Source organism: Buchananella hordeovulneris, assembly GCF_001907235.1.
Classification (GTDB): domain Bacteria; phylum Actinomycetota; class Actinomycetes; order Actinomycetales; family Actinomycetaceae; genus Buchananella; species Buchananella hordeovulneris.
Genome location: NZ_MQVS01000001.1, coordinates 115,344 through 341,673, shown reverse-complemented (window position 1 = coordinate 341,673; position 226,330 = coordinate 115,344). Strand labels below are relative to the sequence as shown.

The 226,330-nt window shown below is 68.3% G+C and carries 215 protein-coding genes, 4 tRNA genes, 1 pseudogene and 1 riboswitch (1 of these 221 running past the window's edge); of the genes and pseudogenes, 66 read left to right on the top strand and 154 right to left on the bottom strand.

Annotated elements, in window-relative coordinates:
- The 10 genes from BSZ40_RS01600 to sucC all read right to left on the bottom strand — a co-directional run.
- On the bottom strand, window positions 1–5,152 hold the 5' portion of the coding sequence (locus BSZ40_RS01600) for a beta-galactosidase (protein ID WP_143180842.1). Its footprint begins 14 nt before the window's first position; 5,152 of the gene's 5,166 nt are visible here — the first part of the coding sequence; the start codon lies at window positions 5,150–5,152; its stop codon lies off the left edge, out of view.
- Window positions 5,153–5,304: 152 nt separating this feature from the next.
- The gene (locus BSZ40_RS11190; RefSeq protein ID WP_158020850.1) at window positions 5,305–9,606 is read right to left on the bottom strand and encodes a family 20 glycosylhydrolase; all 4,302 of its coding nucleotides are present in this window, start codon (window positions 9,604–9,606) and stop codon (window positions 5,305–5,307) included.
- Between the two features lie 245 nt (window positions 9,607–9,851).
- Window positions 9,852–10,790: a hypothetical protein gene (locus BSZ40_RS11990; RefSeq protein ID WP_169832932.1), complete on the bottom strand. Its 939-nt coding sequence runs from the start codon at window positions 10,788–10,790 to the stop codon at window positions 9,852–9,854.
- Between the two features lie 192 nt (window positions 10,791–10,982).
- Window positions 10,983–11,975: a malate dehydrogenase gene (locus BSZ40_RS01550; RefSeq protein WP_073822581.1), complete on the bottom strand. Its 993-nt coding sequence runs from the start codon at window positions 11,973–11,975 to the stop codon at window positions 10,983–10,985.
- 96 nt (window positions 11,976–12,071) lie between these two features.
- Window positions 12,072–12,374, bottom strand: coding sequence for a hypothetical protein (locus tag BSZ40_RS01545; protein ID WP_073822579.1), 303 nt, complete (start codon window positions 12,372–12,374; stop codon window positions 12,072–12,074).
- A gap of 9 nt (window positions 12,375–12,383) precedes the next feature.
- Window positions 12,384–14,033, bottom strand: coding sequence for a bifunctional phosphoribosylaminoimidazolecarboxamide formyltransferase/IMP cyclohydrolase (gene purH, locus BSZ40_RS01540; protein ID WP_073822577.1), 1,650 nt, complete (start codon window positions 14,031–14,033; stop codon window positions 12,384–12,386).
- 22 nt (window positions 14,034–14,055) lie between these two features.
- Window positions 14,056–14,142: riboswitch (ZMP/ZTP riboswitch) on the bottom strand.
- A 38-nt stretch (window positions 14,143–14,180) separates the two neighbouring features.
- Window positions 14,181–14,768 (bottom strand): phosphoribosylglycinamide formyltransferase, encoded by a 588-nt coding sequence (gene purN, locus BSZ40_RS01535; RefSeq protein ID WP_073822576.1) that lies wholly within the window; start codon window positions 14,766–14,768, stop codon window positions 14,181–14,183.
- Between the two features lie 9 nt (window positions 14,769–14,777).
- Window positions 14,778–16,106: a cell division protein PerM gene (locus tag BSZ40_RS01530; protein ID WP_143180841.1), complete on the bottom strand. Its 1,329-nt coding sequence runs from the start codon at window positions 16,104–16,106 to the stop codon at window positions 14,778–14,780.
- A gap of 187 nt (window positions 16,107–16,293) precedes the next feature.
- Window positions 16,294–17,196 (bottom strand): succinate--CoA ligase subunit alpha, encoded by a 903-nt coding sequence (gene sucD, locus BSZ40_RS01525; protein ID WP_073822569.1) that lies wholly within the window; start codon window positions 17,194–17,196, stop codon window positions 16,294–16,296.
- A gap of 12 nt (window positions 17,197–17,208) precedes the next feature.
- Window positions 17,209–18,375: an ADP-forming succinate--CoA ligase subunit beta gene (gene sucC, locus BSZ40_RS01520; protein ID WP_073822568.1), complete on the bottom strand. Its 1,167-nt coding sequence runs from the start codon at window positions 18,373–18,375 to the stop codon at window positions 17,209–17,211.
- Between the two features lie 166 nt (window positions 18,376–18,541).
- On the opposite strand from sucC, the gene BSZ40_RS01515 reads away from it, so the two are divergent.
- The 5 genes from BSZ40_RS01515 (at window position 18,542) to cydC (ending at window position 26,343) form a co-directional block, all read left to right on the top strand.
- Complete coding sequence (locus BSZ40_RS01515) at window positions 18,542–20,896, top strand: 6-phosphofructokinase (RefSeq protein WP_073822566.1); 2,355 nt, start codon at window positions 18,542–18,544, stop codon at window positions 20,894–20,896.
- A 380-nt stretch (window positions 20,897–21,276) separates the two neighbouring features.
- Entirely contained in the window at window positions 21,277–21,696 is a 420-nt protein-coding gene (locus BSZ40_RS01510; RefSeq protein WP_073822565.1) for a peptidoglycan-binding domain-containing protein, read from the top strand.
- 74 nt (window positions 21,697–21,770) lie between these two features.
- The gene (locus tag BSZ40_RS01505) at window positions 21,771–22,775 is read left to right on the top strand and encodes a hypothetical protein (RefSeq protein WP_143180840.1); all 1,005 of its coding nucleotides are present in this window, start codon (window positions 21,771–21,773) and stop codon (window positions 22,773–22,775) included.
- Between the two features lie 128 nt (window positions 22,776–22,903).
- Window positions 22,904–24,505: an ABC transporter ATP-binding protein/permease gene (locus BSZ40_RS01500; RefSeq protein ID WP_073822561.1), complete on the top strand. Its 1,602-nt coding sequence runs from the start codon at window positions 22,904–22,906 to the stop codon at window positions 24,503–24,505.
- A gap of 80 nt (window positions 24,506–24,585) precedes the next feature.
- Entirely contained in the window at window positions 24,586–26,343 is a 1,758-nt protein-coding gene (gene cydC, locus BSZ40_RS01495; RefSeq protein WP_073822752.1) for a thiol reductant ABC exporter subunit CydC, read from the top strand.
- A 292-nt stretch (window positions 26,344–26,635) separates the two neighbouring features.
- On the opposite strand, the gene BSZ40_RS01490 is transcribed toward cydC, so the two are convergent.
- Window positions 26,636–29,392, bottom strand: a complete 2,757-nt coding sequence (locus BSZ40_RS01490; protein ID WP_084542528.1) for a UvrD-helicase domain-containing protein — start codon at window positions 29,390–29,392, stop codon at window positions 26,636–26,638.
- 49 nt (window positions 29,393–29,441) lie between these two features.
- Here BSZ40_RS01490 and BSZ40_RS01485 point away from each other — a divergent pair, with 49 nt between their 5' ends.
- Window positions 29,442–30,206, top strand: a complete 765-nt coding sequence (locus BSZ40_RS01485) for a YwqG family protein (protein ID WP_073822560.1) — start codon at window positions 29,442–29,444, stop codon at window positions 30,204–30,206.
- Between the two features lie 80 nt (window positions 30,207–30,286).
- Here BSZ40_RS01485 and wrbA read toward each other — a convergent pair whose 3' ends face one another.
- Window positions 30,287–30,883 (bottom strand): NAD(P)H:quinone oxidoreductase, encoded by a 597-nt coding sequence (gene wrbA / locus BSZ40_RS01480; RefSeq protein ID WP_073822555.1) that lies wholly within the window; start codon window positions 30,881–30,883, stop codon window positions 30,287–30,289.
- A gap of 100 nt (window positions 30,884–30,983) precedes the next feature.
- On the opposite strand from wrbA, the gene BSZ40_RS01475 reads away from it, so the two are divergent.
- The gene (locus BSZ40_RS01475) at window positions 30,984–31,511 is read left to right on the top strand and encodes a MarR family winged helix-turn-helix transcriptional regulator (protein WP_158020849.1); all 528 of its coding nucleotides are present in this window, start codon (window positions 30,984–30,986) and stop codon (window positions 31,509–31,511) included.
- On the opposite strand, the gene BSZ40_RS01470 is transcribed toward BSZ40_RS01475, so the two are convergent.
- Window positions 31,462–32,118, bottom strand: coding sequence for a LuxR C-terminal-related transcriptional regulator (locus BSZ40_RS01470; protein ID WP_073822553.1), 657 nt, complete (start codon window positions 32,116–32,118; stop codon window positions 31,462–31,464). The two genes, BSZ40_RS01475 and BSZ40_RS01470, sit on opposite strands and share 50 nt — an antisense overlap.
- On the bottom strand, window positions 32,115–33,407 hold the full coding sequence (locus tag BSZ40_RS12335) for a sensor histidine kinase (protein WP_084542526.1): 1,293 nt from the start codon (window positions 33,405–33,407) through the stop codon (window positions 32,115–32,117). The genes BSZ40_RS01470 and BSZ40_RS12335 overlap by 4 nt, the downstream gene beginning before the upstream one ends.
- A 114-nt stretch (window positions 33,408–33,521) precedes the next feature.
- Here BSZ40_RS12335 and BSZ40_RS01460 point away from each other — a divergent pair, with 114 nt between their 5' ends.
- Together BSZ40_RS01460 and BSZ40_RS11810 are read left to right on the top strand one after the other, a co-directional pair.
- Window positions 33,522–35,000 carry a PspC domain-containing protein gene (locus BSZ40_RS01460; protein WP_073822552.1) on the top strand — a complete coding sequence of 493 codons (1,479 nt, stop codon included), beginning with the start codon at window positions 33,522–33,524 and terminating at the stop codon, window positions 34,998–35,000.
- Window positions 35,001–35,027: 27 nt separating this feature from the next.
- On the top strand, window positions 35,028–35,456 hold the full coding sequence (locus tag BSZ40_RS11810; RefSeq protein ID WP_073822551.1) for a hypothetical protein: 429 nt from the start codon (window positions 35,028–35,030) through the stop codon (window positions 35,454–35,456).
- A 75-nt stretch (window positions 35,457–35,531) separates the two neighbouring features.
- On the opposite strand, the gene guaA is transcribed toward BSZ40_RS11810, so the two are convergent.
- Window positions 35,532–37,109 (bottom strand): glutamine-hydrolyzing GMP synthase, encoded by a 1,578-nt coding sequence (gene guaA, locus BSZ40_RS01450; RefSeq protein WP_073822550.1) that lies wholly within the window; start codon window positions 37,107–37,109, stop codon window positions 35,532–35,534.
- A gap of 79 nt (window positions 37,110–37,188) precedes the next feature.
- Between guaA and BSZ40_RS01445 the strand changes: the two genes are divergently transcribed.
- The 3 genes from BSZ40_RS01445 to BSZ40_RS01435 all read left to right on the top strand — a co-directional run bounded on the left by BSZ40_RS01445 (window position 37,189) and on the right by BSZ40_RS01435 (window position 41,569).
- The gene (locus tag BSZ40_RS01445; protein WP_073822549.1) at window positions 37,189–37,614 is read left to right on the top strand and encodes a hypothetical protein; all 426 of its coding nucleotides are present in this window, start codon (window positions 37,189–37,191) and stop codon (window positions 37,612–37,614) included.
- Window positions 37,615–37,871: 257 nt separating this feature from the next.
- Window positions 37,872–39,836: an ABC transporter transmembrane domain-containing protein gene (locus BSZ40_RS01440; protein ID WP_084542525.1), complete on the top strand. Its 1,965-nt coding sequence runs from the start codon at window positions 37,872–37,874 to the stop codon at window positions 39,834–39,836.
- Window positions 39,836–41,569 carry an ABC transporter ATP-binding protein gene (locus tag BSZ40_RS01435; RefSeq protein WP_073822548.1) on the top strand — a complete coding sequence of 578 codons (1,734 nt, stop codon included), beginning with the start codon at window positions 39,836–39,838 and terminating at the stop codon, window positions 41,567–41,569. The genes BSZ40_RS01440 and BSZ40_RS01435 overlap by 1 nt, the downstream gene beginning before the upstream one ends.
- A gap of 4 nt (window positions 41,570–41,573) precedes the next feature.
- On the opposite strand, the gene BSZ40_RS01430 is transcribed toward BSZ40_RS01435, so the two are convergent.
- From BSZ40_RS01430 to BSZ40_RS01390, 9 genes are all read right to left on the bottom strand, one after another.
- Window positions 41,574–43,094, bottom strand: coding sequence for a polyamine aminopropyltransferase (locus tag BSZ40_RS01430; RefSeq protein WP_073822547.1), 1,521 nt, complete (start codon window positions 43,092–43,094; stop codon window positions 41,574–41,576).
- 27 nt (window positions 43,095–43,121) lie between these two features.
- Complete coding sequence (locus BSZ40_RS01425) at window positions 43,122–43,871, bottom strand: DUF4178 domain-containing protein (RefSeq protein ID WP_073822546.1); 750 nt, start codon at window positions 43,869–43,871, stop codon at window positions 43,122–43,124.
- Between the two features lies 1 nt (window position 43,872).
- Window positions 43,873–44,361, bottom strand: a complete 489-nt coding sequence (locus BSZ40_RS11805) for a hypothetical protein (RefSeq protein WP_073822545.1) — start codon at window positions 44,359–44,361, stop codon at window positions 43,873–43,875.
- Window positions 44,362–44,370: 9 nt separating this feature from the next.
- Window positions 44,371–44,604 carry a DUF350 domain-containing protein gene (locus tag BSZ40_RS01415; protein ID WP_073822544.1) on the bottom strand — a complete coding sequence of 78 codons (234 nt, stop codon included), beginning with the start codon at window positions 44,602–44,604 and terminating at the stop codon, window positions 44,371–44,373.
- A 74-nt stretch (window positions 44,605–44,678) separates the two neighbouring features.
- Window positions 44,679–45,020: an S-adenosylmethionine decarboxylase gene (gene speD / locus BSZ40_RS01410; protein WP_073822744.1), complete on the bottom strand. Its 342-nt coding sequence runs from the start codon at window positions 45,018–45,020 to the stop codon at window positions 44,679–44,681.
- Window positions 45,021–45,040: 20 nt separating this feature from the next.
- Entirely contained in the window at window positions 45,041–45,586 is a 546-nt protein-coding gene (locus tag BSZ40_RS11445) for a hypothetical protein (RefSeq protein ID WP_073822542.1), read from the bottom strand.
- A 109-nt stretch (window positions 45,587–45,695) separates the two neighbouring features.
- Window positions 45,696–46,883 (bottom strand): acetate/propionate family kinase, encoded by a 1,188-nt coding sequence (locus BSZ40_RS01400; RefSeq protein ID WP_073822541.1) that lies wholly within the window; start codon window positions 46,881–46,883, stop codon window positions 45,696–45,698.
- A gap of 57 nt (window positions 46,884–46,940) precedes the next feature.
- Window positions 46,941–48,998 carry a phosphate acetyltransferase gene (pta, locus tag BSZ40_RS01395; RefSeq protein ID WP_073822539.1) on the bottom strand — a complete coding sequence of 686 codons (2,058 nt, stop codon included), beginning with the start codon at window positions 48,996–48,998 and terminating at the stop codon, window positions 46,941–46,943.
- Between the two features lie 105 nt (window positions 48,999–49,103).
- Window positions 49,104–50,492, bottom strand: coding sequence for a class II fumarate hydratase (locus BSZ40_RS01390; protein WP_073822538.1), 1,389 nt, complete (start codon window positions 50,490–50,492; stop codon window positions 49,104–49,106).
- A 213-nt stretch (window positions 50,493–50,705) separates the two neighbouring features.
- Here BSZ40_RS01390 and BSZ40_RS01385 point away from each other — a divergent pair, with 213 nt between their 5' ends.
- Window positions 50,706–52,403 carry a fumarate hydratase gene (locus BSZ40_RS01385; protein WP_073822536.1) on the top strand — a complete coding sequence of 566 codons (1,698 nt, stop codon included), beginning with the start codon at window positions 50,706–50,708 and terminating at the stop codon, window positions 52,401–52,403.
- A gap of 237 nt (window positions 52,404–52,640) precedes the next feature.
- Here the strand turns inward: BSZ40_RS01385 and BSZ40_RS01380 are convergent, their stop codons facing one another.
- The 3 genes from BSZ40_RS01380 to BSZ40_RS01370 form a co-directional block, all read right to left on the bottom strand.
- Window positions 52,641–53,591: a DUF3800 domain-containing protein gene (locus BSZ40_RS01380; protein WP_245793751.1), complete on the bottom strand. Its 951-nt coding sequence runs from the start codon at window positions 53,589–53,591 to the stop codon at window positions 52,641–52,643.
- 406 nt (window positions 53,592–53,997) lie between these two features.
- Complete coding sequence (locus tag BSZ40_RS01375) at window positions 53,998–54,264, bottom strand: HPr family phosphocarrier protein (RefSeq protein ID WP_073822534.1); 267 nt, start codon at window positions 54,262–54,264, stop codon at window positions 53,998–54,000.
- A 199-nt stretch (window positions 54,265–54,463) separates the two neighbouring features.
- On the bottom strand, window positions 54,464–55,585 hold the full coding sequence (locus tag BSZ40_RS01370; RefSeq protein ID WP_073822532.1) for a GuaB3 family IMP dehydrogenase-related protein: 1,122 nt from the start codon (window positions 55,583–55,585) through the stop codon (window positions 54,464–54,466).
- 60 nt (window positions 55,586–55,645) lie between these two features.
- On the opposite strand from BSZ40_RS01370, the gene BSZ40_RS01365 reads away from it, so the two are divergent.
- Entirely contained in the window at window positions 55,646–56,338 is a 693-nt protein-coding gene (locus BSZ40_RS01365) for an exonuclease domain-containing protein (RefSeq protein WP_073822530.1), read from the top strand.
- A 384-nt stretch (window positions 56,339–56,722) separates the two neighbouring features.
- Window positions 56,723–56,908 carry a hypothetical protein gene (locus BSZ40_RS01360; RefSeq protein ID WP_073822528.1) on the top strand — a complete coding sequence of 62 codons (186 nt, stop codon included), beginning with the start codon at window positions 56,723–56,725 and terminating at the stop codon, window positions 56,906–56,908.
- Between the two features lie 21 nt (window positions 56,909–56,929).
- On the opposite strand, the gene guaB is transcribed toward BSZ40_RS01360, so the two are convergent.
- Both guaB and groES read right to left on the bottom strand, forming a co-directional pair.
- Window positions 56,930–58,444, bottom strand: a complete 1,515-nt coding sequence (gene guaB, locus BSZ40_RS01355; protein ID WP_073822527.1) for an IMP dehydrogenase — start codon at window positions 58,442–58,444, stop codon at window positions 56,930–56,932.
- A gap of 76 nt (window positions 58,445–58,520) precedes the next feature.
- Window positions 58,521–58,817: a co-chaperone GroES gene (gene groES, locus BSZ40_RS01350; protein ID WP_073822525.1), complete on the bottom strand. Its 297-nt coding sequence runs from the start codon at window positions 58,815–58,817 to the stop codon at window positions 58,521–58,523.
- A 198-nt stretch (window positions 58,818–59,015) separates the two neighbouring features.
- Between groES and BSZ40_RS01345 the strand changes: the two genes are divergently transcribed.
- Together BSZ40_RS01345 and BSZ40_RS01340 are read left to right on the top strand one after the other, a co-directional pair.
- The gene (locus BSZ40_RS01345; RefSeq protein WP_073822524.1) at window positions 59,016–60,236 is read left to right on the top strand and encodes a class I SAM-dependent methyltransferase; all 1,221 of its coding nucleotides are present in this window, start codon (window positions 59,016–59,018) and stop codon (window positions 60,234–60,236) included.
- Window positions 60,237–60,245: 9 nt separating this feature from the next.
- The gene (locus tag BSZ40_RS01340) at window positions 60,246–61,445 is read left to right on the top strand and encodes a glutamate--cysteine ligase (RefSeq protein WP_084542523.1); all 1,200 of its coding nucleotides are present in this window, start codon (window positions 60,246–60,248) and stop codon (window positions 61,443–61,445) included.
- Between the two features lie 66 nt (window positions 61,446–61,511).
- Here BSZ40_RS01340 and tsaD read toward each other — a convergent pair whose 3' ends face one another.
- From tsaD to BSZ40_RS01315, 5 genes are all read right to left on the bottom strand, one after another.
- A complete protein-coding gene (tsaD, locus tag BSZ40_RS01335; protein WP_073822522.1) occupies window positions 61,512–62,552 on the bottom strand; it encodes a tRNA (adenosine(37)-N6)-threonylcarbamoyltransferase complex transferase subunit TsaD in 1,041 nt (346 codons plus the stop codon).
- 131 nt (window positions 62,553–62,683) lie between these two features.
- Window positions 62,684–63,697, bottom strand: coding sequence for a hypothetical protein (locus BSZ40_RS01330; RefSeq protein WP_073822520.1), 1,014 nt, complete (start codon window positions 63,695–63,697; stop codon window positions 62,684–62,686).
- A gap of 183 nt (window positions 63,698–63,880) precedes the next feature.
- A complete protein-coding gene (locus BSZ40_RS01325) occupies window positions 63,881–64,921 on the bottom strand; it encodes a proline racemase family protein (RefSeq protein WP_073822519.1) in 1,041 nt (346 codons plus the stop codon).
- Between the two features lie 251 nt (window positions 64,922–65,172).
- The gene (locus tag BSZ40_RS01320; RefSeq protein WP_073822517.1) at window positions 65,173–65,448 is read right to left on the bottom strand and encodes a hypothetical protein; all 276 of its coding nucleotides are present in this window, start codon (window positions 65,446–65,448) and stop codon (window positions 65,173–65,175) included.
- On the bottom strand, window positions 65,448–66,206 hold the full coding sequence (locus BSZ40_RS01315; protein WP_143180838.1) for a RelA/SpoT domain-containing protein: 759 nt from the start codon (window positions 66,204–66,206) through the stop codon (window positions 65,448–65,450). Before BSZ40_RS01315 ends, BSZ40_RS01320 begins: the two co-directional genes overlap by 1 nt.
- Before the next feature lie 491 nt (window positions 66,207–66,697).
- Here BSZ40_RS01315 and BSZ40_RS01310 point away from each other — a divergent pair, with 491 nt between their 5' ends.
- The 3 genes from BSZ40_RS01310 (at window position 66,698) to BSZ40_RS01300 (ending at window position 71,319) form a co-directional block, all read left to right on the top strand.
- Complete coding sequence (locus tag BSZ40_RS01310; RefSeq protein ID WP_073822514.1) at window positions 66,698–68,245, top strand: Re/Si-specific NAD(P)(+) transhydrogenase subunit alpha; 1,548 nt, start codon at window positions 66,698–66,700, stop codon at window positions 68,243–68,245.
- 7 nt (window positions 68,246–68,252) lie between these two features.
- Window positions 68,253–69,737, top strand: coding sequence for an NAD(P)(+) transhydrogenase (Re/Si-specific) subunit beta (locus BSZ40_RS01305; RefSeq protein WP_084542521.1), 1,485 nt, complete (start codon window positions 68,253–68,255; stop codon window positions 69,735–69,737).
- Window positions 69,738–70,392: 655 nt separating this feature from the next.
- Window positions 70,393–71,319 (top strand): MafI family immunity protein, encoded by a 927-nt coding sequence (locus BSZ40_RS01300; protein WP_073822513.1) that lies wholly within the window; start codon window positions 70,393–70,395, stop codon window positions 71,317–71,319.
- A gap of 117 nt (window positions 71,320–71,436) precedes the next feature.
- Here the strand turns inward: BSZ40_RS01300 and BSZ40_RS01295 are convergent, their stop codons facing one another.
- Genes BSZ40_RS01295 through BSZ40_RS01285 form a run of 3 tightly spaced genes read right to left on the bottom strand, consistent with a single transcriptional unit; the run spans window position 71,437 to window position 74,863 of the window.
- On the bottom strand, window positions 71,437–72,186 hold the full coding sequence (locus tag BSZ40_RS01295) for a succinate dehydrogenase/fumarate reductase iron-sulfur subunit (RefSeq protein WP_073822511.1): 750 nt from the start codon (window positions 72,184–72,186) through the stop codon (window positions 71,437–71,439).
- The gene (locus BSZ40_RS01290; RefSeq protein ID WP_073822510.1) at window positions 72,183–74,141 is read right to left on the bottom strand and encodes a fumarate reductase/succinate dehydrogenase flavoprotein subunit; all 1,959 of its coding nucleotides are present in this window, start codon (window positions 74,139–74,141) and stop codon (window positions 72,183–72,185) included. Before BSZ40_RS01290 ends, BSZ40_RS01295 begins: the two co-directional genes overlap by 4 nt.
- Window positions 74,142–74,149: 8 nt before the next feature.
- A complete protein-coding gene (locus BSZ40_RS01285; protein ID WP_073822508.1) occupies window positions 74,150–74,863 on the bottom strand; it encodes a succinate dehydrogenase cytochrome b subunit in 714 nt (237 codons plus the stop codon).
- 216 nt (window positions 74,864–75,079) lie between these two features.
- Here BSZ40_RS01285 and BSZ40_RS01280 point away from each other — a divergent pair, with 216 nt between their 5' ends.
- On the top strand, window positions 75,080–75,643 hold the full coding sequence (locus BSZ40_RS01280; RefSeq protein ID WP_073822506.1) for a nitroreductase family protein: 564 nt from the start codon (window positions 75,080–75,082) through the stop codon (window positions 75,641–75,643).
- Between the two features lie 33 nt (window positions 75,644–75,676).
- On the opposite strand, the gene rimI is transcribed toward BSZ40_RS01280, so the two are convergent.
- From rimI to BSZ40_RS01250, 6 genes are read right to left on the bottom strand one after another with little or no spacing between them, the layout of a single operon-like run.
- Complete coding sequence (rimI, locus tag BSZ40_RS01275) at window positions 75,677–76,165, bottom strand: ribosomal protein S18-alanine N-acetyltransferase (protein ID WP_073822504.1); 489 nt, start codon at window positions 76,163–76,165, stop codon at window positions 75,677–75,679.
- The gene (tsaB, locus tag BSZ40_RS01270) at window positions 76,166–76,804 is read right to left on the bottom strand and encodes a tRNA (adenosine(37)-N6)-threonylcarbamoyltransferase complex dimerization subunit type 1 TsaB (RefSeq protein WP_073822502.1); all 639 of its coding nucleotides are present in this window, start codon (window positions 76,802–76,804) and stop codon (window positions 76,166–76,168) included.
- The gene (gene tsaE / locus BSZ40_RS01265) at window positions 76,801–77,292 is read right to left on the bottom strand and encodes a tRNA (adenosine(37)-N6)-threonylcarbamoyltransferase complex ATPase subunit type 1 TsaE (RefSeq protein ID WP_073822500.1); all 492 of its coding nucleotides are present in this window, start codon (window positions 77,290–77,292) and stop codon (window positions 76,801–76,803) included. Before tsaE ends, tsaB begins: the two co-directional genes overlap by 4 nt.
- A gap of 10 nt (window positions 77,293–77,302) precedes the next feature.
- Window positions 77,303–78,529: an alanine racemase gene (gene alr / locus BSZ40_RS01260; RefSeq protein ID WP_073822498.1), complete on the bottom strand. Its 1,227-nt coding sequence runs from the start codon at window positions 78,527–78,529 to the stop codon at window positions 77,303–77,305.
- Window positions 78,526–80,106 carry an NAD(P)H-hydrate dehydratase gene (locus BSZ40_RS01255; protein ID WP_073822496.1) on the bottom strand — a complete coding sequence of 527 codons (1,581 nt, stop codon included), beginning with the start codon at window positions 80,104–80,106 and terminating at the stop codon, window positions 78,526–78,528. Before BSZ40_RS01255 ends, alr begins: the two co-directional genes overlap by 4 nt.
- Window positions 80,103–80,453, bottom strand: coding sequence for a holo-ACP synthase (locus tag BSZ40_RS01250; protein WP_073822494.1), 351 nt, complete (start codon window positions 80,451–80,453; stop codon window positions 80,103–80,105). The genes BSZ40_RS01255 and BSZ40_RS01250 overlap by 4 nt, the downstream gene beginning before the upstream one ends.
- 37 nt (window positions 80,454–80,490) lie before the next feature.
- Between BSZ40_RS01250 and coaA the strand changes: the two genes are divergently transcribed.
- A complete protein-coding gene (coaA, locus tag BSZ40_RS01245) occupies window positions 80,491–81,447 on the top strand; it encodes a type I pantothenate kinase (RefSeq protein ID WP_073822736.1) in 957 nt (318 codons plus the stop codon).
- Here coaA and BSZ40_RS01240 read toward each other — a convergent pair.
- From BSZ40_RS01240 to BSZ40_RS01215, 6 genes are all read right to left on the bottom strand, one after another.
- Window positions 81,444–82,142 carry a DedA family protein gene (locus BSZ40_RS01240; protein WP_073822492.1) on the bottom strand — a complete coding sequence of 233 codons (699 nt, stop codon included), beginning with the start codon at window positions 82,140–82,142 and terminating at the stop codon, window positions 81,444–81,446. The two genes, coaA and BSZ40_RS01240, sit on opposite strands and share 4 nt — an antisense overlap.
- A gap of 134 nt (window positions 82,143–82,276) precedes the next feature.
- Window positions 82,277–83,629 carry a phosphoglucosamine mutase gene (gene glmM / locus BSZ40_RS01235; RefSeq protein WP_073822491.1) on the bottom strand — a complete coding sequence of 451 codons (1,353 nt, stop codon included), beginning with the start codon at window positions 83,627–83,629 and terminating at the stop codon, window positions 82,277–82,279.
- A 346-nt stretch (window positions 83,630–83,975) separates the two neighbouring features.
- Window positions 83,976–84,461, bottom strand: coding sequence for a 30S ribosomal protein S9 (gene rpsI / locus BSZ40_RS01230; protein WP_073822490.1), 486 nt, complete (start codon window positions 84,459–84,461; stop codon window positions 83,976–83,978).
- Between the two features lie 29 nt (window positions 84,462–84,490).
- Complete coding sequence (gene rplM, locus BSZ40_RS01225) at window positions 84,491–84,934, bottom strand: 50S ribosomal protein L13 (RefSeq protein ID WP_073822489.1); 444 nt, start codon at window positions 84,932–84,934, stop codon at window positions 84,491–84,493.
- Between the two features lie 217 nt (window positions 84,935–85,151).
- Entirely contained in the window at window positions 85,152–86,036 is an 885-nt protein-coding gene (gene truA / locus BSZ40_RS01220) for a tRNA pseudouridine(38-40) synthase TruA (protein WP_073822487.1), read from the bottom strand.
- A gap of 24 nt (window positions 86,037–86,060) precedes the next feature.
- On the bottom strand, window positions 86,061–87,548 hold the full coding sequence (locus tag BSZ40_RS01215; RefSeq protein WP_073822486.1) for a DUF1846 domain-containing protein: 1,488 nt from the start codon (window positions 87,546–87,548) through the stop codon (window positions 86,061–86,063).
- A gap of 233 nt (window positions 87,549–87,781) precedes the next feature.
- On the opposite strand from BSZ40_RS01215, the gene BSZ40_RS01210 reads away from it, so the two are divergent.
- Window positions 87,782–88,288 carry a type III secretion system chaperone family protein gene (locus BSZ40_RS01210; RefSeq protein ID WP_073822484.1) on the top strand — a complete coding sequence of 169 codons (507 nt, stop codon included), beginning with the start codon at window positions 87,782–87,784 and terminating at the stop codon, window positions 88,286–88,288.
- Window positions 88,289–88,299: 11 nt separating this feature from the next.
- On the top strand, window positions 88,300–88,791 hold the full coding sequence (locus BSZ40_RS01205) for a type III secretion system chaperone family protein (RefSeq protein ID WP_073822483.1): 492 nt from the start codon (window positions 88,300–88,302) through the stop codon (window positions 88,789–88,791).
- Between the two features lie 153 nt (window positions 88,792–88,944).
- Here BSZ40_RS01205 and BSZ40_RS01200 read toward each other — a convergent pair whose 3' ends face one another.
- The 34 genes from BSZ40_RS01200 to BSZ40_RS01035 form a co-directional block, all read right to left on the bottom strand.
- Window positions 88,945–89,907 (bottom strand): hypothetical protein, encoded by a 963-nt coding sequence (locus tag BSZ40_RS01200; RefSeq protein ID WP_073822481.1) that lies wholly within the window; start codon window positions 89,905–89,907, stop codon window positions 88,945–88,947.
- A 289-nt stretch (window positions 89,908–90,196) separates the two neighbouring features.
- The gene (gene rplQ, locus BSZ40_RS01195; protein ID WP_073822479.1) at window positions 90,197–90,685 is read right to left on the bottom strand and encodes a 50S ribosomal protein L17; all 489 of its coding nucleotides are present in this window, start codon (window positions 90,683–90,685) and stop codon (window positions 90,197–90,199) included.
- 30 nt (window positions 90,686–90,715) lie between these two features.
- A complete protein-coding gene (locus BSZ40_RS01190; RefSeq protein WP_073822478.1) occupies window positions 90,716–91,720 on the bottom strand; it encodes a DNA-directed RNA polymerase subunit alpha in 1,005 nt (334 codons plus the stop codon).
- Between the two features lie 91 nt (window positions 91,721–91,811).
- Window positions 91,812–92,216: a 30S ribosomal protein S11 gene (rpsK, locus tag BSZ40_RS01185; RefSeq protein WP_073822476.1), complete on the bottom strand. Its 405-nt coding sequence runs from the start codon at window positions 92,214–92,216 to the stop codon at window positions 91,812–91,814.
- A 44-nt stretch (window positions 92,217–92,260) separates the two neighbouring features.
- Window positions 92,261–92,632 (bottom strand): 30S ribosomal protein S13, encoded by a 372-nt coding sequence (gene rpsM, locus BSZ40_RS01180; RefSeq protein WP_073822475.1) that lies wholly within the window; start codon window positions 92,630–92,632, stop codon window positions 92,261–92,263.
- 141 nt (window positions 92,633–92,773) lie between these two features.
- On the bottom strand, window positions 92,774–92,887 hold the full coding sequence (gene rpmJ / locus BSZ40_RS01175) for a 50S ribosomal protein L36 (protein WP_073822473.1): 114 nt from the start codon (window positions 92,885–92,887) through the stop codon (window positions 92,774–92,776).
- Between the two features lie 38 nt (window positions 92,888–92,925).
- On the bottom strand, window positions 92,926–93,147 hold the full coding sequence (gene infA, locus BSZ40_RS01170; RefSeq protein WP_073822472.1) for a translation initiation factor IF-1: 222 nt from the start codon (window positions 93,145–93,147) through the stop codon (window positions 92,926–92,928).
- A 207-nt stretch (window positions 93,148–93,354) separates the two neighbouring features.
- On the bottom strand, window positions 93,355–93,924 hold the full coding sequence (locus BSZ40_RS01165) for a hypothetical protein (RefSeq protein WP_073822470.1): 570 nt from the start codon (window positions 93,922–93,924) through the stop codon (window positions 93,355–93,357).
- A complete protein-coding gene (gene map / locus BSZ40_RS01160; protein WP_073822468.1) occupies window positions 93,921–94,811 on the bottom strand; it encodes a type I methionyl aminopeptidase in 891 nt (296 codons plus the stop codon). Before map ends, BSZ40_RS01165 begins: the two co-directional genes overlap by 4 nt.
- Window positions 94,808–95,395 (bottom strand): adenylate kinase, encoded by a 588-nt coding sequence (locus tag BSZ40_RS01155; protein WP_425425630.1) that lies wholly within the window; start codon window positions 95,393–95,395, stop codon window positions 94,808–94,810. Before BSZ40_RS01155 ends, map begins: the two co-directional genes overlap by 4 nt.
- Complete coding sequence (secY, locus tag BSZ40_RS01150) at window positions 95,392–96,681, bottom strand: preprotein translocase subunit SecY (RefSeq protein WP_073822465.1); 1,290 nt, start codon at window positions 96,679–96,681, stop codon at window positions 95,392–95,394. The genes BSZ40_RS01155 and secY overlap by 4 nt, the downstream gene beginning before the upstream one ends.
- A 204-nt stretch (window positions 96,682–96,885) precedes the next feature.
- A complete protein-coding gene (gene rplO / locus BSZ40_RS01145; RefSeq protein WP_073822464.1) occupies window positions 96,886–97,377 on the bottom strand; it encodes a 50S ribosomal protein L15 in 492 nt (163 codons plus the stop codon).
- A gap of 2 nt (window positions 97,378–97,379) precedes the next feature.
- The gene (rpmD, locus tag BSZ40_RS01140) at window positions 97,380–97,562 is read right to left on the bottom strand and encodes a 50S ribosomal protein L30 (RefSeq protein ID WP_073822462.1); all 183 of its coding nucleotides are present in this window, start codon (window positions 97,560–97,562) and stop codon (window positions 97,380–97,382) included.
- Entirely contained in the window at window positions 97,562–98,266 is a 705-nt protein-coding gene (gene rpsE / locus BSZ40_RS01135; RefSeq protein ID WP_073822461.1) for a 30S ribosomal protein S5, read from the bottom strand. Before rpsE ends, rpmD begins: the two co-directional genes overlap by 1 nt.
- Before the next feature lie 34 nt (window positions 98,267–98,300).
- Window positions 98,301–98,672 (bottom strand): 50S ribosomal protein L18, encoded by a 372-nt coding sequence (gene rplR, locus BSZ40_RS01130; protein ID WP_073822459.1) that lies wholly within the window; start codon window positions 98,670–98,672, stop codon window positions 98,301–98,303.
- Window positions 98,672–99,208, bottom strand: coding sequence for a 50S ribosomal protein L6 (gene rplF / locus BSZ40_RS01125; protein WP_073822458.1), 537 nt, complete (start codon window positions 99,206–99,208; stop codon window positions 98,672–98,674). Before rplF ends, rplR begins: the two co-directional genes overlap by 1 nt.
- 12 nt (window positions 99,209–99,220) lie before the next feature.
- A complete protein-coding gene (gene rpsH / locus BSZ40_RS01120; RefSeq protein ID WP_073822456.1) occupies window positions 99,221–99,619 on the bottom strand; it encodes a 30S ribosomal protein S8 in 399 nt (132 codons plus the stop codon).
- 71 nt (window positions 99,620–99,690) lie between these two features.
- A complete protein-coding gene (locus BSZ40_RS01115; RefSeq protein WP_073822455.1) occupies window positions 99,691–99,876 on the bottom strand; it encodes a type Z 30S ribosomal protein S14 in 186 nt (61 codons plus the stop codon).
- 1 nt (window position 99,877) lies between these two features.
- Window positions 99,878–100,435, bottom strand: a complete 558-nt coding sequence (gene rplE / locus BSZ40_RS01110; protein WP_073822453.1) for a 50S ribosomal protein L5 — start codon at window positions 100,433–100,435, stop codon at window positions 99,878–99,880.
- Entirely contained in the window at window positions 100,432–100,776 is a 345-nt protein-coding gene (gene rplX / locus BSZ40_RS01105) for a 50S ribosomal protein L24 (RefSeq protein ID WP_073822452.1), read from the bottom strand. The genes rplE and rplX overlap by 4 nt, the downstream gene beginning before the upstream one ends.
- A gap of 2 nt (window positions 100,777–100,778) precedes the next feature.
- A complete protein-coding gene (gene rplN / locus BSZ40_RS01100; protein ID WP_073822450.1) occupies window positions 100,779–101,147 on the bottom strand; it encodes a 50S ribosomal protein L14 in 369 nt (122 codons plus the stop codon).
- A 74-nt stretch (window positions 101,148–101,221) separates the two neighbouring features.
- Window positions 101,222–101,503 (bottom strand): 30S ribosomal protein S17, encoded by a 282-nt coding sequence (gene rpsQ / locus BSZ40_RS01095; protein WP_073822448.1) that lies wholly within the window; start codon window positions 101,501–101,503, stop codon window positions 101,222–101,224.
- Window positions 101,504–101,508: 5 nt separating this feature from the next.
- Window positions 101,509–101,745: a 50S ribosomal protein L29 gene (gene rpmC, locus BSZ40_RS01090; protein ID WP_073822447.1), complete on the bottom strand. Its 237-nt coding sequence runs from the start codon at window positions 101,743–101,745 to the stop codon at window positions 101,509–101,511.
- Window positions 101,742–102,161, bottom strand: a complete 420-nt coding sequence (gene rplP, locus BSZ40_RS01085; RefSeq protein ID WP_073822445.1) for a 50S ribosomal protein L16 — start codon at window positions 102,159–102,161, stop codon at window positions 101,742–101,744. Before rplP ends, rpmC begins: the two co-directional genes overlap by 4 nt.
- Before the next feature lie 3 nt (window positions 102,162–102,164).
- Window positions 102,165–102,974, bottom strand: coding sequence for a 30S ribosomal protein S3 (rpsC, locus tag BSZ40_RS01080; RefSeq protein WP_073822443.1), 810 nt, complete (start codon window positions 102,972–102,974; stop codon window positions 102,165–102,167).
- Window positions 102,974–103,336, bottom strand: a complete 363-nt coding sequence (gene rplV, locus BSZ40_RS01075; RefSeq protein WP_073822442.1) for a 50S ribosomal protein L22 — start codon at window positions 103,334–103,336, stop codon at window positions 102,974–102,976. Before rplV ends, rpsC begins: the two co-directional genes overlap by 1 nt.
- A gap of 41 nt (window positions 103,337–103,377) precedes the next feature.
- Entirely contained in the window at window positions 103,378–103,659 is a 282-nt protein-coding gene (rpsS, locus tag BSZ40_RS01070; RefSeq protein WP_073822440.1) for a 30S ribosomal protein S19, read from the bottom strand.
- 12 nt (window positions 103,660–103,671) lie between these two features.
- Complete coding sequence (gene rplB, locus BSZ40_RS01065) at window positions 103,672–104,508, bottom strand: 50S ribosomal protein L2 (protein ID WP_073822439.1); 837 nt, start codon at window positions 104,506–104,508, stop codon at window positions 103,672–103,674.
- A 32-nt stretch (window positions 104,509–104,540) separates the two neighbouring features.
- On the bottom strand, window positions 104,541–104,846 hold the full coding sequence (rplW, locus tag BSZ40_RS01060) for a 50S ribosomal protein L23 (RefSeq protein ID WP_073822437.1): 306 nt from the start codon (window positions 104,844–104,846) through the stop codon (window positions 104,541–104,543).
- The gene (gene rplD, locus BSZ40_RS01055; RefSeq protein ID WP_073822436.1) at window positions 104,843–105,487 is read right to left on the bottom strand and encodes a 50S ribosomal protein L4; all 645 of its coding nucleotides are present in this window, start codon (window positions 105,485–105,487) and stop codon (window positions 104,843–104,845) included. The genes rplW and rplD overlap by 4 nt, the downstream gene beginning before the upstream one ends.
- Before the next feature lies 1 nt (window position 105,488).
- Complete coding sequence (gene rplC / locus BSZ40_RS01050; protein WP_073822434.1) at window positions 105,489–106,148, bottom strand: 50S ribosomal protein L3; 660 nt, start codon at window positions 106,146–106,148, stop codon at window positions 105,489–105,491.
- 14 nt (window positions 106,149–106,162) lie between these two features.
- Window positions 106,163–106,471 (bottom strand): 30S ribosomal protein S10, encoded by a 309-nt coding sequence (rpsJ, locus tag BSZ40_RS01045; RefSeq protein ID WP_073822433.1) that lies wholly within the window; start codon window positions 106,469–106,471, stop codon window positions 106,163–106,165.
- Window positions 106,472–107,172: 701 nt separating this feature from the next.
- A complete protein-coding gene (locus BSZ40_RS01040) occupies window positions 107,173–107,580 on the bottom strand; it encodes an FKBP-type peptidyl-prolyl cis-trans isomerase (RefSeq protein ID WP_073822431.1) in 408 nt (135 codons plus the stop codon).
- 25 nt (window positions 107,581–107,605) lie between these two features.
- Window positions 107,606–108,565: a Bax inhibitor-1/YccA family protein gene (locus tag BSZ40_RS01035; protein WP_073822430.1), complete on the bottom strand. Its 960-nt coding sequence runs from the start codon at window positions 108,563–108,565 to the stop codon at window positions 107,606–107,608.
- 214 nt (window positions 108,566–108,779) lie between these two features.
- Between BSZ40_RS01035 and BSZ40_RS01030 the strand changes: the two genes are divergently transcribed.
- The 4 genes from BSZ40_RS01030 (at window position 108,780) to BSZ40_RS01015 (ending at window position 112,764) form a co-directional block, all read left to right on the top strand.
- A complete protein-coding gene (locus BSZ40_RS01030; RefSeq protein ID WP_073822428.1) occupies window positions 108,780–109,697 on the top strand; it encodes an ABC transporter ATP-binding protein in 918 nt (305 codons plus the stop codon).
- Between the two features lies 1 nt (window position 109,698).
- Complete coding sequence (locus BSZ40_RS01025; RefSeq protein ID WP_073822426.1) at window positions 109,699–110,580, top strand: ABC transporter permease; 882 nt, start codon at window positions 109,699–109,701, stop codon at window positions 110,578–110,580.
- A 70-nt stretch (window positions 110,581–110,650) separates the two neighbouring features.
- Window positions 110,651–112,090, top strand: coding sequence for a sensor histidine kinase (locus tag BSZ40_RS01020; RefSeq protein ID WP_073822424.1), 1,440 nt, complete (start codon window positions 110,651–110,653; stop codon window positions 112,088–112,090).
- On the top strand, window positions 112,087–112,764 hold the full coding sequence (locus BSZ40_RS01015) for a response regulator (protein ID WP_073822734.1): 678 nt from the start codon (window positions 112,087–112,089) through the stop codon (window positions 112,762–112,764). Before BSZ40_RS01020 ends, BSZ40_RS01015 begins: the two co-directional genes overlap by 4 nt.
- A gap of 41 nt (window positions 112,765–112,805) precedes the next feature.
- Here the strand turns inward: BSZ40_RS01015 and BSZ40_RS01010 are convergent.
- Window positions 112,806–112,879, bottom strand: a tRNA-Leu gene (locus BSZ40_RS01010).
- Window positions 112,880–112,931: 52 nt separating this feature from the next.
- Here BSZ40_RS01010 and nhaA point away from each other — a divergent pair.
- On the top strand, window positions 112,932–114,221 hold the full coding sequence (nhaA, locus tag BSZ40_RS01005; protein ID WP_245793749.1) for a Na+/H+ antiporter NhaA: 1,290 nt from the start codon (window positions 112,932–112,934) through the stop codon (window positions 114,219–114,221).
- 139 nt (window positions 114,222–114,360) lie between these two features.
- Here the strand turns inward: nhaA and BSZ40_RS01000 are convergent, their stop codons facing one another.
- The 10 genes from BSZ40_RS01000 to BSZ40_RS00960 form a co-directional block, all read right to left on the bottom strand.
- The gene (locus BSZ40_RS01000; RefSeq protein ID WP_073822423.1) at window positions 114,361–115,062 is read right to left on the bottom strand and encodes an HAAS signaling domain-containing protein; all 702 of its coding nucleotides are present in this window, start codon (window positions 115,060–115,062) and stop codon (window positions 114,361–114,363) included.
- Entirely contained in the window at window positions 115,059–115,397 is a 339-nt protein-coding gene (locus BSZ40_RS00995) for a PadR family transcriptional regulator (protein ID WP_073822421.1), read from the bottom strand. Before BSZ40_RS00995 ends, BSZ40_RS01000 begins: the two co-directional genes overlap by 4 nt.
- 162 nt (window positions 115,398–115,559) lie before the next feature.
- A complete protein-coding gene (locus BSZ40_RS00990; protein ID WP_073822420.1) occupies window positions 115,560–116,510 on the bottom strand; it encodes a Ppx/GppA phosphatase family protein in 951 nt (316 codons plus the stop codon).
- Complete coding sequence (locus BSZ40_RS00985) at window positions 116,507–117,028, bottom strand: DUF501 domain-containing protein (RefSeq protein WP_073822418.1); 522 nt, start codon at window positions 117,026–117,028, stop codon at window positions 116,507–116,509. The genes BSZ40_RS00990 and BSZ40_RS00985 overlap by 4 nt, the downstream gene beginning before the upstream one ends.
- On the bottom strand, window positions 117,021–117,488 hold the full coding sequence (locus BSZ40_RS11800; protein ID WP_073822416.1) for an FtsB family cell division protein: 468 nt from the start codon (window positions 117,486–117,488) through the stop codon (window positions 117,021–117,023). The genes BSZ40_RS00985 and BSZ40_RS11800 overlap by 8 nt, the downstream gene beginning before the upstream one ends.
- A 952-nt stretch (window positions 117,489–118,440) precedes the next feature.
- Window positions 118,441–119,721 (bottom strand): phosphopyruvate hydratase, encoded by a 1,281-nt coding sequence (eno, locus tag BSZ40_RS00975; protein ID WP_073822415.1) that lies wholly within the window; start codon window positions 119,719–119,721, stop codon window positions 118,441–118,443.
- Window positions 119,722–120,008: 287 nt separating this feature from the next.
- Window positions 120,009–120,449: a hypothetical protein gene (locus BSZ40_RS11440; protein WP_143180836.1), complete on the bottom strand. Its 441-nt coding sequence runs from the start codon at window positions 120,447–120,449 to the stop codon at window positions 120,009–120,011.
- 1 nt (window position 120,450) lies between these two features.
- Window positions 120,451–120,729, bottom strand: a complete 279-nt coding sequence (locus BSZ40_RS00970) for a hypothetical protein (protein WP_073822329.1) — start codon at window positions 120,727–120,729, stop codon at window positions 120,451–120,453.
- The gene (locus tag BSZ40_RS00965) at window positions 120,726–121,226 is read right to left on the bottom strand and encodes a hypothetical protein (protein WP_073822327.1); all 501 of its coding nucleotides are present in this window, start codon (window positions 121,224–121,226) and stop codon (window positions 120,726–120,728) included. The genes BSZ40_RS00970 and BSZ40_RS00965 overlap by 4 nt, the downstream gene beginning before the upstream one ends.
- 4 nt (window positions 121,227–121,230) lie before the next feature.
- Window positions 121,231–121,533, bottom strand: coding sequence for a hypothetical protein (locus BSZ40_RS00960; RefSeq protein WP_073822325.1), 303 nt, complete (start codon window positions 121,531–121,533; stop codon window positions 121,231–121,233).
- 113 nt (window positions 121,534–121,646) lie between these two features.
- Between BSZ40_RS00960 and BSZ40_RS00955 the strand changes: the two genes are divergently transcribed.
- The gene (locus BSZ40_RS00955) at window positions 121,647–122,126 is read left to right on the top strand and encodes a DUF2004 domain-containing protein (protein WP_073822323.1); all 480 of its coding nucleotides are present in this window, start codon (window positions 121,647–121,649) and stop codon (window positions 122,124–122,126) included.
- Between the two features lie 59 nt (window positions 122,127–122,185).
- On the opposite strand, the gene BSZ40_RS00950 is transcribed toward BSZ40_RS00955, so the two are convergent.
- Both BSZ40_RS00950 and BSZ40_RS00945 read right to left on the bottom strand, forming a co-directional pair.
- On the bottom strand, window positions 122,186–122,791 hold the full coding sequence (locus BSZ40_RS00950; protein WP_073822321.1) for a GNAT family N-acetyltransferase: 606 nt from the start codon (window positions 122,789–122,791) through the stop codon (window positions 122,186–122,188).
- Window positions 122,788–123,372 carry a dienelactone hydrolase family protein gene (locus BSZ40_RS00945; protein ID WP_073822319.1) on the bottom strand — a complete coding sequence of 195 codons (585 nt, stop codon included), beginning with the start codon at window positions 123,370–123,372 and terminating at the stop codon, window positions 122,788–122,790. The genes BSZ40_RS00950 and BSZ40_RS00945 overlap by 4 nt, the downstream gene beginning before the upstream one ends.
- A 56-nt stretch (window positions 123,373–123,428) precedes the next feature.
- On the opposite strand from BSZ40_RS00945, the gene BSZ40_RS00940 reads away from it, so the two are divergent.
- Window positions 123,429–124,373 carry a helix-turn-helix transcriptional regulator gene (locus BSZ40_RS00940; protein WP_073822317.1) on the top strand — a complete coding sequence of 315 codons (945 nt, stop codon included), beginning with the start codon at window positions 123,429–123,431 and terminating at the stop codon, window positions 124,371–124,373.
- On the opposite strand, the gene mfd is transcribed toward BSZ40_RS00940, so the two are convergent.
- The 3 genes from mfd to BSZ40_RS00925 all read right to left on the bottom strand — a co-directional run bounded on the left by mfd (window position 124,370) and on the right by BSZ40_RS00925 (window position 129,802).
- Window positions 124,370–127,948 carry a transcription-repair coupling factor gene (mfd, locus tag BSZ40_RS00935; protein WP_073822315.1) on the bottom strand — a complete coding sequence of 1,193 codons (3,579 nt, stop codon included), beginning with the start codon at window positions 127,946–127,948 and terminating at the stop codon, window positions 124,370–124,372. The genes BSZ40_RS00940 and mfd overlap by 4 nt on opposite strands.
- A gap of 126 nt (window positions 127,949–128,074) precedes the next feature.
- A complete protein-coding gene (gene pth / locus BSZ40_RS00930; protein WP_143180835.1) occupies window positions 128,075–128,674 on the bottom strand; it encodes an aminoacyl-tRNA hydrolase in 600 nt (199 codons plus the stop codon).
- 525 nt (window positions 128,675–129,199) lie between these two features.
- The gene (locus BSZ40_RS00925; RefSeq protein WP_073822311.1) at window positions 129,200–129,802 is read right to left on the bottom strand and encodes a 50S ribosomal protein L25/general stress protein Ctc; all 603 of its coding nucleotides are present in this window, start codon (window positions 129,800–129,802) and stop codon (window positions 129,200–129,202) included.
- A 157-nt stretch (window positions 129,803–129,959) separates the two neighbouring features.
- Between BSZ40_RS00925 and BSZ40_RS00920 the strand changes: the two genes are divergently transcribed.
- Window positions 129,960–131,000 carry an adenosine deaminase gene (locus tag BSZ40_RS00920; RefSeq protein ID WP_073822309.1) on the top strand — a complete coding sequence of 347 codons (1,041 nt, stop codon included), beginning with the start codon at window positions 129,960–129,962 and terminating at the stop codon, window positions 130,998–131,000.
- Between the two features lie 22 nt (window positions 131,001–131,022).
- Here the strand turns inward: BSZ40_RS00920 and BSZ40_RS00915 are convergent, their stop codons facing one another.
- The 9 genes from BSZ40_RS00915 to BSZ40_RS00875 all read right to left on the bottom strand — a co-directional run bounded on the left by BSZ40_RS00915 (window position 131,023) and on the right by BSZ40_RS00875 (window position 138,006).
- Window positions 131,023–132,237, bottom strand: a complete 1,215-nt coding sequence (locus BSZ40_RS00915; RefSeq protein WP_073822307.1) for a UDP-N-acetylmuramate dehydrogenase — start codon at window positions 132,235–132,237, stop codon at window positions 131,023–131,025.
- 41 nt (window positions 132,238–132,278) lie between these two features.
- Entirely contained in the window at window positions 132,279–133,472 is a 1,194-nt protein-coding gene (locus BSZ40_RS00910; protein WP_222842719.1) for an MFS transporter, read from the bottom strand.
- Between the two features lie 147 nt (window positions 133,473–133,619).
- Window positions 133,620–134,546 carry a MaoC/PaaZ C-terminal domain-containing protein gene (locus BSZ40_RS00905; RefSeq protein ID WP_073822302.1) on the bottom strand — a complete coding sequence of 309 codons (927 nt, stop codon included), beginning with the start codon at window positions 134,544–134,546 and terminating at the stop codon, window positions 133,620–133,622.
- Window positions 134,547–134,665: 119 nt separating this feature from the next.
- Entirely contained in the window at window positions 134,666–135,310 is a 645-nt protein-coding gene (locus BSZ40_RS00900) for a response regulator (RefSeq protein ID WP_073822300.1), read from the bottom strand.
- Window positions 135,298–136,617 carry a sensor histidine kinase gene (locus tag BSZ40_RS00895; RefSeq protein WP_084542516.1) on the bottom strand — a complete coding sequence of 440 codons (1,320 nt, stop codon included), beginning with the start codon at window positions 136,615–136,617 and terminating at the stop codon, window positions 135,298–135,300. The genes BSZ40_RS00900 and BSZ40_RS00895 overlap by 13 nt, the downstream gene beginning before the upstream one ends.
- A 789-nt stretch (window positions 136,618–137,406) precedes the next feature.
- A complete protein-coding gene (gene rpmG, locus BSZ40_RS00890) occupies window positions 137,407–137,577 on the bottom strand; it encodes a 50S ribosomal protein L33 (protein WP_073822297.1) in 171 nt (56 codons plus the stop codon).
- 51 nt (window positions 137,578–137,628) lie between these two features.
- Window positions 137,629–137,702 (bottom strand) — tRNA-Met (locus BSZ40_RS00885).
- A 37-nt stretch (window positions 137,703–137,739) separates the two neighbouring features.
- Window positions 137,740–137,812: transfer RNA gene (locus tag BSZ40_RS00880), tRNA-Thr, on the bottom strand.
- Window positions 137,813–137,924: 112 nt separating this feature from the next.
- Window positions 137,925–138,006: transfer RNA gene (locus tag BSZ40_RS00875), tRNA-Tyr, on the bottom strand.
- A 169-nt stretch (window positions 138,007–138,175) separates the two neighbouring features.
- Here BSZ40_RS00875 and BSZ40_RS00870 point away from each other — a divergent pair.
- The 5 genes from BSZ40_RS00870 (at window position 138,176) to ptcA (ending at window position 143,223) form a co-directional block, all read left to right on the top strand.
- Window positions 138,176–138,673, top strand: coding sequence for a YajQ family cyclic di-GMP-binding protein (locus BSZ40_RS00870; RefSeq protein WP_073822295.1), 498 nt, complete (start codon window positions 138,176–138,178; stop codon window positions 138,671–138,673).
- Window positions 138,674–138,823: 150 nt separating this feature from the next.
- Window positions 138,824–139,453, top strand: a complete 630-nt coding sequence (locus tag BSZ40_RS00865) for a TetR/AcrR family transcriptional regulator (protein ID WP_073822293.1) — start codon at window positions 138,824–138,826, stop codon at window positions 139,451–139,453.
- A 195-nt stretch (window positions 139,454–139,648) separates the two neighbouring features.
- Window positions 139,649–140,743: an agmatine deiminase gene (gene aguA, locus BSZ40_RS00860; protein ID WP_073822291.1), complete on the top strand. Its 1,095-nt coding sequence runs from the start codon at window positions 139,649–139,651 to the stop codon at window positions 140,741–140,743.
- 6 nt (window positions 140,744–140,749) lie between these two features.
- Window positions 140,750–142,174: an APC family permease gene (locus BSZ40_RS00855; protein WP_073822289.1), complete on the top strand. Its 1,425-nt coding sequence runs from the start codon at window positions 140,750–140,752 to the stop codon at window positions 142,172–142,174.
- Window positions 142,175–142,203: 29 nt separating this feature from the next.
- Window positions 142,204–143,223, top strand: coding sequence for a putrescine carbamoyltransferase (gene ptcA / locus BSZ40_RS00850; protein WP_073822287.1), 1,020 nt, complete (start codon window positions 142,204–142,206; stop codon window positions 143,221–143,223).
- Here the strand turns inward: ptcA and htpX are convergent.
- From htpX to BSZ40_RS00825, 5 genes are all read right to left on the bottom strand, one after another.
- The gene (htpX, locus tag BSZ40_RS00845) at window positions 143,220–144,101 is read right to left on the bottom strand and encodes a zinc metalloprotease HtpX (protein WP_073822285.1); all 882 of its coding nucleotides are present in this window, start codon (window positions 144,099–144,101) and stop codon (window positions 143,220–143,222) included. The genes ptcA and htpX overlap by 4 nt on opposite strands.
- Before the next feature lie 122 nt (window positions 144,102–144,223).
- Window positions 144,224–145,603 (bottom strand): FAD-dependent oxidoreductase, encoded by a 1,380-nt coding sequence (locus tag BSZ40_RS00840; RefSeq protein WP_073822284.1) that lies wholly within the window; start codon window positions 145,601–145,603, stop codon window positions 144,224–144,226.
- 30 nt (window positions 145,604–145,633) lie between these two features.
- Window positions 145,634–147,319: a hypothetical protein gene (locus BSZ40_RS11795; RefSeq protein ID WP_073822282.1), complete on the bottom strand. Its 1,686-nt coding sequence runs from the start codon at window positions 147,317–147,319 to the stop codon at window positions 145,634–145,636.
- A complete protein-coding gene (locus BSZ40_RS00830) occupies window positions 147,312–147,734 on the bottom strand; it encodes a GtrA family protein (RefSeq protein WP_073822280.1) in 423 nt (140 codons plus the stop codon). Before BSZ40_RS00830 ends, BSZ40_RS11795 begins: the two co-directional genes overlap by 8 nt.
- The gene (locus BSZ40_RS00825; protein ID WP_245793746.1) at window positions 147,718–148,668 is read right to left on the bottom strand and encodes a glycosyltransferase family 2 protein; all 951 of its coding nucleotides are present in this window, start codon (window positions 148,666–148,668) and stop codon (window positions 147,718–147,720) included. Before BSZ40_RS00825 ends, BSZ40_RS00830 begins: the two co-directional genes overlap by 17 nt.
- A gap of 118 nt (window positions 148,669–148,786) precedes the next feature.
- Between BSZ40_RS00825 and BSZ40_RS00820 the strand changes: the two genes are divergently transcribed.
- Window positions 148,787–149,410, top strand: a complete 624-nt coding sequence (locus BSZ40_RS00820) for a hypothetical protein (RefSeq protein ID WP_143180833.1) — start codon at window positions 148,787–148,789, stop codon at window positions 149,408–149,410.
- Here BSZ40_RS00820 and BSZ40_RS00815 read toward each other — a convergent pair.
- The gene (locus tag BSZ40_RS00815; RefSeq protein ID WP_073822274.1) at window positions 149,407–150,039 is read right to left on the bottom strand and encodes a hypothetical protein; all 633 of its coding nucleotides are present in this window, start codon (window positions 150,037–150,039) and stop codon (window positions 149,407–149,409) included. The genes BSZ40_RS00820 and BSZ40_RS00815 overlap by 4 nt on opposite strands.
- A 189-nt stretch (window positions 150,040–150,228) precedes the next feature.
- Here BSZ40_RS00815 and BSZ40_RS00810 point away from each other — a divergent pair, with 189 nt between their 5' ends.
- From BSZ40_RS00810 to BSZ40_RS00770, 9 genes are all read left to right on the top strand, one after another.
- A complete protein-coding gene (locus tag BSZ40_RS00810) occupies window positions 150,229–151,419 on the top strand; it encodes a glycosyltransferase family protein (protein WP_073822272.1) in 1,191 nt (396 codons plus the stop codon).
- Window positions 151,416–152,621, top strand: coding sequence for a glycosyltransferase family 4 protein (locus tag BSZ40_RS00805; RefSeq protein ID WP_073822270.1), 1,206 nt, complete (start codon window positions 151,416–151,418; stop codon window positions 152,619–152,621). Before BSZ40_RS00810 ends, BSZ40_RS00805 begins: the two co-directional genes overlap by 4 nt.
- Window position 152,622: 1 nt before the next feature.
- Entirely contained in the window at window positions 152,623–153,747 is a 1,125-nt protein-coding gene (locus BSZ40_RS00800) for a glycosyltransferase family 4 protein (protein WP_073822268.1), read from the top strand.
- Window positions 153,740–155,545: an ABC transporter ATP-binding protein gene (locus tag BSZ40_RS00795; protein ID WP_187343198.1), complete on the top strand. Its 1,806-nt coding sequence runs from the start codon at window positions 153,740–153,742 to the stop codon at window positions 155,543–155,545. Before BSZ40_RS00800 ends, BSZ40_RS00795 begins: the two co-directional genes overlap by 8 nt.
- Entirely contained in the window at window positions 155,542–156,750 is a 1,209-nt protein-coding gene (locus BSZ40_RS00790; protein ID WP_073822266.1) for a phosphotransferase, read from the top strand. Before BSZ40_RS00795 ends, BSZ40_RS00790 begins: the two co-directional genes overlap by 4 nt.
- Window positions 156,747–157,754, top strand: coding sequence for a phosphotransferase (locus BSZ40_RS00785; RefSeq protein ID WP_073822265.1), 1,008 nt, complete (start codon window positions 156,747–156,749; stop codon window positions 157,752–157,754). The genes BSZ40_RS00790 and BSZ40_RS00785 overlap by 4 nt, the downstream gene beginning before the upstream one ends.
- 10 nt (window positions 157,755–157,764) lie before the next feature.
- On the top strand, window positions 157,765–159,084 hold the full coding sequence (locus tag BSZ40_RS00780) for a UDP-glucose dehydrogenase family protein (protein WP_073822264.1): 1,320 nt from the start codon (window positions 157,765–157,767) through the stop codon (window positions 159,082–159,084).
- Between the two features lie 94 nt (window positions 159,085–159,178).
- A complete protein-coding gene (locus BSZ40_RS00775; RefSeq protein ID WP_073822726.1) occupies window positions 159,179–160,624 on the top strand; it encodes a sensor histidine kinase in 1,446 nt (481 codons plus the stop codon).
- Window positions 160,621–161,292, top strand: a complete 672-nt coding sequence (locus BSZ40_RS00770) for a response regulator transcription factor (RefSeq protein WP_073822262.1) — start codon at window positions 160,621–160,623, stop codon at window positions 161,290–161,292. The genes BSZ40_RS00775 and BSZ40_RS00770 overlap by 4 nt, the downstream gene beginning before the upstream one ends.
- Window positions 161,293–161,867: 575 nt before the next feature.
- On the opposite strand, the gene BSZ40_RS00765 is transcribed toward BSZ40_RS00770, so the two are convergent.
- The 17 genes from BSZ40_RS00765 to BSZ40_RS00685 form a co-directional block, all read right to left on the bottom strand.
- Complete coding sequence (locus BSZ40_RS00765) at window positions 161,868–162,317, bottom strand: hypothetical protein (RefSeq protein ID WP_073822260.1); 450 nt, start codon at window positions 162,315–162,317, stop codon at window positions 161,868–161,870.
- Between the two features lie 85 nt (window positions 162,318–162,402).
- Window positions 162,403–163,398: a polyprenyl synthetase family protein gene (locus BSZ40_RS00760; RefSeq protein WP_073822258.1), complete on the bottom strand. Its 996-nt coding sequence runs from the start codon at window positions 163,396–163,398 to the stop codon at window positions 162,403–162,405.
- Window positions 163,395–165,002 carry an NADH-quinone oxidoreductase subunit NuoN gene (gene nuoN, locus BSZ40_RS00755; RefSeq protein ID WP_073822256.1) on the bottom strand — a complete coding sequence of 536 codons (1,608 nt, stop codon included), beginning with the start codon at window positions 165,000–165,002 and terminating at the stop codon, window positions 163,395–163,397. Before nuoN ends, BSZ40_RS00760 begins: the two co-directional genes overlap by 4 nt.
- Window positions 164,999–166,546, bottom strand: coding sequence for an NADH-quinone oxidoreductase subunit M (locus tag BSZ40_RS00750; RefSeq protein ID WP_073822254.1), 1,548 nt, complete (start codon window positions 166,544–166,546; stop codon window positions 164,999–165,001). Before BSZ40_RS00750 ends, nuoN begins: the two co-directional genes overlap by 4 nt.
- A 15-nt stretch (window positions 166,547–166,561) precedes the next feature.
- Window positions 166,562–168,520, bottom strand: coding sequence for an NADH-quinone oxidoreductase subunit L (gene nuoL / locus BSZ40_RS00745; protein WP_084542514.1), 1,959 nt, complete (start codon window positions 168,518–168,520; stop codon window positions 166,562–166,564).
- A gap of 10 nt (window positions 168,521–168,530) precedes the next feature.
- Entirely contained in the window at window positions 168,531–168,830 is a 300-nt protein-coding gene (gene nuoK, locus BSZ40_RS00740; protein WP_073822252.1) for an NADH-quinone oxidoreductase subunit NuoK, read from the bottom strand.
- A gap of 1 nt (window position 168,831) precedes the next feature.
- Window positions 168,832–169,788, bottom strand: a complete 957-nt coding sequence (locus tag BSZ40_RS00735) for an NADH-quinone oxidoreductase subunit J (protein ID WP_084542513.1) — start codon at window positions 169,786–169,788, stop codon at window positions 168,832–168,834.
- Complete coding sequence (gene nuoI / locus BSZ40_RS00730) at window positions 169,785–170,435, bottom strand: NADH-quinone oxidoreductase subunit NuoI (protein WP_073822250.1); 651 nt, start codon at window positions 170,433–170,435, stop codon at window positions 169,785–169,787. Before nuoI ends, BSZ40_RS00735 begins: the two co-directional genes overlap by 4 nt.
- A complete protein-coding gene (nuoH, locus tag BSZ40_RS00725) occupies window positions 170,428–171,768 on the bottom strand; it encodes an NADH-quinone oxidoreductase subunit NuoH (protein WP_073822720.1) in 1,341 nt (446 codons plus the stop codon). Before nuoH ends, nuoI begins: the two co-directional genes overlap by 8 nt.
- An 8-nt stretch (window positions 171,769–171,776) precedes the next feature.
- Window positions 171,777–174,296 (bottom strand): NADH-quinone oxidoreductase subunit G, encoded by a 2,520-nt coding sequence (locus BSZ40_RS00720; protein WP_073822248.1) that lies wholly within the window; start codon window positions 174,294–174,296, stop codon window positions 171,777–171,779.
- Between the two features lies 1 nt (window position 174,297).
- Window positions 174,298–175,557, bottom strand: coding sequence for an NADH-quinone oxidoreductase subunit NuoF (gene nuoF, locus BSZ40_RS00715; protein WP_124852388.1), 1,260 nt, complete (start codon window positions 175,555–175,557; stop codon window positions 174,298–174,300).
- A 47-nt stretch (window positions 175,558–175,604) separates the two neighbouring features.
- A complete protein-coding gene (gene nuoE, locus BSZ40_RS00710) occupies window positions 175,605–176,288 on the bottom strand; it encodes an NADH-quinone oxidoreductase subunit NuoE (protein ID WP_073822244.1) in 684 nt (227 codons plus the stop codon).
- On the bottom strand, window positions 176,288–177,634 hold the full coding sequence (locus BSZ40_RS00705) for an NADH-quinone oxidoreductase subunit D (protein ID WP_073822718.1): 1,347 nt from the start codon (window positions 177,632–177,634) through the stop codon (window positions 176,288–176,290). The genes nuoE and BSZ40_RS00705 overlap by 1 nt, the downstream gene beginning before the upstream one ends.
- A 14-nt stretch (window positions 177,635–177,648) precedes the next feature.
- A complete protein-coding gene (locus tag BSZ40_RS00700) occupies window positions 177,649–178,383 on the bottom strand; it encodes an NADH-quinone oxidoreductase subunit C (protein ID WP_073822243.1) in 735 nt (244 codons plus the stop codon).
- Window positions 178,380–178,943, bottom strand: coding sequence for an NADH-quinone oxidoreductase subunit B (locus BSZ40_RS00695; RefSeq protein WP_073822242.1), 564 nt, complete (start codon window positions 178,941–178,943; stop codon window positions 178,380–178,382). The genes BSZ40_RS00700 and BSZ40_RS00695 overlap by 4 nt, the downstream gene beginning before the upstream one ends.
- A 12-nt stretch (window positions 178,944–178,955) precedes the next feature.
- Window positions 178,956–179,315, bottom strand: a complete 360-nt coding sequence (locus BSZ40_RS00690) for an NADH-quinone oxidoreductase subunit A (RefSeq protein WP_073822241.1) — start codon at window positions 179,313–179,315, stop codon at window positions 178,956–178,958.
- A gap of 350 nt (window positions 179,316–179,665) precedes the next feature.
- Complete coding sequence (locus BSZ40_RS00685) at window positions 179,666–180,358, bottom strand: demethylmenaquinone methyltransferase (RefSeq protein WP_073822240.1); 693 nt, start codon at window positions 180,356–180,358, stop codon at window positions 179,666–179,668.
- A 55-nt stretch (window positions 180,359–180,413) separates the two neighbouring features.
- Between BSZ40_RS00685 and BSZ40_RS00680 the strand changes: the two genes are divergently transcribed.
- Both BSZ40_RS00680 and BSZ40_RS00675 read left to right on the top strand, forming a co-directional pair.
- The gene (locus BSZ40_RS00680) at window positions 180,414–181,703 is read left to right on the top strand and encodes an isochorismate synthase (protein ID WP_073822716.1); all 1,290 of its coding nucleotides are present in this window, start codon (window positions 180,414–180,416) and stop codon (window positions 181,701–181,703) included.
- Window positions 181,704–181,945: 242 nt separating this feature from the next.
- Window positions 181,946–185,131: a DUF5979 domain-containing protein gene (locus BSZ40_RS00675; protein ID WP_073822238.1), complete on the top strand. Its 3,186-nt coding sequence runs from the start codon at window positions 181,946–181,948 to the stop codon at window positions 185,129–185,131.
- Between the two features lie 343 nt (window positions 185,132–185,474).
- Here the strand turns inward: BSZ40_RS00675 and BSZ40_RS00670 are convergent, their stop codons facing one another.
- From BSZ40_RS00670 to BSZ40_RS00650, 5 genes are all read right to left on the bottom strand, one after another.
- Window positions 185,475–186,281, bottom strand: a complete 807-nt coding sequence (locus BSZ40_RS00670) for a carbohydrate kinase family protein (RefSeq protein ID WP_245793755.1) — start codon at window positions 186,279–186,281, stop codon at window positions 185,475–185,477.
- 398 nt (window positions 186,282–186,679) lie between these two features.
- The gene (locus BSZ40_RS00665) at window positions 186,680–187,378 is read right to left on the bottom strand and encodes an LppM family (lipo)protein (RefSeq protein ID WP_073822234.1); all 699 of its coding nucleotides are present in this window, start codon (window positions 187,376–187,378) and stop codon (window positions 186,680–186,682) included.
- Between the two features lie 25 nt (window positions 187,379–187,403).
- Window positions 187,404–188,849, bottom strand: a complete 1,446-nt coding sequence (locus tag BSZ40_RS00660) for a S1C family serine protease (protein WP_073822233.1) — start codon at window positions 188,847–188,849, stop codon at window positions 187,404–187,406.
- A 75-nt stretch (window positions 188,850–188,924) separates the two neighbouring features.
- Window positions 188,925–190,574, bottom strand: a complete 1,650-nt coding sequence (gene menD / locus BSZ40_RS00655) for a 2-succinyl-5-enolpyruvyl-6-hydroxy-3-cyclohexene-1-carboxylic-acid synthase (protein WP_245793744.1) — start codon at window positions 190,572–190,574, stop codon at window positions 188,925–188,927.
- A gap of 54 nt (window positions 190,575–190,628) precedes the next feature.
- On the bottom strand, window positions 190,629–191,486 hold the full coding sequence (locus BSZ40_RS00650; protein WP_073822229.1) for a riboflavin biosynthesis intermediates N-glycosidase: 858 nt from the start codon (window positions 191,484–191,486) through the stop codon (window positions 190,629–190,631).
- Window positions 191,487–191,644: 158 nt separating this feature from the next.
- Between BSZ40_RS00650 and BSZ40_RS00645 the strand changes: the two genes are divergently transcribed.
- On the top strand, window positions 191,645–192,031 hold the full coding sequence (locus tag BSZ40_RS00645; RefSeq protein WP_073822227.1) for a MerR family transcriptional regulator: 387 nt from the start codon (window positions 191,645–191,647) through the stop codon (window positions 192,029–192,031).
- A gap of 2 nt (window positions 192,032–192,033) precedes the next feature.
- Complete coding sequence (locus tag BSZ40_RS00640) at window positions 192,034–192,453, top strand: carboxymuconolactone decarboxylase family protein (RefSeq protein WP_073822225.1); 420 nt, start codon at window positions 192,034–192,036, stop codon at window positions 192,451–192,453.
- Here BSZ40_RS00640 and BSZ40_RS00635 read toward each other — a convergent pair.
- Entirely contained in the window at window positions 192,450–193,511 is a 1,062-nt protein-coding gene (locus BSZ40_RS00635; RefSeq protein ID WP_084542510.1) for an o-succinylbenzoate synthase, read from the bottom strand. The genes BSZ40_RS00640 and BSZ40_RS00635 overlap by 4 nt on opposite strands.
- 427 nt (window positions 193,512–193,938) lie before the next feature.
- Between BSZ40_RS00635 and BSZ40_RS00630 the strand changes: the two genes are divergently transcribed.
- From BSZ40_RS00630 to BSZ40_RS00620, 3 genes and pseudogenes are all read left to right on the top strand, one after another.
- Window positions 193,939–194,568: a DUF47 domain-containing protein gene (locus tag BSZ40_RS00630; protein ID WP_073822223.1), complete on the top strand. Its 630-nt coding sequence runs from the start codon at window positions 193,939–193,941 to the stop codon at window positions 194,566–194,568.
- An 18-nt stretch (window positions 194,569–194,586) separates the two neighbouring features.
- Window positions 194,587–195,021: pseudogene (locus BSZ40_RS00625) on the top strand (winged helix-turn-helix domain-containing protein); the annotation flags it as partial.
- 98 nt (window positions 195,022–195,119) lie between these two features.
- Entirely contained in the window at window positions 195,120–196,124 is a 1,005-nt protein-coding gene (locus BSZ40_RS00620) for a 1,4-dihydroxy-2-naphthoyl-CoA synthase (RefSeq protein WP_073822219.1), read from the top strand.
- 85 nt (window positions 196,125–196,209) lie between these two features.
- Here the strand turns inward: BSZ40_RS00620 and BSZ40_RS11430 are convergent, their stop codons facing one another.
- Window positions 196,210–196,428: a hypothetical protein gene (locus BSZ40_RS11430; protein WP_124912939.1), complete on the bottom strand. Its 219-nt coding sequence runs from the start codon at window positions 196,426–196,428 to the stop codon at window positions 196,210–196,212.
- 123 nt (window positions 196,429–196,551) lie between these two features.
- Here BSZ40_RS11430 and BSZ40_RS00615 point away from each other — a divergent pair, with 123 nt between their 5' ends.
- The 6 genes from BSZ40_RS00615 (at window position 196,552) to BSZ40_RS00590 (ending at window position 202,579) form a co-directional block, all read left to right on the top strand.
- Complete coding sequence (locus tag BSZ40_RS00615) at window positions 196,552–197,748, top strand: AMP-binding protein (protein ID WP_245793742.1); 1,197 nt, start codon at window positions 196,552–196,554, stop codon at window positions 197,746–197,748.
- An 11-nt stretch (window positions 197,749–197,759) separates the two neighbouring features.
- The gene (locus tag BSZ40_RS00610; RefSeq protein WP_073822217.1) at window positions 197,760–198,638 is read left to right on the top strand and encodes a 1,4-dihydroxy-2-naphthoate polyprenyltransferase; all 879 of its coding nucleotides are present in this window, start codon (window positions 197,760–197,762) and stop codon (window positions 198,636–198,638) included.
- A gap of 44 nt (window positions 198,639–198,682) precedes the next feature.
- On the top strand, window positions 198,683–199,096 hold the full coding sequence (locus BSZ40_RS00605) for a PLDc N-terminal domain-containing protein (RefSeq protein ID WP_073822215.1): 414 nt from the start codon (window positions 198,683–198,685) through the stop codon (window positions 199,094–199,096).
- A gap of 126 nt (window positions 199,097–199,222) precedes the next feature.
- Window positions 199,223–200,515, top strand: a complete 1,293-nt coding sequence (locus tag BSZ40_RS00600) for a suppressor of fused domain protein (protein ID WP_084542507.1) — start codon at window positions 199,223–199,225, stop codon at window positions 200,513–200,515.
- 35 nt (window positions 200,516–200,550) lie between these two features.
- Window positions 200,551–201,540 (top strand): suppressor of fused domain protein, encoded by a 990-nt coding sequence (locus BSZ40_RS00595; protein WP_073822213.1) that lies wholly within the window; start codon window positions 200,551–200,553, stop codon window positions 201,538–201,540.
- A gap of 16 nt (window positions 201,541–201,556) precedes the next feature.
- Window positions 201,557–202,579, top strand: coding sequence for a suppressor of fused domain protein (locus BSZ40_RS00590; protein ID WP_158020848.1), 1,023 nt, complete (start codon window positions 201,557–201,559; stop codon window positions 202,577–202,579).
- Window positions 202,580–202,691: 112 nt separating this feature from the next.
- On the opposite strand, the gene BSZ40_RS00585 is transcribed toward BSZ40_RS00590, so the two are convergent.
- From BSZ40_RS00585 to BSZ40_RS00565, 5 genes are all read right to left on the bottom strand, one after another.
- Window positions 202,692–203,426, bottom strand: coding sequence for a DNA alkylation repair protein (locus tag BSZ40_RS00585; RefSeq protein WP_073822209.1), 735 nt, complete (start codon window positions 203,424–203,426; stop codon window positions 202,692–202,694).
- The gene (locus BSZ40_RS00580; RefSeq protein ID WP_073822207.1) at window positions 203,423–203,905 is read right to left on the bottom strand and encodes a MarR family winged helix-turn-helix transcriptional regulator; all 483 of its coding nucleotides are present in this window, start codon (window positions 203,903–203,905) and stop codon (window positions 203,423–203,425) included. The genes BSZ40_RS00585 and BSZ40_RS00580 overlap by 4 nt, the downstream gene beginning before the upstream one ends.
- Window positions 203,906–204,323: 418 nt before the next feature.
- Window positions 204,324–204,995: a histidine phosphatase family protein gene (locus tag BSZ40_RS00575; RefSeq protein WP_073822205.1), complete on the bottom strand. Its 672-nt coding sequence runs from the start codon at window positions 204,993–204,995 to the stop codon at window positions 204,324–204,326.
- 30 nt (window positions 204,996–205,025) lie between these two features.
- Window positions 205,026–205,613: a MarR family winged helix-turn-helix transcriptional regulator gene (locus BSZ40_RS00570; protein ID WP_084542505.1), complete on the bottom strand. Its 588-nt coding sequence runs from the start codon at window positions 205,611–205,613 to the stop codon at window positions 205,026–205,028.
- An 84-nt stretch (window positions 205,614–205,697) separates the two neighbouring features.
- On the bottom strand, window positions 205,698–205,796 hold the full coding sequence (locus tag BSZ40_RS00565; protein ID WP_003792170.1) for a 30S ribosomal protein bS22: 99 nt from the start codon (window positions 205,794–205,796) through the stop codon (window positions 205,698–205,700).
- A 190-nt stretch (window positions 205,797–205,986) separates the two neighbouring features.
- Here BSZ40_RS00565 and BSZ40_RS00560 point away from each other — a divergent pair, with 190 nt between their 5' ends.
- On the top strand, window positions 205,987–207,357 hold the full coding sequence (locus BSZ40_RS00560) for a TrkH family potassium uptake protein (protein WP_073822203.1): 1,371 nt from the start codon (window positions 205,987–205,989) through the stop codon (window positions 207,355–207,357).
- Window positions 207,358–207,598: 241 nt separating this feature from the next.
- Here BSZ40_RS00560 and BSZ40_RS00555 read toward each other — a convergent pair whose 3' ends face one another.
- Window positions 207,599–208,354: a response regulator transcription factor gene (locus BSZ40_RS00555; protein ID WP_425425631.1), complete on the bottom strand. Its 756-nt coding sequence runs from the start codon at window positions 208,352–208,354 to the stop codon at window positions 207,599–207,601.
- 274 nt (window positions 208,355–208,628) lie between these two features.
- On the opposite strand from BSZ40_RS00555, the gene BSZ40_RS00550 reads away from it, so the two are divergent.
- The 4 genes from BSZ40_RS00550 to disA all read left to right on the top strand — a co-directional run bounded on the left by BSZ40_RS00550 (window position 208,629) and on the right by disA (window position 213,293).
- Entirely contained in the window at window positions 208,629–209,294 is a 666-nt protein-coding gene (locus BSZ40_RS00550) for a potassium channel family protein (protein WP_073822201.1), read from the top strand.
- Between the two features lie 59 nt (window positions 209,295–209,353).
- Window positions 209,354–210,730, top strand: a complete 1,377-nt coding sequence (radA, locus tag BSZ40_RS00545) for a DNA repair protein RadA (protein WP_073822199.1) — start codon at window positions 209,354–209,356, stop codon at window positions 210,728–210,730.
- Window positions 210,731–210,794: 64 nt separating this feature from the next.
- Window positions 210,795–212,129 carry an MFS transporter gene (locus tag BSZ40_RS00540; protein ID WP_073822196.1) on the top strand — a complete coding sequence of 445 codons (1,335 nt, stop codon included), beginning with the start codon at window positions 210,795–210,797 and terminating at the stop codon, window positions 212,127–212,129.
- 117 nt (window positions 212,130–212,246) lie between these two features.
- Window positions 212,247–213,293: a DNA integrity scanning diadenylate cyclase DisA gene (gene disA, locus BSZ40_RS00535; protein WP_073822704.1), complete on the top strand. Its 1,047-nt coding sequence runs from the start codon at window positions 212,247–212,249 to the stop codon at window positions 213,291–213,293.
- Window positions 213,294–213,299: 6 nt separating this feature from the next.
- Here the strand turns inward: disA and BSZ40_RS00530 are convergent, their stop codons facing one another.
- From BSZ40_RS00530 to dacB, 9 genes are all read right to left on the bottom strand, one after another.
- On the bottom strand, window positions 213,300–213,977 hold the full coding sequence (locus BSZ40_RS00530; protein WP_158020847.1) for a hypothetical protein: 678 nt from the start codon (window positions 213,975–213,977) through the stop codon (window positions 213,300–213,302).
- A 49-nt stretch (window positions 213,978–214,026) separates the two neighbouring features.
- The gene (locus BSZ40_RS00525; RefSeq protein ID WP_073822192.1) at window positions 214,027–214,509 is read right to left on the bottom strand and encodes a DUF3180 family protein; all 483 of its coding nucleotides are present in this window, start codon (window positions 214,507–214,509) and stop codon (window positions 214,027–214,029) included.
- A complete protein-coding gene (gene folK / locus BSZ40_RS00520; protein ID WP_073822190.1) occupies window positions 214,509–216,764 on the bottom strand; it encodes a 2-amino-4-hydroxy-6-hydroxymethyldihydropteridine diphosphokinase in 2,256 nt (751 codons plus the stop codon). The genes BSZ40_RS00525 and folK overlap by 1 nt, the downstream gene beginning before the upstream one ends.
- Before the next feature lie 32 nt (window positions 216,765–216,796).
- Complete coding sequence (gene folP, locus BSZ40_RS00515) at window positions 216,797–217,696, bottom strand: dihydropteroate synthase (RefSeq protein ID WP_245793740.1); 900 nt, start codon at window positions 217,694–217,696, stop codon at window positions 216,797–216,799.
- Between the two features lie 49 nt (window positions 217,697–217,745).
- Window positions 217,746–218,315 (bottom strand): GTP cyclohydrolase I FolE, encoded by a 570-nt coding sequence (folE, locus tag BSZ40_RS00510; RefSeq protein ID WP_073822188.1) that lies wholly within the window; start codon window positions 218,313–218,315, stop codon window positions 217,746–217,748.
- The gene (gene ftsH, locus BSZ40_RS00505; protein WP_073822186.1) at window positions 218,312–220,345 is read right to left on the bottom strand and encodes an ATP-dependent zinc metalloprotease FtsH; all 2,034 of its coding nucleotides are present in this window, start codon (window positions 220,343–220,345) and stop codon (window positions 218,312–218,314) included. Before ftsH ends, folE begins: the two co-directional genes overlap by 4 nt.
- Window positions 220,346–220,436: 91 nt before the next feature.
- Window positions 220,437–220,994, bottom strand: coding sequence for a hypoxanthine phosphoribosyltransferase (hpt, locus tag BSZ40_RS00500; protein ID WP_073822183.1), 558 nt, complete (start codon window positions 220,992–220,994; stop codon window positions 220,437–220,439).
- A gap of 36 nt (window positions 220,995–221,030) precedes the next feature.
- Window positions 221,031–222,170, bottom strand: coding sequence for a tRNA lysidine(34) synthetase TilS (gene tilS / locus BSZ40_RS00495; RefSeq protein ID WP_222842718.1), 1,140 nt, complete (start codon window positions 222,168–222,170; stop codon window positions 221,031–221,033).
- A gap of 16 nt (window positions 222,171–222,186) precedes the next feature.
- The gene (gene dacB, locus BSZ40_RS00490) at window positions 222,187–223,569 is read right to left on the bottom strand and encodes a D-alanyl-D-alanine carboxypeptidase/D-alanyl-D-alanine endopeptidase (protein WP_073822181.1); all 1,383 of its coding nucleotides are present in this window, start codon (window positions 223,567–223,569) and stop codon (window positions 222,187–222,189) included.
- Between the two features lie 82 nt (window positions 223,570–223,651).
- Between dacB and BSZ40_RS00485 the strand changes: the two genes are divergently transcribed.
- A complete protein-coding gene (locus tag BSZ40_RS00485) occupies window positions 223,652–224,146 on the top strand; it encodes an inorganic diphosphatase (protein ID WP_073822180.1) in 495 nt (164 codons plus the stop codon).
- A gap of 750 nt (window positions 224,147–224,896) precedes the next feature.
- On the opposite strand, the gene BSZ40_RS00480 is transcribed toward BSZ40_RS00485, so the two are convergent.
- Complete coding sequence (locus tag BSZ40_RS00480) at window positions 224,897–226,234, bottom strand: C40 family peptidase (protein WP_143180831.1); 1,338 nt, start codon at window positions 226,232–226,234, stop codon at window positions 224,897–224,899.
- Between the last annotated feature and the right edge of the window lie 96 nt (window positions 226,235–226,330).

The following is a 226,330-nucleotide window of genomic DNA, read 5'->3' as shown; positions in this document are numbered from 1 at the left end:
CCCGCAGCTGGTTCTGGACCACGGAAGACACCGAGCCCAGACCACCCAGGATCGTCACGTCGCGCCGCTGGGCCGCCAGGTAGTCGCTGATCTCCTGCGGCAGCTTCTTGGCCGGGGTCAACAGCACCGCGGCGTCCTGGACCTTGGCCAGACCGCCCGCGCCGAGGGCGTCCCACGGCTGCTCGCCCGAGACCAGAATGACGCGCTGGGCCTGCGGCCGCAGCACCTTTGCCAGCTCCAGGGAAGTGGCGTACCGGTTGGCTCCGCGCACCTTTTGCACGGGCCGATCTAGGCCGTCGGTAGCGGTGATGGCATTGCCGCCCACCGCGACCACCCCGGCCGCCGGTAGTTGCTCATCCAGGAAGTCGCGCGTGGCCTGCGGCAACTTGGTGCCGTCGGACAGCAGCAGCACGCTACCGGTGGACGACGCCGCCGCCCCGGCCGCCAGCGCGTCGGGGAAGTTGATGCCGTCGGCCACCAACACCTTGGTTTGCGACACATCCACTCCCCGCGCCCGCAGCAGCGACAGGGTGTGCACGCTGACCCGGCTGGCAGTTTCGAAACGAGTCCGTCCGGACACCCGCTGCACCCGCAGGCCCGCTGCCTCCAACTCGGCCTGCACCTGCGGCGAGACAGATCCCACCCCACCCACGATGTAGACGGTGCGCGGGCCGAACTTAACAATGGCCTCCCGTACCACAGCAGGCAGGTGCTTGCCGTCGGTCAACAACACCGGCGCATCGATCGCCCCGGCCAGCGGGGCAGCAGCCAGCGCGTCGGCGTAGGAGCCGCCGCCTGCCAGCACGACACCCTGCTTGCTGAACTTACCGCTCTCCAAGGCCGAGACCGCGGTGGCGTACCGGTTCGGTCCCGCCACCCGCTTCACCTGCGGCGCCGGCTGCGGCTCCGTGGTGGGCTGGTCGGTCGGCTCCGTGGTGGGCTGATCGGTCGGATCCGTGGTGGGCTGATCGGTCGGCTCCGTGGTGGGCTCACCGCCGGGGCCGGTAACCGTCACCTTGGTGGTGGCCTGGGCGAGCGTGCCCCCACTCACCGCATCCACCAAACGCAGCTGCACGTTCTTCTCACCCGCCTGCTGGTAGGTGTGCGCGAACTTGCCGTTGGTGACCTCTTCGCTGGCACCGTCGCCCCAGTCAACCAAGACCTTCGACAGCGTGCCCCCCGCCAGCGGCGGAATGGTCTGCTGCACGGTCAGGGACACCTGCTTGCCCACCGCGACCTGCGCCGGGGTCGGCTGGGCGGTCAGGGCAAAGTCCCCGACGCCCGGCAGCTGCGGCGTGTAAGACAACCCCCCAGTGGTGTTGCTGACCTGCCGCAGCACGATGTTGTCCGGTCCGTGCCCCGCGGTCTTGGCGGTCACCGCCACCGCGATCTCGTTGCGGCCGTTCGGGTTGAGGAAGCCGGACGGAATGGTGAACGACGTCTGCGGACCGATGTCCCCAACGTAGACGCCAGTGTTCCAGCCGTTGACGAACAGCAGCACCTCCGACTGGTCGGCACGCCGCTGCGCGGTGAAGCGCGACGACTGCACCTCCAGGCGGAAGGACACGTCCTGCCCCGCGGGCACATCCAAATCGAAGGCGCTGCGGTACCAGGCCACCCCCGGCTTGTCGGCCCGCAAGTGCGTGGCCGACTTCCAGCCAGTGGTCGGGTAGCCCGGCAGGTACCAACCCGCCCGCTCCCCGTACAGGCCCCCGTTGTTGTACATCGTGCGGGTCACGTCCAAGGGGTTGTCCACGTCCCGGGCCCCCTGAATCTTCCACACCACGGAGGCAGCGTCGCCGTTGGAGATCGCAACGTCTTCCAGACCGCGGTTCTGGCGGGACAGGCCGTCGTCGCTCCAGTCGAGGTTTTGCCCCATGTTGTGCACCAGCACCGAGATGACGGCCTTCCCGTTGGCCTGGACGGCCCCAGCCGGGATGTTAACCCGCTGCTGGCGCCCCACCGCCGGGACTGCCCCGGCGTAGTGACCGTTGACCCACACCAGCATGAACGCCGGGGGGCGGCCGTGGCCGGGCTGCCCGGTAGAACCGTTACCTTGCAGGGTGATTACCCCTTCGGCGCTGTTCGCGGTGTAGGTGCCGCGGTACCACACATCGCCCTCGAACATCTTGTAGGCGTTGGAGCCCATCACCTTGCCGCTGGCGCGCCCTGGCCGCTGCCACCGGTTGACCGTCGTGGTCTTGTCGACCACGCGCCACGCCGAGTCATCGAACTCCGGCAGCGCCTCGGGGTTCTCCTCGGCCTTCACCCAGGTCAGGGTCGGGGTGTCCACCGCGACGGGCGCGACGGCCTGGCCGGTGAACACCTCACCCGCGCTCAGCGCCTGCCCGTTCCACTTCACCGTCGTCACGCCCTGCGGCGCGAAGACCCGCAGCGGGTGCGCCGTGGTGGCCGAGCCCAGAATGTTGACCTCGCTGCCCGAGAACACGGCGGCGCGGGCCAGGTAGGGTCCCTCCACGAAGACCGGCAGGTTCCCGGTCCCCGCGGCGCCGTGCTGCAACCAAGCGGTGGCGGCCGCTTCGCGGTCGAGCACCCGCACCTGCAGCGGCTTGCCGGTGGCGCCCTGCACCGTGATGGTGGTGGGCTCGGCCCCGAAGGTGAAGTTCAGGCGCAGCTCCTTGCGGTCGGCGTCCCAGTTCTTCTCCACGCCGTCCGAGACGGTGGGCTCAGCGTCGTAGGCCAGCACCATTTCCCCGGCGCCGTCCCGCGGGCCGACGACGGCCACGAACTGGCGGTCCCCAAAGTCCTCGTTGACGAACAGCTGGGCCGTGGAGTAGAGCAACTTGTGGTCACCGAGCTTGGCGTCGGCGGTCACCAGCACCGCGTCGCGACCCTGCAGGGTCAGCGAGGTGCCTTCCTTCTGCGGGATCCGGTTCCAAGCCAGCTCCCCGGCCGGGGGCTGGTTCGGTTCGTCGGGGCCCGCCTGGCCCTCGTAGACGCGCAGCGCGTCCAGCGCCACGAACGTGTCGGTCGAGCCGTCGAAGCTCTCCCCGGTGACGACGACGCGTAGCGTGTGCTCCCCAGGATCCAGGTCGCGCTTGGAGAAGACCACCTGCTGGCCGACCGCGCTGTTGGTGACCTGCTCCTCGGTGCGCCCCACCTTGACGCCATCGATGAAGACGTCGGCCGGGCCGTGGTTGCTGGAGAAAGGAGCGATGATGTCGATGCCGGTACCGGTGAAGGTGAACTCGTAGCTATCGCCCGCCCGCTTGGAGAAGGCCTCGTCGTTGTTGATGTCCCCGGCCGTCCAGCCCTGGTTGGCGGCCTGCGTCCAGCCGTCGGAGAACTTGATGCGGTTGGTGTCGGAGTTGTTGATTTCCTCCACCAAGGTCTGCCCGCCGGACTGCTGGGCCCCGAAGACCCGGAAGCTCGCCAGGTTGACGGGCTGCGCGCCCGTGGTGGTCACCACCACGGTGTGCCGCCCGGCCGCCGGGAAGTCCTTGCGGACCGTCACCGGCTGGGCGTTTTGCAGCTCGTCCACGTGGGTTTGCAAGCTGCCCACGTTCTCCCCGTCGACGCTCACATTCGCGTTGCCGCCGCCGATCGCCGGGTTCGCGGTGACCTCGATGGCCGAGCCGGTGAACTGCAGGGTGGCGGTGGCGCCGTCGGAAGACAGCACCTTTACCCCGTTCTCCCCGTCGGTGACGGTGCCGGTGTATACCACCCGCGGGTCGCCGGGGGCGATCGGCACGCCGTTATCGATCTGCCCGGCCGTGCCCAGGGACAGCGGCACGGTGAACTGCGTGGTTTCTTCCGAGTTGGCGCGGGCGTGCCGGAAGGCCAGCAGACGGGTGCCGTTGCCGGTGGCCGAGGAGGCCTTGTCGGTGGCCACGCGAGCGTAGGCCTTGACACCGCGGGCCGCCTGCCCTTCCACCGCCGGGGCCGCCACCGGATCCATGGAGGCAAACTGCGGCACCGCGTTCTGCCAGTAGCCCAGCTCCTTTTGCACCGCAAGCTTCGGGGTGATGAGGCGGTCCTCGTTCAAGGCCGCGCCGTAGTCGTAGGAGGTGAAGCCAGAGGCCGGGGCGCCCGTCCACCCCCAGTTCGTGCCGCCGATGATCATGTAGTAGTTGAACGCGGTCACCCCGTTGGCCAGGTTGACCAACCCAAATTCACGGGTGAAGGCCGGGTCGGTGTAGACGGCGCACTGGTCGGTGTTGAACGCCGCCCCCCACGGGGTGAACGCCCCGCCCTGGGCCTCGGTAATGAACATGGGCGTGTTGGGGGCGATGCCCCGGAACTTGGCCTCGTCGTCCGCGAACCCGCCACGCTGGTTACCGCAGTTGAAGCCGGCCGGGTACCAGTCGTAGGCGTAGAAGTCGGTGCCCACCTCCTGGGTGTTGCGGAAGCGTCCGCCCATGCCCCAGTCGTTGTGGAAGACCGGCACCGTGATGCCGTCCCCCTTGATGAACGTCGTCAACTCCCGCAGGAAGTCCTTCCGCCACTGTTCGTCCCCGAGCAGTTCGTTCTCGGCCTGGTACATGATGATCGAGCCGCCACCGTCGGTGACCTGGTGCCGCTTGGCGATCTCGTTGAACTTGCCGAGCCATTCCTTCGCCGAGTCCAGGTTCTCCACGCTGCGCAACGAGTGCTGCGTGTAGTTGGACATGTAGGCTGGCAGGCCGCCCATAGAGATTTCGGCGTTGACGTACGGGCCGGGGCGGGCAATGACGTAAAGCCCCTCTTCCTTGGCCATCGTCAGCAACCGGTCGATGTCCTTAATACCCGAAAAATCGTACGCGCCCCCCTCCTGGGACTGGTGCAGCCCGTGGAAGAAGTAGAGGGACACGGCGTTAAAGCCAGCGGCCCGCAGCTTCTGGAAGATATCGCGCCAGTGTTCGGGGGACGGCAGCCGCCAGTGGTGCAGTTCGCCCGACCACACGTGCAACCGCTGGCCGTCCACGAAGAACGAATTCTTGTCCCACGTCACCTGGTGCGGCTTGCCGTCATTGCCCGGGAAGTTGACCTTCTTCCCTGCTAACTCGTCCGCCGCCACCTCCACCGGGGGCAGTTCCTCGTCCGCGAATGCCGCCGACGTGCCGCCCGCCACCAGCAGCGAGGCAGCCGCCAGGCTCGCCCACAGCTGTTGCCAGGGCCGCGCCGGGCCGCGACAACTCATTTTTCTCTTCATTGTCATCCTCTTCTTGCGGGCCCACCGACTCGGGCGTTCCCAGTCGACTACATTGTCGGAATTGTTCGGGTAAACCGAACGGGTGTGACGCAGCAATGATAACTGCGCCACACCCATTCGGATAAATCAACTGAGGTGATCTACCTCAATCCTCACCGTTGCAGGGCCAAACCCACGGCCTTGCGCACCAGCTCGGACAGGGTACCTGCCCCACCGACCACGTCGGCCCGCGTGACTTGCGACTCCCGCAGGTACTTGGCGGTGTCCGCGTGCAGCGTGCCCGCCGGGGTCAGCAGCAGCACACCACCGTTGTCGGCGGCGAGGGCGCCTGCCCCCAGCGCGTCGGCGAACTGCTCCCCGGAGACCACGGCCACATACTTCGCCTGGGGGGCGAACTGCGCGGCAAACAGGGTGGCCGTCTGGTAGCGGTTACGCCCGACGACGGTCTGCACCTTGCCCACATCGGAGCGGGCCTTGACCGCGCTGGCCGCGTTGCCGCCGACGGCGACGACCTCGACCTTGGCACCCGCCAGGTAGGTCAGGGACTCACTCGGCAGCTTCTTGCCGTTGGACAGGAGGATCGCCCCGTCGTGCGCGTCCGCCACCGCGCCGACCGCGAGCGCGTCAGCGAAGTTGGTGCCGTCGACGACGAAGATCTTGCGCACCCCGTCGGAGTGTTCACCCACCTTCTTGGTGGCCTGCACGGCGGTCTCGAAGCGGTTCTTACCGGCGACCCGCTCGACCTCGAAACCGTTGTCCTGCAAGCGCTGGGCGGCGGCGGCGGCGACCGAGCCTTCACCACCGACGATCACCACCCGGGCGACCTTCTTCTCCTGCAGCACCTGCAGGATTCCGCCCTCCAGCTGCGGCGACATCGTCACCAGCACGGGGGCGTCCAGCGCCGCTGCCAGCGGGGCCGCCGCCAGCGCGTCCGGGTAAGTCTTCCCGGAGACCAACACCACGGTGTCACCCTCGAACTTGCCCGCCCGGTAGGCCGCAATGGCGGTCTCCACCCGGTTGGCACCGGCGATGCGCTGCGGCTCCGGGGCCGGGGTCTCGGTCGGCGTCGGGGTCGGAGCCGGAGTGTCCGTCGGGGTCGGAGCCGGAGTGTCCGTCGGCGTCGGCGTCGGCGTCGGGGTCGGCGTCGGCGTCGGAGCCGGGGTGTCCGTCGGCGTCGGCGTCGGGGTCGGCTCGGCGTTCCCGGTGCGGGCACCCACCCGCAGCTCGGCCAACGTCGCGAACTGGTCACCCTGCCAGTTGCTGGTCACGTGCAGCCGCAGGTACCGCCCCCGCATCACCTGGAAGTCGCAGTCCTGCTGCGCGGACCGGCACTGCACGATGTGCTCGGATTCGATGTTCGGGTGCTGACCCTGGTACACCTTGGTCCACTTAACCCCGTCCGTCGAGACCTCTACCGAGAAGTCCTTGAAGCGGCCGTTGCTGGTCCCCTGCCGCGGCAGCAGCCCGACACCGGAAATCTCCATCTCCTTGCCGAGGTCCACCCGCAGCCAGTGCGGCATAGCCGGACGCCCGCCCTGCCACTGCGTGTGCCAGAAGGTCCGGGTGTTGCCATCGGTGGCGTGGTAGGCGAAGCCTTCCCCGTTGCCACCGACCTCTTCCTGCGAGTCAGCGGTCACCGCGGTGCGCGGCAGAGTCGTCAAATCCACCGGGTTTTCCAGCGGGAAGACCCCGGAGTTGACGCGCAGTCGCGTCGAGGCGGTCCGCACGTTGCCCTCCCCCAGCGTCTGGGTGAACGTCACCTGGTGCACGCCGTCGTACAGGTCCGGGGCAATCGGCAGCTGCACGGTGAAGCCGCCGTGCACGTCCGGACGCACCGAGCCAACTACCTGCTCGCCGATCTGCACCTGCACCGGCACGCCGGGCTGGAAGCCGAGGCCCTCCGCCTCTACTCGCTGGTTGACGCTGGCCTCCTCGACCTCCAGTGCCACCTCCGGGGGCACCGAGGGATCCCACTGCGAGCCCTCCGGCACGTTGGCGTCGGCGTTCACGAACACGGTACCGGTGGCCCGCGAGCCGTCCGATCCGGTCACGGTCACCGTGTAGGTGCCGGCCTGCGCGTAGGCGTGGCGGGCCGAGAGCGTGTACAGCCCGGCCCCATCCACCGGGGTGCGCGGCTGGTCAGCGGAGATGCTGACGGGCGCAGCCGCGGTGCCGTCCCCGAAGTCGACGGTGTAGGTCACCGTGCCGTTCAGCTTGCTCAGCGACACGCCCGACGGGTCGGCGGCCGTGGCCACCCGCACGCCGTTGCCATCAATCACCGTTCCCGGGGCCGCCAGGAACGCCACCTGCAGGTCGCGTTCGGCACCCGGGCGGGCCAGGTCATAGGCCCCGGCCAGCGCGGTGTCCCACGCGGTACGGGCCCCGTCGTAGTAGTTGATGCCCGCAAACGTCAGGCGCGGCAGGTGCCGGGCCATCCGGGCCTTGAAGTCGCCCAGGTTACGCAGGTTCTGCGGCGTCCAGCCGATCTCGGCGTGGGAGATGGCCCGCGGGAACGCCATGAACTCCATCTGCTCCCCGCCGCGGATGGTCTCCGACCACATCGGCGCCTCGTTGCCGGCGATCTTGGAGTCGTCGACCCCCGGAATGATGCGCTCCGGGTTCCAGTTGTAGTAGTGGTCGAAGTCGCCCTTGCCGGCCCAGACCAGGCCGATCGGGGTGTTGTCGTGGTACTTCATGTCCAGGTAGGACTTGTTACCGTCCGAGATGATCACCCGGGTGCCCTCGTTAGCGGTCGAGCGCTGCACGTAGTTCTTCGGTCCGTACCAGTACTGGATCATGTCGCCCGCGTCCAGGCGGGACTCGGCGTACTCGTTCCACCCCACGGTCCGCTTGCCGGTGGAGTGCACGATGTCGATGATCTCGCGCACGTTGCGGGCGTAGCCGCTGTGGCCGTAGCGCTGCGCCATCGCGTGCGGCTCGTCGCCCCCCATGTGGAGGTAGGGACCGGGCGTCATTTCGGCCAGCTGCGTGAAGACGTGGCGGATGAACTTCTTCGTCAGCGCATCGTTCGGGTCGAGGTAGGAGTAGCCGACGTTGCCCGTGCCGTTCGGCGGGGCGGTGCGCACCCCGCCCCCGTCGTGCGAGGAGCCGGGGGTGTTGAGCTGCGGGATGGCGTGCAACACCGCGTTGGTGTGCCCCGGCATGTCAATCTCGGGGACGATGGTGATGTGCTTGGCGGCGGCGTAGGCCACCAGGTCGCGGTACTCGGCCTGCGTGTAGAAACCGGTGTGCCCCAGCTCGTTTTGGTAGCCGTGCATGGTCATGGCGGTCTTGCCCGAGACCTTGGTTAGCAACGAGTAGTCGATGGGATCATCGGCGTCCTTGCCCTCGTTGGTGATCTCAATGCGCCACCCCTGGTCGTCGGCCAGGTGCAGGTGCAGGTAGGACATCTTCTGGTCCGCCAGGGCGTCAATGGCCGCCTTGACCTCATCCACCGTCAGGAACGAGCGGGCCACGTCCAGCATGATGGCCCGATACTCGTACCGCGGGCCGTCCACGATGGTGGCGGTCGGCGCCTGCCAGGTGGCCTGCACCGGGAACCGCGAGTTGATGGCGGCGGGCAGCAGCTGCTTGAAGGTGCGGGTGCCGTAGAACAGGCCCGCGTTGTGGCGTGCCGAGATCTGCACCCCGGTGGGGGTGACCTCCAGGCGGTAGGCCTGCTCCCCGGTCAGGGTGCCGGTGTCCGCCGTGTCGGACAGGGTCAAGGTGATGTCGTCGTTGCCGTCGGCGGCCCCCACGACCGAGATGTCGTAGCCAGTAGCCAGTTTCAATTCGTCCGCGAGCTGCTGGGCGGTGGTCGCCGCCGCCCCGGTGGCCACAACGTCGGTTTGCCCGGTGACGGTGAAGAACTCGCCTTCCGTCCCCCACTGCAGGTTGGCGGGCAGCGGCACCAGCGCCGGCCGCTCGGAGGCAACCGGCGGCGGCTCTACGGCCTCCGGCCCGTCCCACACCTCGAATTCGTACAGGCTCATGCCGTACTTCTGTCCACCGATGGGCGTGCGGTCCAGTCCCTGCATCCGCACGAACTGCCAGGCCGTCGCCTTCACATCATCCTTGAACGTGATCTGCTGTGGGGTTTCCAGTGCCGCAGCCTCCTGCGGGCACACGGACCGCAAAACCTCCGTGGCGTCGGTCCACTGCGTGCCGTCCTGCGAGACCTGGATCTTGAACGTTGGCGCACAGGCCCGCTCCCAGTAGATCGACACGTGGTCGACTACCGTCGCTTGGGCCAGCTGCGCCTGAATCCAGGCGTCGTCCGCGGTGTTGGAAGACCAGCGGGTGGTTTTGTCCCCGTCGGCCCCCATCGCGACGGTCCACCGACCGTCGTTGACTTCCGTGCCGGAAGCGGTGATCGTGGCCCCCTTGCTGGGCAAGGCCAGATTGGAGCCGGGGTTGGCGGCCAGGGCGGCAGTGGAGCCCCAGACCGTCGTCATTCCAGTACAGGCGAGAGTCAGCGCCGCCAGCGCTGCCACCCGCGACCTATTTCGTGGTTGCGTCATTGCTTACCTCGTGCCTTTACGTGCCTTCGTCGGCATGCCCCTAGGGGCACTTGCGCACAATTGTTCCATTGCTCGCCCAAAGGGGCCACTTCACGCAGACACAGATGCTGTAGCCCTCATCACATTTCCCGGCGGCAAGGGGCCGGGTGCTCCTGCACCCGGCCCCTTAACGTTGGCTCCTACTGCCCGTAGCCCTGCGGCGGATACTGCTGACCACCCTGGGGCGGCTGCGGCTGCCCATAACCAGGCTGACCGCCCTGCGGCGGGTAGGGCTGCCCATAACCAGGCTGGCCCCCCTGCGGCGGCTGCGGCTGCCCATAACCCCCCGGCAGCGGCCCGGTCGGCGCAGACTTCTTCTTGTTGTGCATGACGATCCCGACCACGATGCCAATCACGGCCAAGCCGCCCACGACCCCCAGCGTGATCCACAGCCAAGTCAGGTCACTCTTGCCCCCGGGCGTTGCTGCGGGCAGGGTACCCTCGCGCCCGCTCTGCTGCTCCTGGCCTGCACCCTGCTCGGTGCCTTCGTCCTGGCCGCCTCCTACTGCCCCGTTGGGCTCGGCGGAGGCCACAATCTTGCCGCCCTTGGCCAGCTCCTCAACGGAGGTAATGACCACCTTGTTGCCCTCGACCGTCCCGATGGTCGATGACTGCACCGCGCCCGGGAACACCATCTCCGCCCTGAACGAGAAATCGATGCCCGGCCCGCCCTTGAGCAGCGGCTCGATCGACGCCTTCTGGTCCTCCGGTATCTCACTGGTAACGGTATAGACGCCGTCCTTCAGCTCCACCTTCGTCCCCTTGTTCAGGGTGGAGATAGGCACGTTGCGGACGGTCACCTCACAGATCGGCGCGTCCGCTGTCCCGAGGGACTTAGTCTCGACCTCGCCCTGCATGCCGCCCTGGCTTTCCTTGGCCGACTTGGCCAACTCCGCACAGATGTCGGAACCACCCGCCTTCAGCAGCTCCGCCATCTGGGGATCCACCGCAGACAAGTCCATGACTACCGTGGTGTCCACAGTCCCTTCCGGGGTGAACGTGTAGGTAGTGGATACCTCGCATGCTGCAGCCAGGAGCGCCACAGGCACCAGCCCCACTGCTAGCAGTCGCTTTTTCATTTTCTTGATCATGCCTGCAAGTAGACCGTATTGGTCGTGAGGTTTCCAAGGGTATGGGCGCCCCAAAAGCTGACCGCAATAGCCTTGTTACTTTAGGGCACTCGCCCCGTCTCCCGCATACCCAGCCGCTGAGCGCAGACAGCAGCGGGGCGGGAAACCACCAGGTGATTCCCGCCCCGCTGCTGGGCAAACTCAGATCAGCCCGAGGGCACGCACCGCGTCGCGCTCCTCCTGCAGCTCCTTGACCGTGGCGTCGATGCGGGCCCGCGAGAACTCGTCGATCTCCAGCCCCTGCACGATCTGCCACTCGCCGCCCTCGCTGGTGACCGGGAAGGAGGACACCAGGCCTTCCGGCACCCCGTAGGAGCCGTCAGACACGATAGCCGCGCTGGTCCACGAACCGGTGTGGCCGAGCACCCAGTCGTGCACGTGGTCGATGGCAGCCGAGGCCGCCGAGGCCGCCGACGACGCCCCGCGCGCCTCGATGATGGCCGCCCCCCGCTTGGCGACGGTGGGGATGAAGTCCTCCTCGACCCAGGCGCGGTCGGCCAGCAGGTCGCTGACCAGCTCGCCGCGCACCGTCGTCTTGGTGATGTCCGGGTACTGGGTGGCGGAGTGGTTACCCCAGATGGTGACCTTGTCGATGTCGGCCACCCCCGCGCCGGTCTTGGCCGCCAGCTGCGACAGCGCCCGGTTGTGGTCCAGGCGGGTCATCGCGGTGAAGCGCGACTTCGGCACGTCGGGGGCGTTGCTGGCCGCGATCAGGGCGTTGGTGTTGGCCGGGTTGCCCACCACCAGCACCCGAATGTCGTCGGCGGCGTGGTCGTTGATGGCGCGCCCCTGCGGACCGAAGATGCCGCCGTTGGCCTCCAGCAGATCGCCGCGCTCCATTCCCTTGGTGCGCGGGCGGGCACCGACGAGCAGGCCCACGTTGGCCCCGTCGAACGCGACCTTCGCGTCGTCCGTGATGTCGATGCCGTCCAGCAGCGGGAACGCCGCGTCAAACAGCTCCATCGCGGTGCCTTCCGCCGCCTTCAACGCGGGGGTGATCTCGAGCAGGCGCAGACGCACGGGCGTGTCCGGGCCCAGCAGCGCGCCCGAAGCGATGCGGAAGAGCAGGGCGTAACCGATTTGTCCAGCCGCCCCGGTCACCGTGACGTTAACCGGCTTGCGAGTTTCAGCCATTGTGGCAACTCCTTGTTGGTAAGTTTCCCGGGCGCTCACCCGGCCTGGCTCAAGCCTACGGCCTGTTCCTCCCCACCGGCCGGGACCTGCAGGCCCTTACCCAATATCGATCCGCGCCAGGCTCGATAGGTACCACAACGCGACCGCCAGGGCCCCCAGGAGGGCGGCATCGGCCCAACCGCCGCGCGCGTCAGTCCACGACGCCTGCTTGCGCGACGCCAAGTAGGCCCGCCAGGCGCCTTCCACCGCCAACCCTGCGGCCAGCAGGCGCACGGCGGCCAGCACCGAAACCCACCAGCCGCAGGCCACCACCGCCGCAATGAACACCACGACGATGCCCACCCCCGCCCCGGCGCGCGGAGAGCTGGCGGGGCGAGGGGTGGGCAGTTGCTTTGTCACGCCCCCACCTTAGTGGGAGAAATGCCGGGTCCCCGTCAGGTAGAGGCTCACCCCGGCCGCCGCGGCGGCCGCGATAACCTCGGCGTCACGCACCGAGCCGCCCGGCTGCACCACGGCCCGCACCCCGGCGTCCAGCAGTATCTGCAACCCGTCAGCGAACGGGAAGAAGGCGTCGGAGGCCGCGACCGCGCCGCGGGCCCGCTGTGGGGCCTGCTCCCCCACCGTCGCGCGCGCCCCCCCAACCTCCGCTGCGGCGGCGGCATCCCCCGTCACTCGGGTTCCGAGCGTGTTAGCGCGCTCCACCGCCAAACGGCAGGAATCCACCCGGTTCACCTGGCCCATGCCGATGCCGACGGTGGCACCGTCGGCCGCCAACAAAATGGCGTTGGATCGCACCGCCCGCACCGCCCGCCAGGCGAAGGCCAGGTCCCGCAGGGTAGCGGCGTCGGCGGCGGGCCCGGCAACCAACTGCCAGCGGGCGGGATCGTCGCCGAGCGCGGTCAGCTCGTCGCGTTGCTGCACCAGCAGCCCGCCGCTAATGGGCTTCAGCTCCAGTCCGCCGCGGGGCGGCGCGGGCAGGCGCAGCACCCGCAGGTTTTTCTTGGTTTGCAAGATCTCCAGGGCGCCGTCTTCGTAGTGGGGCGCCGCCACCACTTCGGTGAACACCTCGACCACCGCGCGCGCCATGTCGCAACTGACGGGCCGGTTAGTGGCAATCACCCCGCCAAAGGCACTGACCGGATCGCAAGCGTGGGCCTTGGCGTAGGCCTCGGCAATGGTCTGGCCGATGGCTAGGCCGCACGGGTTGGCGTGCTTGACGATGGCCACGCACGGTTCGGCGTGATCGTAGGCGGCCCGCACCGCCGCGTCGGTGTCGCCGTAGTTGTTGAAGCTCATCTCCTTGCCGTGCAGCTGCTCGGCGGCGGCAATGCCGCCGGTACCGTCGTGGTAGAGGGCGGCGGCCTGATGTGGGTTCTCGCCGTAGCGCAGGGGCGCCCGTCGCTCCATCCCCGCCACCACGGGCGGTAGCTCCCCCGGCTGCTCGGCGAGTTGTTGGGCCAGGTAGGTCGCCACGGTGGCGTCGTATTGCGCGGTGTGCGTGAAGGCGGCCAACGCCAGCTCGCGCCGCTCGGCCAGGGTGAAACCGCCGCTGGCCACCGCAGCCAGGGCCCGCGGGTAGGCGGTGGGGTCGACGACGACGGCAACCGACGGGTGATTCTTAGCGGCGGCCCGCACCATGGTCGGCCCCCCGATATCGATCTGCTCCACGCACGCATCGAAGTCGGCGCCCGCCGCGATAGTGGCGGCGAACGGATAAAGGTTGACGACCACAAGATCGAAAGCGGCGATATCGAGGTCGGACAACTGGGCGAGGTGGTCCGGCTTCCGCCGATCAGCGAGGATGCCGGCGTGGATCGCCGGGTGGAGGGTCTTTACTCGCCCTTCCAAACACTCGGGGAAGCCGGTGACCTGCTCGACGGGGGTGACGGGCACGCCCGCGGCAGCAACGAGCGCGGCGGTCGAGCCAGTGGAGACCAGCTCCACCCCCGCGGCCGCTAGCTGCTGCGCGAACTCGACAATGCCGGTCTTGTCGTAAACCGAGAGCAGGGCCCGGCGGACGGGCAGGACAGCAAGGGTGGGGGAGGCAGTTGCAGACATGACACCTTCCGATAGTGAGGTCGGTGAGCGCCCAGGCGGGCGACGCTCACGTATCGGTGGTCCGCTGCTCCCCGATGGTTTTCCATCCGCGCCAGTTGCAGCCGCCCCTAGCCTAGCGGGCGCGCCAGGCTACCCGCTAGGGGCGCTCTACCAGGTGCGTTCGTCGAGGCTGCCGGTAGTGGCGATGGCGCGCACGCAGCGCACCAGCTGCGCCCGTTCGGCCACCTTGATGCGCTCAGTCAGGCTGGCGACATCGTCGTCTGGCTCCACGGGCACCGCCACCTGGGCCAGGATGCGTCCCGTGTCCACCCCGGCGTCGACGACGAACAGGGTGGCCCCGGCCACCTTGACCCCGTAGGCCAGCGCGTCGGCGGGGCCGCGGATGCCGGGGAAGGCGGGCAGCAAGGAATTGTGCGTGTTGATGGTTCGCCCCCCGAAGGCAGCGAGGAAGTGCGGGCCAAGCAGTTTCAAAAACCCGGCGCTAACCACGAGGTCGGGTTGCCAGGTCTCCACCTGCTTGGTGAGGGCGACGTCCCAGGCCGCGCGGTCGGGATAGTCCGGGACCGCGACGGTGGCGGTGGGCACGCCCGCGGCAGCCGCCACGGCTAGCGCCCCAACCCCGCCCCGATCGGTGACGAGACCGACGACGCTGGCCGGAAAGTCCGGCTGCTCGGTAGCGGCGAGGAGGGCGGCGGCGTTCGAACCGCCTCCGGAGGCGAGGATTACGAGGCGCACGGCCTCATCTTAGCTGTGCCGCTGTGGGCGGGAGGGACGCTGGTGCGGCGTCCCCGGCGGCGCCGGGCGGGAGCGCTGGAGCCGCCTGCGCAGGGCCTGCCCGCTGACCCGGCCCGTGGTCGCCACGTCCTGGCCGGTCAACCGGATCTGCCGCGCCAACACGCCGCGCACCGTCGGGCTGGCGGCGAGCAGGCCGAGAGTCAGCCCCAGGCAGGACCACAGTACGGCCAGCACCATGCCGCCGGGCAGCGGCCCCGCGGCCGCGAACAAGGTCCCGGGGGCCAGGGCCCCCACCGCCGCTCGCTCCACTACCAGGGCAAGCACCAGCGACATCGCCGTGAGGCTGACGGCCGCACCGAGCAGCACCAGTATTTGCCGCCCGGCGGGTAGCTGTTCCTCCCGGTAGCGCTTCTCGTGCCGCACCCCGACCCAGGCCCCGAGGGCCACCAACGTAAGGGCCACCCACAGGCCCGGCTGCCAGAGCGGTACGGCGGACAAGACCGGCACCGGGGACTGTTCGCCCGGCAGCACACTGTGCGGGGTATAAGCCGACAGCGAGGCGATGCGGAAACCGGGACCCGCCAGCCAAGCCAGCGCCCACATCCCGAGGGTGGGCAGGAAAGCCAGTTGCACGATCGCGAGGGCCACGCCGCCCGCTACCCCCGTGCCGAGTTCTTGCCAAGTGTCAGCGACGGCGCTCCACCGCCACAGGATCATCCCCAGGGCCGCCCCCATCCCGAGAAGGGTCAAGGCCCGCCACAGGGCCCCGCACACGCGCAGGAAACGCAGGGTCGTCTCGGCGTACGGTCCGGCCCATTCGCGGGCGGCCGCAGCCAGCGGCTCGATGGTGGCGGCGGCCGCCGCGACGGCCGCGAGGCTCACACCGGCAGCACCGGTCAAGGTCCACAGGGGGCTGGCCGCCCCCCACGCCAACACCAATAGCGCGACGACCGTCGCCCCAAAACCGGCCACGGCGGTGCCTAGGGCAGCCCACGTTGTCAACTGACTGCGCCGCAGGAAGCTGGTGAGTACCCACCAGATCAGGCCCGTTAGTGCCAGGGGCACCGGCACCTCCACCCCCAGCAGGGGCGAGCCCAGTGCACTGGCCCACACGGCCGTCGATATCTGCACCGCCCGAAACCAGGAGGCCTCTTGCCCGGCCAACGCTTGCCCGATGAACGCCAGCAAACCGGCCGCCACGACGCTGCCCCACCCGAGCAGGGCCGCCTCCACGCCCACCCACACGGCTTGCCGGGGGCTTTTGGGCGCGGCGACGGGCTCGCTGGTCTGCGTCCGCCGCAGACGCGCAAGCAGAAGGGAAGGCTTTTGGGCACGCATCAGGTCCATGTTGCCCCAGTCGCCTGGCGGCAGCCGTCAGCCCACGCCGAACGAAAGGCGGATCACCCGCGGTGGGCACGCGGAGCGTCGCCTACCGTTCGGCGGCGGGGGCGGTAGGCGCAGATCACCTGCGGGGCACGCGGAGTTGCGCCGCGCCGCCCGCCACCGGTACCCGAGAGGTGCGGCGCTAGTGGGCCGCAAGCCCGGCCAGCGCGGCGCGCGCCAGCTCGGCGGTCTGCGAGGGGGTACGCCCGACCTGCACCCCGACCGCCTCTAACGCCACCTTCTTGGCTTCGGCGGTGCCGCTGGAACCGGTGACGATGGCCCCTGCGTGCCCCATCGTCTTGCCCTCTGGGGCGGTAAAGCCCGCGACGTAGGCCACGACGGGCTTGGTGACGTGCTGCGCGATGTAGGCGGCGGCGCGTTCCTCGGCGTCGCCCCCGATCTCCCCGATCATGACGATGACCTCGGTGTCAGGGTCGGCTTGGAAGGCCGCCAGGGCATCAATGTGGGTGGTGCCGACCACGGGGTCGCCGCCGATACCAATGCAGGTGGTGAAGCCGATGTCGCGTAGGTCGTGCATTAGTTGATAGGTCAGGGTGCCGGACTTAGAGACCAAGCCCAGACGCCCAGGGCCCGTGATGTTGGCGGGGGTAATGCCGACGTTGGCCTGCCCGGGACTGATGATGCCTGGGCAGTTGGGGCCGATCAGCTGCACCCCCGCGGCGCGGGCGGCCGCCACGAACTGGGTGGAGTCGTGCACCGGGATGCCTTCGGTGATGACAACCACTAGGTCCAGGCCGGCCGCGATGGCTTCCAGGACGGCATCTTTGGCAAAAGCGGGCGGCACGAAGACCGCGGAGACGTTGGCCCCGGTGGCTTCCTTGGCGGCAGCCACTGACCCGTAGACGGGCACCTGCACGGAGGCGTCGGGCAGGGAGAAGTCGACACTGGTGCCCGCCTTGCGGGGGTTGACCCCGGCGACGATCTGGGTGCCGGCCGCCAGCATACGGCGGGTGTGCTTCTGTCCTTCGGCGCCGGTCATGCCTTGCACGAGGACGCGGGCGGAGCTATCTAGAAAGATGGTCATCGGGATTCCTCGCTAGTTTTGGGCGGCGGCCGCGGCGGCGGCGTGGGCGGCGGCGTCCATCGTGTCGACAACGGTGACGAGCGGATGGTTGGCGGCGGCCAAGATCTGCCGCCCGGCCTCGACATTGTTCCCGTCCAGGCGCACAATCAAGGGCTTCGTGGCTTGCTCTCCGAGGATGTCAAGGGCAGTGATGATGCCGGTGGCCACCTCATCGCAGGCGGTGATGCCGCCGAAGACGTTGACGAAGACGCTGCGCACCTGGGGGTCACCAAGCACGATCTCCAAGCCCTTAGCCATGATTTCGGCTGAGGCCCCACCCCCGATGTCGAGGAAGTTAGCGGGCTTAACGCCGAGGTCCTGCCCAGCGTAGGCCACCACGTCCAGGGTGGACATGACCAGCCCGGCCCCGTTACCGATGATCCCAACATCCCCGTCGAGCTTGACGTAATTCAGACCGGCCGCGCGAGCCTGATCTTCCAGGGGATCGCCGGGGGTGGCTTGGCGCAGGTCAGTGTGGGCCGGGTGGCGGAACTCGGCATTGTCATCGAGGGTGACTTTGCCATCCAGGGCGATGATCTCGCCGGTGGGGGTGGCCACCAGGGGATTGACCTCAACCAAGGTGGCATCCTCGGCCACGAAAACGTCCCACAGCTTGGCGATGACGGCCGCCAGGGGCGGCTGCTCGGCGGGGGTGAACCCGGCCCTGGTCAGCAGTTCGGTAATGGTCTGCTCGGTCATACCAACCCGCGGATCGATGGGGACCTTAGCCAAAGCGGCGGGGCGTTCCTTAGCCAAGGTCTCGATTTCGACCCCGCCCTCCCGGGAACACATGGCAAGGAACTGCCGCTCGGAACGGTCCAAGAGCACCGAGAAGTAGTACTCCTCGGCGATATCGGCAGCCTGCGCGATCATCACCCGCTCCACCCGGTGGCCCTTAATATCCATCCCCAGGATGGCAGTGGCATGCTCTTGGGCCTCCGCCGGGGTGTGGGCGAGCTTAACGCCACCGGCCTTACCGCGGCCCCCGGTTTTGACCTGGGCTTTCACCACGAGCAACCCGGCTGGCAGTTCGGACACGCGACCGGCAACGTCGGCGGCCTCGCGCACTACCACGTAGGGCAAAACGGGAACGTCGTGCGCGGCAAAGAGATCGCGCGCCTGGTACTCGAATAAGTCCACAGAAGTTTCCTTACGTTGTCCGGCCCTCAGCGTCGAGGTACGGACCAGAGTACCTGGACAAGCCAAGTTTTTGGGTGTAGTCCGCGCCCCGCTTTTACCGGACTCACCGGGACGGGAGCAAAGTGAGGCAGAATTACAGGCAGCGCAACCGCAAGAAAGGCCTGCCATGTCCGAAGAAGCAACAGCCCCAGTGTCTGGTCCCCGTATTGGCATCCTCACCTCGGGAGGTGACGCGCAGGGCATGAACGCGGTCGTGCGGGCGGCGGTGCGCACCGCGCTGCGTATGGGAGCCCAGCCATACGCCGTGCTGGAAGGGTGGCAGGGCGCCGTGGAGGGCGGCGACGGGGTGCGGCAACTACAGTGGGAATCGGTCGGCTCGATCCTCCACAAGGGCGGCACGGTCATTGGCACGGCCCGCTCGGACGCCTTCCGGGAACGCTGGGGCATGTTGGCGGCCGCGAAGAACTTGTTGGCACACGGCATCGACCGGCTCATAGTCATCGGTGGCGACGGCTCACTGACAGGCACCGAGGAGTTTCGCACCCAGTGGCCCAGCCTGCTAGACGAACTGGTGGAGACGGGGCAGATCAGCCCCGAGGTGCGCGACGCCCACCCCAAACTGACAGTCACCGGCGTCGTCGGCTCTATCGACAACGACATGGTCGGCACCGACATGACGGTCGGCACCGACTCGGCCCTGCATCGGATCGTGGATGCCCTGGACGCCATCTCGTCTACGGCGGCCTCCCACCAGCGCACCTTCATCATTGAGGTGATGGGGCGCCACTGCGGCTACCTGGCGCTCATGGCCGCGGTAGCGGGTGGCTGCGACTACGTGCTGATTCCGGAGAATCCGCCCGCGCCCGGCTGGGAACAGGACATGGTCGACACCCTGCGCCGCGGCCGCGAGCAGGGACGACGGGACTCGCTGGTGATCGTCGCCGAGGGGGCGCGGGACCGCGACGGGGCCCCGATCACGTCGACCCACGTGCAACAGGCAATCAAGGACCTAATGGGCGAATCTGCCCGCGTGACGATCCTCGGCCACGTGCAGCGCGGTGGCGCCCCGTCAGCCTACGACCGCTGGATGTCAACACTCCTGGGCTACGCCGCCGCCCAGGAGGTCATCAACTCCACCGAGGACGACGAACCCCACATCATGGGGGTGCGCCGCAACCGCATCGCCCGCCTGCCGCTGCGCGAATCGGTGGCGGCCACGCGGGCGGTGAAGGATCTGCTGGCCGAGCAGCGTTACGCCGAAGCCATTTCGGCGCGCGGACAGTCCTTCACGGAGATGGTGCGCATCTTTTCGTTCCTGGCCACCCCGCCCGGCACCGAGGAGGGCTACGAGGTCTTCTCGGAGCAGGCCGAGCTCTTGAAGCAGGTGCGGGCCATCGTCAAGAATCCTGACGGCACCGAGCGAGCCCCGCGAGTTGGGGTGCTGCATCAGGGAGGCCTGGCCCCGGGAATGAACTCGGCGGCGCGCGCCGTCACCCGCCTGGGGCTGCAGTTGGGCATGACGGTGCTGGGCATCCGCGGCTCGTTCCAAGGACTCATCGACGGGCGGGTCAGCGAGCTGACGTGGGGCGAGGTTGACTCGTGGGTCGGGGAAGGCGGTGCCGAACTGGGCACCCGCCGCCCGGTGCCGGAGGTGGAGAAGCTGTACTCCCTGGGCCGCGCTATCGAGGAGCACTGCATTGATGCGCTGATCATCATCGGGGGCTTCAACGGCTACCTGTCCGCGCACCTGCTGCACACAGAACAGTCCCGCTACCCCGCCTTCCAGATCCCGATCATCTGCATTCCGGCCTCCATCGATAACAACCTGCCGGGCACCGAGCTGGCCATCGGCGCCGACACGGCCCTCAACGAGGCTGTGCGGGCCCTGGACATGATTCGTCAGTCCGCCTCGGCCTCGCGCCGCTGCTTCGTGGCGGAAACGATGGGGCGCCGCTGCGGCTACCTGGCCGCCATGTCCGGGCTGGCCGCGGGGGCGGAGAAGGTCTACCTCGCGGAAGAGGGCATCACCCTGGAGGCCCTGAAGAAGGACACGGAGGAGATGATCAAGTCCTTCCAGGAGGGGCGGCGTCTCTACCTGGCAATTCGCAGCGAGCAGGCCAGCGAGTTGTACACCACGGACTTCCTGGCTCGGCTGTTTGCCGAGGAAGGCAAGGGCCTGTACGACGTGCGCCAGAACGTCCTCGGTCACATCCAGCAGGGTGGCAACCCCTCTCCCTTTGACCGGCTGCTGGCCACCCGCCTAGCCTATGTCGCCCTCAGCGACCTGGTGGAGCAGCTGCTGCTGGGTTCGCACGAGGGACGCTACGTCGGTCTCATGGGCTCCAAGATGGGCACCCGCCCGATCGCCCGCATGGAAGACGAGCTCGATTTGGTTAACCGGCGGCCGCGGAAGCAGTGGTGGATGGAGCTGCGCAGTGTCTCGGAGATCGTCTCCGACCGGCACACCCGCTCGGAGGCCGCCTCGCTGCCGGTGCTGCGCGCGGAGCCAGAGCGCAAGTAGGGGCCGGGCGGGCGATACAGGCGGGCCCCGGAGCGGCTAGCGCTCTGGGGCCCGTTTGCGCGCGCGGCCACCCCAACGCGGCGCGCTCGCCGCCGTCCTTGTTGCACCACCATGTCCTTAAAACGCCGAATTAAGAGCATGGTGGTGCATTTAGAGCATGATGGTGACTTTAAGGCGGGGCGGCCGGTAGGATCAGGCCGCTTTCCCCGTCTTCTCCCACATAGAACACACAGCTGACACAAACATTAGGAACAATCGCCAACTCCGCACACGCACCGAATTCCAACTAAAATATTTTAGTGACCAGTTTCCTCTTGCCGTATCACCAACCACAGATTACCTTATTCAACCACAGGCACCCTCTCCCGAAAGGAGGAAGAATGTTCAGGCAAAGTCGCCTCCTCGCCGCGACAATCGTGGCCGCCATCGCATTCTTCACCGTTCCCGCAACATCTGCTGCCGCCAATCCGTTCTTTTCTGGCGAATGCTTGAGCGCAAAAATCTTGCGGGGCAAGCAGGGAAAATTCTGGCTCCCCTTCGCCCCTGACTCTCTCACAAACTGCTGGCTCGCCTATGACGTCAGCAAGAGCACCTTTGGAGCCGAAACGCTGCAGAAAAGCCTCGGCTCGATCAACGGCATTCCCCAAGTAGGCGTGGACGGCTACTACGGCTGGGAGACCCACAACGCAGTTCTCAAGATACAGCGCATGCATAGACTTCCGGAGGACGGCGAGTATGGGCCTCGAACACGGGATGCTATGTGGTGGCGCACCCTTACCGGCGGCAAAACGAAGGTCTAGGCTCCGCCCTCGACCAGAAGGTGGGGAGGCGGTATATGCCCGCCTCCCCACCCCGCTCTCACAGAAAGCCCCCCATGCGAAAGACCTTGACAGCGACCGCGCTTTTAGCAACATTGGCCGCGGGCTGCACCGCGCTGACCGACTCGACTGCGCAGGCCCCTGCCCCTTCGGCCCCCCTCGCCCCAGCAACACCGCAAGCACCCCTGCCAGCAGCGAGCGCCCCGGAGACAGCCAGCGCAGTCCAGGCACCAGCAATAACTAAGGACCGCGCCAAATGGACGCTCCCCACCGACCCCTACTACGGCTGGCAAGAACGCTCCCTCAGCCTGCACGCCTATTCGCTGGTCATCGCCCCCTGCATGGCCCAAAACGGGTTCCCCGACTACCAAGTAATTTGGGACTCAAACGCTCCCCGCTCAGAATTCCTCGCAGGCAGCGGCAACTTCCAAGTACTCACCCCCGCCGCCGCCCAGCGCTTCGGCTACCGCCGAGTAACAGAACCAGGCGACTTGGTACCCCAAGGGGCATACGCGGACAAATCGGATGCCTTCCACGAACAAATCGCCCAGTGCGAAATAGCAAACGAAGACATCCTCCTCACCCCCCAAGAAAAGGCCTACGTCCCGCAGCCACTACCGGAGCAAGCAGAAGACTTTCCCGGTCCCCAAACCCCTGAAGAAGAAGCCGGCTCCCTCCTCAATCGCCTAAGCGTGGACACCAACACCGGAGAACTCCCCGCCGCCGCCGACCGCTGGCGCCAATGCATGGCTCCCCTAGGCATCCCCGACCTCCCGGCCGAACCCTGGCTGCCCGCCATGCGCCACCGCATGCCCCCATCCCTCCTCACCCGCTGGAACTGGCAACCTGGCGGCCAACCCTCCGCAGATGAGATCGAAGTAGCCACCCACGACGCCAACTGCCGCGAAACCTCAGGCTGGCAAGCGGCTCTCTACGACGCCGAATGGGAACTCCACACCAACTTCATCACCCAACACGGCCACGAACTCGCCCCCCGTCTAGCAGACCTAAAAGCCCGCGAAGACCACTACCGCCAAATCATCGCCAACCACCACCCATAGCCCGCCCGTGCCGGGAGGGACACAACGCGGGTGCCCCCCGGACAGCATCACACCCCAGGGATGTGACAACCTGTCAGCAAACAATTAAGGTTCCCCTTACCTGATGTTGTGTCGCTGGAAGGTTCGCAATGCACAAGTGGGCCATCATCGCCCTGGCTTGGCTGTCGTCGGCCGCCCTGGCCGCCCTCTACCTCCTGCTAGGCCGAGGCGTCGACCAACTCGCCGCAGGCACCACCCCCACAATCACTCCCGCCGCCCTGACTGCCTTGAGCATCAGCGCCCTGACGGCGTGGGCGGCCAGCTTCCTCGGCGGCCGCCTGCTGCCCCGCGTGGAGCGGACCGAGCGACACCGACTTCTGGACCATGTCTTCGCCCTCGGGGTCGCCGAACGCACCCAGGAGCGCACCGGCCGCATCGTCAACACGGCCACCGACGGCGTCGAACGTGTCGCCACCTACCGGGCGCTCTTCCTCGGCCCCATGCTGGCCTCCCTGGCCACCCCCGCCCTGATCCTGGTGATCGTGGCGATCGCCCTGGACCCGGTGGCGGCCGGACTGCTGGCCATTTCCATTCCCTTGGTGCCGCTCACCGTCGGCCTGTTCCAGCTGGCCTTCAAGTCGGTCTCCCGCCGCTACCGGGCCGCCTCCCGCGCCCTGGCGGCCCAGGAACTCGACGCCATCCAAGGACTGTCCGCCCTGGTGCTGATGAACGCCGGGCAGGCGATGGCCCGGCAGCTGGCGCAGGCCACCGAAGATGTGCGCCGCCGCGTCATGCGCTACCTGGCGGGCAACCAGATCGTGCTGCTGGTGGTCGATTCCGTCTTTTCCCTGGGCATGATCACCGGCGCGGTCGTGTTGGCCCTGACCCGCCACGCGGCCGGGGCGCTGACCGGCGGGCAGGCCCTGGCCCTGGTGCTGTTGTCCACCATCATGCTCGACCCGCTGGATCGCATCGGCCAGTTTTTCTACCTCGGCATGGGCGGCATGGCGGCGGCCCGCGAGATCAAGCGCTTCACTGCGCAGGTCCCGGCGGTCGTCGACGCGCCGGACGCCACCGTCCCCACCACCCTGCCCGCCCCGGGAGAGTTGGAGGTGCGCGACGCCCACTTCGCCTACGACCCGGCCACTCCCGTCCTGCGGGGGGCGAGCCTGCGGGTGGCGCCCGGGGAAAACGTCGTGCTGACCGGCCCCTCCGGCGGCGGTAAGTCGACCCTGGCGGCCCTGGTGCAGGCCACGGCCCGTCCCGCCCAGGGCACCGTCAGCCTCGACGGGATCGACCTGGCCACCGCCCCCCTGGCCTGGATCCGCTCCCGCCTGGCGGTGGTGGAGCAGACGACCTACCTCTTCTCCGGCACCCTGCGCGACAACCTGCTGCTCGCCAAACCCACCGCGACCGACGACGAACTGCTCGCCGCCCTACACGCCGCCCACCTAGGCGAGCTGCTGGCGCGCCTGCCCGCCGGGCTGGACACCGAGGTCGGCCAGCGCGCCACCGCCCTGTCCGGGGGCGAAGCCCAACGGGTGGCCATTGCCCGCGCCATCTTAAAGGACGCACCGTTCCTCCTGCTGGACGAGCCGACCGCACACGTCGACCTAGCCGCCGAAGCCGAAATCCTGGCCGCCCTGCGCACCCTGGGCCGGGACCGCACCACCCTGACCATCTCCCACCGCCACGCCACCATCGCCGACGCGGATCGCCGCCTGGCCCTCGTAGAAGGAACCGTGCGTTGACCACCCAGACCTTGCCCTCCCCCACCCAGGCGAGCCTGCCGACGCCGCCCACGCCTGCCGCGGCCACTGCGGCACTCCCGCTGCCCACCACCCGCCGCGAGCTGGCTGGCCGTCTGCTGACCATCACCCGCCCCGTCCTGGCCCCCCTGGGGCTGTCTGCGCTCTTCCGCCTGACCGGACTGTTGCTGGGGGCGGCCCTGCTCGGGGTGGGCGGCTGGGCGGTGGCGACCCGCGCGGCCGGGCAGCCCACCTGGCCGCTGGGTCGGGTGGTCGTCGTGCTGGTGGGATTGTCCCTGGCCAAGGGCCTGGCCCGCTATCTGGAGCAGTACGCCGGGCACTACGTGGCCTTCCGCTCCCTGGCGCTGCTGCGCAACTTCTTCTTTGCGCGGCTGCAGCCGCAGGCCCCGGCCCAGACGGAGGGGCAGGACGCGGGGGACCTCATGTCGCGGGTGACGAAGGACGTCGACCGCATAGAGGTGTTCTTCGCCCACACGCTCGTGCCGCTGGTGACCGCCGTGGTCGCCCCCTTGACGCTGCTGGGTTACCTGGGGGCGGCCACCTCCTGGCGGCTCGCCTTCGCCTTGGCTCCCTTCTTGCTGCTGGTGGGGGTGGTGGTCCCGGCCTTGGGGGCGCGGGCCACCGACGGAGCAGCCCGCCGTTTGCGCGTGACGCGCGGCCAGTTGGCACACCACGTCACCGACTCGGTGCAGGGGGTCCGCGAGGTGCTGGCGTTTGGGGCGCAGGAGCGGCGCAGCACGCAGCTGGACCGCCTGGAGGAGCAAATCACGCGCGATCTGCACATCACGCACGGGTTCATCGCTGCCCGCCGCGGCTTGAACCAGGCGCTGGCGGCCGGGGCACTGCTCACCGTGTTTCTGGTGGCTGCCACCGCCATGCAGGCCGGGCAGTTGAGCAGCGGCCAGCTGGGCCTGGCGTTGGGGGTGAGCCTCGGGGCTTTTGCTCCGGTGCTGGCGGTGGAGGATTTTGCCGCCGATCTCGATCAGGCCTTCGCCGCCGCCCGCCGGGTCTTTGCCATCACTGACCGCCCCGTCCTGGTGTCCGAGCCGGTTCGCCCGCGTGACGCGCAGGCGGACCCGGGGGCGGCGGTGCGCTTGCACGACGTGAGCTTCCGCTATCCCAGCGCGGCCGGTGGGCCGGAGCGCGCCCTCGTGCTGCACAACGTCGACCTGACCATCCGCCCGGGCCAGGTCACGGCGCTGGTGGGGGCCTCCGGTTCGGGCAAGTCGACGGTGGCGGCGCTGTTGGACCGCATGTGGGATCCCACGAGCGGCCGGGTCACATTGGGCGAGTTGGACCTGCGGGAACTCTCGCTGACCCACCTGCGGGAGCTGGTGGCCTACGCCCCGCAGCGGCCCCACGTTTTCAACGATTCGGTGCGCGCCAACCTGTTGCTGGCTCGTCCCACCGCCAGCGACGACGAGCTGGCGGCGGTGTGTGAGCAGGTGGGGCTGAGCCAGTGGCTGGCTCACGAACCGGCCGGACTGGACACGGTGGTGGGCGAGCTGGGTGAGCGCCTATCCGGCGGGCAGCGCCAGCGCCTGGCACTGGCCCGCGCCCTGCTGCGGCGGAGCCCCATCACTATCCTGGACGAGGCCACCAGCCAGCTCGACGCGGACACCGAAGCCCAGGTGCTGGCGGGCATTCGGGCCGCCACCGCCGGACGCACCCTGGTGATCATCGCTCACCGCCTGTCCACGGTGGCCGACGCCGACCACATCGTGGTGTTGGATGCCGGGCGGGTAGTCGAGGAGGGCACGTTCGCCGAGCTCATGGCCCGCGCAGGAGCGTTTGCGGCCCTGCGCCGCCGCGAGGGCTAGGGGCGGGGTCGACGAGCGCGGCGCCACCCGCCCCCGCGGGGGCGGACTGCCTGCCCGGCCCATGCACCCCCGACGCTGGGCAACCATCATGCCCTTGCTGCACCAGCATGCCCTTGCTGCACCGCCATGTCCTTAATTCAGCGTTCTAAGGGCATGGTGGTGCGTTTAGCACATGGTGGTGCGCCTAGGACATGGCGGTGCGCCTGAGGCGGGGCCGTGGAGCTGGCCGTCTATGCAGACCGCCCGCCTGGCGGTCTTGCGCGTCCGCGAAGACCACCTCCGCCCACCTCGGCTACAGCTTGGTCACCAACTTCAGGCGCAGCAGGATGCGCTTGACCGAGCCCGCCCCGAAGTCGATCTTGGCGACCGCGCTGCGGCCGACGCCCTCGATGCCCAGCACGGTGCCGAGGCCGAAGGTGTCGTGGGAGACCCGGTCACCGGCCTGCAACACCTGCCCCTCGGCGTCGGTGGCCACCTCGCTGGCCGCGGGCGCGGACCGGGCCTGCTTGGCTGCCAGGTCCAGCCGCCCGATGGGGGCGGCGCCCCGCGGGCGGCCGGTGCCGATCGGGGGAGCGAAATCGTCGTCGTCCCACGCGGCGCGGCGCCGCGTGCCTGCATCCCCGCGCCCCCGGTACTGCTCGACGCTGGTGGCCGCGCGCCGCACCTCCAACAGGTCGGCGGGAATGTCGTCCAGGAACCGGGAGGCCCCCAGCGCGGTGGCGCCCGCAAAGGCGTTGCGCACCGCCGCGCGCGTGAGGTACAGCCGCTGCCGAGCCCGCGTGAGGGCGACGTAGGCCAGGCGCCGCTCCTCGCTGAGCTCGGCGTCGCTCTCCAGGCTGCGGGCATGCGGGAAGGTCCCGTCCTCCAGGCCGGTAACAAAGACGATGGGGAACTCCAGGCCCTTGGCGGTATGCACCGTCATCAGGGTGACCTCGCCCCGGCCAGTCTGTGCGTCGGGCAGCTGGTCGGAGTCGGCCACCAGGGCGATGCGCTCCAGAAAGTCGGCCAGCGTCGGGGCGGTTTCGCGCTGCTGGTACTCCTGGGCCACGGCGTGCAGCTCCGCCAGGTTATCCACTCGGCTTTGATCCTGCGGGTCGGTGCTGGCGCGCAGCTCGGCCAGGTAGCCGGTCCGGTCCAGCGCCTGGTCGAGCAGCTCCGCCGGGCCCACCCCCGCCGCCGCGGCCGCCCGCAGCTCCTCCAGCAGGGCGTCGAACTCGCGCAACTGACCGCGAGTGCGACTGGCCAGCCCCTCCACCGGCGGCGGGGTCGGCAACGCGGCAGCCACCGGCGACGCGGCGGCAGCCACCAGCCCTGTCTCCGGCTCGGTGATCGTTTCCGCGGTAACGGGCGCGGCGCCGACCGCGCTCACCGCCGCGCGCCCCACCGCGTGCGCCAGCGCACCCCCGAACGAGATACCGTGCCGCTCGGCGTGCAAAGCCAGGGCCGCCTCGGCCTTGTCCCCCAGGCCCCGCTTGGGCACGTTCAGGATGCGGCGCAGGTTTACCGAGTCATCCGGGTTGGCGATCACCCGCAGGTAAGCGATGGCGTCCTTGATTTCTCGCCGCTCATAAAAGCGCGTGCCCCCCACCACCCGGTACGGGATGCCCGCACGCACCAGCACGTCCTCCAAGGCCCGCGATTGGGCGTTGGTGCGGTAAAAGACCGCCACCTCGCCGTAGTCCAGGGCCCGCGCCTGGGCTCCACCGACCAACCGGTCGATCTCGTCGACGACGAAACGGGCCTCGTCGTACTCCGAATCCGCGGCAAACAGCACGATCTTGTCGCCCGCCCCGGCCTGCGTCCACAGATTCTTGGCGCGCCGCCCTTGGTTGCGGGAGATGACCCGGTTAGCGGCCGAGAGAATGTTTTGCGTCGAGCGGTAGTTCTGCTCCAACAGGATGGTGCGCGCCGCTGGGTAGTCCTTCTCGAACTCTTCGATGTTGCGGATGGTGGCGCCCCGAAACGCGTAGATCGACTGGTCGGAGTCGCCCACCACCGTCAACTCGCTGGCCTGCCCGGCGGGGCCCTCCCCCACCAGGGTGCGCACCAACACGTACTGGGCGTGGTTGGTGTCTTGGTATTCGTCGACCAGCACGTGCCGGAAACGCCGCCGGTATTTCTCGGCGAGCTGGGGGTGAGCGGTCAACAGCTCGACGGTGCGCATGATGATGTCGTCAAAGTCCAGCGCGTGCGCCTGGCGCAGGCCCGCGTCGTAGGCAGCATAGGCGGCCGCCAGGTGCCGTTCGAACGGGTTGGCGGCGCTGACCTGGTCAGCAAAGTCGGCGGGGGTGACCAGCTCGTTCTTCAGGTCCGACACGCGCCGCGAGAACGCCTTAGGCGCGAAGCGTTTCGGGTCCAGCCCCATGGCTTTAACGATCTGGGCCATGAGCCGCTGGGCATCCTGGGCGTCGTAGATCGAGAAACTGGAGCGCAGGCCCGCGGCCTGGTACTCGCGGCGCAGGATCCGCACGCACGCGGCGTGGAAGGTGAAGACCCACATGTGGCGGGCCGCCGCCCCCACCAAGGCCTCCACCCGCTCACGCATCTCCTTGGCGGCCTTGTTGGTGAAGGTGATGGCCAAGATCTCGCTCGGCCGCGCCCGGCCGGTGGCAATCAGGTGCGCCACCCGGTGGGTCAATACCCGGGTCTTGCCTGATCCGGCGCCAGCAATAATCAGGAGGGGACTGCCTGCGTGCGTGACGGCCTGCGCCTGCGGGGCATTCAGCCCCGTCAGCAGGGCCGCCGCCTGAGCGGGATCAACCAGCGGCGCCCCCGCATCCGCCGGAAGTAGCTCTGCGGTCGCTGGCGGCACCGCCTCGTCTGCCGATTGCGGCCCCCAAGCGTCGACGAAGTCGGGTTCCGGCCCGAAATCGAAGTCGGGTTCCGGCCCGAAGTCCAGCTGCGGGAGGGCCAACTCGGGCGCGGCGGGCGGCGGCGCGGCAGCAGCGAGTTCTCCCCGTTCGAGCTGCCCGGGCACCCCCGCCACCTCCGGCCACTCCGGCTCCGGGGCGACGGCGGGCACAGCGGGCGGGGCAGCGGCATCATCCATTCCCCCAGCCTACCCAGCCCTCGCCGTCGCCCGCCGCTAGGCTGGTCGGGTGCAGACGTTCTTCCCCACCTGGTCCCTGACCCCGCCGTCGACGGCCGGGCCCACCACCGCCCACAAGGTCGGCGGCCTGCCCCTCGGGTTTCCCCCGCACCTGTGGCCCACCTGCCGCGAGTGCGGGCAGCCTCAGAGCTTCCTCGGCCAGTTCGCTGCCCACCCGGCGCTCGCGCGCCTGCCCGCCGGGCACACCCTCTACCTGTTTAAGTGCGACAGTGACAACGTCTGCTTCTTCTGGGAACCCGAGCACGGGGCCAACGCCTGCTTCCTGCTGCCCCACAGCGAACTGACCGCTGCCCCCACCCCCGCCCCGCCAGGCAACACGGGGGTGCTATTGGAGCTGTGGGCCACCGCCTGGCGCGCCCAAGACGACGGGGTACCAGCCGAACTGGAACCCCAGTTTTACGACGAGCGGTTCTTCGACCTGCCCGAAGAGACGGCATACCCGCTCGGCTTCGACGGCGAGGTCTTCACCAAGGCCGCCGGGCTGCCCTACTGGGCGCTGCGCGGCGGAATGCCCGCGGACTTCGCCCCGGGCTCCCGCGTGTTGCTGCAACTGGACTACCGCCTGCAGGTGGCCGACGGGGCCGCGGCCCTGGCGGCCGGGGTGGCGGCGGCCAGCGACTATCTCACCGGCTATACCGAGGTGGACGACGACATGGTGGGCATCGCCAACTTCCTGCTCGACGGCGTGGGGTACGTGGTGGACACGACCCCCAGCGCCCCGGCCCCAACCTTCCGCCTGTTCCTCACCCGCTAGCCGCACCGACAGGTAAGGGGCGGCACCCGTGCGGGTGCCGCCCCCTGTCAGCTCGGCCAGGGGCCGCAGGCTGCGACAGCTCAGGCGAGCTTGCCGGTAACCTCGACCACGCGCTCCGCCAGGTGCTTCAGGGCGGCGCGGGTGGCCTCGGCGAGGTCGTCAGTGTTGTTGGCACCGGTGGCGTGCGAGACACCGTACGGGTTGCCGTCACCGAACTTCACCGCGTCGGTGAAGCCCGGGGCGACGATGATGCCACCGAAGTGCATCACCATCTGGTAGATCTTCTGCAAAGTGGTCTCGTGGCCACCGTGCGCGGTCTGCGCCGAGGTGAAGGCCGCGTAGACCTTGTTGGCGAGCTTGCCTTGGAACCACAGGCCCCCCAGACCATCGATGAAGGTCTGGAACTGGCCAGCCGGCGAGGAGAAGCGGGTCGGGGAGCCGAAGATGACGGCGTCGGCCCACTCGATGTCGGCGCCGGTAGCGGCCGGGAGGTCCTTGGTGGCCTCGTAGTTGGCGGTCCAGGCCGGGTTGCCGGCGAACACGGACGGGTCAACGGTTTCGGCAATGTGCCGCACGCGCACCTCAGCCCCAGCAGCTTCGGCGGCTTCCGCCAGCACCTTGGCCATGGCGGTGCCGTGCCCGGTGGCCGAGTAGTAAATGATCGCAACCTTGGTCATCAAACTCTCCCTTTTCAAATTTGGACGACACGGACATGCTACACGGGCCCGTCCGCGAGGAAAAGTGAATACAGACCTGTTTGACGGTACCGTGGGCCACATGCAAACCCGCACCACCTCCCCGCTGACGCTGCTGGAGTGGGAAACTTGGAAGCTGTGTACGGACGTCTTCCACGCCACGGAACGACATCTCGATGCCTGCCTCGCCGCCGACGCCGGGCTGGGGCTCACTGACTTTAATCTGCTGTCGGCGCTGGCCACCGCCCCCGAACAGACCCTGCAAATGCGGCAAGTGGCGCAACAGTTGCGCCTGACCCCGTCGGGCGCCACCCGGGCTGTCGACCGCCTCGTCGACCTCGGCTACGTCACTCGCCTCGCCGGGCATCAAGACCGGCGCGCCGCCCACGCCCGCCTCACCGACGCCGGGCGCACCAAACTGCGAGACACCCGCGTCAAACACCTCGCTGCGCTCCGCGAGTTTTTCTTCTCACATTTGACTTGCAGCGACACCCAAGCACTGCGTGAGGCGATGCACAAAGTCGCTCGCTGCTTGCCCTCAACCTGCCCAGCCAACGAACCTAAAGCAAATGCCGCACCGCCGCCCACCGCGTCAACTCGTGTCGGTTAGACAACTGCAATTTGCGTAACACCGCACTCACGTGCGTCTCAATGGTCTTCACGGAGATAAACAATTCGCTGGCCGCCTCCTTATAGGTGTAGCCGCGGGCAATCAAGCGCATCACCTCGCGCTCGCGGGCCGAGAGCCGATCGAGCTCGTCGTCGTGCATCGCGGTCTCGGCCACGGACGTGCCGAACGCATCCAGCACGAAGCCCGCCAGGCGCGGCGAAAAGGCGGCATCCCCCGCCGCCACCCGCCGCACCGCGTCGGCCAGCTCTTCCGCGCGGATGGCTTTGGTGACGTAGCCACGCGCGCCGGCCCGGATCACGGCCACCACGTCCTCCGCCGCGTCAGACACTGACAACGCCAGGAAGCGACTGGGCACGCCCGCAGCCAGGCAGCGGGCCACCACCTCGGCTCCTCCCCCGCCCTGCCCACCCGGCAGGTGCACGTCCAGCAACACGACCTCCGGGTGCAGGCTGGTGATCGCCGCCACCGCCCCCTCGACGTCGGCGGCCTCGGCCACCACCTGCAGGTCACTTGCCACCCGCGCCAGCTCTCCCCGCACCCCACTCCGCACCAGTGCGTGATCGTCAACCACCAGCACCGTTGTCATTCCTTGGCCTCCTGCCTGCTCGGCATCTGCACCATTACTTCCGTTCCGGGAGCCCGCCGCCGCACCTGTGCCCGTCCGCCGTGCCGCTCCACCCGCTGCAGTATTGACTCGCGGACCCCGTGCCGGTCCGCGGGCACCGCGGACATCTCGAAGCCAGGACCGTGGTCGCGGACAAAGACAGTCACCTGGGCGTCCTCGACCTCGCAATACAAGCTGAAGGGGGGCGCACCGTGGCGCACCGCGTTGGCCAACGCCTCCCGAGTGGCCCCCGCCAACGGCTCCCACCACGCCCCCGGCACGATGTCGCCCACCGTCACCACCTCGACGACCGCGCCGTAACGGTCCTCCGCCTCGGCCGCCAGCCGCTGCAGCTCACTCGCCAGCGAGGTGCCGGCCTCCGGGCGTTGCGCGTACAGCCACTCGCGCAGTTCCCGCTCCTGGGCGCGTGCCAGGCGGGCCACCGTCTCGGCGTCGCCCGCCCGCGTGCGAATGAGCGTCAACGTCTGCAGTACCGAGTCGTGCAGGTGCGCGGCGATGTCAGCCCGCTCCACCTCCCGGGCCTGGGCCTCGCGGGAGGCCGTGAGGTCCCGCAGCATCCGCAGCCAGGTGGGGGTCAGGATGGCGGCCGTTCCCACCAGGATCGTCACCCCCACCACGAGCGAGTCCACCAGGTCGGTCAGTGACCGTCCCCGGCTGACGAGCAGCACCAGCCCGACGACGGCCAACAGCAAGCCACCTGCCAGGGGCGCCAAGTGTGCCGCCCCACGGCGCCCGCGCCCCAGGTGGGTCCAAGAAATAATCGCGCCCGTCAATACCAGCCCCGCCGGGGCCAGCCACTGCGACGCCGCCGAGACCTGCTCCCAGCCCAGCCAAATCGTGCCGGCCAGCACCAGCAGCCCACACCCGACGACCAACGCCAGGCGCTGGGGACTGGCATCGGTCTCCACCCGGTACAGGCGCGCCGCCAAACGTTGCTGGGAGGGAGCCAGCAGCGGAGGCCTTCCGTCATCCTCGGGCACGAAGAGCCACAGCCACAGGTAGGCAACGAGACCGATCCCCACCACCCCGAGCCCCAACAGCACCACTCGCACCTGACGCACCCCGACCTGAAGATGCGCCGCCAAGCCAGCCGCCACGCCCGCCAATACGCGCCCCTGGCGAGGCCGCACCAGCGGGGGGCGGGGCCCCGTCGTCGGCCCGGGCCCGCCCACGCCGCCCGCGGCGGGTCGCCCCGGGCGGCGTGGGGCGTCGGCACCAGCCGCGGACGCAAAGTGCGGGTCGGGAAGCATGGCTTCATCCTGACACGCCCGCCCCGTCCCCTAGTAGGCCTCCGGCCGGAAATCAGGGGACGATCAGGGACAATCCCGATACCGCGTCGGCGGCCAGGGGACTGAAATAGAGACATGAGTTACCAAGCATCCCCCACCGGGGTCTCCCGATTCTTTGCCCAGCTGCGGCAGCTGGGCCTAGCCCGCACCACTGACCGCTGGGTCGGTGGGGTGGCGGGCGCGCTGGCGCGGCGCATAAACCTGGATGCGGCGCTGGTGCGCCTCATTGTGGCGCTGTTGGTGCTCTTCGGCGGGGTGGGGCTGCTGGCCTACGGGCTGGCGTGGCTGCTGCTGCCCGAGGAGGAAGACGGTCGCATTCACTTAGAGGAGCTCACCCTGGGACGGTGGAGCTCCGGGGCCATCGGGGCACTGGTGACCTGCTTCTGCGGGTTGCCGTGGGGCCTGTCCGTGTTCTTTCCCTGGTCCTGGCCGTTCGTAGTGGCGCTGACGGTGCTGGCCGTGATCCTGATCGTGCGCGACCAGCAACAGCCGGTCCGCCACTTCACCCCCGGCCCCGCCCCGGTGGGCGGGCCAAGCGGGGACCCGAGCTGGCGGGCCGCCACCTACGAGGCACCGCGCACCGGGGCCGCCCCCACGGCCGCAGCGGCCGCAGGAACACCGAACACCGCGGCCGCCAGTGTCGCGGACGACGACCAAGCGGGAGCCGCACCGGCGGCCGCCCCTTTCGACACCGCCAGCTACCCGACCGGCGCTGCTAGTGGCGCGCCAGCCCAGTGGGGGGTGCCACGCCCGCCCCAGCCGTGGCGCACGCGCGTAATCACCAAACCGCACGTGGCGCAGGTCGGCTCTGCCCACACCCTGCTCACTATGGGGCTAGGGTTCCTCGCCGCCGCCGGGGCCTACTGGCTGGGCAACGGCTACTTCCAGTCCGCCATGTGGGCGATCGCCGCGCTGACGGTGGTGCTCGGTCTCGGGCTGGCGGTCGCGGCCCTGCGCGGGCGACGCAGCGGCACGCTAACCACGTTGTCGGTGCTGTTTACGGCGTTCGTGGTGGCACCCGCCGGGTTGGTTAGCTTAACGGCCTCCCCTCGTTTGCTGGCCGCCACTAACGAGAGCCCCCTCATGTTGTTCTCGCACTCCACGACACTCCGCTCCCACGCCTCGCTGTTCGGACAGCACGACCTGCATTTCACCGGCACCGAGAGGCTCGATGCGCCCCTGACGGTGGCCACCTGGGCGGGAGAGATCAACCTGGAGGTGCCGGAGGGCTACCCGATTGAGATCCACACCGAGATCGGCCTCGGCGAGATCGAGGCCCGCATCTTCGAGGACCAGACGATGGTGGCGCAGGATTCCGCCCCGTCGAAGTTCTCGCGGTGGCTCATTGACGAGGTGGACTTCGCTACCGATCGGGACTGGGACGACGACCGGGACTGGGAAGACAACAATTTCCACCGCCCGGTCGGCAACCGCCATCTGCGCTTTAACGGCAGCGGCGCCCACGTGCTGCGCCTGGGTGAGGGGAAACCGCGGGCCGTGGTCTACCTGACCGGCGGGGTCGGCGAAATCAAAGTCCACCAGTTCCGCAAGTAACCGCCGTAGCAGCAGTAAGGGAAAACCATGCGCAATTCGCAACCTGACCACCACAACCCCACCGAGCCCTTGTCGCCCCTGGAGGACACCACCGCCGCGCGCGCCACGGCAGACACCGAGTTCCTGCCCGACGCCGCACAGGCACCCGCCGACGGGCAGACCCGGCCGCTGCCCCGCACCGACTCCTACCTCAGCGGCGGCGGGCCCGCCGAGGCGACCGCCGCGGTGCCGGTTTGGAGCGCTAGCGACACCCAACCGGTTGTCGCCCGCGCCGTACGCCCGCTGGCGTTGGTGTGGGCGCTGCTCGTCATCGCCGCCGGGGTGGGCCTGGCCTTCGCGGCGGTCGGCTACCGCCCGAACCTGCAGTTTTCGTTCGTGGGCCTGCTGGCCTTCGTCGGGGGCGCGTTCGTCGTGGCGGCCCTGGCGTCGCTGCTGCCCAAGAAAAAGCAGCGCTGAGACTAGCCCACCCCGGCGGCTGCCACACACCAGCGGTGGGGGCACGAGGTTACCCCTCGCGCCCCCACCGGCGTCTCACTCCCACTCGATGGTGCCCGGCGGCTTGGAGGTGCAGTCCAACACCACCCGGTTGACCTCGGGCACCGAGTTGGTGATCCGCGTGGAGATGCGGGCCAGCACGTCGTAGGGCAGGCGGGACCAATCGGCGGTCATCGCGTCCTCCGAGGACACCGGCCGCAGAACAATCGGGTGACCGTAGGTGCGCCCATCCCCCTGCACCCCGACGGAACGAACGTCGGCCAACAGCACCACGGGGCACTGCCAAATCTCACGATCCAGCCCGGCGACGCTGAGCTCCTGCCGCGCGATGAGATCGGCTGCACGCAGCACGTCCAGGCGCTCGCGGGTGACCTCGCCAATGATGCGAATGCCGAGACCCGGCCCGGGGAAGGGCTGGCGCCACACGATCTGCTCGGGCACCCCCAACTCCAGACCGATGGCCCGCACCTCGTCCTTGAACAGGGTGCGCAGCGGCTCGACCAGCTCGAAGTTTAGGTCCGCGGGCAACCCGCCGACATTGTGGTGCGACTTGATATTGGCCGCGCCCTCGCCACCCCCGGATTCGACGACGTCGGGGTACAAGGTGCCCTGCACCAGGAACTTGATCTCGGCCCCCTCCGCCCCGGCCTCGGCGATGAGGGCCCGTTGGGCGGCCTCAAAGGAGCGAATGAACTCCCGCCCGATGATCTTGCGCTTGGTCTCCGGGTCACTCACGCCCGCCAGCGCGGCCAGGAAACGCTCGGATTCGTCGACGGTAACCACCCGGATGCCCATGCCGCGGGCGTAATCCTGCTCGACCTGCGCGCGCTCCCCGGCGCGCAGCAGACCGTGGTCAACGAAGATACAGGTCAGCTGGTCGCCGACGGCCTTGTGGACCAGGGCGGCGGCCACCGAAGAGTCGACCCCGCCAGACAAGCCGCAGATGACGCGGGCGTCGCCCACCTGGGCGCGAATCTTGGCCACCTGGTCATCGATGATGGAACCGGGGGTCCAGTTCGCCGCCAGGCCCGCCCCGTTGTAGAGGAAGTTCTCCAGCGCCCGCTGCCCGTACTGGGAGTGCAAGACTTCGGGGTGCCACTGTAGGCCGTAGAGGCGGCGGTCGGCGTCCTCGAACGCCGCGACCGGGGTCTGCCCGGTGGAGGCGGTGACGGTGAACCCGGCAGGCGCCACCTGCACGGCATCACCGTGACTCATCCACACAGCCTGCTCCACGGGGGTACCCGCGAACAGACACGAGGCGGCATCGACCTGGGCGGGGGTGTGTCCGTACTCGCGGGTGCCGGTGCGCCCGACGGTGCCGCCAAGCGCGTGCGCCATCGTCTGGAAGCCGTAGCAGATACCCAGCACTGGCACCCCGGCGGTAAACACAGCCGGGTCAATGCCGGGGGCGCCATCGGCGTAGACGGAGGCCGGCCCGCCGGACAGGATGATGGCGGCGGGGTCCTTGGCGAGCATGTCGGCCACTGGCAGCGTGTGGGGCACGATCTCGGAGTAGATGTGGGCCTCGCGCACGCGGCGGGCGATCAGCTGCGCGTACTGGGCGCCAAAGTCGACGACGAGAACGGGGCGGGGGGCGGGGGGCGTAGTGGTCACCCGCTAAGCATAAGGGGCCGACTCCCCGAGTCCCGATATGTAGACTGACGGCGAGCGGCGGGCGGTCAAGAGGTGGCTAATGGACGCGGCGGTGGTCTTTTTCCAACAGTTGCCCACGCATGCCGAGTTGCGTGCTTGCCTGGCTCCTGTGGGCATCCTGCAGACCCGAGAAGGGGAGTTCTACTGCACGCTCATCAGTCGCGACACAGCCCGGCATCATCTGTACCTTGACGACGGCGGGGACACGCTCCTGGCAGAGTTCACCCCCACCGAGCTTGAAGTCCTCACCCGTTTGGCGGCGGGCCGCGCAGGACTCGTGCTCTACTACCGGAACTTCGACTTCCTCACGGCGACATTGCGGCGCCTGACCGAGCGCTGGCCGGTGGTGCTGTACGACGACTTCGGCCACTTCGCGCGCGGGGAGGACTTCGTGGAGTTCACCTCCTCCGGGCTGTGGCCGCAGCGCGAGCTTCTGTCCGGCGACGATGCGGATGAAGACCAGTGAACGATACGCGGGTATGCAGACCACGCGAGTAACGCATCGCCCCCAACACTGGCTGTGTTCTGTCTGAAACTCCTTGTCCCGTAGTTGACCCGCTGCGCAGTGCGTGGGTTAGACTCCCCGCCATGATGAGTCTGCTGTTCTCCTAACGCCGCGCTGGTCGCCCCGCCCGCCCCGCTTGGCGGGCCGTTGCCTGTTACCCGGCACGAGTTGCGCAACCCCGCCGCCCCTCATCATCGACTGCAGATTTAAGGCCTTTCATGCGTAAAGACTCTTCCATCCCCTCTTTGGGTGCCACGCCCGGCTTGGGCTGGTTCGAGCGCGGCTACCCCGCCCCCACCGGCCCGGCCCCGCGCTGGCCGCACACCGGCGGGGCGGTGGCGCGCCGCGCCGTGCGGGTAGCGCGCCGCCCCCTGGCCCTGGCCATCGCCCTGACCGTCGTGGCCACCGCCGCCCACGCGTTGCTGCCGTGGGCCCTCGGCCACGCCATCGACGCGCTCAGCACCGATGGTTTCGGCCCCGCCCTGTGGCTGTACCTCGGCTGCATGCTCGCTTTCATCCTCATCGACACCTGGATCGGGGACGGGCTCGGCGAGGCCTACGCGGTGCTCGCCTGGCTCCGCACCGCCCTGCTCTCGGCCCGCGCGGTGGGCCACCATGTGGCCGACGTCGGGCCCGCCACCACCCGTTCCCTGTCGGCGGGCGAGGTGACCGCCACCGTTTCGTCCGACTGCGGGCACCTGGGCAACGCCGTGGAGATTCTGCCACGCCTGATCGGCACCTGGGTGGCCGCGGTCCTGGTGATCGTGCTGATGTTCCGCGAGTCGACCTCCCTGGCGCTGCTGATCCTGCTCGGCCTGCCGCTGACCACCGGCCTGCTGGCGCTCGTCGTCAAGCCGCTGCACCAGCGACAGACCACCCAACGTAAACAGGAGGGCGACCTGACGACCCTGGCCACCGACACCGTCTCGGGCCTGCGGATCCTGCGCGGCATCGGCGGGGAGGACGTCTTCAGCGCCGCCTACCGCGCCCAATCACAACAGGTACGCACCGCCGGGGTGGCGGTGGCCGGGCCGCAATCGCTGCTGGTGGCGGCCCAGACCCTGCTCCCGGGCGCCTTCACCGCCCTAGTCATCTGGCAGGGGGCCCGCTTGGCGGTGGCGGGCGCGATCACGCCCGGCCAGCTGGTGACATTCTTCGGCTACACCGCCTTCCTCGCCCGCCCGCTGGGCGCCCTGACGTTTGCGCTGCGCAGCTTCACGCGCGGCTGGGTGGCGGCCAAGAAGGTCGCCGAAGTCATGGCCATCGAACCGATCGCCGGCACGCTGGCGGAGCGGCGCTCCCCCACAACCGCGAGCGCGCCCGTCGGGGAGTTGGTCGACGCCGAGACGGGCGCCCGCTTCGCGGCCGGGCAGCTGACGGCGCTGGTAGCGCCCCAACCGGAGGCCGGGCAGGCGCTGGCCGCGCGCCTGGCCCGCCTGGACGACGAGCAGGCGGCGGTCACCCTCGCGGGCACGGACGTGCGGGAGCTGGGTTGGGCGGCCGTGCGCGGCACCATCGTCCACTCCCACGCCACCGCCCAGCTGTTCACCGGTACCCTGCGCGGCAACCTGGCGCCCAGCGTGACCGATACGGCGGCGCGCAGTGTCGCTGAGCTGATCGAGCTGGAGCGCACGGCCGACCGGGAGCCGCCCGCGGCCGGGGCCACGAACCCGGCGGAGCGTCCGGGAGATACGGCGCTGCTGGCGGCCCTGGCCACGGCCGACGCGCACGACGTCGTCTCGTCGTTGCCGCGCGGCCTGGGGGGCGAGGTCACGGAGAAGGGCCGCTCGCTGTCGGGCGGGCAGCGCCAGCGCGTGGCCCTGGCGCGGGCCCTGGCGACGCAGGCGCCGGTGCTGGTGCTGGTGGAGCCCACCAGCGCGGTCGATTCCCACACCGAGATGCGGATCGCCCACGCCCTGCGGCAGGCCCGCACCGACCAAACCACGATCGTGGTGTCCGCCTCCCCGCTCATCTTGGAGGCGTGCGACCAGGTGGTGTTCTTGGACGCGGAGGCGGGCCCGACCGTCTCCACCCACCGCGAGCTGCTGGATGCGGCCCACCGCGGGCAGGGGCTGGGGCGGCGCTACCGCCAGGTGGTCTCCCGGCAGGCGGGGGACGCCGAGGCCACCCCGCCCGCGCCCCCAGTCGGGGCGCAGCAGGCCGAGGGGCAGGAGGATTACTGATGCGGCTACCTATTGCTTCGGCGGCCACGGTGCGGCGGCGCACGGCCGAGATTTTGCGCGAATACCGCGGGGACTTCACCTGGGTGCTGGCCCTGCAGATCGCGGTGGCCCTCGTGTCGCTGGCCACCCCGTTCCTGCTGGGGCGGCTGGTGGATGCCGTGCAGGCCGGGACCACCCTGGGGTACGTCAACCGGATCTCGCTGCTCATCGTCGGTGCGGTGTTGGCCAGTGCGGCCCTGTCGTACTTTGCTAACCGGACGGCCATGGTCATGGGCGAGTCCGTCTTCGCCTCGGTGCGCGAGCGGCTGCTGGCGGCGGTGACCCACCTGCCGCTGTCCGTCGTCGAACGGGCCGGCACCGGCGACCTGCTGGGCCGCTCCACCAACGACATCTCCCGTATCCAGTGGATGGTGCGTTTCGGCCTGCCCCGGGTGCTGGTCATCGTCATCACGGTGCTCATCACGGTGGGGGCGGCGGTGTTCGTCAGCCCGCTGCTCAGCCTGGCGCTGTTTGCCTGCCTGCCGGGGGCGGTGGTGATCATGCGCTGGTATCTGCGGCGCGCCACCTTGGCCTACCGGGCCACCAGCGCCGCCAACTCCCGCATGTACGGCACCGTCACCGAGACGGTGGAGCACGCCGACACCGTCGATGCTCTCCACCTCGGCCCGGTCCGCAAGGCCGTGACCGACAAGGGCATCACGGAAATGTGGGAGTTGGAGCGCTACACGCTCTACCTGCGCATCGCCGTCATCAGCCAGGCCGCCTTCAGCTTCTATCTGCCGATCGTCGTGACGGTGCTGTGGGGCGCCTACCTCTACACCCACCAGTGGGTCAGCATCGGGGCCATCACCACCATCGCCCTGTACGCCAACCAGCTGCGCGCCCCGCTCGGCGAACTGATGTTTTGGATCGACGAGACGCAGGTGTCGTTCGCGTCGCTGGCCCGCATCTACGGGGTCGACGAGGTCGAGCCGGACCGCCGCCCCACCGGCGCCGCGCCCACCGACCAGGTGATCGAGGTGCGGGACGTGACCTACGAATACCTGCCGGACCGCCCCGTACTGCACGGGGTGAGCCTGACGCTGCGGCCCGGCGAGCGCCTAGCCGTGGTGGGCCCCTCCGGCTCGGGCAAGTCGACGCTGGCGCGCATGCTGGCGGGCATTCACGGCCCGACGACGGGCAGCGTGCGGGTCGGTGGGGTCAACCTGACCGATCTGCCGGAGAAAGAGCTGCGGCGCCACGTCGTGCTGGTGACGCAAGAGCAGCACGTCTTCGTCGGCTCGGTGGCCGACAACCTACGCTTGGCGCGCGCGGACGCCAGCGAGGCGGAGCTGGAGGCCGCGCTGCGCGCGATCGGGGCCTGGGAGTGGGTGGCGGCCCTGCCGCAGGGCCTGGCCACCCGGGTCGGCTCGGGCGCCCGGGAGCTGCCCCCCGGGCAGGCACAGGAGCTGGCGCTGGCCCGCCTGGTGCTACTCAACCCGCACACCCTGATCCTGGACGAGGCCACCAGCCTGCTCGATCCGCGGGCGGCCCGCTCCCTGGAGGCGTCCCTCGACGCGGTGCTGGCCGGGCGCACCGTGGTGGCCATCGCACACCGGCTGCACACCGCCCACGACGCGGATCGGGTCGCCGTCGTCATGGACGGGCGGATCGTGGAGCTTGGGACGCACGACGAGCTGGTGGCACGCGGCGGGGAATACGCCGCCCTGTGGGCGAGCTGGCAGCACGAGTAACGGCTTAGTAGTAGCGCCACTGCCGCAGGTCTTCGTTGTAGACCGTCACGATGCGCGGATGCAGCAGGGTCGACGGCGGCAGGGGCTCCAGGCGGGGCGGCAGTTCCCGCAGCGCCACCGCTAGGTGCTTGTCGGTGGCCCACCGCAGCCCGGGCGGTAGGTGGCCCGCCGCCGCCTGGGCTGGGTCGGCCAGGCTCAGGGCGAAGCCCCACTCCCCGAACGAGGGCACGTTGACGCTGAAGGGCAGGATCGTGCGCGCGGGGGCGGAGTGCTGCAGGCTGGCTACCACGGTGGCAAAGGCACGCGGGGTGAAGAACGACGACGTCGCCTGCACCACCAGCGCGCCCTGGGGCCGCAGCCGGGCGTGCAGATTGCCGTAGAACTGGCTGGAGTACAGTTTGGCGACCCGCTCGTGGCTGGGGTCCACGAGGTCGACCAGGATGACGTCGTAGTGCGCCGTGGCCGCGGCGACGAACTGGAAGGCGTCGGCGTTTACCACCTGCACCCGCGGGTCGCGCAGCGCCCCCCGGTTCAGGGCCGTGAAGTGGCGGTTGGTGGCCGCCAGGGTGGTGATGGCCGGGTCGAGATCCACCAAGGTGACGTGCTCCACGCTCGGATAGCGCAGCACTTCGCGCGCCAGCAGCCCATCCCCACCCCCGAGAATCAGCACCTCCCGGGGCGTCGGCACGCTCGTCAGCCCCGCCCCGGCAAACATCTCGTGGTAGCGGGCCTCGTCGAGGGACGAAAACTGCAGCTGGTTGTTCAGGTAGAGGCGGGTGTCTTGCCCGTAATGGGTGACGACGATCTTCTGGTAGGCGCTCTGTTCGTACAGCAGCACCGGGTCCTGGTAGTTGGCGCTGTCGATCCGCCGCTCCAGCAGCGAGGCGCCCACCAGCAACGTCCCGAGCAGTGCCACGGCCCCCAGGGCCGCCCACAGCAAGGACCGGGCAGGGCGCAGGCGCTGCAGGATGAGGACGGCGACGGACACGTTCAGCAGGGCCACCAGGTAGGCGCTGCGAGCCAGGCCCAGGTAGGGCAGCAACACCAGCGGGAAGACGAGGGAGGCCAGCAGGGCTCCGAAGTAGTCCAACGCCAGCACCTTGGACAGCAGGTCGACGGTGCTGGGGCGCCCGAACTCGGTGAACATCTTCACCAGCAGCGGGATCTCCAGGCCGATGAGCACCCCGATAGCCAGGCTGATGGCGGTGAAAACGAGCCAGTGGGACTCGGTGTAGGCGAAGGCGGCATACAGCAGCAACACCGAGTTGCCCCCCAGCAACCCGAGGAGGATCTCGGTCAGGGCGAACGACGGGGCGGCCCCAGCCCGCAGACGCGGGGCAAGCAGGGAGCCGATTCCCATCCCGAACAGGGTGATGCCGGTGGCCAGGCTGAAGCTGAGGACGGAGTCGCCCACCAGGTAGGAGGCGGCCGTGCCGAGAATAAGTTCATAGATGATGCCGCCAACTGCCACCAGCAGGGCGGCGGCGAAGAGCGCCTGCTTTTCTTTGCGTTTTCGGCCTATCAACCGCCCGGTTCCCTCCTGCTGTTTCCGTTACTTTCCGCCCCCGCTTCCACCCCCGCCATAGACGTATCGGTAGTTTCCGTCTTGTTGCTGCACGCAGTTGTCGTCCTCCAGCGGGTCGCAGCGGTCGGAGTTCGAGAGCCCCGCAATGACCGCCGTGCCGATCCCCAGCGCCGCCAACGTAGCCACTATTTTTCCGCCGGTGCCGAGATTGGAGAAAATATTGCTGCCTACGGGGCCGACGCGAAACTGGAACGACTGACCGAACACGGCACGCAGCTCGGCGCGGCTGAGCTTTAGCTGGCTATACACCCGGCTCTCGCCGCCCTGATACCACTCCACCGACAGCTGCAACTCCTTGCCGACCCCCACCGTGCAGTCCAGGTCGGCGTAGTGCACGGGCTTGCCGGTGGTGGCCCACGCCCGGCACTTGCCGAGCGCCCTGGAGACCTGGGCCCGCCCCACTTCGCGCACCCAGATCTGGCAGGGACGCCCCGCCGCATCCGTCATCCGCAGCCTGGCATCCTTGCGCAAATGGCGGGGGTCAATCGGCTCAGTGAAGTAGGCGGGAATGCTCAGGTGGACGTCGCCGGAGTAGTGGTCGAACTCAAGCCAAGCGTCGTCGCTGCCTGCTCCGGCCAGCTGCCACTCCTCCCAAAAGTAGTCGCGTTTGTCTTCTTCGTCGTACTCGCGCAGCAGCACTGCTCCGACCACGCGCAGGGCGTGACGCCGGAGGATGAACGTCTGCCCCATCTCCAGGTGAGCACGAAAATTCGACATCCTACTTTCCCTTTCCTCGCGCACGGCGGGCACGGCGCCACTGGCGGGGCGTGACGGGGATGGCCCGCCACAGCTGCCCCTGCCCGTCCACCCGGTACTCCGTCCCGGTGGACGGCTCGTGCAGGTCCGCGTACCACACCAGCTGACCGACCGCGGGCGCCTGCCCGCAGCTAGCCACCACCCGCCCATGGCCACACCACTGCACCCGCAGCCTGCCCGCCGCCGCCTCATGCCCGGGCTGCCACGCGGCAAGATCCAGCAGACCACAATCGGCCAGCGGCTCAAGGAAACTGAGGAGACCGTTGTAGCAGTCCAGCAACAACCAGGCTCTCGCCTGGTCGTCACCGCGCAGGTGGCACTCCTCCCACTCGAACTCCTCGCCCTGCCCCGGCGGCACCTCACTGCCGCGCAGCATGCCAACCACGCGCCAGTTGCGGCCAGCCAAGGCCAGGTGCCGCCCCACTGCCAGTTCCGCCAGCAGGCCCCGCACGTTACCGCCTCAGCTAAGGATCGTGCCCGCGATGATGATGGCTATGGCGATCGCTACCCCCGCCACCGCTACCCCCAGGCCGGTGTTGTGGTCCTCCACCAGCTCCCGCCGCAGGTCCAGCTTGAATCCGAAGTTCAAAATGATGGCGAACAACACGAGCAGCACAAGACCCAGAAAAGCAAAACCGATGGTCGAGGCCACCGGCTGCCAGGCCAGCTCTGTCATCTTCAACGCGGCGTGCATTTTGTCTCCTAGTTACAGGGCCCGTCGGTGGGCGCGGCGATAGCCGAAATCCTAGTGCGCTGGGCGGGCGCATCTTACAGATCTTGCACCGCACTGGTGACCTGCGCGGCCGCGAAGGCCTGCCTGGTCCAGTCCGCCAGCTCGGCCAGGCGCGCGGCGGGCAGCGGCTGACAGGTGGTGAGGGTGAGGTAGGCGTCGGCGTGCTCGGGCCAGGTGTGGATCGCCACGTGAGATTCGGCCAGCAGCACGGCCACACTGACCCCCTGTGGGGCGAAGCGGTGGCTGACGTCCGTCAGCACGTGCAGCCCGGCCCGCTGGGCCAACTCGCGCAGGGTGTCGGCCACGAACCGCGGATCGTCAAGGCGCACGGGATCGGCGGCCTGCAACCGGAGCGTCAGCGATTGGAATCTGGGCACGGCGGAACGATACACCCGGCCTAGTCCAGCTCGAAGCTGGCGATTTGTCGCCCGAATACCTCGCGCTGTTGGGCGAGGTCGAGCCGCAGCTTGGTGTAGGCCAGGTAGTCGCGCTGCCCGTAGCGTTCGGCGCTGACCTCGCTTTCGATCCCGCCGACGTAGCAGCGCAGGGCCGCGTAGGCCAGTTCGTCGCCGGGCTGCAGGTGTCGGTCGGTCTCACCGACCGCTGCCACCACCTCGCCCACACCTACCTCTTCCACGAAGATCTGGTTGAGGTTGCCCTCGTCGTCGGGCAGGGCGAAGCGGGCGCGCGGGCGCAACAACTCCGGGTTGAGGGCGTCCACGAAGTAGACCGGCTGGTAGAGGCAGACCTCGTCGAGGTAGTGGTCAAACTCAAGCCACGAGTCCGGGTCGTCTAGGCCCGCTATCTGCCATTCCTCCCAGTAGTAGTGGGTTTGATCGTCCTCGTCCCACTGCCGCAGCAACACCCCGCCACGCACCTTCAGGGTCCGAGGCCCCACCGTCAGCTCCTCGCCGGGCACCACCTGGGCGCGAAACCTCGTCATTTCTGCCTCCTTGTCGCCGCCAGCCTACCGCCGGTGGGCCCGCGGCCAAGACACGGCGGGCGGGGCAATTTCCGCTGCCCCGCCCGCCGTGTCGCCCACCGGCCGCGCCCTACACCCCGAGCAGCTCCACTGCCTGCCGGGCGATGGCCAGCTCCTCGTTGGTGGGCACTACCAAGACGGTGACCGCCGAGTCCGGGGCCGAGATGATCCGCGGCTCCTTGGACCGCTCCGCATTCTTTTCCGCGTCCAACTTCACCCCGAACGGCGCCAGGCGCTCGCATACGCGCGCCCGCAGGCGCCCCTCGTTCTCACCGATCCCGGCAGTGAAGGTCACGGCGTCCAGCCCGCCCATGACCGCGGCATAGCCACCGATGTACTTCAGCAGTCGGTGCACGTAGACGTCCATGGCGTCGGCCGCGTTGCGGTCCCCCGCCTCGATCAGCTTGAAGACCTCCCGCATGTCATTGTGCCCGGTCATGCCCTTCATGCCCGAGGCCCGGTTGAACAGGTGGTCGATCTCGTCGATCGACATGCCCGCCACTCGCGCCAAGTGGAAGACAGCCGCCGGGTCAATGTCTCCGGTGCGGCCCCCCATTACCAGGCCCTCCAGCGGGGTCAATCCCATCGAGGTGTCCACGGCGTGCCCGGCCACCACCGCCGACGCGCTGGCCCCGTTGCCCAGGTGCAAGACCACCTGCTTAAGATCCTCGCGCCCCAGGAACTCGCTCACCTTGCCCGAGACGTACTGGTGAGAGGTGCCGTGCGCCCCGTAGCGGCGGATGGCGTACTTCTCCGCCGTGTCCTTGTCCAACGCGTAGCGGGCCGCCTCCTCTGGCAGTCCCTGGAAGAACGCGGTGTCGAAGACCGCCACGTGCGGAATATCGGCCATCAGTTCTCGGGCCACCTCAATGCCCTTCAAGTGGGCCGGATTGTGCAGCGGCCCCAGCGGCACCAGTTCCTCAATCAACGCCACCACGGCGTCGTCGATCACGGCCGGTCCCGCGAAGTGCTTGCCCCCCTGCACTACCCGGTGACCCACAGCCACAATATGCGTCTCGGCGAGGTTCGGCCCCTCGGACTCGAACAGCTCCAGCACGCGGGTCAGCCCCACCCCGTGATCCGGGACCGGGCCGAGCACCTCCTTCACCTGCCCGGCGTGCTGGTGCTCGATCCGGCCGGTTTCCTCCCCGATGCGCTCCACCAGCCCGGCGGCCAACGCCTGCCCGCTGTCGGGGTCCACGAGCTGGTACTTGATAGACGAAGACCCCGAGTTGATGACGAGGACAGTACGTGACATGGGGATTGAGCTCCTTTAGTGTGCGAGATGGATGAGCGCCGCTGCCTGGGCGGCAGGTCAGCGGGACTGGGCCTGGACGGCGGTGATAACCACCGTGTTGATGATGTCGTCGACGAGGGCCCCGCGCGACAAGTCGTTGACCGGCTTGTTCAAGCCCTGCAGCACCGGGCCGACGGCGATCGCCCCGGAGGAGCGCTGCACCGCCTTGTAGCCGATGTTGCCGGTGTTGAGGTCCGGGAAGATGAAGACGGTGGCCCGCCCGGCGACGTCGGAGTCGGGCAGCTTGACCTTGGCCACGGCCGCGTCCACGGCGGCGTCGTACTGGATCGGCCCCTCCACGCTCAGCTCGGGTGCCCGCTCGCGCACCAGGCGAGTGGCCTCCCGCACCTTGTCCACGTCCGCCCCCGAACCGGATTCGCCGGTGGAGTACGACAACATGGCCACGCGCGGATCCACCCCGAACATGCGGGCCGTGGCCGCCGAGGAAATCGCGATGTCAGCCAGTTGCTCGGCCGTCGGGTCCGGGTTAACGGCGCAGTCCCCGTAAACAATGACCTGGTCGCGCATCAGCATCAGGAACACCGAGGAGACGATCGAGGTGCCCGGCTTGGTCTTGATGATCTGGAAGCTCGGCAGGATCGTGTGGGCGGTGGTGTGGGCCGCGCCGGAGACCATGCCGTCGGCGTCACCCATGTGCACCATCATGGTGCCGAAGTAGGACACGTCCTGCACGATCTCGCGGGCCTGCTCCAGGGTCACACCCTTCTTTTCCCGCAGCCGCGCGAACTCGGCGGCGTAACGCTCCAGGTAAGTCTCGTCGCTGGTGGAGATCACACGCGCGGCAGCAATGTCCAACCCCAACTCGGCGGCCCGTGCCCGCACCGCCGCCTCGTCGCCCAACAGGATCAGGTCGGCCACCTTCCGCGCCAACACGACGGAGGCGGCCCGCAGCACGCGGTCGTCTTCCGGTTCGGGCAGCACGATGGTCTTCCGCTCGGCCCGCGCCCGGTCGGCCAGGCGGGCCTGGAACATGAGCGGGGTGACCACCTCGGTGCGCGGGATGTCCAACGCCTCGATGATCTTGTTGACGTCGAGGTGTTCCTCCATGGTGGACAGCGCCAGCTCGATCTTGCGGGTGGAGGCGGCAGTAATCACACCGCGCAGGTCGTTGAGGGCATCGGCGGTCTCCCAGGTGGCCAGCTCAGTGGTGATGACCGGCAGGGACGAACCGAGGCCCTCCACCAGTTTGATGGTTTGGGCGCTGGGGAGGAAGCCACCGTTCAGCACGATGCCGGCCAGCGACGGGAAGTTTTCCGCCTGGTGCGCCAGCAGCAGGGTGGTCAGCATCGACGACCGGTCCCCGGCGGCGATAGCCACCTGTCCGTCGCGGATACGCTCCAGTACGTGCTCCGGCGACATCGCACACACGAGCACCGATTCGGCTTCCCGGTGCAACAGCTCGGCATCCCCCGCGAAAAGCGAGCCTTCGACGGCCCGCATGACGTCGGCCAGGCTGGGGGCGGCCAGCAGCGGAATGTCGGGCAGCACCGTCGCGTAGGTCTCTAGCGGTGCCAGGGCCGCCCGCACGGCCTCACCCTGCCCCTCCGCTACCCGGTTAACGAGAATCGCCCCGGTGAACGCGTGCTCACCGGAGATCTCCTTCATCGACAGCTCCGCCGACTGGGCGATCTCCTCCGGGGTCCGCTCATGCCCGGAGAGCACGAGAAGCACCGGCACCCCCAGGTTGGCCGCCACCCGCGCGTTGTAGGAGTGCTCGTCGCCCCCCGGCACGTCGGAGTAGTCCGAGCCGTCAACCACCACCACGTCGCAGTCACGCTCCAGGTCGCGGAACTTGTCAACAATCTGCGCCAGGGCCGCGTCCGGGTCGGCGTGCAGCGCCTCGTAAGTGACCCCGACATAGCGGGAACGCTCCAGGTTGCCGCCCGCGTGCGAGACGAGCAGATCGAGAGTGGGATCGTTGTCGATGTCCTTAACCACCGGCCGGAAGACGCCGACATTCGCCACCTCGCGAGCCAGCAGGGTCACGAGCCCCAGGGCGACTGTCGATTTCCCGGTGGCGCCTTCAGGGGAAGTGATGTAGATGCTGCGTGCCACGGGCGGTCCTTTCGCTACGTCGTCGGGCGGGCAATAGCCTTTGGTCCTTGATTGTCGCACCATTTTTCTGGCTCTTGCCCGCCCGCCGCCCGGATGGCAGCTACATCACTGCCCCGTCATGGTGGTCACATCGAGCAGTTCGTCCAGCTGCGCCGCCGTGACTTCGCCCCGCTCCACGTAGCCGAGCGCCTCCACGGCAGCCCGAATCGTGAGGCCTTCCTTGACGGCGTGCTTAGCGATCTTGGCCGCCGCTTCGTAACCAATCACCCGGTTTAGGGGCGTGACGATGGAGGGCGAAGACTCGGCGTAGGTGCGGCACCGGTCGACATTAGCCACGAGTCCATCAACGGTACGCTCCGCCAAGACCCGCGCCACATTGCCGATGATCTCGATGGATTCCAGCAGGTTGCGGGCCATCACCGGCAGCATGACGAGCAGGTCAAAGTTGCCTTGTGCCCCGGCAAACGCGATGGCGGCGTCGTTCCCGATGACCTGGGCGGCCACCATGACAGTGGCCTCGGGCACGACGGGGTTGACCTTGCCGGGCATGATCGAGGAACCGGGCTGCAGATCCGGCAGCGCCACTTCTCCCAGACCAGTGCGCGGCCCGGACCCCATCCAACGCAGATCGTTAGCGATCTTGGTCAGCGACACCGCCACCGTGCGCAAAGCCCCGGAAGTTTCCACCAGCGAGTCCTGAGCGGACTGGGCCTCGAAATGGTTGGGCGCCTCCACGAACGGCAGCTCCGTGTGCTTAGCGATCTCGGCGATAACCCGCGCCGAGAACCCGGGAGGCGTGTTGATACCGGTGCCCACGGCCGTGCCCCCAAGCGGCAGTTCGTACAGGCGCGGCAGCGCGTCGGCCACGCGGGCCAGGCCGTTGCGCACCTGGGTGGCGTAGCCGGAGAACTCCTGGCCGAGGGTGAGCGGGGTGGCGTCCATCAGGTGGGTGCGCCCCGACTTGACGACGTCGGTGAACTCGCTCGCTTTGCGCTCCAGCGACTCCGCCAGCTGCGTCAGGCCCGGCACGAGGGTGGCGCGGATGGCGGCGGCGGCCGCTATGTGGATAGAGGAGGGGAAGACATCGTTGCTGGACTGGGAGGCGTTGACGTGATCGTTGGGGTGGACCGGCTGGCCCGCCGCCCGGCTCGCCAACGTCGCCAGCACCTCGTTCATGTTCATGTTCGAGCTGGTGCCAGAGCCGGTTTGGAACGTGTCAATCGGGAAATGGGCCATGAGGTCCCCCGCAATGACCTCATCGGCGGCGGCGACGATAGCGTCCCGCACCGCGGGCTCGATGACGCCCAACTCGGCATTCACCAGCGCCGCGGCCCGCTTGATCTGGGCCAGGGCCACCACGTGGCTGGGGGCTAGCCCGCGCCCGGAGATGGGAAAGTTCTCCACGGCGCGCTGGGTCTGGGCGGCGTATAGCGCGTCGGCGGGAACCCGCACCTCGCCCATCGTGTCATGCTCAATACGGAATGCCTGTGTCATGTTTCTCCCCTTATTAGGTTTGCCTAATTCTCGCCCGATTGGCGAGCGGACGCAAACCGGCACCGGGCAGCCAAAAGGCGCTCCACAGCAAGGAAACCTCCGGCCGCAGCAGGGGCACCAGGCGGGGCCGGGCACACCGCGCCGCAAGCCCGGTCGTTGGCGGGCCTAAAGTGCGGGGCGAGTCGCCCAGCAAAGTCGCGAAATGGAGTGGATATGGCTGAGTTCCTGTACGAGGACCTCCTCCCCATCGGCCCGGACACCACGCAGTATCGGTGCCTAACCACGCAGGGGGTGAGCGTGGTGACGGGCCCCGACGGCCGTCAGTTCCTGTCCGTGGACCCCGCGGCCCTGCAGCTACTGGCCACCGAAGCCATCCACGACATCTCCCATTACCTGCGCCCCGGCCACCTGCAGCAACTGCGCAACATCTTGGAAGACCCGGAGGCCAGCGACAACGACAAGTTCGTGGCCCTGGACCTGTTGAAGAACGCTCACATCGCCGCCGCCGGAGTGCTGCCCATGTGCCAGGACACCGGCACCGCCATTGTCATGGGCAAGCGCGGCCAGCACGTCCTGACGGCGGGGCCCGACGAGTTGCACCTGTCGCGCGGCATCGCCGAGGCCTACACCAAACTCAATCTGCGTTACTCCCAAAACGCCCCCCTCACCACCTGGGAGGAGCGCAACACCGGCACCAACCTGCCCGCCCAGATCGAGCTGTACGCCGACACCGCCCCCGGCCACGAGCTCACCTACAAGTTCCTGTTCATGGCGAAGGGGGGCGGCAGCGCCAACAAGTCCTACCTCTTCCAGGAAACCAAGGCGATCTTGAACCCGGAAAGCATGATGCAGTTCCTGGAGGCCAAGATCCGTTCGCTGGGCACCGCCGCCTGCCCGCCCTACCACCTGGCCATCGTCATCGGCGGCACCAGCGCCGAGTTCGCCCTCAAGACCGCCAAGTACGCCTCGGCCCGCTACCTGGATTCGCTGCCGACGGCGGGCTCCATGGCCGGGCACGGCTTCCGCGACACGGAGCTGGAGGCCGAAGTACTGGAGCTGACCCGCAAGATCGGCATCGGTGCCCAGTTCGGCGGCAAGTACTTCTGCCACGACGTGCGCGTCATTCGCCTGCCGCGCCACGGCGCGTCCCTGCCGGTAGCGATCGCCGTGTCTTGCTCTGCCGATCGCCAGGCGCTAGCCAAGATCACCCCCGAGGGTGTGTTCTTGGAGCAGCTGGAGTTCGACCCGGGCCAGTACCTGCCCGCCACCACGGACGCTGAACTGGATGCAGCCACCGACGGGGTTACGGGCACCGGGAAGGGGGCGGCCGTCAAGATCGACCTGACCCGTCCCATGGACGAGATCCGCGCCGAACTCAGCAAGTATCCGATCAAGACCCGCCTGTCCCTGACCGGCCCGCTCATCGTGGCGCGCGACATCGCCCACGCCAAGATCCGCGAGCGCCTGGAGGCCGGGGAGGAGATGCCGCAGTATCTGAAAGACCACCCGGTCTACTATGCCGGCCCGGCCAAGACCCCCGAGGGGATGGCTTCGGGTTCGTTCGGGCCGACAACGGCCGGGCGCATGGATGCCTACGTCGACCAATTCCAGGCGGCGGGCGGTTCCATGATCATGTTGGCCAAGGGCAACCGGTCGCAGGCCGTCACCGATGCCTGCGCCAAGCACGGGGGCTTCTACCTGGGCTCCATCGGCGGCCCGGCGGCGCGCCTGGCGCAGGACTGCATCAAGAAGGTCGAGGTGGTGGAGTACCCCGAGCTGGGCATGGAGGCCATCTGGCGCATCGAGGTGGAGGACTTCCCGGCGTTCATCGTGGTGGATGACAAGGGCAACGACTTCTTCGCCCACACCGGGGAGGTGACGCTGACGATCGGCAAGCGCCCCGGCCTGTAGCCCGCACTGGGGCCCGCGGCTGCGCGGGGCCCAGCATGGTCGGCCCGCCCTAACTGACCACCAGGAAAGCACAGGCGCCATATACGCCGGATAGCCCCCACTGGTAGCCAGTTAGGGCGGTGCTTTGCCCCGGCAGGCGGCGCCCTGCCACTGGTAGCCAGTTAGGGCGGTGCTTTGCCCCGGCAGGCGGCGGGCAAACAGTTGGGGCCCGGGCAAGCGCCCGGGCCCCGCCCTTCTTTAAGATTTCGTCTTCTCGGACTGGGCAGCCTCCGCCATTCGGCGCATTTTTGTACTCATTGCTGGATCTATGACCTCATGCACCCTCATCCCAGTTCTAGAAGCACCATAGATCCTCCGCGTGTTTGCAAATATTTCAGCACCGTGCAGTTCCACAGCCCGTCTAGGAAGATGCAATTTTGATTCGTGTGTGAACATTCTCTCAGGCAGCCGAACCCCGCCCCTTGAAAGCGTGACCCATTCATGTTTGGATTCTTTTACGAGCTGGTAGTCCACTGCCCGCGAAACAATAGCCGCAATCCAATCAGCCATCTGAATATTCGCACATAACAGCGAATCTACATGCATAGGCGGTTCTATTATTCTGCGCATCTCATGATGATCCGTAGCCCTCCCAAGGATATGGGCGTACATCTTCTGCAACCTGGCCAGCCGCGTCTTTTCATTAATCTGGTCGATAAGCACGAGAATATTCTCACCTTTTCGCTCAGCATGACGAGCAAGACGATCGAGGGTCTGGGCCATCGCTGCCCCCTCCAACTCCTCCGGGTCTACCCTCGTCTGCTTCGGGGTACCCAGCGGCTTTTCTTCCGCATAATAAAATAGCTCCCCTCCCATTCGGGCTATCGCACTAATAAGACCATTAAACACACGAACATTTTGCGGATAACGATCGACAATCCTGGGACGAAACATGTCCGCACCCTTGATTTCGAACTGCTCCCCCGAACTACCTTTTTCCGGAAACAGCTCACGCTTCTTTGCAGTAAAATGCGCACCAAACTGGCGCACGCGGTCATCGCTCAATACGAAACCAGCGTAGCCAAAGGCAGGACTTGTGTTAAAACGCTTGTGCTCCGGGCCGACATATGCCCCGGGCTCACCTATCTCGCCTATATACGCAAGCAGCATCTTTGCCTCGAAAATTTGCGCAGGGCCCCAAGTAAACACTCAGGGCCCTCGAATCGGTGCTCGGTGAACTGTTTCATCACTAGCTACCGGCACCAAGTCTACGTGCAAGGGAGTGGCGCTGCAAGTCTTCTAAGTCACGCACGATAGTCGCCCACACCGGCGAGGTGACGCTGACCATCGGCAAGCGCCCCGGCCTGTAGCCCGCACTGGGGCCCGCGGCTGCGCGGGGCCCAGCGTGGCCGGCCCGCCCTAACTGACCACCAGGAAAGCACAGGCGCCATATACGCCGGATAGCCCCCACTGGTAGCCAGTTAGGGCGGTGCTTTGCCCCGGCAGGCGGCGCCCTGCCACTGGTAGCCAACTAGGGCGGTGCTTTGCCCCGGCAGGCGGCGGGCAAACAGTTGGGGCCCGGGCAAGCGCCCGGGCCCCAACTTGTGCGTGCGGCTTACGCGTCGAGGTCGGTCTCTAGCAGCTTGACCAGCTCATCGAGGGCCTCCTCAGCGCCCTCGCCTTCGGCGGTCAGCACAACCTTGTCGCCGTGGCCTGCCCCTAGCGTCATGACGCCGAGCACGGACGAGGCGTCCACCGGCTCACCGCCCTCCAGGGCAATTTCGATGTCAAGGTCGTACTCGGAGACCGCGGCCGTGAAAGTGGCGGCGGGGCGGGCGTGCAGCCCGACCTTCGATGCAACGGTGGCAGTGCGCTGTGCCATGTGATTTTGCTCCTGGCTAGTTTTGGCGCCTCTCATGACCATGAGGGACACCACCGATCTTACCGGCCCTTTACACTTTCCACTCCCAGGAAAGACACAGAAAAGTGGGCGCTTCCTGTCTATTTGGAGACAAGGCAGCGCCCACCCGAGTTTTCACTCAGCTCCGCGCAGGAGCGCGGCGCTCCCGCCCGGGTTCGGCTCAGTTGCGGTACGGGGCCACCACCACGTCTACCCGCTGCAGCTCCTTTAAGTCGCTGTAGCCGGTGGAGGCCATGGTCTTGCGCAGTGCCCCCGCCAGGTTCAGCGTGCCGTCGGGCGAGGTGGCCGGACCAAGCAGAATCTGCTCCAGGGTGCCTACCGTGCCCACGTGCACCCGCTCGCCGCGCGGCAACCGCGGATGGTGCGCCTCGCTGCCCCAGTGCCAGCCCTGCCCGGGGGCCTCGGTGGCGCGCGCCAGGGCCGCCCCCAGCATGACGGCGTCGGCCCCGCAGGCGATCGCCTTGACGATCTCCCCGGACCGCCCGATGGAACCATCGGCGATCACGTGCACGTAGCGCCCCCCAGACTCGTCCAGGTAGTCCCGGCGGGCGGCGGCGACGTCGGCGATCGCGGTGGCCATCGGCACGTGGATCCCCAGGGCGCGCCGCGTCGTGTGCGCCGCTCCCCCACCGAATCCCACCAGGACCCCAGCGGCCCCGGTGCGCATCAGGTGCAGGGCCGCGGTGTAGGTGGCTACCCCACCCACCACCACCGGCACGTCCAGTTCGTAAATGAAACGCTTGAGGTTCAACGGCTCGGCCTGCGACGAGACGTGTTCGGCGGAGACGGTGGTGCCGCGGATGACGAACAGATCCACGCCGGCGTCGACGACGGTCCGCCAGTTCTCTTGCGTCAACTGCGGCGAGAGCTTGCCAGCCACCGTCACCCCCGCCGCCCGGATTTCCTGCAGGCGGGCGTGGATCAGTTCCGGTTTGATGGGCTCCTGGTAGATCTGCTGCAGGCGCTGGGTGGCGTCCGCGGGGGCGAGCTGCGCGATCTCCGCCAACAGATCCGACGGGTCAGCGTAGCGGGTCCACAGCCCCTCCAGGTCCAGTACCCCGATGCCGCCCAGCCGCCCCACCTCGATGGCGGTGGCCGGGGACATGACCGAGTCCATCGGGGCCGCCATGATCGGCAGCTGCACGTGGTAGGCGTCGATCTGCCACGTCAAGGAGACATCTCCCGGGTCGCGGGTGCGGCGGGAGGGAACGACGGCGATGTCGTCGAAGGAGTAGGCGCGGCGGCCGCGTTTACCGCGACCGATCTCAATCTCGTAGCTCACGCGCCCAGCCTACCGATGTAGGTGGCGGGTGGCACGATAGAGCTCGGAAAGGACGAACGTATGTGGACTACTGGCCTTTGGGTGGGCTTCGATACGGAAACCACGGGGGTGGACGTGGCGGCAGACCGCATCGTCACGGCAGCGCTCGTGCAGCGCGCGCCGGGCGTCGCCGAGACCACCGCTACCTGGCTCATTGATCCCGGGGTGGAGATCCCGCCAGCCGCAGCTGCGGTGCACGGCATCACTACCGAACATGCTCGCGTGCACGGGGTCGCGCCCGCCGCCGCGCTGGAGGAGATCGCGCAAGCACTGACCGCGGCACTGGCAAACGGCGCTTGGCTAGTGGCGTTCAACGCCGCCTTCGACCTGCGGATCCTGCGACACGAGTTGACGCGCCATGGCCTGGCCCCGCTAGAGGAACGTCTCGGCGGTCCGCTGCGGCGGGTGCTCGATCCGCTCGTCCTCGACCGGGCGGTGGACCGCTGGCGCAAAGGCAAGCGCACCCTGGGAGTCTTGACGCAGCATTACCAGGTGCCGGTGGACGAAAATCTGCATTCCGCCGACGTCGACGTGCGAGCCACCCTCGATGTCCTGGCAGCTTTGGTGCACGCCCACCCGCAGGTGTCCGAGCTCTCCGACGACGAGCTCTTCGCCTGGCAGGCCGCCGCCCACCGCCAATGGGCCGAGAGCTTCAACGCCTGGCGCGCCCGGCGCCAGCTGCCCGGCCCGGGCGCCGACCCGCAGTGGCCGTAGGGTCAGGCCGTAAGATGAGCCGATCAGTCCCCCTGCGAAAGACGATGCCATGCTGCGGCTGCCCGCTCCCGCCCCCGCGTCCTCCCCGTTATTGAGCTTTGCAATGGGCAACATCTGCGGGCTGGCAGGCCTCTGGCAGATCGGCTCACCCACCCCCGGCTTGACCTTTGGTTGGGCCATCGCGGCCCTGTTTGCCTACTGGCGGGCTTACCGGGACCTGCGCGGCCCGCTGCGCCGCCGCGCCCAACTAGGGGCGGGGGGCGCGGCGCGCGCAAGCACCCCCCGCCCGCCGCGACCGGGTGGCAGCACCCCAGCCGCTCCCCGTCCGCGCCCCGCGGCAGCGAAAAGAACGCGCCGCACCGGGAAGCGTAAAGGAGGCCGCCGATGAGCGGGCCCGATCCTGCCGCCCGGCTCCGCCGCACCTGGCTACTGCTCGCCGGCGCGGTGCTGCTGTGGTGTGCGCTGGCCCTGTGGCAACTGCTGGCGGGCCACACCCCGCGCGCGCTCTTTGCGGGGGGCTTTGCTGCTCTCACCGCGTTGACCGCGTTGGGGCTGGCGCCACGCGACTAGGCGCGGCGCCAGCCTCCCCCGTCAGCCGCGCCCCGTGTAGTTGGGGGCCTCGACGGTGATCTGCACGTCGTGCGGATGCGACTCCTTCAACCCTGCCGGGGTGATGCGCACGAAGCGCCCGCGCGCCTTCAGCTCTTCGATCGTGCGGGCCCCCGTGTAGAACATCGACTGGTGCAAGCCGCCCACCAGCTGGTTCATGACGGCGCGCAGCGTGCCCGAGTAGGGCACCTGGCCCTCGATACCTTCGGGGACGATCTTGTCATCGGAGTCCACATCGGCCTGGAAGTAGCGGTCCTTGGAGTAGGACTTGCGGCCGCGCGACGTCATCGCCCCCAGCGACCCCATCCCCCGGTACTGCTTGTACTGCTTGCCGTTGGTGAACACCAGCTGCCCGGGCGACTCCTCGCACCCGGCCAGCAAGGAACCAAACATCACGGTGTCCGCCCCGGCCACCAAGGCCTTGGCGATGTCGCCGGAGTACTGCAGGCCACCGTCGGCGATCAGAGGCACCCCAGCCGGGCCACAAGCCAGGGCCGCCAGCTGGATGGCGGTAATCTGCGGCACTCCGACGCCGGCCACCACGCGGGTGGTGCAGATCGATCCGGGCCCGACCCCGGCCTTGACCGCGTCGACGCCCGCGTCGATGAGGGCCTGGGCCCCCTCCGTGGTGGCCACGTTGCCGCCCACCACCTGCACGCGCGCGAACTGCGGGTCGGCCTTGATGCGGCGGATCATGTCCAGCGCCAACTGGGCGCCCCCGTTGGCGGTGTCCACCACCAGCACATCGACTCCCGCCTCCGCGAGCGCCACGGCCCGCTCCCAGGAGTCCCCCCAGTAGCCGACAGCGGCCCCCGCCAGCAGCCGCCCCTCGGCGTCCTTGGCGGCATCGGGGTACTTCTCGGACTTTACAAAGTCCTTGACGGTGATCAGGCCTCGCAGGTGTCCGGCCTCGTCGACGATGGGCAGTTTCTCGATGCGGTTTTCCGCCAGCAGTCGCTTGGCCTCATCGTGCGATACGCCGACGGGAGCCGTCACCAGCGGCATCGGGGTCATGCAGTCCCGCACCCGCTTCGCGGCCCACTCTTCGGCGGGCACAAACCGCAGGTCGCGATTGGTGATGATGCCGATGAGGATCTCGTTTTCGTCCACCACCGGCAGGCCGGAGACCCGGTAGTGCCCGCACAGTTCGTCCAGCTCCGCGATGGTGGCATCGGGCCCGACCGTCACCGGGTCGGTGACCATACCCGATTCGGAACGCTTGACCTGCCGCACCTGTTGGGCCTGTTCTTCGATAGACAGGTTGCGGTGCAAAATGCCGATTCCCCCCTGGCGGGCCATGGCGATGGCCATGCGGGACTCGGTGACGGTGTCCATCGCCGCCGACAGCATCGGAATATTCAGCTCGATCTGCTTAGTCAGCCGCGTGCGCGTGGAGACTTCCGACGGGATCACGTCCGTGATCTCCGGCAGGAGGAGCACGTCATCGTAGGTCAGGCCAGTGATGGGATTGAGGTTGTCACGTGGTGGGAAGCTCATTGGGGGATTCTACGGCCTGCATTGGCCCACAAAAAAGGTGAGGCTGGCCGCGGAGGCCAGCCTCACCCAGACGGATTCAGCGCTCGACGACCGCGAGCAGGTCCCGCACCGACAGGATGAGATATTCCTCCCCCGCGAACTTGACCTCGGTGCCCCCGTACTTGGAGTAGATCACGACATCGCCGACGTTGACGTCAACCGGGACCCGGTTGCCCTTGTCGTCGATGCGGCCGGGGCCGACAGCGATGACGGTGCCCTCCTGCGGCTTCTCCTTGGCGGTGTCGGGGATGTACAGACCCGACGCGGTGGTGACCTCAGCGGTGAGCGCCTTGACGACCACGCGGTCTTCTAGCGGCTTGATGGAGACCGACATGCGGACCCCTCCTTTTCGTGCAGACGGAAGTGCTAGCTCGATCTTCTAGCCGCCGTCGCGGGGGTCGACCAGAGGATCTGGGGCGAGACGTACTCGCACCACTGTGCTGAAGCCTATGGCGCACTTGGCACTCGGTCAAGGCGAGTGCCAAGTGCTGCGCTCTCAGCGCACGCCGCCAGTTCATGCCAGGATTTATTTATGTGCTCCGAACTCAACCCCGGCCTGTTCACCGCCGCCGGCCAGGCTCTGCTGGCCTCACTCCCCCCTTATTCCGCCCTGGATGCCGACGTCCTGAGCCGGAAACTGCGCGCACACGGCCTGCCCGCGCCCCTGGTGGCCAGTGCGCTCACCCAATCCCGCCTGCGGGCCGCCGCGGTGCCCAAATTTGGTTCCTTCGCTGCCCGCATGCTGTTCACTGAGGCGGGTCTACAACAAGCCACACGGCTAGAGGTGGCCGCCCATCACGCCAAACGGTTTCGCGAGGCGGGCTGCACACACATCGCCGACCTCGGCTGCGGGCTCGGCGGGGACTCGCTAGCACTAGCCTCCCTTGATCTGCAGGTCACGGCCGTCGAGCAGGACACCGCTACCGCCGCCTGCGCCACCGTTAACCTCACTCCCCTCCCGCGCGTGCGGGTGCTGCATGCCGACGCCACCACCCTCGACCTAGCCTCCCTCGGCGTCGACGGCATCTTCGCTGACCCGGCGCGCCGCTCCGGCTCCTCGCGCCTGTCCCGTCCCGAGGACTGGGCCCCCTCCCTGGACACGGTGTTGGGCTGGCGGCGCACGGTACCCGCCCTCGGGGTAAAAGTGGCTCCCGGTATCGACCTCAATCTGCTGCCCCCCGACTCGCTGGTGCAGTGGGCGTCAGTGGGCGGCGAGGTGGTGGAGGCGATGATCTGGTGTGGACCGCTGGCCCCCCACCCGGGCCGCTCCGCCCTCGTCATCGACAACCAGTCCACCGCACGGGTGCTGACCGACCCCACAAACCGCGATCCCAGTTTGGAACACACCCAGGTCGAGGCCGGTCCACTCGGCCGCTACATTTTCGAACCAGACGGGGCGGTCATACGCGCCGGGATGGTGGCGTACCTCGCCGAGCAGCTCACCGCCCATCCGGTCTCGGACAAAATCGCCTACCTCACCGGCGACACGCTGCCCCCCTCCCACCTGCGTCCCTTCCTGCACACCTACCGGGTGCAGGAAGTGCTGCCGCTGCAAAACGCGACCCTTAAGAAATGGGTGCGCGACAACGCGATCGGCGAGCTCGAGATCAAAAAACGCGGGGCAGACATTGACCCCTCCTCCCTACGGGAGGCTCTGCGACCCCGCGGCCAAAATCGGGTAACGTTAATCGCCACTCGCCTCCAAGGACGCCACCGCGCCGTTATCGTTCAACCGGAAACAGACCCGGCGTAAGGAGACCTCATGGCCATGAACTTCGCCAGTTCGCAACGCTCCACCATCGGCATCGAGTGGGAACTGCAGCTCATCGACCAGGACTCCGGCGATCTCCGCCAATGCGCGCAAGCCGTCACGGAGGCGGTCTGCCCGCCCGGGGCCGCCAAGCACCCCTTCATCCACCCCGAGATGTTGCAAAACACCGTCGAGGTCGTCTCCGGGGCGCGGCGCACCGTCGGGCAGTGCGGGGAAGACATTCGGGCCGCCGTGGCCGAGGTACGGCGGGTGACCGATCCGCTGCGGGTGGAGCTGGCGTCGGCGGGCTCCCACCCGTTCGCCCAACCCGCCTACCAGCTGGTGACCAACAAGGAACGCTACGCCGAACTGGTCAAGCGGACCCAATACTGGGGACGACAGATGCTGCTGTACGGGGTGCACGTGCACGTGGGGGTGGAAGACCGCCGCAAGGTGCTGCCCCTCATGCGAGCGCTGCTGACCCGGTTCGCGCAGCTGCAGTCGGTGGCGGCCTCCTCGCCGTTCTGGGCGGGCAAGGCCACCGGGTACGCCTCCAACCGGGCGATGGTCTTTCAGCAACTGCCCACTGCCGGCACCCCCGAACAGTTCGACACCTGGGAGCAGCTAGAGCGCTACGAACGGGACATGCTGCACACCGGTGTCATCGAGGGCTTCGACGAGATCCGCTGGGATATCCGCCCCTCCCCCCGTCTGGGCACCATTGAGGTGCGGGTGTGCGACGCGGCCACCAACATTCAGGAGGTCCTCGCCATTTCGGCCCTCACCCACTGCCTGGTCGAAGATTTCTCCTCCCGCCTGGATGCTGGCCAAACCCTGCCGGTGCTGCCGCCTTGGTTTGTGGCCGAAAACAAGTGGCGCTCGGCCCGCTACGGCATGGAAGCCATCCTCATTCTCGACGAGGAGGGCAACGAAGAGCTGGTCAGCGACACCCTGGCGCAGATGCTGCTGGACCTCGCGCCAGTGGCCGAGCGGCTGGGATGCAGCCAGGAGCTGGCCTGGATGCGGGACATCTTCACTTTCGGGGCGTCCTACGAGCGGCAGTTGGCCGTCATGGAAGCCAACGGCGGAAACCTGGAGCGCGTCGTGGATTCCCTGGTGGCCGAAATGAAAGCCGACCGCCCCCTCGATCCGCGGCAGTTCGCCTCCGCCGCCGACGCCACCCGTTTCGAGGGCACCGGCAAGGTCCGGTAAGCCTGCACCGCTTGCCTAGACGCTGAGCACCTCCGCGTGTTGCAGCGCGCAGGAGGTCTCGTCTGCCTAGACGCTGAGCACCTCCAGCGGCAGCGACGAGTCCGGCCCGAAGTCGGGGGCGGAGGGCGCCACTCCGGCCCGCACTAGGGCGGCGCCGAGCGCGGCAATCTGGGCCCCGTTGTCGGTGCAGTAACGCAAGGGCGGCAGGCGCACCTCCACCCCGGCGGCCGCGCCACGTTCGGCGGCCAGCTGGCGCAGCCGCGAGTTCGCCGAAAAGCCCCCGCCAATGACGAGGGTGTCTGCCCCCAGCCGTCGGCAGGCCGCGAAGGCTTTCGCTGTCAGGACGTCGTTGATCGCCTCGGAAAAACCGGCGCAGATGTCGTCCACCGGCACCTGGTCCCCCGTCGCCGTCAAGGCCTCCAAATGGCGGGCGACGGCCGTCTTTAGGCCGGAGAAGGAGAAGTCGTAGGGGTGGGCGGCCACGTGCTTACCGGTGGTCAGGCCGCGCGGGAAATGGATGGCGTCCTTATCACCGGCCTGGGCGTGGCGGTCGACGTGCGGGCCGCCCGGGTAGGGCAGGCCCAGCAGCCGCCCCACCTTGTCGAAGGCCTCCCCGGCGGCGTCGTCCAAGGTGCCGCCCAGTTCGACGACGTCGGTGGCCAGGTCACGCAAGTGCAGCAGGTTCGTGTGCCCGCCGGAGACGATAAGGCCCACGGCACCCGCCGGGAGCGGGCCGTCGACCAGTTCGTCCACCGCTAGGTGCCCGATAACGTGGTTGACCCCGTACAGCGGCTTGTCGAGCGCCAGCGCCAGGGCCTTGGCCGCGCACACCCCAACGGTCAGCGAACCAACCAGGCCCGGCCCGGCGGCCACCGCGATCGCGTCAACCTCCGCCAGGCTCACCCCCGCCTGTGCCAGGGCCGCTTGCAGCGTCGGCTGCATGGCCTCCAGGTGGGCGCGCGAGGCAATCTCCGGAATGATGCCGCCGTAGCGGGCGTGCTCGTCCATGGAGGAGGCAGTCACGTCAGCTAACAGGGTCCGCCCCCGCACCAGGGCCACACCTGTTTCGTCACAGGTTGATTCGATACCAAGGATGAGGGGTTCCACGCCCCCCAGCCTATAGCGCCAACTCTCTTCCCCGCGACCGGCTCCTTGTCAGGGCGGTAGGCCGGGCGGGCCCCAGATCCCACCCGACCTACCTGGCGGCGGCCAGCGTCACGCTCGCCGCTTGGTCTTCGCTAGTGCCCCTGGCGTCGTCGCAGCTGGAGCAGGCCTGCGCCGAGCAGACTCGCCGCCAGGGCACCGCCCGCCAGCAATGGCGCGTTGGCACCAGTGCGGGCCAGCTGACCGCCAGGGGCGGCGGGAGTCGCACGGGGCGGCGGGGCGGATGTTGGTCCGGGCGTGGCGGGCTGCGGCGCGGTGGCACTGGCGGAGGGCTGTGGCGTTGAGGTGGGGATAGTCGTCGGACTGGGCTGCGGTGCCGACGTCGGGATAGCCGTCACACTGGGCTGCGGTGCGGGTGTCGGAGGGGCAGTGGCACCGCCGCTCGGCCCCGGGCTGGGGGCGGCCCCGGGCTTCGCTTTGACGATGACAGTGCCGGAGGCATATTTGACGCCGTCACCGAACACGTCGAACTGGAACTCCCCTACCCGCGGGGCTTGACCGGAAATCAGGTTGGTCTGCTTGTCCCAGGTCAACCAGTCCGGCAAGGCGGGGATGGTGACGGGGAAAGGATCGCGGCCTTTTGCGTCGACCAGCAGTTGCATAGCGACCTGCTCCCCGACGAAAACTTCGACGCGGGCGTCGGTCAAAGTGATGGTGGGGGCGGGCAACCGGTAGGTGGCGACCGTCATCTCACACAGATCCACCAAGCCTTGGTCAGTGACCATGATGCGAATGACGGTCAGCGGCACATCAACCGTGCCGTCCACCCGGATTATGCGAGTGGCGGGATCCCAGGTCACGCCAGCGGGCAGCTGCGACGTGATGGTGATACCGGTAGTCATTGGCTGCCCGGCTCCGTCAATGGCGATTACTTCGCTTTCAGCGGGAGTGCCAACCGGGGTGTAGATGCTGTCGGCCCGGCAGACCGGGGCGCCGCGGGGAGCGTCCACCGGCTGGGTGTGGCCGAGGGGTATCTCGTCCCCAACTGCCGCGGGGACAGCAAAGGCGGCAGCAGGCCCACCCGCGAGGGCCGCCAGGGCGAGGGCACCACCAATGCCTACTGCCCAAAATGCCTGAAAGGTTTTCACTATTTACTCCGTGTAGCGATGCCAGGTTCGGGAATACCGCGAACGTTTGGCAGACTACCGCAGCAATTCCCCGGGGTCATTAATGATTTTCGCTACATTCGCCAGGAAGCCTGTTAAGGCAACAAAAACCGAGTCCCGGATTTTCGACCGCGCAACTATTGCGATTTAAATCAACTGCCGGGGTCAAGCGAGCTGAAAGCCGTGGCGCAACGGATCGTGCGGGTCGAGCACCAAGCGCCCGAAACCTGTCACGTATGCTGCCCCTGTGATGCGGGGCACGATAGCAGCGTGCTCCCCGACGGCCGTCTCTGCCAATATCTCACCGCGCAAGCGGGTCCCGATGACACTCTCATGCACGAAGCTGTCTCCCGTCCGCAACTGCCCCTGCACGTGCAGCAGCGCCAGTCGGGCGCAGGTACCGGTCCCGCAGGGGGAACGGTCCACCTGCCCTGCCCCAAAGACCACCACATTGCAACAGTCCGCCCCAATTGCATGCGGTTCTTCGTAAATCTCCACCAAATCTACGCGATTAATATGCGGCAGCTGCGGGTGCCGCACCGTCACCTCCGCATTAATGACATCCCGTAGTTCTAGGGCCAGCTCCGTTATGTGCGGCAGCTGCGACGGTTGCACCTGCACCCCCAATTCGCTGGCCCGCACGAGAGCAAAGAAACTGCCCCCAAAGGCGATATCCACCTCCACCTTTTTCCCGGCCACCTCCACGTGCACAGCAGTGGCGTACACGAAGGACGGTACGTTGACGAAGGAGACCTCGCGCACCACCCCGCCGACAGCATGGGCCTCCGTATGCACCAAGCCCGCCGGGGTGTCCAGCACCACCTTGGTAAGGTTGCCCTGCGAGCGCACCAGCCCTGAGTGGAGAGCAGCCGTGACGGTGCCTATCGTGCCGTGCCCGCACATGTTGAGGTAGCCACCGCCGTCCATGAAGATCACGCCGAGATCGGCCTCCGGCAGGGTCGGCTCCATGACGAGCGCCCCGAACATGTCCCGGTGTCCGCGCGGTTCGAGCATCACCGCAGTACGTAGGTGATCCAGGCGGCGGGACAGATCGGCGCGCCGCAGCGCCATCGTCTCCCCGCGCACGGGCGGAAAGCCGCCCACCAGCACCCGCGTCGGGCCACCCGCGGTGTGCGTATCGATGGTCCGCAGGACCCGTGGCGTATTTTCGGCGGCGTGCAAGGCAACCCCTCCCAGCGGCGTCATTGGGCGGAAAGACTCCTCCACGGTACCGCATTCCCACATAAGTTGAGTGGCTTGCATCACGTCAATTTATGTCAGTTCATCGCGGAGCGAACCGTTGGGCCGCACTAGCGCCCCCGCGCCCGCGTGGCACGGACCTCACACGGGCCCCAGCCCAGCGCGTGGTGAAACTGGCGCCTAGACCCCCGCGCGGTCGCGCGACGGGACAGGAAGGGCGGGGAGCACGCTGACATGCCCCCTGCCCACCCGTCTCCTCAGACTTGGAAGCCCTCCAACAGCACCTCCAGCACATCCGGGCTGCGCAGTCGGGCTGCTGCTCCGTCACGGTAGGCCGAGTGCAGCCGCCAAACCGTCTCAATGTCGCGGGCACCGATCAGGACGATGTCCATATGCGGCTGCCCGTCGAACTCCCGTTCCTTGGCACGGTAGGCCTCAGCCGCCTCGGTGGCGTCTTGGTATTCCCGCTGCTCCAGCAGGCGGTCGGTTTCACGGTCGTACACGAGTAGGAAGTGCTTCAACGATACACTCATCATCGCCCTCCTTGTCGACGCGTTGCCGGGACAGCGTACTTGAGCATGCTCCCCATGACAAGCGTGAGCTCATCGCTGAAGATCTCAAGCTCAACATCCTCATTTTCTGCCCGCCAGGAAATATCCGACAGTTCACGGAAGTGCTCATACACTCCACCAGCCCCGTCCTGTTTATAGTTACATCCAGCAACCTCCGTCACACGCTCCACAAGGTTTGCCCACACATGCATGAGGACGGTGCGCAGCTGGATCTCTACCAGCCTTTCAAATCCGAAAGAATCAGCACTTTTCACAATCACGTGTACCGCCCGATACCCGCTCAGGCGCGGATTAGTCACATAGTCATCCAGCTTCCACACCCGCCCATCCCAAGCCCGGCAGACCTCCTCCCGCAGTCGATACAGTTCAGGCAAACCCCCTAGGACCACCATCCGACAGCCTGCAATGTCCTGCAGGCGCGACAGATCGGCCCCCGTTTCCCTCTCGACCAACTTGCCCACAATCGTTTCCATGCGCTTTAGCCGTCGAGTTATTTCAATACTAAACGGCATATTTTCAGCCACAAGATGAAGGTGCTCGTACACTGAACTCAAGAGAGGATTGAAAGATTTACGATATTTATCTATCCTTTCTTTTACATCCTCGAACTCTTCCGCAGTTAACTCCCAGCAGCATGCTTCCGCAATTTGCTCCCCAGCTTGCGCACCCCGCTCTTGCTCCAGCACACCTTTGTCGATCCCATACAGGCATGCTCTCACACAGTCGCCCCCTCATCCCTGCCCGCACAGGAAATGTGGAAACAGAACAACCAGCTCCGCTAGCGCCTCTGCGGAGCCTCACCCAGCCCCGCTGGCCCACCGTTGACTCGCTACTCGCCTCGACCCGGGCTGACCGTCATGCCCTTAGTGCACCATCATGCTCTTAAAACACCGAATTAAGGGCATGATGGTGCGCCAAGGACATGGTGGTGCCACAAAGACATGATGGTGCACTAAGGACACCCACCGACCCCCCCCCACCAGCGTCACCACAAAGACATGATGGTGCACTAAGGACATGATGGTGCACTAAGGACATGGTGGTGCCACAAGGACACCCGCCCCCACTCGCCCTGTGCGACGCACCGCCCCTTTTCGTCTGTGACCCAGGCCATAGGCCCCTTCCCCTCGACCGCACCGCCTCCTAACGTGGGCTAAATCATGTTTTGGCCAGCTGCTCAGCCAGCAAGTCACGGCGCGAAGGAGGCCAGATGCGCATTGGAGTTCCGCGAGAACATCCCGACCAACCCCTGGTGGCTGCCACCCCCACATCGGTCAAGGCCCTGCGCCAGCTGGGCTACGAGGTCACCGTGGAGAGCGGAGCCGGGGAACGTGCCAGCTTTCCGGACGCGCACTACCAAGACGCCGGAGCGGAGCTGGGCGACGCCGCCACCGTGTGGTCTGCTGACATCGTCATCAGCCTGGACGCCCCCACCGCCGCCCAGCTGGCATCCATGCGAACCGGCGCGACGCTGCTGGCCCGTCTGGCACCCGCTCGCCACCCCGAGCTGGTAGCAGAGCTAAGTGCCGCCGAGCTCACGGCCTTGGCAGTGGACGCTGTACCGCGGATCTCCCGCGCCCAGTCAATGGACGTGCTCTCCTCGCAAGCCAACATTGTTGGCTACCGCGCGGTGATAGAGGCGGCTGCCCATTTCGGACGGGTGTTCACCGGCCAGATAACCGCCGCCGGCAAGCTACCGCCCGCCCGGGTGTATGTGATCGGTGCCGGGGTGGCGGGCCTGGCGGCCATCGGGACGGCCAGTTCTCTGGGGGCGGAGGTCTCCGCCAGCGACGTGCGCCCGGAGGTGGCCGAACAGGTCCAGTCCCTCGGCGCCAAGTTCGTGCCGTTGCCCACCGCCACGTCGCAATCCACCGACGGCTACGCCCGGGCGCTAGCGGACGAGCAAGCCGCCGCGGCGGCCGCCCTGTACGCCGCCCAGGCCGCCGCGCACGACATCGTCATCACCACCGCCAACATTCCCGGCCGCCGCGCCCCCGTCCTGTTGGACGAAGCCGCCGTGGCGGCCATGGCCCCCGGTTCCGTAATCGTCGACCTGGCGGCCGCCAACGGCGGAAACTGCACCCTGACCGTGCCCGACGAGGTGGTCACTACCCCCGGCGGAGTACAAATCGTCGGCTACCGCGATCTGGCGGCGCGCTTGCCAGCCCAAGCGTCCCACCTGTACGGCAGCAACCTAGTAAACCTGCTGCGCCTCCTCACCCCCGGGCGGGACGGCCAGCTGCAGCTGGATCTCACCGACGAGATCGTGCGTGGTATCACCGTCACCGATCGTGGCCAGGTGTTGTGGCCGCCGCCCCCAGTCACCGTCTCGGCCACCCCGGCGCCCGCGGGACCGCCCACCCCCACTGCTGCGACAGACAGCACTGCTCCGGACCGTGCCAGCCAGGCGCGGGCGCGCCGCGGCCGCCTGTGCGGACTGTTCGCAGCGGGACTGGCCCTGGCGGCGCTCATCTTCGTCTCCCCGGCCCAAGTGACCGGGCACTACGTGACGCTCCTGCTGAGCGTGACGCTCGGCTTCTACGTCATCTCCAACGTCACCCCAGCCCTGCACACCCCCTTGATGTCCGTTACCAACGCCATCTCCGGCATCGTGCTAGTGGGCGGCATCGCCCAAATTGGGCACCCGCATCCGGCGGTCGCGGCGCTCAGCTTTGCGGCGATCACGCTGGCCAGTGTCAACATTTTCGGCGGCTTCGCGGTCACGCACCGCATGCTGGCCATGTTCCGGAAGGACTAGGCGCACCATGACCGTAGCGTTTGCCGCACTTATCACCCCAAATGCCCTGGCCCGGCCGGGGGCTCTCACCCAGTTTGAGACACTGGCCTACCTCGCAGCCGCCGCATTGTTCATTTTGGCCTGCGCCGGACTGTCGAAGCACAGCACCGCCGTGGGCGGCAACATCGCGGGCGCCATCGGCATGACGGTGGCCGGCGGGGCGGCCACCGCCCTGACGTTGGCTTCTCGGCCCGCCCGGGGCCTCGTGGTCACCGGCCTGCTCATCTTCCTCGCCCTGTCGTTGGGGGCCGTGATCGGCACGGTGGCGGCCCGGCGCGTAGTGATGACCGGCATGCCCCAGCTCATCGCGGTACTCAACGGCCTAGTGGGACTGGCGGCCGTGCTGATTAGTTACAACTCCTTCGCGGCCCCCGACGCCGCCGCCCAGGCTCTGGGACGCTTCCACCTCGGGGAGGTGGCGCTGTCGACCTTCGTGGGGGCCGTGACCTTCACCGGCTCGGTGGTGGCAGGCCTCAAGCTCGCGGGCAAACTGCCGGGCCGCCCCGTACTGCTGCCGGGCCGCAACTGGCTGAACCTGGGGGCGCTCTTGGCGGCCCTCGGCCTCGCCGTCCTCTTCGCTCTCACCCCCGCAGGCTCACCAACTTCTTGGCTGTGCCTAGTGCTGCTGACCCTGCTGGCTTTGGCCTTCGGGGCACACCTCGTGCTGGCCATCGGCGGCGGTGACATGCCGGTGGTGGTCTCGATCATGAACTCCTACTCAGGGTGGGCCTCGGCCTTTACCGGCTTCCTGGTCGATTCGCAGGTGCTGATCATCACGGGAGCGCTGGTGGGGTCGTCGGGCACCTACCTGTCCTACCTAATGTGCCAGGCCATGAATCGCTCCTTCCGCAACGTGCTGCTCGGCGGCTTCGGGACCGATGATTCGACGGCGACCCGGGCGGCGGAGCCCACCGATGGCACCATCGCCGAGATCGACACCGGCGAGGTCGCCCAGCTGCTTACCGCTGCCCGCAAGGTGCTGATCGCCCCCGGGTACGGCATGGCCGTGGCGCAGGCCCAATACCCGGTGGCGGCTTTGGCTTCTCGCCTGCGCGCGAGCGGGGTGGAAGTGGTCTTCGGCATTCACCCGGTGGCTGGGCGGCTGCCCGGCCACATGAACGTGTTGCTGGCGGAGGCCAAGGTGCCGTACGACGTGGTGCTGGAGATGGACGAGGTCAACGACGATTTCGCCAGCGTGGACGTCGTGCTCGTCATCGGGGCCAACGACACCGTCAACCCCGCCGCCCAAGAACCGGGGTCTCCTATCTCCGGTATGCCGGTGCTGCAGGTGTGGCAGGCCCGCACGGTGGTGGTCTTCAAACGCTCGCTCGCCACCGGCTACGCCGGGGTGCACAATCCGTTGTTCTTCCAGCCCAACACTCGCATGCTGTTTGGGGACGCCCGACACACCGTGGAAGCCATCGTGGCGGGGCTCGCCGACGGCCGGGGCTGAACGCTGCCGACCGTCGGCGGCACCGCCCCCGCCCACCGGCGCGCCCGAGCAGCATGCCCCCGCCCCCTCCCGCGGGCCAACCAGACTCATACCCTGTTATTTGCCTGCGCAAGCATCCACTCGGAGATGTCCTTCTGCCCAATGATCTCCCCCTCACGAGCTCAATCATCGACTATCCCATCAGCGGAAAAGAAGTTAGGAAAACAGCGCGCCGGACATGGGTTGAAGCATCGACAAATCCTTTGAATGGACACCCCCACTCGCCCAAGCAGTCATCGGCTAGGCCGTGAAACAAACCAACAAACCCCCATTCCTTCGAGACACCGGACGTCGACTCGAACCGAACGGAAAAACACCCAGCCCTGGCGCAGCAGATTCGACATCGGTTCAACGCAGATCTCACCTACGCAACGAAGACCTAACCAGTGGCGGGCACCCCAGCACAGCTACCCCTCCAAGAAACTCGCAACGCCCCCCAAGAGGACTGCAATTGAAACAGTGGGCAGGGTACGATGGCCATCCACCCGACTAGGCCACCTGACCTCGAGCCCTCCGGGCCAGAGTTTGCGCCACGAAACTTACTGTCCTTGGGAATTTGAGCATGGACGACTACTTTGCCGACCTGCCACACGACAGCGAGGCATGACGAAACGTCATGGAGTTCAAGAAACACATTAAGGCCGCCGAGGCGATACTGGAATTAGCCATTCGAATGGAAACATTGCTACCTCCGAGGACAACTTCAGAGATCCTAGAGCTTCTCAAATATGGCGAGTGGGGATTAGCCTTGGAGCAGCTGCTTGGGGAGTTGTATGAGTACGAAGTCACCCCATCGCCGGAGGATAAGTTGAGGCTCATCCAACTGGGCCTCTTCTTCCAGATTCCTAAAGACCTGTTGTCGTTCTGGCCTGATCCCCCGCCCAACCGCGACGACCACGGCGGCAACGCGGATCCACCTCGGCTCCTCGGCGGCGAACTCGAGCCCCTCACCTACACCGTCGGGTTCCTGCACACGCCCCTCGAGCAGGTCCTCCATGCCCTCCCCCGCTACCGGCGGGGCTGGTTCAATCGACGGATCCACACCATCCCCACCGGCGATTTACGCGACATGCTCCTCACCTTGGAACAACCCAACTTCTCAGGCGAGCCCAGTCTTCTGGTCACCGCAACCGCCGCTCCAGGGTGGACGGCCCTGTTCGACAACACCGCCGCAGGAGTGGGAGTCGTTCCCGTCGCCGCAGATCTCGCCCGTCGTCTTCGAGTCCGTGGCTACGCGGTCAGATCCATCCCACCCTGGTCCTATCATCACAGGAAGCAGGGATCACGACACTTCTTCACTCTCGGCCCTGAGACGCCCAGCGGCATCATCCGACGGGTCGAAACAATCGAGTGCCCCGTCAGCTCCTGGACCTTCGATTACCACGGTGAGCCTCAACCATTTGAGGACACCAGTCGTTACGATCACCCCCATCAGGACGAGCGTTTCACCAACGATATGCTTCGCGCCTATGCGGAGGCGGTTGGGCTGGATCCCTGGCGAGAGGACTTCTACCATCCACCGGGCCACATCATCCCCTCCTAGGATCAGGATGTCTTCGTCACGAAGAGGTGATAACGACTCAATTCCGGCGCGCCCGCAAAAACCGGTGGGGGCGGGAGCCAAGCTCCCGCCCCCACCGGCGCGTCCGAGAAGTGCAGGCTAGACCTTCACCCCGGCCCAGCGGGCCCGGCCGAGTTCACGGTTGAGCGTCGAGATGGTGTCCAACGGCACCGACTTGGGGCACACGGCGGCGCATTCACCGATGTTGGTGCAGGCACCGAACCCTTCCTCGTCGTGCTGGTTGAGCATCGCCACCACGCGCCGGGTGCGTTCCGGCTTGCCCTGCGGCAGCAGCCCCAGGTGCGTGATCTTCGCGGCGGTGAACAGCATCGCCGAGGCGTTCGGGCAGGCCGCCACGCACGCCCCGCAGCCGATGCAGGCGGCCGCCTCAAACGAGCGGTCGGCGTCGGCCTTGGGCACCGGCATGGCGTGCGCGTCGGGGGCCGCCCCGGTGTTGACCGAGACGTAGCCGCCGGCCCGGATGATGCGGTCGAACGCGGTGCGGTCTACCACGAGGTCCTTGATGATCGGGAACCCGGTGGAGCGCCACGGCTCGATGGTGATGGTGTCGCCGTCCTTGAAGGACCGCATGTGCAGCTGGCAGGTGGTGGTGCGCAACGGACCGTGCGCCACACCGTCGATTACCACACCGCACTGGCCGCAGATACCTTCGCGGCAGTCGGAGTCGAAGGCGATCGGCTCCTCTCCCTTGGCGAAGAGTTCCTCGTTGAGCACATCGAGCATCTCCAAGAACGACATGTGGTCGCTGATGCCCTTGAGCTGGTATTCGTGGATCGCGCCCTTACCGGTCGGACCGTTCTGGCGCCAGATTCGAAGGTTAATGTTCACTTGTAGCTCCGCTGCTTCATCTCGACGTACTCGTACACGAGGTCTTCCTTGTGGAGGATCGGCGGCTGCCCGTCGCCCCCGAACTCCCAGGCCGCGACGTAGGCGAACTCGTCGTCGTGGCGCAGGGCCTCGCCTTCCTCGGTGCGCGACTCGGCCCTAAAGTGCCCGCCGCACGATTCGCGCCGGTGGAGGGCATCGATGCACATGAGTTCTCCGAGTTCGAGGAAGTCGGCCACGCGCCCGGCCTTCTCCAGGGACTGGTTCAGCTCGTTGCCCTTGCCCGGCACGCGCACGTCGCGCCAGAACTCGGCCCGCAGTTCCCGGATGAGCCCGATGGCCTTCTTCAGGCCTTCCTCGGTGCGTTCCATGCCGCAGTACTCCCACATGATGTGACCCAACTCTTTGTGGAAGGAGTCCACCGAGCGGGACCCGTTGATGGCCAGCAGCTTGTTGAAGCGGGCCTCGGCCTCGGCCCGGGCCGCCTCCACCTGCGGGTGGGAGGCGTCGAGCTTCTCGAACGGCCCATCCGCCAGGTAGTCGTTTATGGTGTTGGGCAGCACGAAGTAACCGTCGGCAAGTCCCTGCATGAGGGCCGAGGCTCCCAGCCGGTTAGCGCCGTGGTCGGAGAAGTTGGCTTCCCCGGTGACGTACAGGCCCGGGATGGTGGACTGCAGGTCGTAGTCCACCCACAAACCACCCATCGTGTAGTGCACGGCCGGGAAGATGCGCATCGGCACCTCGTAGGGGTTCTCGCCCGTGATCTGCTGGTACATGTCGAACAGGTTGCCGTAGCGGGCCGAGACGGCGTCCTTGCCCAGGCGCTCGATGGCATCGGCAAAGTCGAGGTAGACCCCCAAGCCCGACGGGCCGACACCGCGGCCTTCGTCGCACATGTTCTTGGCCTGCCGGGAGGCGATGTCACGCGGCACCAGGTTGCCAAATGCCGGGTAGATGCGCTCCAGGTAGTAGTCACGATCCGCTTCGGGGATGTCGCGAGGATCCTTCTTGGTGTCCTCGGCGCGCTTGGGCACCCAGATGCGCCCGTCGTTACGCAGCGACTCACTCATGAGGGTGAGCTTGGACTGGTAGTCACCAGACACGGGGATGCAGGTGGGGTGGATCTGGGTGAAGCACGGGTTGCCGAAGTAGGCGCCCTTGCGGTGCGCCCGCCAGATGGCGGTGCCGTTGCAGCCCATGGCGTTGGTCGACAGGAAGAAGACGTTGCCATACCCACCGGTGGCCAGGACGACGGCGTCGGCCAGGTGGGCCTCGACCTTGCCGGTGACCATGTCGCGGGCGACGATACCGCGCGCCTTGCCGTCGACGATGATGAGGTCGACCATTTCGTGGCGCTTGAACTCCTCCACCGTGCCTGCCTGCACCTGGCGTTCCAGGGCCTGGTAGGCACCGATCAGCAGCTGCTGCCCGGTCTGGCCGCGCGCGTAGAAGGTGCGGGCCACCTGCACGCCCCCGAAGGACCGGTTGTCGAGCAGACCGCCGTATTCGCGGGCGAAGGGCACGCCCTGGGCGACACACTGGTCGATGATGGCAGCGGAGACCTCGGCGAGCCGGTAGACGTTTGACTCGCGCGCGCGGAAGTCACCGCCCTTGACCGTGTCGTAGAACAACCGGTAGACCGAGTCGTTGTCGTTGCGGTAGTTCTTGGCGGCGTTGATGCCCCCCTGCGCGGCGATCGAGTGGGCGCGCCGGGCGGAGTCCTGATAGAAGAAGGCCTTGACGTTGTAGCCCATCTCGCCAAGGGAGGCGGCGGCCGCCCCACCGGCCAGCCCGGTGCCGACCATGATGACGGTCAGCTTGCGCCGGTTGGTGGGGTTGACCAGCCGGGCGCCAAATTTGCGCTTCTCCCACCGTTCGGCCAGCGGGCCCGTGGGGCACTTGGTGTCAGCGATCGGCTCACCCTCGCGGTAGACGCCGTCGATTAGTTTGTCGTTCACGTTGTCCCTCACTTAATGAAGCCCAGCAAGATGGCGGTTGGCGGGGCCATGAAGCCGATGAAAATGGCGGCGGCGGCCAGCGACGACACGAGGCGGGTGCCGACCAGGGTGGAAGCACGCACCCAGCCCATGGACTGCATGGCGCTCCACACGCCGTGCCACACGTGCAGGGTGACGGCAGCAATGGCGATCAGGTAGACCAGCCACACCCACCAGACGTTGAAGGCCAGCACCATGCGGTTGTAGGGCCCGACGCCTTCGGCCAGGTAGTCGCCTCCCCACTGCAGGTGCAGGGTGGTGAACTGCAGGATGTGGGCGATGAGGAACAGGAAGATGACGACCCCGCCCCACCGCATGGTCCAGTGGGCGTAGCGGGAGGCCGGGGAGGCCGCGATGGCCTTCTTCACGACGTACTTGTCACGCCCGCGCGCCTTCTTGTTCCAGGCCCACAGTTTCACGGCGGCGTAGACGTGGACGATGAGGGCCAGCAGCATCACGCCCCGGAAGGCGTTGAGGAACCACCCGGCGGGAATGAAGTGGGGTAGGGGGTCGCGCAACCAGTGGGCGTACCCGTCGAAGGCTTCCTCACCCAGGAACATTTTGATGTTCCCGTAGCAGTGGAAGACGAGGAAGAACAGGAACAGGAAGCCGGTAACGGCCATCGTGCGCTTCAGCGCGACGTTGGTCCGCCCGGCAGTGCGAACAATTGTTTTCTCGGACACGCTCCCACGCTACCGAGGCGCGGACCGTGTCATTTGGGACCTCTTGCCGGGACCAAGGTCCCGCGGCGTTTGCGGCGAGATTCCGCCGTTTTCCTGCGAGCCAGCTGAAAGCCCCCGCCCAGCTTTGCTGACGCGCAGTCAAGAAATACGACAAAGGGTCCGTCCGAAATAGTCCGCCGCCGGGAATAGTCCGCCCCAGACGACGTTACAGCGACCATGACTGAACAGACTCACTCTTTGCCCGACGTCTTCGTCAACGCCCACACTGCGCGCAGCTTCCCGCCCGGGGAGCTCGACACCAACCTGTTGGCGGAGGTGTGGGACGAGATCAAGTTCGGCCCGACCGCCTTCAACTCCACGCCCCTACGGCTCCTGGTGGTTTCCCCCGCGCAGCGCCAGCGCCTGGTGGAGCGGGTCATGGAGGGCAACCAGGACCGGGTGGCGGAGGCTCCCCTGAGCGTCGTGCTGGCCTACGACGCGGCCCTGGCCGACGAGATGGCTGAGCGCGGCCTCCGCGCGGCCGAGATGGTGCGGAGCAACGCCGAGAAGATCGCGCGGGAAAACGCCTGGCTGCAGTTCGGCTACCTGGTGGTGGCCCTGCGGGCGCGCGGCCTGGGCGTGGGCCCCATGACCGGCATCGACGCGGCGGGCATTAAGGAAGAGTTCCTCGCCGATTCCTCGTGGGTACCGTTTGCGGTGCTGAACATCGGCCTGCCGGACACCGCGGCTTCCCGACGCGCTCCCCGTCCGGAGGCCCGGACCGTGATCGCCGAGGTGTAGGCGCCCCCAAGCTAGATGGGCCGACCGCCGTCGCTAACCCCTGGCGGTCGGCCCATCGCCGTCTGTGCCGGGGGTGGACCGCCGAAGCACCAGGGCATCATCGGTGGGTCGCCGATAGTAGCGACGGCGGCGCGCGATCTGCGCGAAGCCGCGACTTTGATAGAGGGCGAGGGCGGGAGCGTTGGCCGCGCGCACTTCGAGAAAGGTCTCTGCGATGCCCGCGTTGGCCACCTCAGCCAGCAGGGTGTCGAGCAGGCGCGCCCCCCACCCGTGGCCGCGCCAGTCGGCGCGCAGGCCGATGGTCATCACCTCGGCGACGTCGCCGAGGCTGACCCCGGCAAAACCCCCGAGCTCGGCCCCGCCCGGTCCCGTCCGCTCCACCAGAAAGTAGCGCCGGGCGGGGTGGGACAGTTCGGCCGCGAGCGTGGCGGCGCTCCACTTGTCGGGCCCGAAGATCTCGGCGTCCAGCAGGGTGAGGGCTGGCGCATCGGCCACCTGCGCGGGCCGCAACCGCACCTCCATCTATTTACCGGGGTGAATGTCTGGGCGTCGCAGGTAGGCCGGGACTAGCTCGCCGCCGGTCCCCGCCGCCCACCGCTCCCGCGCCAGCCGCCCAAAGCAGGCCAGGTCGAGCTCGGACACCGACGGCCCGATATTGATCTCGTCCGTCGGCAGCAGCCCCACCGCGGGCCCGACCACGCTGCGTCCGGCCGTCGGCGCCGCAGCGGGAGCGCCCACCCCGAGCTCTTCCACCTGCGTCACTCCCGGGTCCGCTTGCGCGTAAGCCCCCCAATACACCTCGCGGCGGCGCGCATCCGTGACCACCAGCACCTGCCCGGTCGCCCCCGCCGCGAAGGCTTGGGCCGCTAAGGCGTCCAGCGGACTCATGCCCACCACCGGCAGGCCCGCGGCGAACGCCAGCAGCCGGGCGGTCACCAGCCCGGCCCGCAATCCGGTGTACGGGGCGGGCCCGGTGCCCACCGCCAACAAGTCGACCTCGGCTAGCCGGAGCCCGGCCGCCGCCAGCACCTGGTGGGTGAGCGGGCCCAGCTGCTCGGCGTGCTGGCGGGGCGAGGCGTGGCGTGCCTGACTGACCAGCTCGTCGTCGCGCACCAGGCCGACGGCCGCGCCCCCCGAGGTGTCGATTACCAGCACGTTCACTGCAGGTCCTCCTTCGCCAGGGACCGCCAACGCGGCCCCACGGCAGTAATGGTCACGGTGCGTGGCTCCGCCTCGGCGTCCGGGGCCGCGCCGGCCCCCCGGTCGAGACGAATCTCTAGCCGAGATTCCGCCAATGCCTCCACTTTGCCCTCTCCCCACTCCACGACGGTGACGGACTCGGGCAGGGAGGCCTCCAGGTCGAGGGTCTCCAGGTCGTCCAGCGAGGTGATGCGGTAGGCGTCCACGTGCACCAGCGCCGGGCCGTCGCCCGGGTGGGGATGCACGCGAGCGATGATGAAAGTCGGCGAGGCCACCCGCCCCCGGACCCCAAGCCCGGCCCCGAGCCCCTGCGTCAAAGTGGTCTTCCCCGCCCCGAGCGGCCCGGAGAGGATCACCAAATCCCCGGGGGCCACCAGGCGCGCCAGGCGCTCGCCGAGCGCGCGGGTTGCCTGCGCATCGGGCAGGAGCAATGGGCCGATCTGCTGCATAGCAACCTCCCTAACTGTGGGCCAGCCGCGGGCTGAGCCGGGTGACAATCTCGTAGCCGATGGTGCCGCAGGCCCGCGCCCAGTCGTCGGCGGTGGGCGCCGGGGCGGACCCGAACAGGACGACCTCTTCGCCTGCCGCCACCGGCGGCGTCGTCCCCTCCCGCGGACCCAAGTCAATGACGAATTGGTCCATGCACACCCGCCCCACGACGGGTCGCCGTTGCCCCCCAACCCACACCTCGGCGGCATTGGAGGCGTGACGGGGCACCCCGTCGGCGTAACCGACGGGCACTAGGCCGACCCACCGGGGCCCGGGCGCCTGCCAGGTGCCGCCGTAGGAGACGGCGTCGCCCGCTGCCAGGGCTTTGACCTCGACCAGCGGGGCGGTCAACTCCAGGGCCGGACGCAGGCGCGCCAGCTGCGCGGTGTGCGCGGCGATGCGCTCGGCGTCCACGCCTGCGGCCTGTGCCAGCTGCGGCCACGCCGGTTCGGGGTCCAGGCCGTACATGGCGATGCCGGGGCGCACCGCGTCGAAGCGGGCCTGCGGATAGTGCAGCAGCCCGGCGGAGGCCGCCAAGTGCCGCAGGGCGTGCGGGAAGTTCGCCCGCACCAGCGCCGCCAGCTCCGTGAAGGCCGCGATCTGGGCCTGCGTGGCGGCCACGGCGGGCGGGCGTGGATCGTCGGCCTGCCCCAGGTGAGACCACACGCCCGTGACCTCCGCCAGCCCGGCCGCGGCGGCCTGGCGCAGCTCGGCCAGGGCGGCGGGCAGGGCGGCGGGAGCGAAACCGGAGCGGTGCAGCCCGGTCTCGATCTGCAGCTGGACGCGGGCGCGCCAGCCAGTCGCGTGGGCCGCCGCCAGCACCGCCTGTAGGTCCGCCGGGGTCGAGACGGACACGTCCAGGCCCGCCTGCACGGCCGGGAAGTAGAGGTCGGGCTCGCTGGCCAACCACGTCAAAATGCGGAGACCGGACGGGGTGGGCTCCGCCGGGGCAGCGTGAGGCTGCGGGGAGATCGGCGGCAGCCGCTTGGCCAACGTCAAGGCCTCGGAGAACTGGGCGATACCGAGCCAATTGACGGCGGCCGCCAGCGCGGCGTGTGCCGCCACCAGCAGGCCGTGGCCGTAGCCGTTGGCTTTGACGATGGCGATCTGCGGGACGGCGGCAATTTTCCCGAGCACACGCAGGTTGGCGGTGATCGCGGCGGGATGCACGACGATGCGGGGACCGACAGTTGTCATTGGCCCATTGTCCCATCTTCGCGCGCCAGGAGCGCCGCGAGCGCCGCGGGCACGGCGGCGGCCAGGGCGCTGGCGCTCAAGGGTCCGCCGCAGCGGCGGGCAGCGGCGGTGTGTAGGACGACGCCGAGACTGGCCCACCGCGCCACCTCGCCGCTGGCGAGCGGGCCAGGCAGGGCGGCAACTTCGTCCCCAACAGCGGCCAAGGCGGCGCCGAGGATTCCGGCCAGCACGTCGCCGGTGCCCGCGGTGGCCAGCCAGGCGGGGGCCCCGGAGTGCACGTAGAGCGGGTCGGTGGGGGCGGCGATGACGGTGGTGTGCCCCTTCAGCAGGACGACGCAGCCCGCCCGCTGGGCGGCGGCGCGGGCGGCGGCCACGGGAGCGGCCTCAACCTCAGCGCGACTGCGCGGCTGTCCCCAGGCGGTCAACAAGGCCGCTAGTTCGCCGGCGTGCGGGGTCAGGAGGGCGGCGGGCGGCAGCGGAGGCACCAAGCCGTCCAGAGCCGCGGCATCCAGCACGAGGGGCAGGCCGTCGGCCCGGGCGGCGGCCAGGGCGGCGGCGTAGGCGGGGGCCTGGTCTGCGTCGCCGCCGGGACCGAGCACGCGGGCCTGCACTCGGCCGGGCGCGGCGACCAGGGCGGGGTGGGCGGCCAGCTGGGCGGCGACGTGGGCCGGGCGGGGGCCCGGGCCGTCGGCAGCCAGCAGCCGCACCATGCCGGGGGCGGCCCCGAGGGCCCCGGCGGCGGCCAGGATGCCCGCCCCGGGGTAGGTGGCGGAGCCGGCCAGCAGGCCGACGACACCGCGCGTGTACTTGTGGTCGGTGGGGCGCGGGCGGCGCCACAGGGCCGCCAGCTCGGTCGCGTCCTGGGTGACGACCGCGGGGGCGGGCCCGGTCGGCTCTACCCCCAGTTCGGGCAGCGCCAGCTCCACTTGTCCGGCCAGGTAGCAGCCGGGCGGCAGCAAGAGGCAGGGTTTCTCGTCGCCGAAGGTGACGGTGACGTCGGCGCGCAGCACCACCCCTTTCACCGCCCCGGTGTCCACGTCCACGCCGGAGGGCACGTCGACGGCCACCACGCGCGGCTGGGTGTCGGCCCGTACCGGCAGCAATTCGTGGACGAGCGCGGCGGCCGGGCCGCGCAGGGGGCCGCGCGCGCCGGTGCCAGTCAGGGCGTCGAGCCAAATGGGGCTGGCGGCCGCTACTGCCCGCAGGCGGGCCGGCCCCAGCGGCCTCAGGCCCGCTGTGGCGGGCAGCGACGGGGCCAACGCCACCTGTACCCCGGCGGTGCGGGCGGCCGCCAGGGCGGGGGCGTGGGGGTGGGCGGTGGCCAGCACGGCGGTGACGGGCCAGCCGCTGCGGGCCATCAGGGCGGCGGCGTACAGCCCGTCCCCGCCGTTGGCGCCCCCGCCGACGAGCACCAGGGCCCGGTGGCCGGCGGCCCGGCCGGTGCGGGAGCGGGCCTGGGCCTTGGCGGCGCGGGCGACGGCCCACGCGGCCGCACGCATCCAGTGGTCGGGGGGCGCACTGGCCACCAGGGGGGCTTCGGCGGCGCGCACAGCGGCGGCCCGCCAGGCGGCCCTCATGCTTCCACCACCACCAGGGCGACGGCGTGGTCGCCGTCGTGCGACAACGTCAGGTGGATGTGGCGCCCACCGCGGGCGGCCAGCGCGGCGGCCACGGTACCGCTCACCGCGAAACGGGGCGGCTGCTGCCCCCCACCCCGCACCTCGCAGTCGTGCCACCGCAGGTTGCCCGGGGATCCTAGGGCCTTGGCTAGTGCCTCCTTGGCGGCAAAGCGGGCCGCCTGGGAGCGGGCAGGCCGGGCCAACTCCGCGGCGGTCAAGAGGCGCGGCCCCAGGCGCGCGCTGCGCGCCAGCGCCGCCGCGAAGCGAGGCACGTTGACGATGTCTACCCCTATCCCAACGATCATGTGGGCAGCGTACCGGCCCACCGTGGACAATAGAGCCGTGAGCGTTTCCGCCGAGTCCCGCAATTACACCCCGTTTACTGAGTTCACGCGCGAGCAGTGGAGCGCGTTGGCCGCCGCCACGCCGCTGCCGCTGACGCAGGCCGATGTGCAACGCTTGACGTCGCTCGGCGATCCGATCGGCTTGGCGGAGGTGGACGCCATCTATCGTCCCTTATCGGCGCTCCTGCAGCTGCATATCGCCGCCAATAAGGAGTTGACCACGCAGTCGCTGCGTTTCCTACGTGCCCACACCTCCCCCACGCCGTTCGTGATCGCGGTAGCCGGGTCGGTAGCCGTCGGCAAATCCACGGTCTCGCGCCTGCTGCGGGAGATGTTGCGCCGCTGGCCGCGCACCCCTCGCGTGGACCTGGTGACCACCGATGGCTTCCTGCTGCCCAATGCCGAGTTGGAACGGCGCGGCCTCATGGACCGCAAGGGTTTTCCCGAATCCTACGACCGGCGGGCCCTGCTCCGGTTCCTCACCGAGGTCAAGTCCGGGGTGGAGCAGCTGCAGGTGCCCGTCTACTCCCACGTCACCTACGACATCGTGCCCGCGCAGTATCAGACGGTCTGCGCCCCCGACGTTCTCATCGTGGAGGGCTTGAATGTGTTGCAGCCTGCCCGGGCCACCGCCCGCGGCACCTTCAACGTCGCTGTCTCGGACTTCTTCGACTTCTCCATCTACGTCGATGCTCGCCCCGGCGACATCGCCTCCTGGTATGTCGAGCGTTTCCTCAAGCTGCGGGACACCGCGTTCTCGCGGCCCGATTCGTACTTCCACACTTACGCCTCTTTGAGCGACACCGAGGCGGTGGCCCACGCCCGCCGCATCTGGCAGCAAATCAACCTGCCGAACCTGGTGCAAAACATTGCCCCGACCCGGGGACGGGCCGGGTTAATAATGCAAAAGGACGCCAGTCACCGCGTGCAGCGCCTCCTGCTGCGCAAGCGCTAGTCCCGGCCGCTCGGGCGCGCCGCGGAGGTCGACTTCCCGGAAGACACCTCCCCGCTGACCCCCTGGCCCCCCGGGCGCGCCGCGGAGGGCTGGCGACGGCTGAGAAGGCGGGCCAGGAGGGCCACCAGCTTGTCCACGGCCACCCCAACGACGACCCCCACGCACACGCCGACCGCTACCCCCACGAGCGGGTAGTCGTGGAGGAAGTGCCCGACGCCGGTGCCAATCGAGATCGATATCAGCCCCCAGGTCACGGCGGCCAGCAAGGCGGTAGCCACGAACCGGCGGCGCGGAAATCCGGTGGCCCCCGCCACCAGGTTGACGGCCACCCGACCAACCGGGATGAACCGGGCCGACAGGATCAGCAGGGTGCCGCGTCGCTGCAGGGCGGTGCGGGCCGCCCCGATAGCGCTCTGCGCCCGCTGTCCGCGCAGGAATCGCAGGCGCTCCAGCGGCACGCGCCGCCCCAGGTGGAAGGTGACGATATCGCCCACAAACGCCCCGCTGACGGCCACCGCCAATACCAGCCAGAGGTTCGGAGAGCCGGTGGTGGTGGCGAGCACCGCCAACGTGATGACGCTAGATTCCGAGGGCACGGCCGGGAAGACGGCATCGACTATGCAAAACGCCAACACCAGCACCAGCGCCCACGGGCTGCTACCGGCCGCGACCAGCAAATCCTGGAGCCAATCCACGCGGCCCTCCCTTCCTCGGGACAACCGTAGCTGGCCGTGGCCGCCAATCCCTACTCCCCCAGCACCATCTCCAACGCCGCAGATACCCGTGGGGGCCCTCCGCTAGCAGGAGAGCCCCCACGCGCCAGGAGGGTCTAGAGGGCGAGTTGTTCACGGACGACGCTGGCGAGGCGCTGGGCCACGGCGTCGGCTTCCTCCTGCGTGCGGGCCTCCACCATCACGCGCACCAGGGGCTCGGTGCCGGAGGGGCGCAGCAGTACCCGGCCGGAGTCGCCGAGGAAAGCCTCCGCTCGCTCGATGGCCTCGGCCAGCACCTCGTTGTCCCCCGCCCGCGCCTTGTCCACGTTCGGGACGTTGATGAGGGTCTGCGGCAGGCGCCGCACGATGCTGGCCAGGTCTTGCAGCGAGGAGCCGGTGTCCTGCACCCGGGCCGCGAGCAGCAGGGAGGTCAGCACCCCGTCGCCGGTGGTGGCGAATTGGGAGGCGATGATGTGCCCCGATTGTTCCCCGCCCAGGCTGTAGCCGCCCCGCAGCATCTCCTCCAGCACGTAGCGGTCCCCGACGGCGGTCTGCACGGTGGTTATTCCCGCCTCTCGCATGGCCAGCTGCAGCCCAAGATTCGACATGACGGTGGTGACCAGGGTGTCGTGCGCCAGGCGTCCTTCGTCTTTCAGGGCCAGGGCCAACAGCCCCATGATCTGGTCGCCGTCCACGAGCGTGCCCTGGGCGTCGACGGCCAGGCAGCGGTCAGCGTCGCCGTCGTAGGCCACCCCGAAGTCTGCCCCGGAGGCCACCGTGACGGCCTGCAGCTGCTCCGGGTGGGTCGAGCCGCAGGCCTTGTTGATGTTTTCCCCGTCCGGGGAGGCGTTCATGACCACAACATCGGCCCCGGCTTCGCGCAGCGCCATCGGGGCCACATTGGAGGCGGCACCGTTGGCGCAGTCCACCGCGATCCGCAGCCCCTTTAGGCGCTGCGGCCCCACGGCCCCCACCAGGTGGGAGACATAGTTGTGGTCGGCGCGCTCGGTGTCCCGGTGGATGTCCCCGACGCCCCCGCCGGTGGGACGCTGCCAACTTTGCGTCAGCAGGGCTTCGATCTGGTCCTCCACCGCGTCATCAAGCTTGTAGCCGCCGCGGGCGAAGAACTTGATGCCGTTGTCCTGCATCGGATTGTGGGAGGCCGAGATCATGACCCCAAGGTCAACATCGGAGGTGGCCGTGAAGTGCGCGACAGCGGGGGTGGGCACGATGCCCACCCGGGTGACGTCGACCCCGCCGGAGGCCAGCCCGGCCGCGATGGCGGCCGACAGGAACTCACCTGAAATGCGGGTGTCGCGCCCGATAACGGCCCGTGGCTTGCCGCCCCGGGCGGGAGGATTGTCGCCTAGCCAGCGGGCGGCCGCCAGCCCGAGCGAGAGCGCCAATTCTGGCGTGATCTCGGCGTTTGCCAGCCCGCGCACCCCGTCGGTGCCAAAGAGTCTTGCCATCGTGTTTCCCTTTCGTTGCCGCAGCCATGTTGGCACACCCAGGGCCCTACCTGCCGACCGGGCAACCAGCGAGTTTTCCCGGCTGCGCGCCAACGCGACAAACCCTCCCCCACCGCTCACTTCGGCGCAGCGAGGGCCGGGAAGCCGTCACGCACCGCCCTCGCTTACTCCGGCGCGGCTGCCAGCAACCGCCCTAGTTGACTCCCAGCGCGCCACAGGCGCCATATACACCGGATGACCGCCCCCGGTAGCCAATTAGGGCGGGCACCCGCCCGGCAGCACCCCCCAACACGCTGGTGCCCGCCGGAGGAAACCTCCGGCGGGCACCAGCAGCAGCGACCAGCGCTTAACGCTTGGAGTACTGGGGGGCCTTGCGGGCCTTCTTCAAACCAGCCTTCTTGCGCTCGATCGCCCGCGCGTCGCGGGTCAGGAAGCCAGCCTTCTTCAGCGCCGGGCGGTTAGCCTCCATGTCGATCTCGTTCAAGGCGCGGGCAATGCCCAGACGCAACGCGCCAGCCTGCCCGGAGATGCCGCCGCCGTGGATGCGGGCGATCACGTCAAACCGCCCCTCGATGTCCAGCAGGGCGAACGGCGAGCGCACCAACTGCTGGTGCAGCTTGTTCGGGAAGTAGTCCTCCAGGGTGCGGCCGTTGAGCTTCCATTCCCCGGTGCCGGGCACCAGGCGGACGCGGGCCACAGCCTCCTTGCGGCGGCCGAGGGCCGCGCCGGGGGCGGTGATGGACTGGCCGAGGCCCGCAGCGGGGGCTTCGGTTTCGGTGGTGTAGCTCGACGGCGCGTCGAACTCGTCGAATTCAGTGGTCTCTTCTGCCACGTTATTCCTCAAATCCTGGACGGAGCCGCTTACTGAGCGACCTGGTCGATGGTGAACACCTCGGGCTTCTGGGCGGCGTGCGGGTGCTCGCTGCCCGAGTAGACCTTGAGCTTCTTCAGCTGCTCACGGCCGAGGCGGTTGTGCGGGAGCATGCCGCGAATAGCCTTCTCCACGGCGCGCTCGGGGCGCGTGGCAAGCAGCTCGCGGTACGAAACGGCGGTCAGACCACCGGGGTAGTGGCTGTGGCGGTAAGCGAACTTCTTGTCCGCCTTGCCACGGGTGAGAACGACCTTGTCGGCGTTGATGATGATGACGAAGTCACCGGTGTCAACGTGCGGAGCAAAGATCGGCTTGTGCTTCCCACGGAGCAGGGTCGCGGCCTGGGCCGCCAGTCGGCCGAGGACAACATCGGTGGCGTCGATGACGTACCACTTCTTGTCGATGTCGCCGGGCTTCGGGGTAAAGGTGCGCACGGGCGTTGCCTTCGTTTCGTTCGGGCGGCGGCCAGCTCTACGCGTGCGTGCAGGGCGTGTCCGCCGTGGACATTGCATTGGGCCGCTCCGGGGGCTTCGGCGAGTGGGAGGCGCCGGTAAGGGAGCGGACAACAGGGGCAAGACTACCCAGGTGCAGGGCCGCCGGTCAAAGGACCGGCAAACGTCGGCACTGTCACGTTGCCCACATCAATGGCCACTACGGGCGTGTCGGCAGGCGGCGCACCACCTTGGCGCGCGCGGCCTGCGCCGCCAGGTGGGCGGTGGGCGGATAGTCGACCCGCTCCAGCACCAAGCCGTGGGGTGGAGCCACCGGCGCGGCCTGCGTGCGGCACGGGCGAGCCACGAGAGAGGCCAACCAGGCCGCGTCCCGGCTCGCCAAACCAACAGCCAAACTCGCCCCCACCAGGGAGCGCACCATGGAATGGCAGAAGGCATCGGCCCCGACCGTCAACACCACCAGCCCCGCATCGCTGCCCACGGTGCCGCGTTCCCACTGCAGATACTGCAGCGTGCGCACCGTACTCGCCCCCGGGCGAGGCTTGCAGAAGGACAGGAAGTCATGCTCGCCCACTAGCACGCCGACGGCCTGCTGCATGGCTGCCACATCCAACTCGCCGCGCTGCCACAGCACGTGGGTGCGGCGCAGCGGGTCGCGGGGGGCAAGACCGTCGGCCACCCGGTACCGGTAGTGGCGCGCCAGGGCCCCGAAGCGGGCATCGAAGTCCGCGCTCACCTCCTGCGCTCCCAGCACGACGACGTCGCTAGCGCCCCGCACCGGGCCCGCCTCCCGCCCCAGTACCCCCGTCAGGCGCTCCACCAGCGCCTGCCCGGAGGAACGGGGCGAGCGGCCCGGCAGGGCCTGCCACACCGCGCTCGGCAGATCAAAATGGGCCACCTGGTGGGCGGCATGCACCCCGGCGTCGGTGCGCCCCGCTACCGTCAGCCGCACCGGCAAACGCGTAATCGTGTGCAGGGCGGCGCTCAGCACCCCCTCGACAGTGCGCAAACCGGGCTGGGCCGCCCACCCGGCGAAATTGGTTCCGTCGTAGGCCAGATCCAGGCGCACCCGCACATCACTCATGGCGCCAGACTAACCGCCCCACCCCTAGTGCTTCTTGTAGAGCGACTTGGTCTGGTAGACGGGCTCGGAGGTCACCTGGATCGCCAGGCTGCGGAAGATGCCCTCGTCGACGGGACCGAGGATCACCGACGTGTGCACATCGCACCCCCGCAGCTTGCCCAGGCAGTCCAGCGCCTGGCGGGCGGCCGGGTCGTGGGTGGCCGAGACCGCCAAGGCGATCAGCACCTCGTCGGTGTGCAGGCGCGGGTTGCGGCTGCCCAGGTGCGTGGTCTTCAGGGTTTGGATCGGCTCGATCGACTCCGGGGCCAGGAGCCGCACCTCCGGATCCAAGCCCGCCACGACCTTCAACGCATTGAGCAGCATTGCCGAGCACGCCCCCAGCAGCGCCGAGGTCTTGCCCGTGACGATCTGCCCATCTGGCAGCTCCATCGCGGCGGTCGGGGCCTGCGTCTGCTCCGCCAATTGCAGGGCGGGGGCCACCACCGGCCGGTCCGCGGTGCTGATGCCCATCGACCCCATCAGCACGGCGATGCGCTCTGACTGGACCGGCTCGGCCTCGTCACGCCGTTCGCAGGCCAGCGCCTTGTAGTAGCGGCGGATCACTTCCTGCCGGGAGGCCGCCCGGCACACCGCATCGTCGCTGATGCAGTGCCCCGCCATGTTGACCCCCATGTCCGTGGGCGACTGGTAGGGGCTCGCGCCCAGGATCTGCTCAAACAGCCGGGTCAACACCGGGAAGATTTCCACATCCCGGTTGTAGTTGACCGTTTGCTCCCCGTAGGCCGCCAGGTGGAACGGGTCGATGACGTTGACGTCGTCTAGGTCCGCCGTGGCGGCCTCGTAGGCCTGATTGACCGGGTGATCCAGCGCCAGGTTCCAGATCGGGAACGTCTCGAACTTCGCGTAGCCCGAAGCGATCCCCCGCTGGTGGTCGTGGTAGAGCTGCGACAGGCAGGTAGCCATCTTGCCGGAGCCCGGCCCGGGCGCGGTGACAACCACCAGGTCGCGGCTAGTTTCGATGTATTCGTTGCGACCGTAGCCGGTCGGCGAGACGATGCGGGCTACGTCGTGCGGGTAGCCGACGATCGGATAGTGCTCGTAGACTCGCAGCCCCAGGCGCTCCAGCTTGCTCTTGAAGGCCGCGGCCTGGTGGTTGTCGGGCGTCATCTGGGTGATAACGACGCTGCCGACGTACAGGCCGTAGTCCCGGAAAGCGTCGACGTGCCGCAGGACGTCGTCCTCGTAGGGAATGCCCAAGTCAGCGCGCACCTTGTTGCGGGCGAAGTCCCGCGCGCTGACCGCCACCACGATCTCGACCTCCTCGCGCAGGGAGGCGAGCATGACGATCTTGTTATCAGGAGTAAAGCCCGGCAAAACCCGGGCTGCGTGCATGTCATCGACGAGTTTGCCGCCGAACTCGAGGTAAAGCTTGCCGCCGAACTGGGCGCGGCGCTCGGCAATGTGCCGGGACTGCATTTCGATGTACTTCGCGCTATCGAAGCCAACCTGCATCGTGCGTTCCTCCCTTAAAGGTCAACGCCTGGGCAGTCTACCAACGCCCCCGCGCGCCAAAGTGGGACCGGGGCGCGACCGGGCACCGTTTCCCCCGATTTTCTGCGGCCGCTAACCCGACGTGTCCATTAGCACACGCCAGTGGGGGCGCCCACTATTTTTTCCCTCAGCCAATCCGCCTCAAGTGCCCCTAGGGGCCGAGTAACCTCAGGTGATTGACAGAAAGGACCACCATGGGTTTTTGGAACCGCTCCGAGCCAACACCCCCGCCCGCTGAGCAGGGTGGGCAGGTGCCCACGCCCTATACGCGCGAACGCATGGCCCAGTACATGCAGCGCGAAGAGTACAGCTACGATCTGGACCCCGACGGCGACGTCATGACCGGCTTTAGGGGGCACGGCTTCTACCTGCTGGCCAACGGCGCCGAGGACGAGGTCCTGACGGTGCGCGGTCGCTGGTCCCGGTCCCTGCCCGCCGACCAGCGCTACGCCCTGCTGGACGCCATCAACGATTGGGCGGTGGAGCGCATCTGGCCCAAGGGCTACATTCGCCAGGACGACGACGGCACCCTGGCCGTCTTCGGCGAGTTCAGCGTGGATCTGGAGGACGGTGCCACCGACGAGCAGCTCGCGCAGTACCTCGACTGCGGCATCTCGACCTGCTTGGGCATGTTCGACGCGCTCGACGAGCGCTTCCCAGAAGACGGCAACTCGCTCGGCACCCCGAGCATCGACCTGTAAGGAGACCACCGATGGGATTCTGGGACAACAACGAGGCCGCCCCCAACGTTGACACCGTGCGCCCGTTCACCCGCGAGCGGATGGCGGACTGGATGCGGTCCAAGGACTACAACTTCAGCACCGACGACGACGGCGACGTCATCACCAGCTTCGGCAACCACCGGTTCCTGCTCATGGCCAACGGCGCCGACGCCGAGGTGCTGACGGTGCGCGGGCGCTGGGCGATCACGGCCCCGGCCTCGGCCCGCTACAAGATTCTGGAGGCCATCAACCAGTGGTCGATCGAGAAGATCTGGCCCAAGGCGTACGTGGTGGTTGACGACAACGGCACCCTGTTCGTCTCCACCGAGGTCAGCGTCGACCTGGAGAAGGGCGTGAGCGACAAGCAGCTCGGGCAGTACCTGTCCTGCGGGATCGGCACCGCCATCCAGCTGTTTGAGGAACTGGATCGGTTGTTCCCCGACACCCGGTTCGGCCCGGCCACCCCACCGCCGAACATGTAGGTGGCTGTGCCGCAGGGGGCTGGATACGTTGCGTATCCAGCCCCCTGCTGTTTGTGGGGTGGCCGCGCGGCCCGGCGCCGCGGGCCACCTGGATGCCCGCCGGCCGTGGCCTGCAACGCCCCGGCGGCCGCCCCTCGCCGGGGCGCGCCCGCGCTAACCGGCCAAGGCCACCGCCTGCGGCCACACCTTGCCGCCGCACGCCGCCGGCCCCAGCTCCAGCCACGGGCCGTGCCCAAACTCGACACCGGGCTCGGGCAACCCCTCGGCGATGGTCTTCTCCCCGAAGAACAGGAAGTCGGGGGCAAGGAAGATGAGTTGCTCCTGTCCCTCCTGCTGCCAGGTCAGACAGATGTTGCCGCCCATCTTCTGCACGGAATCCAGCTTCGACTGGTGCCCGATGGCGTTGACCGCCCCGTCCAGCCACACGTGGAACGGCACATAGTCGCCCTTGGCTTGGGCACCCACCGCGAAGTGCTTTTCGAAATCGCTGAGGGCAGCAAGGTTGACGAAGACCTCCGCGGCGGAGAACTTCTCGGATACCTGTTTGGCCACCGGGGTCGGCCCGAAGAACTCCAGGGCGTCGCGCTGGGGGGCGTAGCGGGTGTAGCCACTGCCGCCTGCCTGTGCCACGAACTCGGCGACTTCCTGCTGGCGCTTTTGCAGCTGATCAGCGGACATCCTGGTCAGCACCACCCGCTCGTTCCACTCGCCGCCCTCAGGGGAGTCGGCCGTTGGTCTCGGCCCCGCCGCCACTTCCTGGGCCTTGGCGGCGAGCGGGGAATCGGCGGCGATCACGCTGACGGAAATGCCAATGGCCTCATCGGCCACGTCGCACACGGTGTGCCGCACCTGTTCGGTTGGGAACTGCTGCATGAGCTCTTGCCACTGCGCGGCGGGCACGTCAACGAACTCGGAGCTCCATTTCCCGGCGCACTCGGCGTGGAACTTCCCCAGCGCCGCGCCACTGCCCTCGCTGCCGCCGTCGCCGTCTGGCTGCGCGGCGGCCGACGAGTCCGCCCCTGCGCCGGATTGCCCGTCGGCCTCGCTCTGCCCGCAGCCGGCCAGCACCAGCCCTATTCCCGTCACGACTGCCGCAATCGCTTTACTGCTGCGCACCAGTTGTGCCTCCTTTCTGAGTTAGCGTCGGCCCACACGCTCCGACGCGCCCAGCATCCCAGGCCGGGCTGGCTGGGCCAACCACCCGCGGGTGGATCGACTTTCCCACCGCAGGCGGAGAGCTCGCCCGGCCGTGTCCTCCCGGCCGACCGCGCTTGTGGGCCACGCAACCCCGCCCCTAGGCCCCAGGTCCCGCAACGACCTAGTTGGCGCAACCGCGCCCGGCCGTCCACGCCAGTGGGGGGCAGGCCCGTCACCGGGCCTGCCCCCCACCAAGCATGCGTCTGCCTTACTCGGCGGACTGCTCCTCTGCCTGTGCCGGCGCCTCCGCGGCGTCGGCCGCCTCAGCCTGCGCGGTCTTCTTCGCCGCGGCGGCCACGGTGGCCTCGGCCTCCCGCACGACCTCCCGCTTGGCAACCTTCTCGGTCACCAGCGAGATGACGGCCATCTGCGCGGAGTCGCCACGCCGCTGGTCGAGCTTGACCACCCGGGTGTAGCCACCCTTGCGGTTCGGGTCGATCGCCGGGGCGATCTCCTCGAACAGCTTGGCGACGATACCGCGGTCGGTGATGACCTTCAAGACGGTGCGGCGGGCGTGCAGGTCACCGCGCCGGGCCTTGGCGATCAGGCGCTCAGCGAACGGCTGGACGCGCTTGGCGCGCACCACCGTGGTCTTGATCTGGCCGTGCTCGAAGAGCGACTTGGCGAGGTTGGCGAGCATGTGACGCTCGTGCGCCGGGGAACCACCCAGGCGCGGACCCTTAGTGGGCTTGGGCATGATGTCTCCTAGTTTCCGGGTCTGCGCCGGTCAGTTGTTGTACTCGTCGGAGAACTGCAGGTTGCCCGCAAATGGGTCCTCGTTCACCGGCGTCTCCAGGTGGCTGTCCTTCAGGGCCAGGCCCAGGCCAGCCAAGGTCTTCTTGATCTCGTCGATCGACTTGGCACCGAAGTTGCGGATGTCCAGGAGGTCCGCCTCAGAGCGGGCCACCAGCTCACCCACCGTGTGGATGCCTTCGCGCTTCAAGCAGTTGTAGGAGCGGGCGATGAGGTTCAGGTCCTCAATCGGCAGCGCCAGGTCTGCGGCAAGCGCGGCGTCCGTCGGCGACGGGCCGATGTCGATCCCCTCGGCCTCCAGGTTCAGTTCCCGGGCCAGGCCGAAGAGCTCAACCAGGGTCTTGCCAGCCGACGCGATCGCGTCGCGCGGGGCAATGGAGTCCTTAGTCTCGAGGTCGATCACCAGCCGGTCAAAGTCCGTGCGCTGCTCCACACGGGTGGCCTCAACCTTGTAGGTGACCTTGAGGACGGGGCTGTAGATCGAGTCGATCGGGATGCGCTGCAGCTCGGTGTCGGCGCTCTTGTTCTGCGCCGCCGACACGTAGCCGCGGCCTCGCTCCACGGTCAGCTCGACTTCCAGCTTGCCCTTTTCGTTCAGGGTCGCGATGCGCAGGTCCGGGTTGTGCACCTCGACGCCCGCGGGCGGCGTGATGTCACCGGCGAGCACGACGCCCGGCCCGGCCTTGCGCAGGTACATCACCACGGGCTCATCGTGCTCCGAGGAGAGCACGATGTCCTTGATGTTCAGGATGATCTCGGTGACATCTTCCTTCACCCCGGCGATGGTGCGGAACTCGTGGGGCACGCCGTCGATCCGGATGGACGTGACGGCCGCGCCCGGGATGGAGCTCAACAGGGTGCGACGCAGCGAGTTGCCGAGGGTGTAGCCGAAGCCGGGCTCGAGCGGTTCGATGACGAACCGGGAGCGTCTTTCGGAGACAACCTCCTCGGTCAGGGTAGGACGCTGAGAGATAAGCACTTTGTTCCTTTCGAATCTTTCCGTCCGCTATATGACGTAGATTGCCCGCGCAGAAGCGCGGTAGGGGCGGGGCGAGACCCCGCCGGGCCCATCAAACGCGGCGACGCTTCGGGGGGCGGCAGCCGTTGTGCGCCTGCGGGGTGACGTCCTTGATGGACCCCACCTCCAGGCCGGTGGCCTGCAGCGACCGGATGGCGGTCTCGCGGCCCGAGCCGGGGCCCTTGACGAACACGTCGACCTTCTTCATCCCGTGCTCCTGCGCGCGGCGGGCCGCGGCCTCGGCAGCCAGCTGGGCAGCGAACGGGGTGGACTTACGCGAACCCTTGAAACCAACCTGGCCGGAAGAGGCCCAGGCGATCACGGCACCGGTCGGGTCGGTGATCGACACGATGGTGTTGTTGAAGGTGGACTTAATGTAGGCGTGACCGTGAGAAACGTTCTTCCGGTCTTTCCGGCGCGGCTTACGCGCCGCCGCAGTGCGGGACTTGGGGGGCATTAAAACTCCTGGTCTGAGATCATCGGAGCGAGCAAGCTCGCCTACTACTTCTTCTTCTTACCGGCCACCGTGCGCTTGGGGCCCTTGCGGGTGCGCGCGTTGGTCTTGGTGCGCTGACCGTGCACCGGCAGGCCGCGCCGGTGGCGCAGGCCCTGGTAGCAGCCGATCTCAACCTTGCGGCGGATGTCCGCGGCCACCTCGCGCCGCAGGTCACCTTCCACCTTGTAGTTCGCCTCGATGAAGTCACGCAGGGCGACCAGGTCTTCGTCGGTCATGTCCTTGACGCGCAGGTCCGGCGAGATGCCGGTGGCGGCCAAAGCTTCCTTGGCGTGGTGCCGACCAACGCCGTAGATGTAGGTGAGCGCAACCTCAAGCCGCTTATCGCGGGGGAGGTCGACGCCAACAAGACGTGCCACGTTTTCTCCTGTGGTACAACGGAGGCCGTCGCCCGCCCTCCGACCTATTTTCGCGGTCGGCCCCAGCCTCCGAAACTGGGGGTCCCATAGTGGGTTGGGGGACGCTGTTGCCACCGAGTGGTGGCGGGGGTTACTGGCGTCTTAGCCCTGGCGCTGCTTGTGACGTGCGTTATCGCAAATCACCATCACGCGCCCGTGGCGACGAATGACCTTGCACTTATCGCAGATCTTCTTGACGCTCGGCTTGACCTTCATGGTGTGTCCTCTCGCCGCCGCGACAGCGGCGCTAGTTGCTACTTGTAGCGGTAGACGATGCGTCCGCGCGACAAGTCGTACGGGCTCAGCTCTACCACCACCCGGTCCTCAGGCAGGATCCGGATGTAGTGCTGACGCATCTTGCCCGAGATGTGCGCTAGGACGACGTGTCCATTGCTCATTTCCACGCGAAACATCGCGTTGGGCAGGGCTTCCACGACGGTGCCCTCCACCTCGATAACGCCATCTTTCTTGGCCATGGATGAACCAGTGTCCTTACATCTCGACTGGACTCGACGCCGGTTCCCGACGCCGCTGCCCGCCCCGGGAACCGCCTTGCCTGCTTCCTACAGGGTGGCGGAGGGCGCGCACGTCCGACGTGCAAGCATAGTTGATTCTGCGGGGCGGCAAAAGCGGGCAAATGGCGGGGCGGAGGTGAATCTGCCCACGCGCGGGGCGCGGCGACCTCACCGACCGACCTGCACCCGCTCCCGGTCGAGGACTTCCAGCGCCGACCCCAGCTGCGCGCTCGTGGCGTCGAGGTTAATTTTGTCGCTCTTGCCGTCGTACCAGAACGCCACATCCCCCAGCTCGCCGGGCAGCAGGCCGGGCAGATCACCGGCCAGTTCGCGGTAGGTGTCGGCCGTGAAACGGGAGACGAAGACCACGCCCATGCCGGGGCCGACTTCTTGGGCCACGGCCCGCTCGGCCGCGTAGGCCAAGAGCTGACTGTCGGCCTCCAACCCCAGGTAGACCACCCCGTCGTAGGGGTCGATGAAGGGCCCGGCAAAGTTGCCGTCCGGGTCGGCGGCGGCCCCGAAGAGATCGTTGTCGTAGCGCAGCTGCGCCAGCAGATGGGCGGCGGTCTCTTGGTCGACGACGACGCGGGTGTCGGTCGGCAAGGCCGTCGGCGCGGAGTCGGCGCAGGCCGCTAGCCACCCGAGTGCCAGGCCCACGGCCGCCAGCCGGGCGCCGCTGCCCGCCCGCGACACTCGGCGAGGGACGGCCTCGTCTGCCCGCCGGGGGCGCCAGTTCACTGCGGCTCCACGGGGGCCAGCCCGTAGGGAGCTAGCAGGGCAGCGCCGCCATCGCGGGCGGTCAGCACCCACACCCCGCCCTCCAGCAGGGCGACGGTGTGTTCGGAATGGGCGGCGCGCCCGCCCCCACGCGACACGGCAGTCCACCCGTCGTCTAAGACCACGCAGGCGTCCTTGTTTAGGGCATCCCCCGCGTCTATCAGCATCGGCTCGATGCAGATGGCCATCCCCGGGTGCAGTTTGGGGCCGCGACCGCGTGTCCGGTAGTTCAACACATCCGGCTCGGTGTGTAGCTCGTTGCCGATCCCGTGGCCGGTGAACTCCAACGGAATGCCGTACTCCACGCCGGTGCGGGCCAAATGGCGCTCCACGACTTCCTCCACGGCCTCCCCCACGTCGTCCACCCGCGCGGTCCCCGCCGCGAGCTGGCGAGCCACGCGGGCGATGGCAGCATCCCGGGCTTCGTCGGTGACGCGCACCAGGTCCTGATCGGCTGCGCTGCCCGCCTGCCAGCCGCCAACTATCGTCGTGAAGCAGGCGTCCGCGTGCCACTGGCGCCCGGCTTCGTCTAGGACGTAGGCACCGCAGTCGAACGACACGACGTCGCCGCGTTGCAGCACCCGAGGCCCGGGGATGCCGTGCACGACCTCTTCGTTGACCGAGATACATACCGTGGCGGGAAACCCGTGATAGCCGAGGAAGTTGGAGTAGGCGCCTGCCGCCTCGATGACGTCGGCGGACACGGCATCAAGTTCGCCGGTGGTGCGACCGGGGGCAACAGCGGCGCGCAGGGCGTCGTGGATGTCAGCCACGACCAGCCCTGCGCGCCGCATGTGCCGCAGGCCGGAAGAATCGATCAGCTTACTGCGGCGACGAATCACGGTCAGTCCTCTGGGTCGGCCAAAGCGCCCCGGATAGCTGCCAGGAGCCGCGTCGTTACCTCGTCGACGGACCCCATACCGTCAACCTGCACCAGCAGGCCGCGGGCAGCATAGGCCGCCGCCAGGGGCGCGGTCTGTTCCGCGTAGACCTCCAGGCGCCGCCGAATGACTGGCTCGGTGTCGTCGGCCCGCCCCTGCTCGTGGGCCCGGTTGAGCAACCGCGCCACCACCTCGTCGGTGTCGGCAGTCAGCTCGACGACGATGTCCAGGCCCAGCCCGCGGGAGGCCAACATGCGATCGAGCTCGTTGACCTGGTCGCTGGTGCGCGGGTAGCCGTCCAGCAGGAAGCCGTGCGCCGCGTCGGGGGCCTGCAACCGCGCGTCGACCATCAGGTTGGTGACCTCGTCCGGGACGTACTCCCCCGCCTCCATGTACTGCTGCGCCCGCTTACCGAGATCGGTGCCCTGGGCCACGTTGGCGCGGAAGATTTCGCCGGTCGAAATGGCGGGGATGCACAGCTCCGCCGCCACGCGCGCCGCCTGGGTGCCCTTGCCCGCCCCGGGCGGGCCGAGCATTACCATCCGTGTCATGCCAAGAACCCTTCGTAGTGCCGCTGCTGGAGCTGGGAGTTGATTTCCTTGACGGTCTGCAGGCCGACCCCCACGATGATGAGGATCGTGGTGCCGCCGAACGGCAACTGGGCGATCTTCAACAGGTTCATCGCAATGGTCGGCAGCAACGCAATGATCAGCAGGTAGATGGCACCAGCCGTGGTGATGCGGGACACGACGTAGCGCAGGAAGTTGGCGGTCGGCTGGCCGGCCCGAATACCGGGAATGAAGCCGCCGTATTTCTTCATGTTATCGGCCACCTCGTCCGGGTTGAAGGTGATGGCGGTGTAGAAGAAGGCGAAGAACAAGACCAGCAGCCCGTAAATGGCCAGGTAGCCCCACGAGGTTTGCGCCAGGTGCCGCTGGATCCACAGCGCCCAGCCGGCCTGCGGGTTTGCGAACTGCACGGCCAGGGCCGGCAGCGCCAGAATCGAGGAAGCGAAGATGACCGGGATAACACCGGACATGTTGATCTTGATCGGGATGTAGGTGGTGGTGCCTCCCATGAGACGGCGCCCCACCATGCGCTTGGCGTACTGCACCGGGATACGCCGGGTGGACTGCTCGACGTACACCACAGCCAGGGTGATGGCCAGAATCAGGGCCAGCATGACGGCGAACTTGGTCCAACCGTTGTTGGATTGCCCGATGCTAAGCATGGAGGCCGGGAAGCCCGCCACGATCGAGGTGAAGATCAGCAGCGACATGCCGTTGCCGATGCCCCGCTCGGTGATCAACTCACCGAGCCACATGATCAAGCCGGTCCCGGCAGTCATGGTCAAAATCATCAACACAAACGTCCACACCGAGTCGTTAACCAGCAGGGGCTCGGTGCAGCCGGAGAAGATACGGCCCGTGCGGGCCAAGGTGATGATGGTGGTGGACTGCAGCACCGCCAACCCGATCGTGAGGTAACGGGTGTACTGCGTCAGCTTGGCCTGACCGGCCTGCCCTTCCTGGTGCAGGTCCTCAAAGCGCGGCACCGCCACCCGCAACAGCTGGATGATGATGGAGGCCGTGATGTAGGGCATGATGCCCAGGGCAAAAACGCTCAGCTGCAGCAAAGCGCCACCTGAGAAGATGTTTACCAGGTCCAACAGGCCGCCGGTGTTCTGGCTGTCGACGCAGGCCTCAAGGGCCTTGTAACTCACGCCCGGGGTGGGGATGTAGGAACCCAGGCGGAACACCGCCATGATCCCAAGCGTGAACAACAGCTTGCGTCGCAGATCCGGCGTGCGGAACGCCTGGACGAATGCGGTGAGCAAACTTCCTCCTCAATGGCGCGGGATGCCGCTAAGTGCACCCTGTGGCGATAACTCCCTAAGCGTACTCGCTGCTCGGGAAGACTTGCACACCGGCCGGCCTCTTCGCCAGGCAGATGCGCGAAACATGGGAAATATCATCCCGACAATAAGTCTTTAATTTGTTAAGTGGCGGTGGGCGGCCCGTTCGGGCCGCCCACCGGCTCATCACTCGGCGGAAATAGAACCGCCAGCTGCTTCGATCTTCTCCTTAGCGGAAGCAGACCAAGCATCAACCACGAGCTCCACCTGCACGGTGATCTCGCCGGTGCCAAGCACCTTGACGGGGTGGCCGCGACGCACCGCACCGGCCTCCACCAGGGCCTCGACGTCGATCTTGCCGCCCTGCGGGAACAGGGTGGAGATCTTGTCCAGGTTCACCACCTGGTACTCGACGCGGAACGGGTTCTTGAACCCGCGCAGCTTCGGCAGGCGCATGTGGAGCGGCATCTGCCCACCCTCAAATCCTGCCGGCACCTGGTAGCGAGCCTTGGTGCCCTTGGTACCACGCCCCGCCGTCTTACCCTTCGAGCCCTCACCACGCCCGACGCGCGTGCGCGGGGTCTTGGCGCCCGGAGCCGGACGCAGGTGGTGTACTCGCAGGATCTTGCCGGTGCCGCGGGATTCCTCCGGCGTCACCTTGTCCTCCAACTGAGCCATCGTCAGTCGACCTCCTCAACGGTGACCAGGTGGGCCACCGTGGCGATCATGCCGCGCACGGACGGGCTGTCCTCACGCACGGTGCTCTGACCGATCTTGCGCAGGCCCAGGGTACGCAGCGTCTGCCGCTGGTAGTCCTTGCCACCGATGCTCGACTTCTTCTGGGTGATCTTGAGCTTCGCCATCACGCACCGACCCCTCCGGCTGCCGCCTCAGCTTCAGCCTTTTCCTTGGCCTGCCGCTTCTCAGCTTCGCCCTCGGCGCGCGCCCGCAGCAGCGCGGCCGGTGCCACGTGCTCCAACGGCAGGCCACGCCGGGCGGCCACCGCTTCGGGCTGCTCAAGCTGCTTCAGCGCCGCCACCGTCGCCCGGACGATGTTGATCGCATTCGAAGAGCCCAGCGACTTGCTGAGAATGTCGTGCACACCGGCGCATTCGAGCACGGCGCGCACCGGACCACCGGCGATAACACCGGTACCCGGGGAGGCCGGACGCAGCAGCACCACGCCAGCCGCGTCCTCGCCCTGCACCAGGTGCGGGATCGTCTTGCGCACGAGCGGGATACGGAAGAAGTTCTTCTTCGCTTCCTCCACGCCCTTGGCAATCGCTGCCGGAACTTCCTTGGCCTTGCCGTAGCCGACGCCGACGGTGCCTTCACCGTCACCGACCACGACCAGGGCGGTGAAGGAGAACCGACGCCCACCCTTCACAACCTTGGAAACCCGGTTGATCGTGACAACACGCTCAATGAACTGGTCACGTTCGCCACGCTCAGCGCGGCGGTTGTTTTCGCGACGGTCGTCGCGGCGGCCGCGGCGCTCGTTGTCGCGGCCCTCGCGCCCGTCGTTCGAGCCGGCGGTACCGGCCCTACCTCGCTGCGGTGCAGCCATCAGATGTTCCTCTGCTTTCCGTGGGTCGCGCTTGTCACAGGGTCAGACCGGCCGCGCGGGCGCCGTCGGCGACCGCAGCAACACGTCCGTGGTACTTGTTGCCGCCCCGGTCAAAGACCACGGCCTCAACACCGGCAGCCTTGGCACGTTCGGCGACCAATTCGCCCACTCGCCGAGACTTGTCCACCTTCTTGCCCTCGGCGCTGCGCAGCGCAGCTTCGAGAGTGGAGGCGGAAGCCAGGGTGCGGCCGACCGAGTCGTCCACAACCTGCGCCACCATGTGACGGTTGGAGCGGGTAACCACCAAGCGCGGACGCTCGGGAGTACCAACGATGCGCTTGCGTAGACGCAGGTGGCGGCGCTTGCGAGCAACGGCCTTGCCCTTGCCCTTGACCGAGATAGCCATCACTTACCAGCCTTTCCGACCTTGCGCTTGACCTGCTCGCCGGCGTAGCGCACACCCTTGCCCTTGTAAGGCTCGGGCTTGCGCAGCTTGCGAATGTTGGCCGCGACCTCGCCCACCAACTGCTTATCGATACCCAGCACCGAGAACCGGTTCGGGCCCTCAACCTTGAAGCTGATGCCCTCCGGCGCCTCGACAACCACCGGGTGGGAGAAGCCCAGGGCAAACTCCAGCGAGGTGCCCTTCGCGGTCACGCGGTAACCAGTACCGACGATCTCCAGCTTCTTCTCGTAGCCCTCGGTAACGCCCACCACGATGTTGTGCAGCAGGGTGCGGGTCAGGCCGTGCAACGCCCGCGAGGCGCGCTCGTCGTTCGGACGGCTGACAACCAGCGAACCGTCCTCGACAACCACCTGAATCGGGGTAGGAATCGTGTGGGTCAGGGTGCCCTTCGGGCCCTTGACCGTCACCAGTGCGCCATCAATCTGCACGTCGACGCCGGCCGGGACGGTTACGGGCAGCTTGCCAATACGAGACATGCCTAGCCTCCCTTACCAGATGTAGGCGAGGACTTCCCCACCCACACCCTTGTCGGCCGCCTGACGGTCAGTCAGCAGCCCCGAGGACGTGGACAGGATGGCCACGCCGAGACCGCCGAGCACCTTCGGCAGGTTAGTGGACTTCGCGTACACGCGCAGACCCGGCTTGGAAACCCGTTTGACGCCAGAGATGGCGCGCTCCCGGTGGTTCCCGTACTTCAGGTTGAGCGTGAGCTTCTTACCGACCTCGGCGTCCTCGACGGTGAACCCGCCGATGTAACCCTCGGTCTGCAGGATCTGAGCGATCGCTGCCTTGAGCTTGGAGTGCGGCATGGTGACCGAGTCGTGGTACGCCGCATTGGCGTTCCGCAGACGCGTGAGCATGTCCGCAATGGGGTCTGTCATTGTCATTGTGGGCCTTAAGCCCTTCCTCGTCGTGGTTTCCTCCGGGGCTTATCCCCGTGGGACCTACGACGTAGTCGTTACCAGCTGCTCTTCGTGACGCCCGGAAGCTGGCCGTCAAGGGCCATCTTGCGCAGGCAGATACGGCACAGGCCGAACTTGCGGTAGACCGAGTGCGGGCGGCCGCAGCGCTGGCAGCGCGTGTAGGCCCGAACCCCGAACTTCGGCTTGCGGTTCGCCTTGTTGATCAGTGCGGTCTTCGCCATCTCAGTTCTCCTTGAAAGGGAAGCCGAGGCGGCGCAGCAAGCTGCGTCCCTCCTCGTCGGTGGACGCCGTGGTCACCAGGGTGATGTCCATGCCCCGGACGCGGTCGATCTTGTCCTGATCGATCTCGTGGAACATCGACTGCTCGGTCAGACCGAACGTGTAGTTGCCCTGGCCATCGAACTGCTTGGCCGACAGTCCGCGGAAGTCGCGGATGCGGGGCAGCGCCAGGGACAGCAGCCGGTCCAAGAACTCCCACATGCGGTCGCCCCGCAGCGTGACGTGCGCGCCGATCGGCATGCCTTCACGCAGCTTGAACTGGGCGATCGACTTGCGGGCCTTGGTGACGGCCGGCTTCTGACCAGTGATGGCGGCCAGGTCGCGCACGGCGCCCTCCATGAGCTTGGCGTCGCGCGCGGCTTCGCCCACACCCATGTTGACCACGATCTTGACCAGACCGGGGACCTGGTGCGGGTTCGCGTAGCTGAACTCCTCCTGCAGGCCCGCCACAATCTCGCTGCGGTACTTGGCCTTCAGGCGCGGCAAAACGGACTGGCTCACTTGACGTCCTTCCCGGAGCGCTTGGCGTAACGAACGCGCACCTCGCGGGTGCGACCGTCCCGGGTCACCGTCTCGACACGGTGGCCCACGCGGGTGCCCTTCTTCGTTTCGGGGTCAACCAGCATCACGTTCGAGATGTGGATCGGGGCCTCAACGGTCTCGATGCCACCCGAGGTCGCGCCGGTGCGCGACCGACCGGCCTTCACGTGCTTGGTGGCACGCGCCACACCTTCCACGATCACGCGGTCTTCCTGCGGGCGCACCTCCAGGACTCGACCCTTAACGCCCTTGTCGCGACCGGCGATAACGATCACCATGTCGCCCTTCTTGATCTTCGCCATGCTCAGATCACCTCCGGGGCGAGCGAAACAATACGCATGAACTTCTTGTCACGCAGTTCCCGGCCCACCGGGCCGAAGATACGCGTGCCGCGCGGTTCGCCGTCGTTCTTCAGGATGACGGCTGCGTTCTCATCGAAACGGATGTAGCTGCCGTCGGGACGACGACGCTCCTTGGTGGTACGGACGACCACGGCCTTGACCACGTCGCCCTTCTTGACGTTGCCGCCAGGGATAGCGTCCTTGACGGTGGCGACGATCGTGTCGCCGATACCGGCATAGCGCCGGCCGGAGCCGCCGAGGACACGGATGCACAGAATCTGCTTCGCACCCGTGTTGTCGGCGACCTTAAGCCGCGACTCCTGCTGGATCATGAGTAATAACTCCTGTCGTCGAGCCGGTTCTCGGTTCCCCGAGCCTTGCCGAACAAATAAGGGACTGTGAGGGCTTACTTAGCCTTCTCGAGGATCTCCACCACGCGCCAGCGTTTGGTGGCGCTGAGCGGGCGGGTCTCCATAATGCGAACCAGGTCGCCGACGCCGCACTCGTTGAGCTCGTCGTGCGCCTTGACCCGGGAGGTCCGACGCATGACCTTACCGTAAAGCGCGTGCTTCACGCGGTCCTCAAGCTCGACCACGACGGTCTTGTTCATCTTGTCACTCACCACGTACCCGCGGCGAACCTTGCGTTCGCCCCGCGGAGCCTGCGTGGTCTCGGTGTTCTCAGCCATATCGCTCACTTCTCGCTCGGGGCGGTCCGGATGCCGAGCTCGCGCTCGTGCACGATGGTGTAAATCCGGGCGATGTCGCGGCGCACGGCCTTCAGACGACCGTGGTCCTCGAGCTGGCCCGTGGCGGCGGTAAACCGCAAGTTGAACAGCTCCGCCTTGGCCTTTTCCAGTTCCTTGGCCAAGCGCTCGTTGTCCATGGTGTCCAGTTCCTTGGGGGACAGGCCCTTGCTACCGATCATCAGGCGTCACCACCCTCGCGAGTCACAAAACGAGTCTTCATGGGGAGCTTGTGCTGCGCGCGACGCATGGCCTCACGCGCCAGCGGCTCCGGAACGCCAGCCAGTTCGAACATGATGCGACCAGGCTTGACGTTGGCGATCCACCATTCCACGGAACCCTTACCGGAACCCATGCGGGTTTCGGCCGGCTTCTTGGTGAGCGGACGGTCCGGGAAAATCGTGATCCAGACCTTACCGCCACGCTTGATGTGCCGCGTCATGGCGATACGGGCGGCTTCGATCTGCCGGTTGGTGATGTACGCGGGCTCCAGGGCCTGGATCGCGTAGTCACCGAAGGTGATCTGGGTGCCACCGGAAGCCGCACCGGTGCGGTGCGGGCGGTGCTGCCTGCGGAACTTAGTCCGGCGGGGGATGAGCATGGCTCAGGCCTCCGTTCCTGCTTCGGCCGCCGGTGCCTGCTCGGCTGCCGGGGCTTCGTTCTGAGTCGCCTCGTCGCGGCGCGGGCCACGGCTGTCGCGGCGCGGGCCACCCCGACGCTCGCCACGGCCACGACCCCGCGGGCCGGCCTCGGCCTGGGCGCGGGCGAATTCCTTCTCGGTGAGGTCGCCCTTGTAGATCCACACCTTCACGCCGATACGCCCGAAGGTGGTGCGGGCCTCGTAGAAGCCGAAGTCGATGTTCGCCCGCAGGGTGTGCAGCGGCACGCGCCCTTCGCGGTAGAACTCCGACCGAGACATTTCCGCCCCGCCCAAACGACCCGAGCACTGCACCCGGATGCCCTTGGCACCCGACCGCATGGCGGCCTGCATGCCCTTGCGCATGGCGCGCCGGAAGGACACGCGGGAGGCCAACTGCTCGGCGATACCCTGCGCCACCAACTGCGCTTCGATCTCGGGGTTCTTCACCTCGAGGATGTTCAGCTGCACCTGCTTGCCGGTCAGCTTCTCCAGGCTGGCGCGCAGCCGGTCGGCCTCCGCCCCGCGGCGGCCGATCACAATACCCGGACGGGCAGTGTGCAGGTCGACACGCACGCGGTCACGGGTGCGCTCGATCTCCACCTTGGCGACCCCGGCGCGGTCCAGACCCTCTTCCAGCAGTCGGCGGATGGCCACGTCCTCCCGCACGAAGTCGGCGTAACGCTGCCCCTCCTTCGTGGAGTCCGCAAACCACCGGGAGCGGTGGAACGTCGTGATGCCCAGACGGAAACCGGTCGGGTTTACCTTCTGACCCATTACTTGGTCACCTTCCCCTCGTTACCGACGACCACGGTGATGTGGCTCGTCCGCTTAAAGATCCGCGCAGCACGCCCCTGGGCGCGCGGACGAATCCGCTTGAGGGTCGGGCCCTCATCCACGTACGCCGCCACGATCCGTAGCTTGTCGTACTCAAACTTGTCCCCATCGCGCTCCGCCTTGAACTGCGCGTTCGCGATGGCGCTCTCCAACACCTTCAGCACAACTTCCGCTGCCTGCTGCGGTGCGAATCGCAAAATGTCAATTGCCTCAGCGGCACGCTTACCCCGGACGACGTCCACGATGCGGCGCGCCTTCATCGGCGTGGTGCGGACGAACCGCGCCTGCGCCTTGGCTTCCATCTGCTGCCTCATTTCCGTTTCTGTAACGCAGGTGCCTTCGCCTAGCGGCGACGGCCCTTACGGTCGTCCTTTTCGTGCCCGCGGTAGGTGCGAGTGGGCGCGAACTCACCGAGCTTGTGTCCCACCATCGATTCGGTGACGAAGACGGGCACGTGCTTGCGTCCGTCGTGCACCGCGAAGGTGTGCCCCAGGAAGTCCGGGGTGATAACACTGCGGCGCGACCAGGTCTTGATCACGTTCTTGGTGCCGGCTTCGTTCTGGGCGTCCACCTTCTTCTGCAGGTGGTCGTCAACGAAGGGCCCCTTCTTCAAGCTGCGTGGCATCGTTTATCCCCTCTAGCGGCTCTTGCCGGTCTTACGGCGACGCACGATCAGCTTGTCGCTCGGCTTGTTCGGACGGCGGGTACGGCCCTCGGGCTTACCCCACGGGCTCACGGGGTGCCGACCACCAGAGGTGCGGCCCTCACCACCACCGTGCGGGTGGTCCACCGGGTTCATGACGACACCACGCACGGTCGGGCGCACGCCCTTCCAGCGCATGCGGCCAGCCTTACCCCAGTTGATGTTGGACTGCTCGGCGTTGCCCACCTCGCCAATCGACGCGCGGCACCGGACATCCACGTTGCGGATTTCGCCGGACGGCATACGCAGCTGGGCGTACCGGCCTTCCTTCGCCACCAGCTGCACCGAGGAACCGGCCGAGCGGGCGATCTTGGCCCCACCACCGGGACGCAGCTCCACGGCGTGGATCACGGTACCGAGCGGAATGTTGCGCAGCGGCAGGCTGTTGCCGGGCTTGATGTCAGCCCCCGGGCCCTGCTCGATGATGTCACCCTGCTGCAGCTTGGCCGGGGCGAGGATGTAGCGCTTCTCGCCGTCGGCGTAGTGCAGCAGCGCGATGCGCGCGGTGCGGTTCGGGTCGTATTCGATGTGCGCGACCTTCGCGGGCACGCCATCCTTGTCGTGCCGCCGGAAGTCAATCATGCGGTAGGCGCGCTTGTGGCCCCCACCCTTGTGCCGGGTGGTGATACGTCCCGTCGAGTTCCGGCCACCGGTCTTGGAGAGCGGACGAACCAGCGACTTCTCCGGCTCCGAGCGGGTGATCTCGACGAAGTCGGCCACGCTGGCGCCGCGGCGCCCCGGCGTCGTCGGCTTGTACTTACGGATTCCCATAACGATCCTTCAATCTCGTTCGTAGTCGCCCGTTACAGCGCGACTTCGCCAAAGATGTCGATGGTGCCCTCGCGCAGCGTGACGATCGCGCGCTTGGTTGCCTTACGGCGGCCGACGCCGAAGCGCGTCCGCTTAGTCTTGCCTTGGCGGTTGGCGGTGTTAACCGACTCCACCTTGACGTCAAAAATCTTCTCGATCGCGATCTTGATCTCGGTCTTGTTGGAGCGGGGGTCCACCAGGAAGGTGTACTTGCCCTCGTCCATGAGCGAGTAGCTCTTCTCCGAGACGACCGGGCCGAGGATGATGTCGCGCGGGTTCTTCGCGGCTTCGATGCTCACTTGGCCTCCTCCTCGCTGTTCGTGCCGAGGAACGCCTGCAGCGCACCGGCGGTGAACACGACGTCCTCGTTGACGAGCACGTCGTAAGTGTTGAGCTGGTCGGCCCACAGCAGGTGCACCTGCGGCAGGTTGCGCAGGGACAACGCCGTGACCTCGTCGGTGCGCTCCAGCACGACGAGCGCCGAACGCTCCGTCAGGTGGCTCAGGGCCGCCAACGCCGCCTTAGTCGACGGGGTGGACTCCAGGCCGAAGGAGGAGATGACGTGGACGCGGCCGTTGCGGGCGCGGTCCGACAGGGCCCCGCGCAGGGCGGCGCGCTTCATCTTCTTCGGGGTGCGCTGGGTGTAGTCACGCGGCTGCGGGCCGTGCACCACGCCACCACCAGTGAACTGGGGCGCGCGGATGGAGCCCTGGCGGGCGTTACCGGTGCCCTTCTGCTTGTAGGGCTTGCGGCCACCACCGGCCACGGCGGCGCGGTTCTTGGTGGAGTGCGTGCCCTGGCGGGCGGCGGCGCGCTGGGCGACAACCACCTGGTGGATCAGGGGCACGTTGGGCTCAACGTCGAAGACCTCGGCGGGCAGCTCGACGGAACCGGACTTGGCGCCCTTGGCGTCGTACAGGTCGACGGTCTGGGTGGTCATCTCAGGCCCCCTTCACGGCAGTGCGGATGACAACCACGCCGTTCTTCGGCCCCGGGATGGCCCCGGTCACCAGCAGCACACCGCGCTCGGTGTCCACGGCGTGGATGGTCAGGTTCTGGACAGTGCGCCGGGCGTTGCCCATGCGACCAGCCATACGCAGGCCCTTGAACACGCGGCCCGGGGTGGCGCAGGCGCCAATGGAGCCCGGCTTGCGGTGGTTGCGGTGCGCACCGTGCGAGGCGGAAACACCCGCGAAGCCGTGCCGCTTCATCACACCGGCGAAGCCCTTACCCTTCGAGGTGCCGGTGACATCGACGGTCACCCCAGCTTCGAAGGTCTCCACGGTCAGTTCTTGGCCCACGGTGTACTGGTCGGCGTCGGCGGTGCGCAGCTCGGCGACGTGCCGCCGGGGGGCGACGCCCGCCTTAGCGAAGTGGCCCTTCAGGGGCTTGGTCACCTTGCGCTCGGGGATTTCGCCGAAGGCAAGCTGCACGGCGGAGTAGCCGTCAACCTCGGGGGTGCGGACCTGGGTGACGACGTTGGAGCCAACGTGCACCACGGTCACCGGCACGAGGCGACCGGCCTCGTCCCACACCTGCGTCATGCCCAGCTTCCGCCCGAAGAGCGCCTTGCGCTGAACGGTGTCTCGATAAGAAGTCATGATTGCCGGTTACCTCAGAGCTTGATCTCGATGTTGACGTCGGCGGGCAGGTCGAGACGCATGAGCGAGTCGACGGCCTTCGGCGTCGGTTCGATGATGTCGATGAGCCGCTTGTGGGTGCGCATCTCGAAGTGCTCGCGGCTGTCCTTGTACTTGTGCGGCGACCGGATCACAACGAACACGTTTTTCTCGGTCGGCAGCGGCACCGGGCCCACAACCTTCGCACCGGCACGCGTCACCGTGTCGACGATCTTGCGCGCCGAGCTGTCGATGACCTCGTGGTCGTACGACTTGAGCCGGATGCGGATCTTCTGTTCCGCCATGGCGTCGATCTACCTCTCTTCTACCAACATATCTCCCGGCCCCCGCGCTCGGGCGTGTCGCATTTTGTGCGCTGCGTTCCCTGCACGTTCACCTGATGGTGGAGGCCGAATATTCCTTGTTCCCGGGCAAAATCCCGGGTTGGGAAGTCATTTTGCGCCCGAAACCAGTTCGGGCAACCGGAAAAGTTTGCCACACGGCCCGTAAATGGCGCTAGCGGCGAGCAACTCATTCCTGCGTGAGATGGGCGACATGTCCCGCAGGACGACGCCCCCTCCCGTTTCCGGCCCGGCAACTCTACCAGCATTCCCCCAGGAACTGGCAAGTGCGAGCCCGCCGTCACCTCCGTGAGTCGCCTCACGACTTTGCTTGATTTTCTGCCCAAAACCCTGCGACACGCCCGAGCGCGGGGGGCGTGTCGACGCCGCCCCAGTGGCCGCAGCTCAAGCTAAACCCCGCCCCTACCCCCGGTCCGCGACACGCCCGGGTGCGGGGGGCGGCGGGCCGCCGCGTTCCTACCGGCCGTGGCTGGCCCCACAGCCGCGCGGCTAGCCGTCCCTGGCGGCCGCGCCAGTTGCTCGCCACCGACCCCGCCTGGCGGGCAGCGCAGCGCACTTGCCTCGCAGCGGGCGCGGGGTCCCGCCCACGCTAAGCCAGTGGGGGACGGGCTCCGCCCGTCCCCCACCGCACTTCTCCGTGCAGACTACTCAACTCCGACTATGTCGGTGACGAACACCAGGGTGGCCCCGCCGGGAATACCCGCCTGCGGGATGCCGCGCGCCCCGTAGGCCAGGTCCGCCGGAATGACCAGCAGCACGCGGGAGCCGACCCGCTGACCCACCAGGCCCTGGTCCCAGCCCTGGATCACCGCTCCGACCCCGATCGGGAAGCCTACGGTCTGCCCGCGGTCGAAGGAGGTGTCAAAGACGGGCCCGTCCCACACCTGACCGAAGTAGTGGCACACCAGCTTGTCGCCGGCCTCCACCACCTCGCCGTCGCCCTCGTGCAGCACGCTCACCTGCAACTCAGTGGGGGCAGGCGTGGCGGGGAAGGTCAGGGTCGGCTTGACCCCGAATTCACCGGCCACCGTCACATTGTTCGTCATCGCCATACCTTTCGTTTCGCGCCTGCGGCGGTCAGTTGTCGCGCATGATCGCCAGGATCCGCAGGAACTCAATGTAGAGCCACACGATGGTAACCATCAGCCCGAACGCCGCCGACCAGGCGTACTTCCGCGGCGCCCCGTTGACCACGCCCTTCGTAATGGCGTCAAAGTCCACCAGCAGGCTCATCGTGGCCAGAATCACCGCGACAACCCCGATCACGACCCCCAGCGGCAGCCCGAAGACCTCAATGCCACGCAACCCCCACGGGTCGGACACCGTGTTGGTAATCATCAGGCCGAAGTTCACCAGGCAGAACACCCCGTAGGACAGGGTGGCAATCATGACGAAGCGAGTGAACTTGGGGGTCACCCGCACCTTGCCCGACTTGAACAGCAGCAGCGTCACCATAAACGTCACGAACGTGGCGAGCACCGCCTGCATCACGATGCCGGGGTAGAGATCCTCGAAGTAACCGGAAATACCACCCAGGAACAGCCCCTCCGCCAATGCGTACAGGCTGATCAGCAGCGGGCTTGGCTCCCGCTTGAAGGCGTTGACCAGGCCGAGGACGAAGGCCACGACCGCGCCCCCGATAGTCAAGCCCAGGCCGAGGGCGCTGTCGCGCATGATCCACGCCACGACGGCAGTGACCAGCAGCAAACCGAAGAGCATGCCGGTGCGCATGATGACGTCGTCGTACGACATCCGCCCCGTCTGCACCGAGTTGGCGGCCGGGGCCGCGTACTGCGCGTTTAGTCGCTGGATCTCAGATTGCTGCGGGTGGTCGTAGCCCGTCGGCGCCCCGTAGCCCGTCGGCGCCCCGTAGGCGGTCGGCGCCCCGTAGGCGGTCGCCTGACCGTAGCCCGGGGCCTGGCCAAACTGTCCGGGCGCATAGCCAGGCATCGTCGGGTAGCCGGCCGGGGTGGTCTGTGGGCGGGTCTGTACCTTGGCCCCAAAAATCGGGCTGTTGTTAAGCACCGGGTTAGTCATGCCATCTCCTAGCTCAGGTTTGACAGACATTGTCCCCGCCCGCTGCCACCTACACAACCTGTCTGGGGCGGAGGACGGGCGAACGCCCCCTTCCGCAGGAGGAGAGGGTCATTCGCAAGGGCGGCTTTTCCTCCCACGCGTTTAGCCCTGGGCGACTATTTGGGGCGCGCAGCGCTGCGCCAGAATGGACTTATCAGCTTGTGAAGGAGGCAACATGATTGAGGCACAAGGCCTCACGAAACATTACGGCACGAAGGTCGCCGTGGATAACGTGAGCTTCACTATTCCCGCCGGGGCGGTCACCGGCTTCCTCGGCCCCAACGGGGCGGGGAAGTCCACGACAATGCGGATGATCGTCGGACTCGACAAGCCCACCGCTGGCCAGGTAACCGTCGGCGGCCAATCCTTCGCCAAGCACCCGGCACCCCTAACCCAGGTCGGGGCACTGCTCGACGCCAAGGGAATCCACCCCGGCCGGACCGCCCGCAACCACCTACTCGCCCTGGCCCGCACCCACGGCCTGTCCAAGCGCCGGGTTGACGAGGTGCTGGAGTTGACCGGCTTGACGTCGGTGGCGGGTAAGCGCGTGGGCGGCTATTCGCTCGGGATGGGCCAACGCCTCGGCATCGCCGCCGCGCTGCTCGGCGACCCCGAGGTGCTGCTTTTCGACGAGCCGGTGAACGGCCTGGACCCCGAAGGGGTGCGGTGGGTGCGGCAGATGTGCCGCTCGCTGGCCGCCGAGGGCCGGACCGTCTTCGTCTCCTCTCACCTGATGAGCGAGATGTCGCAGACCGCCGACCACCTGCTCGTCATCGGGCGCGGCCGCATCATTACCTCCGGCCCCGTCAAAGAGGTGATCGCTGCCGCCACCAACACCTCGGTGCTCGTGCGCAGTCCCCAGGCGGGAGCACTGGCCGAGCGCCTGGCCGCCGCCGGCGCGCAGGTCTCCCGGCACAACGATGGGGCGCTGAGCATTCTTGGCCCCAGCGCCGCCGACATCGGCGAGCTGGCCGCCGCGGCCCACATCACGCTGCACGAACTAACCCCGCAGACCGCTTCGCTGGAGGAGGCCTACCTGACCCTGACCCAGCACGACGTCGAGTACGCCACCGGCGTACGCCAAGGAGCCTGACATGTCGCACTCACTTCCCCAACCGGTCCCTGCCGCCCACCCCGTCGGCGGCTCCGTCCAGCGCTCCCGCAACATCTCGCCAAACGCGCGCCTGACCTTCCCTCGGGTCCTAGCCAGCGAATGGGGCAAGTTCTGGTCGCTGCGTTCCAGCTACTGGGTGTGCGCCATCACGCTGCTGATCGGCATCGGCTTCGGTTTGATCATGATGTTCGCCCTCCAAGCCGCCGCCGATGAAGGGCGGCCGCAAGCGCTGGCCGCCGGCGAAGGTGCCATGCCCCTGCTGCTGACCATGCCGCTGATCTTTGGTTCGATGGTGGTCGGCACGCTCGGCGCCCTGACGGTGTCCAACGAATACTCCTCGGGCCAGATCCGCTCTTCGCTCACCACCGTGCCGTCCCGCACCCCGTTCTTTTTCGCCAAGGTGCTGACCATCCTGGTGGTCTCCGTCATCCTGTCGGTCATCATCTACAGCGCCATCAACCTGCTGGCGCACCTGGTGCTCAGTGACAGCCACATCCTGTCCCCCACCCATGCCGACAACCTGCGCACCTTGCTGACCACCATCGGGGCCCTGACCGCCATCGCCCTCATGGGGGCCGGGTTCGGCTTCACCTTCCGCAACACGGCGATGGCCATCACCAGCGTCTTCGTCGCCTTGTTTGTGGCGTGGGTGGTGCTCCAGCTCGCCGGTGGCTTCCTCAGCCAGCTGTGGGAGCCGCTCGGCAAGCTAATCGACTACCTGCCGACGTCGGCGGCCGTGGCGCTACTCAACCCAGAGGCCGCTAGCGACGCCTCCGTCCTGCGCAACGTCTTGACGCTGGCCGCGTGGTCCCTGTTCCCCCTCGGGGTGGGCCTGGCCACCCTGAAGTCGAAGGACGCCTAACCTAGCAGGGGGCGGGCCCGGCCACCGCCGGGTCCGCCCCCTGCTTATCCCCCGCGGGAAAGGAAGAAACATGTGCCGCCCGGGCCGCTCCTCTGCCTCCATCTCGCGCTTGGAAAAGTGGTGGCAGCGCAACCAAGTGCTCGGCGATCTGCTGATTGCCATCGCCTACGTCGTCACCGTCATCATCCTGTCTTCCCTGGCTTCCCGCTCCCTGGGCTACGCACCGCTGCAGGGCTGGGACATTACGTTGACGCTCCTCGGCGTCATTTGCCTGCTGGCCCGCCGCAGCTTTCCCGTGCTCGCCCTGGCGGTGCTGGTAGTTTCCCCCGTCGTCCTGGCCGTTACCTTCCGGCTCCTCGCCCCGACGCCGTCTTACCCGTGGCTGACCATGAGCGCGGACTTCGCACCCTTCTTCATCGCTTTCTCGGCGGTGGGCGTGCTTATCTACACCATTGCGGAGCTGCGGGGCGCGTGGCTGACCTGGCCCGCCGTCGGTGGCGCCATCGCCGTTAAGGCACTTGAGATGTGGGTCGTCGGCCTGCCGATGCTCACCAGTGGGCTCGTGCTCTCCATTTACGCTATGGCCCTGACGATTCCCGCCCTGAGCGGGGTGGCGGTGCGCCTGCAACGCTTCCGGCTGGCGGAGTTGGAGCAGTCGAACGCGCGGCTGGTGTTGGAGCGCGACCAGCGATCCCAGCTGGCGGTCTCGCAAGAACGCACCCGCATCGCCCGCGAGATGCACGACGTCGTCGCCCACTCCCTGGCCATCATCGTCACCATGGCCGACGGGGCGGCCGCCAACCTGGAACGCAATCCCGCCCTGGCCCGCACCGCCATTGAGCAGCTGACGACCACCGGGCGGGCTGCCCTGGCCGACACCCGCCGCCTGGTGGGGGTGCTGCGCGACGATGCCCCCGCCCCCGTACCGCCGCCGACTACCTCGCTGCCCACGGCAGCCGCACATTCGCAGCCCGCCCCGGCCGCGGCAACCACCGACGCGCCTGCGGGCAGCGGGGCAGCAAACGACGCCAAATCGCAGTCGCTACAGCTGGCGGATCTCACCGCCGATCCTTCCGTGCCCCTGGGGCCCGCCCCCGCCGCCCGCGACATCGCCGAGCTCGTGGATCGTTTTCAAAACGCCGGCCTGCCCGTCACCTTCGAGCGCACGGGTGGGGCCCTGCCTGACAACGACGGTCTCCAGCTGGCCGTTTATCGGATTGTGCAGGAAAGCCTGACCAACATCCTGCGCTACGCCCCAGCCTCACCCCAGATCAGCGTGCGGCTTGCCCGCTCCACGGGCGCCGTCGAGATCACCGTCGACAACGACGCCGGCGCTGCCGGGCCGCCGATGCCCGGATCCGGCAAGGGCATATTGGGCATGGCCGAACGCGCGGCGGTTTATGGTGGACGGGTGCAAGCCGGCCCCACCCAGCGCGGATGGCGTGTACATGCGCTCATGCATTGGGATGAAGAAGAAGCAGGAGATACCCCGTGGCAGCTGCCGACATGACGGAGAAGATCTGCGTCCTCCTCGTCGACGACCAACCGTTGATGCGGATGGGTTTTCGTATGGTGCTGGACGCCGAGGCGGACATTGAGGTCGTCGGGGAGGCCGCCGATGGCACCACCGCGGTGCAGATGGTGCGCACCTTGCACCCCGACGTCGTGCTCATGGACGTGCGCATGCCCGGGATGAACGGCATCGATGCCACCGCCCAAATCGTGGCCGCCCACCCGCACACCCGGGTGCTGATCCTGACCACCTTCGACCTCGACGAGTACGCGTTCGCGGGGCTGCGGGCGGGGGCCAGCGGCTTCCTCTTGAAGGACACGCGCCCGCAGGAACTCGCCGATGCGATCCGCACGGTCGCCTCCGGCGAGGCGGTGGTTTCTCCGCGTATCACGCGGCGCATGCTGGAGATGTTCGCCACGCAGCTGCCCAGCGAGGCTGGGGCGAGCCCGCAGCCGGTGTCCGACCCCGGCGTGGACAGCCTCACGGCCCGCGAGCGCGAGGTGCTGGAGCTGATGGCCCAAGGCATGTCTAATGCGGAAATCGCCGCGCACCTGGTGCTCAGCTCCACCACCGTAAAGACGCATGTCGGCAACGTGTTAGCCAAGCTAGATGTGCGCGATCGGGTGCAGGCGGTCGTGCGGGCCTACGAGGCGGGCATCGTCAAACGCTGAGCCGTACTGCGGGCCCGAGCGAGCGGTGCGTCGGTAAGCAGTGCCCCCAGCGGGACTCGAACCCGCAACATACCGATTTTAAGTCGGCTGCCTCTGCCAATTGGGCTATGGGGGCCCGGCGGTCTTATCGTAGCGGCAGAACAACGCAACCCGACACAAGGTTCACGATGAGCACCGATAAGTCTTCGCCCCCCGCCCGCCGCTCCCGCCACATGGCCTTTGATGAGCTCTTCGACATTGTGCCCGGCCGCCTGCGAGATGAGACTTTTGCGGGACTGCTGGTGCTGTCGGCGGCCGCGCTGGCGCTCGTACTGGCCAATACCGGGGCGGCGCACTGGTACCACGAGCTGGCGCACTACCACGTGGGTCCCGCCTCCCTCGGTCTCAATCTGTCTCTCGCGCACTGGGCAGCCGACGGGTTGCTCGCCATCTTCTTCTTCGTCATCGGCCTGGAGCTGAAGACCGAATTCACCGTCGGTTCGCTGCGCGATACCCGCCAGGCGGCCCTGCCAATGATCGCCGCCGTGTTTGGCATGATCGGCCCGGCCTTGATCTACGTCGGCACACAGTTGGCGTTCTCCTCCCCGGAAATGAACGGGTGGGCCATCCCCTCGGCGACCGACATTGCTTTCGCCGTGGCGGTGCTGGGCATCGTTGGGCGCGGGTTGCCCAGCGCCGTGCGCACCTTCCTGCTGACCCTGGCGGTGGTCGATGATCTATTGGCCATCATCGTCATCGCCCTGTTCTACTCCGAGTCGATCCAGCTGGCGTGGCTGGGGGCCTCGTTGGCCACCACGGTGCTGTTCGCGGTCCTCGTGCGCAAGCGGATCTTCAGCCGCTGGCTGCTGCTGCCGCTCGGAGTGTTGGCCTGGTACTTCATGCTGCGTTCCGGTATCCACGCCACCATCGCGGGGGTAATCCTGGGTCTGGTGGTGCCGGCCCGGCGGCACGATGAGTTGGACGCCGACCTCGCGCACGGGGGCCGGACGCATCACGTGTCCCACCGAATCCAACCGTGGAGCGCCGGGATCGCTCTGCCGATCTTTGCCTTCTTCGCGGCCGGCGTGACGGTGGTGGGCACCGAGGGGGGCATCGGGGCGGCGTTTAGCGACCCGGTGGCCATCGGCATCTACCTGGGGCTCCCGCTCGGCAAGTTCCTCGGGATTGCTGGCTCGGTGTGGCTACTGGTGAAGTTCACGCCCTTGACGCTCGGCAAGGGCGTGATCATGAAGGACGTGGCCGCCATTGGCTTGTTGTCCGGGATCGGCTTCACGGTGGCGCTGCTGGTGGCGGGCCTCGCTTTCCCGGGCCGCCAGGAGCTGGTGGATCACGCCTCCATCGCGGTGATCATCGGCTCGGTGCTCTCGGCGCTGCTGGGGGGCCTCATCGTGCACCACCGGGCCGCCGAACACCGCCGCCTGGACAGTGCCGAGCAACGCGAGGACGCACTGGACTAACTGGCTACCTGCGGCGGGCCGCCACCTGGGGGCCGCGTTACCTTTCGTCTGGCAGGTCAGCGGCGGCCAACTCGCACCGGCCGCACCTGGGCGCCGCGCTAAGGCGCAGCTTCCGGGTGCGGCCTGCGCGTCTACACGGTCACGACCACAGGAGCGTGGCCAGCTCGAGCAGGCCGAGGCCGAGGGCCACGAGCACGAACAGCCACTGGGGCGCCTGCCCTAGGGGCGCGGGCCGCCGGGTGGGCGTCCGCGGGTCGACGATGGGGTCGTCCCACTTCTTGACCGCCGCCCACTGACCCACGACCGACACGGTCAGCAGCGCCAGGCACACCAGCCCCAACAGCCACGGCGGCAACGCGAAGGCCGTCGCGGGGACCAGGCGGGGCAGCAAGGCGAGCGCCACCACGCCCCCGCCGAAGAAGACGGTGCCCACCAGCCAGTTCTCCAGCAGCGGCCGCAGCAGTTGCAGCGCCAGCCACACGAGCACTCCCACCAGCCCGAGGGAGAGAAGCTGGCCCCAGCTCACGGCGGCCGTTGCGGCGCCCGCGTGCAGGGCGCGAACGAGCGGGGGCGCCAGGAAGGCGCCCGCCAGCCCGGCGGCGATCGGCACCGTTAGCCCCACCCGGCTGGCAAGCGTTGCGGTGGGTTGGCGGGTGGGCAGCGTCAGCGAGCGTGCGTACTGGCGGGGGTCGCCGAAGGCCTCCGCGGCGCTCTGCCCCGCGTCGGCGCAGTGCGCCTCGACGGCGGCCAGGGCGTCGCCGATAGCGGCGCCGGGCACGTTCCGCAACCGTAGCTCCAACGTCATCTCGGCGAGCCATTTGTCGTCGGGCATGGCGTTCATAGCTCCTCCTTCGCGATGAAGCGGGTGGTGTGGCGGGCGAAGGTGGCCCAGAGGGCGGCCTGGGTGGCCAGTTCGGCGCGCCCGGCGGCCGTCAACAGGAAGTATTTGCGCCCAGGGCCGCCGTCACCAGCGCGCCATTCGGTCTCCACCAGCGCCGCGGCCTCGAGGCGGCTGAGTAGCGGGTAGAGGGTGCCGCCCTTGATGGTGCCGAAGCCGGCCTCCTCGAGCGCGGCCGCCAGGGCGTAGCCGTAGGTGGGCCCGTCGGCGAGCGCTCGCAGCACCGCCAGGGAGAGCACTCCCCGCAGCCATTCGCTGGGCCATTGTCCAACCGCCATGACTAGATAGTGCCACTAACTAGCCTGACTGTCTAGCCTGTCTAGCTAGTGGTCGAGGCCCGCCCCAGTCCAACACTTGCCGGGCAGCGGACGATACCCGCACCCCGGCGGACGGCGACCCGCCGCCACGGCTGCGGCGCGCGGCCCCCGGGCAGCGCGCGGTCAGGCCAGCGACAGGGCGATGCCGTCGAGGATGTCGTGCTCGGAGGTGCGCACGTGGGTCAGCTCCTGCCCGGTGGCCGCCACCGCCTCGGCCACGGCGGTAATCACCTCGCTCCACACGACACACCCGGCCGCGATCACATCGACCCGCCCCGGGTGCATGAACCCCATAGCTTCCTTGTCGGCGCGCGTCGCCTCGATCAGCTTCGCGCAGGCGGCCAGTGCCTGCGCCACCGGCAGGCGCGCGCCGTGAATGGCCCCCGGATCGTAAGCGGGCAGGCCCAGGGCGTGGGCAGTGACCGTGGTGATGGTGCCGGCCAAGCCGATTAGGGTCTGCGTGCGCGCCAGCGCGAGGTCGGCGACCGCAGGCGCCAACAGAGCCCGCACGTCGGCCCGGGCAGCGGCCAAGGCAGCTGCGCTCGGGCGCCCAGCGGCGTCCAGGCTGGCCGCCAGGTGCCGCTCCGTCAGGCGCACACAGCCGACGTCGAGGCTGCGGGCCGCCTCCACCCGGCCGCGCCCGCGCACCAGTTCGGTCGAGCCGCCCCCGATGTCGACGACGGTGGTCTGCCCGCCGTCGGCCAGCCCCGCGGTGGCGCCCCGGTACGACAGCTCAGCCTCTTCCTGCCCGCTGATGACCTCGGGGGCGGTCCCCCACACGTCGGTGACGGCCTGCACGAACAGGTCCCGGTTGTCGGCATCGCGGGTGGCGGAAGTGGCGACAAAGCGGCGCGCGCTCGCGCCGTGTCGCGCGGCCAGTTCGGCATAGTCGCGGGTGGCCGCAATAGTGCGCGCCAGGGCCTGCGGATCAAGCCTGCCAGTGGCGTCCACGCCGTGCCCGAGGCGCACCACCCGCATCTGCCGCTCGATGTCGACCAGTCCGTGCGGCGTCAGATCGCCGATAAGGAGCCGGATGGAATTGGTGCCGCAGTCGATGACGGCCACCCGCTTCACGCCGACTCGCCTTCCGACTGGGGGCAGGCGCAGCTTCGCTGATCCCATAGACCCCGCTCCGCCGCCAAGGCCAGCGCCCGATCCCCGATCGGGTTGACCCCCGGCCCGGCCGCCAAGGCATGCCCGGCCAGGGCGTGCAGGCACTTTATGCGGTGCGGCATGCCCCCCGCCGACACCCCGGCGATCTCGGGGACCTGCCCGAGGGCAGCACGATCGGCTAGGTAGGCGGCGTGCGCGGCAGCATAGGCAGCCTGCAATTCCGGATCTCCCGCCAGCTCGGTCGCCAGCGCGTCCATGACGTGCTCAGCTTCCAGCGTGCTCATCGCCTTCACCGCCGCCGGGTGCGTCAGGTACAGGGTGGTGGGAAAAGGGGTGCCATCTTCCAGCCGCGGAAAGGTGCGCACCACCGTCGGCCGCCCACACACGCAGCGGGCCGCAATCGAGTGCACGGCCCGCGGGACGCGCCCCAACTGTTCCGCGAGGACGGCGAGATCAGCCGGGGTGGCGTCGTCATTCATCACTGGTTCCTTCACTGGCCGCAGGACTGCCACTGGGCGTGGGGGTTGGGGTGGAGGAAGGCAGTTTACCGGGTGGGCGGGCGGGCTGCCCGGACCACACTTGGTCGTACCACGGGGCGTCAGCGGGCAGAGGGCTGGGACTGGCGGTCGGGGCGGGCCGCAACCCGCCCAGGGTTTGCGAGTCCAGCACGACGAATACGGTCTCCCCCGGCGCGACGAAACCGAGCCGGGTGCGGGCCTCACGCCGCACGACGTCCTCGTTGTCCCACCGCTCCAACTCGGCGCGCAGCTTTTCGTTGCGCAGCTGGGCAGCCTCCACTTTCTGCTGCAAAGTGGCCAGTTCGTGCCGCTGGGAGAGGTAGCCGCGCACGGGGTTGATGATGATGGACAGGATCAGGATGCACAGCAGAACGAACAGCGGAACCCGGATGCGGGCAGGAATGCTGCTGGGGGCAGCCACCGTGGAGGTTTTGCTGGCAAAGATGCGGCTGCCGACGCGACGGCTTCCCGGGTGACCACTGGGCCGCCGCCCGGCCCGCTTTGTGCGCCCAAGGCCAGAGCGTCGATTTTGCCGCTCGGCGCTTGCGGGGGCTGCCTCACTGGGCGGAGGTTTGCGCGGCGTCGGCGGCGGGGTGGGGTGGGGCGAAGTGGCGGCAGGCGGACTGTCTGCCGGGCGCCGTGCCCCCGACGACGTTGGCGGGGTAGGCCGAGAAGGGCGCCGACCAGCGCCGCTACTCCGCGGCACACGCGGCCGCTTCGGGCCGCCGGGGATGTGGTCAGGCATGTGTCCAATCGTCTCGCAGTCTCCCGACGCCTCTCAATAGCAACACGCACCCACCCGCCCCGGGTTCGCCCTAGCGCCGCCATTGATTTTCCCCAAACCTTCGCTACTGCCGTTAGCGCTCCGTTACCAAGAGACGACGCGCCAAACAGGCACCGCAGCGAACCGCAATAAACCGGTATAAACCGGGGCCGAAAAACGCCCCGCCCACCAGGGGCGGGAGATTTCTCACATCTTCCCCCTTTCCGCGCGTCATAGTTCCCTCTCAGCCACCTCGTAGGCGCGCTTCAGGGGCCGCGCAGCCTGCGCCCAGGTCGGCGACACACGCTCGTCGCGACCGCCGGGCAGCAACCGCCCTCGCCATCGACTTGCCCCTAGCCGGGCTGTACCACGCGCCTGACGGGCGGTGGCCCGTGCGCGGGGGCACCCGTCAGCGCCCGGGTAGAGGCGGGTGGCCTTGTCGGGCGGTGGCCCGTGCGCGGGGGCACCCGAGTTGGCCATCCAGGCGGCAGAGGCGGAGCTATTTACCACTTAACCGCCCCGGGCGGCCAAATAGGGCGCGGCGCTGGGCGCAGACAGCAAGGCGGGGGCGACCTGGTGGTCGCCCCCGCCCGTGCGTGCGCTAGCTAGCTCAGGCGTCGTACTTGCGCGGGAAGGCCGACTTGCCCGCGTACACTGCGGCGTCGTCCAGCTCGTCCTCAATGCGCAGCAGCTGGTTGTACTTGTTGACGCGCTCGCCGCGGGCCGGGGCACCGGTCTTGATCTGGCCGGAGTTGGTGGCCACGGCCAGGTCGGCGATCGTGGTGTCCTCGGTCTCGCCGGAACGGTGCGAGGTCATGGTCTTGAAACCGGCGCGGTGGGCGTCGTCGACGGCCTGCAGGGTCTCCGACAGGGTACCGATCTGGTTGACCTTCACCAGCAGGGCGTTGGCGATGCCCTCGCGGATACCGCGGGCCAGGCGCTCGGGGTTGGTGACGAAGAGGTCGTCGCCCACCAACTGGACCTTGTCGCCGATCTCGACGGTCAGAGCCTTCCAGGCGTCCCACTCGTCCTCGCTCAGCGGGTCCTCAATGGAGACGATCGGGAAGTCGGTGATCAGCTGGCTGTAGTAAGCCACCATCTCGTCAGTCGACTTCTGGCCGCCCTCGAAGGCGTAGGAGCCGTCCTTGAAGAACTCGGTGGAGGCCACGTCCAGAGCCAGGGCGATGTCGTCGCCAGCCTTCAGGCCGGTGGCCTCGATGGCCTCCACGATCAGCTCCAGGGCCGCCCGGTTGGACTCCAGGTTCGGGGCGAAGCCACCCTCGTCACCCAGGCCGGTGGCCAGGCCGCGCTTCTTCAGCACCGCCTTCAGGGCGTGGTAGACCTCGGCGCCCCAGCGCAGCGACTCCTTGAAGGAAGCCGCCCCGACCGGCGCGATCATGAACTCCTGGATGTCGACGTTGGAGTCGGCGTGCGAGCCGCCGTTGAGGATGTTCATCATCGGCACCGGCAGCACGCGGGCGTTCGGGCCCCCGAGGTAGCGGAACAGCGGCAGGCCGGCGGAGTCCGCGGCAGCCTTGGCCACGGCCAGCGACACGCCCAGGATGGCGTTGGCGCCCAACTTGCCCTTGTTCGGGGTGCCGTCCAGCTCGATCAGGGCCTCGTCAATGAGGCGCTGCTCGGAGGCGTCGAAGCCGAGCAGTTCCGGGGCGATGATGTCGTCAACCGCGTCGACCGCGCCCTGCGTGCCCTTCCCGCCGTAGCGAGCGTCGCCGTCGCGGCGCTCAACAGCTTCAAAAGCACCGGTCGAGGCGCCCGAGGGGACAGCGGCGCGCGCGAGGGTGCCGTCGTCGAGCACGACCTCCACCTCAACGGTGGGGTTGCCGCGCGAGTCCAGAATTTCCCGGCCTCCGAGAGCGAGAATGGTAGCCACGTGTACTCCTTGTTAGTTCAGTGGACGATGACGTCATCAGTCACTGGCTAACGCTAGTACGTGCGGCCCGGCAGGTGGTAAGACCTTCGGCCGTTTCGCGTGGGGAGGAAGTGACGCTGCCACCCACCCGGGGCGGCGGGGTCGGTCACTTCGGCTACGGGAAGCAGTTCGCACACCGCTGGCTGCCCGGGACACCGAGGCAAGCAGCCGCCGGGGAAGTCCAGCGCGGGCACACACCGCTCCCCACTCAGGGCACTGCCTCGGGCCGACACGGCACTCCGTCGCCGCTATCCTCGCTCCTTTGGCGTGAAACCAGGGGCAGGCTCGAAACAAACCGTGGCCACGCTCCCACCCCCACTTTCACCGAACCAATTGCGGCACCGTTCCACCGACATCAGAGTGTATTTCCCGACGTCCGGATGCTCGAAGGACTCCCCCACACGCAGTAAAACCTGCTTTCCGCGCCCCGATATTGCATCAGCACTGGTTACCCGCGCCGCAAGCTCTCCCTCGATATTTTCAGTCCCCGCCAGATTGACTTCAATATCCTCTCCGACCTGAGTAATCGCATTTACCGCCGCAGACAACACCATTCCACTCTCACAAGCATCGGCCCCCAAATCAGGCACGACAACCCCCTTCACTTTGACCCAAAGCACACCCAGAAGCAACCCCAACACGAGGACCAACACCCTGAAGCGATAACTTACTTTCACAGTAGTTACCATCTCACTCCGACACTAACATCGCCAAAACATTTTTCAAAATCGTCCCAAGAAACCCTAAAGGTCGATCCGGTCCGTAATGGGGCCGCAGGCAGCCAGCAATAAAGTCTCGGCCCTGCGGCGAGTTGGCCACGGCCATCAGCGACGCCAGGTAGTAGCAGTCGCCGATTTTTCCCTGTTTCATGCGGCGGGGGTCGAGATTATTCAGCTCAAGCAGCACCCGGTCCAGCTCGCTCGCGGTGAGCCGTTCCCGGCGACCGATATTGATGTTCTGCTCGTTCACAACACCACGGGCTCAATATGCAGCCCCTGATAGAGCTGGGCGGCACAGTCCTGGGTATCTTTCGCTATCTGGCGGCAGTACTGGTTGTAGTCCCGCTGGATGGCGTGCACGCGGGGAATTATCTCCACCACCCCCGCCACGCCACGAAGCGCAAAGTTCCGGGCCGCCTCGTCATCCAATGCCGCGAGCTCCCGCCGCAGCTTAAGTATCTCCTCTTGCGTGGCCCACGGCTGCCAGGCGTAATACTCCAACGCTCGACTGCCCTGCAGATAGCCGTCCTGCAGCTCAGCCAGGTCGCCTTTTACGCCCTGCAACACCTCGCGGCAGGCTGCGACGGTTTTCCCCTCCCAATCGTTTAACTGCCACTCGACCTGCCGCAGAGAACTGTCCTGCTCCTCGACCGTTGCCGATTTGCGGCGCAGATCGTCGGCAAGTCGCAAGATGGCGGCGGGATCTCCGGGGACCTGGGGCAGCATCCCCGCGAAAAGTCCGGCCATGGGCTCAGCTCACCCCCAACGCTTCGTAGGTGAAGTCGTACTCGATCTCCTCTTCGGTGCTCTCCACGTCGGCGGCGAAATCCTCCAGCGCCCCGCTGGAACGTACGCACCAGTTGTGCAGGCGGTAGGTCCGGTCCTCTATATCCTTGCCATAACTCTCCACCGCCCGCGCCAGCAAGCTGTCGCCGAAATCTCTGCCGTGGTAAAGCTCCCCATCGGACAGCGCCTCAAACTCCTCGCCCACTGCTTGCACGGCGCGGGCCGCTTCCCGCACCCCGCCAGTGTCAACCTCCAGTGAGTTCCCCATTGAACGCTCCTTAGCTGCAGCAGACAGTTTGACCCTAGCAGCCACCGTCCAACCGCCCGGCAAAACGGCGCCCCGTCCTCCGAAATGTCAGTGCCCGCCCGTAGGCTGCCACCATGACGACGAGCACGCACCCGTACTTCGGTTCCCTGTCCACCGCCGACCTAGACGACTTTGACGTCATCTGGGAGCGCGAGCTCCCCCTCGGCCCTCTCACCGTGGAGACCGCCCTGTGGGCGGACGCCGACACCCCGCTGGCCACCGCCACCCTCGACGATTTCGCCGCCCTGCTGGGCCGCCTGCCGGAGGTCGACGGCCAGGCCCGCGCGGCCCTGACCGCCTACCTCACCGCCGAGGACTCCTACCTCACCTTCCACGTCCAGGAGATGGAGGGCGGCGACCAGCTGCCGACCGATCCGGCGGCGTTTGCCGCCGCGATGGTGCTCCACCACGTCGGGCTGTGGCTGGCGGACCCGGACAAGGAGGAGCCTGGCGTCGTCCTGGATTACCTGATCGACCCCGAGCACACGGACGAGATCCTCGCCGTCAAGCTCACGCCCTCTGGCGAGCACCTTACGGTTGCTTGGGAGAGCTAGCCGCTGCCCCTGCCGCAGCTAAGGCGCCCGGCTCCGCCGGTGGGTGGAGCCGGGCGGCCCTACCCGCCGGAGGCAGCCGTTGCCGGAACCTGCCTGGTGAGAATCCAGGCGTGTTTGCCTACCTGCCACACCTTGGTAAAGCCGAAGCTCTCCAGCAGTTCCGCAGTCGCGGTGAACAGGAAGCGCCCCTGCGCCAAGCGCCCGTACGTGGTTTCACTGATCGCCTCCACGAGCCCACCGCCCGCCCCCGCTATGAGCTCCAGGGCACCCGCGATGGCAGCGACCGCCAGCCCCCGGCCCCGGTGCTTCGGGTCGACATAGACGCAGGTGAGCCGCCAATCGGGCAGCGGCGGCGGCTGTCTGTCGTAGGCACGCTTGTGCTTTATGCCCGCCAATTCGGCGGGCGAACCGTACTGGGCCCAGGCCTGGCACCGCCCGTCGGCGTCCAGGACGAGGGCCGCGTGCGCTTCCCCCTGGAGCACACGCTCATGTTTGAGCTGCCGGTGGGCCGCGCGGGGTACCTGGCCGCATTCGGGGTGGTACCCGATGCACCAACACCCGCCATACACACCGTTGTTGCGCTCCACTAGTTCGGCGAAAAGGTCCCAGGTCTGGGGCTCCAAGGGCACGACGCGGATCTCTGCGGGGACGGGGCGGTCGCTCATGCCTCGTCCATCCTGGTCAGGGCGGCCAGCACGTTCTGCGTCAGCAAGTCCGCCACAGCGGGGTCATAATCCGGGGAGGCGGGTTCGCAAACCAGGTGTCCCCGTCCCGGGTACAGGTGGAGGCGCAGATTGCCGTATCTCTCCTGGCAGGCCTGCGCGGCTTGGTAGTCCCCATCGCCGACGAAGAACGGGTCGCGCTCCGTCGCGTACACCTCGACCGGACAATTGATCGGCCAGGCGCCCGGCAGCAGCTCCGGGTCGACGAAGGCATGCAGGAAGATGGCGCCCGCCGCGCCCTGTCGGCTCTGCAGCAGCCGTTGGGCTACCGAGGCCCCCAAAGAGAAGCCCGCGTAGACCACATTCGGCGGTAGATCAGCGCACGCCGCTGCCGCTCGCCGCCCCAATTCGTCCTCCCCAAGCTGTTCAACGTAGGCAAGCCCGGCGGACAGCTCAGGAAAAGTTCTGCCTGCAAAGAGGTCGGGTGTGCGCACGGTGTGGCCGACGCCGCGGAGCGTGTCTGCAAAGGCCTCAATGCCGGGCGTTAGCCCCAAGACGTGATGGAAAAGAACGACGGTACTCATGCCAACCACCCTAGGCACCGTTGCGGACGATTTGCGTCCCCATCTTTAATGAACGCATGGATACCGCCAGCTCCCTCGGCAAGGCACTGCGCGCCCTCGAACTGCTCCAGCTCCGCCCCGGCCTGTCCGGCCAGGCACTGGCCGAACAGCTGGAGATAAGCCCGCGCGCTGTGCGTCGCCTCATCACCAATCTGCGCGCGGGAGGTTTCACGATAACCTCTGCCCCTGGCCCCGGTGGGGGCTACCGGATTGAGCGCGGCCCCAGGACGCCCCTGGTGCTCACCGAGGAGGAACTGACGGCCGTAGCCATGCTGTTCATGCAAAACGCGCAGACCACCACCGGTCAGGCTGCCCGCTCGGCTGCCGCCAAGGTGCTGCGGGCCCTGCCCACCCGGGCCGTCGACGTCGCCCGCCCAGTGTTCGCCACCGTCACCGCCGTGGAGCAAGCCACGAACAACGCTCCCAGTCCCGCAATCGTGCTGCAGCTGGCCACAGCGATTGATCGGCGCGTGAGGATCGAGATGCGCTACCAACCGGTCGCGGGCGGCACCGCCGACCTGCGGCTGGTGGAACCGTGGGGCTTAGTGGTTCGCCAACACCGGTGGTACCTCCTCGGGCGCAACACCGCCCAAGGCCAAACCCGCACCTACCGGATAGACCGGATCACCGAGATCCGTGCCACCGATAGCGAGTTCTCCCCGCCCAGCGACCTTGACGCCGCAGCTGTCTTCACCGAACACCTACGCACCAGCTGGAAGCATCCCACGCGGGTCGATATCGACGCCCCGCTCGCCACCGCCAGCCGCTGGCTGCCAACAACCATGGGCACGCTGACCGCGACCTCGCCGACGACCTGCCAGCTCACAGGCCGCACGAACAACTGCCAGGCCTACATCACAGACCTGCTGCAGACCCCCTTCACCTGCACGGTACGGGGCGGTGCGCAGCTGCTGGCTGCGGCCCAGGCTGTGCACAGCCGCCTGCGGATAGACCTCGGTTAGGGCTGCTGGATGTCGGCCAGTACCTGGCCTACCCAGGCCAGCAGCTCGTCGTCGTCCACCGCAGTGGTGCCAAGCGCCCGGGGGCGCGGCAGCGGCACGTTGACCGCCCGAATAGCGGGCTTGACGGCCGAGCCCGGGTAGAGGCGCCGCAGGCGCAGCTGCAGGGAGTCGGGCACCTCCAGGGGGGCCAGGCGCAGGTGCTTGGCCTGCACCACCAGTTCGGCCAGCCCCAGGGCGCGAGCCGCGGCCCGCAGCCGCGCCAGCACGAGCAGGCGCTCGACCTGCACCGGGACGGGCCCGTAGCGGTCGACCAGCTCCTCACGCACCGCTTCCAGGGCCGTCTCGTCGCTGGCGGCCGAGATCTTCGTGTAGATCTCCAGGCGCAGCCGGTCGTGAGAGACGTAGCTCTCGGGCACGTGCGCGTCCACCGGCAGGTCGATGCGCACATCGGCCTCGGGCCGCTCCCGCTCCCCCCGGTACTCGGCGACCGCGTCGGCCACCATCCGGACGTACAGGTCGAAGCCGACACCCGCGATGTGCCCGGACTGCTCGCCGCCGAGCAGGTTCCCGGCGCCCCGGATCTCCAAGTCCTTCATCGCCACCTGCATCCCGGCCCCCAAGTCGGTGTGGGCCGCGATGGTGCGCAACCGCTCGTACGCGGTCTCCGTCAGGGCCGGGGAGGCCGGATAGAGGAAGTAGGCGTAGGCCCGCTCACGGGACCGCCCGACGCGCCCGCGCAGCTGATGCAGCTGGCTGAGCCCCATCTTGGAGGCCTGGTCAACGATCAGGGTGTTGGCGTTGGAGATATCCAGCCCCGTCTCGACGATCGTGGTGCACACCAGGACGTCGAACTCGTGGTTCCAAAAGTCAACGATCACGCGCTCAAGCTGCTGCTCGCTCATCTGCCCGTGCGCCACCGCGATGCGGGCCTCGGGCACCAGGCGCGTGAGCTTGGCGGCAGTGTCCATGATCGACTGGACGCGGTTGTGAATGAAGAAGACCTGCCCGTCGCGCAGCAGCTCGCGGCGGATGGCGGCCGCCACCTGCCGCTCCTCGTAGGCCCCGACATAGGTCAACACCGGGTGGCGTTCCTCCGGCGGGGTGGCCAAGGTCGACATCTCCCGGATGCCCGTCACCGCCATCTCCAGGGTGCGCGGGATCGGGGTGGCGCTCATTGCCAACACATCCACGTTGGCGCGCAGCGCCTTCAGGGTCTCCTTGTGCTCCACCCCAAAGCGCTGCTCCTCGTCGATGATCACCAGGCCGAGGTCCTTGAAACGCACCTCGCCGGTCAGCAGCCGGTGGGTGCCGATGACGACGTCGACGCTGCCGTCCCGGGTGCCGTCCTTGACGGCCTGGGCCTCCTTGTCGCTCTGGAAGCGCGAGAGGGCCTTCACGGTGACGGGGAAGTTGGCGTACCGCTGCGTGAAAGTCTCCAGGTGCTGGGAGACGAGCAGGGTGGTGGGCACCAAGACCGCCACCTGCTTGCCGTCCTGCACCGCCTTGAAGGCCGCGCGCACCGCCAGCTCGGTCTTGCCGTAGCCGACGTCACCGCACAGCAGCCGGTCCATGGGCACTTCCCGCTCCATGTCGGCCTTGATCTCGTCCATGGTGGCCAGCTGGTCGGGCGTCTCGACGTGGGCGAAGGACTGCTCCAACTCCAGCTGCCAGGGTGTGTCCGGGCTGAAGGCGTGGCCTTTGGTGGCCTGCCGGGCGGCGTAGATGCGCAGCAGCTCCTTGGCGATGTCCTTGACGGCCGCGCGGGCCTTGTTCTTGGTCTTCGCCCAGTCGGCGCCGCCCATGCGGGACAGGGCGGGGGCGTCCCCGCCGACGTACTTGGTGACTTGGTCCAGACTGTCGGTGGGGACGAACAGCCGGTCGCCGGGCTGGCCGCGCTTGGAGGGCGCGTATTCGATGACGAGGTATTCGCGTTTGCCCGCCTTGGTGCCGTGGCCGACGGTGCGGGAGATCAGCTCCACGAAGCGCCCGACGCCGTGTACCTCATGCACCACATAGTCCCCGGCCTGCAGCTGCAGCGGATCGACGGCGTTCTTGCGGCGGGCGGGCACCGCCCGGTCGCGGGCCTGCTCGCGGGCGGCCCGGCCGGTGATGTCGGCCTCGCCGATGAGGACGACGCCCGCCGCCGGGCTGGTCAGGCCGTGCAGCTGGGCGGCCGTGGTCACGGTGAGACTGGCGGGCGCGGGAGCGGCGGTGAGTTGTTCGGCGAGGGTGGCGGGCAGGGCGGCGGCGGTGAACTGCTCGACCACCCGGCGGGCCATGCCCGGCCCCTGGGTGGTGACGACGACGCGCTGGCCGTCGGCCAACCACCGCTTGACGTCGGCAAACAACGCCGGAATGTTACCGCGGTAAGGGGGCAGGTCCTGGGCGGCCGCCGGGGTGTCCGTGCCGCCCGCAGCGGGGTGCGCATCGCCGACCGGATTGTCGGCCTGCGGCAGCGACGGCAGGCTGGTTACCTGCCAGCAGGGCAGCGCCCGGGCCTGGGCCCGCGCCCGGATCTGCGGCAGGGGCAGGAAGGAACCGCCCCGCAGATCAAGGGGGGCGCTGCCGCCCGCCGCGGCCGACGACCACGCGGCCACCAGGAACTCCTCCGAGGTGGCCAGCAGGCTCTCCAGCCGGGTGCGGATACGTTCCGGCTCGTGCAGGAGCACCAGCGCATCCGGGGCCACGAGGTCCAGCAGATTGTCGAGCTTGTCCACCAGCACCGGCAGCAAACTCTCCATGCCCTCGGGGGCCAGGCCGTCGGCGATCTGGGCGAGCAGATCGGCGGCGCCCGGCAGCTGCCCGGCCAGGGCGGCCGCCCGCTGCCGCACCGCGGCGTCGAGCGGAATCTCGCGGCACACCGGTGCCCACACGCCGTGCGGGGCGGGGGCGAAGGTGCGCTGATCAGCCACCGTGAAAGAGCGGATCTCCTCGACCTCGTCCCCGAAGAACTCCACCCGCACCGGGTGGGCGTCGGTGGGCACGAAGACATCCAGGATGCCGCCACGCACCGCGAATTCGCCGCGCCGCTCGACCATGTCCACTCGGCGATACCCGGTCTGCGCCAGCTGCGTCACCGCCGCCGCTAGGTCGCAGCTCTGGCCCACCTGCAGCTGCAAGGGCTCCCGCTCCCCCAGCCCGGCCACGATCGGGGCGGCCGCCGCCCGGATGGGGGCCAAGAGCACCCGAATGGGGCCCGCCAGCGGCCCACTTTGCGGATGGGCCAGGCGGCGGGCCACCGCGGAGCGGCGCGCCATAGTGTCGCTGCGGGGCGAGAGCCGCTCGTGCGGCAGGGTCTCCCACGCGGGAAAAAGCGCGATCTGGTCGGCCCAGGCGGCGGGCAGGTAGTCGGCGAGCACGGCCGCGAGGTCTTCGGCCTCCCGGCTGGTGGCGGTCAGCACTACCAGGGGGCGGCCCGCCGCCCCGTCCGTGGGGGCCGCCAACTCAGCTAACAACGCCCCCCGCAGCGCCAAAGGCACGCTAAAGGTGCGGTCCTCAGGGGAGTGCAAGGCGGCGCGGGGTGCCGCGACGGCGGGGTCGCTGGCCAACAGCGGAGTCAGTCCGGAAAGTCGCACCGCGCCAGCCTACGGGGTGGGCGGCCCTGCTGGCGAGGTGGGCCGCCGGACGCGCCGTGGCCGGGCAGGTATCCCCGGATCAGGCCAGCGCGGGCCAATGCGCCACGCCACCGGCCACGCGCCGTGTTAAGGCGCGGCGTGCAGCCGCATCTGGGCCAACTCCAGTCCGCGCACCGCCACGTCCTCGATCGCGTCGGCCGCCAGCTCCAGCTGGAGCGCCAGCTCGGGCTGCTCCGCCGCGGAGAAGTCGGACAACACGTAGTCGGCAGGGTCCTGCCGCCCGGGTGGGCGCCCCACCCCGAAGCGCAGGCGCAGGTAGTCGCGGGTGCCCAGGGCCCCGGAGATCGATCGCAGGCCGTTGTGGCCGCCCTCCCCGCCGCCCCGCTTTAGCCGCAGGGTCCAGGCGGGAAGGTCGAGCTCGTCGTGCACCACCAGCAACCGCTCGGGAGCGATGCCGTAATAGGCGGCCAGCGCTTTTACCGGCCCCCCGGAGACGTTCATGTAGCCGTTAGTGCGGGCCAGGATGGCGCGCGGCCCCGGCACCCCGCCCGGGCCCACTCCCAGGCGCACATCGGCAAGGTAGGTCTGGGACGGGTGGCGGGCCAGGCTCGCCCCCGCCCGGCGCGCCAACAGGTCCACCACCATGCGGCCGACGTTGTGCCGGTTGTCCTCATACTTGCGCCCCGTGTTACCCAGGCCCACCACGAGCCACGCGTCAGATCCCATGAGGCCATCCTGACGCATCACCCGCGCCCGGCAAAGTTGCCGCCAGCCGGAGACAGACGCGCCGCCGCCCTAGTTGGCCGCCTAGGCGCGCGGGGACCGCCCTAGTTGTCTACCCACGCGCCTCATCCGGTGTATATGGCGCCTGTGCTCTCTCCGTAGCTAACTAGGGCGAGCGGCGCGGGTGCCCACCGGCCAGGCAGACAGACGCGCCGCCGCCCTAGTTGGCCGCCTGGGCGCGCGGGGACCGCCCTAGTTGTCTACCCACGCGCCTCATCCGGTGTATATGGCGCCTGTGCTCTCTCCGTGGCCAACTAGGGCGAGCGGCGCGGGCGCCAACCGGCCAGGCAGACAGGAGCCCGCGCCCCTGGCCAACTAGGGCGAGCAGCGCGGGTGCCCACCGGCCAGGGAGACAGGGACCGGCGCCCCTGGCCAACTAGGGCGACCAATCGGGCACCCCGGCATGCGCGACGGCCCGGCCACGCAAAAGCGGGGGTGGGCCACAGCCCACCCCCGCCTCGTTTCGTCTTACTCGGCGGCCTCTTCGGCTTCCTCGGCGCTCTCCTCGGCGGGCAGATCCTCCTGCGGGATGGAGACAGTCAGCACGACGGTCTCCGGGTCCAGATCGGTCTGCACGCCGCGCGGCAGCTGCAGGTCGGCCACGCGCAGCACGGTGCCGTCCTCCAGGCCCTCCACCGAGACCGCGAGGCTCTCAGGAATCGCGGTGGCCGAGGCCTCCAGGGTGATGTTCTGCAGGTCGACGGCCACCATGGTGCCGGGGAAGGACTCGCCCTCGGTGACAACCGGGACCTCCACGGTGACCTTCTCGCCCTTGCGCACCGCGAGCAGGTCAACGTGCTCGATAATGCGGGAGACCGGGTCACGCTGGATGTCCTTCACCAGCGCCAGGGATTCTTCGCCGTCCACGGTCAGGTGCAGCACCGCGTTGGCATTGCCCTTGACGGCCAGGAACAGGGCGTGGGCCGGCAGCGCCAAGTGCACGGGGTCCATGCCGTGGCCGTAGAGAACGGCCGGGGTCTGGGCGGCGCGGCGCAGGCGGCGGGCAGCGCCCTTGCCGAACTCGGTGCGCACGGTACCGGTGATGACCAGGCGGTCTTCGGACTGGGACATAGTCTTTCCTTTCGGTGTGGGTGGCGAGCGGTCAGCGCGGGCGTAACCCACACCGCGTCGATAACGGAATTTCTTCCCTCGCCGAGGTACCCCGTGAGTCTAACCGACGCACGACCTCGATTTTCGAGCGGCCCTAGTTACATGGGACACTGACCCGATGCGGGATCTCCACCAACTGCCTAAAGCCCACCTGCACCTGCATTTCACCGGCTCAATGCGCCCCGCCACCCTCCTGGACTTGGCGGCCAGAGCAGGCATCCGCCTCCCGGCGAACCTCACCGATTCCGTGTACGACGTGCCTGCCGACCAGCGCGGCTGGTTCCGCTTCCAGCGGTCCTACGATGCGGCCCGCGCCCTGGTGCGCTCCGAGGCAGTGATGCGCCGTCTCCTGCGGGAGGCGGCCGAGGATGATGCCGCCGAGGGCTCGCGGCGCCTGGAGTTGCAGATCGACCCCACCAGCTATGCCCCCTTCGTGGGGGGAATCACTCCCGCCCTGGAGATCGTGTTGGATGAGGCCCGCCAGGCCAGCGCGGCGCTCGGCATCGAAGTGGCGATCATCGTGGCGGCCTCCCGCACCCGCCACCCGCTAGAGGCCCGCACCCTGGCCCGGCTGGCGGCCCAGTACGCCGGGGACGGCCCGGGGCAGGTCGTCGGCTTCGGCCTATCCAACGACGAACGGCGCGGCAACACCGCCGAGTGGCAGGCGGCGTTTCGCATCGCCCGCGATGCCGGCCTGGCCGGGGTCCCCCACGGCGGCGAGCTCCTTGGCCCCGCCCACGTGCGGGCCGTCGTCGAACACCTGGCTCCCGCTCGGCTCGGGCACGGGGTCCGCACCGCCGAGGACCCTGCCCTGTTGGCCGCCGTAGTCGACGCGGGGATCGCCTTCGAAGTGTGCCCGGCGTCGAACGTTTCCCTCGGGGTCTACCACGAAACCCGCCACGTGCCGCTAGCCACCCTGCGGGCTGCCGGGGCGCGTATCGCCCTAGGGGCCGACGACCCGCTGCTGTTTGGCTCCCGCCTGGTGGCCCAGTACGAGGCCGCCCGCGACGCGCACGGCCTGGACGATGCCGCCCTGGCGCAGCTGGCCATCGACTCAATCGACGCGAGCCTGGCCAGCCCGGCGGCCAAGGCGCGCTGGCGCGCCGAGATCGCGGCCTGGCTGGCCGCCCCCGCCACCGCGGGGCAGGCCGCAAGCTAACCCGCCTGCGGCCGTGCGCCGCCTAGGGAGCGAGCACCACCGGTTCGGGTTCCAGCTCGACCCCGAACGCCTCGCGTACTCCTTGCTGAATGGCGCTACTGACCGCCCGAATATCGGCGGCGCTGGCCGCTCCCCGGTTGGTGATAGCCAATACGTGCTTCGTGGACAGGCTGGCCCGCCCGGCGGTCAGCTCCGTTCCATACCCGGGCGCGAAACCGGCCCGCGCAATCAACCACGCGGCCGAGGTCTTCACCAGGCCCGGCACCACGGGGCCCGGGTCCAAAATGTTGGTCGCTAGCGCCGGGTTGCGGACCGCAAAGCGCGGCGCGTCAGCAGGCAGGGTAGCCGCCGCGGCCTCGCTGAGCACCGGATTGAGGAAGAACGAGCCGGCCGACCAGGTGTCGTGGTCGGCGTCGTCCAGCACCATGCCCTTGCCGCGCCGCAGCTCCAGCACCGCGGCCCGCACGCTGGCCGCCGGGGCGCGGTCCTCCAAGTTCACCCCGAGGGCGCGCGCCAGCTCCGCGTAGCGCACGGGAGCCGAGAGGGAGGCGTTGCGGAACTGGAAGGTGGCCTCCAGCACAACATACCGGCCGGTGGCCCCCCACGAGGTGCCATCGGGCCGGGTCTCGCTGCGCGAGGTCTTCAACACGCTCGTGCGGTAGCCGAGCTTCAGGTCCCCCACCGGCAGCAACCGGGTCCGGCCGCGCTCCCGGTCGTAAACCCGCACCGAGGCCAGCGTCCCCGCCACCTCGGCACCGTAGGCGCCGATGTTTTGCACCGGAGCCGCCCCAACCGTGCCGGGAATGCCAGACAGCGCCTCCAGCCCCATCCACTCCTCGACCACCGCGCGGTGCACGAAGTCGTCCCACGGCACCCCTGCCGTGGCGCGCACGGTGACCCCGCCACAGCCCGAGGCATCCTCCACGACGACGGACGTGCGAGCATCGCGCAGCACCAGGCCCGCAAAACCGTCCTCGTGGGCCAACACATTGGACCCGCCCCCCAGCACCAGCAGCGGCTGCCCCTGCGCGTCAGCGGCGGCAATGGCCGCAGTCATCTCCTCCTCGGAGTGGGCCTCCAGGTACTGGGCGGGGGCGCCGCCCACCCGCAGGGTCGTCAATTCCGCCAACGTGGGGGCGGGGGTGGTGCCGGGCGTGTGCCGCACGGACGTTACGGGCGGGATGAGAGCCGAGTGCTCACCAGCGGACAACGCCGGGCCGGGCATTTCACATGTCATGCCCCTCAGGGTAACGGCAGGCCGCCGCCCGACAGCCAGAGTCAGGCGGCTGTTTCTCGGTCGGCCAACTGATCTTCCAGCGGCCGGGGTCGGGCCGCCGACGCGAAGAGCAAACCTAGGGCCACCGGGAAGGCCAACACCCCTAACGCCCAGCGGTAGCCGAAGTGGTGCACGAGCTCCCCCAACAGCGGCGGGCCCGCCAGGAACGCCCCGTACCCGATGGTGGACACCACCGCCAGGCGGGCCGCGGCCCGCACTGGCTCTTCGCCGGCGGCCGCGAAACCGAGCGGGAAGCCCAAGGCCGCGCCCGCCCCCCAGATGACGGCGCTGACCATCGCCAGGCCCAACCAGGGGGAGGAAACGAAACCGACCACCCCGAGCAGGCTGGCCCAGGCACACAGACGAATGACCAGCACCCGCCCGAACCGTGCCACCAGCCAGGTCCCGGCGAAACGCATCGCGGTCATACCGCTGACAAAGATCGCGAAGGCCACTGCCCCCAAGTAGTTGGCCGCCCCAAAACTATCCACGGTCGCCAGGGCGATCCAGTCGTTGGCCGCCCCCTCCGTGAGGGCCGCGCCCAGCACGATCATGCCGAGCGCCAAGGTACGGCCCTCGCCCCAAGCACGCAGGGCCTGCACCCCGCGGGATTTGGGACCCCCCGTCGGCGGCGGCACCGGGAGGTAGAGGTGGGTGGCGACCACCGCGAGAACAACAAGCACCGCCCCCACCGCGAGCATCTGCAACCACACGGCCACCCCGAGCGCCGAGCTGGCCGCCCCAATGCCCGCTCCCACCACCGTGCCCAACGAGAAACCGCCGTGGAACTGTGGCATGAGCTCGGTCCCTCCGGCCTTATCCACCGCCGTGCCGTGCAGGTTCATCGCCAGGTCCGTCAGCGAAAACACAATATTGAGCGCCACCAAGGCCACAATCAGCCCCCACCGGCTCCCCAGGGTGGCCGCGCCCGCGGCCCCCACCAAGGTCACGGCCTGCCCGATGACCCCCAGACGGCAGATGAGTTTCGGACCAAAGTGGCTCGTGATGATCCCTGCCAGCGGCAAGGTGCAGATCGACCCGAGCGAGCCGACAAACAAGATCCGCCCCAACTGCTGCGGGGTCAAATCCAGCAGGTCACGCACGGCAGGCAGCCGCGAAGCCCAGGCGGAAAACGCCAACCCGCAGGCAAAAAAGATGGCGAAGGTGGCCCAACGAGCCCGACGAATACTGTGCACCAGCAGATACTAGGCACATCGCCGCTGCCCACCCGCCGGGCACGCTGCTGACTACCTCACTGCCACCCCACGGGGCCGGGCGCTACCCTTCCCACATTGCGCAGGTGGTGTCTCTGCCGCCCCACCGAGCCGGGTGCCACCACAGCCTCATGAGGCGGCCGGACGCAGGGTGACGATCGCGCGCCCGAGCACCGCCTCACCCGCGCAGGTGACGGACAAGTTGACCTTAGCGCCGCTGGCCGTCCCCGCGAGCGCTAGGTCCGTGGCGCGCTCCGGGGCGATGGGCACCATGCCCGTGAAGTTAGCCCGCACCTCCTGGACCGCCCCGGGGGCGCCCGCCCAGGCCTCGACCGCGTTGGCGGCCAGGGCGAGGGTGAGCATGCCGTGGGCGATGGTGCCGGGCAGGCCCGCCAGGCGGGCGGCGACCGGGTTGTGGTGGATCGGGTTGAAGTCTCCCGACGCCCCGGCGTAGCGCACCACGTGGGTCAGGTGCACGGCAGCTGTCGTCTCGAAGCCCGTCGGGTTGGTGGCGCGCGACGGCACGGCGAGCGTCACCGGAGTCAAGCTCGCGGCGGTAAGCGCGGCGGCCGCGCATTCGCCCTCCCCCGCCTGCGACGGCGGCGCAGTGGGCGGCTCGGGGGCAGCGGCGGGTGGCAGCATGGCCAGCGTGGAGGTGACGACGGCGGCCACCCCACGCGGACCGGTCACGGTGGTCTCGGTGGTGAGCGTCGTCGTCCCGGCCCGGCTGAGCAGACGCTTAATGCGGGGCTCGGCCTGCAGCTGATCTCCGGCCCGGATGGGCTCGTGCAACGCGATGACCTCGGCCGCGTGCAGCACGCGCGCGAAATCTATTCCTACCTCGGGGTCGGCCACCACGGCCGCCTCTGCCCGCTGCGCCACGATCGCCACGAACGTCGGGGCCGCGACGGAGCAGGGGGCGGCGGGGGTAGGTGCCTGCCCGATACCGCTCGCGCCCGCGCCCCAGGCCCGGCCGGTGGCCGCCGCGAAGGCCGTGAGCTCTTCTTGCCCCACGGCATAGGTGACGGACGGGTAGGTGCGTGCAGTGATATCCATACCCGCGACCCTAGGCGGCGGGGCGCCGCCCGGGCAGGCACGGCGCCCCTAAGTTCACCCGCGTCCTTTTGGCGGCTAGCGCCAAGTCCTCGCCCCAGTGGGCCGTGGCCGGGTGCCGCCTAGCCGCCAAGCAGCTGCAGCACGGCTCGCACCCGCCTATGCACCGCCGCGTCAGCATGCAGCCCCAGTTTGGCGAACAGCCGCTGGATGTGCTTCTCCACCGCCCCCGTGGTCAACACCAGGCGCTGCGCGATCGCTGCGTTGGAAAATCCCTCCGCCATGAGCTCCAGTACCTCGCGCTCGCGGGCGGACAGGCTCTCCACGGGGTCGTTGCGGCGGCCGCGCTGCAGCACCTGGGTCACCACTTCCGGGTCGAGCACGGTGCCCCCGGCTGCCACGCGGTCCACCGCGTGAAAGAACTGCTCCAGGTCGCTGACCCGGTCCTTCAGCAGGTAGCCGAGCGCCCCCTCGCCGCTGGCCAGCAACTCGGCCGCGTAGGACAACACGACGTACTGACTGAGCATGAGCACCGGCGCGGTCGGCCAGGCCTGCCGGATCTCCAGGGCGGCACGCAGCCCTTCGTCGGTGTGGCTCGGCGGCATGCGAATGTCGCTGATGGTCAGGTCGGGACGCAGCGTCAGGCAGGCGGATACCAGGCCGGGGCCGTCCGCCACGCTGGCCACCACCTCGTGTCCCTCCTCGGCCAGCAGCAGGGCCAGGCCCTGACGCAGCAGCACCGAATCGTCGGCGATCAAGACGCGCACGGGATCACCGCCTGGATGCGGGTGGGACCGCCGGTCGGGGAGAAAATGGTCAGCTGCCCGTCGACGGCCCGCAGCCGCTCCGCTAGGCCTGCCAAGCCGAACCCCTTGGCTAGCGCGGCCCCGCCCTGTCCGTCGTCGTCCACGGTGATCAGCAGCTGTGCGTCGGTGACCGTGAGGTTCACCACCGCCCGGGAGGCGGCCGCGTGCTTGTTGACGTTCGCCAGTGCCTCGGAGACCACAAAGTAGGCGGCCACCTCCACGTGTTCGGGTAGTGGCGGGATGGTGCCCTGCAATTGCACTGGCACCACTGAGCGGGCCGTGGCCTCGCTGAGGGCCGCCAGCAGGCCGCGATCAACCAGCACCGGTGGGGCGATACCGCGCGAGAGCTGGCGTAGCTCGGCCAGCGTTTGCCGTGTCTGTTCCAGGGCGTCAGTCAGCAATGCAGATGCCTGGTCGGGTTCTTGCGTGAGGCGCCGCTGCGCCCGCGCCAGATCCATCTGTAACCGCACCAGCCGCTGTTGCGGACCGTCGTGCAGGTCTCTCTCCAAGCGCCGCAGCTCTCGGGTCTCGGCCTGGCGGGCGGCCTGGCGGGAGCGGGTCAGGTGCGTGATGTTCTCCTCCTGGCGGGCCGCGCGGCACAGCATGAGGTCACTCAGGCGCACGTGGGCCAGCTCCAGGGCGGGTAAGACGCGCGGCATGGTGAGGAGGAAGATGACCCCAAGGACGGTCGAGATGGTTAGGTCCAGCCAGACGTCGTAGGGCAGACCAAACGCCTCCGCCAGCCCGTTGCGCACCTGGTGGGGGAAGATAAGCTCGAGCAGTTCCAGCACCGGGGTCGCCAGGGCCCCGAGCGGCACCGACACCCACAGCACCGCCAGCACCCACGTCACGGTTGCCAGCGGAAAGGTCACCAGCACCCAGGCGGCGTCCCGCCACGGCTGTCTGCGCCGCAGGGCCCGCCACAAGCGGTTTCCGCCGGGGCCGTCCAGGGGCGGATAGAGGTCGGGCGGGGGAAGCAGGCCGTGCACGCCGCGGTTGTAGGCCCGTTGCAGTTGGGCCGCGCCGCGAGCCGTCCAGAGCCCAGCTAACAGCAACCCCAGGCCGACCCAGATGATGACGGTGCCGACGCCCACCGCGAGCAAGACCACCACCATCACGAAGAAGAACAGGTGCAGGGGCCACTGCAGCAGCAAGAAGGCGGCCGCCCGGGCAGCAGTGCGGACCTGGTCTCGCGCGTTGGCGGGCGGCGCTGCGGCGGGAAGCGGGGAGGCGGGAAGCGGGGAGGCGGGAACAGTTTCAGTATTCATGTCCCTCACTCTTCCCGGTCGGACCTGCTGGGCATATGCAGCTACCTGGTCATGTTAGCCAGGCGTTCGCGCGCGGCCACCGCGACGCCCAGGGACTACTAAGAGGTCATCGTGGCACCACCATGTCCTTGCGGCACCACCATGTCCTTACGCCGCCTTAGTCGTCGCCACCATCATGCCCTTGCGGCACCACCATGTCCTTACGCCGCCTTAGTCATCGCCACCGCCATGTCCTCACGTCACCACCATGCCCTTACGTCACCACCATGCCCTTATTTCAGTGTTTTAAGGACATGGCGGTGCATTAAGGACATGACGGTGAACCAACAACATGACGGTGGGGTGTGATGGGCATCGGCGGGATCGACGCTGACCGTTGCGCGCTTCGCAGCCCTCGAAGACAAAGCGTCGACCCTACAGCGGTTTGCGCCCGTTCGTAACGGGCGGCGTTTGGAGCTGGGATCACCCTTTAGCCGGCTAATGGTCGAGCCCGCCCCAGCCAGTGGGGCACCCCCCATCCCCGCCAGCAAGGCTCCGCGCTAGGGACAGCCCGCCGGAAAGCGCCGTTACCACCCCCATCCCCGCCAGGCAGGCTCAGCTCACGCCTGGCGGGCTGACCGGCCTGTGGATCGGCAGCGGCGGTCGAAGCAGCCCGCCGGTGGCGGCTTGCTACTGCCTGCGCCGGGCACCGGGCTCGGCGGCCGTGCAGAGTTGTCCGCCGCGTCCGAGCAGACAAAACGGCAGGTGCCCACCGTTATTCCGGTGAGCACCTGCCAGTGACTATTGCGCTTAGCGGGTCTCGCGGTGCGCGGTCGACTTGTTGCAACGCGGGCAGAACTTAGCCAGCTCCAGTCGATCCGGGGTGTTACGCCGGTTCTTCTTGGTGATGTAGTTGCGCTCCTTGCATTCGCTGCAGGCGAGCGTGATCTTCGGGCGGACGTCCTGAGACTTGGAAGCCACGATTCCTCACTTCTCCGTTTCGCAGCCAGGGGCCGCAGTTTGCTTGTTTCGTAGCGGGAGCGGGGCTTGAACCCGCGACCTCACGATTATGAGTCGTGCGCTCTGACCAGCTGAGCTACCCCGCCAGGTGTGGCCCCACCAGCTTTCACTGGGCAAGCCTAGAGCCCCGAAAGGGAATCGAACCCTTGACCTTCTCCTTACCATGGAGACGCTCTGCCGACTGAGCTATCGGGGCGGCGCGGGAAACTTTACCTGGCCGCTACGGATTTCTCCAAACCGGCCGGGCGTGAAACCCGCCACACTCCGTTGCTCCTGCTGGAACAACCCACCCCCTGCCGGAGGCGCAGTGGCGAGTGAGGGATTCGAACCCCCGAAGCATTCCGCGGCTGATTTACAGTCAGCTCCCTTTGGCCGCTCGGGCAACTCGCCAAGTAGTGCGACGCAGACTCTACCAACACTTCGGGGGTTTGCGCCAACTTTCCCGACGGTGAAGCACGTCACCGCGCCCCCACCTTCCGATGCGGGCCGCCGTTCTCCTTGGATTTGCGCACCTTTGCGGCCACAATGGGCGCAGGCAACCGGCGACGTTAGGAGTGTCATGGCCGCAGATTCGTCATTCGATGTGGTGTCCAAGGTGGATCGCCAGGAGGTGGACAACGCCGTCAACCAGGCGGCTAAGGAGATTGCCCAGCGCTACGACTTCAAGGGCGTGGGAGCATCGGTGACCCTGACCGGCGATGCCGTGACCATGGTGGCCAACTCCGCGGACCGGGTGCTGGCGGTGCTGGACGTACTGCAGTCCAAGCTCGTCCGGCGGGGCATCTCCCTAAAGGCCCTGGACCTAGGGGACGGCACCCCGAAGGCGTCAGGCAAGGAGTACCGCCTGGTCGGCACGTTGCGCGAAGGGCTGAGCCAGGAAGTCGCCAAGAAGATCACCAAGCTGGTGCGCGACGAGGGCCCCAAGGGCGTCAAGGCTCTGATTCAGGGCGACGAGGTGCGGGTAACTTCAAAGTCTCGCGACGACCTGCAGGCAGTGATTGCCCTGTTGAAGGGAGCCGATTTGGATGCCGCTTTGCAGTTTGTGAACTACCGCTAAGACCAATGTCAAAGGGGCGGCTCCGGCCGCCCCTTTGGCCTGCCGACTGCGCGGCGACTATCGCCCTTTTCGCGCCTCGGTTTTCCAGTTCCCGTTGTCGGCACAACATTCGGTAGGCCAACGCGCCCGCTGTCCTTACACTGGGGCACTATGACCCCTGCCACCCCCCTCCTGCCGCCCCATGCCGGTCTCTCACCGCGCGGCATTGGCAGTTCCTGGCGCATCGAACAGATACTGGCGGCCGCCGTGCGTGTCTTCGGGGCAGGCGGTCATGGCGCGGTAACGCACCGAGCGGTGGCAGCCGAGGCGGGGGTGTCCGTGGGGCTCACCACCTACTACTTCAAGAATCGGGAAAATCTCCTCTTCTCCGCCGTCAAGTACGCGATCTCTATCGAATCTGCACGCCTGCACGCATTGGTTGACGATCTGCCCGCGCAGCTTCCCGCCGACCGCAGCGTGGCGGTGCTTACCGAGATGTTTTTCGATAAGACAGTGGCCGATCCGCTGTACGACCTCGCGCTCTTCGAGATGTTTTTGGAGGCCACCCGCAACCCGGCCGCCCGCGAATTGACACGTGCCTGGACGGAGCTCATCTTGGGGTTAGTTGAGCGGGTATTACCCCCCACAGATCCCAGCCTGCCACGCGCCCAGGCAGTACAGATAGTGGCGGCCACCATTGACGGCTTAATGCTGGAGGAGGCCGCCAACCAAACGCTGGGCCTGGCGGCGCTGCGCACCCACCTGCAGGCGGTAGTCGACCGCCTGCTCCCCCACCCCTAGGACCAAAGCCCCTCCGTAACGCAAATCACATGTTGTACATTTGTGCAAACTAACTTGTACATATGTACAACCTCGCTTTGCCGCAGAACGGGGCCCTTCCCGCGCCTGCCACGCCCTTCATTCCGCCGCCTTCACCCCCAACGTTCCGCCGCAGCCGGCGCGCGTTCGGCTGCTTGCCAGCCCCTAGGAGGGAAAATGTCCCTGCTCACCACCACCCCCAAAGCCGACGGCTTCCGCATGCCCGCCGAGTGGGAGCCCCAAAGCGCCTGCTGGCTGGTCTGGCCAGAGCGACCCGACAACTGGCGCCTCGGCGGCAAGCCCGCCCAGGCAGCATTCACCACCGTCGCCTCCACCATCGCCAGCGCCCAACCAGTAACGATGGCCGTCTCGGCCGCCCAATTCGTCAACGCCCGCCACCAGCTGCCACCCACCGTCCGGGTCGTAGAAATCAGCAACAACGACTCCTGGATGCGCGACACCGGCCCGACCTTCGTCGTCAACGACGCCGGGCAAGTGCGCGGCGTGGACTGGCAGTTCAACGCCTGGGGCGGGCTGGTGGACGGCCTGTACTTCCCGTGGGACGCCGACGACCAAGTTGCCGCCAAAGTCCTCGAGATAGAGGGGCTAGACCGCTACCGCGCCCCCCTGGTGCTAGAAGGTGGGGCGATCGACGTCGACGGTCAAGGCACCGTCCTCGTGACCGCCGAGACCATGCTCTCCCCCGGGCGCAACCCCGACCTCACCCAGGAGCAAATCGCCGCCTACCTGTGCGACTACCTCGGTGCCGACAAAGTCATCTTCCTGCCCTTCGGGGTCTACCTCGACGAGACCAACGGGCACGTCGACAACTTCTGCCGGTTCGTCGCCCCCGGCAAGGTCATGCTGACCTGGACCGACGACGAGTCAGACCCCCAGTGGGAGCGCTCCGTCGCTGCCCTAGAGCTGCTCCAAAACGAAACCGATGCCCAGGGCCGCCCCTTCGAGATAGTCAAGATTCACCAACCCGGCCCGATCTACATCACAGCCGAAGAATCGGCCGGAGTCGACCCGGTAGACGGCACCCTGCCGCGCCTGCCCGGGGACCGGCTCGCCGGCTCCTACGTCAACTCCTACTACGGCAACGGCATCGTCGTCCTCCCGATCTTCGACGACCCACACGACGAGGCCGCCATCGCCACCTACCAGCAGCTCTTCCCCGACCGCCAAATCCACACCGTGCCGGGCCGCGAAATCCTGCTCGGCGGCGGCAACGTCCACTGCATCACCCAACAACAACCCGCGGGGCGGTGACGAAAAGTGGCCAGCGGAGGCAAAAAGTTCCGACTCATCGACGTCATTGGCTCCCTCATCTGTGTCGTCTTCGTCGCCGAAGCCATCGCTCCGGCCGCCGCCATTGGTAACTCCCAGTTCTTCTGGTGGCTAGCCCTCATTGCCGCCTTCGGTCTGCCCTACGGGTTGGTGGTGAGCGAACTGGGCACCACCTACGCGGCCGACGAGGGCGGGCTATACGACTGGGTACGCCGCGCCTACGGCGATCGGTGGGCCTCGCGGGTCGCCTGGTGGTACTGGATCAACTTCCCGCTGTGGATGGCCAGCCTGGCGGTGCTATTCCCCGCCTCGCTGCAGGTCATGACCGGGCACACCCTCCCCCCACTGGTGGGGCTGGCCATCTCCCTGGTGTTCATCTGGTTGGTGGTGTTCCTCAGTTTTGCGCGCGCTAGCGACTCCATCTGGATCATGAACCTGGCCGCCACGTTGAAGATCGGCATCGCCCTTGCCGTTGGTGGCCTCGGCTTGTATTACGCCACCCGCCACGGCTGGGCCAGCGACATGTCGCCTGCCACCTTCCTGCCGTCACTCGACGCCTCGGCCCTGACCTACCTGTCGATCATCCTGTTCAACTTCATGGGCTTCGAAGTGATCGCCACTTTCGCCGGGGAAATGCGCAACCCCCGCACGCAGATTCCGCGCGCCATCATCACCGGCGGCATCGTCATCGCCGCCATCTACCTGCTCAGTTCCTTCGGGCTGGCCGCCGCCATCCCCGCCCGCGACCTCAGCCTCGACTCCGGCATTCTCGACGCCGTCGGCATCATGACGGGGGCGGGCAGCTGGTTCCTCGTCACCATCGGGGTGGTCTTCCTCCTCACCCTGGTCGGCAACATGGTCTCCTGGTCCTTCGGGGTCAACTATGTGGTCGTGTGCGCGGCCCGCGATGGCAACCTGCCGCGCCTGTTTGCCTCCGTGACCAAACGCAGCGGCATGCCCAAGGGCGTGAGTCTGGCCAACGGCGTCATCGCCACCGCGCTCGCCTGCCTGGCCCCCCTCGCACAACAGCTACACCTGGCGGACCTGTTTTGGACCCTGTTCTCGGTCAACGTGGCCTTCCTCTTGCTGTCCTACTTGCCGATGTTCCCGGCCCTGTTGCGGCTCCGGACCGCTGACCCGACGGCCAAACGGGTCTTCCGCGTCGCCGGCACCACCCCCACCCTGCGCCTGGCGACTTGGGTCCCGATGGCCCTCATCATCCTCTCCGTCATCGCCACCCTGGTGCCGCTGGGCGGGAGCGAAGACGAGCTGGCCAAACTACCGGGCCTTATCACCGTCGGCGTTTTCCTCCTGCTCGGGGAAGCGTTGCGCCTGGCCGCCGCCCGCCGCCGCGCCTGCGACTACCGCGGCATGGCCCTCGACGGCCCGCCGCCCGCCCGCACCACCACCTAAAGCCACCCACCTGAGACAAAGGAGTTATCGTGCCCAAAGACTTTCTCGACACCACTGACTTCTCCCGCGCCGAGCTGCTGACCATCGCCGACCTCGGCCGCGCCCTCAAGCAGTGCGTAGCCGTCGGTTACTTCCCGCCCCTACTAGCCGGGCGCACCCTCGGCATGATCTTTGAACAGGCTTCCACCCGCACCCGGGTGGCCTTCGAAACCGCCATGACCCAGTTGGGTGGCCACGCCCAATACCTGGCCCCTGGCCAGATTCAGTTGGGCGGCCACGAGACCATGGGCGACACCGGCAAAGTGTTGTCACTGCTGGTCGATATCCTCATGGCCCGCGTCCAGCAGCACGCCACCGTCACCGAGCTGGCGGCCGCCGCCTCCATTCCCGTCATCAACGGCATGTCGGACTACAACCACCCCACCCAAGAAATGGGTGACCTCATCACCATGCTGGAGCACCTGCCGCCGGGGCGGGAATTGGCCGACTGCAAAGTGGTCTTCGTGGGGGACGCCACCCAGGTGTGCACCTCCCTGATGCTGCTCGCCACCAAGATGGGCATGGACTTCGTGCACTACGGTCCGGTCGGCTACCAGCTCGCCCCGCCAGTCCAGGAGCTCGGCCGCGCCAACTGCGCCGTCAGCGGAGCCAGCCTCACCGTCACCGACGACCCCGCCGCCCTGGCAGGTGCCGACTTCATCTACACCGATGTGTGGTACGGGCTCTACGAGGCCGAGTTGAGCAAAGAAGAACGCATGGACATCTTCTTTCCCGCCTTCCAGGTCAACCAAAAGCTGCTGGAACGAGCCGCCCCCCACGTCTGCTTCCTGCACTGCCTGCCCGCCTCCCGCGGGGAGGAGGTTACCGACGAGGTGCTCGACGGCCCCGCCTCGGTGGCTTTCGCGCAGGCCGGCAACCGCCTGACCGCGATGCGGGCACTGCTGGTCTACTTCCTGCGCCCGCCCATCCCGCACCCCCACCTCGTGGCAGCGGCCCGCGCCGAGCTAGATAGCCAGCTCCTGCGGGCCGCCCACCAAAACCTGCCCTAGCGGTACGGGTTTTCCGGTTCCTGCCCGTAGCCGGCCATGGCCTCCAGCCGCGCCACCCGCTTATCCATCGGCGGGTGGGTGGAAAAGACGTTGCGCAACGACCCGAAGGGGTTGGCAATCATCAGATGCGAAACGTTCTCGGTGGCCATGGTCGGCTGCAGGGGCCGCGCCTGCGTCCCGGCGTGCAGCTTCTGCAGTGCCGAAGCCAAAGCCAAAGGATCCCCGGTCAGGCGGGCCCCGTCTTCGTCGGCGTCATATTCCCGGGTCCGCGAGACCGCCATCTGAATCACCATCGCCGCGATGGGGGCCAGGACGGCTGCCAGCAGCATGGCGATCGGGTTACCGTTACGCCGATCGCGCCCTCCGAAAAACAGCATGAACTGGGCGGCCGACGTGATGACCGAGCCGATACCCGCCGCGATGGAGGAGGTGAGAATATCGCGGTTGTACACGTGCATAAGCTCATGGCCGAGCACTCCCCGCAGCTCCCGTTCGTTGAGCAGATCCAAGATGCCCTGGGTGCAGCAAACCGCGGCGTTTTGCGGATTGCGGCCCGTAGCAAAAGCATTCGGAGTGGCCGTGGGCGAAACATAGAGCCGCGGCATGGGCTGGCCCGCCCGCGTGGAAAGTTCCTCCACAATCCGGTACATCTCGGGCTGCTCCAGCGGGGTGACCGCGTAGGCCCCCATAGATCGCAGCGCCAGCTTGTCAGAGTTCCAATAGGAGTAGGCCGTCATCCCCAGCGACAGCACACTGGCCCCCACCAGCCACACGACGTTGCGGGTCGAAGCGGACAGCACCGCCCCGAACGCGATCACCAGCCCCAGCATGGAGGCCAGCAACACCGCCGTCTTCAAACCGTTGTGATGGTTGTGCATCGCACGCCCCTTTCTCTGCCTGCCCAGCCTACGAGGCGCACCGCCCCAACGGCAGACAAACCGGCGGCAGTCAGCTAAGGGCCGAGCCGGGTGCGCCGCACGGGCGGCGCACCCGGGGGCGCTCAGACGAGTGGGCCGTCCCACTCCTCGCCCCGCGAGATCGCGGTCATCGCGTCACGGGAGACAACCTTGATGCGCTCCCGTCCCTCGCCCTGGCCGAGCGAGCGCTCGTAGGCGTCGAGCACCATCCAGCCTTCAGCGTCCGTGTAGCGCACGCCGCGCTCGCGCAGCAGCGCCAGCACCCCGTCGCGCCCATCCTTCGGGGAGGCGCCCACGACGCCCGCCTCCACATCCGCCAACAGGTTGGCGATCGTCTCTTGCGCATCGGACTTAGTCGAGCCGATCAGCCCCACCGGCCCCCGCTTGATCCACCCGGTCGCGTACAGCCCCGGCACTGGGGTCGTGCCGTCGATCACCCGGCCGGCCACGTTGGGCACCAGCCCGCGCTGCTCGTCGTAGGGCACGCCCGGCACCGGCGAAGAGAAGTAGCCGATGGCGCGGTAGACCTGTGTCACCGGGGTGTCAGTGAACTCCCCGGTCCCCGACACGCTGCCATCGCCGTTGAGTCGGGTGCGCTCGGTGCGTACCCCCACGACCTGGCCGTCCTGCCCGAGCACCTCCACCGGCGCCTCGAAGAGATGAATGTGGATGCGACGCGGCGCGGTCCGTTCCTCGTCGTCGACCAGCGCGTAGTCGGTCAGGGTCTTGACCACCATCTTGGTCTGCTTGGAGGCGGCAATCGCGGCTTGCGAACCTGCGTCGAACTCAAGATCTTCCTCGCGCACGATCACGTCCACGCCCGGCACGTGCCCCAGCTCGCGCAACTCCAGCGGCGTGAACTTGACCTGGGCCGGCCCGCGCCGCCCAAAGACGTGCACGTCGGTGACCCGCTTGTCGCGCAAAACCGCGGCCACGTTGGCCGGAATCTCGGTGACCAGCAAGTCGTCGACGTGCTTGGCGAGGATACGAGCCACGTCTAGGGCGACGTTGCCCACCCCGAGCACCGCCACGTGCTCGCCCTTTATCTCCCACTGCCGTGGGTAGTCGGGGTGTCCGTCGTACCAGGCCACGAAGTCCGCCGCCCCGAAGCACCCCTCCAGGTCGACCCCCGGGATGTCCAGCGGGGCATCCAGGTCGGAACCGGTGGCGATGATGACGGCGTCGTAGTGAGCCTGCAGCTCGGCAATCGTGATGTCTTTGCCCACCTCGACATTGCCCACCAAATTGATCTCGCCCTTGGCCAAAATGCCGTACAGGGCGTTGATGATCTGCTTAATGCGCGGGTGGTCGGGGGCCACGCCATAACGCACCAGGCCGTAGGGGGCGGGCAGCCGCTCGAACAGGTCGATACGCACGTCGACGCCGGATTTGGCCAGAATGTCGGAGGCGTAAATGCCGGCCGGGCCCGCGCCGACCACCGCCACATTCAATTGTTTCGTCACGAAGGTTTTCCAATCTGCCGCGCCGCGGCCTCATTTGCTGAAGGTAACCGTAACGGATTGGTCGAGGTCGTAGAGGAAATGCAGGCGCTGCGGGGAACCCTCCGAGACCGTCAGGTAGTCCCCCAGCAGGTGCATGTGCGGCAATTGCCGGGGAATTACCACCTCGGTGACCTGCCCGGCCTGGGCCGCCCGCAGCTGGTCCTCCACCTGCCGCCAGGCGGCCATGTTGCCGCCCCAGTCCCGCCACAGTTGCCCCGCCCCGGGCCCCGCCGGGCCCAGCAGCAGGGCCAGGCTGGCTGCCGCAGCGGCCCCGCTGACCACGCGCCCGCCCCTGGTGCGCCAGGCGGGGGCCGCCGCCGCGATCCGGGGTGCCCCATCGGGGGCCGTCAGCCGCCCGCGCGCGGGCGCCGCGACGGTCAGCCCTGCCAGGGCCAGGGCCAGCAGGTAGGCCAAGGCGATACCGAAATAGAAGGGGCGCGGTCCCGTCGTGCCCAACGCCACCGGCACCGCATAGGCGGCCACGGCCGCTGTCAACACGACCCCCACTTCCAGGCTGCCCAGCTGCCAGGCCGCCAAACCCGCCAAAGCCACTGCGCAGCCCCCCGCCACCAGCAGGGCCAGCACCAGCAGTAGGGCCGAGCGGGAGGTAAAGAGGTCCGCCAAAGCGCTGCGCTCCCAGTTGGCCGCCGTCCGCGCCGCCACCAGCCGCGGCACGAGCCAGCCCGCGAGCGCCCCGCCGCCGCCCAGCCCGGCCACCAGCGCCCCCACCAGTGCCCGGCCGCGGGCCCAGTGCCACCCCACCCACAGTCCCAGGGCGACCACCGCCAGGGCGATACCGAGGTACAGGCGGCCGGCGGTCTCCAACTGGGACAGCAGCGACATGGCGGCCAGGGCCGCGCGGCGGGTGAGGAAGCCGGCCTCCTCCAGCGGCAACGGCGCCTTGACCTTGCGGGTGCGCGCCCACAGCCCGGGCGCGGCAAACCGGGCCGCAGATAGCGCCAACAACACCCAGACAGTCGCGCGCGGGCCCCACGCGGCGCGCCTGCGCCACAGCACGCTGCTGAGCAAGACCGCCACGGCTATTAGCTGCAGGGCGATGACCTCGTTGTGCATGGCCCCCAGGGCCCCACTGAGGAGCAGGACGACGGCAGGCGGGCCCCAGGAGCGAGCGGTGGTAGCCCGGCGGACCAGCTGGAGCGCGGACAGCAGGCTGCCCCCCAACAGCACCATGCCGCCGAGGTAGCCGACGGTGGCAGACATGAAGAAGAAGACGGTGCCCGCGAGTCGCGCCACCAGGTGATGCAGGGCGAAGGGGGCCGCCAGGCAGGCCACCGCGCAGCCCCACGCCGCCGCGGGGGCCAGGCGCGCCGGGATAGCGGGGCGCAGGCAGACCCACAGCAGGCGCCACCACAGGAACGACTGCGCCAGGCACAGCAGGGCCATGAGCGGACCGATGGCCCAACCGGTGCTGAAGATGGCCTGCCCCCAGGCGTCGGCAGTTCGACCGTTGCGTTCCCAGACGTCCACCTGCGCGAAGTGCCACAGTTCGGCCCCCCGAACCGCGCCGCCGGGGTGCCCGGCGCGGATAGCGAAGACTAGGTCGTCGGTGGACCAAATGGGGGTGCGCCACAGCGACAACCACCCGCCGAGTCCGGCCAGCCAGGTCACGGCAGTTGCCACGCTCCACGCGCGCACAGTACGGGGGGCCTCACGCATTGGTCTTTCTTTCGGGGTCGGAGTGGTCGGCCAGCGCCAGGCGGGCAGCTAGGAACGTGAAAGGCACGGCCACCAGCCCGGCCAGCAGGGTGCCCCACTTGGCGGAGATCCCCCACCCGGAGACAAAGAGTAGCGACCCGAGCGTGGACAGGACGAGGTTGGTCAGGGGGGCGACGGGGAAGCGGGCAAAGCGGCGCCAGGTGGGTCGGACCCGGAAGACGAACCAACAGTTCAGCACGAACGAGCCGAGGGTGGCCAGCAGCCAGGCGCCCAGGTGTGCGGCCAGATAGTGCAGGAACAGCAGGAGGACGCGATAGCACAGGTAGTAGCTGAGGGTGTTACCAACCCCCACCACCCCGAAGCGGAGGAGCTGGGCCACCAGGGCCCAGCGTGGCTGCCTACTGGTCTTCCGCATGGGTTTCCCATACCTGCGCGACGACGTAGTGCGGCCGCGCCTTGACCTCCTGGTAGATGCGTCCCACGTACTCCCCGATCAGGCCGAGGGCCAGGAGCTGGAGACCGGAGAAGCCGACGATGGCGGCGATGAGGGTGATATACCCCGGCACTGCCACCCCGTTAATCGCCCAGTCGCCGATGAGGAACAGCACGTAGAGCACCGCCAATGCCACGGCTGCCAGGCCGGTGACGGCCGCCACCCGCAGTGGTTTGGTGTTGAAAGACAAGATGCCGTCCAGCCCATAGTTCAGCAAGGAACGCATCGTCCACGAAGACTTGCCGGTGTCGCGCAGGCGGTTGTCGTAGTCGATGGCGGCGGTGGGGAAACCAATCCACGAGAACAGCCCCTTGGAGAAGCGGGAACGTTCATCCATTTGCGTCAGCACATTGACGGCGCGACGCGAGAGGATCCGAAAGTCCCCGGTGCCGTTTTCCAGCTCGACGTCGTCCACCAGCCGGTTAACCCACCGGTAGTAGACGCCCGCTAGCTTGGTGCGTGCCCACGAATCCCCGGCGCGCGTGCGGCGAGCCACCACCTGGTCGACGTCTCCACGGTGCAGGCGAGCCACCAGCTGCGGCACCAGGGCGGGAGGATGCTGCAGATCGGCGTCCATGATGACCACTGCCTCGCCGCGGGCGTACCGCAGGCCGGCGAGCATGGCGGCCTCCTTGCCGAAGTTGCGGGAGAAGCCCACCCCGCGCACGCGCGCGTCGGTGGCCGCCAGCTCGGCGATCCGGGCGGCGGTCTGGTCGCGTGAACCGTCGTCGATGAGCAGAAGCTCCCACCGCAGGTCGGTCTGCGCCATTACGTCCACGATCTCGCGGTGGAGGGTGGGTAGTGCCTCCTCCTCGTTGTGGCAGGGCACTACCAGCGACACGTGGGGCGTTCTCACCGCCCGAGGCTAACACGCGGGGACGGGGGAGGCTGGCTGCCGCTATTTTCCGCGCCTCCCGCCCGGGGGCGGCCTGCTGGCGGGCGGGGTGCATGCAGACGTGTTTGACAATGGGAGGGTGAAAGCACCTCGCCGCGACCGTGTTGCCCCAGTGACCTGGGCGCTCCTCGGGGTCGTGGCTTTTGCTTTTCTGGCGGTGGGGCTATTCGGGTCGCTGGTCCAAAGTCGCCAGGTAACCGGTGACGTGCACGCGCGCCTGCTGCGGGCACACGAGGAGTTGGCGGCCCGGGCACCTGCCTACCGCCAACCACTAGCGGCCGTCCGCGCGCAGCTGCAGGTCGACAAGCTGCGCGCCGACGAAGCAGCGGCAGGCTGGCAGGTGGGGGCCGCCGATTGGGTGGCGGGGCCGCCGGGGGGTGACGACCTGGCCCAGGACGCGGCGGTGCGCGAATTTGCTCGGGCGCACGCGGCCGAGCCACACGTGACGGTCGGCCGGGTGCGGGCGCATGATGGTCCCGCCTGGGTTCTGGTCAGTCCCCTAACTGATGGCAGCCAACGCGCGGTCTATGTGCGCATCGTGCGTGATCCGCAGGCCCGCTTGTGGGCCACCCGGGGTGCCTACGCCGCCAGCACCCTGGCCCTCCTGGCGGCCGTGGCGGGTTTGTCTTGTCGGCTCACCCCGCGCCTGCAGCAGCGCCTGCTAGTGGGCACCCCCGCACCGCCCGTCCGGCCGCCGGACTAATAGGGAGCAAAGTAGCAGTTGCCCCAGGCATCACAGGCGAGGCGGTAGCCGCCCACCTCGTACCACTGCCAGTCCGGGAAGTGCCAGTGCGGGCCTCTGTCATCCTCGTCGTCGTCATCGCCGTCGTCGTCATCGTCACCATCATCGCCGTCGCGGTCATCGTCGTCATCGTCGTCCTCGTCTCCGGCAGGCGGGGCCGGGACGGGGGGCTGGGCGGGCGGCTGGGCGGGCACTGGCGCAGGCTCCGGGGCGGGCGGCGGGGCGGGCACCGCCGGTTGGCCGCCCACCACGGCTTCGCCCTGGGAGCCGCCACCTACTTCCCCAACGATGTCCGTCTCGGCGGGCGCGGCCTGCTCCACTGCCTCCGGCGGCGGCTCCGGGGCCTCCTCCGTCGGGCTGGCGGCGGGGGTAGCGGTCGGTGTGGGCTTAGCCGGGGACCGGGTCGGTTGGGGGGTGCTGGCGCTGCGGCTGGCGCTCGCCGCCGGGGTCGGGGCCGGCAGCACGATCGCCCCACGCTGCGGAAAGGTCGTCGGGCCAAACCACAGGGCGATGCTGCCCCAGGCGCACACGAGCAGCAGTATGCCTACCAGTCCCCCGATAACGAGTTGCCCAGTTGATTTGCCCTGCATGCCCCGCACCTCCTACTTCCCGTTTTACCTTACGACCCGCCGGGCCCCCGGGGAGCCACTAAACGCCCCCTATCTGCCCCTGTTTTCGGCCATGAGGACTCTCTAACCCACGCTTCATAGTGCCCCAGGACTGCGGCGGCACAGTTACGGCTATCTCCAGATCCGTCTGCCCCCAGTTAGGAGACCACAATGGGTACCGAACCGCTGCGCGTGGTGCTCTACAGCCATGATTCCCAGGGCCTGGGCCACCTTCGCCGCAACCTGGCTATCGCCCACCACTTGGCGCAGGGTATTCCGGCGCTAACTGGACGCAAGGTGGCCGGCCTGATCGTCTCCGGGCTCGCGCCCACCTTCCGTTTTCCCCTCCCGGATGGCTTCGACTGGGTGACGATCCCGGGCATCTCCAAAGGCAAGGACGGCTACCAGCCGCGCCACCTGGGGGGCGAGACCGGCCCGCTGATCTCGCTGCGTTCGGCCCTACTGGAGGCCGCCCTGGTGGGGTTTGCCCCCGACCTGGTGATCGTCGACCGCCACATCTACGGGGTGTGGCACGAACTGCGGGCCCCGCTGCGGCGCCTGCGCCGCGTCCACCCCTCCGCCCGGGTGGTACTGGGCTTGCGCGAAGTGCTCGACACGCCGCACGTGGTCGCCGCCGAGTGGGAGCGCCTGGGCAAACCGACGGCGCTGCGCTCGCTGGTGGACCAGGTCTGGGTCTATGGCGACCCGCAGGTGCACGATCAGGTGCTCTCCGGCGAGGCCCCGCCCGCCCTGTGTGACCGCATCGAGTTCACCGGTTACCTGGCGCACGGCCGCCGAATCACCGACGCCTTCGACCACACGCTGAGCGGCCCCTTCGTGCTGACCACCGCTGGGGGCGGGGAAGACGGACATGGCCTGCTGGCGGCCGCCGTGCGGGCCACGCCGCCCCCCGGCCACACCCACGTGGTGGTCACCGGCCCCCAGCTGGACGACGCCACGTTCACCCAGCTGGCGGCGGCAGCCGGGCCCGCCACCCAGGTGCTGCGGTCCCTGCCGGGGCTGGGCCGCCACATCGCGTCGGCGGCGGCCGTGGTCTCCATGTGCGGCTACAACACGGCCTGCGAGATTCTCGACACCGACACCCCCTCGCTCATCGTGCCCCGAGAGATTCCCCGCCAGGAGCAGCTGATCCGGGCGCGCGCCTTGGAGAAGGTGGGGGCGGTCGATGTGCTGGAGCAGTCCCAGGTCTCCAGTGCGGCCCTGTCGCAGTGGCTCGCCACCGCCGTGCGTCGGCGAGTGGACCGGAGCCAGGTGGACGGCGACGGCCTCCAGCGGGTCTCGCAGCTGGCCGCCCAGCTGCTGGAGCTGCCGGCCCGCGCCCTGGTGGGGGGTGCAGCATGAGCCGCATCGGTTACGTCCTGAAGGTCTATCCGCGTTTTTCCGAAACATTCGTGGTCACCGAGATCCTGGCCCGGGAAGGGCACGGGGACGACCTAACCATCTACGCGCTGCGGCCCACCACCGACGCCCGCTTCCACCCCGAGATCGCCCGGGTGCGGGCCGAGGTGAAGTGGGTGCCGCGGCCCCTGAAGCCGTCGGAGCTGTGGGCGCAGCTAACCAGCACGTTGGTGGAGGCGGGCCTGGCGGCGCGTTTCGCCGAAATTCTCCCTCTCGTGCGGGATTTGCCGGGCGACGAGGTCGCCCAGGGGGTCTGCCTGGCGGCCCAGATCCAGGCCGACGGGATTACCCACCTGCACGCCCACTTCGCCTCCCTGGCCGGGCGCACCGCCTGGATCGCCTCCCAATTAACGGGGGTGCCCTACACGGTGACCACGCACGCCAAGGACATCTACCACGAGTCCGTCGACCGGGCGTGGCTGCGCCGCGTCTGCGGGGATGCCGATCGTGTGATCGCCATCAGCCAGTTCAACGCTGACTTCCTCGCCGAAGTCTTGGCGGGCACGGATGCTCGCATCACCTTGCAGTACAACGCGCTGGAGCTGGACCGCTTCCCGTGCCGGGTGCCGCAGGCGCCCGGCCGCACCCTGCAGATTCTCAGTGTGGGGCGCCTGGTGCCGAAGAAGGGCTTTGCGGATCTGATCGCTGCGGCCTGGCAGCTGCGCGCCAGCGGTGTCGATGCCCGGGTGCAGATCGCCGGGGACGGCGAATTGCGAGGCAAGTTGCAGGCCCAAATCGACGAGCTGGATCTGACCGAGCAGGTGCAGCTCCTGGGCCCACGCACCCAAGCCGAGGTGCGCGAACTGTTGCGCCAGGCCGACGTCTTCGCTGCCCCCTGCATCCCCACCCCCGACGGCAACATCGACGGGCTGCCGACCGTCGTCCTGGAGGCCATGGCGGCAGGCACCCCCGTGGTGGCGGCCGCCACGTCGGGCCTGCCCGAGGTGGTGCGCGATGGCGAGACCGGGGTGCTGGTTGCGCCCGGCGACGTGGCCGCCCTGCGGGACGCCCTGACCGGCTTCCACGACGGCAGCTACGACGCAAAGCGCCTGGCCCACGCGGCCCGTGCCCTCATTGAAGAACAGTTCGACTCGCGCCGCCAGGCCGCGAACCTTTCTGCCTGGCAGAACAACGTTAGGAACTAGCATGCGCATCGCCTACATCAGTGTTGACCCGGGGATCCCCGTTTTTGGCACCAAGGGTGCTTCGGTCCACATTCAGGAAGTGGTACGCGAGCTGCGGCGGCGCGGCCACGAGGTCACCGTCTACACCACCCGGCGCGGCTTTGACGTGCCCGCCGACCTCGCCGATTTGGAGGTCATAGAGGTGCCGGTACCCGCGGGGGACACCGCCGCACGCGAGCAGGCCCAGGCCACGGCCGCGGGCGAGATCGCCCGGCAGGTCATCGCCACCCAGCCAGACATCGTCTACGAACGCTACTCGTTGTTCTCCCCGGCCCTGGCCGACATCACCACCGTCACGTCGGCTGTCGGCATCCTGGAAGTCAACGCCCCCCTCATTGAGGAGCAGCGCACCCACCGGGACCTCATCAATGAGGAGGTCACCTGGTTGACCCTGCGGCTGCAGGCCCGGGCCGCCGCCGCCACGATCTGTGTCTCGGAGCCGGTGGCCCAGTGGGTGCGCACCCACACCCCCACCAGCCAGACGGTGCACGCCGTGGCCAACGGGGTCAACGTCGAGCGGATCACCCCCCAGCCGGAGGCCGACGACGTCATCGTCACGTTCGTGGGCACCCTCAAGCCATGGCACGGGGTGGCCGACCTGCTGCAGGCCGCCACCCGCAGCCAAGGCGGTTGGCAACTGCGCATCATCGGCGATGGCCCGGAGCGCGCCAAACTGGAGGCCCAGGCCGCGGAGGCGGGCCTGCAGGTCGACTTCCGGGGCGCGGTCTCGCCCGCCGATATGCCCGCCCAGTTGGCCGGCTCCGCCATCGGGGTGGCCCCCTATCCCGCACCCGAGACCGACGACGGCCACTACTTCTCCCCGTTGAAGGTCTACGAATACCTGGCGGCGGGCCTGCCGGTGGTGGCCACCAGCATCGGCCAGATCCCGCAGGTGCTGGCCGACTGCGGCGTCGTCGTGCCGCCGTCTGACCCGGCGGCCCTCGCGGCCGCCCTCGATGCCCTGGCCGCCGACCCGCAGCGACGCGCCGCGCTCGGCCAGGCGGCCCGCGCCCAGGCCGAGGAGCGCCACTCGTGGACCGGGGTGGTGAGCCAGATCCTGGAACTGGCGGGGGTCACCGATGCGTGAGACGGATGCCCACGCTGGGCCGCTGCGCCGCACCCTGCGGCTCGTCGGCCCGGACGTCAAGCCCCAATGGGGCATGGTGTTGGCCGGGGTCATCGTGCTGCTGTTCGAGGTGGCGTTTCGGGTGATGGAGCCGTGGCCCCTGAAGATCGTCATCGACTCGGTGTTGCCCGCCCTGACCCCCAACAGCACCCGGGCCCCCGCCTCCGTGCGTTTTCTGCTGTTGTGCGGGCTGATGCTGGTGGCGATCGTCGCCATGCGGGCCGTGTGTAACTACGTGGCCACCGTCTGCTTCGCCCTGGTCGGCTCACGCACCTCGGCGCGCCTGCGGGCCCGGGTATTTCGCCACGTGCAGCGCCTGAGCCAGGAGTTCCACTCCCGCAACCGCAGCGCCGATACCGTGCAGCGCATCGTCTCCGACGTGGCCCGCATGCAGGATGTCGCCATCTCGGCGGGCATGCCGCTGCTGGCCAACATCGCCACCCTGGTGGTGATGCTCGGCGTCATGTTCTGGCTGGACCCACTGCTAGCCAGCGTCGTGGTGGTCGCCATTTTGATCTTCTGGTTGACCTCGCGCGGCTCTTCGTCCCGCATCACCCACGCCTCGCGACAAACCCGCAAGGGCGAGGGCCAGTTGGCCAACACTGCCCAAGAGTCCCTGTCCTCCATCAAGGTGGTGCAGGCCTACGGCCTAGAGGCCAAGATTGAAGAGCGTTTCGTCGGCGCCAACCGGGTCTCGCTGCTGGAGGGGGTCAAAGCCCTGCGTTTGGCCGCCCGCCTGGAGCGCTCCACCGACGTCATTGTCGGGTTGGCAACCGCCGCGGTGATCGTCGGGGGCGGCCTGCGCGTGCTGGACGGCGCCATGACCCCGGGCGAGCTGGTCCTCTTCGTGACGTACCTGCGCACCACCATGAAGCCGCTGCGCGATATGGCCAAGTACACGGGGCGCATCGCCCGCGCCGGGGCCTCGGGGGAACGCGTCGCGGACCTGATGGCCATCACTCCCACCATCCAAACCCCGGCCGTGCCGGTCCTGCCGCCGCACTTCGTCGGCAACCTGCGCTTTAACGACGTGCACACCCAGTACGAGAACTCCCCGGTGCTCAAGGGCGTCGACCTCGCCCTCGGCCCCGGCGAATACGTCGCCATCATTGGCCCCTCCGGGGCGGGCAAGTCCACCCTCGTCAACCTCGTCACCCGTGCCCAGGATCCCACCTTCGGTCAGGTCACCTTGGACGACGTGCCCCTGCCTCAGCTGGACCTCAACCACCTGCGGGCCAACGTCTCCGTGCTCCACCAGGAGGCGGTGCTCTTCGCCGGTACCATCCGCGAGAACATTCGGCTCGGCCGAGCCGCCGCCACCGACGCCGAAATCGAGGCCGCCGCGCGGGCCGCCCACGCTCACGATTTCATCTGTCGCCTGCCTGCGGGCTACGACACCACCGTCGGGGAGCGCGGCGGCACCCTGTCCGGCGGGCAGCGCCAACGCATCGCCATCGCCCGCGCCTTGCTGCGCAGCGCCCCCGTCGTCGTCCTCGACGAGGCCACCACCGGGCTGGATCCGGAGTCGGCGGGGCTCGTCCTGGACGCCATCGATCAGCTGGTGGCCGGGCGCACCACCCTCGCCGTCACCCACGACGTGGAGGTTGCCCTGCGCGCCACCCGCGTCGTGTGGCTGGAGGCGGGCCGGGTGCTGCTAGACGGCCCGCCCCAGCAGCTGCTCGTCGACTCCCCCGCTTTCCGTGACTGGGTGGCCGCCGCCCGGCCGCCGCGGCAAATCGACCCGGCTGGTTCCCAATGAGCGCTCCCACCACCGCGGCCGTCGTCGCCGACATTCTCAACCCTGCCACCCTGTCGGCCCGCCTGCGCCGCCCCGCCCGCGTCACCCGCCTGCGCATCAAGCCCGACGTGGCGGTCATCGCGGCCGTGGCTGACCCCGCCGGGCAGCCAACCGGCTGGGTGCAGGCCTTCTGGCCCTGCTCCCACTCCAAGCTGCGGCGGGCCGACCGGATTGCGGCCCGGACCGGTGCCAGGGTGGACGCCGAGTGGCAGGGCCACGACCTGGTGTGGCAGTGGGGAGAGATAGCGGCCGATCCCAAGCTCGCCGCCCACCTGCCGCTGCTGGAACCCGCCGCCCCGCAGCGGCACCTGCTGCGCTACAACCCGCTGCGCCGCCTGGTGGTGCGCGACGGGCAGACGGTCTGCCGCGTCACCGCGCAACCGCTGCCTCATGTCAATGCGCTCACGGACTTCCTCGCCGCGCACCTGGCGATCCCGGCCCCCCGTCCCCTGCCGTCGGGCGCGGTCAGTGCCCACGCCAGCGCCCAGGCTTTCACGGGAGACGGTGACCTGTGGCACCACCCGACCCTGCCCGGCATGCGCGCGGCGGGCACCCTCTTTGCGCAGCTGCACGGTCTGGCTGGGAAGCTGCCGCCGCCGCTCACCGACCAGCTGCCCGCCGCCGCCCTCGCCCACCGGGCCCTGCAGGGGCACGCCGCGTTGCTCACCCATCTCGATCCCGCGCTGGCCACCCGCGCCGCCCAGCTGGCGGACCGCCTCCCGCCCCTGCCGGCCGGCAAGCTGGTACTCAGCCACGGCGACGCCTCCCCCGACCAGGTGCTGGTGGGCAGCCAGCCGCACCCAGACCCCGACTCCACGCCGCCCGGACACGGCGCTCGCGCCACCGGACCGTTCCTCGACCAGGCCGCGCCCTTCGGCAGCCTGTCCACCCCGCCAGTGTGGTTGACCGACTTCGACCGCGCCTGCCTCGCCCCCGCCAGCCTGGATTTGGGCTCGTTCCTCTCCCACGTCAGCCCAGCCGCCGGCAGCGCTTTCTTGGCGGGCTACCGCGCAGCAGGCGGCCACCTGCCGCCCGCCCACGAACTGGCCACCGCCGCCCTGCACGCTGCCGCCCTGCGGTTAACGGAGCCGCTGCGGGCCGGGCGCGTGGACTGGCGGGCGGCCATTGGCGCCAACCTCACCTACCTGGAAGGCCAGCTGGTATGACCGCGTTTACCATCCTGCGAGCGCTGCCCCACGTGCGGCGGGCCTGGCCCGGGCGCGACGGCAGCCTCACCTTCGAGCAGCGCGATCCCGCCGGACAGTTGCGAGCGGGCCACATCAGCGCGACCGGCAAGATCACCATCACCCCGCATCGCACCGACCCCAAACTGCCCGACCTCCATCCGCACCTGGCGGGCGAACTCGTCGTGCACCGCTACGGCCGCCGGGCCGTGGTGCTCGGCCGGGACCGGGTGCACAAGCTCCTGCGGGCCGGACGGGCCAGCGGGCCCGCTGGCGCCGCCCACCAGGTGGGGCACGTGTGCCGCCGGGCAGGCCTCGCCTGCCCCGCCCTCCTGGCCGCCACGTCCAGCCACCTAGAGTTCACGCGCCTGCCGGGCCAATCCCTGCACGCACTCGGCCCCGCCGGGCTGCCGGGCTGGGAGCGGTTCGCCGACACCTGGCCGCAGGTGACCGCCGCCCGCCTGCCGCTCGGTTCGTTCACGGGCGCCGACGAGGCCGCAGTCCTGCGGCGCTGGCTCGACATGGTGGTGGCGCACCAGGCCCTGCCCGACCTGCCGCACCTGACCCGGGCCGTCGAGCAGGTGTGCGCCGAATTGGCACAGCCTGCCGAGCCGCTGGTGCTCAGCCACCGGGACCTGCACGACAAGCAGTTCCTCTGGTCCGGCTCGTCCCTGGCGGTACTCGATCTTGACACCGCCGCCTACGCCGAGCCGAGCCTGGACCTGGGCAACCTCCTGACGCACCTAGAGCTGCGCGCCCTGCAAGGCGTGTGGTCGACCGAGGTAGCCGCCGCCGTGGCCGACCGGCTGCAAGCGTTGACCAGCCGCCTGCCCATCTCGCCTCCCCGCCTGGCGCTCTACCGCCGCTCGGCGGCCCTGCGGTTGGCCTGCGTCTACGCGTTCCGGCCCACCAGTGCCAGCTGGCTGCCCGCCTGGCTAGCCACCCACCTGTCCCCCTCGTTCGCTTCACCCCAGAAAGAAAACTAAGGAGCAGAAAATGCGTATCACTGTCATTGGTTGCGGCTACCTCGGTGCCGTGCACGCCGCCTGCATGGCCAGCCTCGGGCACGAGGTGCTCGGGGTCGAGATCGACGCCGCCAAGGCTGCTGCTCTCAGCCGGGGCCAGGCTCCCTTCTTCGAACCCGGTTTTCCCGAACTGCTGCGCTCGGCGCTTGAGTCCGGGCGGCTGCGTTTCACCTCCGCCCCCGCGGTCACCGAGCTCGCCGCCGCCGAGGTGCACTTCCTGACGGTCGGCACCCCGCAGTCGGCTTCCTCGGGCGCAGCCGACATGAGCTACCTGTGGTCTGCCGTGGATCTGCTACTAAACGCGCTGCCAGCCAACTCCCCGGCCGTCGTCGTCGGTAAGTCCACCGTGCCCGTGGGCACCGCCGCCGAGGTCGAACGTCGCCTGGCCGACGTGGGGGCCACCCTCGTGTGGAACCCCGAATTCCTGCGCGAAGGCTTCGCGGTGGAGGACACCCTGCACCCCGACCGCATCGTCTACGGCTTGTCGGAAGACCCACAGGCGGCCGCCCACGGACAAGCCGCCCTGGACGCTGTCTACGCCCCGCTGCTGGCCGAGGGCATCGACCGGCTGCTGGCCAACTACCCCACCGCCGAGCTAGTGAAGGTGGCCGCCAACTCGTTCCTGGCCACCAAGATCTCGTTTATCAACGCCATGGCGGAGCTGTGCGAGGCCACCGGCGGGGACGTCACGGTGCTCGCCGACGCCATCGGTCGCGATACCCGCATCGGTCACCGGTTCCTCGGGGCAGGCATCGGCTTCGGTGGCGGCTGCCTGCCCAAGGACATTCGGGCCTTCATGACGCGCGCCCGCGAGCTGGGCGTGCAGGACGCCGTGTCCTTCCTCAGCGAGGTCGACGCCATCAACCAGCGGCGTCGCGACCGGGTCTTCGCCCTGGCCCGCCGCCACCTCGGGGGGGACGTCGCGGGCAAGCGCATCACCGTGCTCGGGGCCGCTTTCAAACCCAACTCCGACGACATCCGCGATTCGCCCGCCCTCGATGTCGCCCGGCGTCTGCAGGACGCCGGGGCGACGGTCACCGTGTGCGACCCGCAGGCGCTGGACAACGTGGCCCGCCTCTACCCGCATCTGCACTGCGAAGCCGACCCGGCTACCGCCCTGCAGGGCGCAGACCTGGTCCTGCTGCTGACGGAATGGCGCGACTTCGTCGACCTCGACCCGGCGCAGGTGGCCACCTGGGTGGCTAACCCGGTCATCGTCGACGGCCGCAACGCCCTCAACCCGGACCAGTGGCGGGAGGCGGGCTGGCGTTATGCCGGACTGGGACGCTAAGCCGCCCACTTCTGCGCGCGGGGAATCGGCGGGGCCTGGCGACACCAGCCCCACCGGTTCCCCGCGCGCGGTTGCGGCACGGCACAATGGGCGGGTGTCCGCCCCGCGCCCAGAGTCCTCTGTGTCGTTGCGGGCCCGCATCCTGTGGGCCTTCGTCTTCGTCATGGTCATCGCGTTGACCGCCTCCGGCACCATCCTGTGGGCGTTGCAGGCCCGCTCCATCCATGCGGACGTCACCGTGCACCTGCAGCGGGTGCGGGAGCACTTGCGGCACGTTGCCGAGCGAGGGGTGGACCCGCGCACCAACCAACCGTTCACGGATCCCATTCGGGTGCTCAACGCCCACCTGCGCTCCACCGTGCTGCGCCCCAACGAGGGCCAGGTGGCCTTCCGGGACCAAGACCTCCATTTGATTGCGGCCCGCAGCGTCACCCTGCGGCCGGAAGAGGACCCCGAGCTGCTGGAGTTTGTCAAACCGCATCTGCTGTCCTCCCACACGCACATCGACACGATCCGCACCGCCCGCGGTCACTTCCGGATCCTGATTGCCCCCGTCTCCTACGGCGCCAAGCATGGGGCGCTGGTGCACGTCGTCGACCTGCGAGCCGCCACCGCTCCCCTGCGGCGCGCCATGGCTTTCTACGTCTCGGCGGCAGCGCTGGCCGGGGCCGCCGCGACCGGCATTGCGGCCCTGCTCTTGGGGCGGCTCCTGCACCCGATCGGCGAGCTACGCCACGCCGCCGAGATGATCGATGACAAGGCCCTGACGGAGCGCGTGCCGGTGCGCGGCCGCGACGACCTCGGGATTTTGGCCCGTTCCTTCAACCGGATGCTCGACCGGGTCGAAGCCTCCGTGACCGCCCAGCGTCACCTGCTCGACGACGTCGGCCACGAATTGCGCACCCCCATCACGATCGTGCGCGGTCACCTTGAGCTCATCGACGCCCACGACCCGCAGGACGTGCAACAAACCACCGAGCTGGCGATCGACGAGCTGGACCGCATGGGGACCCTCGTCAACGATCTGCTGCTGCTGGCCAAGGCCGGGGAGGTCGACTTCGTGCAGGCCGCCGCCTGCCGGGTCGACGAACTGACCGACCAGGTCTTCGAAAAGGCGCGGGCGCTCGGGCCGCGCCGCTGGCACCTGACCGAGCTGGCTCCTGTCACCGTCCACCTGGACGCCTCCCGCATCACCCAGGCTTGGCTCCAGCTGGCAGCCAACGCTGTGAAGTACTCGGCTCCCGATACCCAGATCGGCATCGGCTCGCGGCTGGCGGGCGGCGAGGTGCTGCTGTGGGTCAGCGACCAGGGCATCGGCATTCCGGCCGCCGAACTGGAGCGAGTGCGCGAACGCTTCGGCCGCGCGCACGGACACCGCCCCGAAATCACCGGCAGTGGTCTGGGCTTGTCTATCGTGGAGACCATCGTCACCGCCCACGGCGGTCACCTCGACATTGTTTCCCAAGTAGACGTGGGCTCCACGTTCACCATGTGCCTGCCGTTACTTGGCCCCTCCGATCCGAAGGACAGCGCCCCATGAGCACCATCCTGGTTGTCGAAGACGAGACCCGCATCGCCGCCTTCATCGCCAAAGGCCTCAAAGCGGCCGGGTTCACCACCGAGATCACCGCCTCCGGCGTGGAGGCCGCCCAACGCGCCGTGCAGGAGGGAATCGACCTGGTGCTGCTCGACGTCGGCCTGCCCGACATCGACGGCTTCGAGGTACTTGAGCAGATCCGGGGGCAGGGAGTGACCACCCCCGTCATCATGCTCACCGCCCGCTCCTCGGTCGCCGATCGGGTGGCGGGGTTGTCCGGCGGGGCCGACGACTACATGCCGAAGCCCTTTTCTTTTGAGGAGCTGCTGGCCCGCATTCGCCTGCGGCTGCGCGACGAGTCGGCCACCCCGGCGGCCAGCCAATCCGCCAACCAGCTGACCCACGGCGATTTGGCCCTGGACCTCCGCACCCGCCGCATCCACGTGGGCGGTAAGTGGCTCGACTTGTCGGCCCGCGAGTTCACGCTCGCCGAAACCTTCCTCCGCAACCCCGGGCAGGTCCTCAGCCGCACCCAGCTCCTGGACTCCGTGTGGGGCTTTGACTTCGACCCCGGCTCCAACGTGGTCGATGTCTACATCTCCTACCTGCGTGCCAAGCTCGGCAAAGACCGCATCGAAACGGTGCGCGGCATGGGGTATCGCCTCGTGTAGCTGGCGCCTGGTGAACTGCCTGGCGGCACCGATGGCCGGAAGCAGGTGTCCGGCGGCAGAGCACCGCCACGCCCGCACCCACATGCAGCGGGTGAGGTCCGCCAGCAACCGTGGCTGCGGGGCCCCGCCACACCCGGGAACGGCCAGCGGATCGTCGCACCATCATGCCTTTGTTGCACCATCATGCCTTTGTTGCACCATCATGCCCTTGTTGCACTGATTTAAGGACATGATGGTGCGCTAAGGACATGATGGTGGCGCAACGGCATGATGGTGACACACGAGCAGCTGGCTGATAGCACCACACCCACCCCGCAGAAGGACCCGGGACACGCACAAACCTGGCCGGACGAACCAACTCAAACACCACAGCACGCCCACCCACAGCCCCAGGTTCACGTCGATAACCCGGCTTTGCATGAGGCTCGCCCACGACATACTGCACAAAGCCCACGTCCGCCGATAACCCGGCTTTGCATGAGGCCGCCCACGACATCCTGCCCAAAGCCCCAGATTCACGCCGCCAACCGGAACTGGGCGCCCCCGCGTGCGGGGGCGCCCAGGATTCGACAGGCTCAGTCGTCTTGATCGTCGTCCAAGTCGACGTCGTCGTCGAAGTCGTCGTCATCATCGTCCTGGCCACCGCCCACGTGCACCGGCGGGGCCGGGGACACCGCCTGCGGCGGCGCGGGCTCGTACACCTGCTGCCCGGCCGGCTCCGGAGCCGGGACTTGCGGCGCGGGCGCCGGAGGCACCGGGGCCGGCGCCTCGGCGGGGGCCGGGGGCTGCTCCGGGGCGGCGCTCACGGTCGGCTGCGGCTGCGCGGTCGGGGTGGCGCTCGCCGACGGCGATGCGCTGGCCGTCGGGGACGGCTGGGCCGTCCGGGAGGGGATAACGATGGCAGGCTGCACGTCGGCCGCGGCCGGCGGGCTGGCCAACGCGAACAAGCCACTCAAGATCAGTCCCGCCGAGACGGCGATCCCCATGATTAGTAGGACCAGTCGGTTGCGTTCTTTGGTTGCCATGATTTCTTACCTCCACTGATATTAGAGCCAGCGGACATGAAATCGACCTTCAGCGGTCCTTAGAGGCTTCTCATGTTGCTGCCGGTTAGGCCGTGCGGCTCACGGTGAAGGTCGCGAACTCCTCCAGCGCCTGACGCACCGACCCGTGGGGCAGCTCCGCGAGGGACTTTACCGCCGCATCCGCCCACTGCCGCGCCATCTGGCTCGTCTGCTCCGTCACTGTGTGCGCCCGCAGGGCGGCCACCACGCGCGCCAGCTCCCGATCGTCGCTGAGGCCGGTGCTCAGGGCCGCCAGAATCCGCTGCCCGTCCCCATCCAAGGTGCCGTTGCGCTGGGCGGCCCGCAGCAACAGCACCGGCATCGTGTCGACCCCCTCCCGCAGGTCGGTGCCCGCCACCTTGCCGGTGTCGGCGTCGGACAGGTCGATGACGTCGTCGGCTAGCTGGAAAGCCACCCCGACCTTGTCGCCGTACTCGGCCAACATCTCGCCGTATTCGCGGGCCCCCGCCAACTCGGCCCCCTCCCGCGCGGCTAGGGCCACCAGCGAACCAGTCTTGTCGGCCAACACCTGCAGGTAGAACGCGACAGGGTCCTCGTGGCGCGGACCGATCGTTTCGTTCAATTGCCCGCGGCACAACCGCTCGAACGTGACCGCGTGCTGCAGCACCACGGACGGCCCCAGCCGTGCCGCCATGCTGGAGGCGCGGGCGAACAGCACGTCGCCCGCCAAAATCGCCACCGAGTTGCCCCACAGGCGGTGCACCGACGGGGCCCCTCGCCGCACCGGAGCGGCGTCCATGACGTCGTCGTGGTAGAGGGTCGCCAGGTGCGTCAGCTCCACCGCCGTCGCCGCCTTCAACACGGCCTCGCGGCGGGCCGGGTCCGCGTAATCCCCCAGCTGCGCGGTCAGCAGGGTCAACGCCGGGCGGATGCGTTTGCCGCCCGCCGTCTGCAGGTGGGCCGTGGCCGCGCCGATCACGGTATCGGCGTCGGCCACGGCGGCCCGCAGCCGCTCTTCGACCTCGGCGAGGTCGGCAGTGATGAGTTGCTGCAGCGGCCCGGTCAGCTCGTCAAAGGTCATGGCAGCAAGAATGCCGCATTGACGAGCAAATTGAGAACTGGGGTGGGCCACAGACCCAAAATGATGGTGCCAAACGCGCACAGGCCCACGGCCACGTTCGTCAGCCCTTCGGTCCGCACTACGGCAACCTGCTGGCCGTCGGGCTCCGTGAAGTACATGAGCACGATGAGCCGCACGTAGAAGAACGCGGTAGCGGCCGAACACAGCACCGCGGCCACCACCAGCACCCAGTTCCCGGCGGCGCCGGCCTGCGAGAACGCCAAGTACTTGCCGTAGAAACCGGCCGTCAACGGAATACCGGCGAAGGACAGCAGGAACAGCGCCATGCAGGCCGCCAGCAGCGGGCTGCGCCGCCCCAACCCGGCCCACTGCGCCAGGTGGGTGGCCTCGCCGTGAATGTGTCCGTCGGCGTCGCGTTCCCGCACCAGGGTAACGATGGCGAACGCCCCGATGGTGGCCAGGCCGTAGGCCAGCAGGTAGAACAGGGTCGCGGTCAGGGAGGGAGCCCGGAAGGCGAAGAGACCGAGCAGCACGAAACCGGCGTGCGCCACCGACGAGTAGGCCAGCATGCGCTTGATGTTGGTTTGCACCAGCCCAAGGACGGTGCCGACCACCATCGTCAGGATGACGATTCCCCACAGCAGCGGCCACAGCAGCTCCTGCAGCGTCCCTGCCACTAGGTACAGCACCCGCAGCAGCGCCAGGGTGGCGGCCGCCTTGGTGCCGGCCGCCATGAACCCGGTCACCGGGGTGGGTGCCCCCTGGTAGACGTCGGGCGTCCACGAGTGGAAGGGGGCCGCGCCGACCTTAAAGAGCAGGCCGAGGAGGACCAACACGCTGCCGAGCACCAGCAGCCACACGCCACTCCAGGAGGCACTGTTGGCCTCGGCCTGCAGGTAGGCAGCCACCTGCGTGATGTGGGACAGCTGTAGCGAACCGGCAAAACCGTAGAGGAAGGCGATGCCCATCAGGGTAAAGGCGGAGGCGAAGGCCCCCAGCAGGAAGTACTTCAATGCCGCTTCCTGCGACAGCAGGCGGCGCCGCCACGCCATGGCGGTGAGCACGTACAGCGGCAAGGAGAGTACCTCCAGCGCGATGAACAGGGTGACGAGCGAGCCCGACACCGGGAAGGCGAGCATGCCGCCGAGCGCAAAGAGCAGCAGCGGGAAGACCTCGGTTTGCTGCAGGTTGGCGCGGTTGGAGGCCGCCTCCTCGGCCGAACCCGGCCGGTCGGCGGCGTGGGCCACGAACGCCCCGTCCCCCAGGCTGGTGCGGTCTGCTACCACCAGGAAACCAACGAAGCCGAAGAGAGCCAAGATGCCCTGGCTGGCGACCCCGAAGGGGTCTTCGATGAGCCCGCTGCCGACCATGTGGGTGCCCGGAACCTGCCCGGCCTCCGCCAGCGCCGAGATGGTGAACCACCGCCAGGCCACCAAGACGAAGGCCACCAGGGCGGCGCCGAGGGACAGCACCAGTTGGGTGGGGCGGCGGGCACCGGCTGGCACGAAGGCTTCCACGAGGACGCCGACGACGCCCGCCCCTAGCACGACGAGGAGGGGAGCTAACGCCCCCCAGGCAATGTCGGGGGCCTGCAAGACGTTCACAGCGAGGTCCTTTCCGCCAGGGGGAGGGGCGTTTGCGGGACAGGGGCGATGTTTACCACCGTTTGGTCAGCCACCGGGGCCAAGTACTTAAGCGCGGTGACCTGGGGCGCCAAGCCGAGCAGCATGACGGCGAGGACGAGCGGGGCGAGCGCGCCAATCTCCCGCTTGTTCAGGTCGGTTAGTTGCGGTCCCTGCGCGGGCGGCCCGGCAAAGACCCGTTGGTAGGGCCACAAAATGTACAGGGCCGCGAGTACGACTCCCGCCATGGCGACGATGCCGACCCACAGCTTGGTGCTGAGCACGCCCATCAGCACCAGGTATTCGGGGACGAAGCCGGATAGACCGGGCAGGGCGATGGAGGCTAGGCCTCCGAAGAGCCACAGGCCCGCCAGCACCGGGGTGATGCGTTGCATGCCGCAGAAGTCGCTGATCTGCTGGCTGCCTGCCCGCCGGGTTAGGAAACCGGTGGTCAGGAACATGAGGGCGATCGACAGGCCGTGGGCCAGCATGTACAGCATGGCCCCGCTCAGCGCGGTGGCGTTGCCGATGAAGATGCCGAGCACAATGAAACCGAAGTGGCTGATCGAGGTGTAGGACACCAGGCGCATTAAGTCGCGTTGGCCGATGGCCAGCAGCGCCCCGTAGATCACCGAGACGAGCGCCAGCACGATGATGACCGGGGCGGCCCAGCGGGAGGCCTCCGGGAAGAGCGGTAGGCACAGGACGATCATGCCGAAGGTGCCGATCTTGTCCAGCAGCCCCACCAGCAGGGTCGCCACCCCGGGGTGGGACTGTTCGGCGGTGTCGGGCAGCCACGTGTGCACCGGCACCATGGGGGCCTTGATCGCGAAGGCGATGAAGAACGAGACGAAGATCAGGCGTCCGGCGGGGCCCTCGACAGGCGCGATGGTCAGCGTGTCGATGAGGAAGGCCGTCTGGCCGCCGGGCCCCAGGGCCCCCAGCGCGACGACGCCCACCAGCATGATCAGCCCCCCAAAGAGGGAGAAGAGCAGGAACTTCAGGGCCGCGGCCCGCCGCTTGGCACCCCCGTAGGAGCCGACGAGGAAGTAGGCGGGCACCAGCATCGCCTCGAACGCGATGTAGAACAGGAAGACGTCGCGGGCGGAGAAGATGATGACGATGAAGCTCTGCAGGGCCAACACCAGGGCCGTGAAGGCGGCCCGCCGCCGGTCGACGTCCTCCCCGGGCGCGACCTGGTCGAAGTCCCGCCAGGCGGCCACCAGCACGAGGGGCACGAGGAAGGCGGTCAGGCCCAGCATGGCCAGGCCCAGGCCAGTGACGCCCAGCGCCCAACTGATGCCGAGGGCGGGCACCCAGGCATAACGCTCGCCGAGTTGCACGGCTCCGGCCTGGGCGGTGTCGAACTGACAGAAGGCGACGGCCACGAGCAGCAGCGGACCGGCGGCGCAGGCCAGTCCCAGGGGCCGCGCCAGGGGGGCCAGCGGGCGCACCAACCACAGGGCCAGCGCTCCGAACATGGGCACCACCGCCATGAGCGTGAGCAGCGGGAAAGTCGATTCCATGAGTCGTTTTCTCCTTTACAGGCTCACACCGAAGACCACGGCAAGCGCCACGGCCACGCCCAGCAGGATGGTGACCGCGTAGGCGCGGACGTAACCGTTTTGGGTGGCTTGGGCCAGCTTGCCTGCCCCGGCGATTGCCCGGGCGGTGCCGGTCACCGCGCCATCGACGGCCACCTGATCGGTCAGCACCAGGCCGTTGGTGAGCACCTGGCCGGGCCGCATGAAGAGGTTTTCGTTGAGGGCGTCAGCGTAGAGGTCGCGGCGCGCGGCCTGGGCCCAGACCGAATCCGGGGGTGTCAGCGGCACGGGTCGCCTGCCGTACATCTGCCAGGCCAGAGCCGCCCCCGCCACCACCAGCGCCAAGGTCAGGCCCATGATGACGGCGATGGGCAGCACGGGTTCTACGTGCGGGGTGGAGCCGATGGCGGGCTCCAGCCAGTGGGTGAAGGCCCCGCCGATGGTCAGCACCCCACCCAGGACAACCGAGAAGGCCGCGAGGATCAGCATGGGCACGGTCATCAGGGCGCCGCTCTCGTGCGGGTGCACCTGCCCACCCAGCTCCGTATCGGCGTCGGTGGTCCAGCGCCGCGCACCGTAGAACGTCATGAAGAACAGGCGCGACATGTAGAAGGCGGTGATGCCCGCGCCCACCAGGGCGATGGTGCCGAAGATCCAGGGACGCGCCCCGTCGCCCACGAAGGCCGCCTCGATGATCTTGTCCTTGGACCAGAAGCCGGCAAAGGGCGGCACCCCGAGGATGGCCAGCCAGCCGACGGCGAAGGTGGCCCAGGTGATCTTCATGGCGGTGCGCAGCCCCCCAAAGCGCCGCATGTCGACCTGGTCGTTCATGCCGTGCATGACGGAGCCGGCGCCGAGGAACATGAGGGCCTTGAAGAACCCGTGGGTCAGGAGGTGGAAGATAGCGAAGGCGTAGCCGACCGGGCCGAGACCGGCAGCCAGCATCATGTAGCCCAGCTGGGACATGGTGGAGGCAGCCAGCACCTTCTTCAGGTCGTCCTTGGCCGATCCGACGATGGCACCGAACAGGAGCGTGATCGCCCCGACGATGGCCACGGCGAGGGCCGCCCCGGGGGCCAACAGGTAGATGGGGGCCGAGCGCACCATCAGGTAGACGCCGGCGGTAACCATGGTGGCGGCGTGAATGAGGGCCGAGACCGGGGTCGGGCCAGCCATGGCGTCCCCCAGCCAGGCCTGCAGCGGCACCTGCGCGGACTTACCGCAGGCCGCCAGCAGCAGGAAGAAGCCGATGGCGTTCACCCAGTGCGACGGCACTTGGCCGATGCGCTCGGCGATGTCGGTGAAGGCGGTCGAGCCGACGGTAGCGAACATGACTCCCATGGCCAGCAACAGCCCAACGTCGCCGACTCGGTTCATGACGAACGCCTTCTTGGCGGCCGCAGCGTAGTCCGGCCGGAAGTTCCAAAAACCGATCAGCAAGTAGGAGGCCAGGCCGACGCCTTCCCACCCGACAAACAGCAGGGTGTAGGAGTTGGCCAGCACCAAAGTGAGCATGGCGGCGATAAAGAGGTTGAGGTAGGCGAAGAAGCGCCGCCGGTCCTTGTCGTGCGCCATGTACGCCACGGCGTAGATGTGAATGAGGGTGCCGACGATGGTGACCAGCAGCGCGAAGGTCACCGACAGGGGGTCGATGCGCAACCCGTAGCCGACCTGCACGTCGCCCGCGGAGAACCACAGCAGCAGTTGGGAGTCCATGACCCGCTTGGCGGCCGGCAGGCCGAGCAGCTGGGCGGCCAGGAGCAGGGAGAAGCCGGCGCTGCAGGTGGAGGCAGCCACCGCCAGCCAGTGCCCCCACTTGTCACTCTTGCGGCCCGCCAACAGCAGCGCCAGGGCGCTGATGAGCGGCACGATAATGACGAGCCAGGCAGCAGCGGCAGCCCCGGTCAGCGGCACGGCGGCGACGCCGGGGACGTAGTTGTCCAGTGGAATAGTCACTTGCGGTCCCTCAGTTCTTCAGCAGCGTGACATCGTCGACCGATGCGCTGCGGGCGTTGCGGAAGATGGACACGATGATGGCTAGGCCCACCACCACTTCGGCGGCGGCGACCACCATGACGAAGAAGGCCATGACCTGGCCCTCCAGGTTGCCGTGTATGCGCGCGAATGTGATCAAGGTGAGATTCGCGGAGTTGAGCATCAACTCCACCCCCATCAGGGAGATGACGGCCGAGCGGCGGGTGAGCACGGTGGCAGCGCCGATGATGAAAAGCACCATCGCCAGGATTAGGTAGACGCTTACGGGCATATCAGTGCTCTTCCTGCTCGGCCGGGGCGGTTGCCTGCGGGGAGGCGGGCGGCAACGCGTCCAGGGGGAGGGCGGGGGCGGGGCTGGTGCCCGGCATCCCCAGGGCACCGGACTGTCCAACCCGCTGGTTGGCGGCGGGGCCGTGCAGCGGCTGGCCTGCCGCCAGCGCGGCGACGACGTCGGGCGCAACCTCGGCCAGCGCCTGGCCTTGCCCGCGCACGCGCAACACCTGGGGGACGGATTCTTCCACCACCTCGCCGGTGCCGGCCAGGGCCGGGGCGGTGGCGGCATTGGTGCGGGCGTAGACACCGGGGGCGGGTTTTTGCCCCAGGTGGACGCCCCGCTCCTGATAGGCGCGCATCTTGGCGGCGGCGGTGGCCGCCAGGTCCTGTTTGGGACCGTGGCGGTGCTTGTGGGTCAGGGTCATGGCACCGACGGCAGCCACGATGAGTAGGGTGCCGGTCAGCTCCATGGCGGCCACGTGGTTGCCAAACAGCACGTGCGCCAGCGCCACCGGGTTGGTGTCGGCATTCGCCTCGGTCAGCCCGATCGGTTTGAGGTCCTTGGTGGCCCGCACGATGAAGGCCAGCAACAGCCCGAGGGTGCCAAGGGCGGCGAGCACGGTCAGGGGGAGCTGGAAGCGGAGGCGCTCCCGCCAGGTCTCGGTCTGGCCGACACCGACGAGCATGATGACGAACAGGAAGAGCATCATCACCGCACCGGTGTAGACCACCACCTGCACGGCCCCCACGAATGGGGCCTCTTGCGCTATGTAGAGGAACGCCAGGGGCACCATCACGAAGATCATGGCCACGGCGGCGTGCACGGGCTTCTTGGCCAGCAGCACCCCAAGGGCGGCAATGACGATGAGGGGCGCGGCGACGGCGAACAGGACCGTCTCACCGCCGGACAGGGTGCCGTCGACGGTCAGGGACATCGGGTGGGTCAGCAGGTTCACTGCTGCACCTCCTTCGCTTCGGCACGCCGGGCCTCCACCCACTCGCGCTGCGCGGGGTGCACGCCGGTGATGTTGCCGCGGTAGTAGTCGGCGTCCGTGGTGCCGGGCACCATCGGGTGGGGGGCGGGCAGCATTCCCTCAGCGAGCGGCGCGAGGATGTCGGCCTTCTCGTAGATCATGTCTTCCCGCGTGGTGTCTGCCAACTCGTAGTCGTTGGACATCGTCAGGGCGCGGGTCGGGCAGGCCTCGATGCACAGTCCGCAGAAGATGCACCGTAGGTAGTTGATCTGGTACACGCGCCCGTAGCGCTCGCCGGGCGAATACTGGGCGTCGGGGGTGTTCGGGGCGGCCTCCACCAGGATGGCGTCGGCTGGGCAAGCCCACGCGCACAGCTCGCAGCCGATGCACTTTTCTAGCCCATCGGGGTACCGGTTGAGCTGGTGCCGCCCGTGGTAACGCGGCTGCGTGGGGGGCTTTTCAAACGGGTACTGCTCAGTGACCGGCTTGCGGAACATGGAGGACAGGGTGATGCCGAAGCCCTTGACCGGTGCCAGCAGTTGCCCGAGTGGACCCTTGGGATCCGGTTCGTAGGAGATCGTCGGTTCGAAATCGACCTGGGGACGCTGGGCAGGCGTGTGGTCACTCATCGGTGGCCTCCTTCGCGCTGGCGGTAATGGTGTGGGCGGCGCGCGCCGCGCGGGCGGCGGCCCGGGGCGACGGCGGCAGGCTCTGGCCGGGCAGCGGCGGCACCGGGTAACCGCCCGCGAACGGGTCGATCTGCCCGGTCGGCGGTTGCGGTCCATCCAGCCTGGCCGCCTCTTCGTCGGGGGAGGCGGCGGGCAGGAAGAAGATGATGACGAGGGCCACCAGGGCCACGGCCAGGATCCCGACGGTCACCTGGGTGCTGGTCAGGGTGGTGAACTCGCGCAGCCCCTGCATGATGGCCAGCCCCACGAGCCAGGCCAGCGAACCGGGGATGAGCACCTTCCACCCGAGGGCCATGAACTGGTCGTAGCGGAAGCGCAGCAGGGTCCCGCGCACCCACACCATGAGGAACATGAACAGCCAGATCTTGGCGATGAACCACAGCATCGGCCACCAGCCGGTGTTCAACATCCCGTCGCCGATCCACGACAGCGGCCAGGGGGCCCGCCAGCCCCCAAAGAACAGGGTGGTGGCCACGGCCGAGACGTTCAGCATGTTGATGTATTCGGCCAGGAAGAACCAGGCGAACTTCATGGAGGAGTACTCCACCATGTGGCCGGCCACCAGCTCCCCTTCGGCCTCGGGCAGGTCGAAGGGCAGGCGGTTAACTTCGCCGATCATGGAGATGACGTAGATGACGAACGCCGGGAACAGGGGAATGAACCACCAGATGTCGGTTTGGGCGTCGACGATGGCCGAGGTGGACATCGAGCGGGACACCAAGAAGACCGACACCAGCGACAGCCCCATGGACAGCTCGTACGAGATGACCTGGGCGGAGGAACGCACGGCACCCAGCAGCGGGTAGGTCGAGTGGGAGGACCAGCCCCCCAAGACGATGCCGTACACCCCGAAGGCGGTGATCGCCAGGATCAAGAGGACCGCGATGGGACTATCGGTGAGCTGCAGCGCGGTGGTGTGCCCGAAGATCTCGACATTCGGCCCGAAGGGAATGACGGAAAAGACGGTAAACGCTGACAGCGCCGCGATGGTGGGGGCCAGCACGTAAATGAATTTGTCGGCCCCCCCGAGCCAGAAGTCTTCCTTCAAGATGAGCTTGCCGGCGTCGGCGATGGCTTGCAGCAGGCCGAAGGGGCCGTGCGCGTTCGGCCCGCGCCGGGTCTGCATCCGTCCCAGCCCGCGTCGCTCGACCCACAGGGCGATCAACACGGACAGGATCAGGAACACCAAGATGAATACCGCCTTAATGAGCGACACCCACCACGGGTCGGCCGGTATCGTGCCAGCCGGAATGATTGGGGCAAAGTGGTTCATCGTTGTGTTCATCGGTTCGCCTTCGCGCTGAGCTGGACGACCGCCCCGGCGCTAACGCCGAGAGTGCCGTGGACATCGCTGCCTGCCGAACACTGCGGGAGCCACACGACGCGGGCGGGCAGGTCGGCCAAAGCAAGCGGCAAAGTGATGGTGCCTGCGGGGCCCGACACCTGCAGCTCCTGCCCCGCCTCGACACCGAGTTCGGCGGCGGTGGCGGCCCCCAGGAGGGCGACACTGCGGCGGGCCGTGCCCGCCAGGTACGGTTCACCGTCCTGGCAGCGGCCCTTGTCCAGCAGGGGCTTGTGGGTGGCGAGCAGCGCCTGCCCGGCGGCGGGCACGGACAGCGGGCCGGCGGCGCGGGCGGTGAACTCGACTGGGGCAGACCAGGGAGCCAGGGCCTCCAGGTCAGCAACCGCGGCCGCCAAGCTGCCTAGTCCCAGATCGACGCCGCATTCGGCCGCCAAGCGGTGGAGCACCTCGCGGTCGGGTAGGGCGCGGGAGGTAAGCACCTGCCCGAACGGGCGGCGGCGGCCCTCCCAGTTGAGGTAGGTGCCGCCCTTCTCGACCGGCGGCGCGACCGGCAACACCACTTCGGCGTACTCGGTGACCTCGCTCGGCCGCACCTCCAAGCTGATGATGCGGGCGGTGGCCAGGGCCCGGCGGGCGGTGGCCACGTCGGGGCAGTCGCGCACATCGACGCCCCCGATCACCAGGGCGGTCAGTTCCCCGGCGGCGGCCGCCGCCCACATGGCCGCGGCGTCCCGGCCGGGGGTGGTCGGCAAGGAGCCGCCCCAGTGGGCTTCCAGTTCGCGCCGCGCGGCGGGGGCAGCCAGCGGGCGACCGCCGGGCAGCAGGCCCGGCAGCGCGCCGACCTCAACGGCGGCCCGCTCCCCCACCCGGCGGGGGATCCACGCCAGGCGGGCACCGGTGCGTTCGGCTAGGGCCACGACGGCGCTGAGTAGGCCCGGCACGGCGGCGGCCCGTTCGCCGACGACGATCACGCCGCCCGCCAGGTCTGCCGCCAGCTGCGCCTGGGGGCCGTCGGCTGCAATGCCCGCCACCACTTCCGGCTCGGCGCCGGGCGCGGCGGCCAGGCGGGTGGCACGCAGCTTGCTGCTGCCCGCGGTGGTCAGCGGCGCCAGGGTGGCAACCCGCGCGGTGCCCGCCAGCACCCCCTTGCGCAGTCGCAAGAACACGGTGCCGCACTCGTCTTCCGGTTCGAAGCCGACCAGCAGCACTTGTCCGGCCCGCTCCAGCTCGGTGTAGGTCACGCCCCGCCGCCCGGCGACGTGTGCCGCCAGGAAGCTGAGCTCCTCGTCGCTAGCGGAGCGCACCCGGGCGTCGATGTCGTTGGTGGCGGCCACCATGCGGGCAAACCGCGACCAGGCGTAGGCGTCTTCCAGGGGCAGGCGCCCCCCCGGCAGGAAGCCGGTGGACCCGCGCGCCTCGGCGAGGAGCTGAGCGGCCACGTCCAGGGCATCGGCCCAGGAGGTGGGCACGAGCGCACCGTTTTCGTCTCGCACCAGCGGGGTGTCGAGCCGGTCGGGCAGGCTCTGCCAGGTGAACGCGAAACGGTCCTTGTCAGTAATCCACTCTTCGTTCACCTCGGCGTCCTCGCCCGCCAGTCGGCGTAGCACCGTGCCGCGCCGCACGTCCACCCGAATGGCCGCCCCGGAGGCGTCGTGCTCGGTGATCGAGTCCAGGCTCAGCAGGTCAAAGGGCCGGGAACGGAACCGGTAGGCCGCGCTGGTCAGCGCGCCGACGGGGCAGATCTGCACCGTGTTGCCGGAGAAGTAGGAGGCGAACGGGCGGCCCGACTCGTCGAGCTCGGCCGCGCCGACGGGCCCCGGGTGCATGCCACCCACTAGGCCCGCCTGGCCGCCCGGGCCTGCGTATTGGTCCAGCGTGGGCGCCCCCGCGTCGGCGAACCCGAGCACGGCCGCGTCGAAACCACCGATCTGCTCCTTGGCGCCCCGCCCCTGCAGGTCGATGAAGGCGTCGCCCGCGATCTCCTTAGAGAAACGCACGCACCGCTGGCACAGGATGCAGCGGTCGCGATCCAGCAGGATCTGGGTGGAGACGGCCAGCGGCTTGGGGTAGGTGCGTTTGGCGTCCTGGAAACGGGAGGTGGCCCGCCCGTTGCTGAGCGCCTGGTTCTGCAGGGGGCATTCCCCGCCCTTGTCGCACACCGGGCAGTCCAGCGGGTGGTTGATGAGGAGGAACTCCATGACCCCCTCTTGGGCCCGCTGGGCGGTAGCCGACGTCAGCTGCGTGGCCACCTCCATCCCGGGGGCCACCGTCATGGTGCAGGAGGCCTGCGGCTTCGGCATGGGGCGGACGACGCCTTCGCGGTCCGGCATCGCCACGTCCACCAGGCACTGGCGGCAGGCTCCGACCGGCTTCAGCAAGGGGTGGTCGCAGAAGCGCGGAATGTGGATGCCCACCTGCTCGGCGGCCCGAATAATGAGGGTGCCTTTTTCGACCTCGACCTCGGTGCCGTCGATCTTGATCTTTACCATCTCGGTCATCTCACACAGCTCCCAACGCGGAGGCCTCGTAGGGGAAGAGCTCGCGGGCGGGCGTGGTCAGGCCCTGCTCAAACTCGGCGCGGAATCGCTTGATACCGCTCTGGATGGGGGTGGCGGCCGCGTCCCCGAGCGCGCAGAACGAGCGGCCGAGGATGTTGCCGGAGATGTCTAGCAGCAAGTCGACATCCCCGGGATGCCCCTTGCCTTCCTCCAAGCGGTGCATGATGGCCCGCATCCAGTAGGTGCCCTCCCGGCACGGGGTGCACTTGCCGCACGACTCGTGCGCATAAAAGTCCGTCCACCGGGAGATGACCCGCACCACCGAGGTCGTCTCGTCGAACACCTGCAACGCCCGGGTGGCCAGCATCGACCCGGCCGCCCCCACGGCCTCGTAGTCCAGCGGGATGTCCAGCTCGGCCTCCGTGAAGATCGGGGTGGATGACCCACCCGGCGTCCAAAACTTCAGCTGGTGGCCGGGGCGGATACCGCCCGCCATCTCGATGAGCTCCCGCATGGTGATGCCGAACGGGGCCTCGAACTGGCCCGGTCGGGCCACGTGCCCCGACACCGAGAACAGGCCGTGGCCGGGGGACTTCTCCGAGCCCATCGCGGTAAACCACTCCACCCCGTGGCGCAGGATGCCCGGGACGGAGGCCACCGATTCCACGTTGTTGACGACGGTGGGGCGTGCGTACAGCCCCGCCACCGCTGGGAAGGGGGGCTTCAGGCGCGGGTGCCCGCGGCGGCCCTCCAGCGAGTCCAGCAGCGCGGTTTCCTCCCCACAGATGTAGGCCCCGGCCCCGGCGTGCACCGTCAGTTTCAGCTCCCCGCCGTCACGCCCGGTGCGCAGCCAGCCTGCTTCACGCGCCTCGCGGGCGGCGGCCAGCAGCCGCCGGTAGACGTGCACCACCTCGCCCCGCAGGTAGATAAAGGCGTGCTCGCAGCCGATGGCGCGCGAGGTGATGGCCACCCCCTCGATGAGGGCGTGCGGATTGGCCAGCAGGGTGGGAATGTCCTTGCAGGTGCCGGGCTCGGACTCGTCCGCGTTGACTACCAGGTAGCGGGGACCACCGTCGGCAGGCGGCAGGAACGACCATTTCAGCCCCGTGGGGAAGCCCGCCCCTCCACGGCCGCGCAGGCCGGAGGCCTTGACCAGTTCCGTGATCTGGGCCGGCTCCAACTCCCAGGCCTTCTCCAGGCCGGTGTAGCCGCCCCGCTCCCGGTAGGCAGCCAGCGTCCACGACTCGGGCTGATCCCACATGTCGCTGAGCACCGGGGCCAGGGTCCCGGGGGCAGTAAATTGCTCGCTCACTGCTCCTCCTCGATAGGCTGCGGGGCACTCCAGCCCTGGGCTCGGGCGATCTCCAGGCCGCGCAGGCTGGCCTCGCCCGCCCCCGGCCCTTGGCCCGCCAAGCCGTCTTCAAAACCGGCCAACGTGCGGGAAACTTCGCGGAACGTCGGCAGCTTGTCCGGCCCCCGCGTGGGGGCCACCTCCTTGCCCGCCGCCAAATCGTCGACCAGCTGTAGGGCGCTGTCGACACTCTGGTTGTCGAAGAACTCCCAGTTGACCATGACCACGGGGGCGTAGTCGCAGGCCGCGTTGCACTCCAGGCGCTCCAGGCTGAGTTTGCGATCGGCGCTGGTCTCGTCGTGCCCCAGGTCCAGGTGGGCAGAGACCGCCTCCCAAATGGCGTCCCCACCCAGGACGGCGCACAGCGAGTTCGTGCACACCCCGACGTGATACTCCCCGCTCGGGTGGCGGCGGTACTGCGTGTAGAACGTCGCCACCGCGGAAACCTCGGCCCGGGTCAGGCCCAGGATCTCGGCCACCAACGTGATGCCGGCGGGGGAGACGTAGGAGTCGACGGACTGCACCAAGTGCAGCATCGGTAGCAACGCACTGCGCTCGTACCCGGCGGGGTAACGCGCGATGATCTCGGCCGCATCGGCCCGGAACTGTGCCTCGACATCGGCACTCCACGATTGACTCATTAGCGGTCCACCCCTCCCAGCACGGGGTCGATAGAGGCCAAGGTGACGACGACGTCCGCGAGCTGCCCGCCCTCAGCCATCATCGCCATCGACTGCAAGTTGGAGAACGAGGGCTCCCGGAAGTGCACCCGGTAGGGGCGGGTACCACCGTCGGAAACCAAGTGCACCCCCATTAGTCCCTTGGCGTGCTCCACCTGCGTGAAAACCTGCCCGGCCGGCACCCGGAAGCCCTCGGTAACCAGCTTGAAGTGGTGAATGAGGGCCTCCATGGACGTGCCCATGATCTCGCGGATGTGCTCCAGCGAGTTCCCCTGCCCGTCGGCACCCAGCGACAACTGCGCGGGCCAGGCGATCTTCTTGTCCGCCACCATGACCGGGCCCGGGGTGGCGTCCAGGCGGGCCAGGCACTGGTCGATGATCTTGAACGACTCGTAGCACTCGTCGAACCGGATGCGGGCCCGGTTGTAGCCGTCCGACTTGTGGTAGACCGGCACGTCGAAATCGAAGGTTTCGTAGCCGCAATACGGCTGGGTCTTGCGCACGTCATAGGGCAGCCCCGCCGCCCGCAGGCACGGGCCAGTCAGCCCCAAGGCCAGGGCGGCACTCAGATCGATCGTGCCCACGTCGACGTGCCGCAGCTTATAGATCGGGTTGGCCAGCACGATGTCGCGCATCTCGCCCAGGTCGCGGCGAATGTTCGGCAGCAGCGAGCGGATGTAATCGGTGGTGCCCTCCGGTAGGTCCTGCGCCAGGCCCCCGGGCCGAATGTAGGCGTGGTTCATGCGCAAACCAGTCACTCGCTCGAAGATCCGCAGGATCTCCTCCCGGGCCCGGAACGCGATGGTCATCATCGTGGTCGCCCCGAGCTCGTTGGAGGAGGTCCCGAGGGCCACCAGGTGGGAGGCCACCCGGTTGAGTTCCATCATCAGCACCCGCACGAGGCTGGCGCGTTCCGGGATGTCTCCCTCAATGCCAAGGAGTTTTTCCACCGCCAGGCAGTAAGCCACCTCCTGGAAGATGGGCGCCACGTAGTCCATGCGGGTCGCGAACGTCACCCCCTGGGTGAAGGTCCGAAACTCCATGTTCTTTTCGATCCCGGTGTGCAGGTAGCCGGTGCCCACGCGCACCTCGCGCACCGTCTCGCCCTCTATGTCGAGGATGAGGCGCAACACCCCGTGGGTGGAGGGGTGCACGGGTCCCATGTTGACCACGATGCGTTCGTTGGCCAGTTCCTCCACCTGGCTGGTGATCTCGTCCCAGTCCCCGCCGTGGGCGGTGAACTCGGGCACCACGGTCTCGGGTTCGGCGGCTGGGCCAGTGGCAAAGACCCGTTCGGCGCGGTCCATGTTGTCGTTGCTCATCAGGAGTAGTTCCTCCGCGTGTCCGGCGGGGGCACGGTGGCACCCTTGTATTCCACGGGGATGCCCCCCAGCGGGTAGTCCTTGCGCTGCGGGTGCCCCACCCAGTCGTCGGGCATGGCCGTCCGGGTCAAAGCCGGGTGGCCAGTGAAGATGATGCCCAGCAGATCCCACGTCTCGCGCTCGTGCCAATCGTTACCGGGATAGACCGCGACCACCGACGGAATGGTGGGATCACTATCCGGGCAGGTCACCTCCAACCGCAGGGTACGGTTGTGGGTCAACGAGTTGAGCTGATAGCAGGCGTGCAGCTCCCGCCCAGCATCGCCCGGGTAGTGCACCCCATTGACGCCGACGCACAGCTCGAAACGAAGGTCTTGGTCGTCCCGCAGGATGCGGCAGACCTCCAGGATGTGGGCGCGGGCGATAAAGATCGTCAGCTCGCCGCGGTCCACCACGACCCGCTCGATGACGTCGGCCACCTGGTAGCCGCGCTCGGTCAGCACCTCCTCCAGGATCTCCACGGCTTCGTCGAACCAGTCCCCGTACGGGCGCGGCGAGGCACCGGGCAGCACCACCGTGCGCACCAGCCCTCCCATGCCGGAGGTGTCACCGCTGGTGTGGGCCCCGAAGAGCCCGTGCCGGGTGTCGATAACGTCGGGAGCGGGCCGCCCGTGCGGCGGCGCCGCGGGGGCCAGTGCGTCGGCCGACGGCTCAGCCGGAACGAGATCACTCATGCCAGGAGGCCTTTCATTTCATGCGTGGGCACCGCCGCCAGGGCGGCGGCTTCGGCGGCCTTGGCGGCCTTGACCCGGTTAGCGCCCAGCGGGGCGCCCTTGATGCACTGGTTCTTCAGCTCGAAGATGGCGTGCAGCAGCATTTCGGGGCGCGGCGGGCAACCAGGCAGGTAAATGTCCACGGGCACCACGTGGTCCACGCCCTGCACCAGCGCGTAGTTATTGAACATGCCCCCGGACGACGCGCAGGCCCCCATGGCGATAACCCACTTGGGCTCGGGCATGGAGTCGTAAATGTTGCGCACGACGGGGGCCATCTTGTGCGACACCCGCCCGGCCACGATCATGAGGTCGGCGTGCCGCGGGGAGGCCCGGAAGACCTCCGAGCCAATGCGGGCGATGTCGAAGCGGGGGGCGGCGGTGGCCATCATCTCAATGGCGCAGCAGGCCAGCCCCATGGTCACGGGCCAGATCGAGCTCTCGCGGGCAAGCCCCGCAATCTTCTCAATGCTGGTCAACAGGAAGCCGGACGGCGCCTTTTCTTCAATGCCTAGTTGCATCAGGTGTGCCTTTCAGTCCCAGTCCAGCCCACCGCGCCGCCATTCATATATGAAGGGCACGGTGATGAGGGCGATGAAGGTGAGGGCGGCCACGAGGCCATACAGCCCGAGCGTGCCGAAGGACACGGCCCACGGGTAGAGGAAGACCACTTCGATGTCGAAGATGATGAACGTCATGGCCACCAGGTAGTACTTGACCGGGAAACGAGCCTGCTCACCCGCACTGGGAGTCGGGTCGATACCGCATTCGTAGTTGGCGATCTTGACGCTGTTGCGGCGCTTGGTTCCGATGATGGTGGACACCGCCAAGCCGCCGACGGCCACGAGGAAGGCCACCGCCAGCATCAGCAGAATCGGCACGTAAGGGTTCATGAGTTCTCCCGGTGGCTAGTGCGGCGCTCCACCTGGGGGTCTCGCACGTGCCCACACCGGGCACGGGGGAGGTTGCTCAAGGGGGCTCCTACACAAAACATCGCGGTCATTGCAGACCTCTGCCCTGACGGGGAGGGTCGCGCAAGGCACCCTATACCGGGCGAGTTAAGGCGCTAACCACCCCGTCCCCACCCTCAGGTTTTCCGCAGGATTGCGGGGATAGGCCCATCTGGGACGAAAGGCCCTGCTGCCGGATTAACGCCCACACCTGCCCTATTTTCGCGCGCCAGTCCGCACGTATTCCCGCCAGTGTTGGCTCCGTCACTTTTACCCCGGGGCCACCAACTTGCCTAGCGGGGCGCAAACCCGCGATGCAGTGCCACGATGCCGCCCGACAGGTTGTGGTAGCCCACCCGCTGCCAGCCGGACTCGCTCAGCAGCTGCGCCAGCTCCTGCTGCTTCGGCCACGCCAGGATCGACTCCGCCAGGTAGTCGTAGGCCTCCACGTTGGAGGAAAAGACGCGGGCCAGGCGCGGCAACAACTGCCGCAGGTACAGCTCGTAGACCCCGCGGGTGGGGCGCCCCGTCGGGGTGGAAAACTCGCAGACCACCAGATGCCCACCCGGCTTGGTCACGCGCAGCATCTCCCGCAGTGCCCGCTCAGTGCCCTGCACATTCCGCAGCGCGAACGAGATGGTCACCGCATCGAACTCGGCGTCCGCGAACGGCAGGTCCGTGGCGTCGCCCTGCACGAAGGTCAGGTGCGGGTAACGGCGCCGCCCCTGCGCGATCATGCCCGGCGAGAAGTCGCAAGCCACCACGTCGGCCCCGGCGCGCGCGAACTGGGCCGCCGACGTCCCGGTGCCCGCCCCCAGATCAAGCACCCGCATGCCGGGGCGCGCCCCCACCGCCCGGCGAGTGGCCCGCCGCCACAGGCGATCCTGCCCCAGGGACAACACATCGTTGGTCAAGTCGTAGCGTTTGGCGACACGATCGAACATGCCCGCCACTTCGGCGGGCTGCTTGTCCAGGGAGGCTCTCATGGCCCCAATTGTGGCAGGCAGGCAACCCCAGTGGCACCCAGCTACCCTGGAGCCGATGAATACTGCGCCCGTTTTGCACGCCGCAACGGTCGATATCACCGACCACCCGGCACTGCCCTGCGACCTCCTGGAGCTGGCCAGCCCCTCCCCCACCACGGTGACCTGGCTGCGGGACGGTGACGGCTTTGTCGGGGTGGGACGGGTTGCCGACCACCAGGCCAACGGCGCGGGCCGCTTCGCGGAGCTGTCAGCCTGGTGGCGGGCGGTCGCCGCGCAGGCGCACAACGACGATCCCGTGCAGCTTTTCGGCAGCGGACTGCTGGCCTGCGGCTCGGTAGCTTTCGCTCCCACGTCTGAGCGCCGCTCGCGCCTGGTCGTCCCGCGGGTGGTGGTGGGGCGCCGGGCGGGCCGGGCCTGGCTGACCGTCATCGACTCGGCGCCGGTGGACTCCCCACGGCCGGACGCCGTGCTGGCCCAGTTGCGGGCCGCCCATACGCCGCCGACCACGCCGAGCGCGCCGCGCACCCGGCCCGGGGCACTGCGCCGCCCCCAGTGGCAGGCCGCGGTTGGCGAGGCAATCGAACTGTTGCGGGCAGGCAAGCTGGCCAAAGTGGTACTCGCTCGCGACCTGGCCATCGACTTTGCCGCCCCGCTGGATGTGCGCAGCCCGCTAGGGTCCCTGACCCGCACCTACCCGAACTGTTGGACGTTCGCCATTGATGGCCTGCTAGGGGCCACCCCGGAAATGCTGGTGCGCCTGGATCAGGGGCTGGTCACTTGCCGAGTGCTGGCCGGCACGATCCACCGCACCGGAGACGACGACGCCGATGCCGCTCGGGCGGGGAGCCTGGCCCGCTCGTCGAAAAACCTGGCCGAGCACGAGTACGCCGTGCAGTCGGTGGCGGACGCTTTGGCTTCCCACTGCGCGACCCTCAACGTGCCCGAGCATCCTTTCGTGTTGCAGCTTGCCAACGTCATGCACTTGGCCACGGATGTCACCGGCGTGCTGCCCGCTGGCAGTCCCACCTCCAGCCTGCAGCTGGCGGCGGCCCTGCATCCGTCGGCGGCAGTCGGCGGCACCCCGCGGGTGGCAGCTTTGGCACAGATCGCCCGCCTGGAAAAGATGGACCGCGAGGCCTACGCCGCCCCGGTGGGCTGGTTGGGGGCCGACGGGGATGGCGAGTGGGGCATCGCCCTGCGTTGCGGGCAGTTGTCTCCCGACGGTCGCTCCCTGCGCCTCTTCGCCGGCGGTGGGGTGCTGGCGGAGTCGGACCCAGCCGCCGAATTGGCGGAGACAGAAGCCAAGATGCGCCCCATGCTGACTGCCGTCGGGCTGGCGCATTAATAGCTGCGCCGCCCGCTGCGGCAAATTAAGGGCAAACAAATTTTGCCCGGGCAAACGTTTACCGGGATGATCTCGCGCACACGACCACCCGGCCGATCGTGAACAATTTTCCGCATTTTGGGCGGATCATACTGGCCCGCGCTCCGCATTGGCGTAGCTCCACAGCAGCTGACTTCCCCTCTTGTGTGCACACCACTGTTAGCCTGACAGCATTCACCTTTCTCACACTAAGGAACCAGAAAATGCACAGGTACTCGCGCCCGCGGATAGCCCGGGCAAGCAGCGTGTTCTTTGCCACGCTGGCGGTAGCGCTGAGCGGTGTCGGGTTATTCGTCTTTGGCCAGTCCGATGCCGCCGCGGCCATTAACCCCGCCATCCAGGTCAACATCACCGAGCTAGTTAAGAGCCACGACGACGGCTCGGAGCACCCCGGCGAGACCATCAACGTCCACGACCACTTCAAGATGAAGTTCACCTGGGACGCCACCAACGCCAATCCGCAGCCGGGCGACGAATTCGCCATCGAGCTGCCGAGCCACTTCTACAACCGGGAGTTCCCCCTCACCCGCGACCTAAACTTTGAGGGCAACAAGGTCGGGCAGTGCACGATCGAGGAACGCCTCTTCAAGTGCACCCTCGGGGAAGGCATCCGCGGCAAGACCAGCATTCGCGGTGAAGGCACCGCCACCATGCGGGCCTCCCACTCGACCACCACCAACACCTCGACCTTCAAGATCAACGGCAACGCCGTGGCCGTGCCGAACCCCGGTAACGGCCCAGTGGGCGAGGTCCCGCAGAAGCCGTGGAACCCTGTCGATCCCTACAAGTGGGGAGACGCGCCCGGCGAATTGTCCGAGGAGATCACCTGGAGCATCGGCTTCGGGGGAGAAAAGCTGGCGCCGCTCTACGGCAACCAGATCCCCACCACCTTGGTGCTAGACGACGTGATCGGGGCTGGGCACCGCCTAAAGATGGACCCGAGCCTGATTCGCCTGACCATGACGGGGCGCTCTGACAGCCCGAACATGGACTGGGCAGACCTGGCGCGCGCCGACAAGAGCAGCGAAGGGGTTCACACCGAGTGGGGCAACTTCTCCCTTGATGTGGAGTCCTCGGACAACGACTCGCGTGTGCGCTTCACCGTGAAGGGCCCGTTCTCGGCTGACCACAACTACGTCGTGCGCTACCGCACCGTGCCCGACACCGCCAACGGTAAGGTGCAGCCCGGCTTCACCTACGAAAACACGGTGACGTTCGTCGGCGGCGACAAGGTGGTGTCGCACGAAACTTCTTACACCGACTCCTTCACGATCTCCATCACGATGGAGGACGGCTTCGGTTCCTTCAAGGTCTCCAAGGCTTTGGCTGGAAACGGCGCCAACCAGCTGGACCCCGCCACCAAGCTGAACGTCAAGGCGGCCTGGGTGCTGCCCGACAACAAGCAGCCGAGCGACTTCCCGCAGTGGCAGGCGCCCGCCAACCCCGCCATCCTGGAGGTGCAGCCCGGTAAGACCGCCCAGTTCAACGGCACGTTCCCCGTCGGCACCCGAATCACGCTGAGCGAGGATCTGACCAGCACCAACCCGGCACTGCCTGCCGGGGTGCGGTGGAGCAACCCGAAGTTCGAGATCGCGGGCGTTGACAATGCCGCCCAACCGAGCGAGATCACGTTCGAGGTTGCTAACAAGCAATCGACCGCGGTGAAGCTGACCAACACCGCCGAGAAGCTGCCGACCGGCGGTTTCCGGGTGAGCAAGACCGTCGTCGATGCCGCCAACCGGGTGCCCGACGACAAGGGCTTCACCTTCGACTACACCTGCACCTTGGCGGGCAAGGAAGTGAAGAAGGGGGTGCTCGGGCCGATTCAGCACGGCCAGACCGCCGACTCGCCGACCGACATCCCGGCAGGGGCCGCATGTCAGATCACCGAGCAGGATGCTTCCCTGCCCAACATGGTGCTGCAGGTCACCGGTGACACCGTGGTGCAGATCGCGGGCGGCGCGCCGCAGAGCACGACAATCACCAACACCTACACCCCGGCGGTCGGCTCCTTCACCTTGAAGAAGGTCGTGGTGGATGGGGACAACGTGGTGGACGACACCAAGACCTTCTCCTTCACCTACGTCTGCAAGGTCGGCGACACCGTCGTCAAGGAAGGCAACGTCGGCCCGTTGGCCCACGACGCCACCGCCAAGGTTGAGGCCGTCCCCGCCGGGGCCGCCTGCACCATCACCGAAGCCGACGCCACCATTCCCAACGTCACCTTGGAGACGACTGGTCTGACCGACCCCGTCCTGATCCAGGCTGACACCAACTCCGACGTCACTGCCACCAACACCTACACCCAGGATCTCGGGGCGTTCACCGTGAAGAAGGTCGTGGTGGATGGGGACAATGTGGTGGACGACGCCAAGACCTTCTCCTTCACCTACGTCTGCAAGGTTGGCGACACCGTCGTCAAGGAAGGCAACGTCGGCCCGTTGGCCCACGACGCCACCGCCAAGGTTGAGGCCGTCCCCGCCGGGGCCGCCTGCACCATCACCGAAGCCGACGCCCAGGTGGAGCACACCTCGCTGGTGACCACGGGGCTGGAGCAGCCCATCGCCATCACCAAGGGCGGCAACGCCGAGGTGACGGTGACCAACACCTACACGCGCCACTTTGGCTCGTTCCAGGTCAAGAAGGCCGTGGCGGGCGACAACGCCGAGGCTTTCGCCAAGGACAGCTTCGCCATCGACTACGTGTGCGGTGAACTGACCGGCACCCTGGAGGTGCCCGGCGACGGACAGACCGTCGTGCGCGGCCCGCAGGTGCCCGCCGGCACCACCTGCACGCTGAAGGAGAAGGCTGACACGGCGGCCCGCGAGGGTTACAACGTCACCACCACCGCCGATGTCACCGAGGTGAGCATCGTCAACGAGACGATCAAGGACGTGGTGTTCACCAACACCTACGCCCGCCAGCTCGGTACCTTCCAGGTGGCCAAGCGCGTGGGCGGCGTGGACAAGTTCGCCAAGGACAAGTTCCGCTTCACCTACACCTGCGGTGACGAGACCGGCACGCTGGAGGTGCCCGGGGACGGCACCCCGGTGCCGCTCGGCAAGTCGCTGCCGACCGGAACCAAGTGCGTCATTAGCGAGGACACCGCTGCGGCACAGCGCGACGGCTACACGCTGACCATCGTCGGCGACCAGGCGGAGGTACTGGTCAAGGAGGGCGACAACGGGGTTACGACGATCACCAACCAGTACGTCGAGAAGCCGAAGCCGACCCCGACTCCCACCCCGACACCGCCCCCCTCTATCCCGAGCAAGCCGGGCAAGCCCCAGCTGCCGAAGACCGGGGCCGACGCCATCACCCTCGGCGTGGTGGCTGCGGGCACGATGGCGGCAGGTGCGCTGCTCATTGCCCGACGGCGCCGGGCCTGATCCCGCTCCGCAGGGCGCCGGGCAGCGCCTAGCACCCTGCGGTTAGCCAAACAGGCGGGGCCGACCAAGAGGTCGGCCCCGCCTGCTGTATATCCGGCGCCGCGTGCTTGCTGTCCTATGCGTGCTCACCGGTCGGCTCCGGCTGCGGCGTATCCGGACCAGTCCGCCTCTGGCGAGGTTGGCATGGCGGTTGTCTGCGATTTGCAGCAACAAACCTCCGCAGGGACCGCCCAGACCTGCACAGGAACCTTCTGTGTCTGTCTTGTGTTCATACGCAACTGCAGCCTGTTCGGGCTGAGCTAGGCAACTCAGCTCCTTCAATCTAGTCGGCGTCACCACGCCGTCAACGGGCTAAAAGTTGCTCCAGCGTGTCAGTGTCAACAAAGCTTGTGTGTGTCCCGAGGCTTCCGCAAGCCCAGGCGCCACCCACCGCGCCCGCACGGGCAGCCTTAGCGATATCGCCGTGGTCCAGGTAATGGCACAGAAAGGCCGCCACAAAACTATCGCCGGCCCCGTTGCTATCCACGACCGGACGGTCAGGGATAGAAATCGGATTGATCCGCAACGGCAACTGGTCCGACCGTTGCCACACACGGGCCCCCTCGCTGCCGGCCATTACCACCACGAACTGGGCGCGACCGTGGGTGAAGACGTCTGCGACCACTCTGGGCTCGTCCGTCAGCGCCGCGGCTGACACGAAGACATAGTCGGCACCATAGGCAAAATCCCTGTGATAGTCGGCGACGCCATCCCAGTCGTGCAGGTCGGTGGACGTTGACAGGCCTGCGGCAACTGCATCCCGCAAGGCGTATCGCGCCCAATTCATGATTGAGACGTGCACGTGACGCGATTCCTCGATACCTTTGCGCCACAGCGACGAATCGGGAACAAAATCGAACGGCTGTCGTGGATCGTACAGAGACATACGCTGCCCCTCCTCAGTCACCAGATTCACCGAGCGTCGCGTGCCGCTGCTGTGCGAGACAAACGTCGGTGAGATCCCAGTGGCTGAGTAAAATTCGCGAATGAGCTGACCTTCATTGTCATCTCCGATCACGTCCGCTACGGCGGAGACACGGCCAAGCGCGTGGACGCCAAGGGCTACACCGTTACCCGTGTGCCCCACTACGGTCAAGATGGGTGGAACCATCATGGAATCCACGACAGGAAGGGGTAGGGATTTCACTCGGACAATGTGGTCCACTCCTACGCCGCCAACTACAAGAACATCTATTGGAGTCAATTTCCCTCATTCTCCGCGACTTCAAGCCGTGTCGATACCACCTCGGCAATTACCTCATGTTGGTAAACAGTGCCGACATGAGCCGTGAACCAGAGGCAGTTTTCCTTCCGAAACAATTAGCAAGTTTGCGGCAAGGGCTCGTCTTGGCCGCTGGCTCCAGCATAAATAAAGACTACCTCACGTCACCCCTCCCGTGACTTGTAAGACAGCTACTCCAATGCCGCTAGCGCATCACAGCTTGTTCCACCACCGACTGTTTCCGAGCGGAACCAAGACCAGCTCACGGCACCTGGCCCAGCACTGGCCTACTGCCAGTAATAGGTCTGCTGGAAGTGCCGGGCCCGGCGGGCGCGCCGCGCGCGGCGCCAGGCGAGCAAAAGTAGTAACAACACGAGGAGAGCCGCACCCCCGGCCACCAGCCACGGCAACGGGTCCCAGGGCGCGGGCACCACCACTTGGGAGGTGTCAGAGTCACCGATCGCCTCGGCAACGATCTTGCCGCCCGGCGCCAGGGAGTCCTCGCCCTTGACCGTCACCGTGTTGCCTTCCACGGCGCCGTAGTCAGAGTGCAACACCTTGCCGGGAAAGACCAACACAGCGGTGATGTCCAATCCGAGGCTGCCGTAGTCCCGCTGCGCCTGACTCACAATGCCCGTCAACTCCACGGGCATGGTCATCTCGAAAGTGTCATCCACGCGTTGGAAGTTGGCCGACTCCGGGAGAGTTTCACGCTGCGAAGACAGCTCACACACGTTGCTTGCGGGCAGGCTGGTCGCCACAGCTGGCCCGCCCGCTTGCTCCACCTGGGCGGCAATCTGCTGGCAAATATCGGCCATGCTTTGCGGCAAAAGCTCCTCGCTGAAGCGCGGCACGGATAGTTGGGCGGCCAGCGTGTAGGTCTGGTCTTCGTACACCGTGGCGGTCAAGTGCGCCTGACAGGCGCTCACCAGCAGCACCACTGGCAGGCTCACCGCCAAGCCCCAGCGGCGAAGTTGGCCTCCCATGTTACGGCCCTCCTCTCAGGGTGGGTTAGTTGAGCGGACGCGACGTCAAAGTGGCGCTAGCGGTCTGGATCTTGCCGTCCCGTACGAACTTGATTTCGACCTCTTGGCCGATCCCCAAGCCACGAATCTCCGCGATGAGGGAGGTCATGCCGAGAGTGGGCGTGTCATCGATGGCGAGAATGATGTCCCCCGGCCGCAACCCCGCGCTCTCAGCTGCCGAGCCGCTGGTGACTTTGCGTACCTCCACCCCGAGATAGCCAGCCCCATCCACGGTGACCGAGGCATCGGTCATGTCCACCCCGAGGAAAGCGTGCTCGGCGGTGCCCGTGATTTTGATCTGCTCCGTGATGAGGACGACGACGTCAATCGGGATGGCAAAGCCCAGGCCGATTGAGCCACCCTCGCCGCGCATGCCGATGGTGGCGATGGAGGAGTTGATGCCGATGACCTTGCCACTGGCGTCGAAAAGCGGACCGCCGGAGTTACCGGGGTTGATTGAGGCGTCAACCTGAATGGCGTTGGTGAACGAGTACCGGTCTGCCGCGTAACCCGTGTTCTGCGCGGGCACCTCCTGTTCGGTCGTCACCGGCCGGTTGAGCGCCGAGATGATACCGGTGGTCATGGTGGCGGCCAGTCCGAGCGGGTTACCGATGGCGGCCACCGGCTGGCCGACTCGCAGCGTGTCGACCGTGCCGAACTCTGCCGCGGTGAGGTCTGCCGGCGGGTTCTTGATCTTGATGACGGCCAGGTCGGTGGAAGGATCGGACCCCACCAGCTCGGCGGGCAGGATGCGCCCATCGGACAGGATGACATCAAGAGTGCCTTGGTCACCGCCAGCGATGACGTGATGGTTCGTGATGATGTGTCCCTCGGCGTCGGTGATGACACCCGAACCCGAGGAACCGCTGTCGCCTACCCGCAGCTCGATGGCCACCACACTCGGGCCAACGGCCTGCGCCACCCGCTGCCAGTCTGGCGCCCCGGCGGCCAGCCCGATGGGCGCGGTGGTGGTGGCGGTTTGCGGAGTGGGGCCTGCCTGTTCCTCGTTAAAGACCCCGGCAACGGCGGCGGTCCCGAAAGCGGCGGCCAACGAGCAGGCCACGGCAATGGCGGTGACGGCCAGCCAGCCCGGCCCCGCGCGGTGCGGCTGCTGCGGCGTGGGGGCAGGAACAGCAGGACCGGGATAGGGCCGGACGGGTGGGTGCGACGGCAGCCCGCCCGGGACGTTGGGGGCCGGGTAGGAAAGACGGGGGGCGCTCGGCAGCTGCGGATAGCCGCCGCCCGCACTTGGCGGGCCGCCTGCCGGGGCAGGTGCCGCCGACGCGTCGCCGCCCTGGGGGGACGGGGAGACGAAGTGTGGGCTGACTGCACCGACCGGAGGCGTCTGTGCCGGACCCGGGCTGGGCGGGCGAGAATCGCTGACGCTTTCCCCCACAAACGGCTGGGCGGGACGGTTGCTTTCCTTATCCATAAATTTGCCTCCTTACAACTTACAGCGGCACAACACCACAGCCATCTGGTTTATTTCTCGCCTCTGGCTCGAAGATTACTGAAAACGGGCCGCTTCCTTGGCCTGGTCGATTATGTGGGCTAACTGTTCGCCCACAGCGTCACGGGACACCAGCACTTCCACGATCCGTCGCCCGCGCAGCGGCTGGGCGAGACAGGCCCGCAGCGCGGTCAGGGTCGCGGCCCGCTGATAGTCGGCACCATAGGCGGCAGCCAGGGCCGCCAGGTCCGCGACCTGCGGGGTCGCGTACACCCGTTCGAAGTCGACGGCACTGGCGTGCTGCTGGGCTTCCAACGAGGAGAAGATCGCACCCCCACCGTCGTTAAGGACAATGATGTCCAGGTCCACTTCAGCTTCCTGTTGCCCCCGCAACAGGCTGCTGGCGTCGTGCAGGAAAGTCAGGTCACCCACCAGGGCGCGCACGAGCTGCCCGGTGCCGAGCGCCAACCCCCAGGCGGTGGCCAGGGTGCCGTCAATGCCCGCCAGGCCGCGATTGGCCACCACGGGGCCGCCCGGGCCAGGCGGGGCGCACAGGTCCAGGTGACGGATGGCGTTGGAGGCCCCCACCACCAGGGGCTCGCCCCCAGCCTGCTGGGCCTGCCACACGGCCAGGCACGCACTCCACGGGGTGAGCTCGTCGCGCTGCCCCGCCAGCGCTGCCTGGGCGCGCGCCCCCGCTGCCTGCCAAGCCGCCAACCAGGCCGCGTCACCCGGCGGCAGTTGCACGGACCGCTCGATGCGGCGGGCCCGGCCGGCCACATCAGTCCACGGCCCGCCCGGCGCCACCACGATGACTTCCAGGTCGGGGCGAGCAAGCAGGGCCGTTACGGGCCGCGACAACGTGGGGCGCCCATAGGCCACCACCCGCTCAATGTCGGCTCCCAGTCCGGGCAGGTCCAGCAGCGCCCGGTAGGGGCCGATGGCGCAGGGACCGCTGCGGGCACCCGATGACGGTTCGGCCAACAGCGGCACGCCTGCCTCCTCGGCCACCTGCCGCGCGGCTTTCCCGGCCCCGTCTCCCGCCAGCACCACGGTGCGCCCCCCGGGCGGAAGCAGCACGGGCGGCGGGGGTGGGGTGGGAGCCACCTGGATGACGTGCCCGGCGGGCAGCGCCGCCCCGTCGTCCACCAGGGGATCAGCCAACGCCACATTGACCTGCACCGGCCCGGCCTGCCCGCTGCGCGCCCCGCGCGCGCCCGTCACGGCGCGGGTGGCGAGGATCTCGACCTGCCGAGGGCTCGGCCCGGTGGGAAGTTCCCAGAACTCCAGGGTGGTGGGCCCGAAGATGCCGACCTGGTTGGTGGTCTGGCTGGCACCCACGCCCCGCAGCTCGTGCGGCCGATCGGCGGTCAGGGCCAGCAGCGGCAGCCCGCTGTGGCGGGCCTCGGCGAGGGCTGGGTGCAGGTTGGCCACCGCCGTGCCCGACGTACACACGATGGCCACGGCCTGGTCGGGTGTGCCCGCCAATTGGGCGGCCCGCGCCAGCCCGACCGCCGTGAAGGCGGCGGAACGTTCGTCCAGCCGGACCGTCAAACGGGCTCGGCCTTCCCGTTCGGCCTGCGCCACTGCCAGGGCGAGCGGGCCAGAGCGCGAACCGGGGCTGACCACGAAGTCGCGCACGCCGAGTGCAGTCAACTGCGCGACCAGTAGGCGGGCGGTAGCGGGGGCGGTAAGCGCCTGGGGCACGGGGGCTCCTTTACAAGCGGATGGGTGTGCGGCCCCCATTATCGGGGGCGCGCCTCAGCCGACGGTGGCCGGGTCAAGGCGGTCGATGTTGGCGTACACCCGGGCAATGGCGTCGCGCACCTCCATGAGGGCGAAACCGAGCAGGTTTTGTCCCCGCCAGTGGGCCGGTTGATAGGCCTTGACACTGGATTGGCTGAAACCAACCCCCCACACCGTGTCCAGCGGCGAGGCCTCCACCAGCACGCTGCCAGTGGTGGACAGCAGGTATGCACGCAGCTGCGGATCCTGGGTGAACTTGGCGTAGTTGGCGGTCAGGACGATCGAGTACTTCACCGCGTCCCAGACCTCAGGCTCGAAGTTGCGCACCTGGCGCCCCAACTTGCGCATGTGACCGGGGTCGTCGCTGTCCATGATCTGGGCGAGCTTGGCGTCGTCACCGAACACGCGCGCCTTTTCGGCCATTAGGTACTGCTCAGCGCACCGATAGTTGCCGAACCAGTGGAAAGGCGTCGGCTGCCACTGGCAGCAGCTTTCCGGGCCAACGACGTCCGCGTTCGGCTTCCAAAACGGCACGAACTGGCCGTCGTAGCCCGCCGCCACCAGCTGTTCGCGGCTGTAGCGCGGCCGCCCGGCAGCACGCCAGTGCTGCACAAGATACCCGGACGGGCTCCCCGTCCAGTATTCGTCGCGGTCACTCAGTCCATAGCCGGGATCGTAGAAGTCACGCTGGTGTGGGGGCGGCGGAAACCAGGCGCGGTACTGCTGCTGGGCGGCGGCGGGTAGGGATGCCAGCCACTGGCTCCACTGAATGAGGTAGCTCTCCCCCGCCCCCATCCGCCAACCGGCCGCTCCGAGGGGAATGTGCGGGTAACGCAGCCACGGCGGCGCCCACAACTGTGAACTCTGGTTCATCCTCGTCTCCTTGCGATTGCCTGGCCTGGGGGCCGCCCCTAGTGTGCCGCGTCCCCGCCGCTGACGCCACAGCCACGGCTCGACCGACGGCGCATCCCGTTGACTTAGAGCGTGCTCTAGTTCCTATCGTGACTACCGACTGGAAGAGGAGAGACGCGATGAGCCAAGGGCTACGCATCGGCGAGATGTCCGCGCGCACGGGCGTGTCCGCCCACACGTTGCGGTACTACGAGCGTGTCGGCCTGCTGCAGGTCGTCGCGCGAGACAGCGGCGGGCGCCGCCGGTACAGCGAGGCCGACGTCACCTGGGTGTGGTTCCTGCTGCGCCTGCGGCAAACCGACATGCCGATCGCCCAGATGCAGCACTACGCCCAGCTGCGCCGCCAGGGCGAGGGCACCATGCGGCAACGTTTGGAGCTGCTGCGGGCCCACGGCCAAGAGTTGGCCGCCCGCATCGAACAGCTGCAGGAGCATCAGCGGGCGCTGGCGGCCAAGATCGCGTTCTATGAGGCCGAGATTCGTCGTCCGGCAGAGCAGGAGGGATAACCATGGACACCGACCCCACCCGCGCGGTCCGTTTTCGCCGCGGGCTGCAGGTACTTAAGTCCATCGACGGGCAGGCCGGGGAGCAGGTGCTCTCCGCCCTTGAAGATATTTGCCCCGAGCTGGGCCACCAGATCGTCGCTTGGGGGTTCGGGGAGATCTACGCCCGCCCGGCGCTGGCGGCCCGGGACCGCCAGCTAGTGACTTTGGGGATGCTCACGGCCCTCGGCGGGTGCGAGGCTCAGCTCAGGGTGCACGTCAATGCCTCGCTGAACGTGGGGCTCACCCCCGAGCAGATCACCGAGGCGCTGCTGCACGCGTCGGTCTATTGCGGCTTCCCGCGGGCCCTCAACGCCGTCTTTGTCGCCAAGGAGGTGTTCGCCGAGCGCGGCATCACCGGCGGCACTGCCGCCGCGGACGCCTAACTCGGGAAGTTGCCGCTCGCCGCGGCGGCCTGGCCGCCCACCGCCAGCACGGCTGCCAGGCGCTGGCTCCAGCGTGCCGCCAGGTCGGCATCAAGCCGTGCGGCGCGCTCCACCCCGGCGCTGACCTGGGCGCTGGTGGGCAGGTCGGCGCGGTGCAGGGCCCCGGCACGCGGCGCCAACGGGACCTCCACGACGTCGCCTGTCAGCAAGCTGCGCGTACCGAGCCCGGCCGGGCGGGGAGAAGACAGGCCCTCGGCGTCGGCCAGCGCGCAAGCCAGCGCGTAGCCCTGCGCCAACCCGACCGAGGTCTCCAGTGCCGAAGACACCACCGCGGGCAGGCCCACCGCGGCCGCGAGCGCGGCCGCTGCCAGGCTGCCGCCCAGCGGCTGGGCCTTGATGACGATGTAGTCGGCGGCCTGCGCGCGGGCCACGGCGTGGGGATCGGCGGCGCGGCGGATGGATTCGTCGGCGGCGACGGGGCAGATGCCCACGGCCCGCACGGCAGCCAGTTCGGCGACGGTGCGGCAGGGCTGCTCGACGTAGGCCAAGCCTCCCGCCGCCGCCTGCAGGGGCGGGAGCTTGTCCAGCGCTTCGTCCACGCTCCAGGCGCCGTTGGCGTCGATGCGGATGTCGGCCGCGGGCAGGGAGGCGCGCACGGCCGCCAAGCGGGCGCACTCGTCGGCCAGGCAGTGGCCGGGCTCGGCGACCTTGACCTTGGCGGCCGCCACGCCGGGGTGGGCGGCCGCTATCTGCTCGACGGCCGCGGCCGGGACGGCGGGGATGGTGACGTTGACGGGGACTTGGGCATGCGTGGCGGGAGCAAGCTCGCCGCGGGCGGCAGCCAGGGCCGCGCGCCACCACGGCACGCATTCGGCGGGCGGGTAGTCCCAAAAGGGGGAAAACTCGCCCCACCCGCCGGGCCCGGCCAGCAGCACCCCCTCGCGGGTGGTGATGCCGCGAAAGCGGGTGGTCAGGTCCACGCTGTAGGCCCAGGCCGCCGTCACGCCGTGGCGGGTCAGGGCGGGACTGAGCGGCAGGGCGGTGGTGTGCAGGGCCATGCCCCCAGCCTAGATGCGTGAGTTCGTTTGGGTTTAGTGAGCGTGGGCGGTTGGGGGGGGTGCCCCCAGCCCCGCCACGTCCAACCAACCGATTCGGACTCATTGATCTGGGGGCCGCGCCGACGTGGGGTCGCCCTAGTTGTCCATGGGGGAGCCTTATCCGGTGTATATGGCGCCTGTCCCTGCCTGGTGGCCAACTAGGGCGACGCTCGTGCGGGAATTGGGCACGGTGCGCCAGAGGGGCAGGCAGGACACCCCACCGCACCCAACCAGCCGATTCGGACTCAATCATCTAGGGCGGAGGCGCTCGCGCCCCGGGCCGCGACGCTCAGCCCACTGGCACCCGCCGCGGGGGCGGCACGGCCGCTGGGCCGCGCCGGTGGCCTATGCTGGAGCAATCCAGCCCCACCGGACGCGGAGGATCACCGTGGGATTCCACAAAAACGACGGCCCCGACTTCTTTGAGCTCTTCTCTTCCCAAGCCAACCTGCTGGTGGAGGGGGTCAACCTGGTGGCCTCCATCGTCGGGGCACCCGCCGCGACCCGGGTGGCGCTGCGGGACCAGCTGCACTCCTACGAGCACGAGGCCGACGAGCTCAACCACAGCGTCGTCAAGCTCATCAACTTGTCCTTCGTTACGCCGTTCGAGCGGGAGGACCTCAACAAGCTCGCCTCCCTGTTGGATGACGCCATGGACTACCTCGACGAGGCAGGCGACCTCTTCGTCCTGTACGACTTGGTCGACTTACCGCAGCCCCTGCTGGACCTGCTGGCGACGCAGATTGATGTGTTGAAGCACTGTGCGGAGCAGACGGCGGTGGCCATGCCACGGTTGAAGAAACCGCTGGAGCTACGCGACTACTGGGTCGAGGTTAACCGGTTGGAAAACGAGGGCGACCGGGCCTTCCGCAAGGCGCTGACTGAACTGTTTGAGACCCAAAAAGACCCGCGCTTGATCGTCAAGCTTAAGGACGTGATCACGGTGCTGGAGCGCTGCACCGACAAGTTCGAGTCGCTGGCCAACACCATTGAGGCGATCGCCGTCAAGGAGGCCTGACGGCGGGCGATGGGCGGGGTGGTCGGCCTGGAGTTGGGGGCCGACGACTACCTCACCAAGCCCTACTCCTATCGCGAGTTGCTGGCCCGCATCCAGGCGGTGCTGCGCCGCACCCGTCCGCCCGCGCCCGCCCCGCTTGGCGCCCCCGCGAGCGCGGTGGCGGTCGGTGACCTGGAGGTGGACGAGGCCCGCCACGAGGTGCGCCTGGCGGGCCGGGCCCTGCAGCTGCCGCTGCGGGAGTTCGAACTGTTGGCGTTCTTGGCGGCCCACGTGGGCCAGGTGCTCACCCGCACCCAGCTGCTGGATCGTTTGTGGGGAGTGGACTACTTCGGGGACAGCAAGACGTTGGACGTGCACGTCAAACGCCTGCGCGCCAAGATCGAGGCCGATCCGTCCCAGCCGCGCCGCCTGCTGACGGTGCGCGGGGTGGGATACAAACTGGTGGCCCCCTAGGGGTGGGGCGGGCCTGCGGTGGGCCCGCCCCAGGCCCGTCGGGCGGATAGACGCGGTGGGCAAAAGCCCCGCCGCACCCCACTTACTACGCTACAGCCATGAGTTCTTTGCCTTTCGTATCCGACACATTTGATCCCGCTCGCTGGCGGGACATCGGCCAGGGCCTCACGGACGTGACCTATCACCGGGGGGTGGATGCCGCCGGGCGGAGCTTGCCGGTCGTGCGGGTGGCGTTCGACCGCCCGGAGGTGCGCAATGCGTTTCGCCCGCACACGGTCGACGAGCTCTACCGGGTGCTGGATGACGCCCGCTGCCAAAGCGACGTGGCAGCCGTCATCCTGACCGGCAACGGGCCGTCCCCGAAAGACGGCGGGTATGCGTTCTGTTCGGGGGGGGACCAGCGGGTGCGCGGGAAGGACGGCTACCGCTACGAGCGGCCAGTGGCGGAGGGGAGCGAGCGGCGGGGCGCGGGCGAGCCCGTGGGGGACGCCGCAGCCGCGCACGCGGCCGACGTGGCCGCCACCCGGGCCCGCCTGGACGCGGGCCGTGCTGGACGGCTGCACATTTTGGAGGTGCAGCGCCTGATTCGGACCATGCCGAAGGTGGTCATCTGTGCGGTCTCGGGGTGGGCGGCCGGGGGCGGCCATTCGTTGAACGTGGTGTGCGACTTGTCGGTGGCGTCGCTGGAGCATGCCCGTTTCATGCAGACCGACGCTAACGTCGGCTCTTTCGACGCGGGTTACGGCTCGGCGCTGCTGGCTCGGCAGGTGGGCGATAAGCGAGCGCGGGAGATCTTCTTCCTGGCCCGCGAGTATTCGGCGCGGCAGGCGGCGGACTGGGGGGTGGTCAACGAGGCGGTGCCGCACGTTGAGCTGGAGGAGCGGGCCTGCCAGTGGGCCGAGATCGTGGCCACCAAGTCGCCGCAGGCCATCCGGATGTTGAAGTTCGGTTTTAACTTGGCCGACGATGGTCTGGCGGGCCAGCAGCTGTTTGCGGGGGAGGCCACCCGCCTGGCCTACATGACGGACGAGGCGGCCGAGGGACGGGATGCGTTCCTGGAGCGGCGCGCCCCGGACTGGAGCGCTTTCCCGTACTACTTCTAGGCGGGGACCGCTGCGCGGCCCGGCCTCGATAGGCGGTGGCGGGTGGGAGCCCTCCAACTCCCACCCGCCACACAATTTAGGCCGGTCAGAAACTCACAAACCAACCGGCGGTCAGCGAGATTAGTTTCGCCGCGCTCCAGGCCCCCAGACAGATCAATCCCGTGAGCGCCGCGAAAGCTAACACCACTGCGGTGGTGGCCGCCAACGGGCGCCGCGGGCGCGGCACCTTCGGCGACCGAGCCTGACCCTGCCGCACCGGGCCGGGAGGGGAAGTCCCGAGCCGCTGAACCAGTGCCGTGCTCATGTAGCAATACTGCCCGGCGCGCCCGGCCCTTGTGATCCACCTCCCGGCGGGACTTGCCCTGTGGGTGGGTACTGCCGGTGAGGTATGCCCCTCGTCCCCCAGGAGGAGACGTACCCTGCTTGGGTGTCTTCTCCTGCCCGCAGCATCCTGCCTTTGTCCGTCGATTTGCGCCCGGAAGCCGTGGACCAGTTGGCGGCCGCCCTGGCCGCCGTTCGGGCCCACCCGGGGCGCGCCCCGGTGGTTTTTCCGGTCACTGCGGCCCCCTCCGCGACCGTCTTGGACACCCTGCAGCGGGGCTTGGCCGCGCTGCCACACACGGATGTGGTGGTGGCGACCACGGGGTCGACGGGCACCCCCCGGCTCGTGGGTTTGGCGGCCGCGGCCCTAGACGCGGCCGCCCACGCCACCGCCACCTTTCTGGGGTCACCGGTTCCCGCTTGGCTGCTGGCCCTGCCTCCGCACCACATCGCGGGGCTGGCCATTATCTGGCGCAGCCTGGTGGCCGGGGCCCGCCTGGATTGTTTCCAGGCGTCCCGTTTCACGGCCCCGGCCCTGGCGGCCGCGTTGGCACACCTCCCTGACGGCGCTGCCACTTCGTTAGTGCCCACCCAGTTGACCCGCGCCCTGGCAGACCCGGCCGCCACTGCGCAGCTGGCGCGCCTGCGGGCTGTGCTGGTGGGCGGGGCGAGCCTGGCCCCGGCGGTGGAGGTCCGGGCGCGGGCGGCGGGCGTGCCGGTCGTGCGCACCTACGGGATGAGCGAGACCGCGGGAGGCTGCGTCTACAACGGCCGCCCCCTGCCGGGGGTGCGGGTTGCGGCCGGGCGGGGGCGGCTGCGGCTGGCCGGACCGATGCTGGCGGAGGGCTATCTGGACGAGCCCGCCAGCGCCGCCTTCGCGGCCGGCTGGCACGTGACCAACGACGTCGGGGAGGTTACCGACGGGGTGGTCGACGTGTGGGGGCGGGCCGACGACGTCGTCATCACCGGCGGAGAGAAGGTGCACCCGGCCCGCGTGGAGGAGGCGCTCGCGCCCTGGATGCAGGCGGTCTGTGTCGTCGGGGTGCCCGACGCCGAGTGGGGTCAGCGCCTGGTGGTGCTGGGGGTTGGTCCCACGCGGGCCTGGCCTGCGCTGCGCCGCGAGCTCGCCGCCGCGCTGCCCCGCTCCTGGGTGCCCAAGGAGCTGCTGGTGGTTGACGAATTGCCCGTGCGGGGGCCTGGCAAAATAGATCGGCGGGCCGCCGCGGCCCTCGCCCGCCGCCTGGTGACGGGTGGACCCACCGAGTCACCCGTCGGCGCGGGCCCTAACTCGCCGTCCAGTTAAGGAGAGCACTGATGGCAACCATCCGCGACTGGCTGGAGGGTGCCCGCCTCCGGACGCTCCCGCTGGCCGTGTCCCCGGTGCTGGCGGGGACCGCCGCTGCGGCCCCCGCCCCGCTGTGGGGGCGGGCTCTGCTGGCGGGGGCGGTGGCGGTGGGCCTGACCGTCGGGGTCAACTTCGCCAACGACTACTCCGACGGCATTCGGGGCACCGATGCCCACCGCGTAGGCCCGCCCCGCCTGACCGGCGCGGGGCTGGCCCGCCCGGCGGCCGTGAAACGGGCGGCGTTTGCCGCGTTCGCCGGGGCGGCGGTCTGCGGCCTGGTCCTGGTAGCGGTGGCGAGCCAGTGGTGGCTCATTGGCCTCGGCGTGGTGGCCATCGTGGCGGCCTGGTTCTACACGGGGGGCACCCGGCCTTACGGCTACGCCGGCCTGGGCGACCTGGCGGTCTTTGTTTTCTACGGCCTGGTGGCAACCCTCGGCACCACCTACACGCAGCGCGGCAGCGTGCCGCCCTCCGCCTGGTGGCTGGCGGGCGCGGCCGGGGCGTGGGCCTGCGCGGTGCTGATGGTCAACAACTTGCGTGACATTCCCACCGACCGCCAGGCAGGCAAACGCACCCTGGCAGTGCGGCTTGGCCCCGCCGGGGCGCGGGCGGCTTTCACCTGCGAGGTGCTCGCCCCGGCGCCCCTGACGTGGCTGGCGGGGCGGGCCGTCGGGCTGGCGCACGGCCCCGGCCTGGCCCTGACGGCGGCCACCCTGGCGGCGGGCGGGGCGCTGGCGTTGCCCGTGCTTCGGGGCGCCAGCGGTCGCGCCCTGGTGGGGGTGCTGAAGTTCACCGGGTTGACCGCCCTGGGCTGGGCGGCCGCCTGTGCGGCGCTGTTCCTCGCCTAGGCACTCAAGCTGCCGAAAAGGGCGCCACCCCGTAGGGTGGGGGCATGCGTGCTTTGCTTCTGGCTGCCCCGCTCATCGTCACCATCTTTGCCTTGATTGACCTGCTGCTCAACGGTTCCCCTGACCGGTTGCGCGGTATCCCGAAGGTGGCCTGGTTCTTCCTGATTGCCCTCATCCAGCCCGCGATCGGGGCGCTGGTGTGGCTGTTCGCTGGCTACATACTGCCCCGCATTGAGGCCGAGCGGCGCGGCCGTGGCGCTCCCCCGTCGTCCCCGCGCCCCACCTACGGCGGCCAGTTGGCCCCCGACGACGACCCGGACTTCCTCTTCCGGCTCAAGCGGGAGGAGTGGCGGCGGCGCCGCGAGCAGGAGCGGCGCCAGCGCAAGGCAGAACCGACCACCCCGCCCGAGCCCGATGAGCCGAGCGGCCCGCCCACCAACGACGAGCCGCAGCCCTAAATCCTGCCGGGGTGCGTGTCGCAATCTGGCGATATCTGGTTTTTGCCACCCCCTGCCCCGCCCGGCGCGTGGCCGCAGCCACTATGTTTGCGGTGCCACTCGGCACGGTTTTGGGAAGGAAACACTATGGGCAAGTACGGTAACCGGTTCGACCAGGACAGCAACGCCGACAACAACCCGGCCCCCGCGCTCCCGGCGGGAGCCGACACTGACACGGGCCAGGAACTTGAGCTTGACGTAGACAATCTGGAGGAAATCTCGGCGATGCTCTCCCAGTTCGGCATCGACCTGGACGCGCTTAACGCTGACACCGAAGACGACGAAGACGACGAAGACGACGACGAAGACGACGACGAAGACGCGGATGCGGACTCGGCCCCCGGTTGGGACGCCATCAACGCGGCCTGCGACGTCGTCTACCCGGACCAGCCCAACCCACCGCAGCTGGCCACGATTGTCAAGTGGGCGGCCGGGGGCAACGATCCACTGGATGGGGTGTCCATCTACCGGGCGCTGGAGCCGGTGCCGCACTGGCACTACGTGTCCTACGGCATGAGCGACCTGTACGGCGCGCAGGACGGCCCCGACGAATACGGCGAGTCGGGGTGGGGTTTCGAGTTCACCTTCCGCTTGGCTGACCCGGCAGCCGCCACTGCGGACCCAGCCTCGGCACCGACGTGGCCGGTCAGCATGATGCAAAACCTCGCCCGCTACGTCTTCGGCACCGGCAATGTCTTCGCCGCCGGCCACCACATGGATTTGCAGGGCAAGATCGCCTTGGAGGAAGAAACTGACCTGCGGGCCATCGGCTTCGTTGTCGACCCGGATCTGGGCACCATCGACACCCCCAGCGGCCAGGTCGCCTTCTTACAGATACTCGGCCTGACGCTGGAGGATCTGACGGACACCAAGACGTGGCGCTCGGCGAAGTTCTTCGAGCTACTCATGGAACGCTACCCGCGGGGCGTGACGTTCCTGGACCGCGCCTCGCTGCGGAGCGAGCCGGCGCTGGCCGCCCGCATCGACGCCGGACGGGCGGCCGACGGCTCCGGCATGGGGCAGACGTTCGTCTCCGAGCTGGCCGGGCGCCGGGCGGCCGATGGGGTGCACGAGGTAGAGATCGGGGCCTTGATCGTGCGGGAACTCCCGTTGGCGCTCTCTTCCCGCCTGCCGTTCGGCAACGACTTCCTGCTGCGGGGCCCGGAGCATGCCGTGCTCTTCCAGCCCGGGCCCCAATGGCAGGTGGAGCAGACCACTGGGCAGACCACCCTCACCCTCACCCCAACGGACCAGGAGGCGCTGTTGGCGCACCTGCAGCCGGTGGCTGGCACCTACCAGTGGCGGGACGACTTCCGGATCGTGGTGACGGTCAGCAAGATCACCAACTCCGCCGGCGACGTCGTTGAGACGGTCGGCTAGTCGCCGTGGGTGACATCGCTTGTTAGGTTCGTGACATGAGCACCTCTTTTCTGCCTGGCTGGCAACCCCTGTTGGAAGCCTGCACCCGCCACTATCCGGACCAGATTCCGCCCATGCGGGCGGGATCACCTGGGGCCCACTACGGCACGCGCCTGGACTGTGTGCTGGCGTTTCGGGCGTTACGGCCCGTGCCGCACTGGCTGTTCGTCTCGGCGGGGCTGTCCGATATTTGGGCCGCCAGCCCCGGCGAGGACGGCAAGGCGGGCATGGGCTTCGAGTTGACGTTCCGGCTGGCCGACCCGTTTGCGGAGAATCCGGACAGCGAGCCGCCGCGGTGGCCGGTTAACTTGCTGAGCAAGCTCGGTTCCTACGCCTTCGGGTATCAGGCCACCCTGGAGCCCGCCGATTTCATCGACGTCGGCGCGGCTTTCACGGAGGGCACGGAGATTCGTCACCTGGGAGTCATTGCGGACCCGGAGCTCGGCACGGTCCAGTTGCCCGGTGGCAAGGCCCAGTTCCTGCAACTCATCGGCCTGACGGACGACGACCTCCAGGACTTGATGAACTGGCAGCCCTCCCGTTTCCTGGACCTGTACCAAGAGGTCTACCCGGGGGGTATCACCCACCTGGACCGCACGTCGCTGCGCGGTGATGCGCGACTGCGCGCCCGGATCGAGACGGGGATCGCGAAGGAGAGTAGGGGCACGGAGGCGGTGCACGCGCAGCAGCTGCGCTGCATGGAGTGGGCGGGCAAGCTCATCGTCACCCTGAACCTGTCCACTGCCCGGGGCCTAGTTGCCCACCTGGAGCGCCGCTTCCGCATCAAGGAGGGGTTCTCCGTCACCGGTAAGGACCACGAGGTGCAGTTTGCTGCGGGTCGGAAGTTCAACTACCAGTTGACTGGCAACAAGGCCCGCATCACCCTGCCGACGGCGGCACTGGCGGACATCCGGGCCAAGCTGCAAACCGTCGGCAGACACGAGGCTCCCACGGGGTTGCACTGGCACGTGGTCGAAGACGAATAAGGACGCAAGTATGGGAATGCTAGGCAGACTGTTTGGCGGTCGCGAGCGCGACGAGGAGCCCGCCCAGAGTCAGGTGACAACCCTGGACCAGATTTTGGCCCAGTTCGAGCGGCTCTACCCGGGCGTGGACGGCGAGGTGCTTGAGCCGCGGCTGTCCGTCAACACCCCGATGCGCTGGGTCTACGTCTTCGGGGTGCGCGAGCCGCGCCCACACTGGCACTACATCGGCGCCGGGCTCACCGACATTTGGGGCCAGCAGGACGGGCCCGACAAGTTCGGTGAGTCCGGGTGGGGCTTTGAGCTAACCTTCCGGCTGGCCGCGCCCGACACCTTGGGCGCGGCGCCGCAGTGGCCGGCCCGCCTGCTGGCCAAGCTGGGCCGCTACGTCGCCTCCAGTGGCAACCCGCTGGGGGCGGGGCACCACATGGAGCTGCGGCGTCCCATCGATGAGGATTCCAGCCCCCTGACTTGCCTGGGCTTCATCGACGACCCGACTATGCAGCCCGCCGAGGCCCCGAGCGGCAAGTACCAGTTCGTGCAGGCCTTCGGGCTGACGGAGCCCGACGTCTATGACGCCATGGCCTGGCAGGCCTTGAAGTTCTACGACCTGCTGCAGGAGCAATACCCGTGGGCTATCACGGTGCCGGATCGGCCCTCGCTGCGGGACGATCCCGAGCTGGCCGCCCGTATCGACGCCGGGCGGGCCACGGACGGCTCAAGCATGCGCGGGCTGGGGGTAGCCGAATTGAAGTGCGCGCAGTGGGCGGGCGAGATCATCATCTCCCTGCCAGGGCGAGCGGCCGCGCAGATCGGCGACATGCTGGCCAATGCCCTGCCGGAACGGGAAGAGTTCCGGATCGGCGGGCCGCGGCACGAGGTGATCTTCGAGCTGGGCGACCAGGTGCGCTTCCACGTCGGGGACAAGCAGTCCCACGTCATGTTGCGCGCTGAGGACATCCGGGACATTCAGGCCCACCTGACCGGCGAGGGCGAAGTGGTGGTCCCGCCGGGAGTGCGGTGGCGCAGCCTGGACGTCTAGCGGGCGCTAGCGGGGCGGGGCGGACGGTCCGCCCCGCGGCCCAGCCCTTGCTCTCGGGCACTGGGAGTTCACTGCAACAGCTGCTGGCCGGGCACGGCTTGCTCGCGACGTCCTAAACCTGTCGCACCGAACGCAATGCCCGTTTCGTGATGCGAGTGGTGGCGGGAGTCGGGCTGTCTTCACTCCAGCGGCGGCAAAGTTCGACAGCCCAATCCGGACGGGTTTTGGCGGCGTCGTTAATCCAATTGGCCACGGAGTCCTGTACGTATCGCGATGGGTCGGCACGCAGAGGTTCCAAGAGAGGCTCTCCAAGGCTGGGATCTACCTTGAGCACCTCGATGTGGCTTGCCCACACCCCGCGAGGGCGCAGGACCTCGCTGGCGAAACGGCGGATACGTTCGGATGGCTGCGCGGTCCAGGGGACGAGCAGACCGATCGCCGTCTCAAGCTCGCGGACCAGCACGGGACGGGCTGCCATCCACGCCCATTCCCGGACGGCGAAGTGCTTATCGTCAGCGAAGGGTTGCAGGTGGTCAAGCAGCTGCCCGGGATCGCCCGCCTGTTGTTGGGAAATAGCGAAACACATCCACCCCCGGACGGTGTCGGAGGGATGGTGAGCGAGGGTAGCGGCGCCGTCAACCTGAGTAAGGAGCTGTCCCATAATCCGCATACGGCGGGAGATACCCAGTGAGCTCGCCTGGGCGGCGTTGGCCAACACTTTGGTCCCCGCTCCGGGCACGACCGCCTGCAGCAACGCTAACTGATCGATCGCCAGCGCCTCGCTGAGGGTGCGGGTGGCCACTTCTCCCCGGTTCAGGGCCGCCAGCCGTTGGGCATCGAGGTTCATGTTGTCCCGTTAGCGAGATTTACTTGGAGGATGGACAGGGCTCGCTCGGTGTCGGTAAGTGTCTCTGGGGCTAGTCCGCTCGCTAACTGGCCGAGCCATTGTGCGTAGATGGGGGTGATGGTCGCAACCATGTTTCTGCCCGCGGAAGTCGGCAGGAGGCTAAGGGCTCGCCGGTCACTGCCGTGTGCTTGTCGTTCGATGAGCCCTGCACGCTCCAACCCGTCCAGCAGCCCGGTAACGGTCGCGGTCGTGACATCAAGTCGATCGGCCAGCGTGCGCGGCATAATTCCGGGATCTTCGACGATCGCCAGCAGGGCAGCCAGCCGCCCCTCAGACAGGTGATACCTGGCCAACAATTCCGCGCAGGCTGCGTCAATGCGCCGGACTGTCGTGTGCAGGGCCAAAATCAACCGTGCCGCCGGATCGTCTCCGATGCGGCGCAGTAGCAGCTGCTGCTTCATGCCTACAACATCGCCCATAAACCGGCATGTTATAAGGCGCCTAATCATTAGGCAAGCGAACACTTGCGGGGTGACGCCACGAATGGGTGCCCGGGCGCGGTGTGTCATGGCGGGTGCGTGACGTCCGGCCATCTCGCCCTTAGCCCACCGCCATGCCCTTAGTTCACCGCCACGTCCCTAGTTCGGTGTTTTAAGAGCGTGATGGTTGCACAAGGGCATGATGGTGGCCCGCAGTGACCATGCTCGTTCCGCAAACGCCACAACCAGGCACATTCCTCCCCACCCTCACAGCATGCCCCACCAGACCTTCCCCCACCCTCCCAAAGCAAAACAGCCCCCACCACACATGTCCAGCCCCAGCCCCACTGACGTCAAATACCGCGCAGAGGGCAATGGCTAAGCTAGCGGGTCGGGGCGGGGCAGACGGTCCGCCCCGCTAGCCCCGGTTCTCGCTGGCCGCTGACAGTCCCGGCACCATGTCAGCACTGCCCGCTACCAGATCGCGGGCGGGCTCCCAGTAGGACAATCCCACGAGGCGGCGATCCTGGAAGGTCAGCGACGTCAAGGAGGCCAACGCGCATTGGCGGCGGCGCGGATCGTGCCACAGGCGGCGGCGCTCTAGGAACAGGCGGGTGACCCAGATGGGAAGCTGGTGGGAGACGAGCAGCACCTCCCCGCCGGGCACATCGTTGACGACGTCCCGGATGACGGCGCACATGCGCGCCACTTGCGCTCGGTAGGCCTCCCCCCAACTGGGACGCAGCGGGTTGGTGTACAGCGGCCAGTAGCGTGGGTGGGCCAGCTGACGACGGTCCCGGTTGACCGGCACCCCCTCGAAGGCATTGTCCGCTTCAATCAGGCGCACGTCCGCCTGCAGCGGCAGGCCGAAGCGCTCGGCCGTGGGCGTGGCCGTCTCACGGGCCCGCTCCAGGGGCGAGTGCAGCACCGCCCGCACCTCGTGCCCGCCCGCGGCCAGCACGTCGGCCACCCGCAAGGCCATCGCCTGCCCCCGCTCGGAAAGGTGAAAGCCGGGCAGGCGCCCGTACAAAATGCCGGTGGGGTTGAAAACTTCGCCGTGGCGCAACAGGTGTACGGTGGTGCGTTCCATACGAGTCAGTCTTTCACGCGGAACAAGGGTTTAGTGGTGCGGACGGGTCGAACCCGGCACCAAGGTCTCCATTATCTCGGCCAGCTGGCTCAACTGCTGCTCGCTCAGGCGCTCCACCAGGCGCTCGCGCACTGCCCGCAGGTGGACGGGTGCCACCTCGGCCAGGAAGTCGGCCCCCGCCCGCGTGAGCATGGCAATCACCCCGCGCCCATCAGAGGCGCAGGAGCCGCGGGTGACGAGGCCACGTTTCTCCATGCGACTGATCGTGTTGGTCAGGCGCGAACGGGAAAAAGACACCGTCTCGGCTAGCTGGGCCATGCGCAGACGGTGCCCGCGGGCCTCCACCAGGTGCACCAGCACCTCGTACTCCCCCAGCGAGATCCCACAGTTCGATTCCAGATTGCGGTTCAGCTCGTCGTAGATCGCCAGTGATCCGTGCAGCAGCCCCCGCCAGGCCGTGAACTCGGCCTCGGTAAAGTGCCAGTGTCCCGCCGCCGCGTCGGGGGCGGTACCGAACGCCGCTTGGGCGGCCCGGCATTCGGCTTCTGTGTGCTCCCACGGCAGGCGGCCGGGGTCGTAGTCGGCAGGCACGCTGGCCTGCTTCTCCTCAGCCTCCATCTGCCGCCCCCTTTCGTGGTGATACCCGCAGCTGGCATAGGTGTGGCACGACGGGCCCGACCCAAAGGGCCGGGCCCGTGCCAGTCACTTCTTGTTGCGACGCTGGTGACGGGTCTTGCGAAGCAGCTTGCGGTGCTTCTTCTTCGCCATGCGCTTACGGCGCTTCTTGATGACGGAGCCCATTGATCCTCCTAAGTTGGCTGTAGTGGCACGCGCGCGCAGCGATGCCACACGCCTCGACTGCCGCATGATACAAGGCTTTGGGCCCTGCGAGCGAGTTGGGCCCGTCACTGGTGGCACCCGTGGGCGACAATTTGCCCACGCGGCGACGGCTACTAGGGTCGTTTCTGCCGACCGACAAAGGAGGAAAGAGGTGTTCGTCAAACGCCTGGCGGCCCGCGCCCGCGACGTCGTTGACCATGCGGCGCGCACCTCGCCCGCGCGCCTCGCCCTCGGGGTCTTCGCCAGCATCATCGGAGTGGTCACGTTGGCACTGTGGACCCCGGCGGCCACGGCCTCCGGGCAACGCCCCCCATTCGTCGACGCCCTCTTCGTGGCCACCTCGGCGGTGTGCGTCACGGGCCTATCCCCGGTGGATACGGCCACCTACTGGTCGACCTTCGGGCACGCCATGATCATGCTCTCGGCCCTGGTGGGAGGCCTGGGGGTCATGACTCTGGCCTCGCTACTATCCCTGGCCGTCTCGCGGCACATCGGGCTGACCCAGCGGCTGTTGACCGCCTCGGAGACCAAGTTCACGCGGCTCGGCGAGGTCGGCACGCTGATGCGGGCGGTGGTGATCACGGCGTTCACCGCCCAGTTCCTCCTGACCCTGGTGCTGTTTCCGCGCTTTTTGACCCTCGACCACGATTGGCTGGCGGCCCTGTGGCACGCGGCATTCATGGCCGTGTCCATCTTTAACAACGCAGGCTTTGTGATCCTGCCGGAGGGCATGGCCCAGTTCGTCGGCGACTGGTCGATGACCATCCCCATCGTGGTGGGCACGGTCCTGGGGGCGGTCGGCTTCCCGGTCATCCTGGATGTGGCGGCGCGCTGGCGCACCCCCGCCAAGTGGTCCTTGCACACGAAGCTGACGCTGACGTCGTACCTGGGGCTGGCGGTGCTGGCGGTCCTGGCCCTGTCTCTGCTGGAGTGGAACAACCCGCTGACCCTGAAGAGCTTCTCGTTCAATGAGAAGCTGACGGCGGCCCTGACGTGGGGGGTGAACTCCCGTTCTTCCGGACTGGCGATCGTGCCGACGGAACACATGACGTCCTCGTCGTGGTTCCTGCAGGACGCCCTCATGTTCGTCGGCGGTGGTTCGGCCTCCACGGCGGGCGGGATCAAAGTCACCACGCTGGTGGTGATGTTGGCGGCGATCGTGGCCGAGGCGCGGGGGGATCAGGACATTGAGGCCTTCGGGCGCCGCATCGGCCTGCCCACGATCCGGCTGGCGGTGGCGGTGACGTTCGTCGGGGCTATCACCGTGGGAGCCTCAACCCTGATGCTGCTGGAGTTGACGGGGCTGCCGCTGGACCGGGCACTGTTCGAGGTAATCTCGGCGTTCGCCACGGTGGGGCTGTCGCCAGGGGTGACCGACAAGCTGCCGGAGTCCGCCAAGTACCTGCTGACCGCGCTGATGTTCATTGGCCGCACCGGCACGATGACGCTGGCCGCGGCGCTGGCACTACGGGATCGCCGCCGCGTGGTGCGGTTCCCGGAGGAACGTCCCATCATCGGCTAACAACCGGCGGCGGGCCGCGAGAAAGCCGACCAGCATTTGCTGCGCGCGCCGCACGACCCCACCACGGCTTTTCTCCCAGGTTACTATCAGATTACGACGGTCATCATTTGCGATTGCCAATTTGCCCGTATATGCGGCGCACGGGCCCGGATACCTGCCATCACAGGATGATCACGAACATAGCTTTGGGGGTCGGCGGGCCCCTGCCCGACCGACCCCCCACCAGACCGGCGTAGCGCCGTCAGCTCGCTGCGCGCGCGTGTTCCGCAGGCTTGAGCAGGTAGCCCGCGCCCCGCATCGTGTGAATCATCGGATCCCGGCCCACGTCGATCTTCTTGCGCAGGTAGGAGATGTACAGCTCCACCACGTTGGCCTGCCCCCCGAAGTCGTAGTGCCACACCCGGTCCAGGATCTGGGCCTTGGACAGCACCCGCCGCGGGTTGCGCATCAGGAACCGCAGCAGCTCGAACTCGGTGGCGGTCAGCCGTATCTCCTCACCGTCCCGAAAGACCTCGTGCGAGTCCTCGTTCAGGGTCAGATCCCCTACGCACAGCACCGGTTCGGCCGCCACCTTGTCGAGGGCGGCCCGGCGCATGAGGGCCCGCAGGCGGGCCACCACCTCCTCCAGACTGAAGGGCTTGGAGACGTAATCATCGCCCCCTGCGGTCAAACCGACGACGCGGTCCTCCGCGCCGTCTTTGGCTGTCAGGAACAGCACCGGCAGTGCCGGGTCTGCCTCTCGCAGCTTGCGCGACACCCCCAGCCCGTCCAGCTCGGGCACCTGGATGTCCAGGACGGCGGCGTCCGGGTCGATCTCCTTGGCAAGCTTGATGGCGGCGCGGGCGGAGCTGGCAACGCGCACGTCGCAACCCTCGTAGCGCAGCGTCATCGCCAGCAGTTCGGCGATGTTGGTTTCACTGTCGACAACGAGAACACGGAGTGGCGACCCGTCTTTGCGGGTCAGGCGGAGTCCAGTTTGTTCTTGGGCCATGTACATATTTAGCCACGCAAATCCCATGAAAGCACCTGTGATATGCGATGAATTTTCTGTGAATTCCAACATTGAATCACTTCAATTTGCGCGAGTTGCCAAGCAATCTTCACTACCCCTACGGCATTTACTGACACATTTAGATAAACTAAAGCGATCAACGTCACGCATCTGTGACCCAAGCCGCACGCAGCAGCCGTCAGGGGCGGAATCGTGCGCCTGGCTAGCCCTCGGCAGTCCCCGATGACACAATAGGCCCGCTGGCAGCAAAGGAGGCGACATGGCAGACAAGGCCCGCAACTCCGGCACCCTAGTCATCGGCCTCGGCCGGTTCGGCTCGGCGGTGGCGGTGACGCTGGAGCGGCTCGGCCGCGAGGTATTCGCCGTGGAGGCCAACCCCCTGAAAGTTCAGCAGTGGTCGGGCCGCCTGGCCCTGGCGGAGGCCGACGCCACCAACCTCGACGCCCTCGAACAGCTCGGGGCCGCCGAGTTCGCCTCCGCCGTGGTGGGGGTTGGCTCCTCCTTGGAGGCCTCAGTGCTGACCACCGCCAACCTCGTCGACCTCGGCATCCCGTCGATTTGGGCCAAGGCCACCTCCCGCGAGCACGGCCGCATCCTCAAACGCATCGGGGCCCACCACGTCGTCTACCCGGAGTACGACGCCGGCCAGCGCGCCGCCCACCTGGTGTCGGGCCGCATGCTGGACTACATCGAACTGGAGCGAGAGGGCTTCTCCATCGTCAAGATGCGGCCCCCGAAGGAGACCCACGGCTTCACCCTGGCCGAATCAAAGATCCGCTCGAAGTACGGGGTGACCGTGATCGGCGTGATGAGTCCCGGCGAACCCTTCGAGTACGCCTCCCCCCAAACCTCTATCTACCCCAACGACGTCATCATCGTCTCCGGCGATGCCTCGCTGCTAGAACGCTTCGCTGCCCGCCCCTAGTGCCGCTGGCTTGTCAGTGGGCGGCGCTACGGTGAGGACATCACCGAGAAAGGGGCACCATGGCACGGACCAGCAGCAACTATGCCTGCAATAGCTGCGGGGCGAAGGCAGTCAAGTGGGCGGGGCGGTGTGCGCGTTGCGGCGAGTACGGCACCATCACCGAAAGTACCCCGCCCGGCGGGGGCAGCGGTCCGAGTCTACTGGGGTCCTCCCCGGCCCGGACGGCCCGCCCGGTGCGCGAGGTGGGGGTAGACGCGCCACAGGACCGCATTTCTACGGGGCTGTCCCAGTTCGACCGCATAGTCGGGGGTGGGCTCGTGCCGGGCCAGGTGCTACTGCTGTCCGGCGAGCCGGGCGCGGGCAAGTCAACGCTCCTGCTGACGATCGCCCACCAGGTGGCCGCACGCACCGGCCAGCCCGTGCTGTACCTGTCGGGCGAAGAGTCCACGCACCAGATCGCGGTGCGGGCACGGCGCATCGGGGCGGATGCGCCGAGTCTGCTGGTGGCCGACGACACCGAACTAAGCGCCATCATCGGGCACCTCGACGAGACAGGTCCCGACTTGGCTTTCGTCATCGTTGACTCGGTGCAAACCATTGCCTCCCAAGAGGTCGAGGGCCGGGTCGGCGGGGTCGCCCAAGTGATGGCGGTGGCCGGGGCCCTGACCCGGGTAGCCAAGTCCCGCGGCATCCCCGTGTGCCTGGTGGGGCAGGTGACCAAAGAATCGACGGTCGCTGGCCCGCGGGCCCTGGAACATGTCGTCGACACCACGCTGTCGCTGGAGGGCGATCGCCACACCTCCCTGCGCTTGCTGCGCACCGTGAAGAACCGTTTCGGCCCGGCTGACGAGGTGGCGTGCTTCGAACAGACCGACACCGGACTGCAGGAGGTCTTGGACCCCTCTCACCTCTTCCGCTCCGCCGCCAGTCAACCCATTGCCGGCACCTGCGTCACGGTCACGGTGGCTGGACGACGGCCACTGCTGGCCGAGATTCAGGCCCTGGTGGCCCCCAGCACGGTGCCCAATCCGCGCCGCGGGGTCTCCGGCCTGGAAAGCGCCCGGGCCGCCATGCTGTTGGCCGTCACCGAGCGGCAAGCCCGCCTCAAGCTCGCAGACAAGGATCTCTTCCTGGCCACGGTCGGCGGGATGACGCTGCGCGACCCGGCCGCCGATCTGGCGCTGTGCCTAGCCGTGGCGTCGGCGGCCCGCGATGCCGCCCTGCCGCACGGGTTGGCCGCCCTGGGGGAGGTCACGCTCGCCGGGGAGGTACGCAGCGTGCCCCTCTTGGCTCAACGGGTGGCCGAGGCCATGCGTTTGGGTCAGCAGCGGATCCTGGTCCCGCCGGGGGCCACGGCGAAACTGCCCGACGCTGCCGCCCGCGCCGCAGTCAGCGAAGTTTCCACCCTGGCCGATGCCCTGCGGGCCATCCCATAGGCCTCCCCTAGGCGTTTAGCGCTACCGCACTAGACTGGGACCATCCGAACTGAAAGCAGGACCAGTGGCTTCCTCCCCCGCCTCCCGCCAAGAACGCCTCGACAACCTCCCGGTCACCCGCAAGCACCTGCGTCTGCTCGGGGCCTCCGGTATCGGGTGGGCGCTGGACGCCATGGACGTCGGCCTCATCGCCTTCGTCATGGCGGCCCTGACCGCCCACTGGCAGCTGGCCGCCTGGCAGATCTCACTGCTGGGCGCCATTGGTTTCGCGGGCATGGCGCTGGGTGCCGTCCTCGGCGGCCGCCTGGCCGACCGCTTCGGTCGCCGCCAAGTCTTCGCCGCCACCCTGGTGCTGTACGGGCTGGCAACCGGGGCCTCCGCCCTCGCCCCCACCTTCGCCCTGCTGGTCGCGCTGCGCTTCATCGTTGGCGTTGGCCTGGGCGCCGAACTGCCCGTAGCTTCGACGCTAATTTCCGAGTTCGCGCCCCGACGGGTGCGCGGCAGCATGGTGGTGCTGCTGGAGGCCTTCTGGGCGGTGGGCTGGATCGCGGCGGCGCTCGTGGGCCGATACGTCGTGTCCGCCTCCCCCGCCGGGTGGCGCTGGGCGTTTGCCCTGGGCTGCGTGCCCGCCGTCTACGCCCTCGTGGTGCGCTTCGGCATGCCCGAGTCGGTGCGTTACCTGGAGATGCGCGGCCGCCACCCCGAGGCCGAGCAGATCGTGCGTTCCTTCGAGGCCTCGGCCGGCCGCCAACCTGGTCCCGCGGCTGCCGCGACTCCGCCCCGAGCAGAGCAAAAACCAGCCACGCAGGGGCAACCCCGGTCGATATGGAGCCGCCCGCTCGCAGGCCGCACCGCCGCCTTGTGGACCATCTGGTTCATGATGAACTTCGCCTACTACGGCGCATTCATCTGGATCCCGTCCCTGCTGTTCGCCAGCGGCTACCCCCTCGCGAAATCCTTCAGCTTCACCCTAGTCATGACCCTGGCGCAATTGCCTGGCTACGCGGTAGCTGCCGTCCTCATCGAGCGTTGGGGGCGCCGCCGGACGTTAACCCTCTTCCTCGCCGGCTCCGCACTGGCCGCCATCGGCTTCGGGTTGGCCTCGACGTCCTGGCAGATCATCGCGGCCGGTTGCCTGTTGAGCTTCTTCAACCTGGGGGCCTGGGGAGCCTTGTATGCCATTGGCCCTGAGCTTTACCCCACTGGCCTGCGCGGCACCGGGACAGGCGCAGCCGCCGGTTTTGGCCGCATCGCCTCCATCATCGCCCCCTTGTCCGTGCCGCTGCTCGTGCAGTGGGGCGGCGTGCTGCTGCTCTTCGGCCTCTTCGCGGTCGCTTTCGGCACCGCCTGCGGCGCTACCCTGGCCCTCCCCGAACAACGGAACCAAGAGCTGCGCTAGGTGGCTCCTGGCACCGCCCCCTAATCCACTTCACCATCCCCGCTAGAATTGGCGGAAAACTACCCGGCGAGCACGGGAAAGGAGGCCACAGTGACCAGCTTGGCCCCGCTACTGTCGATGCGCCAGGCCCTCCCCTCAGTGGCCCCCGGTACCGAGCTGCGCGAAGGGCTCGAACGTATCCTGCGGGGCCGCACCGGGGCCCTGATCGTGCTCGGCTACGACGAGACCGTGGCGTCCCTCTGCTCTGGTGGCTTCGAGCTGGATGTGGAGTTCTCGGCCACCCGGCTGCGGGAGCTGGCCAAGATGGACGGCGCCCTGGTTATCGACCATCAACAGCGCCGCATCGTGCGGGCCAACGTGCAGCTGACCCCCGAGACCTCGATCCCCACCTCCGAGACCGGCATGCGGCACCGCGCTGCGGCGCGGGTGGCGCGCCAAACCCGGTTCCCCGTGATCTCCGTGTCGAAGTCGATGAACACCATCAGCCTCTACCTGGGCCAGGAACGGCATGTGCTTGAGCCCTCCGCCCACATCCTGGCCCGCGCCAATCAAGCGATCTCGACCCTGGAACGCTACAAGTCGCGCCTGGAGGAAGTAACCCGTACCCTGTCAGCGCTCGAATTTGCTGACATGGTGACGGTGGGGGACGTCGCCGTCGTGCTGCAACGGCAGGAAATGGTGTTGCGGATTGGCTCGGAGATTGACGGCTACGTCGCCGAGCTCGGCACCGACGGTCGCCTCGTATCCCTCCAATTGGATGAGCTGGTGCGTGGATTGGCAGCCGAGCGGGCCTACGTGCTGCGCGACTACGTCGCCACCTTGTCCCTCGTGCGCAAGGCCGAAGAAATCATCTCCTCCTTGAGCTCCACCGAATTGTTGGACTACACGACGCTGTCCGCCTCCCTGGGCCTATCCGACCCCGAGGGCCTCGGTCTTGAGCTGCCGGTGTCTCCACGCGGCTACCGCATGCTCTCCCGCATTCCGCGGCTGCCGCCCGTGGTCGCCGAATCCATCATCCACACCATCGGTCCGCTCCGCCGGGTGCTGCAAGCCTCCCAGGAGCAGCTGCAAACCGTGGACGGCGTCGGCCCGCTGCGGGCCCGCGCCGTCTACGACGGGCTCGGGCGCTTCGCCAAGGCCAGTCACTTCGACCGCTGGGGCTAAAACCCCCTACTGCAAAGTGATGATGGTCGGCTCGGTGACCTTGTGCTCGCCGTGCAAGTAGCGCACCACGTAGGTGCCTGCGGCCGCCTTACTGCCCGCCTCGCAGCCCTCGCCCCGCACCAGCCCATCCCAAGTAAACGTCTGCTTCCAGGTGTCGCCCTGTCGCAACAGCAGCGGCAGCTGCTCGGCCTCGGCAGCGGCGCAGCCGCGCGTATCCAGCACCAGCTGCTCGCCCGTGTGCACCGTGATCCCAAGCATTTTCTCTCCCACATCCAGTAGGCAGGGTTGCTCAGAGGTCGTAGAGACGCTCACCTCGATGTTCAGTGGTTCCCCGGCGGTGGCCGTGGAGGGCGCGGTGCTCGTCAACAGCAACGAGTCTTGCGCGCAGGCGCTCGGGGTGAATATTTCCGTCGGCTCATTGGCCTGCGTGGCATCGCTCCCGGTAATCTTCCCCACCAGCCACAGGGTGCCCCAGAAGACTAGCAAGAGCAGCCCCACGCCCAGCACCGCCGCAATCACCACCCGGTGAATCAATATCCGTGGTCGGCCTGCCGGAGGGCGGGCCGGACGCCGCGGCGGGCCGGACGGGCGCCGCGGGCCGCCGCCACGCACCGGCCGGACCGGACGACCGCCGGGTGGCTGCCTGCGCGCCGGGCGGGAGGAGGGAGGTTGGGGACGAGCCATGCGGTAGACGTTACGGCCCGGCCCGCACCGCAGCCAGTGGGCGCGCCGGTCAGGCGGCGGCGCCCTGGCCGGACGACGGCGTGTCGGGGCCGTCCTCATCGTCGTCGAGCACGCACCACCCTTCTACCACGTACCCGGCGCCCAACAGCAGGCCTGCGGCGGCGAGCCCCGCCAAACTGCCCCAGGCCTGCGCCTGAGGGTAGGGGGCCGCAATATTGGTCAATGCCACCGACAGCTGCGCCAGCAGGTAGCCGATCGTCAGGGCAGCGACCACCATGGCGGCCTGCGCCAGCAAGAGCACGCGCACCGCGTCGGAGTGTTCCAGGCGCGTGCGTTCCCGGCGCACCAGGCGCCGCACCTGACGCCCGAGCAGCACCACCGCCACCGCGCAGGCCAGCAAGGGCAATGCCAACAGCGGCGAGACGGCAGGTGTCAAACGCCCCGCGAGGTCAAGGGCGAAGAGGGCCGCGGTGCACACCAAGTATGCGCCGCCCGCCAACAGCGCCAGCGTGCGCCACCGCAGCCTCCCCATTAGTTTCGGCCACCGATGACGTCATCCCACGACGGTGTCTCTGCCCACCCATCACCTTGTTGGGTCCCGGGCTGCTCGGTCGGCGAGGAGGGGGGTTGGGGCGCCTGGCCCTCGCCCGCCTGCTCGGCCTCCTGGGCAGCAGCCGAGGGCGGGGGCGTCACCGGGGCGGCAGGTACCGGAGACGGTTCCGCGGCCTCCGCCGCCGGGGCCCAATCCTCCTCGATGGGGGCGGCAACCCCGTCCTCCTGCGGCGCATCGTCCCCCCACCCAGCGGCCTCCTCGGCTACCTGCGGCGGTTCCGCGAGCGGGCTAACGGCGGGCGCCGGGGCGGCCGTCATCACCCGGCCGGTAGGGGCGTACGACGGCGGCATATCTTCGTAGTCCGGGGGTTGAATGTCGGCCACCTCAAGGTCGGCGTCACGCAGGGCGCCCCCCTGCCCGGGCACCGCGCTGGTGTCGGGCGCTTTAACTAATCCTTCCGGCCAGTGCCCGGTCGGGGGGAGCTCCACCACCGACGGGGTGTTGGCCTTGACCTCCACATAGTGGTGTTCGTCCGCATCCTGCGTCACCTGGTCCGCGCTGACGGGCTCCACCACGGCGGGCAACTCCGGCCCCGTCGGGGACTCGGGCTGGTGCCCGTAGGCATCGGGTTCCTCCTCGGCGGCCGCCGGAGCGAAGCTCCCGGCCCCCTGCCCGGCGGACTGGTAACTGGGAGTCGCAGCGTCGACGGCGGCAAAGGAGAAGTCCTCCACCTCGTCGTCGAACTGGCTCGCCGCGCTCTGGGCGGCATCCGCGTATTCGGCGGCCGTGCGGAAGCTGGGCCTGTCGGTCAGCACCGGTGGCTCGCTCGTCGGCACGGGCGCCGCGGGCGCACTGCTGCCGCTCTCGTCCGCCGCTACAGCGGGCAGTACCTGGTCGGGCTCCCCTGCGGCCACGGCGGGACCGGGGGCAGCGGGCTCCTCCCAGTCGTCTTCCGTTTCGGAACTGGGGCTCCCGCTGGGGGCGTAGCTGGGAGGCATGGCGGCGGACTCGTCGTAGCCCGGGGCGGGCTCGCTCGGGGACGGGCGCTCGGGCGACTGGGCCTGCGCCTCGTTGGCCACCGACTGTCCCGCCAGCGCGGGCTGCCCGCCCGGTCCCTCCTCCACGGCAGCGGCGCTACGCAGCGAGCGCCACCGGTCGTGCACCTCGCGCACGCCGCCACGATCGCTGGCGGTGTCAGCCAGATGCGATACCGAGGCGCTGATGCCCGCCAGGTGGGCGCTCGGGTCCAGCAGCGCCCACGGATACAACACGAAGGCGCGGGAGTGGGCGCGTGGGTGCGGCAAAGTCAAACGCTCGTTGGACTGCTGCAGCCCTCCCAACTCAATGATGTCGATGTCCAGGGTTCGCGGCCCCCATCTGTCCCGCCGCTCCCGGCCGTACCACTCCTCGACCTCCTGCAACGCATCCAGCAGCGCCAGGGGCGCGAGCGTGGTGGTGCCGGTAACGACGATGTTGCGGTAGTCATCCTGGGGTGCCTGCCCGTACTCCAAGACCGGGGCGGTCACCACCAGGGGCGAGACCCCGATGACCTGCACCCCTTCCAGGTCGGCGATGTCCGCCACCGCCGCGTCCAGGGTCGCCACCGTGTCGCCAAGATTTGCCCCCAGGGACAAAACCATGGAGCGCAACGCGGGCGAGTTATCGAACGGGGCGGCCGGACTGGCCGCCGCTGCCTCATAGAGCGAAGCTGGGGCGGGGGGCGCCTCCGAGGCCGGCCAGACGGTGCTGGCTGCGGCAGGGGCGCGACTGGGCGCGGGCTCCTCCGCGCCGGTCCCGCCACCCTCCGCTTGGGCGGCGGGCGCTTTTTCCGCCAGCTGGTCGCCTGCCGTCGGCAGGACGGTCGCGGCTGGTGCCTCCAGTGGTCGCCGAATGGTCACCGACACATCACCAAACGGCACATTCAAGGGGGCCTGCGGTTTGTGTACCGTCACTTCCACGGCCTGCACTCGCTCATCAGCGAGGACCACCGCCGCGATGCGGGCCGCAAGCGTTTCGATCAGGTTCACCGGTGAACCTGCCAGCACCGCCACCACCCGCTCTGCGACCTCGGCGTACGATACCGCGGCAGCGATGTCGTCCGAGCCGGCCGCGGCCCGCGAATCCACCTCCAGCACGACATCAGCGGTGAAGGTCTGCCCTTCCTCGCGTTCCTGCTCCAGCACGCCGTGGTAACCGTGGGCACTCAGCCCCGTCAGGGTAATGCGATCAGTCATGTCTCGCTCCTATTCCACAAGGGCTTTGAGTTCTAGTGTGCGTTACTTTCCTGTGTATCTGACGTTTGGCGCGCCTGGCGCCACCGGGCCCCCACGGCTCGGGCATCCGCGCTGGCGGCGACGTCGTGCACGCGCACCCCCCACACGCCGCTAGCGGCCGCCAAGGCGGTAAACGCGGCCGTGGCCACGTCGCGGTCCCGGGCCGGGCGCTGACCGCCCTCCCCCAGGACGGCCGCGAGCATGCGTTTGCGCGAGGCCCCGAGCAACACCGGGTGGCCGAGTTCGGCAAAAAACTCCCAGTGGGCGGCCACCTGCCAGGACTGGTCAGCATCCTTGGCGAACCCCAGGCCGGGGTCGACTACCACCTTGTCGGCGGCAACCCCCGCACGCTCCAGGGCCGTCAGGCGGGAAGCCAACTCGTCTCGCACCTGCCCAAGCAGGTCAGTGTAGGTGGCCAACGAATCCATCGTCTCGGGGGTGCCGCGCCAATGCTGACAGATGTAGACCACACCCGCGTCCGCCACCACCTCGGCCATCGCCGGATCGGCGTGCGTGCCCGAGACGTCGTTGATGATGCGAGCGCCCGCCTTGATTGCGGCGCGCGCCACGTCGGAACGGAAGGTGTCCACCGACACGACGACCCCGTCGGCAGCCAAAGCCCGCACTACCGGCAGGATGCGGGCCGCCTCCTCCGTCGGCGGAACCGGCGCAGCTCCCGGTCGAGTGGAATAGCCACCGACATCGACGATGTCCGCGCCCGCCCCCAGCAGGTTGCGCGCGTGGTCGATGGCGGCAGAGCTGTCCAGAAACTGGCCCCCGTCAGAAAACGAATCTGGCGTCGTGTTTACTACCCCCAACAGCGCCGTACGCCCGGGGGGTAGACCCAGCTGCCGGGCCAGTTCCTGGCCCCGCGTGAGAGCTATCTGATGCACGGGGGCAGCCTAACTAGGCAGGCTGTCCCCGACCTGAAAGGGGCAAAGCTCACTGTCCCAGGATGAGGCCCATCGCTTCGGCGCGGGTGGCCGGGTTGCGCATAATGCCGCGCACCGCCGAGGTAATCGTGCGGGACCCCGGTTTGGCTACCCCCCGCATGGACATGCACAGGTGCTCGGCACTCAACACCGTGATCGCTCCGCGGGGGGCCAGTCGCTCCACCAGCGCGTCAGCAACCTGCGAGGTGATGCGCTCCTGCACCTGGGGACGCCGAGCGAAGCCTTCGACCAGCCGCGCCAGCTTCGACAGGCCCGTCACGCGCCCATCCGCCCCCGGAATGTAGCCCACATGCGCCACCCCGTGGAACGGCAGCAGGTGATGCTCACACACCGAGTAGAAGGGGATGTCCCGCACCAGGATCATCTCCTCGTGCCCGATGTCAAAGACCGCCTCCAGGTGGGCGGCAGGATCCTGCCCCAGCCCGGAGAACAATTCTTGATAGGCCCGGGCCATGCGGGCCGGGGTTTCCCGCAGCCCATCCCGATCCGGGTCCTCGCCGACGGCGCGCAACAGGTCGCGCACCGCCCGCTCGACCGCCACGGCGTCGTAGGGGCTCACGCCTGCTCCTGCGGCGCGGCGTCGGCGGGCGGCACGGCATCCGCCGGGATGTCCGCCCCTGCCGGAGTCTGGTCGCCGGGGGCGGCCGCCACCTCGGTGCGGCTCCGCGGCCCCGGGCCGGTAGGCACCAATCCTTCAGCGCTAATCCACTGCTGCCGAGCCTCCCGCTTGGTCACGGGCGCAAAAATCTCCGCCAGCTCGGCCTCGCCCAACGTCTCTTTCTCCAACAGCTCCAGCGCGAGGGCATCGAGCACCTCCCGGTACTGGGTGAGGATCTCCCACGCCTCGGCGTGCGCGGCGGCCAACAGTTGCCGCACCTCGGCGTCCACGCGGGCCGCCAGGGCGTCGGAGTACTCCCGCCGGGAGATGCCATCCCGCCCCAGGAACGGCTCGGCACCGTCGGACTCCCCCAGCTTGACCAGCCCGACCTCGGCGGACATGCCGTAGCTGGTGACCATCTTGCGGGCCGTGGCGGTGGCCTTCTCAATGTCGTTGGAGGCCCCCGTCGTCGGGTCCCGGAACACGATTTCCTCGGCCACACGCCCACCCATCGCGTACGTCAGCTGGTCGAGAAGCTCGTTGCGGGTGGTGGAGTAGCGATCCTCCGTCGGCAACACCATCGTGTAGCCGAGGGCACGCCCGCGCGGCAGGATCGTCACCTTAGTGACGGGGTCGGTGTAGCGCAGCGCCGCGGCCGCCAGGGCGTGCCCCGCCTCGTGATAGGCGGTCAGCTGCTTCTCCTTCTCGTTCATCACCCGGGTGCGCTTCTGCGGCCCGGCGATCACCCGATCGATGGCCTCGTCCAGGGCCCGGTTGTCGATCAACTGGGCGTTGGAGCGGGCCGTGAGCAGCGCCGCCTCGTTGAGCACGTTGGCAAGATCGGCCCCCGTAAAGCCGGGGGTGCGCTTGGCCACCAGCGCCAGGTCAACGTCGGTGGTCAGCGGTTTGCCCTGCGCGTGGACCCGCAGGATCGCCTCCCGCCCCTTCAGGTCGGGGGCCTCGACCGCGACCTGTCGGTCGAAACGGCCCGGCCGCAGCAACGCCGGATCCAGGACGTCGGGCCGGTTGGTGGCGGCGATGAGGATGACGTTGGTGCGCTCGTCGAAACCGTCCATCTCAACCAACAGCTGGTTCAGGGTCTGCTCACGTTCGTCGTGTCCGCCCCCCATGCCGGAGCCGCGGTGGCGACCGACGGCGTCGATCTCGTCGACGAAGATGATGGCGGGCGCGTTCTGCTTGGCTTGCTCGAACAGGTCCCGCACACGCGAGGCCCCGACCCCGACGAACATCTCCACGAACTCGGACCCCGACATCGAGTAGAACGGGACCCCGGCCTCCCCGGCCACCGCTCGGGCGAGCAGGGTCTTCCCCGTCCCGGGCGGGCCGTAGAGCAGCACTCCCTTGGGAATGCGGGCCCCCACGGCCTGGAACTTGGCGGGCTCGGCCAAGAACTCGCGGATCTCCTGCAGCTCCTCTACGGCCTCATCCTCGCCAGCCACGTCCACAAACCGCACCGGCGGCATTTCCTTGTTGTACTTCTTAGCGTTGGACTTGCCGAAGCCGCCCAGGCGGCCGCCCGACATGCGGCTGGAGAGGAACCAGAAGGCCCCCACCAGGATGGCGATGGGCAGCAACAGGGTGAACAGCGAGCCGAACCAACTGGTGGTGGGCACTATCGAGTTCGTGCCGTACTTCGGCTCCGCGCTCTTGGCGAGGTCCGCCACCTGCTGTGCCTGGGCCTGCACGTAGTTGAACTGCACGGTCTTGCCGACGTCGCGAGCCGCCTGCCCCGGTCGGCTCGGCTGCTTTTGGTACGCCTCGTTCAGTTCCAGGACGACGTTTTGAATGCCTTCCGTGATGACGACCCGCTCAACGGTCTTGCCCTTGAGTAGCTCCAGCCCCTCCGAGGTGTCGATGCGGGCCGGGGCGGACATGGAAAACAGCATCCAGCCGAGGCCCGCCAGGAGCGCCAACGGGGCTAGCCACATCACTGGGTTGCGGACCAGCGGGGTTTTCTTCGTCTCACTCATGCGACGGCTCTACTCTCCATATTTTTCAACAGTGAGGGAACCGTAACCGACCGGCGGGCTCCCGGCGGGCAGTTTTCGCGCCCAGCGAGCCTTAACCGCCGTACACGTGGGGGGCCAGGGTGCCGACGAACGGCAGGGTGCGGTAGCGCTCGGCGTAGTCGAGCCCGTAGCCGACGACAAACTCCGGCGGAATATCGAAGCCAACGTAGGCCGCCTCCACCTCGACCTTGGCAGCCTCCGGCTTGCGCAGCAAGGTGGCGATCCTGACGGACGCGGCGCCGCGGGACTCCAGGTTGGCGGCCAGCCAGGACAGGGTCAGCCCCGAATCAATGATGTCTTCGACGATGAGCACGTGCCGGTCGGTGATGTCAGTGTCGAGGTCCTTCAGGATCCGCACCACTCCGGAAGACTTGGTCCCGGAGCCGTAAGAGGAAACCGCCATCCAGTCCATGCATACTGGGGTGTGCAGCAGGCGGGAGAGGTCCGCCATCACCATGACTGCCCCCCGCAGCACCCCGACCAGCAGGATCTCTCCCTTGTCGGCATAGTCCGCATCGATCTCGGCGGCCATTTCCCGCAAGCGGGCGGCAATCTGCTCTTCCGTGATGAGGACTTCCTTGAGGTCCTCGCCCATGTCCCTGGCGTCCACGTTTCCTCCCCGGAGTATTGGCTTAGGAAAAGCTTGTCACAACCCGCCGCCTGCCACCACGACGGCACGGCCTGCCCGCCAGGCGCGGGCCCCCGGCAAAGCAAGCGGGCCGCGCATGCCGGGCGTGGCACACAGGCGGTCCAAGGCCGCCAAATGCCGGGCGGTTACCGCCCCTGCCCGCCAACCGGCGGCCTGCCCGGCCCGGGCCAGCACCCGGGTCCGCAGGGCCGCAGGCTGGGCTGCCAAAGTGGCCAGGTCGAGACGAATCACACGTGCCGCGGCTCCCGCCTCGTCCCCAGGCGCGGCCGCGAGGCCTTGGTCAGCTGCCGCCGCCCGCGCGGCGGTGTAGGCCCCCGCAGCCAGCTCGTCTAGCGCGGCGGCGTCGGCGGCCACCTGGGCGGCCGTGCGCGCCAGGGCGGGCACCGGGTCCAGGCCGAGCGCCTGGGCGAGGGCGGGCAAAGCCCGGTGCCGCACGGCGGCGCGCCGCAGCGGCGAGCCGTCCGCCGCGCGCCAGGTGGAATCCTCCGGATGATTCGTGGGATCGAGCAGGGGCGTCAACCCGTAGGCGGCGCAAGCCGCCACCGTGTCGGCGCGCCGCAACCCCAACAGGGGCCGCACCAGCCGCACCCCGGCCCGCGCCCCCGGCAGCGTGGCCTGCGGTGCCATGCCCGCCAGCGCGGTCAGCCCGGCCCCGCGCCCCAAGGCCAACAGCACGGTCTCGGCTTGGTCATCGGCCGTGTGTCCAAGCAAAATGTCCGCCCCCGGCCCGGCGTGGGCCGCGAGCGCGGACCGGCGGGCCGCGCGGGCGGCGGCTTCGGGGCCGCCGGGGCCGGTGAGGCTGACGGTGGTGGTGTGGGCGTCGGACAGGCCTGCGGCGTGGGCCGTGGCCACCACCCACGCCCCTTCGGCGGCGGAGCCGGGGCGCAGCGCATGATCGACGTGCAGGACGCGGGGCCGCAGGTCTGCGTGCGGGCCGTGCGGGCGGGTGAGGTCGGCCAGGGCGGCCAGCAGGGCCAGGGAATCGGGGCCACCGGAGCAGGCGACCACCACTTCGGTGCTGGGTGGCAGGGTCGCCAGGTGGGCGGCAACGGCGCGCCGCACCGGCAGGGCCCCCCGGCCCGGCGGGGCTAGGGGCGGGCGCGGTGGGGGCAGGTCAGGCACCGGGGCGTGCGGCAACTGGTGACGCTCCGGGTTACAGGGCGGCCAGCTCTTCAATGAACGCGTCGATCTCTAGGCGCGCGGTGTCCAGCTGCCCTTCGGGAAAGCCGTCGACGATGACCGCGAAATTGATGGGACGGCCCGAGGAAGTCACCACGGTGCCGGTGAGGGACGAGACGGTCGAAAGTGAGCCCGTTTTAGCGCGCACCACCACGTCCGTGTCGTGGAATCGGTTGCGTAGGGTGCCGTCGGGCGTGGTGGCGAACGCCAGGGCGGAGGGGAAAAGCCGCAGGCTGGCAACGTTGGAGTTTTGTGCCATCTGCAGGGTGGAGATGAGGCTGGCGGCGGTCAGCCGGTTGTTGTCGGACAGGCCGGAGCAATCCCGCATCTGGATGCCTGCAAGGTCCACCCCCAGCCCCCGCAGCGTCTCTTGCACGGCTGCGGTGGCGTCGGCGAACGTGGCGGAGCGCCCCTGCTGCAGTGCCACTAGGCGGCACTCGACCTCGGTGGCGGTGTTGTCGGACTTCTTCATCGACAGGGCGACGACGTCCAGCAGCGGCGCCGAGTAGACGGCCGCCACGGGCTGGGCCTGGGCCGGGGCAGGGGCCCGCCCGACATCGCCGGTGACCGTGATGCCTGCGGCCTGTAGGTGCTCGACGAAGGTCTGTGCGGCAGCCAATGCGGGGTCGGGCAGGTATTCGTTTTCGCCCGGCGCCACCCGACCTGCGTCGATGGCGAGCGGCTGGACTTTACCGACAAAGCTCAGGGAGGCCCCGGACCAGTCGGGGTGGCTCCAATCCGACTCGGGGAAGAGGGTGTCGTCCAGCGCCACGGTGACGCTGGTGATGCCGTCGGCCCGCAGCTGGTCGGCGCTGGCGCGGGCGAGGTCTCCGAGCCCGGCGTAGCCGGACGCCTCTTTACCGTTGCCTTTATCGGCGGCCAGGTGCACATCTCCCCCACCCACCAGGGTGAGGGTGCCGTCCGCGAACACCGTCTTGGTCTCCAGCCGGTGGGCGGCCCCCAGATCGTGCAGGGCCGCCACGCCAGTGAGGATCTTCAGCGACGAGGCGGGGGTCAGCGGGGTGGAGCGTTCGACGGCCCCGAGCACCTCCCCGCTGATGCCATCAGTCACCAAGACCGAAACTTTCACGGGATCGGCAAACCTACCCGCCAGCTCGGTCACGGCCGTCGACACCTGCCCGGCGTCGACGCTGGGGGCACCGTCCGCATCCGCGACAGGGGACGGTTGCCGTGCGGCGAGCGGGCGGGGGGTGGGCGGCGGGGCCGCCTTCGGCATCGGGGTGGCGTATGTCAGAGGGCCGGGTAACACGTCGGCAGCGTCCAGGGCCAGGTATCCGGGCACGCCCACCACCCAGGCCACGCTCAGGCCAGCCGCAATCCACGCAGAACGATTCAACTTCCCGCTCCTTCGCTCGTCCGTGCAAGGATATGACAGATGCTCGATTCGGCTGCGCCGTGCGGCCACGAAAGGAGGACCGGTGCTCGAATTCGATGTGACAATCGAGATCCCCAAGGGCAACCGCAACAAGTACGAGGTTGACCACGAGACTGGTCGCATCCGTCTTGACCGCATGCTGTTTACCTCTACCCGTTACCCCGACGATTACGGGTTTATTGACAACACGTTGGGCGAGGACGGGGACCCTCTCGACGCGCTGGTGCTGCTGGAGGAGCCCACGTTCCCCGGCTGTCTGATTCGCTGCCGCGCGCTCGGGATGTTCCGGATGCGTGACGAGGCCGGTGGGGACGACAAGGTCCTGTGTGTGCCTGCCTCTGACCAGCGGGCCTCGTGGCGCACCGACATTGAGGACGTCTCGGAGTTCCACCGCCTGGAGATCCAACACTTCTTCGAGGTGTACAAGGACCTGGAGCCCGGCAAGTCCGTGGAAGGTGCCCACTGGGCCGGTCGGGAGGAGACCGAGGCGGAGATCCTGCGCTCCTACGAGCGTTTCCGCGAGGCTGGCGGGCACTGACCTGCCGCTGCTTACGTGGTGGGGCGTCGGGAGGCCGACGCCCCACCCTTTTGCTCGGCCCAGCCCCTCTCCGCCTCCCGTCCTGTCCGCCCTTAGCTCGCCGCCATGCCCTAGCCCACCACCAGGGCCCTAGCCCGCCATCATGTCCTTAGCTCACCGCCATGCCCCTAGCCCCACCACCAGGGGCTTAGCTCACCACCAGGGCCCTAGCCCACCCCCATGCCCTAGCCCACCGCTATGCCCTAGCCCACCACCATGTCCTTAGCTCACCACCATGTCCTTATTTCGGTGTTTTAGGGACATGATGGTGCCTTAAGGACATGGTGGTGACTTAAGGGCATGATGGTGCCTTAAGGACATCACGGTCGCGCAAGGACCTGAGAGCCCGAAGGTCACGCAAAGACGTGAGGGGTGGCCCACCATTGGGCGGTGACTCTCCAAGAATGGTGAATATTTAGGCACCGCCGCCAGTAAGCCAGGTACAGCACTGTCCCTGTCGATTCAGGACACCTGCCACGACCCGGCATCGCCGCCTAGTCTTGCCTGCGCCCACCTGGTGATTCCTAACCGCCCTCACTTCGCCTACCCCACAACCAGGCGAATCCCTCGGGCCGCGCACCAAACATGCCCTCAAGGCATGGTCAACCAGACTTTCGCTTACTCTCCCAAGGGAAAGGCCCCCACACCCTCCTGTCGCTAACACCAAGTTGCGGGGTGGAGCGTATGCCCCACCCCGCAACTGTGGTCGCTTTAAGGGCGGCCGCCGTAGGGCATGATGCCGCCGGAGTAGTACAGCGGCACCTCCGATACCGTGGTGCCGGGCACGGGGGCGTGCACGATCATGCCGCTTCCGGCGTAGATCGCCACGTGATAGATGTCGGCCGGGGCGCCGGACGACGACCAGAACACGAGGTCGCCCGGCTGCAGTGCCTCCAGCGGCACGCGGGCAGTTTCTCGGTATTGAGCGCGCGAGGAGTGGGACAGCCACCGACCCTGCGAACCCCACGCGGCCTGCACTAGACCCGAGCAGTCGTAGCCGGAGCGGTCAGAGCCACCCCACACGTAGGGCACCCCGATTTGGGCCCGCGCGAAGGCCAACGCGCCGTGTCCGCCCCCCGAGGGGGCAGGGGCTTCTTCCTCCTCCACCTCGGGCTCCGGGGCCGGAGCCGGGGCAGGCGCCGGAGCCGGGGCAGGCGCCGGAGCCGGAGCCGACTCTTCCTCCGGTTCTTCCTCTCCCGCGGGGGCGGGCGCCGGGGCTGGCTCTGCTGGTGCGGGCGGCGCGGGGGCCGGGGCCTGCTGCTGGCGGGCCTCCTCTTCACGGCGCGCCTGGGCGGCCGCTTCGAAGTCGGCTCGCGCCTGGGCCTCGGCCTGCTCGCGGCGCCGTCGTTCGTTTTCCTCTTCCCGCTTACGCTCCAGCTCGAGCGTGGTGCCCCGGCGCTTGGCTAACTCGCCCAGCAGCTCCTCTCGCTGGCTCTCCATCGCCGCCAGCTCGCTGCGCAAAGTCGTAGCGTTAGCGCGGGAGGCCTCGGCGCGGGCGGCGACCTCCGCCTCGGCGGAGGCCACCCGCTGGGCAGACTCCTCCGCCCGCCGCTCCAACGTGCCAGCCGCCTCCTGCAGGGCCTGGTAGCTCTGCACCTCCTGCTCGGCGCGCGTGCCCAACCGGTCCAACGCCGCCGACCGCTGCGCCACCCCGCTCAGGCCTTCTTCCGCCAGGTAGGGCTCCAGCACGTGCAAACTGGACGAACCGTCTCGGTAGGCCTCGGTGGCTACCCGCGCCAGCTTGCCACGCGCGGCCTGCTCCTCGTCTCGGGCCGCGCGGGCCCGCGTGGACGCCTCCTCAGCGTCCTGTTTGGCCTGCGCTAGGTCGTCGCGTGCGCGGGCGTGCTCCTCGTCGACGATTTGGGCCTGCCGCATCGCCTCATCCGTGCGGGTCGACAGGTCTACCAGTTCCAGCTCAATGGCCGCCACGTCTGCAGCCGCACTGCGTTCTTTGCGCCGGGCGTCGTCGACCTCGTCGTCGCTGGGCGCGGCCACCGCCAACGGCACCACCAGGGCCGCGACGGCCACCATGCCGCACACGCTCGCCATTATCCGTTTTGTCCAACCGCTGCTTCGGTCACTCCGCGAAATAGCCAAAAGAACCTCGTTCAGCCGAAATATGTACCGCAGGGACTAAACCCTGAA

Excerpts from the sequence above, each read along its gene's own strand:
- BSZ40_RS11190 (WP_158020850.1), bottom strand. The coding sequence starts at position 9,606 with ATGACGACGGTCTGGGGCTCCACTGCCGCCCTGGCCGCCAACCCCGGC.
- BSZ40_RS11990 (WP_169832932.1), bottom strand. The coding sequence starts at position 10,790 with ATGAAAAAGCGACTGCTAGCAGTGGGGCTGGTGCCTGTGGCGCTCCTG.
- BSZ40_RS01550 (WP_073822581.1), bottom strand. The coding sequence starts at position 11,975 with ATGGCTGAAACTCGCAAGCCGGTTAACGTCACGGTGACCGGGGCGGCT.
- purH (WP_073822577.1), bottom strand. The coding sequence starts at position 14,033 with ATGTCTGCAACTGCCTCCCCCACCCTTGCTGTCCTGCCCGTCCGCCGG.
- BSZ40_RS01530 (WP_143180841.1), bottom strand. The coding sequence starts at position 16,106 with ATGCGTGCCCAAAAGCCTTCCCTTCTGCTTGCGCGTCTGCGGCGGACG.
- sucD (WP_073822569.1), bottom strand. The coding sequence starts at position 17,196 with ATGACCATCTTTCTAGATAGCTCCGCCCGCGTCCTCGTGCAAGGCATG.
- BSZ40_RS01515 (WP_073822566.1), top strand. The coding sequence starts at position 18,542 with ATGTCCGAAGAAGCAACAGCCCCAGTGTCTGGTCCCCGTATTGGCATC.
- BSZ40_RS01510 (WP_073822565.1), top strand. The coding sequence starts at position 21,277 with ATGTTCAGGCAAAGTCGCCTCCTCGCCGCGACAATCGTGGCCGCCATC.
- BSZ40_RS01505 (WP_143180840.1), top strand. The coding sequence starts at position 21,771 with ATGCGAAAGACCTTGACAGCGACCGCGCTTTTAGCAACATTGGCCGCG.
- BSZ40_RS01500 (WP_073822561.1), top strand. The coding sequence starts at position 22,904 with ATGCACAAGTGGGCCATCATCGCCCTGGCTTGGCTGTCGTCGGCCGCC.
- BSZ40_RS01490 (WP_084542528.1), bottom strand. The coding sequence starts at position 29,392 with ATGGATGATGCCGCTGCCCCGCCCGCTGTGCCCGCCGTCGCCCCGGAG.
- wrbA (WP_073822555.1), bottom strand. The coding sequence starts at position 30,883 with ATGACCAAGGTTGCGATCATTTACTACTCGGCCACCGGGCACGGCACC.
- BSZ40_RS01475 (WP_158020849.1), top strand. The coding sequence starts at position 30,984 with ATGCAAACCCGCACCACCTCCCCGCTGACGCTGCTGGAGTGGGAAACT.
- BSZ40_RS01470 (WP_073822553.1), bottom strand. The coding sequence starts at position 32,118 with ATGACAACGGTGCTGGTGGTTGACGATCACGCACTGGTGCGGAGTGGG.
- BSZ40_RS12335 (WP_084542526.1), bottom strand. The coding sequence starts at position 33,407 with ATGCTTCCCGACCCGCACTTTGCGTCCGCGGCTGGTGCCGACGCCCCA.
- BSZ40_RS01460 (WP_073822552.1), top strand. The coding sequence starts at position 33,522 with ATGAGTTACCAAGCATCCCCCACCGGGGTCTCCCGATTCTTTGCCCAG.
- BSZ40_RS11810 (WP_073822551.1), top strand. The coding sequence starts at position 35,028 with ATGCGCAATTCGCAACCTGACCACCACAACCCCACCGAGCCCTTGTCG.
- BSZ40_RS01445 (WP_073822549.1), top strand. The coding sequence starts at position 37,189 with ATGGACGCGGCGGTGGTCTTTTTCCAACAGTTGCCCACGCATGCCGAG.
- BSZ40_RS01440 (WP_084542525.1), top strand. The coding sequence starts at position 37,872 with ATGCGTAAAGACTCTTCCATCCCCTCTTTGGGTGCCACGCCCGGCTTG.
- BSZ40_RS01435 (WP_073822548.1), top strand. The coding sequence starts at position 39,836 with ATGCGGCTACCTATTGCTTCGGCGGCCACGGTGCGGCGGCGCACGGCC.
- BSZ40_RS01425 (WP_073822546.1), bottom strand. The coding sequence starts at position 43,871 with ATGTCGAATTTTCGTGCTCACCTGGAGATGGGGCAGACGTTCATCCTC.
- BSZ40_RS01415 (WP_073822544.1), bottom strand. The coding sequence starts at position 44,604 with ATGCACGCCGCGTTGAAGATGACAGAGCTGGCCTGGCAGCCGGTGGCC.
- BSZ40_RS11445 (WP_073822542.1), bottom strand. The coding sequence starts at position 45,586 with ATGACGAGGTTTCGCGCCCAGGTGGTGCCCGGCGAGGAGCTGACGGTG.
- BSZ40_RS01400 (WP_073822541.1), bottom strand. The coding sequence starts at position 46,883 with ATGTCACGTACTGTCCTCGTCATCAACTCGGGGTCTTCGTCTATCAAG.
- BSZ40_RS01390 (WP_073822538.1), bottom strand. The coding sequence starts at position 50,492 with ATGACACAGGCATTCCGTATTGAGCATGACACGATGGGCGAGGTGCGG.
- BSZ40_RS01385 (WP_073822536.1), top strand. The coding sequence starts at position 50,706 with ATGGCTGAGTTCCTGTACGAGGACCTCCTCCCCATCGGCCCGGACACC.
- BSZ40_RS01375 (WP_073822534.1), bottom strand. The coding sequence starts at position 54,264 with ATGGCACAGCGCACTGCCACCGTTGCATCGAAGGTCGGGCTGCACGCC.
- BSZ40_RS01365 (WP_073822530.1), top strand. The coding sequence starts at position 55,646 with ATGTGGACTACTGGCCTTTGGGTGGGCTTCGATACGGAAACCACGGGG.
- BSZ40_RS01360 (WP_073822528.1), top strand. The coding sequence starts at position 56,723 with ATGAGCGGGCCCGATCCTGCCGCCCGGCTCCGCCGCACCTGGCTACTG.
- guaB (WP_073822527.1), bottom strand. The coding sequence starts at position 58,444 with ATGAGCTTCCCACCACGTGACAACCTCAATCCCATCACTGGCCTGACC.
- groES (WP_073822525.1), bottom strand. The coding sequence starts at position 58,817 with ATGTCGGTCTCCATCAAGCCGCTAGAAGACCGCGTGGTCGTCAAGGCG.
- BSZ40_RS01345 (WP_073822524.1), top strand. The coding sequence starts at position 59,016 with ATGTGCTCCGAACTCAACCCCGGCCTGTTCACCGCCGCCGGCCAGGCT.
- BSZ40_RS01340 (WP_084542523.1), top strand. The coding sequence starts at position 60,246 with ATGGCCATGAACTTCGCCAGTTCGCAACGCTCCACCATCGGCATCGAG.
- BSZ40_RS01325 (WP_073822519.1), bottom strand. The coding sequence starts at position 64,921 with ATGACGCCGCTGGGAGGGGTTGCCTTGCACGCCGCCGAAAATACGCCA.
- BSZ40_RS01320 (WP_073822517.1), bottom strand. The coding sequence starts at position 65,448 with ATGAGTGTATCGTTGAAGCACTTCCTACTCGTGTACGACCGTGAAACC.
- BSZ40_RS01310 (WP_073822514.1), top strand. The coding sequence starts at position 66,698 with ATGCGCATTGGAGTTCCGCGAGAACATCCCGACCAACCCCTGGTGGCT.
- BSZ40_RS01305 (WP_084542521.1), top strand. The coding sequence starts at position 68,253 with ATGACCGTAGCGTTTGCCGCACTTATCACCCCAAATGCCCTGGCCCGG.
- BSZ40_RS01300 (WP_073822513.1), top strand. The coding sequence starts at position 70,393 with ATGGAGTTCAAGAAACACATTAAGGCCGCCGAGGCGATACTGGAATTA.
- BSZ40_RS01280 (WP_073822506.1), top strand. The coding sequence starts at position 75,080 with ATGACTGAACAGACTCACTCTTTGCCCGACGTCTTCGTCAACGCCCAC.
- rimI (WP_073822504.1), bottom strand. The coding sequence starts at position 76,165 with ATGGAGGTGCGGTTGCGGCCCGCGCAGGTGGCCGATGCGCCAGCCCTC.
- tsaE (WP_073822500.1), bottom strand. The coding sequence starts at position 77,292 with ATGCAGCAGATCGGCCCATTGCTCCTGCCCGATGCGCAGGCAACCCGC.
- alr (WP_073822498.1), bottom strand. The coding sequence starts at position 78,529 with ATGACAACTGTCGGTCCCCGCATCGTCGTGCATCCCGCCGCGATCACC.
- BSZ40_RS01255 (WP_073822496.1), bottom strand. The coding sequence starts at position 80,106 with ATGAGGGCCGCCTGGCGGGCCGCCGCTGTGCGCGCCGCCGAAGCCCCC.
- BSZ40_RS01250 (WP_073822494.1), bottom strand. The coding sequence starts at position 80,453 with ATGATCGTTGGGATAGGGGTAGACATCGTCAACGTGCCTCGCTTCGCG.
- glmM (WP_073822491.1), bottom strand. The coding sequence starts at position 83,629 with ATGGCAAGACTCTTTGGCACCGACGGGGTGCGCGGGCTGGCAAACGCC.
- truA (WP_073822487.1), bottom strand. The coding sequence starts at position 86,036 with ATGAGTGATGTGCGGGTGCGCCTGGATCTGGCCTACGACGGAACCAAT.
- BSZ40_RS01215 (WP_073822486.1), bottom strand. The coding sequence starts at position 87,548 with ATGCAGGTTGGCTTCGATAGCGCGAAGTACATCGAAATGCAGTCCCGG.
- BSZ40_RS01210 (WP_073822484.1), top strand. The coding sequence starts at position 87,782 with ATGGGTTTTTGGAACCGCTCCGAGCCAACACCCCCGCCCGCTGAGCAG.
- BSZ40_RS01205 (WP_073822483.1), top strand. The coding sequence starts at position 88,300 with ATGGGATTCTGGGACAACAACGAGGCCGCCCCCAACGTTGACACCGTG.
- rplQ (WP_073822479.1), bottom strand. The coding sequence starts at position 90,685 with ATGCCCAAGCCCACTAAGGGTCCGCGCCTGGGTGGTTCCCCGGCGCAC.
- rpsK (WP_073822476.1), bottom strand. The coding sequence starts at position 92,216 with ATGCCCCCCAAGTCCCGCACTGCGGCGGCGCGTAAGCCGCGCCGGAAA.
- rpmJ (WP_073822473.1), bottom strand. The coding sequence starts at position 92,887 with ATGAAGGTCAAGCCGAGCGTCAAGAAGATCTGCGATAAGTGCAAGGTC.
- infA (WP_073822472.1), bottom strand. The coding sequence starts at position 93,147 with ATGGCCAAGAAAGATGGCGTTATCGAGGTGGAGGGCACCGTCGTGGAA.
- BSZ40_RS01155 (WP_425425630.1), bottom strand. The coding sequence starts at position 95,395 with ATGACACGGATGGTAATGCTCGGCCCGCCCGGGGCGGGCAAGGGCACC.
- rplO (WP_073822464.1), bottom strand. The coding sequence starts at position 97,377 with ATGGCTCAGTTGGAGGACAAGGTGACGCCGGAGGAATCCCGCGGCACC.
- rpmD (WP_073822462.1), bottom strand. The coding sequence starts at position 97,562 with ATGGCGAAGCTCAAGATCACCCAGAAGAAGTCGAGCATCGGTGGCAAG.
- rpsE (WP_073822461.1), bottom strand. The coding sequence starts at position 98,266 with ATGGCTGCACCGCAGCGAGGTAGGGCCGGTACCGCCGGCTCGAACGAC.
- rplR (WP_073822459.1), bottom strand. The coding sequence starts at position 98,672 with ATGGCTATCTCGGTCAAGGGCAAGGGCAAGGCCGTTGCTCGCAAGCGC.
- rplF (WP_073822458.1), bottom strand. The coding sequence starts at position 99,208 with ATGTCTCGTATTGGCAAGCTGCCCGTAACCGTCCCGGCCGGCGTCGAC.
- rpsH (WP_073822456.1), bottom strand. The coding sequence starts at position 99,619 with ATGACAATGACAGACCCCATTGCGGACATGCTCACGCGTCTGCGGAAC.
- BSZ40_RS01115 (WP_073822455.1), bottom strand. The coding sequence starts at position 99,876 with ATGGCGAAGACCGCACTGATCAACAAGGCGAACCGCAAGCCGAAGTTC.
- rplX (WP_073822452.1), bottom strand. The coding sequence starts at position 100,776 with ATGGCGAAGATCAAGAAGGGCGACATGGTGATCGTTATCGCCGGTCGC.
- rplN (WP_073822450.1), bottom strand. The coding sequence starts at position 101,147 with ATGATCCAGCAGGAGTCGCGGCTTAAGGTCGCCGACAACACGGGTGCG.
- rpsQ (WP_073822448.1), bottom strand. The coding sequence starts at position 101,503 with ATGGCTGAGAACACCGAGACCACGCAGGCTCCGCGGGGCGAACGCAAG.
- rplP (WP_073822445.1), bottom strand. The coding sequence starts at position 102,161 with ATGCTCATCCCCCGCCGGACTAAGTTCCGCAGGCAGCACCGCCCGCAC.
- rpsC (WP_073822443.1), bottom strand. The coding sequence starts at position 102,974 with ATGGGTCAGAAGGTAAACCCGACCGGTTTCCGTCTGGGCATCACGACG.
- rplV (WP_073822442.1), bottom strand. The coding sequence starts at position 103,336 with ATGGAAGCCAAGGCGCAGGCGCGGTTCGTCCGCACCACGCCGATGAAG.
- rpsS (WP_073822440.1), bottom strand. The coding sequence starts at position 103,659 with ATGCCACGCAGCTTGAAGAAGGGGCCCTTCGTTGACGACCACCTGCAG.
- rplB (WP_073822439.1), bottom strand. The coding sequence starts at position 104,508 with ATGGGAATCCGTAAGTACAAGCCGACGACGCCGGGGCGCCGCGGCGCC.
- rplD (WP_073822436.1), bottom strand. The coding sequence starts at position 105,487 with ATGACCACCCAGACCGTCGACCTGTACGACGCCAAGGGCGCCAAGTCC.
- rplC (WP_073822434.1), bottom strand. The coding sequence starts at position 106,148 with ATGACTTCTTATCGAGACACCGTTCAGCGCAAGGCGCTCTTCGGGCGG.
- rpsJ (WP_073822433.1), bottom strand. The coding sequence starts at position 106,471 with ATGGCGGAACAGAAGATCCGCATCCGGCTCAAGTCGTACGACCACGAG.
- BSZ40_RS01040 (WP_073822431.1), bottom strand. The coding sequence starts at position 107,580 with ATGGCGATGACGAACAATGTGACGGTGGCCGGTGAATTCGGGGTCAAG.
- BSZ40_RS01035 (WP_073822430.1), bottom strand. The coding sequence starts at position 108,565 with ATGACTAACCCGGTGCTTAACAACAGCCCGATTTTTGGGGCCAAGGTA.
- BSZ40_RS01030 (WP_073822428.1), top strand. The coding sequence starts at position 108,780 with ATGATTGAGGCACAAGGCCTCACGAAACATTACGGCACGAAGGTCGCC.
- BSZ40_RS01025 (WP_073822426.1), top strand. The coding sequence starts at position 109,699 with ATGTCGCACTCACTTCCCCAACCGGTCCCTGCCGCCCACCCCGTCGGC.
- BSZ40_RS01020 (WP_073822424.1), top strand. The coding sequence starts at position 110,651 with ATGTGCCGCCCGGGCCGCTCCTCTGCCTCCATCTCGCGCTTGGAAAAG.
- BSZ40_RS01015 (WP_073822734.1), top strand. The coding sequence starts at position 112,087 with ATGACGGAGAAGATCTGCGTCCTCCTCGTCGACGACCAACCGTTGATG.
- nhaA (WP_245793749.1), top strand. The coding sequence starts at position 112,932 with ATGAGCACCGATAAGTCTTCGCCCCCCGCCCGCCGCTCCCGCCACATG.
- BSZ40_RS01000 (WP_073822423.1), bottom strand. The coding sequence starts at position 115,062 with ATGAACGCCATGCCCGACGACAAATGGCTCGCCGAGATGACGTTGGAG.
- BSZ40_RS00995 (WP_073822421.1), bottom strand. The coding sequence starts at position 115,397 with ATGGCGGTTGGACAATGGCCCAGCGAATGGCTGCGGGGAGTGCTCTCC.
- BSZ40_RS00985 (WP_073822418.1), bottom strand. The coding sequence starts at position 117,028 with ATGAATGACGACGCCACCCCGGCTGATCTCGCCGTCCTCGCGGAACAG.
- BSZ40_RS11440 (WP_143180836.1), bottom strand. The coding sequence starts at position 120,449 with ATGGTAACTACTGTGAAAGTAAGTTATCGCTTCAGGGTGTTGGTCCTC.
- BSZ40_RS00965 (WP_073822327.1), bottom strand. The coding sequence starts at position 121,226 with ATGGCCGGACTTTTCGCGGGGATGCTGCCCCAGGTCCCCGGAGATCCC.
- BSZ40_RS00960 (WP_073822325.1), bottom strand. The coding sequence starts at position 121,533 with ATGGGGAACTCACTGGAGGTTGACACTGGCGGGGTGCGGGAAGCGGCC.
- BSZ40_RS00955 (WP_073822323.1), top strand. The coding sequence starts at position 121,647 with ATGACGACGAGCACGCACCCGTACTTCGGTTCCCTGTCCACCGCCGAC.
- BSZ40_RS00950 (WP_073822321.1), bottom strand. The coding sequence starts at position 122,791 with ATGAGCGACCGCCCCGTCCCCGCAGAGATCCGCGTCGTGCCCTTGGAG.
- BSZ40_RS00945 (WP_073822319.1), bottom strand. The coding sequence starts at position 123,372 with ATGAGTACCGTCGTTCTTTTCCATCACGTCTTGGGGCTAACGCCCGGC.
- BSZ40_RS00940 (WP_073822317.1), top strand. The coding sequence starts at position 123,429 with ATGGATACCGCCAGCTCCCTCGGCAAGGCACTGCGCGCCCTCGAACTG.
- pth (WP_143180835.1), bottom strand. The coding sequence starts at position 128,674 with ATGGGATCTGACGCGTGGCTCGTGGTGGGCCTGGGTAACACGGGGCGC.
- BSZ40_RS00925 (WP_073822311.1), bottom strand. The coding sequence starts at position 129,802 with ATGTCCCAGTCCGAAGACCGCCTGGTCATCACCGGTACCGTGCGCACC.
- BSZ40_RS00920 (WP_073822309.1), top strand. The coding sequence starts at position 129,960 with ATGCGGGATCTCCACCAACTGCCTAAAGCCCACCTGCACCTGCATTTC.
- BSZ40_RS00915 (WP_073822307.1), bottom strand. The coding sequence starts at position 132,237 with ATGACATGTGAAATGCCCGGCCCGGCGTTGTCCGCTGGTGAGCACTCG.
- BSZ40_RS00905 (WP_073822302.1), bottom strand. The coding sequence starts at position 134,546 with ATGGATATCACTGCACGCACCTACCCGTCCGTCACCTATGCCGTGGGG.
- BSZ40_RS00895 (WP_084542516.1), bottom strand. The coding sequence starts at position 136,617 with ATGAATACTGAAACTGTTCCCGCCTCCCCGCTTCCCGCCTCCCCGCTT.
- BSZ40_RS00870 (WP_073822295.1), top strand. The coding sequence starts at position 138,176 with ATGGCCGCAGATTCGTCATTCGATGTGGTGTCCAAGGTGGATCGCCAG.
- BSZ40_RS00865 (WP_073822293.1), top strand. The coding sequence starts at position 138,824 with ATGACCCCTGCCACCCCCCTCCTGCCGCCCCATGCCGGTCTCTCACCG.
- aguA (WP_073822291.1), top strand. The coding sequence starts at position 139,649 with ATGTCCCTGCTCACCACCACCCCCAAAGCCGACGGCTTCCGCATGCCC.
- htpX (WP_073822285.1), bottom strand. The coding sequence starts at position 144,101 with ATGCACAACCATCACAACGGTTTGAAGACGGCGGTGTTGCTGGCCTCC.
- BSZ40_RS11795 (WP_073822282.1), bottom strand. The coding sequence starts at position 147,319 with ATGCGTGAGGCCCCCCGTACTGTGCGCGCGTGGAGCGTGGCAACTGCC.
- BSZ40_RS00830 (WP_073822280.1), bottom strand. The coding sequence starts at position 147,734 with ATGCGGAAGACCAGTAGGCAGCCACGCTGGGCCCTGGTGGCCCAGCTC.
- BSZ40_RS00815 (WP_073822274.1), bottom strand. The coding sequence starts at position 150,039 with ATGCAGGGCAAATCAACTGGGCAACTCGTTATCGGGGGACTGGTAGGC.
- BSZ40_RS00810 (WP_073822272.1), top strand. The coding sequence starts at position 150,229 with ATGGGTACCGAACCGCTGCGCGTGGTGCTCTACAGCCATGATTCCCAG.
- BSZ40_RS00805 (WP_073822270.1), top strand. The coding sequence starts at position 151,416 with ATGAGCCGCATCGGTTACGTCCTGAAGGTCTATCCGCGTTTTTCCGAA.
- BSZ40_RS00800 (WP_073822268.1), top strand. The coding sequence starts at position 152,623 with ATGCGCATCGCCTACATCAGTGTTGACCCGGGGATCCCCGTTTTTGGC.
- BSZ40_RS00795 (WP_187343198.1), top strand. The coding sequence starts at position 153,740 with ATGCGTGAGACGGATGCCCACGCTGGGCCGCTGCGCCGCACCCTGCGG.
- BSZ40_RS00790 (WP_073822266.1), top strand. The coding sequence starts at position 155,542 with ATGAGCGCTCCCACCACCGCGGCCGTCGTCGCCGACATTCTCAACCCT.
- BSZ40_RS00785 (WP_073822265.1), top strand. The coding sequence starts at position 156,747 with ATGACCGCGTTTACCATCCTGCGAGCGCTGCCCCACGTGCGGCGGGCC.
- BSZ40_RS00780 (WP_073822264.1), top strand. The coding sequence starts at position 157,765 with ATGCGTATCACTGTCATTGGTTGCGGCTACCTCGGTGCCGTGCACGCC.
- BSZ40_RS00770 (WP_073822262.1), top strand. The coding sequence starts at position 160,621 with ATGAGCACCATCCTGGTTGTCGAAGACGAGACCCGCATCGCCGCCTTC.
- BSZ40_RS00765 (WP_073822260.1), bottom strand. The coding sequence starts at position 162,317 with ATGGCAACCAAAGAACGCAACCGACTGGTCCTACTAATCATGGGGATC.
- BSZ40_RS00760 (WP_073822258.1), bottom strand. The coding sequence starts at position 163,398 with ATGACCTTTGACGAGCTGACCGGGCCGCTGCAGCAACTCATCACTGCC.
- BSZ40_RS00750 (WP_073822254.1), bottom strand. The coding sequence starts at position 166,546 with ATGGAATCGACTTTCCCGCTGCTCACGCTCATGGCGGTGGTGCCCATG.
- nuoK (WP_073822252.1), bottom strand. The coding sequence starts at position 168,830 with ATGCCCGTAAGCGTCTACCTAATCCTGGCGATGGTGCTTTTCATCATC.
- nuoI (WP_073822250.1), bottom strand. The coding sequence starts at position 170,435 with ATGAGTGACCACACGCCTGCCCAGCGTCCCCAGGTCGATTTCGAACCG.
- nuoH (WP_073822720.1), bottom strand. The coding sequence starts at position 171,768 with ATGAACCACTTTGCCCCAATCATTCCGGCTGGCACGATACCGGCCGAC.
- BSZ40_RS00720 (WP_073822248.1), bottom strand. The coding sequence starts at position 174,296 with ATGACCGAGATGGTAAAGATCAAGATCGACGGCACCGAGGTCGAGGTC.
- nuoF (WP_124852388.1), bottom strand. The coding sequence starts at position 175,557 with ATGTGGGATCAGCCCGAGTCGTGGACGCTGGCTGCCTACCGGGAGCGG.
- nuoE (WP_073822244.1), bottom strand. The coding sequence starts at position 176,288 with ATGAGTCAATCGTGGAGTGCCGATGTCGAGGCACAGTTCCGGGCCGAT.
- BSZ40_RS00705 (WP_073822718.1), bottom strand. The coding sequence starts at position 177,634 with ATGGACCGCGCCGAACGGGTCTTTGCCACTGGCCCAGCCGCCGAACCC.
- BSZ40_RS00700 (WP_073822243.1), bottom strand. The coding sequence starts at position 178,383 with ATGAGTGATCTCGTTCCGGCTGAGCCGTCGGCCGACGCACTGGCCCCC.
- BSZ40_RS00695 (WP_073822242.1), bottom strand. The coding sequence starts at position 178,943 with ATGCAACTAGGCATTGAAGAAAAGGCGCCGTCCGGCTTCCTGTTGACC.
- BSZ40_RS00690 (WP_073822241.1), bottom strand. The coding sequence starts at position 179,315 with ATGAACCCTTACGTGCCGATTCTGCTGATGCTGGCGGTGGCCTTCCTC.
- BSZ40_RS00685 (WP_073822240.1), bottom strand. The coding sequence starts at position 180,358 with ATGAGAGCCTCCCTGGACAAGCAGCCCGCCGAAGTGGCGGGCATGTTC.
- BSZ40_RS00680 (WP_073822716.1), top strand. The coding sequence starts at position 180,414 with ATGAATACTGCGCCCGTTTTGCACGCCGCAACGGTCGATATCACCGAC.
- BSZ40_RS00675 (WP_073822238.1), top strand. The coding sequence starts at position 181,946 with ATGCACAGGTACTCGCGCCCGCGGATAGCCCGGGCAAGCAGCGTGTTC.
- BSZ40_RS00670 (WP_245793755.1), bottom strand. The coding sequence starts at position 186,281 with ATGGTTCCACCCATCTTGACCGTAGTGGGGCACACGGGTAACGGTGTA.
- BSZ40_RS00665 (WP_073822234.1), bottom strand. The coding sequence starts at position 187,378 with ATGGGAGGCCAACTTCGCCGCTGGGGCTTGGCGGTGAGCCTGCCAGTG.
- BSZ40_RS00660 (WP_073822233.1), bottom strand. The coding sequence starts at position 188,849 with ATGGATAAGGAAAGCAACCGTCCCGCCCAGCCGTTTGTGGGGGAAAGC.
- BSZ40_RS00650 (WP_073822229.1), bottom strand. The coding sequence starts at position 191,486 with ATGAACCAGAGTTCACAGTTGTGGGCGCCGCCGTGGCTGCGTTACCCG.
- BSZ40_RS00645 (WP_073822227.1), top strand. The coding sequence starts at position 191,645 with ATGAGCCAAGGGCTACGCATCGGCGAGATGTCCGCGCGCACGGGCGTG.
- BSZ40_RS00640 (WP_073822225.1), top strand. The coding sequence starts at position 192,034 with ATGGACACCGACCCCACCCGCGCGGTCCGTTTTCGCCGCGGGCTGCAG.
- BSZ40_RS00635 (WP_084542510.1), bottom strand. The coding sequence starts at position 193,511 with ATGGCCCTGCACACCACCGCCCTGCCGCTCAGTCCCGCCCTGACCCGC.
- BSZ40_RS00620 (WP_073822219.1), top strand. The coding sequence starts at position 195,120 with ATGAGTTCTTTGCCTTTCGTATCCGACACATTTGATCCCGCTCGCTGG.
- BSZ40_RS11430 (WP_124912939.1), bottom strand. The coding sequence starts at position 196,428 with ATGAGCACGGCACTGGTTCAGCGGCTCGGGACTTCCCCTCCCGGCCCG.
- BSZ40_RS00610 (WP_073822217.1), top strand. The coding sequence starts at position 197,760 with ATGGCAACCATCCGCGACTGGCTGGAGGGTGCCCGCCTCCGGACGCTC.
- BSZ40_RS00605 (WP_073822215.1), top strand. The coding sequence starts at position 198,683 with ATGCGTGCTTTGCTTCTGGCTGCCCCGCTCATCGTCACCATCTTTGCC.
- BSZ40_RS00600 (WP_084542507.1), top strand. The coding sequence starts at position 199,223 with ATGGGCAAGTACGGTAACCGGTTCGACCAGGACAGCAACGCCGACAAC.
- BSZ40_RS00595 (WP_073822213.1), top strand. The coding sequence starts at position 200,551 with ATGAGCACCTCTTTTCTGCCTGGCTGGCAACCCCTGTTGGAAGCCTGC.
- BSZ40_RS00590 (WP_158020848.1), top strand. The coding sequence starts at position 201,557 with ATGCTAGGCAGACTGTTTGGCGGTCGCGAGCGCGACGAGGAGCCCGCC.
- BSZ40_RS00585 (WP_073822209.1), bottom strand. The coding sequence starts at position 203,426 with ATGAACCTCGATGCCCAACGGCTGGCGGCCCTGAACCGGGGAGAAGTG.
- BSZ40_RS00580 (WP_073822207.1), bottom strand. The coding sequence starts at position 203,905 with ATGGGCGATGTTGTAGGCATGAAGCAGCAGCTGCTACTGCGCCGCATC.
- BSZ40_RS00575 (WP_073822205.1), bottom strand. The coding sequence starts at position 204,995 with ATGGAACGCACCACCGTACACCTGTTGCGCCACGGCGAAGTTTTCAAC.
- BSZ40_RS00570 (WP_084542505.1), bottom strand. The coding sequence starts at position 205,613 with ATGGAGGCTGAGGAGAAGCAGGCCAGCGTGCCTGCCGACTACGACCCC.
- BSZ40_RS00565 (WP_003792170.1), bottom strand. The coding sequence starts at position 205,796 with ATGGGCTCCGTCATCAAGAAGCGCCGTAAGCGCATGGCGAAGAAGAAG.
- BSZ40_RS00555 (WP_425425631.1), bottom strand. The coding sequence starts at position 208,354 with ATGTACATGGCCCAAGAACAAACTGGACTCCGCCTGACCCGCAAAGAC.
- BSZ40_RS00550 (WP_073822201.1), top strand. The coding sequence starts at position 208,629 with ATGGCAGACAAGGCCCGCAACTCCGGCACCCTAGTCATCGGCCTCGGC.
- radA (WP_073822199.1), top strand. The coding sequence starts at position 209,354 with ATGGCACGGACCAGCAGCAACTATGCCTGCAATAGCTGCGGGGCGAAG.
- disA (WP_073822704.1), top strand. The coding sequence starts at position 212,247 with ATGCGCCAGGCCCTCCCCTCAGTGGCCCCCGGTACCGAGCTGCGCGAA.
- BSZ40_RS00530 (WP_158020847.1), bottom strand. The coding sequence starts at position 213,977 with ATGGCTCGTCCCCAACCTCCCTCCTCCCGCCCGGCGCGCAGGCAGCCA.
- BSZ40_RS00525 (WP_073822192.1), bottom strand. The coding sequence starts at position 214,509 with ATGGGGAGGCTGCGGTGGCGCACGCTGGCGCTGTTGGCGGGCGGCGCA.
- folK (WP_073822190.1), bottom strand. The coding sequence starts at position 216,764 with ATGACTGATCGCATTACCCTGACGGGGCTGAGTGCCCACGGTTACCAC.
- ftsH (WP_073822186.1), bottom strand. The coding sequence starts at position 220,345 with ATGAGTGAGACGAAGAAAACCCCGCTGGTCCGCAACCCAGTGATGTGG.
- BSZ40_RS00480 (WP_143180831.1), bottom strand. The coding sequence starts at position 226,234 with ATGGCGAGCGTGTGCGGCATGGTGGCCGTCGCGGCCCTGGTGGTGCCG.